Raw genomic sequence first — 230,686 nt, 5'->3', positions numbered from 1 at the left:
AGGGAAGAGCAAAGCACAATCCTTAAGACCATCGTATTGCAACACCATCCACGTTATCCGATGACCGCGCTCTCACTGGGCGACCAGCATTTGTGGGTGCAGAAAATTGATGCGCCGCTGAACAGCGCCCAACGCATCCGCATTAACGCGGCGGATGTCTCGCTGGCGATGGAACGGCCCACGGCAACCAGTATTCGCAACGTGCTGTCGGCACGGGTGGCGGAGTGTCTGGAGGTTGGCGATCAGGTCGAGGTCAAACTGCTGGTCGGTGGTCAGGTCCTTTGGGCGAAAATTACCCCTTGGGCCAGAGATGAGTTGGGGTTACGCCCGGATCAACGGCTGTTTGCTCAGATAAAAAGCGTTTCAATCACGCCGTGATCCGTGTTCTGCGACAGGCTGCCGGTATGGCAGCCTGCGCGCCGCGGGATCAGAGAATACGTTTCCTAATCAGTTCCGCAATGCCCGGCTCTTCGTTGTGACCGATCACGACATCCGCGCTGGCTTTAACCGCATCGGCGCTGTTGCCCATCGCGACGCCCAGACCGACCGTAGAGAGCATGCTGATGTCATTGAAGTTGTCGCCGAAAGCGACGATATCCTGCATCTGCAACCCTTGATCCTCCACCCAGCGACGCAGTAGCTTGCCTTTGCTGTTGCCGGACTGAGCCACGTCGACCTGATCTTTCCACGACCATTCACAGGTGACGCCAAGCTCTTCCTCCACCTGTTGCGCGAAACCATTCAGATGGGCGTTGTCCGGGTGGTGAGTGGCGAATTTCCAGATCTGCTGCGCGCGTGCGGTTTCCTCCTCCAGATTATCCACGTGACGGAAGTTCGGACGCAGGTCTGCCGGTAGCGTGTCCGACCAGGCCAGCGCACGGACGACGTGACCGGTCGGTTTTTCATAAAGCATCTGGTCGTCGGCGTACATCAAACCGTGGATGTCGAACTGTTGCAGTTTTTTCAGCACGCCTTTGGCCTGTTCCGGCGTCAGCGGATGTCCTTCCGAGGCACTCTTTGTCTGATAATGATACAGATAAGAGCCATTACAGCAGATAGCAGGTGTATCTAGCTCCAGCGCCTGATAAAAAGGGCGGATGGCCGAGTGATGTCGACCGGAAACGATCAGTACCTTGATCCCGGCCTGCCGGGCCAGGGCCAGCGCTTCCATCGAAGCGGGCAGAATGGTTTTCTTTGCAGTGAGTAAGGTGCCATCCAGATCGAGGGCGATTGCGCGATAGGACATCGTGATTTCTCTCGGTTGTAGGTAAACTTTTTTCAGATGGTACACCGTAAGCCGGGGGCGCTGTAGGACCAATTTCTTTCCATTCGGTCTGTCAGCCACTTCGTACAGAGCGTGAGCGATGTCACAACCGCGCCCGATTCAAGGTGAGGAGCGATAGGCCGTTCCGGTCTACTATTGATGTCTGAGTGTTGAGAAGCGCAATCCGCGTTTAAAGGAGAGTCTAATGCAGCAAGTGGTTTATACCGCCAGTCCCGAAAGCCAGCACATTCACGTGTGGCGGCTGAATAGCGAAGGCGCGTTGACGTTGTTACAAGTCGTTGAAGCGCCTGGACAGGTACAGCCGATGGTGGTGGCGCCCGATAAACGGCACCTTTACGTCGGCGTGCGTCCGTCGTTCCGTGTAATTAGCTACCGTATTGCACCGGATGGAACGTTAACGGAGGCGGGGGCGGCTGCGCTGCCCGGCAGCCCGACACACCTGTCTACCGACCACAAAGGCCGCTTTCTGTTCTGTGCCTCATACAGCAATGCTTGCGTCAGCGTCAGCCCGATCGGCGACGACGGCGTGGCGGGGGAGTTTATCCAGCAGTTGGATGGCCTGGAAGGCTGCCACTCCACCAATATCGACCCGGATAACCAGGTGCTGTGGGCGCCGTGTCTGAAAGAAGATCGCATTCGGCTGTACGACCTGTCGTCAGAAGGAAAACTCACCGAGCATCAGCCCGCGGATCTGCCCGCTGCGGCGGGTGCTGGCCCGCGCCACATGGTGTTCCACCCCAACCAGCGTTTCACCTACTGCGTCAACGAACTGGACAGCTCGGTCGATGTTTTCGCACTCAAGGATGCTCATGGCAACATCGCCCGCGTGCAGACGCTGGATGTGATGCCGGAGGATTTCACCGGAACGCGTTGGGCGGCGGATATCCATATCACCCCGAACGGCCGCTTCCTGTACACCACCGATCGCACCGCCAGCGTAGTCAGCATCCTCGGGGTATCGGACGATGGCGGTCATCTGAGGCTCCTCGGTCATCAGCAGACGGAGATCCAACCGCGTGGATTCAATATCGATAACAGCGGTCAGTTCCTGATTGTGGCGGGGCAGAAGTCGCACTATATCGAGGTCTATCAGATCAATCCTGACGGCGGACATCTGCAACCGCTATCGCGCTACGCGGTAGGACAAGGACCGATGTGGGTGACGATTCTGGCGCTGGATTAAGTCTGAATTTTTCAAACCTGAAGACATGAAAGAAAACCCGGTTCGGGTGCCTTCCGCACCGGGTTGATGCACTATCCGCGATATTCGATGATAGACAGCCCAGCGTTATAGTCAGTGCTGTACACCATCCCCTCAGCATCCACAAATACGTCGCAAGACTGGATGACGCGCGGGCGTCCGGGACGCCGGTCCATCATTCGTTCTGGCGCGGCGGGCACCAGCGCGCCAGTCTCTTTGGGGCGATAGGGGTTGCTGATGTCGTAAACGCGCACGCCCGCGTTCTGATAGGTCGCGAAGATCAGCGTTGAGCTGATGAAGCTGCCCGGCCGGTTCTCGTGCAAATTATGTGGCCCAAAATGCGCGCCTTTCTTCACATAATCCACTTCGTTCGGCTGGGGGAAGGTCGCGATGCTGACCGGGTTGGTCGGTTCGCGAATATCAAACACCCAGATCAGTTTTTCCCCGTCTTCCTGATTGTCCAGCACCGCCTCGTCCAGCACGACCAACAAATCGCGATCTGGTAACGGCAACGCAGTGTGCGTGCCGCCGCCGAATGGCGGGCTCCAGTTCCGGTGGCTGATCAGCTGCGGCTGCGTGCGGTCGCTGACATCCAGCAACGTCAGTCCGCCGTCGCGCCAGCTGGCGTAGGCCGTATCGCCGCTGACGATAGCGTGGTGCAGCGCGTAGCGTTTCCCTTCCGGCCAGTCAGGCGTTTCGCCGCCGGCGGTGTGCATCCCCGGCAGCCAGTAACGTCCTGCGACTTCCGGCTTACGCGGATTGGCCAGATCGATGGTCAGAAAAATGTAGTCGCTGTAGCCTTCCAGCAGAGCGGACACGTAGGCCCAACGTCCGCCAACGTACCAGATGCGGTGGATGCCGATGCCGTTCAGCGGTAGGAAGCCGATCTCTTGCGGTTTGTCCGGACAGGAGATATCAAAGATCCGCAGACCGGCGCTCCAGGTATTGCCTTGTTGCCGTGTATCCACGGTTTCGGCGACGGAGCGGGTGTAATACACCTTTTCCTCGGCGAAGTTCGCATCGGCGAACAGATCGCGGGCGTTGACGACCAATAACAGGTCGTCGTGTGTTTGCAGATGGATATTCCAGGTGCCGGGAGGGGCGGGGAGAAAGCGCACCGTTTTGGGGTTGATGGGGTCGCGAACATCAACGATGGAAACGCCCTGCGACACCATATGGCCGATATACGCGTAGCCCCGATGAACCATCACCTGTACGCCATCAGAGCGTCCGCCCTGATCGCTGTGGCCGATGAGCCGCATATTGCGGCTGTAATCAGGGGTGGGCAAAGGTGCTGATGCCATAACTTGCCTCCATTATTTCGATTTTGCGGCCAGTGTAGCAAACCACGGAGCGATGAAATCATCCGTCTGGCCCCAGCCCGGAATGATCTTACCGAGGCTGGCGACATTGACCGGACCTGGCTGGCTTGCCAGCAACGCCTGTGGAATAGTGGCGGCGCTAAATTCGTAGGTGGCAGGCGTCGGCTCGCCGGCGATTTTGTTAGCGACCAGTCGCAGGTTCACTTTACCGATCAGTTTCGGGTCCACCGCGACGCTGACTTTCCACGGGCTTGAGGCTTCGCGCATCAACTGCAGATCCTGATTGGAGATGTCGATGCTGTAGAGTTTGATCTCCGTGCGGCCGTTCTCTTTCAGTGCTTTATAAGCGCCCTGACTGAAAGCATCCCAGGTGCCCCAAATAGCATCAATCTTCCCGCGCGGGTATTTCGCCAATACCGCGCCGACTTTGTTGGCGGTATCGCCCTGCACGTCGGAGGAGACGGCGCCGATGGATTCCAGCTCTTTAATGCCTGGATTGGCTTTCAGCAGTTGCTGGTAGGCCGCCTGACGGCGTTCCATCGGCGGGAACCCGGCGACCCACAGCTTGATGATATTGGCTTTGCCGTTGAAATCTTTCACCAACTGGCCGAAAGAGGCTTTGGTCAGCGAGGCGTCGTCCTGTTGGGTGACGGTCACACCGGGAATATCCCGGTTCACCGCGGTGTCGAATACCGAGACTTTGATGCCGCTATCAACGATGCGCTGCAGCAGCTCGGTAGAGTATGGGTCGCGTCCCTGAGACAGAATAATGCCGTCGTATTTCTGGCTGATGGCCTGGTTGACGAAGTCCTGGAAGCGAGCGTCGTCGCCGTTGCTTAGAAATGTGCTGACTTTGAAGCCGAGTTTTTTCCCTTCTTCCAGCACGCCGGATACGAACTGGGTGGTGTTGTCATCGGAGCCCAGATTACGGATGACGGCGATACGCACCGGACCGCTATGGTTAGCCAGCGAGGCAGGCAGCGGAGCGAGAGTGGGGGTATTTTCTGCCAACGCAGGCAGCGCGATCGTCATGCTTAATGCCACGAGTGCGGCGTGAAACGTCTTCATCTGAGGCTCCTTGGTGGGGAAATCGTGTTGCCAGTTTATGGATATCTTTATGTCTGGATGTCTATTTGCGTGATGGGGCATCATAGCGACAACGACGAAAGGAGCAAAGCGCCCGGTTATGTTTTTTGGTTTTATCTTATAACGTGTTGTTCGCCACCTTGTAGAGCCGGGATTGGCGGGAACGGATAATACGGGAAAGGGGGAACGTGCGGCTCCCGCTCGGCGCAGCGGGAGCGCGACGGACGTTTATTCAGCGAAGAAAGAAACGCCCTGACCGACGTTGCAACGGTAGCTCAGCGTAGTGCCGCGCTGTTGCAGACTGGGCAGATCGTACATATAGGTCGTGAAGTTGACGATGTTGTCCGGCAGCACCTGATAGCGCATAAATTGCTGAATGGGTTTGCCGTCGTTCGCCACCGTAAAGTGTTCATCGCTGAACGACAGAGCCCCGTCGCCGGTCAAGCGATAGGCCTGAATGCGCAGGCCGCCTCGGGTCTGGCTGGCGACGGCGCCATTCTGCGGCGTACACTGCGAAAGGTCGATATTGACGGCCACTTCGCTTCCCTGATTCAGCGCGTTGATGATAGTGGATTGGCTGGTCAGCGGTCTGGCTGCGCAGGCGCTAGCGGCGACGGTGAGTAAGGATACGGTTAAAAACAGCGGGGTCATGCGAGACATAAACGTCCTCCGTGATGTGAGTAAAATCCCTGCCAATCTGGTTGGCTCAAAAAGCATAGCCGCATCTGGCGGCACCGTCCTAGATCTTTAACGCGTTCGTGTTGAAGATGCTAACAAAAATCATTTAAATACAGCGTCTTATGACTCATCAAAAAACTAGATCAGGAATTCTCCGAACCTCGTTTATCCGCCGGACATGTCTCGAAGATGCCATCAGCGTTGGTAGACCGGCTAAAACCGCGGTGAGGGTTAAGGGAGCAATGTGCAGCGGTAAGCAGGGAAACGCAGGCCGCGGGGATGTTCAAGCGAAGGGGAAAATCGAGCGAGAGGAGGATAAAAGCAGGCTGAGCCGAAGCCCAGCCTGACAGGCGTTATTTCACCAACATACCCGGCTGCGCGCCGCTGTCCGGGCTCAGCAGGAAGATGTCTTTTCCGCCGGGACCCGCCGCCATCACCATGCCTTCGGACATACCGAAACGCATTTTACGCGGCGCGAGGTTGGCGACCATGATGGTCAGGCGGCCTTCCAGCTGGCTTGGGTCCGGATAGGCTGCGCGGATCCCCGAGAAGACCTGACGCGTTTCGCCGCCCAGATCCAAAGACAGACGCAGCAGCTTGTCCGAACCTTCCACCAGTTCCGCTTTCTGAATCAGCGCGATACGCATATCGACCTTATCGAAATCGTTGAACGTGATGGTGTCCTGAATCGGATTGTCCGCCAGCGGTCCGCTGACCGGCGCCGCGGCGGCGATGTCCTGCTTAGAGGCTTCAATCATGGCTTCGATATTCTTCGGATCGATACGGTTGAACAGCGCCTTGAACGGATTGATTTGGTGGCCCAGCAGCGGCTGAGTCATCGCATCCCACTGTAGATCCGTATTCAGGAACGCTTCGGCACGCTCAGACAGCGACGGCAGCACCGGTTTAAGGTAGGTCATTAACACGCGGAACAGGTTGATGCCCATAGAGCAAATTGCGTGCAGATCGGCGTCGCGACCTTCTTCCTTCGCCACGATCCACGGGGCCTGTTCGTCCACATAGCGGTTGGCGAGATCGGCCAGCGCCATAATTTCACGAATAGCTTTGCCGGATTCACGGCTGCTGAACGCGTCGGCAATGCTGTCAGCCGCGTCGGTGAAGGTCTTGTACAGCGCCGGGTCGGCCAGCGTATCGGCCAACTTGCCATCGAAACGCTTGTTGATGAAGCCCGCATTGCGTGAGGCCAGGTTGACGACTTTATTGACGATGTCGGCGTTCACGCGCTGCACGAAGTCTTCCAGGTTAAGGTCGATATCGTCGATGCGGGAAGAGAGCTTGGCCGCGTAGTAGTAACGCAGGCAGTCGGCGTCCAAGTGCTTCAGATAGGTATCTGCTTTGATAAAGGTGCCGCGAGATTTAGACATCTTCGCGCCGTTAACCGTCACATAGCCGTGGACGAACAGGTTGGTCGGTTTGCGGAAGTTGCTGCCTTCCAGCATCGCGGGCCAGAACAGGCTGTGGAAATAGACGATATCCTTGCCGATGAAATGGTACAGGTCGGCGTCGGAGTCTTTGCGCCAGTAGTCGTCGAAATTCAGATCGTCGCGCTTGTCGCACAGGTTCTTGAATGAACCCATGTAGCCGATCGGCGCATCCAGCCAGACGTAAAAATATTTACCCGGCGCATCCGGCACTTCGAAGCCGAAATATGGCGCGTCGCGGCTGATGTCCCACTGCTGGAGACCAGACTCGAACCACTCCTGCATTTTGTTCGCGACCTGATCCTGCAGAGCGCCGGAACGGGTCCAGGCTTGCAGCATGTCGCTGAAAGCGGGCAGATCAAAGAAGAAGTGTTCGCTGTCGCGCATCACCGGCGTCGCGCCGGAAATCGCCGATTTCGGATCGATCAGTTCGGTCGGGGTATAGGTGGCGCCGCAGACTTCACAGTTGTCGCCGTACTGATCCGGCGATTGACATTTCGGGCAGGTTCCCTTCACAAAGCGGTCCGGCAGGAACATGCTTTTTTCCGGGTCGAACAGCTGGGAGATCGTGCGGCTCTTGATGTAGCCGTTTTCTTTCAGACGGCCATAAATCAGCGTGGACAGCTCGCGGTTTTCTTCGCTGTGCGTGGAGTGATAGTTGTCGTAGCTGATGTTGAAGCCCGCGAAATCCTGCTGATGCTCCTGACTGACGGCCGCAATCATCTCCTCCGGCGCAATCCCTAGCTGCTGAGCCTTCAGCATGATAGGCGTGCCGTGGGCGTCATCCGCACAGATGAAATTAACCTGGTTGCCGCGCATTCGCTGATAACGAACCCAGATATCCGCCTGAACGTGTTCAAGCATGTGGCCAAGGTGGATAGGACCGTTAGCATAAGGCAGCGCGCATGTGACCAGAATTTTCTTTGCGACTTGAGTCATAGTGGGGAACTTGCTTGTTATTGAATGAATGAGAAGGAGCCACGATGTTAACCGATAGCGGCGCGGCGCGTAAACCTGTTCTGGAGGCGGCCTCGCGGTCGCGGGAGAATGAAAAAAGGCGTCCGGATGCTGTCTGAAAAGACTTTGTTGCGTGGCGGTACGCCGGTTCGCGGCGTTCTGTTATGCTTAAAGCCGTGTTCTGATTAATGACAAAAATTTCAAGGAGCCGGGATGAACGATAGCCTCCCCGGGCACAGCCCTGACGCGCTGCACGAGACCGTGAGCCGCGTTCTTGCCGCCTTTAAACACCCGACGTTGAACAAAGATCTGATAGCGCTCAACGCGCTGCATCACTGCGCGCTGCTGGATGACGTGCTGCACATCGAACTCATTATGCCGTTTGTCTGGCTGAGCGGCCTTGAGGTCCTGAAGGAGTCGGTCAGCGATGAGCTACTGCGTCTTACCGGCGCGAAAAGCGTTGAATGGCGGTTGACGCACACGGTCGCCACGATGAGCCGAGCGAACAATCAGCCCGGAATCAAAGGGGTGAAAAACATCGTTGCGGTCAGCTCCGGCAAAGGCGGCGTCGGCAAGTCCAGCACCGCCGTGAATCTGGCGCTGGCGCTGGCGGCGGAGGGGGCGAACGTCGGGATCCTCGATGCGGATATCTATGGTCCTTCGATTCCCACCATGTTGGGGACGACTCATGAACGACCGACTTCGCCGGACGGCGAGCATATGGCGCCGATCGCGGCGCACGGCATCGCCTCCAATTCCATCGGTTATCTGGTGACGGACGACAATGCGATGGTGTGGCGGGGGCCGATGGCCAGCAAGGCGCTGCTGCAACTGCTGCAAGATACGCTATGGCCTGACCTCGACTATCTGGTGCTGGATATGCCGCCGGGCACGGGCGATATTCAGCTGACGCTGGCGCAGAACGTGCCGGTAACCGGCGCGGTGGTCGTCACCACGCCGCAGGACATCGCGCTGGTAGACGCGATGAAAGGCATCGCCATGTTCGAGAAGGTGAAAGTGCCGGTTCTGGGCATCGTGGAAAACATGAGCGTGCACATCTGTAGCCACTGCGGCCATCTGGAGCCTATTTTCGGTACGGGCGGCGCGCAGAAGCTGGCGGAAAAATATCACTGTGCGCTGCTGGGGCAACTCCCTCTGCACATGTCTTTGCGGGAAGATCTGGACCGTGGCGAACCGACCGTGGTCAGCCAGCCCGACAGCGAGTTTACCTCGCTCTATCGCGAGCTGGCCGGGCGAGTCGCCGCGCAGCTGTATTGGCAAGGCCAAGTGATCCCCACGGAAATCGCGTTTCGCGCGCTATAACGCTCCATTCCTGTTCGCGTCCTGCTCGGACGCGAACTCCCCTCCCGCTTAGTGCTGGCGTGAGAGCGGCTAACTCCCTATAATTGCGGCGTTCAGACACCCTTAGCGGTGTGTCCCTTCTTTTTTTTTCGTAAACCAGGTCTTTATTGCCATGACTGACAAGTCTCACCAGTGTGTCATTATCGGGATTGCCGGAGCCTCAGCATCCGGTAAAAGTCTCATAGCCAGTACCCTTTACCGTGAGTTGCGTGAACAGGTGGGCGATGAACATATTGGTGTCATTCCGGAAGACTGCTATTACAAGGATCAAACCCATCTGACGATGGAAGAGCGGGTGAAAACCAACTATGACCATCCCAGCGCCATGGACCACAATTTGCTGTTACAGCATCTGAGAATGTTGAAGTGCGGTGAGGAAATCGCGCTGCCGCAGTACAGCTACGTGGAGCACACCCGCCTGGAAGAAACGAAGCGTCTCGAACCGAAGAAAGTCATTATTCTGGAGGGCATTCTGTTGCTGACCGATGCCCGCCTGAGGGGCGAGCTTAACTTTTCCATCTTTGTCGATACGCCGCTGGATATTTGTTTGCTGCGCCGTATGCGTCGCGACGTCAACGATCGCGGTCGTTCGATGGATTCCGTGATGGCGCAGTATCAGAAAACCGTCCGTCCGATGTTTTTACAATTCATTGAACCGTCTAAACAATATGCGGACATCATCGTGCCGCGCGGTGGTAAAAACCGCATCGCCATCGATATTCTGAAGGCGAAAATCAGTCAGTTCTTTGAATAAACAGTTACGTGCAGGCGCTGCCGCCCCTGGTGACACAGAGTCGACGGCAGCGGATTTGCCTGTCTAAATCCTGAGCGGAGAAAATGATGAGACTGTGCGACCGCGACATTGAAAATTGGCTGGATGACGGCCGTCTGGTGATTACGCCACGCCCCCCCGTCGAACGTATCAGCGGCGCGACGGTCGATGTGCGTTTGGGAAATCAATTCCGCGTATTCCGCGGTCATACCGCCGCTTATATCGACCTGAGCGGGCCGAAAGACGAAGTCAGCGCGGCGCTCGATCGCGTGATGAGCGACGAAATCAATCTGCCGGAAGGCGAAGCCTTTTTCCTGCATCCGGGAGAACTGGCGCTGGCGGTGACGCTGGAGTCGGTGACGCTGCCGGACAATCTGGTAGGCTGGCTGGATGGCCGTTCTTCGCTGGCGCGGCTGGGACTGATGGTGCATGTGACCGCACACCGCATCGACCCAGGCTGGCAAGGACGGATTGTGCTGGAGTTTTATAATTCAGGGAAGCTGCCGTTGGCGCTGCGACCAGGCATGATGATCGGCGCGCTCAGCTTCGAACCGCTGTCAGGCCCGGCGGCTCGGCCTTATAACCGACGTCAGGACGCTAAATACAAAGATCAGCAGGGCGCGGTGGCTAGCCGAATCGACGAAGACTAAGCCACAGACGCCGCCGCCCGATGCAGCCCGAATATCAATGAGGATGGCATGAAAAGACTCTTTACCGCGCTGGTTATTCTGCTAGTGGTTCTGGCCGCTGGTATGAGTGCGTTGGTCGTGCTCATCAACCCGAATGATTTCCGCGGCTACATGACTCGTCAGGTGGCGGCCAGAAGCGGCTATCAACTGACGTTGGACGGCGATCTGCGCTGGCACGTCTGGCCGCAACTGAGCATCTTGTCCGGCGGCATGTCGCTAAGCGCGCCGGGCGCGCAGGCGCCTATCGTCAGTGCCGAAAACATGCGTCTGGACGTCAGGCTTTGGCCTTTGCTGTCCCATCGTCTGGAAGTGAAGCAGGTGATGCTGAAAGGGGCGGTGCTTCGGCTCACCCCGGAAAGTCAGCCGAAAAAAACCAACCAGCCGATTGCACCGCCGGGGGGGGCTGAACCGGACATCGGCAGCGGCTGGCGTTTTGATATCGGGCGTATTGAGGTGGCAGACAGCCTGTTGATCCTACAGCAGCAGGACGGTGAACAGCTCAATTTGCGTGACATCAACCTGAGTATGACGCGCAGCGGGCCGAATGAGGCGCAGGTAACGCTTTCGACCCGCATCAACCGCGACCAGCGCGATCTCTCCCTTTCTGGCTCGTCCGTGCTGGACATGCGCGAGTTTCCTCAACGCGTCCGCGCCCGCATCGATCGTTTAGATTATCAGCTACAAGGCGCTGGACTGCCCGCAAGCGGTATCACCGGCAGCGGTTCTATGCAGGTGGCTTATCAACGTCAGCCGGAAAAGATCACCGTCAGTCAGTTTGCTCTGAGCGCCAACCAAAGCCAATTGAGCGGAACGGCCGCCTTCACCTCGGGTAGCGTGCCTGATTACACGCTCGACCTGCGTTCGGGACTGCTGGATCTGGACACGTTGCTGGGACTGGCGAAGGGCGAGGACGAGGCCGTCAGCGTGAAAAAAGCGCCTGCCGTGAAGCCGGTCATCTCCAACGATATCCCGCTACAGCAGTCGAATAACGGGCTGCGCAATTTCACCTCGCATATCGCCTTGCAAGCCGATGCCCTCATCTTCCGCGGCGTCAAGATGAACCAATTCAGCCTGCGCGGCGTCAACCAGCGGGGCAAAGTGACGATTGACGAACTGAGCGGCCGAGTAGGCGAAGGCCGCTTCTCACTGCCGGGAACGTTGGACATCGATGCCTCGCCGGCCATCAACACGCAACCTGACCTGGAGAATATCGAGTTAACCGATTTGATGCGGGTGCTGACGCTGCCGGAAACGCTGACCGGCTCCTTTACCATGCAGGGTAAATTTAGCGGAGACAACCTGACCGTGTCGGCAATGCTGTCACAATGGCAGGGCAACGCGGCGTTGCAGGCAAGCAGACTGCGACTGTATGGACTCAACATTCCACGCATGATCCAGCAGGCGGTGGAACGCAACAGCAACGGGGTTCGGGGACAAAGCGGCGACGAGCACTTCACCGAGATGCAACAGGTCACCGGGCAGGCCCGCCTCAATGCCGGGAAACTGCGGATGTACAATCTGAACGGGCGTTCGCAAATTCTGGCGGTTGGCGGCGAAGGGGTGCTGGATCTGCCTGCGCAGAGCTGCGACATTAACCTCAGTGTGCAGGTCATCGATGGTTGGCAGGGCAATGATCGCGTGGTCCAGCTGCTGAAAAATGCTCGGATTCCTTTCCGACTGTATGGTCCCTTCAACAACCTGAACTACCAGTTACCGATCGATCAGATGTTGCGTAAGCGGCTGCAGGATGAACTTAAGCAGCAGATCAACGACTGGACGAAAAAGAATCAGGCTAACTGATGCGCGTGAGGCCAGCCGGTGACGGCGTGGCCTCCACGTTTTCCCCTTTCCTTAGTCGCCCCAATCATGTGCCATACGGATGGCGCGCCGCTCAATGAGCGACGCGGGCTGAGACTTCGATTAGACCTCGTATTCCATTTCGTCTTCGTTCTGAGGGATCACCAGCACCTTGATAATGCGATGGCTCTCGACGGACAACACCCGGAACAACACGTTGTCGATACGTACCTCGTCGCCTTCTGCCGGTATTTTTTGCGTATGTTCCATCAGCAGGCCCGCCAGCGTGTGGAACTCGCGCTTTTCTTCCAGTTTCAGCGGGACATACATCAGTAAATCTTCGACCGGCAGATAGCCGTTGGCGATGAGCGTCCCGTCCTCGTTCATCTGAATATCGTGGCGAGCGTCCAGCTCTTCCCCTTCGAGCGGCAGGTTGCCTGCAATGGTCTCCATCACGTCGCTCAGGGTCACGATACCCTCGACCGAGCCGAATTCATCCACGATAAACGCGAAATGCGTATGCGCTTCGCGGAATTGTTCCAGCGCAGACAGTAGCGAGAGCTGCTCCGGGAAGACCAGCGGCTGGCGAATGAGCGCCCGCAGATCCAGCGGCTGACTATTGAGCTGCTGGCGCAGCAGCTCGATCACATGAACGACGCCGAGCGGTTCATCCGACACATTACTGTCGGTCACGACCAGACGGGTATGCGAATTTTTTTCCATCAGGGCAGGGAGGTTTTCGGGCGCGGTGTTGATATCGATGTTTTCGATATCATGACGGGAAGTCATGATGCTACCGACAGAGCGTTGTGACATCCCGAGTACGCGCTCGATCATCCGCTGTTCTTGCTGGTTGAAGACCTGCTGACCGTCGGCATCGGCGCTATCGGTATTTGTCGAGGTTTCTCTATCGCCGTCTTCCTGCTCGCCGCGCAGGAGTTTGAGTACGGCTTCGGCCGTACGCTGGCGAAGCGGCATGGCGGAGGAGAGGAAACGGCGTCGATTAAACATCGCCACCTGATTTAGCATCTCTATCGTGACGGAGAAGCCGATAGCCGCGTAGAGGTAACCTTTGGGGATGTAGTAGCCGAACGCTTCCGCCACCAGGCTGAAACCAATCATCAAAAGGAAGCTCAGGCAGAGGATAACGATGGTGGGGTGGGCGCTGACGAACCGTGTTAGCGGCTTACTGGCCAGCAGCATTAGGCCGATGGCGATGGTCACTGCGGCCATCATGACCAATAAATGGTCAGTCATACCGACGGCGGTGATCACCGAGTCCAACGAGAAGATCGCGTCCAGAACAACAATTTGCGCGACCACAGGCCAGAAGCGCGCCCCTTTGCGCTGATTCTGCTGATTCTCGTCCTTGCCCTCAAGTCGTTCGTTCAGCTCCATTGTTCCTTTAAAGAGTAGGAATAGGCCGCCGATCAGCACGATGAGATCCCGCGCGCTGAACTCCTGTCCCAGCATGGAGAACAACGGCGAGGTCAAGGTGACCAGCCAGGAGAGGGAAGAAAGCAAGACGAACCGCATCAGTAGCGCTAATGACAAGCCGACGACCCGTGCGCGATCCCTTAATTTTTCAGGCAGTTTTTCAGCAAGAATTGCGATGAACACCAGATTATCAATGCCCAACACCAGCTCCAGCACCACTAATGTGGCCAGACCGGCCCAGATTGTTGGATCGACCATCCATTCCATATTCGGAGATTACCTCTTTTAACATCATGCATTTAATAACCGGATAGGTTATCAGGACACACCCCATGCCACCAGACATTGTGCCTTTGCAGGCTAATTCATCACGCATGCAAGGCGTGGTTATAGGAATATACCTAGGGGAAAGAAAAACCGAAGGTGCTATCTTCCGGTAATAAATATTATTTAAGGATTTATTTAGTTATGGCTAATAAACCCGCCTCTATCAAGCTTGAATACGGACTTAATATTGTGTTTTTGAATCGAATCCGGAGGGGCTGTCAAAAATAGCGAGGGACGTTATAGCCATTATCCGAAAGTGGCTTTGTCGTCAATATTCACCTTGTCATTAGGAATTATTTTTCCCTATGCTTTCGGAGCGTGAATAAGCGTTATTTATTCGTAATTCGAAGTCTACTTTTGGGTGTTTTTCCTATTGATTTTCCAGATAGCACACAGAATTCATGTTTGCCTTAAAAAATGAACGGTTTTTAGCGGATTGGTTGCTGCAAGCCAAGGGCGGTAGCGTACTTAAACGTGACAAGTTAATTAACCTTCGCCGGTAACTTTAATGACTTTTTAAAGACTGTCATTGAGGTGTTCTCATGTTTTGTTCGGGTTGTGAGTAGGTATCTCTTCACAGAGAGCCATCAAGCACAACCTTATTAGGGTTAATAACAGAGTGGGAACACATTTGATGATAAAAAGAAGGAAAGTCATGTTTTGGGCAGGAATATGCCGTAATCTGATATTTTCCAACCTTAACGCTAATAAAACTTTCTTATTTCACAAACATGAAAGTTTTTCCTTATAACTGGTGCGCCCTTTACTTCCATTATTGAAAAGCGATGGCATAACAGGATGATAAACCTAAAAATGAGATTGGTTCCGCTACTTGTTTCGACGATATTACTGGGAGGGTGTACGGTTATTCCGGGTTCGCACCTCTCGATCTCCGATAAAGAAGTGGTGGAACAGCCGGATGACGATTTTAATATCAGCAAACTGGTGAACGTATACCCCATTACCCCTTCATTAATTGACCGTCTTCGGACCAAGCCTGTGATTGCACAGTCGAACCCGCGTCTGGAACAAGAGCTGCAAAGTTACGAATATCGCATCGGCGTGGGCGATGTCCTGATGGTGACGGTCTGGGATCATCCTGAACTGACGACCCCGGCGGGGACGTATCGCAGCGCCAGCGATACCGGCAACTGGGTTCACTCTGACGGCACCATCTTCTACCCGTATATCGGCAAGGTTAAAGTCGCGGGTAAGACGGTGAGCGAGGTTCGCGGCGAGATCATGCGCCGACTGGCGCAGTACATTGAATCGCCGCAGGTTGAAGTCAGCATTGCGGCGTTCCGTTCGCAGAAAGCCTACGTGACGGGTGAGGTGGCCAAGTCCGGTCAGCAGGCGATCACCAATGTGCCGCTGACCATACTCGACGCTATCAACAGCGCGGGCGGGCTAACCACCAACGCCGACTGGCGGAACCTGATTCTGACCCATAACGGGAAAGACGAACGGATTTCGTTGCAGGCGTTGATGCAGAACGGCGACCTGTCTCAGAACCGCTTGTTGTATCCAGGCGACATACTGTTTATCCCGCGCGACGACGATTTGAAAATCTTCGTGATGGGAGAAGTCAACAAACAGACCACGCTGAAAATGGACCGCAGCGGCATGACGCTGACCGAAGCGTTGGGCAATGCGGAAGGGATGAATCAATCCTTTGCCGACGCGACCGGGGTGTTCGTCATCCGTCCGTTACATGGTACCCAGGGGCCGAAGCTGGCGAACATTTATCAGTTGAATACCTCGGATGCGACTTCGCTGGTGATGGGATCAGAATTCAAATTGCAACCTTACGATGTGGTATATGTGACGACCGCGCCGGTGGCTCGCTGGAATCGTCTGATCACACAGCTGGTGCCGACGATTGGCGGGTTCAACGACCTCAGCGAAGGTTCATTGCGTATCCGTAACTGGCCGTAGGAGTGGGGGAGCGATGTTTAATTCCATTCTCGTGGTTTGTGTCGGCAACATATGTCGCTCTCCGACCGGAGAGCGACTGTTGAAGCATGCGCTGCCGGGGAAGACTGTGGCCTCGGCGGGGTTGGGGGCGCTGGTCGGCAACCCCGCCGACAAAATGGCAAATGAAGTCGCGGCCCAGCATGGTTTGTCGCTGGAGGGGCATCGCGCTCGCCAGCTCACGGGCGCACTATGCCGTCAGTTTGACCTGATTCTGGTGATGGAGAAGGGTCATATCGATGCTGTCGGCCGCCTTGCGCCGGAAGTGAGAGGGAAAACCATGCTGTTCGGCCATTGGTTGAACCAGCAGGAAATAGACGACCCCTACCGTAGAAGTCGTGAAACGTTTGAAATGGTATACACCCAATTAGAACAGTCTGCCCATCAATGGGCGCAGGCACTGAGCCGTTAACCTGCAGGGATTAAGATGTCAGAGAAAATTGCCGTGAAAACATCTGAAATTGATAAATCAGACGATGTCGATTTGGGCCGTTTACTGGGAACAATGCTGGATAACCGCTGGCTTATTATCAGCGTCACCACCATTTTTACTGTTCTCGGCATTCTCTATGTATTAATGGCGACGCCTATTTATCGCGCCGATGCGTTGATTCAGGTGGAACAGGATGCGGGGGACAGCCTCTTAAAAGATGTCTCCAGCATGTTGCCTGACGCCAAGCCGCAATCTGCCGCCGAGATTGAATTAATCAAATCCCGTATGGTGATTGGAAAAACCGTTCAAGATTTATCTTTGGACACGGAGGTGGAGCAAAAGTATTTCCCGGGCATCGGTAAAGGCGTTGCGCGGATCATTAATCAAAAACCCGGCAATATCGCCATTTCCCGCTTGCAAGTTCCCGGCATATTAATGAACAAAATGCTGACGTTGGAAGTTTTAGCCGGCGGACGTTATCGCCTGACCGACAGCGACGGCCGTGTGGATATGACGGGAAAAGTCGGACAGCTGGAAAGTCGCGATAGGATTTCTATTCTGGTGAGCGATATTGAAGCGCCGGAAGGAACGGAATTCAACGTGCGCAAACTGGACGAGCTGACGGCAATTAATAAAACGCTGAACGCGATGTCGGTGGCGGATAAAGGCAAAGATACCGGCGTATTATCGTTGACGCTGGAAGGCGTTAATCCGGAGAAGACTCAAAAGATTCTGGACAGCATCGCCAATAATTATCTACAGCAGAATGTTGAACGTAAATCGGCGGAAGCGGCGAAAAGTCTGGAATTTCTGAAAGGGCAGTTACCCATCGTGCGGACCTCGTTGGATGAGGCGGAGAACAAGCTGAATCTGTTCCGCCAACAGAATGACTCGGTGGATCTCTCGCTGGAAGCGAAGTCCGTGCTGGATACGATTGTGGGCGTGGAATCTCAGTTGAACGAGCTTACCTTCAAAGAGGCGGAAATTTCCAAGCTCTACACCAAGGAGCATCCGGCGTACCGCGCCCTGATGGAAAAACGCAAAACGCTGGAAGACGAGCGGGACAAGCTGAACAAACGCGTCAACAGCATGCCGAAGACGCAACAGGAAATTCTGCGGTTGACGCGTGACGTCAACGTCGGACAGGAAGTTTATGTCCAACTGATGAACAAGCAGCAGGAGCTGAGCATCAACAAGGCCAGCACCGTCGGCAACGTGCGAATCATCGACTCTGCGATGGTGGAAATGAGTCCGGTGAAACCGAAGAAAGCGCTGATGGTATTGCTGTCTGTCATCCTCGGCAGCATGGTGTCCGTCGCTTTCGTCGTGCTTAAAACCGTACTGCATAAAGGGATCGAAAACCCTGAACAGTTGGAGGCGCTGGGCGTCAACGTATACGCCAGCGTGCCACTGTCTGAATGGCAGCAGAAGAAAGATCGCGAAATGGCCGTCAGACATAAACGGGGCAGCCCAACGGTGCCTGCTCTGTTGGCGATGGGCAATCCGACCGATCTGGCTATCGAGGCGATCCGGAGCCTGCGCACCAGCTTGCACTTCGCCATGATGGAAGCGAAGAATAATGTACTGATGATTTCCGGCGCCAGCCCCGGGATCGGCAAGTCCTTCATCAGCGCCAACCTCGGCGCCGTCATCGCCCAGTCCGGTCAGCGCGTTCTGGTGGTGGACTGCGATATGCGTAAAGGTTATGCCCACCAATTGATGGGGACGAGCGGCGATAAAGGGTTGTCGGACATTCTGTCTGGACAGCTTGCCGCTGAAACCACGGTGCGTCAGACGGCGCAGGAAAATCTGAGCTTTATTCCGCGCGGGCAGATCCCGCCAAACCCGTCGGAACTGCTAATGCACAACAACTTCTCTCGTTTTCTGGGGTGGGCGAGCGAAAACTTCGACATTGTGCTGCTGGATACGCCGCCGATCCTGGCCGTGACCGACGCGGCGATCATCAGCCGTCAGGTGGGCACGTCGCTGCTGGTGGCACGCTTCCTGGTGAACACGCCGAAAGAGATCGAAGTCAGCATCCGTCGCTTCGAACAGAATGGCGCAGAGATCAAAGGCGTGATCTTGAATGCCGTCGTAAAACGCGCGGCCAGCTACTACGGAGATGGCAGTTACCACTACTACGCGTATGAATATAAGTCGGATAAGTAACGACCGCTGATTCATCGCTGGGCGTATCTTCGACGTCGAATGGCCTGGAAGTCTCGTATCCAAGGACTTCCAGGCCTCACTCCCGCGATATCGTCGTCCGACGTCTGCCATCCACCTATCTGTAGTTCATTTTATTTAGAGCGTACTCGCTAATGTCTATTGCAATCGAAAGTAACGCCCCGGTAGTGAAATCTAGGGAAGGTGCTCTGACATCGACATTGCGTTGGCTGATCGCTGCCTTGTTTGTCGCTACGCCGCTGAATCCTTATATCAGTGACATGACCGTGTATTTGTGGCTGCCACTGGTGTTTTTAGATTTTCACTTTCTCGCGTTACTTAAAAAGGTCAATTTAAAACCCACGCTGTTCATTCTGCTCTTTCTGAGCTTCTGTCTGCTGATTGGACGAATTGATATCGCGGTTAAAGGCGCCGCCATTAGCCTTGGCGTGATTTACCTGATCAAAGTGGGTAGGCCGATCGTCGATAAGATTTTTGTCTGCCTGATTTTTTCGGCGCTGTGGTGCGTGCTGCAATTTATCGCTTTTCAGTTTGGGCAAGAGTATTCCGCCATGCTTGGCCCCAGCGCAATATCGACCCTCCTGTGGGGAGCCTACGCGACGGAGACATACACTAACCAATATGTCGTGTTCTTTCTGCCGCGTATGTCGGGGTTATCCCGAGAGGCTGGCTTTTTCGTGTCGCTTTTGCTGATTACCTTCATTATCAGGGCAAGAGATAAAAAGCTGACGAAAAAAGAGATACTGATTTTCATTCTGGCCTTTATGTTCAGCCTGTCCAAAGTCTCTCTGGTGTTGTTTATCTTCTTGTTCCTGTATTTGCTGCGGCACTACATTCGTAAAATACCCGTCAACATCACGATTATTGCGTTCATATTTCTATCCGTGTGCCTGGCTAACTACCTGAATGTGGGGTCGCCGGATTACTTTTACGATCATGAATCCTTCGCTCATCGTTTTTCGCCGTCTTATTTATTAACGGATATGAAGCTACCGAACCTGCTGTTTGGTTGTGACAGAGAGTATCAGTGTTTCAACACCAGCCAGCCGATCATTGGTTTCTTTGAGCCTAAAGGATTGAAACCCAATATTGGGCTGTCGGGCATTTTGGTGGAAATGGGCCTATTTGGACTGGCGACTTTATTTCTGGCTTCGGTCTTATTGAAGTTGGATAGCTATGACATGGGGATCCTGATCTGTTTTACACAGACCGTCACGCTCTTCACCGTCGATAGCTTCATTATCCTCACGTACTACTACATCATCACGAACAAACAATATCGTTAGGGATGATATCGATAACTTCAACCAGACAATCAAGGTGATTATGTGATTTTCGTCAATGCCAGGTTTCTGACTCAAGATATTACCGGGGTGCAGCGCTTTGCAGAAGAACTGAGCCTGTCTCTGAATACGATGAGAGATGACGTGGTGTTCCTGTCACCGCGCAATATAGCGAGACAGGATGTCGCTAAACAGCTCAACGTCAAAATCATCGGTAAAAACAGCGGCCATATCTGGGAGCAATACGATCTCCCCAACTATCTCAAGCGGAACGGTTCGCCTTTATTAATTAATTTGTGTAGTACAGCACCCGTTTTTTATAAAAACAAAATTGTGACACACCATGATGTCACGTATAAACGCTATCCGCAGAGCTACTCCAAAAAATTCAGGCTGCTGTATAACACCTTAGTTCCGCTGATGATTAAAAATTCTCATAAGTTGATCACCGTGAGCGAATTCTCGAAGCTGGAACTGGGAAAACACTATCACATCGATCCTCATAAAATCGCCGTGGTTTACAATGCGGTCAGCGGTAAATTCAACGGAAACGGCAAAGTCAGCGCCGAAGATAGTCGCGACGCCTATTTGCTGGCCGTATCGTCGCCGAATTATCACAAGAACTTCCATAGTCTGATCGAAGCATTCAGCCAGCTGGACAATAAAGACATTACGTTGAAAGTGGTTGGCGGCGGCTCAGGGAGTTTTAAAAAACAGAGTTATCTGCAAGATCTCGACGAACGCCGTATTCAATTCGTCGGCCGCGTCAGCGATGACGATTTGCTGGCGCTCTATCGCAACGCCACGGCCTTTATTTTCCCATCGCTGTATGAAGGCTTCGGCATTCCCCCGCTGGAAGCTCAGGCGTGCGGCTGTCCGGTGATTTCCTCTAACGCAGCGTCGATGCCGGAAGTGTTAGGCGACAGCGCGACGTTTTTTTCACCGCTAAATATTGAGGATATGGGTGAAAAGATCACTTCGGTGATTTCTGATCCTGATTTGAGGAGTTCTCTTATTCAAAAGGGATATGAAAATATAGAAAGATTCTCCTGGAATAAATCCGCAGAACAACTCAGTCATATTATTGATGGCGTTTTAGTTAAACGCTGATTATTTTTTATTTTTAGGGAGATGAATATGTCAGATAACTACAAAGTAGGGATCGTGACGGACTGGCTGGTGACCTATGCAGGCGCAGAGAAAGTGCTCAAAGAAATGCTGGCAGTTTATCCCAAAGCAGAACTTTACTCAGTCATCGATTTTTTTGATGAAAAAAGCCGTGAGTTAATTGCCAATAAACAGGCGACGACCACCTTTATTCAAAAGTTTCCCAAGGCCAAAAAAAGCTATCAGAAATATCTGCCTTTTATGCCGTTGGCGATTGAGCAATTAGACGTTTCGGGTTATGACGTCGTTTTATCCAGCAGCCATGCGGTGGCGAAAGGAGTTATTACCGGGCCGGATCAATTACATATTAGTTATGTGCATTCACCTATGCGCTACGCTTGGGATTTACAGCATCAATATCTTAAAGAGACCGGACTGAATAAAGGGATGAAAGGTTTTATCGCCAAAGTCCTATTGCACAAGCTGCGGCTTTGGGATTACCGTACTGCCAACGGCGTAGACCACTTTGTGGCGAACTCTCAATTTATCGCCCGAAGAATAAATAAAATCTATCGCCGTGAAGCTGATGTGATTTATCCGCCGGTCGATATTTCAAGCTTTGAGTTCTCCGAAAAGAAAGAAGAATTCTATTTAACGGCGTCTCGACTGGTTCCTTATAAAAAAGTGGACCTGATCGTGGAAGCGTTTGCAAATATGCCAGACAAAAAATTACTGGTAATTGGCGACGGTTCCGATATGGAGAAAATCAAATCCCTGGCGAAACCGAATATTGAACTGCTCGGTTATCAGAGCGATGCCGCCCTCATTGACTACATGCAGCGCGCGAAGGCGTTTGTTTTCGCGGCGGAAGAAGATTTTGGTATTTCACCCGTCGAAGCTCAGGCTTGTGGCACGCCGGTGATTGCTTTCGGAAAAGGCGGTGCGTTAGAAACCGTGCGTCCGTTAGGGGTAGATAAACCGACAGGCCTGTTCTTCGAACAGCAAACGGTGGCCTCGCTGTGCCAGGCTGTGAACGATTTTGAACAATTGGATGGGGAATTACTTGCGGAGGATTGCCGGGAAAATGCCTTGCGGTTTTCCGTGAATCGGTTTCAGCTTGAATTTGATAACTATGTAAAAAATAAATGGGAGCTTTTTGACGAGAGCAAAAAGATTATTTATTGAGACTGACTCATCAAACTAAATCTATATGAGAAAAATGATGTTAAAAGAACCAGGTAACATCGTCTATACAAACGCCTCCATGATATCCATGTTGCAGCGTTTTACCGATATAGTAACCATATTGCTGAGTACATTTCTTGTCTCTTTTTTTGTCAACGGTGAGATTGATCTTCAGCATTGGTTGCTTGCCTTTATTAGTCTTTCTATTTTTCAATTATTTGGGGGGATTACTGATTTCTATCGTTCATGGCGGGGCGTCAGTTTCCGACGCGAAATCAAACTACTGATGCGCAACTGGGTGCTGAGCGTTATTTTCAGCGCCGGAATACTGTCTATTTTCCCCACCAAGTTCATAGGCTTTTACTATCATGCGCTGTGGCTCAGTATTTCGCTGATTTCCTTTATCTCGTCGCGTTTGTTAATTCGAGTCGCGGTCAGATACCTGCGTCAGCTTGGTTACAATACGCGCCGGGTGGTGATTATCGGCGACTCGATGGCGGGTCTGCACATGATTGAAAGCATTCTCCGGGCGCCGTGGCTGGGATTGAACATGATCGGCTACTACCTGCCGGAAAAAGACGCGGTGGCGGAGTCCTATGAAGCCGCCAACGTCCGAAAGCTCGGCGGCGTTGATGAACTGATCAAGAGCGCCAAGCGGGGCGAGATCGATAAGGTCTATATCGCTTTGCCGATGAAAGACTCCGAGCTTATCGACACCATTTTGCAGGAGCTTTCGGATACCACCTGCACCGTCTTGCTGATCCCGGACATTCTCATGTTCAGCATGTTGCAGTCACGCAGTGAAATGATAAATGGAATCCCCGTTATCTCTCTTTACGATACGCCGATGAGTGGTCTTAACGTCCTTATCAAGCGAATCGAAGATATTGTCATCGCCTCGATAATCCTATTGCTGATTTCACCGCTGATGATCCTGATTTCAATTGCCGTGAAGGTCACGTCGCCAGGACCGGTGATCTTCCGCCAGAAACGCTACGGCATTGACGGCAAGCCGATTGAGATCTGGAAATTCCGCAGCATGAGCGTGATGGAAAATGGCGACAAGGTGATTCAAGCCACGAAAGGGGATGCGCGTATCACGCCGGTCGGTGCGTTCTTACGCCGTACCTCGTTGGATGAACTGCCGCAGTTCTTCAACGTCATCCTGGGCGATATGTCCATCGTTGGTCCTCGTCCCCATGCCGTTGCGCACAACGAGCAATACCGGAAATTGATCAAGGGCTACATGCTGCGCCATAAGATGAAACCCGGCATTACCGGCTGGGCCCAGATTAACGGTTGGCGCGGAGAAACTGAAACTCTCGACAAGATGGAGAAACGGGTGGAGTTCGACCTCAGCTACATCCAGAACTGGACGCTGTGGCTGGACATCAAAATCATCTTCCTGACCATCTTTAAAGGCTTCGTCAATAAATCAGCCTATTAATCAGACCGAACGGATGCGGCATTGACCGCACCGTCGCCTGTCTCTGTTAACGAATAATAGAAGCAAGCGCCGGACAGCGAGACACGGCTGTTGTTGTCCGGTTCTGCCTGACGGAGACGGAATCGCTTTGTCCAACAGCGTCGTGGTTGCAAGACGTTTGGCGTTATTCAAGCACGCAACATGACTCAACCTTGTCCGGTTGAAGGGAGATAGAGTCAGAAGTCAGGCTCTGTGCTGTTATTCATAATCAATAAAGAAAAAACGCTATGGGACTAATTTCTAACACAAAGTGGGTTGGGTTTTCGCAAGGGTTCAAGATCGTCGTCCAGCTATTGAATATCGTGGTATTAGCCCGGATGATCCCACCGCAGGAGTACGGCCTGATGGCGATGGCGTTAGTCGTCGTCAACCTGGCGACGCTGGTCCGTGATTTGGGGACATCTGCCGCCATCATTCAACGTAAAGAGTTGCAGGACAAGACCATCAATGCCGTGTTCTGGCTGAACATCTTTATGGGACTGGGCGTCTGCCTGGTGGTGGTGCTGATGTCTCCGGTGGTGTCGATCTTCTTCAATCAGGACAAGCTGGTGCTGATCCTGTGCCTACTGTCGCTGAGTTTCCCGCTGGGAAGCAGCTCCGCCGCGCATTTGGCCCTGTTGGAGCGCCAGTCGCAGTTCAAGAAAGTGGCCTTCATTGAGATCACTTCGTCGCTGTTTTCATTCGCCGTCGCCGTCACGCTGGCGGTGATGGGGTATGGCGTCATGAGTCTGGTCGCTCAGGTCATCGTGCTGAATGTAATGTCGACGATTCAGCTCTGGCTGGCGTCTTCCTGGCGTCCCTCATTCGCTCATCTCTGGGATCAGGCCGAGTTGAAAAGTATCTTCGGGTTCAGCGCCAACCTCACGGCGTTCAACTTCATCAACTACTTTTCCCGCAACGCGGACAGCATGATCATCGGTCACTACTTTTCCTCGCTGATATTGGGCGCTTATTCGTTGGCCTATCGCATCATGCTGTTTCCCCTGCAAAGCCTGACGTTCGTCGCGTCGCGCGCGCTGTTCCCCGTGCTGAGCCGCTATCAGGACGAGCCGGAGAAAATACGCGAAGTCTACTACAACGTTCTCTACTACATCCTGCTGCTCGTGGTTCCTCTGATGATGGGGATTGCGATATTGAGTAAGGAGTTCGTGCTCATCGTCTTCGGCGACAAATGGGCGTTGACCGCCACGATTTTGGTCTGGCTGGCGCCGACGGCGATTATTCAGTCCATTCTCAGCACGTCCGGCACCTTGTTTATGTCGAAAGGGCGGACAGACACCCTGATGATACTGGGGGTGCTTGGCGCCATTCTGCAAGTGTCCGCGTTCATGATCGGGTCTCGGTATGACATCGTCACCTTCTCCCAGCTTTACTTCATCGCCAACATTCTCAACTTCATCCCGGTCATCGTTTGCGTGAGACCGCTGATTGGCTTCTCCGTCGTGGCCTTTTTCAAACGCATCCTGCCGGTTCTGGCATCAGGCGCTTTGATGGTGGGGCTGGTGTATTGGGTCAAAACCGCGCTGGGTCAATCTTTGACCACGGAATGGGTGCTGGCGATTTCTATCCTCTGCGGGATAGCGAGTTACTCCGTCGCCATGCTGCTGGTGGATAAATCGTTGCGCACAACGATAGCCGGGATCGTGCAGAGAAAGAAAAAGGCGCTGATATAACGCTGTTTTACAGGGAAATCATAACGCTGATGTCTTGGCATGAAAGAACGCATCCGGTTCTTTATATTTAATGAATTCATCGAGGTGGATCGAATATGAGTCCTTTGGTTTCTGTTTACATACCAACCTATAATCGCTCTTCTTTAGTTAAGCGCGCGGTTGAGTCCGTCAAAAATCAAACCTATAAAAATATCGAAGTGATCGTCGTCGATGACGGTTCCAGCGATGATACCGAAGAGGTCGTCAAGTCCCTGGTCGGCGGCGATACCGTTGTCAGGTTCTACAAAAATGAAAATACCAAAGGCGCCTGCGGTTGCCGAAATACGGCCATCAAATATGCGCAGGGCGAGTACATTACCGGGCTGGATGACGACGACGAATTTACGCCGGACAGAGTCGAAACCTTCGTGACGTTCTTCGAAAAAAACCGCTATCCCTACATCTCGTCCGGCATTGTATTCCGGGGGGACAAAGGCGACTTCATCGAGTTCGACAAAGCGGGCGTGATTACGCTAGATGACCTCTGCCAGTCTAATGTAATCGGCAACCAGGTGTTTACCACCACCGAGAATATGCGTGAGATCGGCGGGTTCGACAACGCCTCGCCGGCGTGGCAGGACTACGACACCTGGCTGCGTCTGGCGGCGAAGTTCGGCAACGGGTATCGCATCGGCGGGGCCACCTATATTCAGTATCTTGACCACGGCTTCAATCGCATCACCAAATCTAAAAAGCTCAAAAACGGCTATGAATTCTTCATCAACAAGCATGCGGCGCTGTTGAATGAGAAGGCGATCAAGACGCTGTACTTCCAATACAAACTGGCGGCTGAAGAGAAGTTGAGCTTCTCCGAACTGCTGACGCTGACAGATACGCGCGTCTTTTTAGGCGCCACCAAGTATTACCTGAAAGGTCTGCTGCACAAATAACCGTTCGCGGTGAGTAGGCAACAGCCTGGGATGAAAGTCTCTCAGGCTTATTCGTCAGGTTATTTACGGTGAATTTTATGAGAGTTTTTTATTGCGATACTGACATCTTCAGCGGCCACGAGAAAATGTTTCTCGCCGCCGCCTGCGGCGTGTCAGACAAATTCCCCTGCGTGCTGATTTTGAATGAGCATAACCCCAAGGCCCTGGCGTACTGCCGGGAGCACGGCCATTTTGACCAGATCATCACTGTGCCGATCAAGACGGTCAAATTCGCCTCGTTGGTGACCTGGTTTATGTGGGGCGACATATTAAAAATAAAGAAAATTTTGCAGAAATATCATGCCACCTCGGTCGTCGTTTCTCAGGGACGCATCGAAATCGGCAATCTGGGCAGCATGGCGGCTCGTCTGATCTCGGTCCCTGTCACCTCCTATATCCCGATGGCGCACGGCTACGTCGAGCTGTACGGTAAAAGCGCGACCCACCTGTTTAAGGATGCGCTCTGCGCCATTCTTTATCGGCTGCCTGCGCGCTACATCACCATCAGCGACTCCGTCAAAGCTTCTTTGCAGCAAAAAAGCGGCCGCGACACGCCCGTCGATGTGGTGGCGAATTACATCGATCGTAAGCCGCAGGCGGATGTCGCCGATGCCGCCACGCCGCTGTCCGATGTGCCGCCGGGCACGTTTACCCTGGTGATCCCAGGGCGACTGCTGGACAAGCAGAAAGGGCAAATCGACTATCTCACCGCGTTGAAGACTGTGATCGCCCAGCAGCCTAACGTGAAATGTTTTCTGGTGGGAGAAGGGGAAGACAAAGCGCGCATTCGCGCGTTTATTACGGCGAATCAGCTGCATAACCACGTCGAGCTGCTGGGGAATCGCGACGATATGCTGGCGATTATGTCGCAGGCGGATTTGATTGTGATCCCTTCCAAGTTTGAAGGCGTACCGCTGGTGCTGATCGAAGCGGCGCTGCTGAATAAAAAAATAATTGCGTCCCGAATTGATGGAATTAAGGATTATCTCAACGCCACCTACCTTTTCGATAGTCATAATATTGACGAAATGAGCCGGGTAACGTTGCAGCATATGACATCGAACGGGGAAGATAATTACCGGACGTCGCTCAAGGCATTAATCCAGCGTCATCAGGATGACTTCATTAATGATTTTTATGCGGCCCTGATTCAGCCGTCGGTTGAAAACGCATCGTGATAAAGGAACCTATAATGCATTGCAATTATGTCGTTGTCGTAGTGCTTTATAATAAACAGGTCGCCGCGTCCACGACATTATCTACGCTGGCGGATTATGACTTTAAAACCGCAAAGCTGATTATTCATAATAATGGTCCGCAGTCGATTAAACTTGATGCGACTTCCGAGAAAGCTTTCCAACAGCGTTTCGGAAAAATCGAATTGAATAATTGTCTGGATAATCCTTCGTTGAGCGTGATTTACAATCGTTATATTCACTCTCATCCGGAAGCGGAAAAATTTGTTTTGTTGGATGACGACACGACGATTAACGAAACATTTCAGCAGGCGCTATTGAAAGGGGAGGCGGATGTCGAATGCCCGAAAATTATTTCGGTGTTCGATAAAGAGACCTATTACCCCATGTCGCACAATGCCGTGGTCGCCGATGCCGAGGTGTTGGATCCTCTCTCTGCGGTGTCCATCGGATCGGGACTGATCATCCGTCGTTCGCTGGTCGACAAGTTTCGCCAGCATGGGTTCTCGTTGTTCGACGAGCACTATGCGCTTTATGGCGTCGACACCAGCTTCTTTCGCCGCATACATCTGCTGGCGCGTAAAGGCGTGGCGATCACGCTGAGCACCACCTGCTATTTGACGCACTCCTTGTCCCGAACGGAAGGGGCGATGAATGACTTCAGAAGAAAAGAAAGAATCTGGGATCTGGCGATTTCGACGCGTCAATATCCCAGCGTGAGAGGGTATTACGTCTTTTTAAAAAGAGTGTTATCCGATCTGTGCGCATTCAAATTCAGAGATACTTTTCTGCTGATCTCGGCTTTTATTGCGGGTAGACACCCAAAATGTCGGACGCTGAAAAATCAGTAGCCTTCTTTTCCACTCAGATATTTTCCAGGATACGCTATGTTAACTATTATTCCCGTCGTAATGGCAGGCGGAACAGGCAGTCGTCTATGGCCTTTATCCCGCGAATTATTCCCTAAACAGTTTTTGACGATTGGCGAATCTGTAGGAAGTCTGCTGCAAAATACGGTGACAAGAATTGAAGGGATCGAAAATATTTCGGTCAAGCCGCCCCTGGTCATTTGTAATGAAAATCATCGTTTTCTGGTCGCCGAGCAATTAAGAGAAATCGACAAGATTGACAATAATATTATTCTTGAACCGGTGGGGAAAAATACCGCGCCTGCGGTTGCGTTAGCTGCCCATCTGGCGAATCAGAGCGATCCGGAAAGTTTGCTGTTGGTATTGGCAGCGGACCATCTGATAAAGAAAGAAGATCATTTCCATGCCGCTATCATCGATGCGGTGCACTACGCGGCGAACAATCAGCTGGTGACGTTCGGCATTATTCCGGAGTACCCGGAAACCGGATATGGCTATATCAAAAAGGGCGAAGGCTTGTCGGACTCCTGTTTCCGCGTCGACGCCTTTGTCGAAAAGCCGGATCTGGCAAAGGCCGAAGCGTATGTCGCTGATGGCGGCTACAGCTGGAACAGCGGCATGTTTCTGTTCAAAGCGGGAAAATATCTGGAAGAGCTGGAGAAACACAGCCCGGACATTTATCGGATCACCCGTGAAAGCATCGAGCGTAGCCAGAAAGATTTGGACTTCATTCGAGTGGACGCTGAGAGCTTCGCGCAGTGCCCGAGTGACTCCATCGACTACGCCGTGATGGAAAAAACCAGCGACGCGGTGGTGATCCCCATCGATGCGGGCTGGAGCGACGTCGGCTCCTGGTCTTCGTTGTGGGATGTCTCCGCGAAAGATGAAAACGGCAACGTCAACGTGGGCGAGGTGATCGCCTTCGACTCACGTAACAATTACATCTCTTCGGAATCGGCGCTTGTCGCCACCATCGGTCTGGACGATGTCGTGGTGATCAATACCAACGATGCGCTGCTGATCTCCCGCAAAGATCGCGTTCAGGATGTCAAGAAGGTGGTCGAGGAGCTGAAAACGCGTGGCCAGCACCATTTCCGCGAACACCAATACTCTTTCCGACCGTGGGGCAACATCTCCAACATCGACGCCGGCGACCATTACCAGGTGAAACGCATCGTGGTGCATCCGGGACAAGGGCTGTCGCTTCAGCGGCACTACCACCGCGCGGAGCACTGGGTGGTGGTCAGCGGCACGGCGAAAGTGAACGTGGATAACAAAGAATTTTATCTGTCGGAGAACCAGTCCACGGTGATCCCGACGAATAGCGTACATACGCTGGAAAATCCCGGGCAGATCGACCTGATCATGATCGAAGTGCGTTCGGGGCATCACATAACGGAAGACGACATCGTCAGATTGAAAGATCGCTATGGTCGTGTTTAAGAGAGGGTATCGGTAATGGATCAGTTGACCTGCTTCAAAGCATATGACATCCGCGGACAGCTGGGCGAAGAGCTGAATGAGGATATCGCCTACCGGATCGGCCGCGCTTATGGGGAGTATTTGAAGCCCAAAACCATCGTGCTGGGCAGCGACGTCCGTTTGACCAGCGAAAGCCTGAAATTGGCGCTGGCCAAAGGGCTACAGGATGCGGGCACCGAGGTGATTGATATCGGCCTTTCGGGCACGGAAGAGATTTATTTCGCCACCTCGCATCTGAACACGGACGGCGGTATCGAAGTGACCGCCAGCCATAACCCGATCAATTACAACGGGATGAAACTGGTGCGCGAAAATTCGCGTCCGATCAGCGGCGATACCGGTTTACGCGAAGTCCAGCGTATTGCGGAAAGCAATACATTTTCCAATGACGGACGTGCGCGCGGCGGCTACCGTAAAGAGAATACGCTTCCTGCCTACGTCGAGCATATTCTGTCTTACATCAACCTCGACAACCTGACGCCGCTGAAATTAGTGGTGAACTCCGGCAACGGCGCGGCAGGGCATGTCATTGACGCCATAGAGGCGATTTTCAAGCAGAAGAACGTCCCGGTCGAATTCATCAAGGTGCATCACCAGCCCGACGGCCACTTCCCGAATGGTATCCCCAACCCGCTGCTGCCGGAGTGCCGTGCTGATACGACGAATGCCGTGCGTGAAACGGGCGCCGACATGGGGATCGCGTTTGACGGCGACTTCGACCGTTGCTTCCTGTTCGATAATCAGGGCAACTTCATTGAGGGCTATTACATCGTTGGGCTGCTGGCCGAAGCGTTCTTGCAGAAAAATCCCGGTAGTAAAATTATCCACGATCCTCGCCTTAGCTGGAATACCGAGGATATCGTCACCACGTCCGGCGGCCAGCCGGTCATGTCGAAAACCGGTCACGCCTTTATCAAAGAGCGGATGCGGTCTGAAGATGCGATCTACGGCGGCGAAATGAGCGCGCATCATTACTTCCGCGATTTCTTCTACTGCGACAGCGGGATGATCCCGTGGCTGCTGGTAGCCGAATTGATCTGTGTCAAACAGCAAACGCTGGCGGAGATGGTGCGGTCCCGCATCGAGGCCTATCCCTCGTCCGGTGAGATCAACGTCACCTTGCAGCGGCCGGCCGCCTCGATCGACAAAGTCAAAACGCACTATGCCGCGACGGCGGAGTCGATTGACGAGACGGACGGCATCAGCCTGTCTTTCGGCGCCTGGCGCTTCAACCTGCGCTCTTCCAACACGGAGCCGGTCGTACGCCTGAACGTGGAGTCGAAAAATGACATCGCGCTGATGAAACAGAAAACGGATGAAATTTTGGCGATGCTTTCCGAGTAAACCATCCCGCGTGAGGCGTTGTTTTCCACAGGACTGTCGAGTCGGGCGGGGGCGGGCGGTTGGCGGAATCTCACGGGAAGACGTGGATTGGCAGCGCAGGCTGGCGCGTCACCAAGCGCCAGCCTGAGGATGCAATCGTGGAGGTGTGGTCATGCGGCGTGGCTCCGTTGTTGCGCGTCATTGCCGAAGTCGTTTCATTGATCCGCATTTGCCCTACGCGGACCACTATTGGGTAGGTGAGAGGCCAGTATGCAGAACTTAAAAAAAACGTCCGTGAGTTTATATTTATTGTCCTCCTTGGCTTCCACGTCTTTCGCCGCGCAGTCAGCAGGGAAAAACGAACAGGACTACTTCAGCGATAACAATCAATATATCTACAGCGATCTCACGCCCAAGCATTTCACGTTGCAGGGGTTGCCGGACGATGGAGCGGTCGTCGAGGCTTATCAATATGACGACCTCGGTAATCTGCTGGCGATTCCTTTTTTCAAAAAAGTTCTGAAAAACAGTGATAACGGCGGCGAAATTTCGCCTACCGTCGACATCACGTTTCCGGCGCTGGGCCTGTATAAAATCAACGTCATCGACGGCAACGACAAAAAGCTCGACGAACGTAACGTCGCACTCATTCCTCCCGTTGGACCGCTCAACGATGCCGTGGGCGTGAACACCCATTTCGGTCAGGGGCGTTGGGAGGCCAACAAAGCGATGCCGCTCATTAAGGCGGCGGGTATCGGCTGGATCCGCGATGAGATCCCGTGGAGCACGGTGGAAAAAAGCCAAGCCCGTTTCGCTTATCCCGGCTACATGGACAACTATATTCGGCTGGCGAGTCAACTGGAGTTAAAACCGCTGGTGGTGCTGGATTACGCCAATGAGCGCGTCTATCCCGGTCCTATCGCCGGTAACGCCGAGCACTTCGCCAACTATGCTAAAAATACCGTGTCACGCTATCGCGAGACGGTGAAACACTGGGAAGTATGGAACGAACCACGTCCACAGACTTTCGGCACCAAGGACTGGGAAGGATATACGGCGTTTTTGAAACAGGTCTACACCGCCGTGAAAGGCGTCGATAAAGACTCGACGGTGATCGCCTGCGGCGGCGGCGGGTTCGGCGGCGGGGCAGGCGGCGACTGTGCGGGCGGCATCTTTAAATATGGCGGCAAAGCGTACATGGATGCTTTTAGCATTCACCCTTACATGTCGCCGTTCAATCCGGACGTGGGCTATCCCGCGAAAAACTCGCCGTTCACCCCAATGGGGGGACGCGTCAACGTCGGCAGCGTCTCTCGGTTGATGGAAAACCACATCAAGCTGGAAAAACGCCCGGCAAGTCGCTTCCCACCGGTCTATGTCACCGAGATTGGATGGCCTTCTACGACGATCCCTTACGCCAATGGCGAAGCCATACAGGCGGCTTTTTTGCTCAGGACTTTAATCCAGGCCCAGCGCCTCAACATCATTCGAAGTACGTTTTGGTATGACTTTGTCAACGATGGCGCGGACGGGACCAACAAAGAGCATAATTTTGGTCTGCTCTATCAGGACTACACGCCTAAACCCGCGTACAGCGCGATGGCGGTGATGAATCACATGCTGACCGGCATGCGCTTCAAAAATGCCGTGGTGGATGCACCGGACGTCAAAGTCTATCGCTTCTCCAACGGCAGCAAAGACCTGCTTGTGGGGTGGACGGTAGGCGTAGACAAGAAAGCCGTGCCGCTGAACGGTGGGAAAAAAGTGCAGACGGACTGGCAGGGCAATCAGACGGATATTGACGGAAACACCTGGATGCTGGGACCAATCCCGCGCTATTTGAGTGAATAACATGTCGGGTAACAACGACGCAGGGTGTGCGGTGGCGGCGGAGGAACCTCAGAACCGGACGCGAAAGACGCCTTCACCAAGGCGTCGCTAAAGACCGCATTTTTATTAACCAGGTGAAGGGGTTATCGACGCAAGACCTTCCAATGTTCCGATTCGGCATCAAACCGTTCGGTGGTATCATTCGAAGATTCATCTCACCTACAACAATGAGTCATCTGATGAAATTCCTTGTCACCGGAGCCGCCGGATTTATCGGTTTTTATGTTTGCCAGTCGCTGTGTGCCGCTGGGCACGAGGTTGTCGGGATAGATAATCTCAACGACTACTACGCCGTCTCCCTCAAAGAGGCGCGCCTGGCCGAACTGCGGCCGCTGGACAACTTCCGTTTCGAGAAGCTGGATATTGCGGATGATAAGGCTGTGCATGCGTTGTTTGCGGCGGAAAAATTTGATCGGGTGATTCATCTGGCGGCGCAGGCGGGCGTACGTTACTCGCTGGAAAATCCGCTGGCGTATGCCCAGAGCAACCTGACCGGTCACGTCAACGTGCTGGAAGGGTGCCGCCACCATGGCGTGGGTCATCTGGTCTATGCGTCATCCAGCTCCGTGTACGGGCTGAACAATAAAACGCCGTTCTCGACGGCGGACAGCGTGGATCACCCGGTGTCGCTGTACGCGGCCACCAAAAAATCCAATGAGCTGATGTCGCATGCCTATTCGCATCTGTACGGCCTGCCGACCACCGGCCTGCGCTTTTTCACCGTGTACGGTCCGTGGGGGCGGCCGGATATGGCCTTGTTCAAGTTCACCAAGAACATGCTGAACGGCGAGCCGATCGATATTTACAACCACGGCGACATGCGCCGGGATTTCACCTACGTCACCGATATTGTGGAAGGTGTGCTGCGCATAGCGGATGTTATTCCACAGCCTGACCCGTCGTGGCGAGTGGAAAGCGGCTCTTCTGCCGATAGCTCCGCCCCTTATCGCGTTTACAACATCGGCCACGGCAGTCCGGTGAAGCTGATGGACTTTGTGACGGCGCTGGAAAACGCGCTGGGAATCGAAGCGAAGAAAAACTTCATGCCGATGCAAGCAGGCGACGTGTATCAGACCTATGCCGATACCGACGACCTGTTTGCGACGACAGGTTATCGCCCACAGGTGGAAGTCGCCGAAGGCGTGCAGGCGTTTGTTGACTGGTATCGCGGTTTCTACCGCCTCTGAGCGAGGTGATGAAGCGCGGACGGCCGGTGTTCTGCCGCACGGCCATTTCTTCTGTGATTTTAGTTATATGCCACGTTGGATTAGTGTGATTTAAAATGAAAATTGCGATTGCAGGTACCGGCTATGTCGGCTTGTCGAATGCGATGCTGCTGGCGCAGCACAATGAAGTGGTTGCGCTGGATATCGTTGCCGAAAAGGTCGACATGCTTAACAAAGGTGTTTCACCTATCGTCGACAAGGAAATCGAGGATTTCCTGCGTAATCCGGCGCTCAATTTCCGGGCCACGCAGGATCCCGTCGCGGCTTATGAAGACGCCGATTTCGTCATCATCGCCACCCCGACGGACTACGATCCTAAGACCAACTACTTCAACACCAGTTCGGTCGAAGCGGTTATTCGTGATGTGCTGGCGCACAATCCTGATACGGTGATGATTATCAAATCGACCGTTCCCGTCGGCTACACCCGTCAGCTGAGAGAAGAGTTCGAGACCGACAACATCATCTTCTCGCCGGAATTCCTGCGGGAAGGCAAGGCGCTGTACGATAACTTATATCCTTCGCGCATCGTTATCGGCGAACGTTCCGAGCGTGCTGAAACCTTTGCGCATCTGCTGGTGGAAGGCGCGATTAAAACCGATATCCCGGTGCTGTTTACCGACTCCACCGAAGCGGAGGCCATCAAGCTGTTCGCCAATACCTATCTGGCAATGCGCGTGGCTTATTTCAACGAGCTGGACACCTACGCCCAGACGCTGGGGCTGGACAGCAAGCAGATCATCGAAGGCGTTGGGCTGGATCCGCGCATAGGACAGCATTACAACAACCCTTCTTTTGGCTACGGCGGCTACTGCCTGCCGAAGGATACCAAGCAGCTGTTGGCTAACTACGAAGCGGTGCCCAACAACCTGATCCGGGCGATTGTGGATGCGAATACCACACGTAAAGATTTCATCGCCGACGCGGTAATCAAGCGTAATCCTACCGTCGTGGGCGTCTACCGCCTGGTGATGAAAAGCGGCTCCGACAACTTCCGCGCCTCGGCTATTCAGGGCGTAATGAAGCGCATCAAGGCGAAAGGAATCGAGGTCGTGGTCTTCGAGCCGGCGCTGAAAGAAGACAACTTCTTCCACTCCCAGGTCATTAAGGATCTCGAAGAGTTCAAACAGATTTCCGATGTGATTCTGTCTAACCGCATGGCCCCGGAATTGTCTGATGTTGCGGAAAAAGTCTTTACCCGCGATCTCTTTGGCTCAGATTAGGTATAAGGTTAAGAGAGTGTGTGGCACGGCTAGGGAAGTGCCACGGAAATGACTGACTGTTTAAGAGAGCGATAGATGACGACATTAAAAGCAGTGATTCCCGTTGCCGGGCTGGGTATGAACCTGTTGCCGGTAACCAAAGCAATTCCTAAAGAGATGCTGCCGCTGGTGGATCGCCCGGTAATTGAGAAAATCGTAAAAGAGTGCGCCAACGCGGGCATTAAAGAAATTGTGCTGGTGACCCACGCGTCGAAAAACGCCATCGAAAACCATTTCGATACGTCGTTCGAGCTGGAGTCCTTGCTGGAAGAGCGCGCCAAGCGTCAGCTGCTGGAGGAAGTGCAGGCCATCTGCCCGCCGGGCGTGACCATCATGAACGTGCGTCAGGGGCAGACCCTGGGATTGGGGCATGCGGTATCTTGCGCATACCCGATCGTAGGCGACGCGCCGTTCGTCGTCGTCCTGCCGGATGTCGTGCTGGACGAAAGCTCCGCGGATCAGTCCACGGAAAACCTGGCCCGTCTGGTTGCGCGTTTCGAAGAAACCGGCCACAGCCAGGTTCTGGTGAAACATCGTCCGTATGAGGCGCTGCCGGAATACTCGGTGGTTGAATGTGAACAGCCCTTGACCCAGCCGGGCGCGACGTCGGCTATCACATCGATGATTGAAAAGCCCAAACTGGCACGGGTGGAAGGTTCCGACCTGTCTGCGGTTGGCCGCTATGTATTAACGGCGGACGCCTGGCCTATCATCAACAACATCCTGCCGGGCGCTTGGGGACGGATTCAGTTGACGGACGCGATTGCCGAACTGATCAAAACTCAGCAGGTAGACGCGGTAGAGATGGCCGGCCGCAGCTTCAACTGTGGTCGTAAACTGGGCTATGCTCAGGCTTTCGTCTCCTACGGATTGCGTAATCCGAGTCTGGGCAAGGCATTCAAGAAAAATATCGAAAAGCTGCTGGCAAAACACTCAGCCTGACGACAGCTTCCCGCCCGAGCCCGTTTTGTGCCGGGCGGGACCTATCCTATCGAACCAATTACTACCCACTCGATAAGAGCTGAGTTACCATATCAGCCTGCTTTTGATTGCCTGTGGCGCGCCAGCCGCGACTCGGGTAGGTTACCCTTCAAACAGGAGTTGCTTTAATGTCCAAACAGCAAATAGGCGTTGTCGGTATGGCGGTGATGGGGCGCAATCTGGCGCTGAACATCGAAAGCCGTGGCTATACCGTCTCAGTCTTTAACCGTTCTGCTGAGAAAACCGATGAGGTGATTGCAGAGAATCCCGGTAAAAAACTGGTGCCTTGCTACACCGTGCAGGAATTCGTGGAATCCCTGGAGAAGCCGCGTCGTATCCTGTTAATGGTGAAAGCGGGTGAAGCCACGGATAAAACCATCGCTTCTCTCAAACCCTATCTGGAAAAAGGCGACATTCTGATAGACGGTGGCAACACCTTCTACAAAGACACCATCCGTCGTAACCGTGAATTGTCTGCTGAAGGCTTCAACTTTATCGGCACCGGCGTTTCCGGTGGTGAAGAAGGGGCATTAAAAGGCCCGTCCATCATGCCTGGCGGTCAGAAAGAAGCCTATGAACTGGTTGCGCCTATCTTGGAAAAAATCGCCGCGCGCGCGGAAGGCGAAGCGTGTGTGACTTATATCGGCGCCGACGGCGCGGGTCACTACGTCAAAATGGTGCACAACGGCATCGAATACGGCGATATGCAGCTGATTGCGGAAGCCTATTCCCTGTTGAAGCAGGCGCTCAACCTGAGCAACGAGGAGCTGGCAAAAACCTTCTCTGAGTGGAACAAAGGCGAGCTGAGCAGCTACCTGATCGAGATCACCGCCGACATCTTCACCAAAAAAGATGAAGACGGAAAATATTTGGTCGACGTCATTCTGGATGAAGCCGCCAACAAAGGCACCGGCAAATGGACCAGCCAAAGCTCGCTGGACCTGGGCGAGCCGCTGTCGCTCATCACCGAGTCCGTCTTCGCTCGCTACCTGTCCTCTCTGAAATCGCAGCGTGTTGCTGCATCTAAAGTGCTGTCCGGCCCTGCCGCTCAGACTTTTGCGGGAGACAAGGCGGAGTTCGTCGAGAAAGTACGTCGCGCGCTGTATCTGGGCAAAATCGTCTCTTATGCACAGGGCTTCTCTCAGCTTAAAGCGGCATCGGAAGAGAACAGCTGGGATCTCAATTACGGCGAAATCGCCAAGATTTTCCGCGCAGGTTGTATCATCCGCGCCCAGTTTTTGCAGAAAATCACCGACGCTTACACGCAGAATGCGGCCATCGCTAACCTGTTGCTGGCGCCGTACTTCAAGCAGATCGCGGACGAATACCAGCAGGCGCTGCGCGACGTGGTCGCCTACGCCGTCCAGCACGGTATCCCGGTGCCGACCTTCTCAGCGGCCATTGCGTATTACGACAGCTACCGTTCTGAAGTATTGCCAGCGAACCTGATTCAAGCTCAGCGCGACTATTTCGGCGCGCACACCTACAAACGCACTGATAAAGAAGGCGTATTCCACACCGAATGGTTGGACTAAACGCTGCGTTAATACTCTCCAGCCGGGCGTCTATCGCCCGGTTGTTTCGCCCTTGGTCGTCACCCTCGTTTCTTATCGGACAGCTCCGAAAAAATAATACGCAGTAAAACTAATCAGAGAAATGTCATTTCCTTCCTGTATGTTGTTAACACGCATCTCTATTTTTGTATTTATTTAATGCAAGGCTACGCAGTTGTTACATGCATCATGATGTAACGTCGTTTTCATTATGATGATATCCCCGAGTTTGAGGACAGTGAATGCCCGATTTGGCTGAGAAATCAGCTGAAAAGTAGGGCAGGAAAGGCCGTCAGTTTGGTCTTTTCCTGTCCTGTAGTACTTCCTAGGAAAGAAGGAAATTGTGATGAAAAAAACGTTAATGACTGCGGTACTGGCCTTGGCCATGTCCTCCAGTGCATATGCTGCTGTGGGCGAATTGCTCGGCGGCGCGGGTGGCGCTGGCGCCGCTTCAGCTGCCGTCGGTTCGTCTACGGCGGTCGGTGTCGGCGTAGCGGCGGCTGCCGTTGCTGCCGCTACCGTGGCGACTGCGAATGATAGCAGCACGTCCAACAGCACGGGTACAAGTACCTCTACAGTCACATCAACCCAGGGTTAATGGGATTGAGATAATAATAAGGCCACTTAGGTGGCCTTTCTTTTGCTTCAGGGGATTCAGGCGAGAACCAGAGCGATGATAAAAATTCTATCAGGTAGCAGAACCCGCGAGCTGATTGCTATTCCAGTACTTTCTTTAATGCTGATGGGGTGTTCGCAACAATTCGCTTTGTTAGGTGAAACGATGAAGCTGGCCATCTGGGGGCAGGAGGATACCGATCTGACGCCGCAGCAGGTGGCGAAGGTGCCATATGCTTCCGCCTATATCAAGGTCGGCGAAGCTCCTCGTGCCTTTATGGTGCTGGGGTTCGTGGAAAACGGTGTGCTGAAGTGGGTGGCCGCGGATAAAAACATGGTCGCGACCCGTGATGGGCGTGTGGTGAAAACACAGGGATTCGGCGAAGACATTCAGCATGTCGCCAATCAGGAGCAGGATCCGCTGCATTTAGGGTTGCTGAAGGCGGGAACGCCTATGCGCTGGCACACCGAGGTCAGTTGGTCGCAGGTCATGCGGGGCAGCTATGAACTCCAGTCCTCGTTCGAAAACCGCGGCCGCGAACCGTTGGTCATCCTCGGCAGAACCTATCAAACCGTGCGCTTCGACGAGCTCGTGACCGTTCCCGCGTTGAACAAACGCTATACCAACCAGTATTGGCTGAATGCGAACACCGGTCAGGTGATGCAGAGTCGTCAATACATGGGGCCGGATATGGCGCTGGTTCAGTTTACCGCTTTGAAATCCTACGCTCAGTCACTGTAAGGACGCTTCTATGTTGCTACACAATCGGCTGGCTGCCATGTTGATGTTGATGACCGGAACGGTGGGCGCGGCGCAGCTAACGGTAAAATATGGCGATCGCACGTTGGACCTCGTGGTGCTGGAAGACGGCGTTCGCTTGGATAAGTTTTATGAGAAAACGCCGTTCCCCGCCGACGTCAATTGGCAGAATGCGCTGATCACCAATCCGGCGATGACATCGCGCGTGGCCGCGCAAGGCCAGACGCTGCAGGATCACCTCTATCGTCTACAGCTGTGGTGGCGCGATCGCGGTGATGGCGACTACGCCATCGCGGCGTGGTACGTCGCGCAGGCGCTCAAGCAGGTACCTATCGCGGGCCGAATTCCGACGGCGCTTGACCCGGACCGAGTGCGCCTGGACCTACAGAGCAACCGCCCGCTGGTCGGAGAATATCAGCTCTATCTTGCCCCCTATTCAAAACAGCTGTTCCTGTTCGGACTGATTCGAACAGATATCGATATCGGTACGACCCACGTGTTCAAAGATCTTCCGCTGCGTTCCGGCTGGTCGGTTGAAAACTATATACAGGGCCGACGTTTCCTTCCCGGCGGCGATAAAAATACGGGATATTTGATTTCTGGAGCGGGGACGTGGCGCAAGGTGCCGCTGGCGATATGGAATCGTCAACATATCGAACCCGCTGCGGGCGAAACGCTGTTTATTGGCTTTGACCCCGCGATTTTGCCCGAAGAGATGTCCTCTCTTAACGAGCAGATTGCCGATTATCTTGCGAACCGGATCCCACACTAATGGCTAAAAACAATACTCTCAGACTGAATTGCCTCTCTCTGGCGATCGGCAGCGTTTTCAGCACGTCGGCGTTGGCGGATGGGGCGGGCGGCACGGCTCATGAGATGGCCGATGCCACTAACAAGAATCACTATTACCAGCCAGCGGGCGTCTCTCAAACCGACTTTGGCGGCGTAGGGTTGCTGCAAATGCCGACCGCCCGGATGGCCGACACCGGCGAGTTCAGCGCCAGCTATCGCGATAACGATCAATATCGACGTTACTCCGTCTCATTGCAGTTGCTCGACTGGCTGGAAACCACGGTGCGTTATACCGACATTCGTACCCGGCTTTACAGCGCCGACCCCAACTTCAGCGGCACGCAAACGTATAAAGACAAAGGGTTCGACGTTAAGGCGCGGTTGTGGAAGGAAGACCGCTGGTTGCCCCAGGTCTCTGTTGGACTGCGCGATATCGCGGGAACCGGCTTGTTCGACAGCGAATATCTGGCGGCCAGCAAACGCTGGGGACCGTTTGACCTGACGCTGGGCATCGGCTGGGGCAACATGGCCCAGAGCGGCAATATCACCAACCCCGCCTGTAAGCTGACGGAGAGCTTCTGTCAGCGCACCAGTTCTACGGAAACCGGGCAGTTCGAGGTGAACAATTTCTTTCACGGGCCGGCGGCGATATTCGGCGGGATTGAATACCAGACGCCGTGGGATCCGTTACGTCTTAAACTGGAATACGACGGCAACAACTACAGCGATGAGGCCGCAGATCGCGGGCGCAGAGAGCGTATCAAGCAGGATTCGCCGATCAACGTGGGCATGGTCTATCGGGTCGGCGATATTCTGGATACGTCGCTGTCCTGGGAACGCGGCAATACGCTGATGTGGGGCTTTACGCTCCGGACCAACTTCAATCAACTGAGGCCGCATTTCGTGGACGACGCGCCGCCGGTCTATGCGCCGGTCAGCAACCCGCAGGGCGGCACGGACTGGAAGCGCGTGGCGAAGGAGCTGGACGAGAAAGCGGGTCTGGGTCAACCGGATATCTACGCGGACGCGAAACAGGTCACCGTCGTCAGCCCGCAATACAAATATCCGGATAGCGCGGAGTACAGCAGCCGGGCGGCGACGGTCCTCGCCAATCACGTGCCGGAGAGCGTCAGCGAATACCACATCGTTAGGGAAAGCCGTCACCTGCCGACTGACAGTACCCGTGTTGACGCGAACGCTTTCCGTCAGTTGCAAACCGCATCGACCCCGTTAGGGCAGCCGGAGCCGGATGCTTATCATACTGAGCCGCTCGCGCCGCCACGCGGGAAAGCGGTGCTGCATACCCAGCCCCGGAGATTGACTTACTCCCTTGCGCCAGCGCTGTCGCAGTCTATCGGTGGGGCCGAATCGTTCTATATGTATCAGGTTTCGGCAAACGCCAACGCCGATCTGTACCTTTCCGATCACTGGAGCGTAGGCGGTACGGTCAATGTCAACCTGTTCAACAACTACGACAAGTTCAACTATAAGACACCGCCTCAGGACTCTAAGCTACCGCGCGTCCGCACCTGGATACGTGAGTACGTCACCTCATCAGATGTGTTGCTGACCAATCTGCAGTTGTCGCGCACCGACCATCCGGCACGGGACTGGTACACGCAGGTCTACGGCGGGTATCTGGAGATGATGTACGCCGGTGTCGGGGGGGAAATGCTGTATCGTCCTTATGGCAAAAGCTGGGCGGTTGGGCTGGATGTGAACTACGTCAAGCAACGTGACTGGAACGATACGATGCGTCTCGCGGACTACAGCGTGGCCACCGGCCATCTGACCACCTATTGGGAACTGCCGTTTATCAAAGGCGGACTGGCGAAGGTCAGCGTGGGTCGCTATCTGGCGGGAGATAAAGGCGTTACCGTCGATCTGTCTCGCCGGTTTGACAGTGGCATCGTCGCGGGCGCCTTCGCGACGAAAACCAACGTCAGCGCCAAAGAGTATGGGGAAGGGAGCTTTACCAAAGGGTTCTATGTCTCCATCCCGTTCAATCTCCTCTTCGCCTCGCCGACGACGAACCGCGGTTCGGTAGGTTGGGTGCCGCTGACGCGTGACGGCGGCCAGATGCTGGAGCGTCGCAACGTGCTCTACAACGTCGTCCAACAGCCATAAACTCGCCCGCCAATATGAGCGGCGGACAAAAGGCGGCAGGGAGGAATTCTCCTGCCGCCTTTGCCGTTTTATGGCGTGTTGGCTGCCAAAATCGCCCGCAGGTCGCCTGGTTTAAAGGCTGTAATGTAAGGAAATCGTTTGTTTTGTGGTGATGCGGAGTAAATAGTCTAATTCGTTATTAATAGACGGCTTTTTAAGAATAAGACGCTTGTTGGCCGGGGGATGGCTTCACTATGATGCAGCGAAACAGTAGTCAGATGAGGTTAAAATGAAACGAGTATTAAAACTGGTAAGTGTCCTGGCGCTGCTGACAACCCTGAGCGGATGCATCTTTCCGCCCCCGTGGGGCGGCGGTCACGGTGGTGGTGGTGGCGGCGGCGGTCATGGCGGCGGTCATCATTTCCAGGATCCGCGAGGTTAACAATGTGATAACGCCAGCATCAGCTGGCGTTAACGTCGAACTGTTTCGACACCCATTTATTCAGGCCAGTGCGTTTGCGCTGGCTTTTTTTATGGGCGTGATTCCACATGATTTGTTATGTAACGCGTTTCGCGCTTAGGTTGTCCGCCAGCTGTGCATGTAGGTCATCGATCAATTGATAGCGCCGCTTGTATTGCGCTCGCTTGTTGCTGGGTATTTCCTCTAGCGGTTTACGGGCGATGTGCAGAGGCAACTGGTATAGGTTGTCGTGCGTTAGGGTCGCGTCCAGCGAGGTCCAGAAGTCGTCATAGCTGCAAAACAGCACGCTTTTTTTGCTGCGATGATAGCGTCGGCTCTGATAAACATGGCTGCTATCGCCGACGGCCAGCACGCTGCGAATCCCCGCCAGGTCGGCCAACGCCAGCAGGCTTTCAATCAGCATACGTTTAGGGAACAAACCGTGGCAGGCTTTTGTCGCCTGCTTAATCAGCTCCCGGGTCGTTTGTTTACCTTGACCTTGTAGGCCGCCGATGACAATGGCGGGCTTCCCCAAGACATTAATGATACTGAACGATAATGAGATCAACGACGTCTCATCCATCACGATTTGCAGGGTCGTTTCGCCCTCCTTGTCGTAACGCCACACGCTGCAGACGATTAAGAATTTCTCGCCCTCCTTGCCGTAAAATTCAGCCAGACGGAAGGGCGTTTCGCTCAGAAAGGCATCATGCAGTCTTGGCGAAGACAGACTTTCCATAAAGGTATAGTGGTGGCAAATCGCTTTAGCGCGCTCGGCCGCATTGAGGCCGACATGCAGATAAGGGCGATGGATTTTCGTAGGCAGGCAGGGGTGTGTTTTCATCAATTTCTGCATGGAAGGCAACGAGCATAGCCTGCCTAAGAAGTAATAGGTAGAGAACGGCAGCATCAGCGATCGCAACAAAAATTTCGCTTTTATCTTATTCTCAAACCCTATTTTTTCAGAACGAAAGTGGCCGCTCAACAGCTGAAAGAACAACGAAGCTCGGGATATTTTTTTCATATGCTCCACACGATGTTTAACAATTTTTTGTCTTACTTTTTCGAAAAATAGGGGAGGGTCTTATTTGAATACCGTAAATATAAAAATGTACGGCGGCAGAAAATAAAAAATATAAGCCTATTTTCGGTAGGTAAATAGCACAGGGTAGCGTGAAGTATAGAAGTAATGAGTCATGAATAAATTTATTCCTAATTATAGTTAATTTTAGTTGAGACTTTATTTATATAATGAAAAATACCGACCTATTTTTATTTTGTTTGGTTTTTATTTAGATTCAATTTATTAAAATGGGGTCTAATATAGGCATTTTTTTATTGCATAATGCAATGAAGAGGCGCGGCCGGGCTTCTCCGCGCCGATTGCGTGTTGGTTTGCGCGGCGACATGAGCGAAGCATCTCGCTTTAGCACGTTAATTCGCCTATGGCACGTTACCCGTCTGACCACATAGCCCCATTCTCTATTTCAACATCGATTAGATCGCCTAATTAGTCACGAATTTTCGATGGCTAACCCCTTGATGAATTGTGGAATTAAGGTTTCTTCATTCGCTCAATATTGGCTTGTTAAATTTTTATGGCAATGTTAATAATTATCATTACACTCGGTGTCGTCACCTAAACAATCCTGCGAAAGACAGCGCGAATGTCGGAGTTTTTTATTCATGCAATACGATTATCAAGATTATCTGCAACTTAAAGAGCAGCATCCCAAAAAATACGCGCGTGAACTGGCCCAATTGATGAATATCAGTGAAGCGGAGCTATCTTACCTGCGTGTAGGTCATGAGGCGCGCCGACTGACCGGCGATCCGCGTCAGATTCTGGCGGCGTTAGAAAGCGTAGGGGAGACAAAATCCATCACGCGGAACGAATATGCCGTGCATGAGCAGATCGGGTTCTACCGCAATCAACGCATTGGCGGACATGCGGGAGTCGTGCTGAATCCACGAGGCCTGGACTTGCGCGTTTTCCCCGAGCAGTGGGCGAGCGTATTTTTCTTTATCGAGCAGACCGCGCGCGGCGAACGCCAAAGTATTCAATTCTATGATCGTCAGGGCGACGCGGTGCTGAAGGTTTACGGTACTGAGCACACCGACTGGACGGCATGGCAGGAAACCGTAGAGCGTTTCGCCGCCGCCGAAAATGCGCCGTTGACGCTCACGCCTTATGCCGCGCCAGAATCCGACGTTGTTGTCGATGCCGTGCGGCTGGAACAAGAGTGGCGGGACATGCAAGACGTGCATGAATTTTTCCCACTGTTGAAACGGCACAATCTGACGCGTCAGCAGGCGTTCCGCCATGTAAGTGACGATCTGGCCTGTCTGGTGGACAACCAGGCGCTGGCGACGCTGCTGAATGCGGCGCATCAGGACGGCAACGAAATCATGATCTTTGTCGGCAACCGGGGCTGCGTTCAAATATTTACCGGCGTGATTGAGAAAGTGGTGCCAATGGATCATTGGCTGAACGTGTTTAACCAGACGTTCACGCTGCATCTGCAGGGCAATACCATTGCGGAAAGTTGGGTCACGCGCAAGCCCACGCGCGATGGTATCGTCACCAGCCTGGAGCTGTTCGCCGCCGACGGCACGCAGATTGCGCAGCTGTTCGGTCAGCGTACGGAAGGGCAGCCGGAGCAGGAACAGTGGCGTCAGCAGGTGTCATCGTTGGTGAAACCGGGAGCCGCAGCATGAAGAAAATTCTTCTGACGCTGGCGCTATGCTTGCCGTTCTCGCTGCTGGCAGCGACGCGTCTGGTGACCATTGGCGGCGACGTCACGCAAATTGTCTTCGCTCTGCACGCGGGCAGTGATGTCATCGCCCGCGATAGCACCAGCCTGCATCCGAAAGAAGCGCTGGCGCTGCCGGATGTCGGGTACATGCGGCAGTTGAATGCGGAAGGGGTATTGGCGATGGCGCCGACGCTGGTGCTAGCCAGCGCGCTGTCCCAACCTTCCACCGCAATGGAGCAGATCGCGAAAAGCGGTGTGAAGGTGGTGACCGTGCCCGCCGGACAGAACGTGGAAAGCATCGCCGCCAAGATCTCGGTCATCGCTCAAGCGTTAGGGAAGGAGAAAGAGGGGCAGGCATTGGTGCGGCAGGTGCATCAGCAGCTTGCCGAGCTGCCGACGAAACCGCTGCCCGTCAAAGTCCTGTTCATTATGAGCCATAGCGGCATGTCGGCGATGGGTGCCGGACAGAACACGGCGGCGGACGCCGCGATCCGCGCGGCAGGCTTGCAAAACGCCATGCAGGGATTCAACCGTTATCAGCCCTTATCTCAGGAAGGCGTGGTGGCTAGCCAGCCGGACTGGGTGGTCATCAGTAGTCAGGGCGTGAAAACCCTCGGCGGCGAAGCCACTATATGGCAGTTGCCTGGTCTGGCGCTGACGCCGGCGGGTCAACACAAACGCCTGCTGGTTGTTGACGACATGGCGATGCTGGGCTTCGATCTGGATACGCCAGCGGCGCTGTTGCGCCTGCGTAAAGCGGTGGAAGCGCAACAGTGAGGATCAATCCATCGATGACGCTGCTGCTTATGGCGGCGTCTGCGGGGTTGCTAACGTTTATTGCGGCGACCATCGGCGCTATGCCGATCACGCTGTCCGAACTGATGACGTCATCGTCGGAGAGCCTGCCGTGGCAGGTCTGGTTGAACATCCGCCTGCCGCGTGTGCTGTTGGCCGTGCTGGTCGGCGTCGCGCTGGCGCTGTCCGGCGCGGCGATGCAGGGGCTGTTTCGCAATCCTCTGGCGGATCCGGGACTGCTTGGCGTCAGCAGCGGCGCGGCGCTGGGCGTCGGTTTGTCCGTGGTCGTCCCGGTCGCGCTACCGGCGGTGATTGCGCTGTACTGGCCAATGTTGGCGGCGTTCGCAGGCGGCGTCGCGATCATGCTGCTCCTGTTCTCGCTCAGTATCTCCGCCACCAGTCCGTTATCCCGCCTGCTGCTGGCGGGGATCGCCATCAACGCGCTGTGCGGCGCGGCGACCGGCGTGCTGTCCTGGATCAGCAACGATCAGCAACTGCGCCAGCTGTCGTTGTGGGGTATGGGGAGTCTGGGACAGGCCCAGTGGTCGTCGGTAGCGGGCGTCGCCTCGTTGGTATTGCCCTGCGTGTGGTGGCTGCAACGTCTGGCGCGGCAGCTCAATCTCCTCCAATTGGGCGACGAGGAAGCGCATTATCTTGGCGTGGACGTTCGCCGGACGCGGCGGCAGGTGGTCATCCTAAGCGCCGTGTTGGTCGCGGCAGCCGTGGCGGTCAGCGGCATCATAGGGTTTGTCGGTCTGGTGATGCCCCATCTCATTCGGATCACGCTCGGGGCCGATCACCGCTGGCTGTTGCCCGGTTCGGCGCTGGGCGGCGCTCTTCTACTGCTGCTGGCCGATACGCTGGCGCGGACGATGGTGGCCCCAGCGGAAATGCCGGTGGGGCTATTAACCAGTTTGGTCGGCGGCCCGTGGTTTTTATGGCTGATTTTGAGGCACAAACATGGCTGAGTTGGGTGAACTGTGCTTGACCGCTCACCGCATTAGCTACCGCTCGGGAGGGCGACAGCTGCTGTCCGATGTCTCGCTTACGCTAGCGCCCGGCGAATTGACGACGGTTATCGGCCCCAACGGCGCGGGTAAGTCGACGTTGTTACGCTTGTTGACGGGGTTCTTTGCTCCTTCCGAGGGGGAGTGCCGGCTCAATGGTCGCCCGATGGTTGAATGGACGCCGAATGTGCTGGCCCGTCAGCGCGCGGTGATGCGTCAGGACAGCGTATTGCAGGCCCCGTTTCGGGTGGAAGAGGTCGTGGCTATGGGGCGCTCGCCCTGGCCGTCAGGCGCGAACGAGCGTGTATTAGATGAAATTTTGGCGTTGACCGACTGTGAGATGTTGCGTGGTCGGCTTTATCCGCAGCTGTCCGGCGGCGAGCAGCAGAGGGTGCGGCTGGCTCGGTCGCTGGCGCAACTATGGCGGCCTGACGGTATTGCCGGATGGTTGTTCCTGGATGAGCCGACGTCGGCGCTGGATTTGTATCACCAACAGCAGCTGCTTCGGCTGCTGAAAATGCTGACCTCGACGGGAAAGCTGGCGGTATGCTGCGTATTGCACGATCTGAATCTGGCCTCGTTATGGTCGGACAAGATCGTGCTGCTGCACGACGGCAGGATCGTCGCGGAAGGCGTGCCGGAGGGCGTTATCACCCAACCGGCGATTGAACGTTGGTATCAAGCCGACGTCGTTGTCAGCCCCCACCATGAAACCGCAACGCCACAGGTGTCGCTGCGGCGTTGAAGCGCGGAAGAAATAGCGTTCGATGGATGAGTGGATGCGATGTGGGTCTGGGCGGAAACGCCGGCCTGAATCGCGCCCTAATAACTACAAAAATAATCAACAAAAATACTGCAAAGCAATGACTGAGCGAGAATATAACGATTTCAACATTTGAGGTTTCAGTATGTTCTTGCATACAAAAGAAAAACATCTCTCAGGTCTCATCAGGATCATTCTGACGGGCGTATTGACCAGCACAGCATTCAGTGCGGTGGCCGCGCTATCCGATAGCGACAATAAAACGCAGGCAGCCAATAAAGAGCAGACCACCTCTGCCACCCAGGCTGCGACGGCGGCTAAGCTGGAGGATAACAATCCGGGCGAGCAGATGACGGTGATTTCTGCGCCCATCGATACCAAGGCAGGAAGTCGCGTCACGCTGGATGCCAGTGAGCTACAGAAAAATGGCGGCAACGATTTCGGTACTATCATGCGCTATCAGCCGCTGGTCAGCGCCACCAGCGCCAGCTCGGGTTCCGGTAACGGTAAGAGCGGGTTCGACCGCTCCGGCTACACCGGCTATAACATCCGCGGCCTGGAAAGCAACCGCGTCGCCATCGACGTGGACGGCATTCCGTTGCCCAACGCGACCGCGCGAAGCTATGCAGGACGCGCCGGTTTGAATACGTTCGGGATCGGCCGTGACTATATCGACCCGTACATGTACGGTTTGGTGACCATCGATCAGGGGGCGACAAGCGTCGAGCGCGCCAATACCGCCATCGGCGGCGCGGTTTCTTTCCGTCCTAAATCGCCGGACCAATATCTGTCGCCGTCGAAACACACTTATTTCGGCTATCAGAGCGATTATGACTCGTCCAACCGCAGTTGGCACAATGGCATCACGGCGGCGGGCGGCGATGAGACGTTGCGGGGCATCGTCGTGATCAGCCGTCGCGACGGTCAGGAAACTCAGAACAACAGCGGCGTGATTTCCGCTTATCCGATGAATTGGCACTCTACGTCTGTGATGACCTCAGGGATCTGGCAGGCGAACGAACAGAACCGTTTCACCGGCACGCTGGAGTACTACACCAAGACGTCCCACTCCAACTACGACTCATGGGATGCCACGGGAAATTCAATTTTAGGCAACGCGCAGCAGGACAGCGATACCCGTCGCTGGAGCGGCAGCCTGCGTCATAACTGGACGGCGGCCTCGGTGGATTCATGGATAGACGCTATCGACTCGCGCATCTATTACCAGAATACTCAAACCCAAGATGAAACCTACATGCCGTTGACCGCCCGCAGCATGTACACGGTGAATTCGGACTACAAGGTTGATACCTACGGCGCCGAGACCACCATGATGAAAACCTGGGGTATGCATCAGTTCAGCTGGGGGTTCAATGCCCAGCAATCCAATACCAAACGGCCATTCACTCAGGATCCGGCTCAGACCACGTACTACGCCATCATGCAGCCGGAAGCGGACAGCCGTACGGATACGCTGGGCGGCTTCGTTCAGGACCGTATGGAGATGGATATCGCTGACAGAACGCTGGCGATCACGCCTGGAGTGCGTGTCGCCTATCAGCGGACGAAACCTCAGAACCTGAGCAGTCTGGCCGCTAATAGTTCGGCAATTACGACGGAAGATGTCGAGAAGCTTTACGGCACCTTCAGTGATACTCAGGTCTTGCCGTCTTTGAGTCTTGAGTATGCGCTGACGCCCCGTCTGACCAGCTACATTCAGTACAAGCGCGGCGCACAGTTCCCGGATGCCAGCCAGCTGTACGGATCGTGGGGGCTGGGTTCTTCCTATGCAGGCGCGTCGCAGTATGCGTTGATCGGCAACAACGAGCTGAAAACGGAGACCAGCAACAACTATGAGCTGGGATTAAAAGGGGAAATGACCGAAGGGGTGACTTTCCGCTCAGCGCTGTTCTACAACACGTATAAGAACTTTATCGCCTACACGCGTTATACCCGGGCTAATAACCCTGATAAGTTCTCGAACGTGCCGTCGAATATCAATATTGCCTATCAGTCGGAAAACCGCGACAAAGCCTTCATTTACGGCGCGGAGTTCAGTAGTAAAGTACAGTGGGGAACGTGGTTCGACGCGCTGCAGGGGCTGAGCACCACGCTGGGGGTCGGTTATAGCGAAGGGCAGTCCAAGTCCAGCTACTCCGGTGACAAATATGTCGACCTTGATAGCGTGGCGCCTTTGAAAGCCGTCGTGGGATTGGGCTGGGATGCGCCGGATAACCTCTATGGCGCGGCGCTGACAGCGACGTTCCAGAAAGGCAAGCAGGCCACGGCGACCAACCGTGAGACATACACCAACACGGGAACCACCATCACCGACTCCACCACCGAGTACATGCGCGTTCCAGGCTATGGTTTGGTGGATCTGACCGCCTACTGGCGCGTCACGCCGACTGTCAAACTCAGTGGCGGCGTGTATAACCTGACCGATCGCAAATATTGGGATTATTTGAGCAGCCGTCAGCTGACCAGCACCAACAATCAGGACGCGTATGACCAGCAGCTTGCGGTCATGCCCGGCAGAACCTTCCAACTGGGCATCAACGTGGATTTCTAAACGCATTGAGCCGTTGGTGTCCCGGTCAGCGGACACAGACTGAAGTTCGGTCCCGACCCCGGCGAAAGCCGGGGTTTTTCTTTGACGGAATAACAGGCCGCCATCCGTGACGAAAGTGAAGTCCGCCGACGGGAGGTGGGAGAGAAAAAGATGGTCTGTGGGGGAGGTAAACGAGGGGCCGCTGGCGGCTCCTCGCTGATGATTAAAGAGGTGAATTAGCGGAATGGCGGTTCGTCGAATGTACGCAGCTTGCGGGAATGCAGTTGGTCGACTTCCGAACGCAGCAGATCGACCGCGCAGATGCCGATTTGCAGGTGCTCGGAAATCGCGCCTTCATAAAAGCGGTTGGCTTGTCCGGGCAACTTGATCTCGCCGTGCAGCGGCTTGTCGGATACGCAAAGCAGGGTGCCGTAAGGCACGCGAAAGCGGTAACCCTGTGCGGCGATGGTCGCGCTTTCCATATCCACCGCGACGGCGCGACTCAGGTTGAAGCGGCGGGCCGAGACGGAGTAGCGCAGTTCCCAGTTACGGTCGTCCGTCGTGACGACGGTTCCGGTACGCAGGCGTTGTTTCACCTTTTCACCCGGCATGCCGCTCACCGTCTTGGTGGCGTCATACAGCGCTCGCTGCACTTCGGCGATGCTGGGGATCGGAATGTCCGGCGGCAGCACGGAGTCGAGCACGTGGTCGTCCCGCAAGTAGGCGTGAGCCAGCACGTAATCACCGATGGACTGGCTTTCGCGCAGACCGCCGCAGTGGCCGATCATCAGCCACGCATGCGGACGTAAGACGGCCAGATGATCGCAGATGGTTTTCGCGTTGGACGGCCCGACGCCGATATTCACCAGCGTAATCCCGCGTCCTTGGCGAGACAGCAGATGATAAGCGGGCATCTGGTGATTTTTCCAGGCCAGATCGGAACCCGCCTGCTCGGGATTACGGGTCTCCGCCGTGGTGTAGCTGCCGCCCGCGCAGGACAGTGCATAGTAAGGGCTGTTTTCATCCGCGATTTGTTCGCAGGACCAGCGCACAAACTCATCCACATAGCGGGTGTAGTTAGTGAATAAGACGAAAGGCTGGAAGTGCTCGACCGGCGTGCCGGTGTAGTGCCGAAGGCGGGCCAGCGAAAAGTCGGTTCTCAGCGCATCGAAGTGGGAGAGCGGGAAGTATTCTTTGGACTGATGAAACAGACCGTCAGCCGTTTCATCGCCAATCTGCGCCAGTTCGGTGGTGGGGAAATACTGCGCCAGCCCGGCGCTCATTGAGCGGTTTAGCCCCAGATTTGCGCCGTCGATAACGTACGGATAGGGAATTTCCTGCTGTGAAGGCACGACTTCTATCACCGCGTCATAGTCGTTTTCCAGAATCTCCAACTGCTCGGACAGATAGCCGCGTAGCAGCGCTGGGCGGGTAATAGTCGTGCTGTAACAGCCGCCGTGGGTCAGTCGGCCATAGGCACGGGTTTTGTTCTCAGAGGGCGCGCGTCCGTTCCAGCTGACGCGCAGCTCGGGATATACAAACAGACCTTTGGCGCGCGCCGAGGCGTCCGGCAACGTGCCTTCATCGATAAAAGCGCTAATGGCGGCGCGCAGCGAGGCGACCGCTTCGTCATACAGGGTTTCCAGCTTATCGAGCGCTTTAGTGGCCGTGAGGCCGGCAGCGGATGCTTTACTCATCTTTTCTCCTTGGGGTGCCGGACGCAGCGGTGTCCGGTGAAATACGGTGCCGTCATCGTAACGGCAGGTCACGCAGCGCTATGTCTTAAACTATGCTAATCCTGATGTAGTGAGTTTACACGAGGATGGGCGTCTCTTGTATGCGCACCCGACTTGAGGCCTGAATCCACGGCTTTCGCCGCGGAATAGCGTGCCATCGTCGTGAGTTGGTACACAATAACGGCGCGATTTAGTAGGATGTGCCCGCATGAACGCCCTCAGGCGATTCATGTTTTCAGGAAAACGTATGCCTTATAAATCTTTTGTTTCGTTCACACCTCGCGGATTGCGTCGTCTCTTAGGGAAAAACAATCCTTCAGCTCCAGGAAAAACCATGATTGGTTTTCTGGTCGTGAGTTTCATCGTATTAGCCACAACTAACGGCTGGAACTTCTGGCAGTCCTATCATCGGCAGGTATTGGAAGTGGAGCAGGATGTCATCAATCTATCGGTGATATTGTCGCGTCAGGCTGAGGATACTTTTCTGCCGATAGAACTGGCCATTATCGACACTATGCGTGAGATCCACGGTGATATTAATTCGCTGAGTTCTGAAAAGATCACCGCCGTGCTCGAATCTCACCGTGTACTGCTCCCGCAAATCATCGGCCTTTATCTCTTCGACGAGAAAGGCAACCTGATTGCCTCAACCGGGCAAGGCTCCCGCTTTGTATATAACGTGTCCAAGCGTAGCTACTTCATCTGGAACAAGAACAGCACCAGCGAAGATCTATTCATCGGCCAGCCGCGCATCAGCGTGATCTCAGGGAGATACGTGATTCCGGTATCGAAGCGAATTAACGGCAAAAACGGCGAGTTTAAAGGCATCTTTCTGGCCTCGGTCGACCCTGGCTATTTCGGGCGTTTCTACAGCTATTTCAGCCTGAATTATGACTCGATTCTGTCTTTACTGAACGTCGACGGTTCCCCCCTGTACGTTTATCCGGACGAGCAGAAAACGCTGATCGAAAAATACTCGACGGGCGTATTGGCGGAGAAGGCGTTGAAAAGCAGAACCGTTGGCGTGGGCACCTGGCATACACCGTTTGACGGTCAGATGCGCGTTGTGGGTTACGTCAAACTCAAAAGATATCCGCTTATCGCGGCGGCCAGCGTCAATAAAAATGAGCTGCAGCGGCGCTGGGTAGCGGACAATATAGCCGCGATAGCCGTCAACTTTTTGGTTTTGGTTTCACTGGTGTTACTGGGCACTTTTGTCCTTAAACAGATCCGCATTACGGTACGTAATAAAGAGATGCTTTCCATGATGCATCGGGAAGTGGAAGACCAGAATCAGGTGCTACAGGAGTTGGCGTTGGTCGATCCGCTGACCCAGTTGGCGAACCGCCGACGGTTCGATCTCTATCTGGAACAATGTCTGACTACAGCGCAAGTTGAGAGCGGCGACGTGGCGCTCGCCATGATCGATGTCGACTTTTTCAAACGCTATAATGATACCTATGGTCACATAGAAGGCGACCGCTGTCTGGCTGAAATCGGCCTCATCCTTCGTTCGCTCTCGCTGCCTCCCGGCGCTCAGCCCGCCCGGTACGGCGGGGAGGAATTTTCAATCATTTTGCCGGGACTTACCAGCAGGCAGGCGGAGGTGGTAGGCAACGAGATGGTTGAGGCGATGAGATTGCGCGCCATCGAGCATCGAGGCTCTCAGCTGCCGCAAAAGATTGTTACGGTCAGTGTCGGCGTTTATTCCTACATGTCCAAACACCCTTGTGATGCCCAGCGACTGAAGGAAGGCGCGGATCAGGCTCTGTATCTGGCGAAGAAAAAAGGGCGCAATCAATGCATTCGGCTTTAGTATTATTCGATGTGTGGGATCTGTTTTGTGTGAAATATCGACCATTTAACATCCCTGACTGAAAAGACATTATTTTAGTTGGGTGGTAATCCATGAAAGTTATCGAGTGCGGCACATATTTTGTCGCACTTTTTTATTATTTCTTTAATCTATCCTGATTCGATGACATCTCCACGCATCATGGAATTTACTGGTTGGTTATCCTGCTCATGGTGCCAATATTAGATGCATATGCCATTAGTTAGTGTATTGGCGTGATAAACAGTTTTGTTTTAAAGGGTTGTTAAAGATTTAAACAACCTAGTCGATAGGGCCTAAGAATACTGATAATAACCAAGGATTATTAAATGTACGAACGAATTAAGATTCGAAACGGCCTCTACGGCGTTATCGCTATATTCTTTATATTACTATCCACCCTGTGTGTATTTAGTCTCTATTCTTCTATCCAGAGCAATAGTTCAATTCAAAAAATGGATACCATTCAGGGCGACCAGGTTATCCCACTGGCTTCGACCTACGCGGATCTCCTGAGTGCACGACTCCTGGCAATGAATATTGCTCTATTCCTCGATAAAAAAGAGAATGTGGATATCGTTGCTCCCTATACAAAAAGACTTAATGCGTACGTCGACAAAGCCAAACTGACGATGACGGACTTGCGTAAAACGCGGGCGCTGACACCAGAAGGGCGCAAACTCCGTGCGGACCTGGACGCGGCATTCGATGACTACATCTCTACCGCTATCGATCCGTTAGTGGTCACGCTGAATCAGGGCAACGTCGCTCAGTTTTATGGTCAGATTGAACCGCTGGCAGCGGAGAAAGGTGAGGTATTTCGTCAGAAGCTGATGAACTTTATCGACTTCGCCCAGAACGTGGGCAATGGGGAAATCACGCACGCAGAAAGCTTCTATAAAACCACCTTAACGATTCTTATCGCTGCGTTCGTCGTCGTCCTGTTGTTGAGCATATGTTCGATTCAGTTTATTCGTACGGTGGTGCTGTCGCCGGTGGAACGCGTCCGCCGCTATTTCGGTATGATGGAAAGCGGTTCTCTGGCGCTGGATATCCCGCCGCAGCACGACACTGAAATGGGTAAACTGCTCCAGTCGCTGAAAGACATGCAGGAAGCCTTCCGTCGAATTGTTGCCGATGTGCGTGACTCTTCGGCGGCCGTGGCCTCCGGGGCGCAGCAGATTTCTGCGGCAAACCGCGATTTCTCTTCCCGTACGGAAGAGCAGGCGGCATCGGTTGAAGAGACCGCCGCAAGCATGGAACAGCTGACATCGTCCGTTCATGAAAACTCGGCGAATACTCAACGCGCTATGGCGTTGACCGCAACTGTGGCTGAACTGGCGGAAAAAAATGCCAGCAACTTCGGCAAGCTCATCGCTCGTATCGACGGTATCGCCACCAGCTCAAATAAGATTAACGACATCATCTCCATCATGGACGGCATCTCGTTCCAGACCAACATTCTGGCCCTGAACGCCGCTGTGGAGGCCGCGCGTGCTGGCGAAGCGGGTAAAGGTTTTGCCGTGGTGGCCGCCGAAGTGCGTAGTCTGGCGCAGCGCAGCGCCGGTTCAGCGCGAGAAATCAAAACGCTGATTGAAGAGACGTCGAACGAAGTCTCGCTGGGCTCGAAAGTCGCATCCGATTCGTCCACCGACATGAATCTGCTGGTTGGCGAGATCAGGAAGGTTAACGAGTTTATGCAGGAAATTTCCTTGGCGTCTTCCGAGCAGGCGAAAGGTATCGAACAGGTTAATGTGGCCATCACCCAGTTGGAGCAAGTCGCGCAGCAGAATGCGGCGTTGGTTGAAGAGTCTGCCTCCGCCAGCGCATCCCTGAATGACCAGGCGGTCAACCTGGATGAAACCATGGCGTTCTTCAAGCTGGAACGTCCTGCGGCCACGCTGGGTCATCACACTTTGGATCGTTAGGTTAAGCTTATCCCCCCGATTTGAATGACGTTGAGGGACGCTTTCGTTAGCGTGATCACCAAGCCCGCCGACATTGTCGGCGGGCTTTCTTGTTTTACATGTCAATGCGTTCAGTGCTCAATAGACCTGGCGGCGGGGAATTTGAGGTGAGGTATGGAGCGCACGGTGGTCAACGCTACGCCCAGCAAGACGAGCGTGGTCGCAGTCAGATGATACAGGTATAGCTGTTCCTGAAGGAATATCGAGGACAGGATAAATGCGTACACCGGCACCATATACATGGAGGTGCTGGCGCGCGCTGCGCCAAGCAAGTTAACAATGCGCGAGTAGACGCTGTAGGCGGCGACGCCGGCGACCAGCGCCAGAAACAGAACGGCATACAGCAGATGCGCCGAGAGTTTCGGCGTTGCACTTGTCATTCGCCATTCCAGCGGCAGAAATGGCAGCAGAATGACCGAACTACCGATAGCGATAATCCACAGCAGCACAAAGGCCGACACGGCAATCGGTCGCTGACGCAGTAGCGCCGTATAGCCGGCCCAGGCCGTCGACGCGATAAAAGCAGTCATGTCGCCCTGATTGAACTCGAACCGGAGGAGGTGAGTGATATCCCCTTCGAAAACCACCACGCAAATTCCGAGAAAAGCGATGCTTGCGCCGATGAAGAAATTGGCGTGCAGCGGGATGCGCCATACGACGCGCTCAATAACCGAAACCATGATCGGAGAGAGTGAAAACAAAAGAGCGATATGGCCCGCGCTGGTGTGATGCGCCGCGGCATATTGCGGTGTGACGCTGAGCACCCCGCCCAGCAAGACGAGCAGCGCCACGTCTTTCCCGCGACGACGTAGCGTCGGCGCGGCCCGGCGCAAGGGTGAGAGAATAAATGGGAAGATCACGATGGCAGCGAAGAGCCATCTCGCGAAAGCCAGCGTCAGCGGAGGGAGTTCGGGGCTGATCCAGCGCGCGACCACCATATTGCCGGAGAACAGTAGCGGAGCCAGCAGGAAGAGTCCTGGAACAAATAACAGCGATGTTTTATTCATCATCTATCCCTCCTATCGCCTGCGAGCATCGTTCTGAAAAAGTGGAGCGCGATATTCCGTTGTAACGATAAATTCGCGCCTGAAGGCAAGCCCAGGGTTTGCCGCGCGGGCCTGAAGAGAGTCAGCCAGTGGACGAGCTAACCGGTTATGTCAGTATAGAGGGGCTTTTCGCTAAACTTTTCCTGATTTTTTCTTTCTTTGTGCACTAATTCGGTAAATATTGATGGGGATAATTAAAATTTCAGCATGCCTATGCTGAGGCGAGGAATCGATGGCGAACAAAGACAAAACGCTGGATATGACCGATAAGCGAATCTTATCGGCATTGCGACGTAACGGCCGCCTGACGGTGGCGGAATTGGCCGAAGAAGTCGGGCTTTCTTCGTCGCCCTGCTGGACGCGTCTTAAACGCCTGGAGTCGACAAAAGCGATCGAAGGATATGTGGCAGTCATCAATGCCAGGGCGGTGGGGGCCTCGGAGGTCTTTTTTATCGAGATCACGCTGGAGCATCATGATGATCGCATGCTGGAACAATTCGGCCAGGCGTTGATGGACATGCCCGAAGTGCTGGAAGCGCATTTGGTGACGGGGGATTACGACTATCTGGTAAAAATTGTGGTGGCCGATGCCGAGCACTACGAGCGGTTTCTGCGCCAGAAGCTTTACCGCGTCAAAGGGATCCGACACACTCGCTCGACGTTTGCGTTGCGCACGCTGAAAAGAGAGATATCCGTGGACCCCTTATTATTGCCCTCGGCAACGTCGTCGTAATCGTGACAACGCGAAAGGGCAGCGGTATGGCCGCCCTTTCCGATGAGCACAAATTAGTTGAACAGGAGTCCGCCGTCGATCAGCGGTGCCTGCCCGGTCATGTAGTCGGAGTCAGGGCTTGCGAGGAAGGAAACAAACGCCGCCACATCCTCGGGCGTTTCCGCCCGGCCCAACGCGATGCCGTCGACATATTTCTTGTAGGTTGCGCCAATCGGCGCTCCGGTTTCTTCAGCCATACGCTTGTCGATTTCGATCCACATATCCGTGCCCACGACGCCGGGGCAATATGCATTGACGGTGATGCCGAAGCTGGCTAACTCCTTGGCGGCGGCCTGGGTCAGCGCACGTACGCTGAATTTGGTCGCTGAATAGACGCCGAGCAGGGCGAATCCTTCGTGACCGGCGATGGAAGAGGCATTGATAATTTTACCTTTCTGCTTACGCGCCTTAAATTTCGTTGCGGCCGCCTGAATTCCCCACAGCGTGCCTTGCACGTTGATCTGGAAAATTCTCTCCACGTCCTCTTTGGTGACGCTGAGCAAATTTTTCGTCTGACTGATGCCGGCGTTATTGACGATGATATCGAAGCCGTTCAGCTCTTTCTCTGCGAAATCTACGGCGGCGAACACCTCCTCGCGCACGCTGATATCGGCCTTGAAGGTCGTGGCCTGACGCCCCAATGCGCGGATCTCTTCCGCGACGGATTTGATTTTGTCATCCTTGACATCGACCAATGCGATATCCGCGCCGTCTTTCGCCAGACGCAGTGCAATCCCACGACCAATACCTTGTCCGGCGCCGGTGACCAGCGCGACTTTTCCTGATAAAGACATAATCAACTCCTTCGGATGAAATAATTCGGCTACTGTAAGTTTAGACGCATATCATCACCTCTCGTTGTTTTTGTATTTTATTGTTTTTCAACGATTTTACCTGGAGTCCTCTTTTTGCTGAGATTTCGTGCTGTCATGTGGGGGGGGGGCGAAATAATGCACTGGTATGATTCTATTCCAGGGTGAAATGGAGGATGTTTGAGGGCATTGTTCGCTCTAGGAAGCGCAACCAGAAAAGTGCGACAGGCCTCACTGAATTTGTTTAAGCGCTGTTTCATCGTTTGGCGCGCGGAGCCAGCGCTTACCGTTAATATAAGGGGGCGCGCCACAGTGCAAGCACATTACGATGGCTGATCATCATAAGAAGCATCATGGCATTGCCACCGCTCCCTGGTTCGGGCCGGGCAGCATATCCAAAAATCACCACAAGGTGATGTTAGTGACGCCGATCATACCCACTTCAGCCACGGCCCCGCGACGGATTCGCGCCTGAATGTTCATGCAGACCCACAATCCAGGAAAAGGCGCCACACCGGCTTGATGACGGGAGGCGGCCAGCCTTTACAAGGTTGGACCTCAGCGGTACAGTAATGACAATTAGCAAAAACAAACTGTACGGTTCAGTTTTGCGCCGATTTTTTCGCTGTCAAGAACATGGCGATATGCCAATGTCGTTATTGCAGGTAAGACAATGAAAGTACGGACTCAGGCCCGTCGTGAATCTATCGTCAGCGCCGCGGCCCAACTCTTTCAAGAGATGGGGTACGAGCGCGCATCGATGAATGAACTGGCAAAGCGCCTAGGCGGCTCGAAAGCCACGCTCTACAGCTACTTTCCTTCGAAAGAGGCGTTGTTCATCGCGGTAGTGCGTGCTCACGCGACGATGCATTTGTCAGACGCTGTTGCCGAGCTGGCGGAGAGAATCGAAACGGGCGTCACCTTTCATGACACGTTGATGCGATTCGGTGAACGCATGCTGGCGGTACTCACTAACGACCGCAGCGCGCTGGCCGTCTATCGTATGGTGGTGGCGGAAGCAGGGCGATCGAACATCGGTATGTTGTTTTACGAATCTGGTCCCAGCGAGTGTTTGGATGTGCTGTCCACTGTGATGGCGACCGCAATGGAACAAGGCGAGTTGCATCAGGATGATCCCCATCTCCGCGCGCTACAGTTCCTGGCGTTAGTCACGGCTGAAACGGAGATTCGCATTTTCCAATGTGACCCTGAACCATTCAGCACCGAGGAAATTCGTGAGCTGACGCGACGGGCGGTCGATATGTTTCTGATGGGGGCAGGTCTCCGCTAGCCGCATCATTTGCTGATGGGCCACTTTACTGCCGAGATTCATTATCACCCTGTTGAATCCCGGCCATTTTTATTGTCGCCTTTACCTACCGTATTAATCACGAATGAAATATCTTGACGCTATTCAGTCTTCGATAAAACCGACCTTGCTATAAAGATATAGGCCGTTCCGCCGTTATTCTATTTCTGTGACCGAAATCGGCATTTACGTTAATCCATGAACCTGAACTCAATAACGTTCTCTTTGGCAATGGTATGTTAAGAAATGGTAGAAAGACTATGGTAATATCAGTCGCCGGATTTTCACTAGTGACGGTTATCATTCTGACACCGGGGCAATACCCGATTGCTTTCACGCTCACGTCATCAATGGCATTGTCTTTGTTTATATTGATTCTCGTTAAGACATAATGTGGAGAAGGAACGTGCGTCTACTCCATATTATTTCTGTTCATCGAATGTGAGCAGCGCTATGAAATAAAAATAACAGGTCGATTTAGGAAATGAGACGTGACATGCGTTGAGCCACTCCGGAGTGGAACTCAATGTATGAAATATTTTTACCATTATTTCCTCATCTATAAAAATAAAAAGCGTTGATGCTTTCAATGCGATGCAGGCGTCTTTACCCGAAAGTAAAAAAGAGGAAATCCCGAAGGGTTCCTAGTAATGATTGGATTTAAGTCGAACTGTGGAGTAAGGCTATTGTTATCCTGAAGAAAAGTTAAGCATTAGCGTAAAGATAGGAAGATACTGGGAATGATTTATCCATCACTCACTTATTCCGTTGATTGGGATGCGTTCCACAAAAGGAGGTTGCGTGTCTGAACTGTCATAAAATAACTACCACAATGTTATTATAAATAGATGCAATATAAGACAAAAGATAAGACATCTTAAATAAAAAGAGAATCCGACTTTTAAATCCATAGTAATTAGGGGGTCGTTTACAAGTATTTAACAGGAATAGGGGAATGATAAGCTCCTATCAGAATTTGTTCTTATTTTGAAATCTATATCGCCTGAACATCATGAGCAGGGCTGACATGATGCGCTGATGGGCATCATGCTTTACGGGGCGGCAGACGGACATGTTGGTGGGGGCATGAGTAGCGCTGAATTCAGTGATGGCGGTACTCGAGGGGTAATTTTAGAGAGAGGTTCGGCGTTTGAAATAGGTCTTAAAGCAGGAGAGGTGAAATTCTGTATTGTTAAGAAAATTCTTGGTAAGGGGTAATTTCTGAAAAAATTCTGAAATAATGTGACCGATGTTCATTCTTTTTATTCGGTGTTATACTTCTTAAAAATCCTAAACGAGAGATATAAATTTATGGCATCGCCAGTTTTATGCTAATGGCGATTTACGGCTAGTTGTGACTAAAGTTGGAGGTAATAAAGAAACAATGGATTATGTGTTTTTTCTCGAAGATGAAATAATAACTTATTCGCTTCAAAAAATAATTCGTAGTAAGATTATGACCACAGCCGACATGAGCTATGTCGCTACGGATGTGAGTGATTTGATGCGATATCCCAATAAAGAGGTCAGTAAGGTTTTTTTTATCGGAACGTCAAATGAATGTCCGATAACTGCATCTCTTGTCGACGTGATAAAGTTTATCAACAAGGAAAATAGAATTATTCTCTTTAAAAACAACGCATCGTGCTATAACTTAAATTATCAGAAATGCGACTCGGTTATCGGACTGAAAAGTCCCATTGCTGAGATAGTCTCTTCGATAAAGAATGCCACTCAATCACCACTCTATTTTAACACTGAGCCTAAACCAAGGAGACTGTCATCCAGGGAAATGTTTGTACTTGAGCAACTTGCTACAGGTAAGTCGAATAAAGAAGTTTCTACTATGCTGTGCCTGAGTGAGAAAACTATCAGCAGTCATAAGAAAAATATTCTTAGAAAACTTAACGCAAAAAATATTATTGAAGCCGTAAATCGCATATAAACAAATCATCTTCATATTGTATACACACTCAGAACATTATTTCAAAATAGCTGTTTTATTTTTTAATTTAAAAAACTTTTCATTATATTAAATGGTTTTCCCCGTTAACACTGGGTGAAATTCTTTTCTATACCCTGAAGGAAAACAAAATTCTATTCACTGAGATAATATTTTGACATCAACGCTATGAATTCATGCTGTTTTCGAATGCGATGAATATGTTAAAAATAATTAGTCAAAGGGAATACGGCACGGACTCCCCATGCTTATTGTTACTAATTGTATCTTTACGTAAGTGATTGGCGGAGTGATGTAATAACCCGTGATTAAGGTAAAAAATACCGAGCATAGAGGGGGCTATGCTCTATCCCGGTCGTCTCCAACTTCCTCATTTGGCAGACGGACGTTGACGCCTTTTCTATCCTCCCCCGACAGGATGATCCTCTCGCCTTGTTCTGATACTTTCCTTTTTTCCACTTCTACTGTTATTGCCGGCGCGACCATAGCAATATCTACCTCGGCGACCTGATGAAGCTGTACCTGAATCGATCCATCTTCATTGAAGGTTGAATGCGGCAAAACGCCGTGAGCCAGTGAACGATTGAAACCCCCTATTCATAAAACGGTTATGGCTATCCGCTACCACAGTGAATTTCCCTTTACGTAAGAGTGTATGCCATCTTCATGGCTCAACATCGTCGACTATTCCATTATTCGCGGTATGCTGGACACGGCGGCGGCGTGCTGACAGAAAGCTTTTCGTCAACGCCACGTGTAACACGCGGGCTGTAAAATCATCAGCGCTATTCCCCACATAAAAGATAAACACGGAGACTGTAACAGTGAAGAAAATGACCTCCCTACTTCTGGCAGGATGCCTGTTCACTCTGGGGTCCGCCTGGGCGGAACAGACCACGTTGCGTTTTGGGTTGGAAGCCTTGTATCCGCCGTTTGAATATAAAACGCCGGAGGGCGAACTGGCGGGTTTTGACGTGGATCTGGGCAATGCGGTTTGCGATGCCGCCAAAGTTCAATGCACCTGGACCGAAGCCTCCTTCGACGGCCTGATACCGGCACTGCAGGCGCGTAAATTCGACGTGATTAACTCGGCCATGAATGTGACCGAAAAACGACGTCAGGCGATTGATTTTACCGATGTGATTTACCACATTCCCAGCTTGCTGATCGCCCGTGCGGACAGCGGACTGTTGCCGACGGTCCAGTCGCTGCGCGGAAAACAGGTCGGGGTATTGCAGTCCTCTGTGCAGGAAAGCTACGCCAATGCGCACTGGGCGCCAAAAGGCGTGAACGTGGTCTCTTATCAGGACCAGGATCAGGTTTATCAAGATCTGGAGTCCGGTCGTCTGGATGCCACACTGGTGATGGCAGCGGCAGGGCAGAGCGGTTTCTTGTCGCAGCCAATGGGCAAAGGCTTTGCCTTTGTGGGCGGCGCAGTGGAAGACGAAAGCATTCTGGGTCGCGGCATCGCCTTCGGCCTGCGCAAAGGCGATGACGCTCTTCGTCAGCGTTTAAATACGGCGATTGCTGAAGTGAAAGCCAAAGGCACCATTAACGACTTGTCTAAAAAATACTTTGGCGGACTGGACGTCACCGCCAAGTAGCAAGCCCCTGAGGATCCGGGCGTGAGCGCCCGGATTCGTCGCGTTCCAGACAGCGTCTCCGGCTGACTACCGCACCTGACATAAACGCCGCGCGCCTTCGCGCAGCGTTTCATCCTCTTTCGAGAAGCTTAACCGGATCAGTCCGGTGTCGACGCGTTCGCTGTAGAACGCTGACAGCGGGATAGTGGCGACCTTATAGTCCCGAATCAGCCTGAGGACGAAATCGTCATCGCTCAGATCGCTGAATCCCCGGAAACGCGCCAGCAGGAAAAAGCTGCCGCCGCTCGGCAGCAGTTCGAACGGGGACGAGTGCAGCGCCTCCACCAGCAGGTCTCGCTTGTGCTGATAAAACTCCGCCAACCCCAAATAGCTCTGCGGATCCGCCATCATGGCGGCGAACGCATACTGCATCGGCGTATCCGCCGAAAACACCATAAACTGATGCACTTTTCGAATTTCATCCATCAGCGATTCTGGCGCCAGACAATAGCCCACGCGCCAGCCGGTGACGTGATAGGTTTTCCCGAACGAGGACACGATCACGCTGCGTTCCGCCAGTGCCGGATGACGCGCCATACCGTGATGGATCCCTTTATCGAAGACCATATGCTCATACACTTCATCGGACAGAATGGCGATATCGGTGTCGCGGGTCAGCGCTGTCAATCGTGCAATGTCGTGTTCGTCGAAGACCATCCCGGTGGGGTTATGCGGACTGTTGACGATAATCATGCGGGTTTTGGGATTGATGGCCGCCGCCACTTCATCCCAGTCAATACTCAGGTTGCTCAGAGACAGTCTGATGGGGATCGCCGTGGCGCCCTGCAACCGGACAATCGGCGCATAGCTGTCAAACGCCGGTTCGAAATAGATCACCTCATCGCCCGGATGCACCAACGCGCTAATGGCGGAGTAAAGCCCCTCGCTGGCGCTGGCCATGATCGTAATCTCCGTATCTGCGTCGTAACGGGCGCCGTACAGTCGCTCGGTTTTCTCCGCCAGCGCGTGGCGCAACGCGTCCAGACCGGTCATGGACGCGTATTGATTATGTCCTTCACGCATGGCTTGGGAAACGGCGTCGACCAACTGAGGCGCGCAGGCGAAGTTGGGGGCGCCCTGAGACAAATTCAGCGCATTATGCTCGGCGCTCAGTTGGCCGATCACGGTGAAAATGGTGGTGCCGACATCCGGCAACTTGGAACGGGTGGCGCATGCGCTCTGCATAGATTGCTCCTGATTGTCATCGAGAATAGGGTCATTAAGTAATAGAAAACCCTGGGCAACAAGGGAAACTTCGTCATACTAGCCATGCACTAACAACATGGCTCAACCGGCTACGACGAGGAGTCTTATGGCCCAGAAACGCCCTTCGCTGGACGTACTGCGCACCTTCGCGGTGGTGTCCCGGCATCTCAATTTCACCCATGCGGCGCAGACCCTGTGTCTGACGCAGGGCGCGGTCAGCCGTCAGATCCTGGGGCTGGAGCGTCAGTTGGGCTACCCATTGTTTAAACGTCAAGCAAGGGGATTGATTCTGACGCCTCAGGGAGAACGCCTGCTGACGCCGATACGGCAGGCGCTGGCGACCATCGATGAGGCGTTGGCGCGGGCGCCCGCCCGTCCTGGAACGCTGCGTATAAAATGCCCGACCTGCGCCATGCGTTGGGTATTGCCGCGAGTCATCAGACTGCAAAATGATATGCCGGACGTCCATATCGAGCTGACGTCATCGATTTCGCACGGTCTGGATTTCGATCACGAACATTTCGATGCGGCGGTGGTGTTCGGCCGCCCCACGGCGCGCGGGCTGACGTTGCATCCGCTGTTTGATGAGGTGCTGACGCCGGTGTGCGCACCCTCGCTGCTTCCTCCCGGTCGGGCAATGACGCTGGATGACCTGTCGCAGTACACGCTGCTGCATCCCACGCGCGACCGTCGCGACTGGCTGGCGTGGTTGCGGGCAGCGGGGCGCGGGGCGTTGCCCTCTAGCAAGGCGCAGCATTTCGATACGCTCGATCTGGCGATGAGCGCCGCGCAGCAGGGATTCGGTATTGCTATTGGCGATCTCTGCCTGCTGGAAGACGACGTGAGAATGCAAAGGATCGTTACGCCTTTCCCGCTCTGTGTGCCGAGCGGCTCCGCTTATTATCTGGCGTACCCGGCGTCTTCAGAGATGACGCCGGCACTTAGCGCGTTGACGGCGCGGCTGATAGAAGAGGCGATGCTCAGCCGGGCGCATCTGTTGACCTTGATGCCGGCGGAGAGCCGCGCCCGCTAGCGCGCGTTGGCCATCGCCGTCTGTGGTGGTCGGGCGTTTCTCCGCTGCCAGACTGCCTCTCGTACGGTAATCGGACGGGACAGCAGCCCCAGGGCATAGAAGCGGTCAGCGATAATCTGCTGCTCGCGGATCACGGCAATATCCATAGGACGCGTTCGATGACTGCGCCTTTGCAATGCGCGCTCCAGCGAGGCGGGGGCGATGCCCAGCTCAACGGAGAGGCTCCGGGCCGCCTCGCTGCGCTGGCTGTCGATGTACTGGCCGGTCTGTGCCAGCAATTCCAACAGCGGCTCCAGCACATCATCATGACGAACGACGAAGTCGCGACGCGCCAGATAAAACTGATGGTTGAGCACGCGTCCGCGCCCATCGGCGATGACCCGCAGAGCGCCGTCGCGCTCGGCATCGCTCAGCAGCGGGTCCCACATCATCCACGCATCCACGGCGTGGTAATCGCTGGGCGTCAGCGGGTATCTGGGCGGGGAATACACCACGCGGACGTCGTTCAACGTCAGTCCCTGTTCATCCAGCATCTGCACCAGCAAATAGTGGACATTCGAGCCTTTATTGACGGCGACCCGTTTGCCGCGCAAATCCGCCAGCGTGTGGATATCGCTATCCCAGGCGACCAGCATCGCCACGCTCTCGGGCGCGGGCGGCTCGTAGGCGACGTACACCAACGGCGTGCCCGCGGCCTGAGCGAAAATCGGCGGCACTTCCCCGGTGGTGCCGAAGTCGATTTCATCGTTATGCAGCGCGTGCAGGAGCTGCGGCCCCGCAGGGAATTCGCTCCACAACACGCTGACCCCCTGACGCGCAAACTGCTTTTCCAGGCTTTGGCGCGCTTTCAGGACGCCAAGAATGCCGAACTTCTGGTAGCCGATGCGCAGTTCCCGCTCCGCATGCCCGGCCGACGACACGCTGGCAGAAACGGATGCGACCGGCGCGGTTTTACGTCGGCCTTTGATCAGCCCCTGATTGGCCAGCAGCGTGCGCAGGGTATTCCGGCTGACGCCCAGCAGGGCGGCGGCCTGCGTCTGATTGCCGTTGCTCAGTTCGAAGGCGTTGCGAATGAGGGCATGCTGAACCCGGTCGTACAGCCGCTCCGCCTCGCTTTCCAACTGCTGGCGAACAAAGCGGTCAATCGCGTCGTCGCACGTCGGGACATTCAGGTCCGACAGCGTCAGGTTGAGCCGCAGCTGCGCCGGGCTGATATCGCCGTCCTTACTCAGCAGTACGGCATTATGCAGGGTGTTTTCCAGTTCGCGCACGTTGCCGGGCCAGCTGTAGGCCATCAGCGTGTCCAGCGCTTCCGGCGACAGCTGTCGGGTGGGACGGCCCAGACGGCGGGCGTACAGCGACAGGAAATGCTGCGCCAGCACCGGGATATCGCCGGTGCGGTGGCGCAGCGGCGGCAGGTCGACGACGGCGACGTTAAGGCGATAGTAGAGATCTTCCCGAAAGCGCCGCTCGCGGATCGCCTGAGCCAAATCAACATGGGTGGCGGCAATAACGCGCACATTCATCTTCACCGGTTTGCGCGATCCCACGCGAGTGATCTCCCGCTCCTGCAACACCCGCAGCAATTTTACCTGCAACGGTAAGCTCAGTTCGCCGATTTCATCCAACAGCAGCGTGCCGCCCTCCGCCGCTTCAAACCAGCCCGGGTGGGTTTGGGTGGCGCCGGTGAATGCGCCTTTCTCGTACCCGAACAGCTCCGCTTCGGCCAGGCTTTCCGTCAGCGCGCCGCAGTTGACCGCCAGAAACGGCTGCTGCCACCGGGTGCTGTGATGGTGCAGATAGCGCGCCACCACTTCTTTTCCTGTTCCGGTTTCTCCCACGATCAGCACGGTCGCGTCGGTCGGCGCCAGCTTATCCAGCATGCTTTGGAAGGCGAGAGAAGCAGGGTCGATCAATACGGGTGTATCGGCGGTAAAGGGCTGAGGGTTTTTCATCGATGGCGTTCGCGGCAGGAAACGGGATGGCCTGAGCTTATCTCAGCGCCCTAAGCGATACGAGAGGGCCATTTGAGCCCTTTGCTGCAAACGCAGCAGCGGGTGATGCCGATGTGCTGCAAATGCACCATTTTCACCGTCGATCGACGGTGGTTAATTCCCTGATTTTTATGAATAAAAAATCCCGTACTTCATGGCACGGTTCCTGCTTTGATTTTTATAACCAAACTGAAACATTCTTTGTATAAATAATGAATATAGTTATATAGGAATCGAATAATGGCTGAATCTGACAACGGCACTATCAAGGTATTCTGGTTCCTGCCCACGCATGGCGATGGGCGTTATCTGGGGACGTCTCACGGCGGTCGCCCCGTGGATCTGGCGTATTTGCAGCAGGTGGCGCTGGCGGCGGATAACCTCGGCTACTACGGCGTCCTCATTCCTACCGGCAAGAGTTGTGAAGACTCCTGGCTGGTGGCCTCGGCGCTTGCGCCCATCACCCGCAAGCTGCGCTATCTGGTGGCTGTGCGGCCGGGCCTGCAACCCCCGACGCTGGCGGCGCGCATGGCGGCCACGCTCGACCGGCTGTCGGAGGGACGGCTGCTGATCAACGTAGTGACCGGCGGCGATCCGGTGGAAAACAAAGGCGACGGCATTTTTCTGAGTCATGCCGAACGGTATGAGGTCACCGAAGAGTTCCTGCAGGTATACACGCGGCTGTTGAAGGGCGAGAAAGTGGATTTCTCCGGTAAACATATTCGGGTGGAAGGTGCGGAGGTGCTGTTTCCGCCGGTGCAGGAAAACGGCCCGCCGCTCTATTTCGGCGGCTCTTCGCCGGAGGCCATCGACGTCGCGGCGGAGCAGATCGATACCTATCTCACCTGGGGCGAGCCGCTGGCGCAGGTCGAGGAAAAATTGCGAGTCGTGCGGGAACGCGCCGAGGCGAACGGACGCACGTTGAACTTCGGCATTCGCCTGCACGTCATCGTCCGCGAAACAGAGGAAGAGGCCTGGGCGGCGGCCGACCGTCTGATCGCCCATCTGGATGATGACACCATCGCGCAGGCGCAGAAAATTTTCGCCCGAATGGATTCGACCGGACAGGCGAGAATGAGCGCGCTGCATCGCGGCTCGCGGGATGATCTGCGTATCGGCCCCAATTTGTGGGCGGGCGTGGGGCTGGTGCGCGGCGGCGCGGGGACGGCGCTGGTGGGCAGTCCGCGACAGGTGGCGGATCGCCTGCGGGAATATCAGGCGCTGGGCATCGAAAACTTCATTCTGTCCGGTTACCCCCATCTGGAGGAGGCGCATCGCTTCGCCGAGCTGGTCATGCCGCTGCTGCCGTTGGCGCAGTCGTCCCGCCCGCCGTCGCGCGCCGTCAATACCGGCCCCTTCGGTGAAACCATCGGCGGCGACCGCCGACCGGTCAAACAGGTCAGCGCCAGCTAATTACGGGAGATCGCTATGTCACAGCAGGAAACGCGCCGCCCCATCCAGTTCGCCTACTGGGTGCCTAATGTCTCCGGCGGACTGGTCGTCAGCAAAATACCGCAGCGCACGCAGTGGGATCACCACTACAACCGCAAGTTGGCGCAGATCGCCGAGCGCGCCGGGTTCGATTATGCCCTGACGCAGATTCGCTTCACCGCGGGCTATGGCGCCGACAATCAGCACGAATCCGTCACCTTCTCGCAGGACCTGCTGGCCGTCACGGAGCGCCTGACGGTGATTGCCGCGCTGTTGCCCGGCCCGTGGAACCCCGCGTTGGCGGCGAAACAGGTCGCCACCCTCAGCCACATTTACGGGCCGCGTATCGCCGTCAACATCGTGAGCGGGTGGTTTCGCGGCGAGTTTAAGGCCATCGGCGAACCGTGGCTGGATCATGAGGAGCGTTACCGGCGTTCTGAAGAGTTTATCCGCTGTCTGCGGGGGATCTGGACCGAGCCGAGTTTTACCTTCGCCGGCGACTTTTACCGCTTTCGCGACTACGTCATGAAACCTAAACCGCGCGACCCGCTTCCTGACATTTTCCAGGGCGGCAGTTCACGGGCGGCGCGCGATATGGCGTCGCAGGTATCGGACTGGTACTTCACCAATGGCAACAGCGTAGAAGGCATTCGACGTCAGGTGGAGGACATCCAGCTTAAGGCGCAGTCGCATCAACGCCGCGTAAAAATCGGCGTCAACGGCTTCGTGATTGCACGCGATACCGAGACGGCGGCGCGCCAGCAGCTACAGGATATTCTGGATCAGGCCGATCCGGCGGCGGTGAAAGGTTTTCATCAGGAAGTGCAGAACGCGGGCAACGCCTCGCCGGAAAAAGAGGGCAACTGGGCGCAGTCCACGTTGGACGATTTAGTGCAGTATAACGATGGGTTCAAAACCAACCTGATCGGCACGCCGCAGCAAATCGCGGAACGCATTATCGACTACAAGAACGCGGGCGTGGACCTGATGCTGCTCGGCTTTCTGCATTTTCAGGAAGAGGTGGACTATTTCGGGCGGGAAATCATACCGAGAGTGAGAAAAATGGAGCAACAAACGGCAAAGGAGCTGAGCTATGACTGAACCTCATATTGTCATTATTGGCGGCGGCGTGAGCGGCGCGGCGCTGGCGATCCATCTGGCGCGGACGGCGGAAAGCGCGCTGCGCGTAACCGTCGTGGAACCTAGGGAGCACCTGGGACTTGGCGTTGCCTATTCCACCCCGGAGCCTGCGCACCGCATCAACGTCCCCGCCGCGCGAATGTCTCTATTCAGCGAGGACAAAGCCCACTTCGAACGCTGGCTGAAACGCCAGCCCGAGTTCCGCAAAGACAGTGCGGCGCTATGGCGTGATGGCAATGCCTACCCGCAGCGCGGACTTTTCGGCCGCTACATGGAGGGCCTGTTCGCCGAGGTCGCCAAATCTGGCCCGGTTCAGCTACGCCACATCTGGGACCGGGCGATCGGCCTGCAGGATCATATCGTGACGACGGCGAGCGGTCTGGCGTTACGCGCCGATGTCGTGGTGCTGGCCGTCAGCCATCCGCCGCCGGCACTCCCCGAGATGCTGCGTCCCTGGCAGACACACCCAGCGTTGGTCGCTAACCCGTGGTTGCCGGGCGTATTGGATACGGTGGCGCCGTCTCAGCGCGTTGGGATCATGGGGACAGCGCTGACGATGGCGGACGTCGTCGCCTCGCTGCAAACGCGCGGCCACCACGGGCCGATCGTCGCCTTCTCTCGGCACGGGCTGTTGTCCCGCAGCAATTTGAGCGTTGACGCGCCGCCGCCGCCCTGGTCGCTGTCTTCTTCCTGGCCGACGACGGCGCGCGGCGCGCTGGCGCAGGCACGACGGGAGGTCGTCGCCGCCGCCGAACAGGGCATTCCCTGGCAGGCGGTTATGGACGAGATCCGCGCCAATGGGCAGGCCTTGTGGCAGACGCTGGCGCTGAAAGAGCAGCAGCGTTTCCTACGCCATCTACGCAGTTGGTGGGACGTACATCGTTATCGCACCGCGCCGCAGGTGGCTCAGGTCATCGCGGCGCGGCGCGAGTCCGGCGAACTGCGCGTGCTGGCGGCGCGCCTGTGTGGCGTCGAGGCCGACGAAACGACGCTGACGCTGCGACTCCAGCCGCGTCAGGGAAAGATTGAAACCACGACGGTCGACAAGCTGATTGTCACCACCGGCCCGGCGCATGCGTCGCTTACCCAGAGTCAGCCGCTGCTGCATTCCCTGTCGCAGCGCGGCGAACTGCAACCCGATCCGCTGGGACTGGGGATTCTGGTTAACGAGCGGTCGGAAACGCTGGATATTCTCGGTCAGGCCAACCCGCGCCTGCTTGTCGTCGGACCTGCCGCACGCGGCCGTTTCGGCGAACTGATGGGACTGCCGCAGGTGTCGCAACACGCGGAAAGCGTAGCGAGACACCTGATAAACTCCGTGATCCCTGCCGCCGCCTCGGCGCGATGTCCCGTCTCTACCTGAACCTTCACGACTCACTGACTCACTGAATAATAAATTGAGACTCCGGCCGAACGCCGTTCGGCTGCGAGAGCTTTATGGAGAGCGCTATGCCATCGCAACGTGAAATTCGTCTTAATGCGTTTGATATGAATTGTGTCGGCCATCAGTCACCGGGCCTGTGGGCGCATCCGCGCGATCGCTCCTGGCAGTATAAGGATTTGGACTACTGGGTTGATTTGGCGCGGCTGCTGGAACGCGGCAAATTCGACGGTCTGTTTATTGCCGATGTGCTGGGCGTCTACGACGTACTGCACGGCAGCAGCGACGCCGCCATTCGCCAGGCGACGCAGGTGCCGGTCAACGATCCGCTGGCGCTGGTCACGCCGATGGCGCTGGTCACGGAGCACCTGGGGTTTGGACTGACGGCGTCGCTATCGTTCGAACATCCTTACCCCTTCGCGCGCAGACTGTCGACGTTGGATCACCTGACCAAAGGGCGCGTCGGCTGGAATATCGTCACCTCGTATCTGGAGAGCGGGGCACGCAATATCGGGCAGAAGGCGCTGACCGACCATGACGCGCGCTACGACTATGCCGACGAATATCTGGAGGTCGTGTACAAGCTGCTGGAGGGGAGCTGGGAAGAGGGCGCGGTGCTGCGGGACCGCGAACGGCGTATTTTCAGCGATCCGACCAAAATCCATCCCATCAATCACCACGGCGAGTTCTTCAACGTACCGGGTATTCACCTGTGTGAGCCGTCACCGCAGCGGACGCCGGTACTTTATCAGGCGGGCGCGTCGAGCCGCGGCAAACAGTTCGCCGCCGAACATGCCGAGTGCGTGTTCGTGGCGTCGCCCTCCAAGGTGCTGCTAAAGAAAACGGTGGCGGATATCCGACGCCGGGCGGCGGAGGCCGGGCGCGATCCGCGCAGCATTTTGATTTTCAACCTGCAAACGGTGATTGTCGGCGAGACCGATCGCGAGGCGCAGGCGAAGTGGCGGGAGTATGCCTCCTGGGTCAGCTACGAAGGGGCGCTGGCGCTGATCTCCGGCTGGACGGGCATCGACTTCGGTCAGTACCCGCCGGATCAGGTGCTGAAACACCTGCACACCAACGCCATTCAGTCGGCGGTGGAAACCTTCTCGACCGCCGATCCGGACCGGCAGTGGACGGTGCAGGGGCTGGCGGACTGGGTCGGCATCGGTGGCTTTGGACCGCTGCTGGTAGGCAGCCCGGAAACCGTCGCCGACGAGTTGCAAAGCTGGGTGGAAGAGACGGATGTGGACGGCTTTAATCTGGCCTATGCCCTGACCCACGAAACGTTCACCGATGTGGTCGAATGGCTGATCCCCGAACTGCAAAAACGCGGTGTCTTCAAACGCGACTATTCGGCGGGCACGCTGCGGGAAAAACTGTTTCACGCTGGCCCGCGGCTGGCAGTGCCGCACCCGGCGGCGGGCTATCGGGATCTCGCTTCATCCGCAGCGCGCGTACGGGAGCGGGTGTCATGATTGAAATCCAACATCTGTACAAAACCTATCACGACAAGCAGGGCCGTCGGACGGATGTCCTGAAAGACATCTCGCTGCAGGTACCAGCGAGCACCATCACGGCGGTCGTCGGACCGAGCGGCGCGGGGAAATCCACGCTGGCGCGCTGCATCAGCCTGCTGGAAAAACCCGATCGCGGCACGCTGCGGGTCAACGGCAACGATCTCTCACTGCTGACCGGAGAGGCGCTGCGCCGGGAGCGCCGGGCGATTGGCACAGTATTTCAGTCGTCAGCGCTGCTCCAGCGTAAAACCGCCTGGGAGAACATCGCGCTGCCGCTGGAGTTTCTGGGCGTGGTGAAGCGGGACATCCAGAAGCGCGTCGGCTCGTTGCTGGACAGCGTGGGGCTGAGCCACAAGGCGGACAGCTACCCGGCGCAGCTCTCCGGCGGCCAGCGCCAGCGTATCGGCATCGCCCGGGCGCTGGCCCTGAATCCGACGGTACTGCTGGCGGATGAGGCCACGTCCGGCCTCGACCCTGAGGCGACCGCCGCCGTGCTGCAACTGCTTAAACAGCTGCGGGATGACTTCGGTCTGGCCATCGTGTTGATCACCCATGAAATGGACGTGGTGCGCACGGCCGCCGACGCGGTGGCGGAGATCCGCGACGGGGGCATCGTTCAGCAGGGAAGCGTCCGCGATCTGCTGGCACAGCCGGACTCCTCGCTTGGCGAGCGACTGTTCCCGGTCACGGCGCAGCCGGGGCGCGGCGACCTCTTGCTACGGGTCAGCTACAGCGCGAACCGGGCGGTGGCGACGGACTGGATTAGTCGGCTCTCCAGACAGTTCGCGTTGCAGATCGACGTCCTGGGCGGCCACGTCGAGTGGGTCAACCAGCAACTGGCGGGACGGCTGGAGATCGCGGTGCGTTTTCACGGTGAGCGACTCTCTGCGGCTCAGATCGTCGGGCTGCTCGACGCGCAGGGCGTCGTCGCGGAGGTCATGGCGTCGGCTCCGGCGCTAAGGGAGGCGATATGACGACTGCAACGTCAACGGCCGTGATGAGTCAGGACACGCCCTGGCGCGAGATCCACACGCTGCTGCTGCCCGCTTACGGTGAAACCTGGCTCATGGTCGCCATCGTCATGCTGTTCGTGGTCAGCCTTGGCGGCGTGGTCGGCGTCGTGCTGTTCAATACCTCGCGCCGGGGGCTGTTTCCTCGCCCGGCCCTAAACCGAATGTTGAACTGGCTGGTGAACATGGGGCGTTCCCTGCCGTTTCTGGTGCTGATGGCGGCGATTATCCCGGTGACTTTCTGGCTGACCGGCACCACCATCGGCATTCCGGCGGCGGTCGTCCCGATGGTCATCGCGGGCATCCCGTTCTTCGCCCGGCTGGTGGAAAACGCGCTGCGGGAACTGCCGGAAGACGTGACGTCGGTCGGTCTGGTCTCCGGCGGCTCCGTCGGTCAGATCATCGTCTCGGCGCAGTTGAGCGAAGCGCTGCCCGCCATTGTCTCCGCCGTCACGCTCAATCTGATCTCCATGATCGAATACTCCGCCATCGCCGGGACCATCGGCGCGGGCGGCATCGGCTACCTCGCCGTGGTCTACGGCTACCAGCGTTTCGATCACCACATCATGATCGCCACCATCGTGGTGCTGATCGCCACGATACAACTGATTCAATTCGCCGGTGACCGTCTGGTCGCGGCATTGCGTCATTCACAGGGAGCGCAGTCAGCATGAATACACCGCAGTTCGAAATTCGTAAGAAGCGGCGCTGGCCGTGGTGGGTCGGCGGCGTGGTGATTATCGCCGCGGCGGTCAGCGCGTGGTACTGGCTGACGCAGCGTCAGCAGACGGTGACGTTCGGCTCCACGCTGGATATCCATTTTGAACCGGCGATGGCGGGGGAAGAGCGGGTGATTCAGTACGTCGGCGAACACATCGCCCCCGACTACGGCCTGAAGCTGAGGGCCGTAGGCTTGCAGGATCCGGTGCAGGCGGACCGGGCGGTGGCGGATGGCGTCTATGCCGCCACGGTGTATCAGCATCAGTGGTGGTTAAAGCAGGTGGTGGATGCCAACGGCTTCAAGCTGACGCCGACGGTGCCGGTATTCCAGTGGGCGTTCGGCATCTACTCGGACCGCTACCCCTCGGTCGACGCGCTGCCGGAGCAGGCGACGATCGTCGTGCCGAATGACGGCGCCAATCAGGGACAGGCGTTGTGGCTGCTGCAACGTATCGGGCTGATCCGCCTGAATCCGGCAGTGGAACCCCGCACGGCGAAGCTGAAAGATATTCAGGACAATCCCAAACGTTTGGTCTTTAAGGAGCTGGATCTGCTGACCATGCCGCGCGCGCTAAATTCGGTCGATGCCGCCATCGGCTACGTCTCCCAGTTCGACGCCGGCAAGATCCCGCGTGAGAAGGGAATTCTCTTCCCGCCGGCCCCGGCTACCTTCGCCTCACGGCTGGTGATCGGCACGCCGTATCTTAACGACGCGCCTATCGTCAAACTGCAACAGGCGTTTTCCGACCCGCGCCTGCAACGGTGGCTGAAGGAGACTGACGACCCGTTGGTCAAGGGCGTTCTGGTGCCGGTATCGGCCGAATAGTCGCCGTTCTCATGCGTTTCAACGTGGTCGCCGGGCTGCTGGATAGTGGCTCGTCCTGTGTGTTTTTTATGTGGTTATCTTATTGTTATTTAATGAATTTTAAAGACATAAATGTTGTTTGTGAACGCCAGAACTTCGACTTATAACCGTAGCTTCACCTGCACATAAAATAATAGCGAGGATGCCAACAGTATGAGTACGTTACCGGTTGACAACGACATCAGGGGTTCTGCTCCAGGATCCATTCCCATTAGCTCGGTGAGCGACGTAGCAAGATTGATCAACACCCGCAGCGAGAAAAACAGCTACGCCAGAATGATCATCTTTCTGGCGCTGGGCGGGGTATTTCTCGACGCCTACGATCTGACCACGCTGTCGTACGGTATCGATGATGTCGTCAGAGAGTTTCAATTGACGCCGGTGCTCACCGGGCTGGTCACGTCCTCCATCATGATCGGCACCATTATCGGCAACCTGATCGGCGGCTGGCTGACGGATAAATACGGCCGTTACTCCGTCTTTATGGCGGATATGCTGTTTTTCGTCGTCTCCGCGATTGCCGCCGGGCTGGCGCCGAACGTGTGGGTGTTGATTGGCGCGCGCTTCCTGATGGGGATCGGCGTCGGGATCGACCTGCCGGTGGCGATGTCCTATTTGGCCGAATTCTCCAGGTTTGCCGGCAAGGGCAACAAGGCCGCCCGCTTGGCGGCGTGGTGTCCGATGTGGTACGCGGCGTCGTCCGCCTGCTTCCTGATCATCTTCGGTCTCTATTTCCTGCTGCCCGAACAGCATCTCGACTGGCTGTGGCGCGCCTCGCTGCTGTTCGGCGCGGTGCCGGCCTTGCTGATTATCGCGGTCCGGCGCAAGTTTATGAATGAGTCTCCCTTGTGGGCGGCGAATCAGGGCGATCTCAAAGGCGCGGCGCGGATTTTGCGTGATTCCTACGGCATTGCCGCCCACGAAGCTGTCGATAAGATACAGCGCAAGACGTCTCATCAGCCGAAGGTCAGCTTCCGGGTGCTGTTCCAGAAACCGTACCGGGAACGCACCATCGTGGCGGGCGTGATGAACGTGTGCATCTCCTTTGAATACACCGCCATCGCCTTCTTCCTGCCGTCCATTCTGGCGCAATTTCTGGGGGCCGGCGTGTTTGAAACCATCTCGGCTTCGCTGGGGCTAAATGCGTTGTTTGCCTTCACCGGCGGTCTGCTGGGGATGCGGCTGGCCTGGAAATATCCTTCACGTCATGTGGCGATCGCGGGCTTTGCCCTACAGTTCATCGCGCTCATTGCGCTCGCGCTGATCGGTCAACCTCAGGCGACGACAGGCGTGGTCATCGCCATCCTGATGCTGGGCCTGTGGCTGTTCGCGGAAGGCTTCGGGCCGGGAGCGCAGTTGATGATCTATCCGGCACTGTCTTACCCGACCTCTATCCGCGCGACCGGCGTCGGTTTCAGCCGCTCGCTGTCGGGGATCGGCAGCGCACTGGCGCTGTTTATTCTGCCGCTATTACAGGCGGCCTACGGCACCAACATGTTCTGGATTGTCTCGCTGAGCGCCATTATCCCCATCTTCTTCCTGCTCGCGGTTCGTCACGAACCGACCCGTCAGGATATTGACGATCATCACGATCAAGGAGCACATCATGACCTTACTTTCGACCGGCACTGATTACGATACGTTGGCGTCGCAGTTCCGCCCCATCTTCGCCCGTATCGCCGCTGGCGCCGCCGACCGTGAGCGGCGTCGGGAGCTGCCCCATGAGCCTATCCGCTGGTTGAAGGAGGCTGGATTCGGCGCCGTGCGTATTCCTGAAGAGAAGGGGGGACAGAACGCGTCGCTGCCTCAGCTGTTTCGTCTGCTGACGGAGCTGGCGGAGGCGGACTCTAATCTGCCGCAGGCGCTGCGGGCGCATTTCGCCTTCGTGGAAGACCGCCTCAATGCGCCGGACACGCCGGAGCGCGATCGCTGGTTCCTGCGTTTCCTGGACGGTGAGCTGGTCGGCAGCGGCTGGACCGAGATCGGCAACATTACACTGGGCGATGTCATCACCCGCGTCGAGCCTGCGCCGCACGGTTGGACGCTGAACGGCGAGAAGTTTTACAGCACCGGCACACTGTTCGCCGACTGGATTGATGTTTACGCCCGTCGCAGCGATAACGGTCGGGATGTGATTGCGATTGTCAGTACGCATCAGGACGGCGTGTTGCGTGAGGATGACTGGGACGGTTTCGGTCAGCGGCTGACCGGCAGCGGCACGACCCGTTTTACGCAGGCGCTGGTCGACGCCGGCCATGTCTACGATTTTGCGGACCGCTTCCTGTATCAGACGGCGTTTTACCAGCACATGCTGCTCGCGACGCTCGCTGGTATCGGGCGGGCGGTAGCGCGCGATGCAGCCGAGGGCGTACGCCAGCGTAAGCGTATCTACAGCCACAGCAATGCCGCGCTGCCGAAAGAGGATGTGCAGGTGTTGCAGGTAGTCGGTCAGGTTTCCAGCTGGGCCTACGCCACGGAAGCGGCGGTGATCGCGGCCACGCAATCGCTGCAACAGGCGTATGAGGTTCATGCTTCGGACGACGACGCCCTCAAGCTGCGCATCAACAGCATCGCGGAAGTGGAGGCGGCGCAGGCGCAGGTGATCGCCAGCGAGCTGGTGCCGCGCGCGGCGACCGAGCTGTTCAACGCGCTCGGCGCATCGGATACGCGCGTGAGCAAGGCGTTGGATCGCCACTGGCGCAACGCGCGCACGCTGGCATCCCACAATCCGGTAATTTATAAGGCCCGCAATATCGGTGACTGGTTGGTTAACGGCAATGCGCCGACCTTTATCTGGCAGGTCGGTAATGGCGGGCAGGAACAGAAAACCGCTTAACCGTGTGGACGTACAAAAAGGCGGGCCTGAGCGCCCGCCTTTTTATGGTCAGTGGGACTCATCACTGTTTATCCAATGACCAAGTGGCGCTGGTTACGTTAACCTTCGTCGGCAACAGTCCGATCTGCGTGAATTTGTCCGCCAGCGCCTGTTGCTGGCTGAAAACGTCCGGCGTCATCCGCTCGGCGCCGTAAGGCATTCTTGCCAGCGCTTTGCTCCAGATGGCGCGATCCAGGCCGGTCGACTGAGACAGGATGGCGGCGGCATCGGTCGGGTTAGCGTTAGCCCATTGGCTGAGCGACGCCAGTTCGTTGATGACCTGTTCCGCCGTCTGCGGCCAGGTTTCGGCGAACTTCCGGCTGGCGAGGTAGAACGTGTAGTGCGGCACCAACCCCTCCGCATTGCGAATTTGTCTGGCGCCCGCATTGCTCTCCACCTCGGCCAGGAACGGGTCCCAGATCACCCAGGCGTCCACCGCGCCGCGCTGAAACGCCGCGCGCGCATCGCTCGGCGTCAGGTAGACCGGCGTAATATCGCGATAGCTCAGACCGGCTTCTTCCAGCGCTTTCACCAGCAGGTAATTGACGTCCGAGCCTTTGTTCAACGCCACGCGCTTCCCTTTGAGATCCGCCACCGTTTTGATGGGGGAGTCGCCCGGCACGACGATGGCTTCCGTTTTTGGATTGGCGGGCGAGTGCGCCAGATAAATCAGATCGGCCTGCGCCGCTTGCGCAAAGGCGGGCGGCGCATCGCCAGTCGCCGCCAGATCGATACTGCCGACGTTCAATCCCTCCAGCATCTGCGGCCCGGCGGGAAACTCGATCCAGCGCACCTGAATGCCCTGCTGTTTAAATTTTTCATCCAGCGTTCCTCGGTATTTCAGCAGGGCGAAAATGTTGGCTTTCTGATAACCAATGTTGATGGCTTCAGGCTGGGACGCGGCGACCGCAGAGGCGGACAGCCCCGCCAACAGCAGCGCGAGAGCGGTATGACGTAGGGAGGGTTTCATGGTGGCGTCGTCTCTTAAGGCAAATTAAGCAAAAACCTTATCAGAGAGAATTTATTACCTTAAAATAATGAAATATTTTTTAATATTCCTATTAGTTTTAACGGCTCGTCGGGTGTGCGACATCAACGAACTACGATGTTATCTTTCGAGACTCTATCTTTAAGTGACGGATTGCCGCAGTCGCGGTTTGAGAGGGAAAGGATGATCGACGATAACCGAAAGATCCAGTCTGTTGAGCGAGCAATGGCGTTACTCGAAGCGATTGCCGAGGCTGGAGGGGAATCCCGTCTCGTCGACCTGACGACACAGCTGGGATTGAACAAAAGTACGCTGCACGGCTTGCTGAATACGCTGGCGGCGATGGGCTATGTTACCCGTAACGGCACGCGTTATGCGCTGGGCTTGCGTCTGCGTGAACTGGCGCAGCCGCTGACCGATGAAGATACCGCATTGCGCGCCACGTTCGGGCCGGTACTGCGGCGCTTCGCCGAGATTAGCGGCGAAACCTGTTACCTGGCCGTCCCGTGCGGGACAAGCGAGTATCTCTGTATCGATTCCGTCGAATGTGATGGCAGCGTACTGCGGGCGAGTTGTCCCTGCGGCAATCGCGAGGGATTGACCACCTCCGCCATCGGTAAAATCCTTCTGGCCAACGATGTCGGATTGGTGCGTAGTCTGCGGCGAGCGGGGAAAGTGTCCGCGTCGTTGGGCGCGGAGCTGAAGACGATCGCCGCGCAGGGCTTTGCGCTCGATCTGGAACAGGTAGAGCCGGGCCTGTGCTGCGTGGCCATACCGCTGTATAAACAAGGACGCGTTGCCGCGGCACTGGGGATGAGCGGTCCGGCCTGTCGGTGGTCGGCTTCCGCGCTGCAAGATCTTGTCCATCGCATGCTGCAGGAAAAGTTCGTCAATACGAAAAAACTCGACTAATTTCGTCGAGATGAGTCGCTTCCGCTTCTGGCATTGTCACTTGCTCACAGAGAGACAATGACCAGAATTTTTCTTCATATCTAACTCCATTCCCCCTCCAATAAGGTAACCCGCTCAGACACGAGTATGAGATCCGGGACGTGCCGCCAGTTTGATGATGGTCGATAATGTCGGGCATCTCGCCGATTGTCCGGCTAGATGAAAGGGTTTCTGCGGCTTCGACATGGTGAGTAAAAAACAGCAAAGGACAGGCGGGTGGCCAGTTCAGCGCCGCCCGCGCTTGCCTGTCTTAGCGATCATCACGCCCGCGATGATGATCGCGAACGTCATAGGAACGAGGGGCGTCATAGTGCGGACGCGAATGATGATCCCGCGGGTGACCGCCGACAACGATACACCCGTTCAGCAGGAGCATCGCTGCGAGGCACATAATTAAGCGTGGTATTTTCATCGTTGGGCGCCTGTCAGTGACGTTATCAGGGGTTGAGCGTCATGCATGATGAACCGCTCGGTTTCGCCTGTTGCAATTGCGTGTCATGGTTTTCTCCACCGGACGAAACGCCGCCATCCGCGTCTTACTCCGCCGGCGCGGGGGACTTCAGCATGTCGACCAGTTCATCGGCCCCTTTATTGATGCCGACTTCCGCCGCGCTGAGTGAGCCGATGGTGGCGCCCACGTTCATCGCGTTCGGGTACTGCTTGGCGACGTAGGCGTTAAGCAGGCGATTGCTGGCGGCGTCGTAAATTTCTACCGCATAACTGACGGACCCGCTGAGCATGCCTTCCTTACCGCGAAGGGCTTGCACAATATTGTAGGGGCCGCCTGCGAGATCGAATTTAGTCACCGTCCCCACTACCTGCGTGGTGGTTTCCGCCCCTGTCAGCGTCAGTTTGATTCTGATGGCCGCAGGTGTTGGCGTTTTGGTTTCGGTGAAACGCGATCTCAGGCTTTCACTAAAGCGATCCTGCATGTATTTCGCCAGTGCCAGGCGATCGTTCGGATCCATATCGCCAAACTGATTGTCGTTGCCCGGATAAACGGTGACGGGGTCGAGAATAACGTGGGTGTACTTCGTCCAGTCCACCGGCGCGGCGTAGCGGAAAGGAATACGGTCGGACTCAGCACCGGTATTGGGCTGCCATTGAGAGGAGGACTCAATCCCGGCGTAGCGGGCGGGTTGGGTGCCGGCGCAACCGGCTAAGGCGATGGCGACGATCATTGCAGAGGAACGGACTACCTGGGTCAATATGCTCATTCGTAAAACCTTCTAAAAAGATCACCAATGTCGGTCGGAAAGCGTCGTGCGGGAGACGCCGTGTTAACGCATTTTGAGTTCAGTCGCCTTGAGTGACCGGGCCGTCGTCAATAAAGACCGGTGGTGTGCCGCGCCAAAAGCGTACCGTACGGTTCAGTTTTGATCGGTGCGAATAGGTTGTCAATAAAATGTACATATCGGTTCAGTTTTGTTAGCAAAAATATGCAGACATGATCACGATGATTGAATATTAGTGAGGGCAGGCGAGGTCTAGCGACGTTGAGATGAAGGTATATTAGACGAGAGGGGCGGTGAGGCCCTACGGAGGCGGCCAGTCGGGAAGCCTCCGTAGGGGTAGGGACTAAAGCAGATTACTGCATCGGTGGGTAAGGCGTATAAAATGTTTTCCCGAGCCAGCGAAATGACGTCGGCAGCGGGCTGATGGGTTTGCTCACATAGCTGGAAGCGACGTTTTCATCCCCCTGACCGCTGTAGACCGCGTAATACGGGTAAGGAAATACCGGACGTGACGCCGCAGTGGACGAGATCGTTTCCAGCTTCAGCGCGCTCTGCGTGTTATCGCCCTGTGTCGGCTGACCGAAGCCGCTGGTTTCTTCTTGTGCCGCCTGCCAGGTCACAACGCTACCCGGCGCGACGCCCTGTTCGACCCAGTTCAACATCGGCGTCAGAAAATCCACTAAACTCGGGCCGTCACCGCCTGAGCAGTGGTAGAGACCCGGCAGCAGATAGAGGCGTTCGAACGCGTTGCGTTGAACGGCGCCCAGGGTTTTCCCCAGGGCTTCATGGTAAGCGATGCTGTTGAGCGGGCTGATGTGGGGATCGGACCAGCCATGCCAGATAATCAGTTTGCCGCCTGCGGCTTTGAAGTCAGACAGGTCTGGGTTGGTGGCGTCATTCAACGGATGCAATGCGTGCAGCTCTGCGAACGTCTCCGTGGTGAAGCTCAGATCTTTGAGCGTGTAATCTGACCCCGGATTTTTTTCAAAGATGATGTTTTTCAGCGCTTCCAACGCGATGGTCGCGCTGCTGGGGGTGTCGTTGGCATTCTGCGGAACGAAGACGCCGGCCCAGGAGAGTTCGGAACCCGGCTGCGGACCACCCACGGTCATTTTTTCTCCGGTCACCCGCGCGCGTGGCCCGGCGTAGAGTTTACGCAGCGTGTTCACCTGCGTGACGCTGAGGCAGGTGCCCGAACTATTGCTTTCCCCCTTTTTGCACTGCAATACGGATGGATTGAAATGGCAGTTCATTGGGTCTGAAATCAGCCCGTCTGTTTGTCCGTCCAACGCATCGCACTGCGCAATGACGGCTTTGTGGATGAGCGGCAAATCGGCGGCAACGATGATCGCTTTGTTGTCCGCATCCCTATTGCTCAGCGCCTGCCAGGCGTGATACATGCTGTTCTGCACCTGGAAGTTCATGGCTGCGGCCCCGGCGATAATGCCGTTGAAGTCCTCAGGGTAGCGCTGCGCTTCCATCAGCGCCTCACGACCGCCGTCGGAACAGCCGCTGAAGTAGGAGTAGGATGGCGAACGTCCATAAAACACACTCATCAGCTTTTTCGCCGTGACCGCGGTCAGATGCACACCTCGGTAGGCGAAGTCACGCCGCTTCTGATCATCATCGCCGAAATTCGTCTCCGTCGACTCATGACCCATATTGGTGGTTGCGACCGTAAAGCCGCTCGCATTCAGCGGCGCACAGCCTGCCGCCGCGCCGACATCCAGGCTGATACGACCGCACAAACCTCCGCAGCCGAGCTGCAGGAAACGTTGAGTCCAGGTGGTGGTGGGCAGCAAAACCTTGAACTGGATGGCGGGGGCGAGCACGCCGTCGACGACGCAGTGGGTCTCTCCATTGGAGGTAGACTCGCTTGTCGCGGTGATACGGCTTCCTTGACCACCGATGTCGGTGAGATCCACTTTCGCTAGCGAGGCGCAGGACACGGCTTGTTTGACGAGAGAGGTTTGATTGACTCGTGGGTGCTGTTCCGCCTGGGCCGTCGTGGCGATCCCTGACAGGGACACCGAGGCCAGAAGCCAGAGTAGAGGGGATGCTATTCGCATAAATTATCCTTGTTTGTCATGATTTATCCTTAAACCGGCGCGAAAATTCGCCAAACCGGGTTTAACGTACATGAGGGCGCCAGCGGCTCCGCGAACGAAGCCGGGTGTGGCGCCATCATACTTGGGCGGCCTGACAGCTTTGCCGCCATCGTCAAGCGGTGGCTGACGCTGTTTCTAGAACCAAATTCTGTCATTCATATCGGCGTGTTGCCGTTAGTGGCGGCATCATCGCCGATCGTTCCGCACTCGCGCCCCGACTGCGGCGGAAAGGGGAGCGCGACTACTCGGCCCCGCGTTTCCAATAGGCCACTGCGCGAACGTAGTCTTCGTCCAGTCCCAGAGAGCCGGTCAGATAGGTTTTCAGCGTGAATATCTTGTGGTTCTCGCCGGTCGCCCAGACGAAGTAGTCGTCGGTGGGGAATGTCAGGCGATCCACGGCCGCAATCAATTTCTGGGCATCGTCGTTGCCGTCCCGAGCGATCCATTCCAGCGTCATACCGCTTTTAACCGGAATGGCCGGACGTTCGTCCTCGCTTCCGCTTTCGATGACTATCGCGCCGCGCGTGGTGTCCGGCAGTTCCTGAAGTCGACGCAGGAGCGCAGGGATCCCGGTTTCATCGCAGATCAACACCTGCCAGGCGTAATCCGCCGGGATCTGAATAGAGCCGCGCGGTCCGCCCATGCCGATAACGTCACCTGCTTTGGCCGCGTTGGCCCAGTCGGAGGCGACGCCGCTGGCGTGCAGATAGAAGTCGATGGTGAGTTCACGCGCGAGCGCATCGAAATGGTACGGCGTGTAATCACGGTTAGCCGGACGCACGTCGCCCCAGATCGGGCCATCCGGACCATTCTTGGGTAGATGAAGTTCGCCGGTTTCACGGTCGGGGAAAAACAGCTTCACATGGTCATCGAATCCCGGACTGCGAAAACCGTCGAGATCGTCGCCGGTGAAGACGATGCGCTGGAATGGGCCGGGGAGGCGAGAGGTGGTTTTCACCGTTAAGGTACGAAATACCAGCGGCAGACGTATACGGGTGGGCTGCCTGGATTGAGAAGATTCAGTCGTCATGATGTACCCCGTGTTCAAGTCATTATGCACAGGCCGGACAAAATGTCCGGCCATGAACGGATCCGGCGACAACCGCCGCCGTCGTGGGTGTTACTTTTCCGTCGTTGAGCTGACGCCGCCCCCCAGCGATTGCCAGAGGGTGATGCGATTATCAAAGTCGGTCTGACGCAGCGCGATCAGCTCAAGCTGTGATGACCAGAGCGTGCGCTGAGCCGTCAGAACATTGAGGTAATCGCCGACGCCGGATTGATAGCTGCGTTGAGCCAGCGTGAAGCTGCGCTGGGCCGCCGCCACGTACTGCTGCTGAGCGTCGAGCTGCTCTGCCAGCGTCTCGCGACGCGCCAATGCGTCCGCCACGTCTTTAAAGGCGCTTTGAATCGCTTTCTCGTAGTCCGCAATCAACCCTTTTTTCTCCGCCTCAGCATATCTCAATTGCGCCAGATTGCTGCCTCCGGTGAACAGCGGCAGGGTCACGCTCGGGGCGAACGACCAAATATTGGCCCCGTGGCTGAACAGGTTGGACAGCGAGTTGCTGCCGACGCCCGCGCTGGCGGTCAGCGAGACGGTCGGGAAGAAGTTGGCGCGGGCGGCGCCGATATCCGCGTTGGCGCTCTTCAGACTGTATTCCGCTTCCAGCACGTCCGGGCGGCGCAGCAGGACCTCGGAGGAGACGCCGGCCGGCACCAGCGCGATCGCGCTGTCGCTGAGCTGGTCAAGCGGCGCGGGCTGCAGGTTCTCCGGCACCGTTTCCCCCACCAGCAGGTTCAGCGCATTGATATCCTGCGCGACCAGCGTCTGGTAGCTGGCGACGCTGGCGCGCGCGGACTGATAGACGGTCATTGCATCGCTGACGTCGGTTGCCGCCGCGACGCCCGCCGCCATGCGGCGTTCCGTGATACGCAGGGAGTTGGCCGCGCTCTCCATGGTCTCTTTGGCGAGCTGCAAATTGCTTTTGTCCGCCGCCAGCGTGATCCACGCCGTAGTGGTTTCGCCGATCAGCGTCAGGCGGGTATTCTGCGCCGTGGCCTCGCTGGCCAGCCAGGTTTCCCTGGCCGCCCGGGAGAGGCTGCGGTTACGACCGAACAGGTCGATTTCAAAACTGCTGACCGCGCCCTGCGCTTCGCTGCTTCCGCTGACGCCGGAGTCGACCGTCCGACTCCGGGTATGACTCAGCTCTGCGTTCAGCGTCGGGAACAGGCTGGCGCGCTCTTCGCCGTAAAGCGCTTTGGCGGCTTCAATATCGGCGATGGCTTTCTGCAGGTCGCGGTTGCTGGCCAGCGCGCGTTCCACCACCGTTTTGAGACGAGTGTCGTTCATGACGTGCTGCCAGTCGGTCAATACCGCGCCGGTCTGATCGCTCTGCGCCGCGGCGCCCGGCCAGGTGGTGGGCACCGGCGCCGCGGGGCGCTGATAGTCCGGGTCCAGAGAAATACAGCCGGTCAGCAGTAGCGACAGCGAGAGAAGCGTGATTCGAGAAAACATGTCTTACTCCTGAACGTCATGGCGGCGGGTGAAATAATGTCTCACCAGCACGAAGAACAACGGCACGAAGAAGATCGCCAGCAGCGTGGCCGTCAGCGTTCCGCCAATAATCCCGGTACCAATAGCGATGCGGCTGTTCGCGCCGGCCCCGGTGGCTATCGCCAGCGGAATAACCCCGGCGATGAACGCCATGGAGGTCATGATAATCGGCCGCAGACGCGTTTTGGCCGCCGAGAGTACCGCAGCGCTGAGCGTGCTGCCTTGCCGCACCGCCAACTCCGCAAACTCCACAATCAAGATGGCGTTCTTTGACGACAGCCCGATGGTGGTCAACAGCGCCACCTGGAAGTAAACGTCATTGCTCAAGCCACGCAGCAGGGCGGCCAGCGCCGCGCCGCAGATCCCGAGCGGAATGATCAGGATGACGGAGAACGGCACCGACCAGCTTTCATACAGCGCCGCCAGGCACAGGAACACCACCATGATGGAGATAGCGTACAGACCCAATGCCTGACCGCTCGCCAGTTTTTCTTGCAGTGAAAGTCCGCTCCATGCCCAGGTCGAGCCGGAGGGCAGCTGTGAGGCGATGGCTTCGATTTTATTCATCGCATCGCCGGAGCTGACGCCGTCAGCGTTTTCCCCGGTGATTTCGAACGAGGCGGAACCGTTATATCGGGTCAGGGTCTCCGGGCCGTAGGTCCAGCTCGTCGAGGCGAAGGCGGAGAACGGCGCCATGCTGTCGTCGCTGCCGCGGACATACCACTGATTCAAATCCGACGGTTTGGAGCGGAATGGGCTGTCGGCCTGGATATAAACTTTCTTGACCCGACCCCGGTCGATGAAGTCGTTGACGTAGGTTCCGCCCCACGCGCTGCTCAGCGTGTCCGTCACGTCGCTCAGCGACAGTCCCAGCGCCACGGCTTTGTTGTTGTCGATATCGACCTGTAGCTGCGGCATCTGCGGCAGATCGTTGGCGCGGACCGACTGCAGTTCCGGGCTGGCGCCCGCCTGTTTCAGCAGTTGGCTGCGCAGTTCCATCAGTTTTGCGCGTTCGGTGCTGCCGTCGGCCAACAGTTCAAAGGTAAAGCCGTTGGTCTGGCCCATCCCCTGCACCGATGGAGGCGTGGAGGCGAAGATGCGGGCGTCACGTTCGGTGGACAGCGCTTTCATCGCCCGGTTGGCGATCGCCTGTGCGGTATTGTTCGAACCGGGGCGTTGGTCCCAGTTTTTCAGCGCGACAAATGCCATACCCGCGTTCTGCCCGCTACCGCTGAAGTTAAAGCCGGTGATGGTATAGATGACGCCGATGTTGTCCTTTTCCTCTGTGAGGAACCAGTCCGTGATGCGCTTGTTGACGGCGTTGGTCCGGTTAACCGTCGCCCCCGCCGGCAGGGTGTACTGCACCATAATCTGCCCCTGATCCTCGTTCGGCAGGAAGCTGCTGGGCAGCCGCCACAGGAACAGGATCATCAGTGCGACGATGGCGGCGAATGCGATCAACATCACCAGCGGGCGGCGCAGCGCGGAGACCACACGATGGCTGTAGCCTTTTTGCGTGCGGGCGTAAAACCGGTTGAAGCCGCCGAAAAAGCCCTTCTTATGGGGTTTGCTGTGTTTCAGCAACAGCCCGCACAGGGCGGGCGTCAGCGTCAGCGCGACCACCACGGACAGCATCATGGCGGAGATGATGGTGACGGAGAACTGACGGTAAATAACGCCGGTCGAACCACCGAAGAAGGTCATCGGCAGGAAGACGGCGGAGAGCACCAGCGCGATGGCGACCAGCGCGCCGGAGATTTCGCCCATCGATTTTTCGGTGGCCGCGCGGGCGGGTAGCCCCTCGTCGCGCATGATACGCTCGACGTTTTCCACCACCACGATGGCGTCATCCACCAGCAGCCCGATAGCCAGCACCATGGCGAACAGCGTGAGGGTGTTGATCGAGTAGCCGAACAGCGCCAGAACGCCGAAGGTTCCCAGCAGGACGACCGGCACGGCGAGGGCGGGGATTAGCGTCGCCCGCAGATTCTGCAAGAACAGATACATGACGATGATGACCAGCACGATGGCTTCGACCAGCGTTTTGACCACATCCTCGACGGAGATCTTGATGAAGTCGGTGCTGTCTTTCGGGTAAGCGACCGCGTAGCCCTCAGGCATGCTGTGGCTGTATTCGTTGATCTTGGCCTTGACCAGCTCTGCGGTGTCGAGCGCGTTGGCGCCCGGCGCCAGCATGACCGCGATCCCGGCGGAGGGATGGCCGTTAAGTCGGGAGGAGGATGTGTAATCTTCGCTGCCCATTTCGACGCGGGCGACGTCGCCGATATGCACCACGGCGCCGTTGGATCCGCTTTTCACGATGATATTGCGGAACTGTTCCGGCGTTTGCAGGCGCGACTGCGCGCGTACCGTCGCCGTCAACTGCTGGTCGGCTGAGGAGGGTTCCGCACCGATTTTCCCGGCCGACAGCTGGATATTCTGCGCCTCGATCGCCGACTCGACGTCGGAAGGCATCAGGCTATAGGACGCCAGCTTGTTGGGGTCCATCCAGATGCGAATGGCGTATTCGGAACCGAACACTCGCAGGCTGCCGACGCCGCTGACACGCGCCAGCGGATCTTGCATGTTGCTCACCAGCCAGTCGGCGATATCCGAGCTGGTGGCTTTGTCGGTCTTGTCATACAGCGCCATGATCAGCAGGAAGTTGGACTGGGACTTGGTCACGGTGATCCCGGACGACTGGACCTCGGAGGGCAGTCTCGACTCCGCCTGCTGCACTTTGTTCTGAACCTGAACCTGAGCGGTATCGGCATTGGTGCCCTGTGCAAAGGTCACCTGAATGTCGACTTCGCCGTCTGAGCTGCTGGTGGAGGTGAAATAAAGCAGGTTATCCAGCCCGGTCAGCTGCTGTTCGATGATCTGGGTGACGCTGTTTTCCAGCGTTTGCGCGGAAGCCCCGGTGTAGGTGGCCTTGATGCGCACGGAAGGCGGCGCGACGTCGGGATACTGTGCGACCGGCAACGTGCGGATCGACATTAGCCCCGCCATCATGATGAGTATTGCGATCACCCAGGCGAAAACCGGGCGTCGCACAAAGAAACGGGAGAACATCAGTCTGCGCCTCCCGTCAGCTGAACTTCGACCGGTTTAACGGTATTGCCTGCGGCCACTTTGTCGCTGCCTTCGACCAGAAGCCGATCGCCGCTCTGTAAGCCGTTTGTTATTAACCAGTTGCTGCCGGTGGCTTCCGCCGTGACGACGCTGCGGCGTTCCACCTTGTTGCCGCTCGTGACCACCAGCGCGGTGGCGTTGCCTTTCACGTCGCGCGTAATGCCCTGTTGCGGGGCCAGTATCGCGTTCTGTATCACGCCCTCGTCGACTTTGGCTCGGACAAACATACCGGGGAGCAATACATGGTCGGGGTTGGGGAACACGGAACGCAGCGTGACGGAGCCGGTGGATTCGTCGACGGCGACTTCCGTCAATTCCAGACGGCCTTTGTGCGGATAAACCGTGCCGTCTTCCAGCGTCAGGGTGACATTTAGCGTATCGCTATTGGTGGCCAGCGCCTGCTTGCGTAAGCGCAACAGGTCGGCGCTGGAGCGGGACAGATCGAGATACATGGTGTCCAGCGCGCGGATCGTCGTCAGTGCGGTGGACTGTTGGGCGGTGACCAGCGCCCCCGGCGTGACGCTGGAAATCCCGATGCGGCCGGCGATAGGCGCGGTGACGGTCGTCCATTGCAGATTGATACGGGCGCTTTCCAGCGCGGCGTTTTTCTCCAGCACGCTGGCCTTGTCCTGCTCACAGGTGGAAAGCGCATCGTCCGCATCCTGCTGCGACACGCCCTGTTCTTTCACCAGTCCCGCGTAGCGCTTCGCTTTCAGGCAGTCAGACAGCACCAGCGCCTTGGCGCTTTGCAGCGCGGCGGCGGCTTGGTCGTAGGTGGCTTTGTAGCTGGACGGGTCTATCTGATACAGCGGCTGACCGGCTTTCACTTCATCGCCTTCGGTAAACAGGCGCTTTTGAATTATACCGCCGACCTGGGGAATGACGTCAGATGTCAGCGTAGCGGCGGTGCGGCCGGTCAATTCACTTTCCAACGTAAAGGTCGTGGGTTTTAGCGTCACGACGCCGACCTCGGTCGGCCCGACGTCGTCCGTTTTCGCGCTACGGTCGTCGCAACCGCTAAGACCAATCAAGGTTAAAAGACATAGCATGCGTAACTGCATAACATTTCCCCGTATTCGGCGAGATAAAGTCGGTGACTGGTTAAGTCGTAACAAGAGAAGCATTTTTTCATGGTTGGCGCCGTGTCGGCGCCGCGGTCGTCAACGTACCTTCAGCGCCAGCTCCGTAGTGCCCTTGATCGGCAAGCTGACGGAGATAAAACCGTTTTCCGGCGCGTGGATATAGTCGAGAAAGTCCGGCTCGGCGTTGTCGTTAAGCACCATGCCGCCAATGCGCAGCTGCGGCGCGACGAGGGCGATGACATCGCGCGCCAACGACGTCCCGTTTCTGGAGGGCCATCCATCGATCAGCGCGAAGTCGACTTCGCCGCCCAGGTTTTGCAACGTTTCTCTGGCGTCCCCGACGCGGATATCCGCGTAGTCAGCCAGTCCGGCTTCGGCCAGATTACGTCGGGCGATGGCCGCTTTTTCCGGCACTAGCTCGGAACCGATGACCTTGCCGCCACCGTTATCTTTAAGCGCGGCCGCGAAGTAGAGTGCGGACATCCCGACGGAGGTGGCGAAGTCGACCACCCGCGTCGCACGCAGAGAACGGCAGAGGAGATAGATCAGCTCGCCTTGCGTGGGATGGATGGAAAACCCGCAGTCGATGAAGTCGTCGGGGTGGTCGGCCAGGGTTTCGGGCGAGGTTCCTCTGGCGGGGAATCGGCGCTCGCGGTTCAGTTTGTCAATGACGGCAAGAATTTGGGCATCGTTGATCGTATTGATGGGGTGGGTAGGTTCCGGTGTCATACGTATAAGCCTGTATCAGTCATTTAGTGAAAAGCGGCATGGCGACGTCAAAGTGCGTCAATCGCCCGTGCCGCGGCATCAATGGCATCCCTTAGGTGTTTAACTTGTTCTGAATTCAGGTTCCCACGATGGAGTTTTTTTCTTATACAAGCCTTCAAGTTTTCAATCGCATCATCGATATCCGGAACCCGCCGGGGATTATGAGTTAGAACCAGCGCTTTTAACTTGGCGAGCGCTGTCAGCAAATCATCATTTTGCTTATCAAGATATTTCCTGCCCCGCAGCGTGATGGCGAACTGCTTCTTACCGTTCTTCTCATGCCCTGCCGCCAGCCCTTCGGACTCCAGTGACGATAACAGGGGATAGATGACACCCGGACTGGGGATATAAGCCCCCTGAGAGTAGTCCTCCACCGAACGGATGATTTCGTAGCCGTGTGTCGGGTTGATGCGGATCAAATATAAAATTAGCAGAAACAGCTCATGCCGATTGAAGACCTTCGCCCGTCGCGAAGATCGCTGTGGAGGTCGAGTACCGGTCCCTCCGGGCGTGGCATCGGCGTAAGACAATGACTTTTTCATGGCCGTTGGGTGTGAGAATCATTCCGTTTCTGATGTCCGTCTAAGATATATCTTGGCGAAAATGGCCGTCAATGCATCCCGTGGCAGAAGAGCGTAATGAAGTGATAGCAGCGCGTTTTTATATATTTCAGATTATTTCCATACACCGCCCGGAGTGCGGCAATACGGGATCTGACGCACGGTGAGCACGTTGGCGGCGGTCACTTGAGACCCCGTCTGACCGCCGCCGGGCGAGTTTTTAGCGTGCGGTCAGCATAGCGGCGAATGACCTGAGCCGACGTTGTAGCGCGGGAATGGCGAGCTGTTGCACCATCCACGGACTGAATGCCCACGGGGTTTTGGCGGCGGCATCGATGAGATCAGGAAGATCGACCCAGCGATAGTCGAGCACCTCATCGTCACGCGGCGACAAGTCGCTGGTGATCACTGCCGTAAACACCGGACAATATTCGTTTTCCATAATGCCGGAGGCGCTGGTGACGCAGTAGCTGAACTCGTCGTCCGCCAGCGTGATCCGATCGACGTCTGCGCCCAGCTCGTAGCGGCAGCGACGACGGACTGCCGCCTCCATTTTTTCATCCAATTGGGGGTGACCGCAGACCGAATTCGTCCAGACGCCCGGCCAGGCCTTCTTGCACAACGCGCGGCGAGTGGTCAGAAACTGGCCTGCGGGTGAGAATAAATAGCTGGAAAAAGCCAAATGCAGGGGCGTTTTATCGCTATGTACCACGCTTTTATCCATCGTACCGATGGGGTTTCTGTCGGCATCTAACAGTACGACGTGTTCCAGTGGTGGGCTTGTCATGGGCTTCCTCGAGACTTCTTCAAATATTCATGCTGTCGGCGGTCAGGCGGCGCGGTCATTCCCGCGTCCAATGCTCCTTGGCGCCGAACAGGGTAGCATTGTCGGTGAACTTTATCGTATGCAGCTTCAGCCGCCACACTTCCGTGAGGGGTTTCAGGCGCGCGATGGGATGGCGGGCAACGTAGAGGCTGAGCGCGTCGCGACGTTCGGCCCCGTCCAGCTTACTGACGGTCGCCAGATATTGAATGCCGCGGATGTCGCGGATTTTCTCGGGCTGACCGCTGATGGTGCCGCTGATCCGGCTCCCGGTCGCCATGGCGCCGCCGTGGCGCGTGCTGCTGCTGGAAAGAACGATCAAACTGGCATTGTCGGCATCGAAGGCATAGAAACAGCTGGCGCTCCACAGCCCGTCTTCGTCCAGCGTGGTCAGCGATAACACGTGGTGGCTTGCGATAAAGTCGGCGGCGGGGGCCGGTAATGGTTGCATCTTTCGCCTCTTAGTGTGTGGACCCGGTTATCGGCACCGGGCCTGCGGGCCTGACGTCAGGCGACGTAGGTCGACCACAAATGGGAGAGCGGCATCACCAGGAACAGTCCCGGCAGCATGTTGGCGACGGGAAATGGCTTGATACCGCAAATTCTCAACCCGGTGGCCAGCATGATCAGCCCGCCCGCGGCGGAGAAGTCCGCCATCATATCGGGGGTCGTCAGCGGCAGGATCATGGCCGCCAGCATCGCCAATCCCAGCTGGATGAGCAGCTGCGGAACGGCGATGGTAATGACAGCATACCCCAACAGCGTCGCGAAGATCGCCGAGGTAAACAGATCCAGCGCCGTTTTGATATACAGAATCGACGGGTCGCCGGTCATGCCTTCGTGCATCGCGCCGAAAATCCCGGTGCCGCTGGCGCAGAACAGGACCAGGATCGCCACGAATTTATCCGTAAACTCGGTATGCGTGACGCCTTCAACCGCCGGGAAGACGCGGTCAATAAGCCCGCGAGTGGTGCCGGCCGCCTTACCGATGCCCTTTTCGATGTACAACAGTTCGCCCACAATGGCGCCGAGGATCATCGCCAGCACGACGGCGGGCATGAACTTCACCTTGATGATCAGCATGATCCCGAGGCCCATGGAGCAGAGGCCGAACGTCAGGGGCAACGCGGTTCTTATTCTCTCAGGGAGCCGCGTGCTGATCAGCGCGCCGAGCAGGCCGCCTATCACGATAGCCGCTCCGTTCACATAAGGTCCGATTAGCATTTTCGTTATCCTTGTTATGGTTTTCAGCGTGTTCCGTAGTTTGCCTACGGCCTGGTGTTAGCTGAGCTTTCCCCCCAGCGGGGCAATGTTTTGACTTCAATACCCAACAAATCGAGCGCGCGTCCCACGCTGTGGGTGATGATGTCATCCGGCGTCTTGGGTCGCTGATACAGCGCGGGCACGGGCGGGAAGATAATACCGCCCATTTCCGTCACCTGCTGCATGTTGCGAAGATGCCCCAGGTTCAGGGGCGTTTCCCGCGCCATCAGCACCAGCCGGCGGCGCTCTTTCAGCACGACATCCGCGGCGCGCGTCAGCAGGTTATCCGTCAGACCGTGGGCAATGGCGGCCAGCGAGCGCATGGAGCAGGGCGCGACCAGCATGCCCTGCGTCTTGAAAGATCCGCTGGCAATCGAGGCGCCCAGATTTTTACACTCATGCACCACATCCGCCAGCGCCACGACCTCCTCCATCCTGAAGCCGGTTTCCAGGGCGCAGGTTTTCTCTGCGCCGGCGGAGACCACCAGATGGACTTCCAGATCCTGTTCTTGCAGCAGTTCGAGGGCTTTGACGCCATACTGAAAGCCCGAGGCGCCGCTAATGCCTACGATAATACGTCGGGTGGACATGTTTTCCCCTTATTCGAAGTCTGGCAGGAAGCGTTTAACGTCGACCTCTTTGAACTTCGAGCGCTCGAAGTGCGGTTTGAGGGTGAACGGCACGGTACAGTCGAAAATGGTTTTACAGGACATGCCTTCCTGCAAGATCGACGGGCTGTATGCGGGAACCTGCGACGGGTCCAGCGGATGGCAGCGTACGCCGGGAATGAAAACGGTGTCGACGTCGCCCTGATAGCGGGTCTGCATCGCCCACATGACATCGTCGCTGTCGAAGATATCGACGTCTTCGTCGACCAGAATGACATGTTTCAGCTCCGGGAAGGCCGAGAAAGCCAGCAGCGCGGCCTGACGCTGACGCCCTTCGTCCACCGGCGCGGATTTTTTGAACTGCATCACGGCCAGCAGCTTGCCGCCGCCCGCAGAGTGGGCGAACACATTGAGCAGTTTGCCCGGCATCGCCCGGTTGACCATATCCAGAATGCTGGCTTCGGTCGGGATGCCCGCCATGTTGACATGCTCCTCGCCGGGACCGATGGTGGTCCGCCAGATCGGGTGATGACGATGGGTGACGGCTTTCACTTTAATGACCGGCAGCGCGGGTTTGGCTCCCCCGGTATAGCCTGGGAATTCCGGCATGGCTTTACCGGTATCGGTATTTTGATCTTCACGGACGCGGACATCTGGCAGCAGTTCGCCTTCAATGACGATTTCAGCGTGCCCGATGGCATATTCGTCGATGGTCTTGCATTTCACCAGCTCGACGGCGTGGCCGCGCAGCGCGCCGGCGACGCTCAGTTCGTCGAAGCCGAGCGGGGTGGTCGGCGGTTCGAAACAGGCCGCGATCTCAATGGCCGGGTCCACGCCGATGCTGATGGAGATGGGCAACGGTTTGCCCGCCGCCTCCGCTTTCTGGCGGAAGGCGTCGATATGACGGCCCGGCGTCAGCCACATGGACAGCTCGTCGCGGCTCTGTACGCAGAGGCGGTGGATCGTAATGTCGGACTCGCCGGTATCGGGGTCGGAGGCGTAGCACAGGCCCATCGTGATGTAAGGACCGGCATCTTCGGCAGTGTTGGTCGGCGCGGGCAGCAGGGTGCGCAGGTCAAAGTCGGCGTCGCTCGCCAGATGCACCACCTCCTGACAAACGGCCTTGTCGGCAGAGGCTTTGACCGGCGGAATAGGATGCTGGACGGAATCCTTCAGCAGGTGTCCCAGGCGTCCCGGCTCGCAGCCCAAGAAATGGCCGACGCGTTGGCGAGAGCCATTGAGGCCGATGGCGACGCTGATATCGTCGAATCCCTTAATTCTGTTGAAGATCATGACCGGACCGTTTTTACGCGTCGGGCGCATACAGGTTCCGCCCGCGCCGACGTAACGGTAGACGCCGGAGAGTTCCGCCTGGGGATCGACTTCGACATCGGTCGAGACCAATTCGCCCGGCAGCGTGTCTAGCAACGCCAGCGCGGAGCGCAGATCGTGCACCTGAATATCCGGTTTATTCTTAGTGTGGGACATAATGAGACTCCTTATGAAAAGGTCATATATTCGTTGTGGGGAAATATATGGCCGCGTGGACTCTCCGACAAATACCGTTTAAGTAGTAGCCCTCATATCAAAGCGATCTATGTCGCCGTTGTCTTTTCTCATTCCGTTAAAATAAGTGATCTGATTCAAATACCTATGAAACTTCCGAAATGAATAAATAAAACGACTCAATATTTTGCAACATGAATGCAACAATTGTTCACGCTTGACCTCAGGCGGTTGAAATAAGCGTGATAATTGCGATGTGGCGACGCATTCGAACGTTTACCTGCATGGTAGACTGAAGTCGCTGACGGCATTTTTTCATGCTGTCCGTATAAAGAGGTTGGTATGGATCTGAAAAGACTAAAGTATTTTTGCAAGGTGGTAGAGGAGGGCTCCATCAGCCAGGCCGCCCGGCAGCTGAATATGGCGCAGCCCCCGTTGAGCAAACGCATTCACGAACTGGAAGCGGAATTAAATGTTTCCCTTTTTGTACGGACGGCAAAAAGAATCGAACCCACGGAAGCGGGCTATTATCTTTATAAAAAAGCCTGCGAGATATTTCGTCTGATTAATGACACCTCGCATGAGACGATTTCAATCGCCAATAAAGAAAATAAAGTATTAAAGATTGGGCTTTCGCATTTATTTCAATGTTATTTCAAACCGCTGTTTCTGGAATTACACCGACGTCATCCCGACGTGATATTAAATATTTCCGTTTCGGATTCCAGTCATCTTGAACAGTCGCTTAACGATGGGCTGATCGATATTGCGCTGATTCAAAAGCCTTATCATCGCAAAGGCTTCGACTGTCTGGCATTCAACCCGGTGAGGCTAGTGGCGGTCGTCAACCAGGCGTTGCTGCCGGAAAAACCGGCAGGGCCTTTTCCTTATCTGGATGTGGGACGCTGGCCGCTGTTGCTATTACATCGGGCGCGCGATCCCGGCACCTATGAGAGCCTGCTCGATCATTTTCGCAAAGGCGGCGTCGATCCGGACGTCATCATGCATGTGACTCAGCCCGGCGTCATTATGGACTGGTTGGAGTCCGGTCTGGAGGCCGCGACGCTGCTGCCCTCGTCGGAAGCCGATGGCGACCGGCTACAGCACTGTCACGTCATCGACGTCTTCCCTTCGCCGCAGGTCTTTTTCCCCGCGATGGTCAAGATGTCCGCGACGCCCTATATGCAGGAACTGCTGGAGATTATTCAGGGTGGCTATCCGTTCACGCACAGCGAGCCGCCGGGCGAGGAAACCGGTTAGGAGGGGAGCGCCGACGCCGTATCACCGACGTCGGCGGGAAATCAGACCAGATAACGGCGGAACCAGGTAAGGGTTCTCTCCCAGGCCAGATCAGCCGCCGCCTTGTCGTAACGCGGCGTGGAGTCGTTATGGAAACCATGATTGACGCCGGGATAGATGTAGCCCGCATAGGTTTTGTTATTTGCCTTGAGCGCCTCTTCATAGGCTGGCCAGCCCTCGTTGATGCGCGTATCCAGCTCGGCGTAGTGGATCAGCAGCGGCGCCTTGATACGAGGGACGTCCTCCACTTTCGGCTGACGACCGTAGAAAGGGACGGCCGCGGCCAGCTCCGGATAAGCTACGGCGGCGGCATTGGCCACGCCTCCCCCGTAGCAAAAGCCGGTGATCCCGACCTTGCCGGTCGTGCGCTCGTCCTGTAGCAGGAATTCGACGGCGGCGAAGAAGTCGTTCATCAGCTTGGTCGGGTCGACCTGTTGCTGTAGCTCGCGTCCTTTATCGTCGTTGCCGGGATAGCCGCCGACGGAGCTAAGTCCATCCGGCGCCAGCGCGATAAAGCCCGCCTTGGCGACGCGGCGCGCGACATCTTCGATGTACGGGTTCAGTCCCCGGTTTTCATGAGCGACCACCACCGCCGGCAGCTTGCCTTTCGCTCCCGCCGGCACCACCAGATAGGCGCGTACGCTGCCGTGGCCGTTGGGCGATGGGTAGGTGATGTAGGAGGGGACGATCGTCGGGTCGGTGAACTCCACCTGCTGGGCCAGCGCATAGTTGGGACTCATTAAACCGAGCAACGCCACCGCCGTCAGGCCGCCGACGGCATATTTCGCGGCTTTTTCGAGGAACTGACGCTTGGTGATTTTGCCATGCGCATAATAATCATAGAGTTCAAGCAACTCCGGGGGAAAATCTTTTGCGGTAAGACGGGTCATTCGCGCGCTCCTTTTGTCCTTATTTTGACCTTTAATTTAACAGAAGGTTAACGGATGTCGAGCATACCCACAGCGGGCAATCGGTGGGTGAGATCGGCCTGAGATTCCGTGACCTGCGGGGCTGTCAGCCGCGGCGGCGCGTGGCGGACCTCGGTTAACAAGGTGTAAAGATTTGCAAAGCTTTTTCACCACACGGCAGCGCCTGTCTTGCGCGCGCCAGGCCGCTCTGCGCGATACCTGGCCGATTGCTTGTAGAGGGCTTTTGTATAGACTAAATCCGCAGTTATACCTTTTTATCCGGGGATGTGATGTATGATCAAAATGATTGCAGTTGATATGGACGGTACGTTTCTCAACAACGATAAGCAGTTCAATAAAAACCGATTTTTCAAACAGTACGCACAGCTGAAACAGGAAGGCATTCAGTTCGTGGTCGCCAGTGGTAATCAGTACTATCAGCTCCTCTCTTTCTTTCCAGACATCAGTCATGAGATCGCTTTTGTGGCGGAAAACGGCGCCTATGTCGTCACTGCCGGGGAGCCGATCTTTTGCGGCGAGCTTGCCCCTGCGGATGTGCGCAAGGTGATTGAGGTGCTGTCCGCCATCCCCTACATCCAGTTTGTGGTGTGCGGTAAAGACAGCGCCTATGTTTACGCGTCGTCCACCGACGACTTCCTCCAGCTGATTGCCAAACACTATTACCGCATCGAGCAGCGCGAGGATTTTGACGGGCTGACGGACACGATCTTCAAATTCTCGCTGAGCGTACCCGACGACCAGATACCGGCCCTGATGGCGCATATCGGCCATGCGCTCGACGGCATTGTCAAACCGGTGTCCAGCGGATTCGGCTTTGTCGATCTGATCATCCCCGGCGTGCACAAGGCTCACGGGATCGCGCTGCTACAGAAACGGTGGCGGATCGGCAATGACGAGGTGGTGGCGATAGGCGACAGCGGCAACGATGAAGAAATGCTCAGGCAGGCGGGCTTCGGCGTGGCGATGGCGAATGCTCAGCCAAAAATCCGTGAAATGGCGAAATATCATACCGAAAGCAACGAGCAGGAAGGAGCGCTTAACGTCATCGATCGGGTCTTAACCCGCAGCGCGCCGTTCGATCTGCGGTAATCAGCCCCGGCGAGTCAGGCGTCTGTTTTTGTCATGCCGCAACCGCCTTTACGCATCGTGTTTTTGGCTGTGCGGCGTGGTGATCCGCGACGCGATAAACGCCAGTTTGAACGGGGACTTATCGACCCACGACTTGAGTTCCGGGTCCTGCGTACAGGCTGCGATCGCTTATTTATCCGCGAAGTGTCCTTTTGGCCCTTCTTGCGCCTAAACGATTTTGGCGACGGGCAGTTCATTCCAGCGCGTCGTATAGGCGGGCGACAGCATCTCTCTTTTCATCTGCCATGTCGGGGAGATGCCCTGACCGGCGAACCAGACTTTGCCCGTTCCGGCGTGATTAATTTTATCGATCACGTTCATCAGCGCCGTGCTGTTGGGCCGGGGCGGATTGTCATCGAAGAGATGCAGCTGGGTGCGGTGCGGTGGTGAAAAATCGTTGAGCATGACGCCGGCTTTCATGTAGCGCGGCCCTTCCTTCCAGATTCTCTCCAGACCGCGCACGGCGGCGGCCATGATATCCCGCGTATCTTGCGTGCCCGACAGCAGCTGTTCGCTGGCGCTGTTGGCGTAATAAATTTCATTGTGCGCGTGGGGCGACGAACGGATGAAGATAGCGACCTGCCGGCAGAGCTGCTTCTCTGCGCGCAGCTTTTCCGCAGCGCGTTCCGCGTAGCGGCAGACGGCCTGATGCATATCCTCCAACCGGGTGATTCGAACGCCGAAAGAGCGGCTGCAGACGATCTGCTCCTTCGTCGGCGTTTCCTCCTCGAATTCGATACAGGGCTCACCGCGCAATTCGCGGACGGTGCGTTCCAGCACCACGCTGAAGTGTTTGCGGATAAACGACGTCGGCGCGCGCGCCAGATCGAGAGCGGTGGTAATACCCAGCGAGTGCAGTCTGCGCGTCGTTCGTCTGCCGACGCCCCAGACATCTTCGACGGGGGTGAGCGACATGAGTTTTTGCAGCCGTATCGGGTGCGTGAGCGCGACGATGCCGCCGGTCGCCGGATAGCGCTTGGCCGCGTGGTTGCACAGCTTGGCCAGCGTTTTGGTTTTCGCCATTCCCACGCCGACGGTCAGGCCCGTAGCGGCATAAACCGCCTCTCTGACCTGCCGGCCGAACTGTTCAAACGACAGGGTGACATCAATGCCCGTGATGTCCATCCACGCTTCATCGATGCTGTAGACCTCGACGCGCGGCGCCAGCGCTTCCAGCGTGGTCATGACTCTGGCGCTGAGATCGGCGTAGAGCGCATAGTTTGAAGTGAAGACGGACACCTGCTGATCTTGCAGCCACTGCCGCATCTTAAAATAGGGCATCGCCATCGGAATCCCCAGCCGCTTGGCTTCCGCGTTACGCGCGATCACGCAGCCGTCGTTATTGGACAGCACCACCACCGGCTTGCCCTTCAGGTCAGGACGAAACACGGTTTCACAGGAGGCGTAAAACGAATTGACGTCGGCCAGCGCAAACATCATTACCTCTGCAAACTATGGATGATGTGCGCCACCACGCCGAAGATTTCCAGCGCGTTGGGGTCGGGATAGATCGGAGCATAGGCTGGGTTCATGGGTAGCAGCGCCAGCCGGGGTTTCAGCGCCAGCGTCTTTACCGTGAACTCACCGTCGATCGCCGCGATGATCACATCGCCATGAGAGGCCTTGAGCGATCGGTCGACGACCAGCAGATCGCCGTCGTGGATGCCGACATCAACCATAGATTCGCCGCTGGCGCGCACAAAATAGGTTGCGCTGGGGTGTTTGATCAGGAGTTCGTTCAAATCCAGCGACTTTTCGACGTAGTCCTGTGCCGGAGAAGGAAAGCCTGCTGCGCAATGGTCGCTGAATAAAGGAAGAACGATTTTAGGGGAATCCAACCGCGGAAGGAGCAAACGGTATGAATGCATGAAAGCCTCTTTAACTGGTTTTTTATACAGTATAATCATACCTCACGCGGCTTGTGTAGATATTCCTTTTTCTTTAATCGACGTCGAGCTGATGCTGTGCTGATTTAAAAAGATTTTTTATTTCGATGGCGGACGAAGAGTCAGGGATATAGTCACCGTCGGTGTATTCACCAATAGGTTATATGATCCTGCTAAGTGGATAGCGGAGCGGCGGCGTTATTTTATTGTCACCCTATGAGTGCGATAAATAAGTCTGTTCATGGCTTTTTAATCAAACGGCGGCGATCGCTGGCGATGAAAAAGACCAGTGTGCTTATTTTATTTGTAATAGAGTCATGATGATATCGCCTTTTTAGGGTGTTGCAGACGGGGTGTTTTACGGTGACATATCGTGGCTTTTGCCGCTAATTGACGGCATTTTTCGTCATTATTTTATTTTTTTCTTTGGGTTTTACCGGCATCCTCAATAAAGGAATCAAGGCCAGATCGTTAATTGATTTGCCGCTTTAACATGAGCCTCCTATGTATTATGGAATAAGACTATGTAGCATTATTAACTATTGCATCAGGTTGATTGTTTCATCTGTGAATTTATGGGTGATTAAAAAGGTCTTTTTATTCCTATTTCCCTTCTTAAATAAAAAACGGCATCCTCCCTTTCAAGCTTGATACCGATCAGTTCGCTTGATTTAAGACGCAAGAAATTAAGGGGCAACGGATGTCATGAGTATTTTATGAGGGAGTGAAATATCGCAGACGTATTATTCGTTTCCTCGCGTTACGTCATTGAACCTCCTACTGATAAATGGAACAATCCCGCGCACCAAGGCAGGCGTACGCCGCTAAATAGAGGAAAAGGTATGCGAAAAAGACATTGGATGGCGTTGATTCTGGGATTGTTTATGACGACGGCGGTGTGTACCGCCACGGAGGCTCCGCGTCCGCCGGTCGGCGACAATGTGGTGGCCTATAGCGGTGAGCAGGGCGTAAAGGTCTGGACGTTACGTTATGGCGAACGTACCGCCAATCAGGCGCTAGTGCAGATCGATGGCATCGATCACGACTGGAAATTGCGTATCCAGAAAATGGACGTTGAGAAAACCAGCAAAGATACGCGTTACTCGACGCAGGTCGACGGAAAAAAATTCGTCGTGCTGATTGTTCGCCGCGGTTATGGGGAGCTGTATCTGCCGGACGAGACGCAGGAAATCAGGGTCGGTTATGACGATGCGCTGTCACAGTCCGGCAACGCGCAGTACTTCCTGACGGATTATCTGCAGCAGGGCGCGGCACAGTAATCTCTGAACGGCGCTACCGGCGGACCTGAGGTAGCGCCATCGTTGTTTTTCCTTCCCTTTGCCTTCTTGACGGCGTTCCCGTCTGACGAGAAGCCATAGCGGCAGAGCGCTACTGCCCGGCCTGCATAATTTTCGGCAAGTTCAGCTCAATCCAATCCGCTAATTGAATCACGCGCTCGTAGACCTCGCGGCCGAGCGGCGTGAGCGAGTACTCCGTATGCGGCGGAACGACGGGCAGCATGTTACGGCGCACGAATCCATCCCGCTCAAACATCTGTAGCGTCTGGGCCAGCATCTTTTCGCTAATCCCGCTAATTTTCCTGCGCAGCTCGCTGAAACGCAGCGTGTCCTCATCCAGGGCGATCAGCACCAGAATGCCCCAGCGGCTGGCAATATGTTGCAGTACATCCCGCGAAGGGCAGTTGGCGTCCAGCAATTTTCCGTAGCGAATGTCTTCATGATCGGGGCCGAATTCAGGGTTTCTTTGGGGGCGCATCACGTTTCCTGCTAAAAATTTCAAGCTTACCAAAAGGTAAGTACTTACTAAAAGAGAGTGCGTCTATTATAGTCCTCCTTGTCTACGAAGTGCATGTCTATTCTATGGTGTGTAGGCATGGCGGGAGTCCCGCGTGCCGACACCTTAAACGGAGGTCATTATGATTGCAGTAACCGGTGCAACAGGTCAGTTAGGTCGTCTTGTCATTGAAGCATTGCTGAAAAAAGTCCCGGCGGATCAGATTGTCGCCGCGGTTCGCAACCCATCGAAAGCGCAGGACCTGGCCGATCGCGGCGTGCTTGTGCGTCAGGCGGATTACAATCAGCCCGCCACGCTCGCCACGGCATTTCAGGGCGTAGACAAACTGCTGCTGATCTCCTCCAGTGAAGTGGGCCAGCGCACTGCTCAGCATCGTGCGGTGATTGACGCCGCCAAAGTCGCGGAAGTTGGACTGATCGCCTATACCAGCCTGCTGCGTGCGGATACTTCGCCGCTGATGCTGGGTGAAGAACACCGCCAGACGGAAGCGGCACTGAAGGCCTCCGGCGTGCCTTTCGTCCTGCTGCGCAACGGCTGGTATACCGAAAACTACGCCGCCAGCATTGTCCCGGCTTTGGCGCATGACGCCTACATCGGCTCGGCAGGAGAAGGACGCATCGCATCGGCGACGCGTGCGGATTACGCTCAGGCGGCGGCGGTCGTGTTGCTGAACGACGATCAGGCGGGAAAAGTCTATGAACTGGCAGGCGACGACAGCTATACGCTGACGGAGTTTGCGGCGGAAATTTCAAGGCAGTCTGGAAAAACGATAGGTTATGTCAATCTGCCGGTCGCCGAGTTTGCGAATGCGCTCAAGGGCGCAGGCTTACCGGACGGTCTGGCCGATGTGCTGGCCGACTCCGACGCGGGCGCCGCCACAGGCGCGCTGTTTGATGACAGTAAAACGCTGAGCCGCCTGCTGGGACGCCCGACGGTATCCTATCAAAAAGTGATCGCCGACACGCTGGCGTCGCTGTAATACCAACGACCCCGCCTTCTGGTGGAGAAGCGCGGGGTCGCATCTATTATCACGGCACTCGCCGCGGCGCATGACCTCCATCAACCCCCTTTCGTCACCGCTTCTTCATCAAATTAATGACTGGATGTGAGTACGCACATAAAAATACCGTACGGTTCGCATAAAACCGAGGGGGGGCTTGGCGTTTTTCGCTAACGCCCAAGGGCGTGGGGATCGAACAGGAATGGCGGGAAACGATAATAGCTGACTGAATTGATTAGATAAAAATGACACTCTCAGGACGAGATGGGCATGTCAGCAGGCGCTGTCCGGTAAAAGAGTGATCTGAGTCATGAAAATAGGGTAGACGCAGCCGTAATATAAAAACCTATATAACGATATAAATCAAAAGGATAAAAAATGCTTTCAAGCGCCGAATCCTGCCCGCAATGAGTATTGTGCTTCCTTCAGTTCACATCCTTAATCCAACCGCTATCGACAACCAACCGGCCAGCTCACGCGGCCGCTAGTGACGAGCGCGCTCTCCAGCGGCCAGACCCCTATCGTGAACAGCCTTGTGCTGCTGGTGCGTGGATGCGCGGGGAGCGCCCCGGCTTCAGTCTTCGTTTGCGGTGCCGCGCAGGGTAGGCGAGAAGGCTGACGCAACATCTGTGGAATTGCGCTGTCTCATAGCCAGCTCACGTTATCCTGAGTCCATCAGTGTTGGATATGCATTGAAGCATCACGGATGGGCTGGACCTAGAGGCGAGTCAATGCTCTCCCCCCGTTGAACAACGGATATTGCGCAGTAATCTGCACCGTGTTGATGCGCCTGAGTGTGGTCTTCGTCGCGAGAAAACGTCGAGGGCGACGCAGTCAGCGGAGCTGAAAATAAATAAATCGGATATCTCATCGTTATTGAGTTGGAGAGGGCATCTATCCCTCGGCTACGACAAGACCTTTATCATGGAAAAGAAAGATGACGGATAAACAGCGCGAAGTGCTTCCTGAAACCTACCGGGCATGGACCTGGCATGACGGCACCGATCCCCGCGATCTGAGACTCGAACACATTCCCTTGCCGCCGCTGGCGGCCGATCAGGTGCTGGTGCGCAACATCGTGATTGGCTTGAATCCCGTGGACTGGAAGGTGCTGGGCGTGGAGAGACTCGGTTGGCAGCCGGGGAAAGTGCCGGGCGTCGACGGCGCGGGCGTTGTGGTGGCGGTCGGCGAGGACGTCTCCGACCGCTGGCTGGGGCAACGTGTCGCCTATCATCAGAATTTGCAGTCTCCCGGCAGCTTTGCCGAGTACGCGCCCGTCGATATGCGCGCGCTGCTGCGCCTGCCTCAATCATTGGATTTCGCCATTGCCGCCAGCGTTCCTTGTCCGGCGCTCACCGCGTGGCTGGCGTTGGATAAACTGCCGCCGCAGGCGGGGCAGCGGGTATTGATTAGCGGTGCGGGCGGTGCCGTCGGGCTCTATCTGGTGCAGCTGGCCGCCGCCTATGGATTCAACGTGACCGCCATGAGCCATTCCCGCCACTGGGAACGGCTGCGGACGCTGGGCGCGAAGGATTGCGTCGCGAGCGAGCTGGCCGACGATCCCGACTGGATGAGCGAGAACGCCGGCTTCTTTGCCGTCATCGACAGCGTCAGCGCCGACCACGCCGAGCGATTGTCCCCGTTGCTGCGAGCGAACGGTCATCTGGTCTGTATTCAGGACCGCGTGGCGAACTGGCCTTGCGCCCCGTTTGGGCGGGCGATCTCCCTGCATGAAGTGGCGCTGGGCGCGCTGCATCAGTTCGGAGATGAAGCCGCGTGGGCACGGTTGACGGCGGCGGGCGAGCTGCTGTTGATCGATCTGGCGGAAGAGCGGCTGCAAGCAGAGTCTCGGGTGGTCCGCGATTTCTCCGAACTGCCGCTGCTGCTGGACGAACTGCGCCACCGCTCATTTTCCGGCAAGCCGCTGGTGCGGGTGTGATCCAGTACTGAGGAAAAGACAGACCCAGTCAGCCATTGTGTTGAGTTCAGTGAATAGCGACGGCATGACTGATTGCCCTAAGCGTCAGCAACAATCGCTGACGCCGAATCCCCTAAATCACGCGCTTTTACGTCACAAGTGGGGTAAAGCGTCGTTCAGCGCCGAGTCAGGCGTCGAGTGCTTCTATACCGATAAAGCCGTATTCAGAGGTCAACGGCTGCCAGCTTATTCACTATCAGCGACGAATGGTTGTCGCTAGGGAAAATCTCAGCTCACTACGGTTGAGGAACGAAGAGAGCAGTGGCGCTCAAGATTGATACATTAATGATGTCTGCTTTGTGCCAGGAGCGGATGTTGTCATCTCATGTAATATCGATAGTGGACTGACTCCACCCTGGCAGACAATCCTGCCCTATTAGTTGGACTCTAAGGGGTCTGTTAAACCCGTGGCGATTAAAATACAGGCAGAACAGAGTACTTAACTTTACCGTGATGGACAGGCTTACCGAGCGTTCATTGTGGATCTCATTGCCCTGGCCATTCTGAATCTGGTCAGGGCCTTGCTACAGTAACCATCAATACTAACAACTAGCGTTATTTTCCATCCGGCCTAGCAACTGTTTCCCCTTAGCAGATACGCGATACCGGGGTCTCTGTGGATTATCGTTATGGACAACATCAACCATCCCTTGATTCACAAGGCTGGTTACGATGTTCGCAACATTGCCAAATCCGGGGATATTCTTCATAGCAAGAGAGCGATCCAGTATCATCCAAGACCAATCAATGTCTTTTTCTGACATGACTTTTAAAACGTTAAATTCAGTATTAGTTATCGTCATTTCGTCGCATCCGGGTGAAATAAATCACTATCTTTGAGCTTAAAATCTTCTAACGTTGCCGTATGGGCATTGTTCCATAAATCATAGCCTGCAACACCATCGGGTTCACCAGTCTCCCAGCCCAAATTACAGTAACGCTGATATTCTCTACACTCGTGAGTATAATAATTCAAGTCTACCTGTTCAGGAAGAATTTCACCCTTGGCGATGCTTTTCAGTCTACCTATCATGACGTCATTGGCTGGGTCATGATCGAAACGAGAGACATGTTTCTCCACGGTCGCGATCCCTTCGTTAGTTATATTGACGCCATCAGTTGTCAGGTTTTCTATTGGTCCTCCAGCTAGCTCAGGATCAAACGGTCTTCCTGATGCAACACCTCTGGCGCCAAAATGCTCAAGCTCTTCTAATTCTGGGAATCGCATTTTCCCCATTGTTAAGCCTGCAACAATAGACGTGCCGGCAATGAGTACTCCTTTGTTATCCATGACCTGATCGTACCCAGCAGGCGCATCGCCCCCAAGTTGTTCTGCGGTTTTCTTGAAGCCCTCCATGTTGCCATTCAAGATCCCCCCTGCAGCCAGTAGCCTACCGGCCGCTTTACTGTTGATCGTTTTCCCTGCCTGACCATGTTGAACAGGTTCTGCCGGCCTGTTGTAGTAAACTGGGCGTTTTACCTGATGTGATATTAGGTAACTGAGCCGGGAGTGTAAGAATAAGGGCAGGTCATCGCGTAATTTTCCGGAAGACGTCAACACACTGGGGAGTGGCTGACCAAACATGCGTTTCCGTAATAGAACGACTTTTCCTAATTTGATATCAGCCAGTACGTCGCGGTACGCCATTGCCGGCTGCTGATAATGGAACAGGTAATATTGACTGACAAACAGGCTATAGCCTGATGGCAGATCCCATTCCATGATGATTCTATTTGGCTGAACGGTATCGGCGAGTTTGCTCTCTGCGGACTTAGGATGAAGTATTTCGGGTATGTCCTCAAGATAAAGACCATTCAACGATTTTGCCTGATAGTGCTGAAGCATAACGTCCCTATTAAGATGTTGATATCAGCACCATTATCATCCATCGCAGAGTATGACCAATACCGCGCATAGTTAAGTATGCGCAATATCACAGATGATGTTGACCGTACATTCATTGTTTAGGTTTAATGAGCATCGGTCAGCGAGGATTTCATATTATTTTTTTGAACCAAGGTAGAGTATGTAACCCCAAATAAAAAATGCTAACACTGACCCGATCCCCGTTGATTAGTACACCCCGATGTTAGCCATGTCTTCATAAGCCACATGAGGACATCCCTGACCTGCTCCCTGTTGATTCACACAGAATGCTGTTAGCAATGTCCGCTCTTCGCTCACAGCGGACTCATCCCCCCAACAGCCCATCGCCAAATCAAAAGAACCCAATCCCCAAACACGCCTTTAATTAATACTTTCAGTCGTTGACGAATATTCGCCAACATTGATTTCTGCCGTCGCCAACGTTGCTGATGAGAAGATCAAGGCTGACCTGGCGTCATCCCATCCGCCCGCAACAGCGAGGCTCATCAGGGAGACTCGCCGGTTTTCTCGTTCCAGCGAACCGACTGGCGCGCAGCGCTCCACGAGTTAAAATAAATGTAAAAGTTTCGATCGATTGAGAAAAACATCGGTTATGGTGTGGGTAAATCACCGTTTAAAGGATGTCGTCATGCAGAACCAAGGGCGTTTTTCGAATGTGCAAATTGCATTGCACTGGGCCGTCTTTCTCCTTCTTATCGTTACCTATGCCACCGTCGAGCTGCGGGGACTGGCGCCGAGAGGGACGTTAACGCGTCAACTGGTGATGGCGACGCACTTCAGCTGTGGCGTCACCGTGCTGGCGCTGATGGTGGCGCGCATTTACTATCGCATCAAATACGCCTCTCCGCCGATTGTCCCGCCAGCGCCCAAGTGGCAGCACTTTCTGGCGAACCTGACGCACATTCTGATTTACGCGCTGTTTGTCGCGCTGCCGGTGCTGGCCGTCAGCTCACGCTATTTGCGTGGACAGGACTGGGCGCTGTTCGGCATCGGTATGCCGGTCGCGGCCACGCCGAATCCCGATCTGGCGGTGTCGTTGATTCAGCTGCACGAAACGCTGGCGCCTCTCGGCTACTGGCTGATCGGGCTGCATGCGGCCGCCGCGCTGTTCCACTACTACTTCATGCGTGATAACACGATGCTGCGCATGATGCCCTCGAAGAAAGATCGCACCTCCGCCTAATCTCCTCCCAGGCGGCTGATATAACGAATGCAATGAAAACCGTTTATTCAGCCGCCGATAGGACTATCCTCTATTTATGCATGGCAAAATGAGGATGTGGGCCGATGGAATTCAAAGATTATTATGCCTTGCTGGGGGTTGATCCCTCAGACGATATCAAGGCCATCAAGGCAGCGTATCGAAAGCTGGCGCGGAAATATCATCCCGACGTCAGCACCGAGCCGGATGCGGCGGAAAAGTTCAAGAGCGTGGCGGAAGCCTACGAAGTCCTTAAAGACAGTGAACGCCGCGCGGAATACGATCAAATCAGACTGCACCGTCACGATCCTCACTTCAACGATTCGCCCTTTTCTCAATCTCAATCTCGCTCCGCAGGCGGCCAGGAATGGCACAACAGCGGCGACTTCTCCGACTTCTTCGAATCTGTTTTCGGTCATCAGGCACAGTCGCGCTCCGCCGGTCGGGCGTCTCATGGGCAGCGGGGGCAGGATGTCGAAATGGAGCTGCCGCTGTTCCTGGAAGAAACGCTGAAAGAGCAGAGCCGCACCATCTCCTATCAGTTGCCGGTTCACGACGCGTTCGGTCGCGTGGTGGATGAGGTCACGAAAAAACTGAACGTGAAAATTCCGGCGGGGGTGGGCGACGGCGAGCGTATTCGCCTCAAACATCAGGGTGTGGCAGGGGTTAACGGCGGGGCGAACGGCGATCTCTACCTGATTATTCGGCTGGCGCCGCATCCGCTGTTCGATATCGACGGTCAGAATCTGCAAATCGTCGTCCCGCTGGCGCCCTGGGAAGCGGCGTTGGGCGCGAACATCGAAATGCCGACGCTATCGGGGCGCATCACCCTGACCGTCCCGGCAGGCAGTCAGACCGGCCAGCGCCTGCGCATCAAAGGAAAAGGACTGGTTAGTAAAAAAGGCGCGGGCGACCTCTATGCCGTGCTGAAAGTTGTGATGCCGCCAAAACCGGATGAATCCACGGCAGCGATCTGGAGATCGCTGGCTGAAAAGGCGGCCTTTAATCCTCGGACAGTATGGGAGTAATGCTATGGATGATATCGACGTCACCTTCACCGTGATTGAGGTATGCCAGATCGTTGGCCTCTCCAGAGATGAACTCAGCGAAGTAGTTGCGCTGGGGGTTATCGCACCTCAGGAAGAGAGCAGCATGCAGTGGCGCTTTGATGCCTATGCGCTGAGCCAACTGCGGCGAGCGCGACGTTTGCGCTACGAGCTGGATATTGACTGGCCGGGCATTGCCATGACGCTGACGCTGCTGGATAAAATGGAGCGCCTCAATCAGGAGAATCAGCGGCTGCGCCGACAGCTGGAGCGCTTTGTTCCCAGCCATTAAGGCTTCTCAACACAGGCTGCGCGTAGCGCGACAGAACGCGCGGCCCTGTCTGACCAAACGGTTCGTTCTCCCGATGTTTATCCCACTCATTTCCGGCCTGACGCTGGCGCGATCCGGCGATGCCGATGCTTTGCGGGGGCATTCTCACGCCCTATATCCCTCTCGACTATTGCGTTCATCGACAAGTGTTGTCAGTCCCATCTCACAATAAGGTGGCTCGCCTCAATTTGGTGCAACTCATGTTCTGACATGGTGCATGGCGGATGGCAAGATCGCTTTTCATGCTCGCTATCAGTGCAACCGAGAGAAGGGAATTAGGCGTCAAATCAAAAAAATTTCTTTTCTCTTTTTTTGAATAAATTTTCCGCCAATCGGGGATTTTACGAAGAATTCTTTTTGACTTTACGTTTGAATTCAAGATGAATGCATAATTATGCATTTGTAATGCGTTGTTTTTAAGAAAAAAATTACGCTTATGCATCATTTATTCATTTCTGGCACGATGCCTGCTCTACCTTCTGTCATTAATATCTTTTTCGCGCCGATCTCAGGCGATAATCATCGCGCTGCGGGATAGATAACTATTCATTTAATTGAAATATAATGATTTTTTCAATTGTTTTTTGCCAAATTCTGGTAATGAGAAAGCGTGTCTCTTTGTCATTATTTTGTCTTTAACGTTCTTTGAGATCGAAACGGTTGATGAGAGCAAATGTCGGCGAGCGGCCGACCGAGATGGGGCCACTATGAAACATTCAGCAAAAATAACGCGTCAGCATTTTGATGAACGTATGGTGCCGGTGTATTCCCCCGCCGGGTTCATTCTGGATAGAGGGGAAGGCTCGCGCCTGTGGGACAACCAGGGCAAAGAGTATGTCGATTTTGCCGGCGGCATTGCCGTCAATGCGTTGGGGCACTGTCACCCGGTCGCGGTAGCAGCGCTGACGCAGCAGGCGTCGAAACTGTGGCACATCGGCAATGGCTATACCCATGAGCCGGTGTTGCAACTGGCCGGTCAGCTCATCGACGCGACGTTCGCCGACAAAGTGTTCTTTTGCAACTCCGGCGCGGAAGCCAACGAGGCGGCATTAAAGCTGGCGCGCAAATATGCGCACGACCAAGGTACGCCGGATAAAAACCGCATCATCGCCTTCAACAACGCCTTCCACGGCCGCACGCTGTTTACCGTCAGCGCGGGCGGACAGCCTAAATATTCGAAAGATTTCGCGCCGTTGCCGGGCGCGATAGAACATCTGCCTTTCAACGATCTGGCGGCGGCGGAAGCGGGTATCGATGCACAGACTTGCGCGGTCATCGTCGAGCCGATCCAAGGCGAAGGCGGCATTATCCCGGCGGATCCGGCCTTTCTACGCGGTCTGCGCGAACTGTGCGATCGCCACGGCGCGCTGCTGATTTTCGACGAAGTGCAGACCGGCGTCGGCCGTACCGGTTCGCTGTACGCCTACATGCTGTATGAAGTCGTGCCGGACGTGCTGACCACCGCCAAAGCGCTGGGCGGCGGTTTCCCGATTGCCGCGATGCTGACTACCGATGCGCTGGCCGCCACGCTGTCCGTGGGTACGCACGGAACGACCTACGGCGGTAACCCGCTGGCGACGGCGGTAGCGAGTGCGGTGTTCAGCACCATCAATACGCCGGATGTGTTGGAAGGCGTCCAGCGTCGCCATGCCATTTTCGTTGAACGTCTGCGCCAGATTGACGCCCGGCACGGCATTTTCGCCGACATTCGCGGACGCGGCCTGCTGCTGGGGTGCCAGCTCAACGCCGACTACGCGGGCAAAGCCAAAGCGCTGACCCAACTGGCGGCGGAAGAGGGGCTGATTGCGTTGATCGCCGGTCCGGACGTGGTGCGTTTCGCCCCGTCACTGGTCATTCCGGAACCTGATATTGAGGAAGGGTTACAGCGCTTTGAGCGCGCGATTGCACGTTTTCAGGAATGAATACGGCGCAAGGAGAGAGAACGAGAGGCTGATATGACCATGATGATGATTCGCCCCGTCGCGCATCGCGACCTGCCTGACCTGATGGCGCTGGCGCAGAAGTCCGGCGTCGGGCTGACCACGCTGCCGCATAACGAAGCGATCTTATCCGCCCGCATTTCGCGGGCGCAGAAAACCTGGCAGGGCGAGCTGCCGAAAAGCGAGCAGGGATATCTGTTTGTGCTGGAAGACGTTTCCTGCGGCCGGGTGGTCGGCGTCAGCGCGCTGGAAGTCGCGGTCGGGCTGACCGAGCCCTGGTACAACTTTCGCCTCGGCACGCTGGTCCACGCGTCCAAAGCGTTGAACGTCTACAAGGCGATGCCAACGCTGTCACTGAGCCACGACCATACCGGCTGCAGCGAGCTGTGCACGCTCTTTCTTGACCCGGACTACCGTCACAGCCAGAACGGCAAACTGCTGTCCAAAATGCGCTTCCTGTTTATGGCCGCCTTCCGCGAACACTTTTCCGAGCGGGTGATCGCCGAAATGCGCGGTTACTCCGATGAGAACGGCCGCTCGCCGTTCTGGGAGGGCGTCGGCAGCCACTTTTTCTCGATTGATTTTGCGCAGGCCGACTATCTCAGCGGCATCGGTCAAAAAGAGTTCATCGCCGAGCTGATGCCGAAACATCCGCTGTACGTAGACTTTCTGGATAAAGCCGCCCGCGACGCCATCGGCCGCGTGCATCCGCATACCGCGCCGGCGCGCCGACTCTTGGAGGCCGAAGGGCTGAGCTATCGCGGCTATGTCGACATTTTTGACGGCGGGTCGACGCTCGAAGCGAATATCGACGATCTGCGGGCGGTGAAAGACAGCCAGTTAAAAGCCGTGGAGGTCGACGATCGCGCGGCGGACAGCAACGCGACGGTGTGTCTGGTGGCTAACGATAACTACCGTCACTACCGCGCCATGCGGGTGCTGGCCGATCTGTCTCAGGACACGCTGACGCTGGATGCCGCAACGGCCGATGCCCTCTGTCTTAAACATGGCGAAGTGGCCCGCGTCATACCGCTTAACGTTGAGGAGAAACACTGATGTCGCATCCTGCTCTGTATATCAACGGCGCCTGGCGTGAAGGGCGCGGGGCGTTATTCGAGAAAACCGATCCGCTGGATCGTCAGCCGCTATGGCAGGGCGCGGCCGCCGATGCGGCGGATGTCGACGACGCCTGCGCGGCGGCACGGGCGGCCTTTCCGGCGTGGGCCTGTTTGTCGCTGGCGCAGCGGACCGAGGTCGTCCAGCGTTTCGCTCAGTTGCTGGAGGCGCATAAACCGCAGCTGGCGGCGGTTATTAGCCGCGAGACCAGCAAGCCGCGCTGGGAAACGCTGACTGAAGTTCAGTCGATGGTCGGTAAAGTCGCTATCTCGCTGCGCGCCTATGAACAGCGTACGGGCGAAAGCGTGACCCCGATGGCGGACGGCGCTGCGTCGTTACGCCATCGTCCGCACGGCGTGCTGGCGGTATTCGGTCCTTATAACTTCCCCGGCCACTTGCCGAACGGACATATCGTCCCGGCGCTGTTGGCGGGCAACTGCGTGGTGTTCAAGCCCAGCGAGCTGACCCCGCAGACGGCGGAAGAGACGGTGAAACTGTGGCACGAGGCCGGTCTGCCGGCGGGCGTTCTGAATCTGGTGCAGGGCGGCCGCGCCACCGGCGAAGCGCTGGCCGGGCACGCACAAACGGACGGACTGCTGTTCACGGGCAGCGCCCACACCGGCTATCTCCTGCATCGTCAGTTGGCGGGGCAGCCCGAGAAAATCATTGCGTTGGAAATGGGCGGCAACAACGCGCTGATTGTGGAGGATTTTGCAGATCGTGATGCGGCGGTCAATCTCGCCATCCAGTCCGCCTTTGTCTCCGCTGGACAGCGCTGTACCTGCGCGCGTCGTCTGCTGGTCAAACGCGGAGCCGAGGGCGACGCGTTCCTGCGACGGCTGATCAGCGTCGCACGGTCGTTGCGTGTCGGACGCTGGGATGCGGAGCCGCAGCCGTTTATGGGCGGCGTCATTTCTGCGGCGGCGGCCGATGCCCTGATGACAGCGCAACAAACTTTGCTAGCCGCAGGAGGGAAAGCGCTGCTGCCGATGACGCGCCCGGAAACGAACAACGCGCTGCTGACGCCGGGCGTTCTGGATATCACCGAGGCGACCGACCTGCCGGATGAAGAGCTGTTCGGACCGCTGGTCTGCGTTATTCGCTACGATGATTTCGACGAGGCCCTGCGTATCGCCAATGCGACGCGTTACGGGCTGGCGACGGGCCTGGTGTCGACGCAACGCGCGTTGTTCGACCGTCTTCTGCTGGAAGCGCGCGCGGGCATCGTCAACTGGAACAAACCGCTGACCGGCGCCTCCAGCGCGGCCCCGTTCGGCGGCGTCGGCGCATCCGGCAACCACCGCGCCAGTGCGTTTTACGCCGCAGACTACTGCGCGTGGCCGATGGCCTCGCTGGAAAGCGAAACGCTGTCTTTGCCCACGGCACTATCGCCGGGCATCTCGTTTGACGAGTCGGATGCCTAGTCGGCCGCTCCGCTCCCCGCGCGTCACGAGCGGGGACGGGACCGCACCCTCACTGTCTGTTTTCCGGAGTCAACATGCGTGGATATGAAATCAATTTCGATGGGTTGGTGGGGCTGACGCACCACTATGCGGGGCTGTCATTCGGCAACGAGGCCTCGACGCAGCATCAAAATAGCCTCTCCAATCCGAAGCTGGCGGCGAAGCAGGGGCTGCTGAAGATGAAAACGCTGGCGGATCTCGGCTATCCCCAGGCGGTATTGCCGCCGCAGGAGCGCCCGCACGTTCCGACGTTGCGCCGCCTCGGCTTTAGCGGCAGCGACGAAAACGTGCTGGCGCAGGCCATGCGTGAAGCGCCGCGTCTGCTCTCCTCGCTCAGCTCCGCGTCCTCCATGTGGACGGCGAACGCCGCCACGGTATCGCCCTCGGCGGACAGCGCGGACGGCCGTGTCCACTTCACCGCCGCCAACCTGAACAACAAGTTCCACCGGGCGATTGAAGCGCCGACAACGTCCGCCCTCCTGCGGGCCATTTTTCGCGACGAGTCATACTTCGTGCACCACGAGGCGCTGCCTCAGGTGGCGCTGCTGGGCGACGAGGGCGCGGCCAACCACAACCGCTTGGGCGGCGACTATGCCCGCCGCGGCGTGCAGGTGTTCGTCTATGGACAGCATCACTCTGGTACGGAGGCGGGACCGCAGCGCTATCCGGCGCGTCAGACGCGCGAAGCCAGCGAGGCGATTGCACGTCTGCATCAGCTTGACCCGGCGTACACGGTGTTCGTACAGCAGAACCCGGCGGTCATCGACCAAGGGGTGTTCCACAATGACGTGATCGCCGTCAGTAACCAGCAGGTGCTGTTCCATCATCAGCACGCGTTTCTGCATCAGGCGCAGGCGCTGGACGAGATCCGCCGCAAGATGGCGCGCATCGAACAGGAGCTAGTGTCGATCGAAGTGCCGGAAAACCGGGTGTCAGTGGAAGATGCGGTGACGACCTACCTGTTCAACAGCCAGATCCTGACCCGTGAAAACGGCCGCATGACGATAGTGGTGCCGGAAGAGACGCGCGGCCACCGCGGCGTGTGGAACTATCTGAGCGAAATGGCGGCCTCTGGCGGCCCGATCGACGATATCCAGGTGTTCGACCTGCGCGAAAGCATGCGTAACGGCGGCGGTCCGGCGTGCCTGCGGTTGCGCGTGGCGCTGAACGACGAGGAGCGTCAGGCGGTCAATCCGCAGGTGATGATGACCGATGCGCTGTTTGACACGCTGAATCAGTGGGTTGACCGGTACTATCGCGACCGGTTGAGCGCGGGCGATCTGGCCGACCCGCAGCTGCTGCGGGAAGGGCGCGAAGCGCTGGACGCGTTGACGTCGATCCTCGGCCTGGGCGCCGTCTACGAATTCCAACGGTAAGGAGCGCGGCGTATGAACGAATTTTTAGCGTGGACGCTGCGCGGCGAGTCGCCGCCGACAACCGCAGGCGAGACGCCCGGACTGCGCTGGCGTTGGCGGGACGAAGGCGTGCTTGAGCTGACGCCGCGCGCGGGCTATCGCCGGGCGGTGGTGCTCTCGGCGGGCGTGCATGGCAACGAGACGGCGCCGATGGAACTGCTCGATGCACTGGTGGGCGATCTGCTGGCGGGGCGCGTGGATCTGGGCGTGCGGCTGCTGGCGGTCCTGGGCAATCCGGCGGCGATACGGGCGGGGAAACGCTATCTACACAGCGACATGAATCGCATGTTCGGCGGGCGTCATAGGCAGTTCGCGCCGGGGGAAGACACGGCCCGCGCGCGCCGTCTGGAGCCGCTGCTGGCTGCCTTCTTCGAGGCGGATGCGCCGGAACGCGGCATAGAACGACATCATTACGATCTGCATACGGCTATCCGGGAGTCGCTGCTGCCGCGTTTCGGAGTGTTGCCTTACCAGCCGCGGCCATACAGCGCGGCGCTGCTGGCGGCGCTGGCGGGGGCGGAGCTGGACGCGCTGGTGGTGCACAGCGAGCCGGGCGGCACCTTCAGCCACTTCAGCAGCGAACATTTTCAGGCGGAGAGCTGCACGCTGGAGCTGGGGAAAGCGCGGCCGTTCGGCCAGAACGATCTTGGGCGGTTTTCGGCGATCGATTGCGTGCTGCGCGCACTGGTGAGCGCAGCGGACGTTCCGTCACGCGAAGGTGCGCCGCTGCGCGTGTTCGGCGTGGATCGTTCGCTGATTAAGCGCAGCGATGACTTTCAGCTGTTTCTGGCGGACGACACGCCGAATTTCACCCGTTGTGATCACGGCACGCTGCTATGTGAGCAGGCGGGTGACAGCGATCGGGTCAAACATCATCACGAATGGATTTTGTTTCCTAATCCGAACGTGGCGCTGGGCCTGCGGGCGGGACTGGTCCTGACCGAACGCGAGTGGGACAGCCTGACGGCTCCGTCCTGACCACAGTCCGTCCTTACGCTGTGCTGCGCGCCGCTTGAATCGACGGCGGGGAGATCGTTGAGGGTCGATAGATCCCTGTCGTTCAAGCGCCTTGTGTGCGGCAACAGCCAGACATCCAATAACAGAGAGAGGACGACGAATGTTGCAGGGATACAATAAATTGATCTTCGAAGGCACGCTGGTGACGATAGAGCTGGCGCTGAGTTCGGTGCTGTTGGCCGTGATCATCGGCCTCCTTGGCGCGAGCGGCAAGCTCTCGCGCATCCGTCCGCTCGCTGCGGCGCTCAACGCCTACACTACGCTGATTCGCGGCGTGCCGGATTTGGTGCTGATGCTGCTGATTTTCTACGGGCTGCAAATCACGCTCAACCAGGTGACGGAGTCTCTGGGGATGAGTCAGATCGACATCGACCCGCTTTCGGCGGGCGTGATCACGCTGGCCTTTATCTACGGCGCGTATTTCACCGAGACGTTTCGCGGCGCTTTTATGGCCGTTCCGCGCGGGCAGATTGAGGCGGCGCAGGCCTATGGCTTCAGCGGAATGCAGGTGTTCCGTCGGGTGCTGTTCCCCGCCATGATGCGTTTCGCCCTGCCCAGCATTGGCAACAACTGGATGATCATTCTGAAAGCGACGGCGCTGGTGTCCATTCTGGGGCTGCACGATGTGGTCAAAGCGACCCAGCTGGCCGGTAAAGGCACCTGGCAGCCATTCTTCTATACCCTGATGGCGGGGGCGATCTATCTGCTGCTGACCACCGTCTCCAACGGCGTCTTGCTATGGCTGGAGCGACGCTACTCTCTGGGCGTGAAGAGGGCCGAACTATGATCGAGATCCTGCAACAGTATTGGCAACCGCTGCTGTGGTCTGACGGCTATCGCATCACCGGTCTGGCGATCACGCTGTGGCTGCTGATTGTCTCCGTGCTATTGGGCGGATTACTGGCGCTGCCGCTGGCGATGGCCCGGGTTTCCTCGTCGCGCTGGCTGAGTTTTCCCGCCTGGCTCTACAGCTATATCTTTCGCGGCACGCCGCTCTATGTGCAGCTGTTGGTGATCTACACCGGCATGTACAGTCTGGAAGCGGTACGCGGCACCGAGGTGCTCAACGCTTTTTTCCGCAGTGGGATGAACTGCACGATTTTGGCGCTGGTGCTGAATACCTGTGCGTACAGTTCGGAAATTTTCGCCGGCGGGATCCGCGCGGTGCCGCACGGCGAGGTGGAGGCGGCAAAGGCCTATGGCTTTTCGCGCGCCAAAATGTATCGCTGCATCATCCTGCCGTCGGCGCTGCGTATCGCGCTGCCGGCCTACGGCAACGAAGTGATTCTGATGCTGCACTCCACCGCGCTGGCGTTTACCGCCACGGTGCCGGATCTGCTGAAAGTGGCGCGTGATATCAACGCCGCCACCTATCAGCCTTTCTATGCTTTCGGCCTTGCCGCCGTGCTCTACCTGGTCGTTTCCTACGGCCTGATTCGCCTGTTCCGCACAGCGGAAAAACGCTGGCTGATCCATCTGAAACCCTAATCATCCGCGCTGGATAGCAGGAGAATGTGTATGTCTCAGAAGAAAAAACTCGTCGTGACCGAACTTCACAAGTATTACGGCGAACATGAGGTGCTGAAAGGCGTCTCGTTGTCCGCCAGCGCCGGCGACGTGATTTCCATCATCGGCTCCTCCGGTTCGGGTAAAAGTACGCTGCTGCGCTGCATCAATTTTCTCGAAAAGCCCACGGAAGGCACGCTGTGGGTTAACGAGAAGGCGATCCGGCTGGTGCGGGACAAAGACGGCCAGCTGAAAGTGTTCGACAAAAAACAGCTACAGCTGCTGCGTACGCGGCTGACGATGGTGTTTCAGCACTTCAACCTGTGGAGCCACATGACGGTGCTCGAAAACGTAATGGAGGCGCCGATTCAGGTGCTGGGCATCAGCCGCGTTGACGCACGCGAACGGGCGATTCGCTATCTAAACAAAGTCGGCATCGATGAACGGGCGCGCGGGAAATACCCCTCCAGCCTGTCTGGCGGGCAGCAGCAGCGCGTTTCGATTGCGCGCGCGCTGGCGATGGAGCCGGAGGTGCTGTTGTTCGACGAACCGACCTCGGCGCTGGACCCGGAGCTGGTCGGGGAAGTGCTGAAAATCATGCAGCAGCTGGCGGAAGAGGGTAAAACCATGATTGTGGTGACGCATGAAATGGAGTTCGCCCGTCATGTCTCTTCGCAGGTGGTGTTCCTGCATCAGGGCGTGATTGAAGAGCAAGGGCCGCCGGAGGCGGTGTTCAACCATCCCCAAAGTCCCCGCTTGCGGCAGTTCTTGTCCGGCGCATTGAAATAAGCGCAATAAAAAACCGCCCGACAGTCGGGCGGTTTGAGCATGAGCCAACGTGCGCGGCGTTAAACGGCGTGTGACTCCGCGCCGCTGCGGGCGTTGATCAACGCGGGATACGGCGATCCCACTGGCGGTTAAACACCTCTTGACCGTTATGCTGGATGCGCATATCCGCCGTCACGATGAAGTGGGTGAGATCGCCGCGCAGCTCCAGCGTGATCTCCGCCTCGGTCCACCAGCCTTCGCGCCCCATCTTCATCGACTGCGTCAGTAGATAGCGGGCCGACAGCGGGTCCTGACTATTGATGGTCAGCTCACGACGCAGGCTGTGGTCGACGGTGGTATCGATATCGTCGAAGCGGTAAACCCCTTCGCCGAACACGCCGCCGACGCCTTCGGTGACGTAGGTCCAGGTATCGGTGACGATGTCGTAAGACGCATGGCGATCGACCCGTCCCGGCGACAGCACGGTCAGCGGGACGTCCGGCGCGGTCCTGGGATGCGGGTTGGGGCCGGAGATAGGCTGCACGGATTCACAGACCGGCAGGCGCAGCTGCGCGCTCGCCAGATCGACGCTCAGCGTCGCTGCTTCGGCCATCGGCCACACCATCGGCCAGTAGGTGGTCGCCAGCGAGACGCGCAGACGATGCCCGGCGGGGAAGCGCCAGGCGATACCGTCCAACTGAACATTGACCTGCACGGTTTCTCCCGGCGTCAGCGGGGTATTTCGATCCTGCCCCTGCAAATGGCTGAGATTCACCCAGCCGTGAGAGACGCGAGTCACCGCGCCGTCTTCCGCGACGTCCGACAGGCGCACATACAGCATGGCGGCGGGCTTATCGCTTTTCAGCGCGACGCTGAACTGCGGCAGGCCATAGATCGTCAGCATCTCCGGCAGCGGTTCGCTTTCATAAAACGTCGCCAGACCATCGTCGATGCGCTGGTCGCTCGGGCTTTCGCCCAACACGCCTGCGCCCATCCATTCACCGCCCATCACGCCGTGACTCTGCGGCGAACAGATATTCTGCCAGCCGGCGCGCTCATCTGGCTGGTCGTTCAGCTGGCCTCGCTGTAGCCAAAAGGTGCGCGGCGTGGTGGCCGAGGCGGTATCGCCGTCAATGCCGATCCATTCGCCCGGTGCTGTGGGCCGCTGCGAGCTGGGGCGCTGGCTGTCGTTCATCCAGGCCTGTACACGCGGGCCGTCCAGCACGTCATTGTCCTCGCCTTTCAGCCAATGGTCCCACCAGCGCACGGCCTCTTGCAGGAAGCCGATGGCCGGTTCCGGCGTGCCGTCCTGCGGATAAATGTGCGCCCACGGGCCGATGATGGCTTTGCGCGGGACCGCCAGGTTGTCCATCAGGCGGAATACGGCATTGGTGTAGGAATCAGCCCAGCCGCCGATCGCCATGACCGGGCACTGAATGTCCGACCAGTTTTCGCCCACGGAGCCGTGGCGCCAGTAGGCGTCGCGCAGCGGATGGTCCATCCACTGGGCGGGGAAGAACGGCATGTTGTCGAGCCGGTGCATCCAGTCCTGATACCAGCTCTCGCCGACCAGCGCCGGATCCTGAGGACGGCTCTGGTAGGCCATCATGATGCCGCCCCACCACAGGTTGTCGTTTAGCAGGCAGCCGCCCTTGTAGTGGATGTCGTCATTGTAGCGATCGTCGGTCGAGCAGACGGTGATGATGGCTTTCAGCGCCGGCGGACGGCGCGCCGCCAGTTGCAGGCAGTTAAAGCCGCCCCAGGATTTGCCCATCATGCCGACCGCGCCGCTGCACCACGGTTGACGGCTGATCCAATCGATGACTTCCAGCGCATCTTCCTGCTCCTGCGGCAGATACTCATCGGCCATCAGCCCGTCGGATTCGCCGCTGCCGCGCATGTCCACGCGCAGGACGGCGTAGCCGTGGCCCGCAAACCAGCCGTGCATCGGTTCATCGCGCGTACGGGTGCCGTCGCGTTTGCGGTAAGGGATGTATTCCAGAATGGCCGGAACCGGCGTTTGATGCGCCTGCTCGGGCAGCCACATCCGCGCCGCCAGACGGGTACCGTCGGCCAGCGTGATCCAGAAATGTTCGGTCACAACGACGTTGTGGGGAAAGTGGGTTACGGTTTCTTTCATCATATTCCTGTCGAAATTTCATTGCTGCGAGTCTCCAGAACTTCGTCGAGCCAGGAGCTGCGCATTTCAGGGACGGAGGTCAGCAGTTTTTCGGTGTAAGGGTGCATCGGGGCGCTAAAGACTTTCCCCGTCGGGCCTTGCGCGACGATATTGCCCTGATACATGACCGCGACCTGCTGAGCGACGCGTTTGACCGTGCCGAGATCGTGCGTGATGAACAGGTAGGAAAGTCCCAACTGTTCTTGCAGCCGCTTGAGCAGATTCAGCACGCCTTCGGCGACCAGCGGGTCAAGCGCGGACGTCGCTTCGTCGCAGATGATCAGGTCCGGATTGGCGGCCAGCGCCCGCGCGATGCAGACGCGCTGCTTCTGCCCGCCGGAAAGCTCGCCGGGGTAGCGGTCGGCCAGCGAGGTCGGCAACTCGGTCAGTTGGAGCAGTTCCTCGACGCGGGCGCGCACCTGCTGGCGGTTGTAACCGAAATAAAAGGCGACAGGGCGGCCGATCGCTTCCCGAATCGTCTGCCGCGGATTCAGCGCGACGTCCGGCAACTGGTAGATCATCTGAATGCGGCGCAGCGTCTCTTTGTCGCGTTGCTGATAGCGGTGCGACAGTTTGACGCCGTCAAAGATCGCGTCGCCTTCGGTATCGTTCAACAAACCGCACAGCGCCCGCGCCAGCGTGCTCTTACCGCTGCCGGATTCGCCGATGACGGCCAGCGTTTGCCCTTTGGGCAGCGTCAGCGACACCTCGTGCACCACCCGTTTGCCACTGTAGCCGGTGCTCAGGCGATCCAGCGTCAATAGCGCCGAGGCGTCGGACGGCGTGTCTTCGCCCGGCGTCAGCGCGTGCGTCCGCTCGGAAACCAGCTGCTGCGTATAGGTTTCCTGCGGTGTCTGCAAAATGATGTCGGTGGCGCCGCATTCGACGGCGCGTCCCTGACGCAGCACCAGAATGCGGTCGGCAATCTGAGACACGACGGCCAGATCGTGCGTGATGTACAGCGCGGCGGTGTTGAACTCCCGCACCAGCTTACGCAGCATCACCAGCACTTCGATCTGCGTGGTGACGTCCAGTGCGGTAGTGGGTTCGTCCATGATCAGCAGGTCAGGTTTGCAGGACATCGCCATCGCCGCCATCGCGCGTTGCAGCTGTCCGCCGGAAAGCTGATGCGGATAGCGTTTGCCGATGTTTTCCGGGTCGGGCAGATCCAGCGCGGTAAACAGCGTTGTAGCCCACGCGTTCGCCTCGCTGCGGCTCATCAGACCGTGGCGCAACGGGCCTTCGCAGACCTGTTTGCCGATGGTCAGCGCCGGGTTGAACGCGGCGGCGGCGCTCTGCGCCACGTAGGCGACGCGTCGGCCGCGGATCGCCTGCTTCTGCGCGTTGGAGAGCGGTACGATGTCTTGGTCGTCGATGCGGACTTCGCCTGCGCCGATGCGGCAGCCCGGACGGGTATAGCCCATTGCGGCCAGCCCGATGGTGGACTTGCCCGCGCCGGACTCGCCGATCAGGCCAAGCACTTCGCCCCGTTGCAGGGTGAGCGAAATGTCCTGCACCAGCGCGCGTCCCTCTTCCTCGGTTTCAATACGCAGGTTGCGAATGTCGAGTACAGGTTGATTCATGCTTCATCCCCCAGTGACAGGTTATTGCGCAGCAGCAGCCAGTCCACGACCAAATTGACGCCGATGGTCAGCAGCGCGATGGCCGCCGCCGGGTAGAGCGGCGCCAGCAGGCCGAAGTTAATGGCCTGCGCGTTGTCGCGCACCATGCTTCCCCAGTCGGCGTACGGCGGTTGGATGCCAAGGCCGAGGAAGCTGAGACCGGCGATGAACAGGAAGGTAAAGCAGAAGCGCATGCCGAATTCGGCCAGCAGCGGCGGAATGGCGTTGGGCAAAATTTCCCGCGTCAAAATCCAGCGCAGGCCTTCGCCGCGCAGTCGGGCCAGTTCCACATACTCCTGACACACGATGTCCTGCGCGACCAGACGCGCGAGCCGGAAGACGCGGGTGGCGTCCAGCAGCGCGATAGTGCCGACCAGCACCGGAATCGACGTTCCCAGCACGGAGAGGACGATCAGCGCCAGAATCAGGACCGGAATCGACATCAGCGTATCGACGATGCGCGTCAGCACGACGTCGACCCAGCGGCCATAAATCGCCGCGCTAAAACCGGTGATGATCCCGATGACGAAGGAGCTGAAGGTGATCACCAGCGCGATGGCGATGGTGGTGCGGGCGCCGAACAGAATACGGGACAGCATATCGCGCCCCAGACTGTCGGTGCCGAGCAGGGCGTCAGCCGACGGCGACATCCAGATATCGCCGACCTGCGCCGTTTCGCTGTGCGGAGCCAGCCAGGGCGCGAACAGCGCGCCGATCAGATTGGCGGCGATAATTAACAGCCCGATCCACGCGGAGAGCGGCACTCCGCGCATTTTAGTGATGTTCATGCCTTGCTTACCTCGTATGTCGCAGACGGGGGTTACACCAGATAGCCAGCAGGTCGGCGACGGTATTCAGCAGAATATACGTGCCGCCGAACAGCAGTCCGCACGCCTGCACCACCGGCAGGTCGCGTTTACTGACCGCATCGACCATCAGCTGTCCGATTCCCGGATAGACGAAGACGACTTCGACCAGGATCACGCCGACGACCAGATACGCGAGGTTAAAGGCCACCACGTTGATGATGGGCGCCAGCGCGTTGGGCAGGGCATGGCCCATCACGATGCGCCAGCGCGGCACGCCCTTCAGCAGGGCGGTTTCGATATAGCTGGCGGACATGACCGCACCCACGGAGGCGCGCGTCATGCGCAGCATATGCGCGAGCACCACCAGCACCAACGTGAGCATCGGCAGCGTCGCGTTATACAGACGCTGCGTCAGCGTGTCGTCCGGGCTGACCATCGCCAGACTGGGGAACCAGGCGAAGTGAATGGCGAAGAAGATCACCAGCAGGTAGCCGACGAAAAACTCCGGCACGGAGATGCTCAACAGCGTCAACGAGTTGGCGAGGCGATCGAACAGCGAACCGCGCCAGATAGCGCAGGCGATACCGAGCGCCACCGCCAGCGGAATGGCGATCAGCGCGGCATAGGCGGCCAGGAACAGGGTGTTCTCCAGTCTTGGCAGCAATTCTTCGCTGATAGGACGTCCGTTAGCCAGCGAGGTGCCGAGATCGCCATGCAGTATGCCGCTCAGCCAGTGCAGATAACGGCCGATGGCGGGCTGGTCCAGCCCCAGTTGGGTGCGCAGCGCGGCGATGGTTTCCGGGGTGCCGTTCTGACCAAGCAGCGCGCTGGCGATATCGCCGGGCAGCAGCTCGGTGCCGAGAAAGATCAGCATGGAAACCAGCCAGAGCGTCAATAGCCCCAGCAGCAGTCGATGAAGGATATGCTTTTTCATTACGACTCCAGCCAGACGCGCTCAGCCAGACGTCCTCCCATAAAGTTGAACAACGGATGGGGGGTGACGCCGCCCAGTTTTTTGCTGGTCGCATCGAGATAGTCGCCGAACAGCGGAATCATCGCGCCGCCGTCATCGCGTGCGATGCTTTGCAGTTCGCCGTAGATGTCGGCGCGCGCTTTCTCGTCCAGCATGGAACGGGCCTGCAACAGCAGCGCATCGAATTTGTCATTTTTCCAGTGCGAGTCATTCCACTTGGCGGTGGACTGCCAGGCGGTGGAGAACATCTGATCGGCGGTCGGACGCCCACCCCAGTAGCCCATGCTGAACGGGGCTTTCATCCACACGTTTTCCCAGTAGCTGTCGGCCGGCTGGCGTTTGATGGTGACCTGAATACCCGACTGACTGGCCTGCCCCTGGAACAGCGCCGCCGCGTCCAGCGCCCCGGCGAAAGCGGCGTCGGAAGAGGAGAGTTCCAGCGGCAGCGCGGTGAGGCCGGCCCTCTTCAGATGGAATTTGGCCTTATCTGGGTCCCATGCGCGCTGCGGCAGCTCGTGGTTGAAGAAGCGGTCGGTTTTCGGAATCGGGTGGTCGTTGCCGAGGCTGCCGTAGCCGCGCAGCACGGTAGCCAGAATTTTTTCACGGTCAATGCCGTACTTGATCGCGAGGCGCACGTCGTTGTTGTTAAACGGCGTGGCGCGGCAGTCCATCAGGAACGTGAAGTGCTGGCCGCCGGAAGATCGCACAATATTCAGCATCGGGCTGCGCTTGAGAAAGTCGACGGTTTTGAAATCAACGCGGTTGATGGCGTGTACCTGACCGGAGATCAGCGCATTGGTGCGGGCCGTCGGATCGTTGATGACCAGCACTTCCACGGCGTCGACGAACGCACGGTCCGGCTTCCAGTAATTGGGGTTGCGCTTGAAGCGGGAGCGCACGCCCGGCTGGTAGTAGTCGAACGTGAATCCGCCGGTGCCGATGGGGTGCGACCAGTCGGTGAAGCCGTTCGGCACGACCAGCAGGTGATAGTCCGCCAGCAGGTAAGGCAGATCCGCGTTGCCGCTATCGAGCGTGATGGCGATTTCGTCAGGAGCGGTGCGGGAGAGTTGGGTGATGCTGGCCAACTGGGAGCGAATGGCGCTGCGCGAGTTTTCACCGCGATGCAGGTTGATGGAGTAGATGATGTCATCCGCATCCAGCGTTTTGCCGTTATGGAAAGTCACGCCCTGACGCACTTTGAAGCGCCACGCTTTGGCGCCCGGCTCGACCTGCCAGCTCTCCAGCAGCTCCGGCGTCGCCTGATTGTTCTCGTCGATTTCGACCAGGCCGTTCATCAGCATGTAGGCCTGATTGAGCGGCACCCAGTCGCTGAACAGCGTGGGATCGAGCGTATCGCTGGTATTACCGCCGGACATACCCAGTTTGAGCGTGCCGCCCCGCTTGGGCACGGCTTGTGCGGCAGAACTACTCAAAGGAAATGAAGAAAGTACACTACTCGCTCCAAGGAGTGCGGCAGTATTGAGAAACGACCGGCGGCTGAACTGAGCCTGCCCGAGCCATTTCTGTAAGTCCGAATGCTCTTTTTTCATTTATTTCTCTCCATGGTGTTGGTTTCATATGCGTATAGACCACTCGTCGAGGAGTGAAATAAGTCCGTGTCCCGTCATCTTACTGATGTTTTATATTTTCTGTTTTCTCTATCCAATAATGGCAAAACGCGGCTCAGGATACTGCAAAAAGGCCCATTTTTCTAATCGACGACGTCAGAAGAGAAATCTTACCGAGGAAAATCAGCAGGCAATATCGTGAAATTGGCTCGGTCAAAAGGGCTATTTCCTGCGGGGGATTGCACAGGGGTAAGGCGTTGTTGTCGTCATCTGTTTTTTTGCCTTAGATGCGATTTTGGCAGGTCATCGAACGGGTGAAAAATAGCGGGTTGGGTCAGTGATGCGCCGGCTGTGGTTATTCCCGCAGCATCCATTGATATCAAAAAAATAATGAATCAGAAACCGCCGCTTGACGTCGATAAATAGCGCTGTCTTGAGATACAAAAACGGCGGAGGAGAAATTTACGTCGCCAGGCTGATTTAAAATAAAGTCCAATGTGGTTTATTTATCTGTAAATGAATGGTTTTTTGTCATTATGAGTGTGAAGGTGCGACGGCGATGAAATGAGCAGGAATTAAACTTTCGCTGTTATTATTTTACGGTTGTCAGCCACGAATAGGATGGCGGAAAATTGCATGTCGTTTTTCCTTTTTTGTCGTCAAAATAGGTCTGTCGTGATCATGTGATGAGGGAATATTGTTTTATTTTTATCCCGGTTATATGTCCGCTCATCGCCTTATTCTTGCGCCAGTGAATATGCCGATTAACGGTCATTTTAAATCCCTTGTCGTCAGCCGCGCATTGACGGTGATTTTAAGGTGGATGCACGGTGCCATCGCTGTGAATTAACTACGATATATTCCCGTTGAAAGCTGATCATCACGAAAACTTATATTTGAAGCTGATTGTAGCGTGGCCGTTTTTCAGTGTGGAATTTATCGCTGAGGTAAGGGAATAAATAGGTGTTTTTGATCGGGGAAATACCTTGCCGGTAATGTCTTTCACTGGGTCCAGTCTGCGAGAAGGTGCGGACCGTCGAATAAAATACCCCTATGGGGTATGATTAACCGGCTTCAGGGCGTATGTTGATAAGCAGGTTTCAACCATTGAGCGTCAACAGCGACCCTGCGGTTTCGCGGTAGTTTCCGCGGCTTGCCGGCCGTCGGCGCGATGACACCCTTGTCTGCAAACAGATCAGGACAGACCCAACATGAGCCAATCCCAGCCTCTGCATCTTACCGTCACCGGTATGTCCTGCGCCGCGTGCGCCAGCCGCATTGAACGCGTCCTTAATCGCCTGGATGGCGTCTCCGCCAACGTGAACTTCGCCAGCGAGAAAGCGGTGGTCAGCCTTGATGACGCGCGCAGTTCGTCCACCGATGTGATTGCCGCTATCCGCAAGGCCGGGTTCGACGTGGCGGACCAGCGGGTTTCGCTGGCCGTGGACGGCATGAGCTGCGTCGCCTGTGCAGCGCGCATTGAAAAGGTACTGAACAAGGTGGATGGGGTGACGGCGACAGTCAATTTCGCCGCCGGACGGGCGCAGGTCAGCGTCACCCCCGGCAGCGCCACGCCGGAATTCCTCATTGCGCGCATTGAACGCGCCGGATTTACGGCCCGTCAGGTGACGGTCGGCGATCGGGAGGCCGAACGTCAGCGGCGCGCGCAGGCATGGAAAAAAGATCGCAATGCGTGCGTGGCGGCGGCCGTGCTGTCGTTTCCGCTGCTGTTGGAAATGGCCGCCATGTTTTTCGGACAGACGCACTGGCTGCCGGGTTGGTGTCAGTGGCTGTTGGCGACGCCGGTGCAGTTCTGGTGCGGTCGTCACTTTTATCGACGGGCCTGGAGCGCGCTGCGCAGCGGAACGGCCAACATGGATGTGCTGGTGACGCTGGGCACCAGCGTTGCTTACCTATCGAGTCTGGTGACATTGTTGATGTCGGAGCACGGCGACCTCTACTTCGAGGCCAGCGCCGCCATTATTACGCTGGTCCTGCTGGGAAAACTGCTGGAAGGCAGGGCCAAGGCCAAAACCGGCGACGCCATTGAGAGCCTTTTGCGTTTGCAGCCGCAGCTAGCGCACGTCGACGTGGACGGCGAATGGCAGGACCGAGACGTCGCCTCGCTGCGTTGTGGCGAGGTGTTTCTGGTCAGGCCGGGGGAGAGTGTGCCCGTTGACGGCGTGGTGATCGACGGACTGTCCGAAGTCAATGAGGCGATGCTGACGGGGGAGAGTCAGCCCGTGGTGAAGCAGGCGGAGGCGCAGGTTTATGCGGCCACGCAGAATCATAGCGGCGCGCTACGTGTGCGGGCGACCGGCGTCGGCAGCGATACCGCGCTGTCGCGTATCGTCCGTCTGGTGGAAGAGGCGCAAGGCTCCAAAGCTAGCGTGCAGCGGCTCACCGACCGGGTTTCCGCCATCTTCGTTCCCGTCGTCATCGTCATCGCCGTGCTGACATTTGCCGCCAATTGGCTGGTGACAGGGCTGTGGGACGCCGGTCTGGTCAACGCCGTCGCCGTGCTGGTGATAGCCTGTCCCTGCGCGCTGGGGCTGGCGACGCCGACCGCGATTATGGTCGGGACCGGTCAGGGCGCGCGCGCCGGGATCCTGTTTCGCAATGCAAGCGCGTTGGAAAACGCCCGGCGGTTACAGGTGCTGGTGATGGATAAGACCGGGACGCTGACCGAAGGGCGACCTTCCGTGGTCAAGGTGCTTCCCGCTGACGGCGTCTCGGAGGACGAATTGCTCAGTCTGGCGATGGGGCTGGAGCAGCATTCCGAACATCCGCTGGGTCAGGCGCTGGTGAAATATGCGCAGCAGGTTGGGGCGAGCGCGGCAGAGGTTCACGGCTTTAGCGCTATCGTGGGGCGCGGCATCCGCGCGCAGATGGGCGACAGCACATTGATTCTCGGCTCACCCAGGTTCCTGACGTCGCGCGGCGTGGTGTTTGATACCGCGATCCCCGCGGTGCAAGAGCAAGAGGGGCTGACGGTGGTAGGGCTGGCTCGCGACGGTCTACTGCTCGGCTATGTCTGTTTCGACGATCGGCTGCGTGCGGATGCCGTGGAGACCGTGAAGACGCTGCATCGGCAAGGGATCCGCGTCGTCATGCTGACGGGCGATAACGCGCGGGCGGCGGCGCGGGTGGCCGAGCGGGCCGGGATCCACGCGTTTTTCGCCGAAGTGCTGCCGGAGCAGAAAGCGGAGCAGATCGCCCGCCTGCGGGCGGAGGGGCACTGCGTGGGGATGGTCGGCGACGGCATCAACGATGCGCCCGCGCTGGCGATCGCCGACGTGGGATTCGCCGTCGGCGCCGGGTCGAATATCGCGTTGGACACGGCAGATGTGGTGCTGATGCAAAGCCGTCTCGGCGGGCTGCCCGACGCCATCAGCCTGTCGCGCGCGACGCTCAATAAGGTCAGGCAAAACCTGTTTTTCGCCTTTTTCTATAATGTGCTGGGGATCCCGCTAGCCGCCTTCGGTCTGCTGAGTCCGGTGATCGCTGGTAGCGCGATGGCGCTAAGTTCAGTCTCCGTCTTGAGTAATTCACTGTGGTTGCGTCGCTGGAAGCCGCGGGGCAAGCGTAATAACGGGTTAACCAACGTTCAGAACAGAGGAGTGTGACGATGTCTCATGCATCATTAACGGTTGTGGGGATGGTTTGCGGCGGATGCGCCAGCAAGGTGACGGACGCGTTGCAGGCTTTGGACGGCGTGACTCAGGTCAACGTGACGCTGGAGAAGGGGTTGGTCGACGTGGAGTACGCTGAAACAGTGACGGCCAACCCCAGCGCGTTCCGCAACGTCATTGAAGAGCTCGGTTTCGATGTTGCCGGCTAAGTGTGACGCGTGCCTTGACGCCAGCGCGGGCGAGGCTGACGCGAAGCAGGTGGTGCAGCCACGCAAAAAAGCCTTGTTAAACCGCTTAAAGCGGATCAATGGGCAGGTTAACGGCATCACGCAGATGGTGGAGCAAGACCGGTATTGCGTGGATATTCTCAATCAGATCACCGCCGTACGCTCCGCGTTGAGCGCCGTCGCCAACCAGATGCTGGCCGACCATGCCAACGGCTGCGTCCGTAAGGCGGTGCTGACCGACGGCGGCGAGGATGCCATTGCCGAATTGTTGCAGGTGATTCAGCGTATGCGGTGACGACGTGTCGCGATGCTGATGACGCTTCACCGCGGGTCGCAGCTCTGACGTACAGAACCTTCGCCCCTAAACAGGGCGTGCGGTATCGCGCTCGCTGAAAGCCCGAGGAAAGGGGGGATCTGGATGGGATGAAGGAGGTGCTATCGGCAGGACAGGCAACGCGAAGAGTAATTACAAATCCAACAGTTCGTCAGCCCAGAGGGTCGCTTCGGTGATGAGTTTCAGCATCTGGTCTTCATTGACCTCCATCATTTCCATGTAGGTGTTCAGCTGTTCCCAATTTTGCTTTTCATAATACGAGATGACGCTGAGATAACTCGCCAACTCCCCGGTGTTTTCCATCAGCGCGCATTTGATATGCGACGAGACCGGGATTTGCTCCAGTAAAAGGCTCATCGGAGAGTCCAGAATGGCGTCCAGCATGGAAAAGAGACCGCATAAAAAGGCCTCGAAGGGATCTTCGCGGCCATGCAGGCTGATCGATAGCAATTCACAAAATTTCCCGCGGATTAGACTCATACGATACAGCTCGCAGGATTTGTCCTTACTCCCCATCGTGATGCTGATCAGTGAAATGAATCGCCGCAATTCCCGTTGTCCCAGAAATATGGCGATGCTGCGAAACGACATGGATGTCGTGATGACGGACAGGTTGGCCTTGTAGCGGAAGTTGTTGAAATACCGCATCAGCTTGTAGGCGAGAGATAAGTCGCTATTGATCAGCCGTTCAATTCGGTCGTAGTTCAGCTCCTGTTCATTCGCTTCCTTGAGCAGTTGAATGGCGTTTTTATGATCGTTGGAGAGCCGTTTAGCTTTGAACATCTGCGGATGGCTGAAGAAATAGCCCTGAAACAGCGTAAATCCCATGGCTTTGACGCGCAAGAATTGCTCGTTGGTCTCGACCTTTTCAGCCAGGTAGCGGAGGTGTTTGTGTCTTAGCGTGCTGATGTAACGTCCAATCTCTTCAAAGGTCGACTGTTGCAGGTCAAACTTGATGATATCCACATAAGGCAAAAAACGATCCCAAATGGGGTCCATGCTGAAGTCATCCAGCGCGAGCGTGAAGCCCTTTCTCTTTAACCTCTTAACGGCAGAAAACAGTTCTTCGTCCGGCGTGGAACTTTCAAGAATTTCGATCACGACTTTATCCGCCGGTAAAATTTCCGCATGTCCTTCGACAAGGAGCTGATAGGGGAAATTAATATAGCTGAGGTGGTCGCCGGTGAGTTTATTCAACGGGGTGGTGAGAAATTGTTCTGATATTAGCTGAGCGGTGGCATATTCCGGACTAACGTCAGGAAACTTATTCGTAATACCCTGGCGAAATAGAAGCTCATAAGCTACTGGCTGTAAGTGTTGGTCTAAAATGGGTTGCCGTGCAACGAATGAATACATAAGAAACCTCCAGACTGAAAAAGGTAAAAAGAGGTAACTGGATCCTTATTAACAAATTATTCCGTGTAATATTATTTTGTCCCTGCATAGCCGGAGGGGCAGTACCATCTTCCTTCAACAATTCTAACAGTCTTTTGATTTTTTTCTGGCGGATGCCCCTGATTTCAATCGGCTAGCCATAATGGTTCATTAATTGAACCGGCCGTCCACGTGACCGCAGGAGAGATACTGTGAGGGTGTGTTGCGATACCTAATTGATTTTTATAAGTAATGAAAGAGGGGCGGTGATTTTCAAAGCAACAACCGGTCACGTGTCTTCGGGCTATCTCGATGGGGATAATCGATTGCGGTGTCATTTAACGTTGACGGGATCTCGTTGTCGCGCATTTTTTCCTCAATAATAGTTATTGTCAGATGGATAAGAAAAGACGGCTATTGTTAGCATATAGTTTTCATTTCTACAGCCGATAACAGGCAAGAGTAACTTGAATAAAATGACTAAATGCACGCGGCTCTGGCCGGACATTAATTAAGTATTCGTATTATTGAGGACTGCATGGATAATTTTCAGAAAGATATCGATGAGAGGACTAACCTCACATCCGCCAACAAGCTGGAACTCTTGTTGTTCAGATTGGGAGGCTCCGAGCAACAGGGGGGGCAATCCGAGTTGTTCGGCATTAACGTCTTCAAGCTGCGTGAAATTGTCCCCATGCCGTCTTTGACCAAGGCCGTGGGTATGAAGCCGCCCATGATGGGTATGGTGAATATTCGCGGACAGGTCATCCCCGTGATCGATCTTCCTGCGGTGGCAGGATGCAAGCCGCAAACAGGGTTGAATATTTTGCTGGTGACGGAATATGCGCGTAGTACGCAGGCGTTTGCCGTTGAATCCGTCGACGATATTGTTCGTCTTGACTGGAGCCAGGTGCTGACCGCTGAGGCGGGCGTCAGCAGCAGTTATATCACCAGCATCGCACGGCTGGACACTGACAAAGAAAGTAACAACCTGGCCCTGGTGCTGGACGTGGAGCAGATCCTGCACGACATGATCCCGGTCGATCGCGATATCCATATCAACGATATGGAAAACAAAGCGTTTCCTATCAAGCCTGGCTCGGTCGCGATTGTTGCCGAAGACTCCAAGGTCGCGCGTTCGTTGCTTGAACAAGGCCTGGAACTGATGCAGGTCCCCGGCCAGATGCATGTTACCGGTCAGGAGGCGTGGAACAAGATCCAACAGTTGGCGAAACAGGCGCAGGCGGAAAATGTGCCTATCTCCGATAAGATCGCGTTTGTGCTGACCGACCTGGAAATGCCAGAAATGGATGGCTTTACGCTGACACGCCATATCAAGGGCGATCCCTACCTGAAACACATTCCGGTGATTATTCACTCATCGCTGTCTGGCAGCGCCAACGAAGATCACGTGCGTAAAGTCGGCGCCGATGCTTATGTAGCGAAGTTCGAAATCAACGAACTGGCGGCTGCGGTCCAAAGCGTGCTGGTGAAGTAAACGCCGGGCTAGACTCGCGCAACTCCGCCCGCATCACGCCCGCGATGCGGGCGGAGAAATCCCTTTCCCGACTTTTTTCCTGACAACCTGGCCATTCACGTGACTTCGCGGCGATCTCTCGACATTCGTCGGTCGTTCGCCGGGGGCCTACGCGGTTTCTTTAATCCGCCAGCGGAGCGGTCTGAAACAACCGACGCCGCCGCAGATTCAGTAGTAGTGCAATCAGGCTGAAGCCGATCGATGCCGACAGGGCAAGATCATCGCCTTCGCTGGCGGACAGAGAGAAACACAACCCGGCCAACGCGGCACCCCAAGCTTGTCCATTTACGCGGGCGGCCGCCTGCATCCCGCCCGCGGCTCCGCTGCGGCTGCGCGGTGGCGCAGACAGCATGTCGCGGCTGTTAGGCGACTGGAAAAAACCGAACCCGACGCCGGCTAAAAACAGCCCGCAGAGCAGCCAGAGATCCCTAGTGCCGTGCGGCAACGCCACAATCAGTATCAGCCCGATAATCTGTAGACCGGCACCAGTGGCGCACAGGCTACCTGCCTGAACCCTATCGACGAACGAGGACAGGCCGAGATTCGCCAAAGACGATCCGACGGGCCATGCTGTCATCAGCAGACCGGTTTGCACGATAGTCCGGCCGAGCGAATGCTGCATGTAAAAAGGCAGGGCGACAAATGCGCACATTTGTGCCGCAAACATGCAAAATGACGCGGCGATCGCCCAGCGAAAGCGCGGGATCTTGAACAGATCGAGCGGCAGCAAGGGCGACTCGTCGCCGAGGCAGCGCTTCACCAACCGCCACAGGCATAGCGCCGCAGACAGAATCAGCGTCAAGGCCAGCGCGGGGGATTCGTTGAGCTGGTTGAGACCGATCACGCCGAGGCTCATGCCCAACGCATTGAGCACGATGGCCTGGAGGTCGAATTTGCGCGGCTGACGCGGCGTCATGGGCAGCGCACGGGCGCAGACTAGCGCCAAAATCCCGATGGGAAAGTTGATCACGAATAACCACTCCCAGGGGGCGACGGAGAGCACTGCGGCGCAGATGGAAGGCCCGGCGGCAGAGGAGGCGGTCACGACAAACGCATTGCGCGCGAGTCCCCGGCCGAACGTTTTCGCCGGATAGGTATGGCGCAACAGCGCCGACGTACAGCACATGACGGCTGCCGCGCCCACGCCCTGGATGACGCGCGCGGCGATCAGGCCCGACATGGAGTCGGCCATTGCGCATCCCAATGATGACAGCGTAAAAACCACCACGCCCGCGCTGAAAACTTTACGGTAGCTGATGAATTCGCCCAGTGCGGCCATCGGCAGCAGCGTGGCGATGATAGCCAGCTGATAGCCGTTGACCACCCATACCGAGGTTTGCGCGCTGGCATTCAAAGAATGCGCGATGGTGGGGAGTGCGACATTCGCCAGCGTGCCGTCCAGTACGCTTAGCACGACAGCCAGTGAGACGGACAGGACAGCCCACACCCGCCGCGAACCGGGTAGACCCTCTTCCTGAGAGGGGATGGAAGTCTGTGCAGTTGACGAAGGTTTCATCGCTACGAACATCTCCATACCGTCGTCGTGATAACGAGAGCGGCACTTTTTTATCATCAGAAAGAATGCGTTGAAAAGGGGGTAAAAAACCACAGGGAAGCGCTGGGCCTCCCTGTGGTCTCATTATGGTCTCTCTTTTCAACAGAGATCAACCAAACGGTTTGTTCGCTCATCAACCTACGGGCTGTGAGCGTATGCGCGGAGGGAGCGGAATAGGAGATAGAGCGCCAGGGATCACACACAAGCCCTTTTGGATGATGTCGCGTTTTTTTAGCGTTATAACGCCGGTAGGGCATTAAGAGAAAAACGATGCTGATGCTTTATTCGGCAAATTAAGTCATACGCCCCTTTCGAGTCGATGCGTAGCCGTTCTTGAATCATAAAATTTGCCCTGCAACCCAAACCCGAAGTGCCTGGCAGCACCGACTTCACATCAAATCCACAGGACGATGTTTACCCGCTATCACGGTTTGCGACATTCAGCCCATATTTCTTCGCCCTGCCGACAAATCTCGTCATGAAGATGACTATGGAAAGGCTCTCCTTGTTTAATAAACATTTCTGCGAGTGATGTCATCATATTGACCCTGATGGCCAAGGCAAGTTAGTCCGTTTCTGTTGATAACGGCCCCAAATGTTTTGAGGCGACTTTGTGTCCGCTTCGAACGTTAACGTCTTGGTGTTTTTGTCGTGGCACGAAACAGATGACGTTGATATTTATCTTTCACTGTTGCGGTGATGACAGAGGTATCCAAGCGCATCCCCTGCGCTTTTGAGTATATTGGTATATGGTTATTAGGTCTTATGTGATTTTCATTGTGAAACAGTAATGGAGGTAGGGATCGATGGGTTTATTAAGTTTTGTGAAAGAAGCGGGCGAGAAAATCTGGGATGCCGTATCCGGCGGTAGCAAGGAAGACCAGGCAGAGAAACTAAAAAAACATATTGATAGCCTTAATCTGCCTGGTGCTGAAAAGGTCAATATTGACATCGCGGACGATGGTACCGCAACGGTGACGGGCGACGTTGGCTCACAGGAAGATAAAGAAAAAATTCTGGTGGCGGTAGGGAACGTTACCGGGGTTAGCCAAGTCAACGATAGTGTCACCGTATCGCAAAGCGGGGCGGAGAGCCGTTATTACACGGTAAAATCCGGCGACACCCTGAGCGCGATCTCTAAAGCGATGTATGGTACCGCCAATGACTATCAGCGTATTTTCGAAGCCAATAAACCGATGTTGACGCATCCTGACAAAATCTATCCGGGTCAGGTTCTGATTATTCCGACGAAGTAGGCCGTAAATCAGAGATTTGTAGCAATGATTGTAGGGAGTTTGTCATGGGATTATTAGATCAAATTGGCGGCATGCTCGGCGGGCAGGCCGGTAAGACTGAACAACTACAGGCGATCATGACCTGGGTTGAACAGCAGGGCGGTATCCAAGGCATTATGGAAAAATTTCGTAACGGCGGCTTAGGTGAAATTTTCCAGTCGTGGCTCAGTCAGCAGAGCAATATGTCGGTGAATAGTGAACAGATCACTTCGGTGTTTGGTTCGCCTGCGTTGCAAGATCTTGGCGCGAAACTGGGCGTTGATTTGCATACTGCCTCGGCGCTGATTGCCGAATACTTGCCAAAAATCGTCGATGGTCTGTCACCGCAGGGCGAAACGCCGGCCCATGGCGATCTGGTCTCTGCGGGTCTAAATCTGCTGAAAGGTAAGCTATTCAGTTAGGTTTTCGTCATATGAGTATCCACTCTCAGTCAATGACGGGCTTCTAATCAGGCCTGTCATTGATCATCAGCTAACCTGGTTACCTAATGTCAACGGCTTGCTCATCGCCGTGATCAGCATACCCCAAGGACTGTCGGCTTTGTGCGAGAAGCAGAAGTTGGCATAGGTATGAGGCTACCCGTCGTAAACCGGTCAGGCCCTATTCCTAAAAGGGGAAGGATCAGTCCACTCAAAACCACCACAATGACCGCCGGGAAATGCAAATTACAAGAGCCGGTAAGCTCAGAGATGTGTGTTAGTGAGAGGTATCCCGTTTGGACAGCCTTGCAGAAAGCTCAGCAATAGAGTGATCAACCAGAAGTTCGACAATATCGCTTCGCGTCGTTCCCACCAGCATGGCGAGTTGATCTATTTTACGTAACACGGACATGCGCAAAGATAGCGATACCGCCTTTTTCTTTTCTTTATCCAGTGACACTTTGCTGACAGTTTTGCCCGCTTTGATATCAGCACGAGAGTTCAGTGCTTCATTCATGAGACGAATCGTTTTTTTATCCAGCAATCCAGGCTCAACAAGTTGATACGAGTGAGTCGCTTTACTGTATCTAATCTCGGCAGAGTATGTTTCCCGTAACGCTCTTAGCGCACGCGTTAAAGTGGGCTCGGAACAGGTAAGCTGAGTCATGATCTTTTGGGTCGGTACTGGCGTGCCTGAGCTTAACAAAATGACTAACCGATAAATGCGTGCCTGTCGTGTACTAAGTTGCATAAATGGTGATTGCCTACTGTTGTTGTGATGGCTCAATATCCTAGAAAATACAGGTTATCGTCATGTTTCTCGCTAGGTGAAATCGTTCGGGTGCTGCTATCGGACCAATCTGAACCGTGTTGCTGAAGTTGAACTCGGACTGCTGCCGCGGGTCGATACCCAGGACAACATCTACTTCTACTTCATTTCTAAATCATCGGTCTTCACGCTGAGGCGCAGGGTGAAGCCAGGCACGATGACATGTTTAAAAAGTCGTGTGCTCAGAACGATCCGCGCCAGTTCATCAGACAACCATGAACAGACCGTAAAAGTCTCACACAGCGTTTGGGTTGAACGCCATCTCAGTGAGTTCTCATCCCTTTGCCTTAACGACCTAGAGCCTATCAGGAATAACCTCTATTTTAGGTAAATCGACGGGCAGAAAAATAATCAATTGGGCGGTTTTGCTCTGTGAAGCGCCCCCTGTTGCCGGTGGAGATCAGGCTTGCTCAGCACGCTGTTAAATAGAAGCGGTATCCGCCAGCACTAAATCCTGCTGAGTATATCGGAACGATTATCGTCAAGTTATTGAAGTTCGGCCGCCACAAATCGCCCAAGGGCATGGTGTTCTGCCCACGTCATACGCTGTTGCTGATAATAACGTAGGATCAATTTTTGCTCGTTCATTCATGGTCAGTCCCCACCCAAAGTGGGGAAAGGGGTGAATATAGGCTCGTTAAGGGATAACGCGTCGCGTACCCGAAGTCGTGCCATTGTGTTCTCATCCGTGCTCTGTGATGACGAATGGGCGGCTTTATCCAGGTCGGAACGATAACTCAGGCCCGCCTTGGTACAGCGTTTGCTGACGGAGACGTCCTGTGACCCCATGCTCAGCTATGGGGTGACATGACTAAAATTTACGCGCAAGCCCAGAACGATACCGATCGATTTGCGCAATCTTAACCCCAAGGGCACTCCCCTCAATGTTGATGGGTCAGTGTCACCAGTCGCACACCTTCCGGCGTATTTTCCGATGTAATGCCATAAATCTGAGCCTGTTCGAGCACCCTTGATGCCCAACGACGGTGGGTGGCCGGTTCGCACATAGCACCTTGCGATTTGAAGACAGCCTGACTCGAGTTAAGGATCCGCAGGGCATCTGCATGGTCGTCTGGCGTCACCATCAGCGCTCGCTCAATTTTGGCAATCTGGTTCGGATGGATGGCGGTTTTGCCGACCAGTCCGTGGGCCATATCAAGAGCCAGTTCTTGCTCCATCACGTTATGATCGTCAATGTGTTCGCAGACCGGCGAAGTTAGTGAAAAATCGCGTGAGCCGAAAACGGCCACCAGCATCTTGATAACGTACCCCATCGGGCCGTCATACAGCGTGAGATTGCGCGGACGGCGCAGCGAAATGACGTTCATCAGGTCATTTCCGCCAATACGCAGCGCAATGATCCGGTCATGACACGGATGCGCCACCAGCGTCGTGGCGAGTTCGTGCATCCGCATAACGTCGAAGACGTCTTCAGTTTCTAGCGTCGGCATCATGCAGAGGTGTGTGTCTTTCATGATGTCCCACCAGTGAGGCAGGGAGGCAAGGGTGAACTTGGGCAACACAAGTCCGTCGACCGGCGACAAATCTAAAGAGCGCGTCAGGTAACGGCCCATCTCGACGTGGCGGGGACGAATAAACACCAAGGGCCATTCAGCGCCTTGTCCCTCAGCCTTAGCGGAGCGTAATGCCGCCAATACCTGCTTGAGATTATCCATGGCAGCAGGCACCTCAGCCTCACTCACCGCGTCTTCCAGACAAATAACAATCGAACGCAGTCCTTCAATGTCATTATTGAGCACGCTGTTGGCAATATCAGAACGCGTTGCAGGCATGTAGAGCGTGGCGCCCAGCCGGTAAGGCGATAGTCTCTTTGTCATCAGTGAACCTTTTTAATGATGGTGACGGCACGGTACTGCCCAATGCGATCACCGACCTCAGTGATGGTAATATTTTTTTCACGGGCCAAATACACCAGTAGGGCAACGTCAGGATCGTTAACCGAACGGACGAGAACGTGCTCCGGCACCCGGCGTAATACCGCCCGTGTGGCCTCAGCGATGCCGGGTTTGATCCGGTTGATGCTGTCAATATTGTATTCGGTAGCCAGCGACCCGATGACCTGTTCACTTTGCGACTTCAGCGGTACAAACTCGGCTGGGTTCCACTGGCTCGCGGGGATCGTGTTTAAATCGAGAGATCGGCGGCAATCGGCTACCGTGTCGACCAGTTCACGGCTGCACTCAAACCGACGGAGGTGTTCGCATTGAACGCAGCCGTGTAACCCCTCTGATGACCAGATAGACCGGGAGATAAGCCCTGAAACGGGGGCGCCCATAATACCGAAGGGGATTAACCAGTCATCATCGCTGGCGGCGAGCCAGGAGACACCGCAGGGGTCAGCCAATACAACAAGGCGAGGGTCTTGCGGATACCCGGTTCGTGATGCGAGCGAGCGCCGAAGTTCGCCCGTAATCGCCCCTTTTCCTGTCCAGCCATCGACAAATACCACACCTTCTGTACCGTGCCGGCGTTCAATCCAGTCCATGGCCGTTTCGTCAATACCGCGATCCCGAATGATGCTGACGCCATAGTGGTAAGACTGCTTGCCCATGTCTCGCAGTGTTTGATGCAACATCACGCCAAGAGGCACGCCAGCCCGCACCAGACTGACCAACACAATGGGCGTATCGCCAAAGCGATCGGCCAGGGCTTTCGCCAGCATCACGACTTCTCTCGCCAGACGATCAGCACCCTGATCCAACGCACGGGTAAATAAATCCAGATGCCAGCCAGTCGGCTCAGGCTCCTGACTTAGCATCTCGGAGTAATGCTTGGCTCCGGACTGAATAAGCTGCTCTTTCTGGTCGACGGGCGTCATTTCTATTTCAACTGGCTTGAGAAGAAAGTGAACGTCGTCAGACAAATAAGAACCGGAAAAAGGGGCAAAGGGTTGCATTTATTTCTCTCCGAAAACATGACGGCTGATTTGTTCGGCAAACTGGCTCTGACGAGGCAGACCAAACCAGTGGCATAGCTTCATGAAACGATGATCGCTCAGGCTGTCTCCCAGACCTATGACAGGAAAAACGCCGCGTTGGGCACGCAGTTTGTTTAGCAAATACTGGGTGGCGAGTCCTTTTTCTACCGGTGTGGGTAGCCAGGCAATGTTGTTGCTGTTTTTATGAATATAAAAACCTTCTGTCGGGAAGGCGGCTTCGATTTCATCGCCGAGGGTATAAAGTTCATCCAGTTTGGTGCTATCGGTGTGCTTCATCACCAAATATACCGGGGTGTTGTCATACTCATAATTGATACGCGCCCAACCCTGAATGCCGCGCGCTTCCATCAGCGCGGTGATGTCGCGCTGCATGGTAAGCAGTTGTTCCCGATAGGCCGCCAGGCTGTCCAGCATCTGTGCTTTCCAGGCTTCGTCAGGTTTTCCTTCCGGCGTCAGGATGACGGCTCCGTGAGTCACGATGGACCATGAGCGAAATGGGATCGTGACGCGGCTAATCTCTTCCGTACCCCGGGCAGTGACCGGGATGAAATCTGCATGTTCAAGTAGCCAGTCCACCAGTATGGATTGTTCTTCGGTCATAAAGCTGCGGGCTGTCATGGTTCGGTCTAAAGCACCCGTCCGATAGGGCTCAAGCGCCAGTTCATCCACCATTTTCCTGCGGGTCTGGAATAGCGTGTCATCGAGATCGGAGAAAACCACCGGTTTATTCATAAACGATTACCTCAACGGATGGCGCTACAGCGCTTAAGGCAGCAAGCAGGGCGGGATCTACGCTCTCCTGCGGAGTTTCGATGCACAAAAGAATGCGGTCAAATTGCTGATGAGCAACGTTATAGACAAAATTCGGGATGCCCAGCCCGTAATTATCCGTAAAGGCAATGGCAGACTCAATGGCAAAACCGGTGGATATGGGTGAGCGCGTTGTGCTGCTGAATCTGACTTCTGCGCCTTGGCATTCCAGACGCTCTGCCAGCAATAAAGGTTCCCAGACGAATTCTCCAGAACCTAGCACTAAGACTTTTTCTCCGGCTGACGCCGTGAGTGTTATCCCCAAATCTCTTGCGGGTGTAGCCATGCCCAGACGTCCCCAGCTTTGCTTGCCGGTGATGGCCACGCGGCCTGATGCTGTGACGTTCACATTTGGCATCACGGGGACGGGGGCATCCGGTTTCCCTTCCCAGCGCCAGTCTCCCTGTGCGAGAGAAACCCGTGTGACGGGCAGCGGGCACTGTTCTGTGATGGCGTTTCCGCTCCAGTCCGTTAACGTCACGGTGACGACGCGTTCTACGGCGGACAGACCCGCTTCCGTTCGCAGCGCTTCCAGCAGGTTGATAAATGTCCTTCCCGTCGTGGCTTCATCATCGATAAGCACCAGCGTTCGGGCATTGCTGACATGATCACGAAGCGCGGGGTCCGCCGGGTAATAGAGCAGGTGATCGGTGGCGTGTGAGTGATTTTCTTTAAATTCGCACATCAGCTCGCCGTCGACGGGATGGCGTGTTGAGGTCAGATAAACTGCATCGTCGAAAAGCTTCGCCGCTTCATCAAATACGCCTGCGCCCAGCCCTACGGCCGTTTCCGCCATGCCGATAAAGAGCACTGGCTGCGGCAAATCGGCAGGGAGTTGCTGCGCGAGTTGCCGGTAGGCTGAGCGCATGATGGAAGGCGAAGTAGGAATATGTCGACCTAGCACCTTACTGACAAAGAGAAAAGCCCGCTTGGGATTACGCCGCTCGGCGATATCGAAGAGTGAATCTAATGGCAGTGTTGTGCCGTTAGTTGGGGTGACCGTGAGCGTTCCACCGGACAGTTCTTTGCGATAGACAGGTTGTTCATTAATCGTCATGGCTATACGCCCCCTGGCTGGCTGACAAGTTATCGAGAATTGGGTTGTATCTAATGACGTCAGTCATAGAACGGACAACGGCGGGGGAAAAGCTTTCAATAGCAAGCAATTTGGCCTGCGGTTCCTCGATTAGCCCAAGCTGACGCAGGGCAAAAAGCGCGGGCAGGTTTACACCGCTGTGACGGGTATAACCGATGCCTCCCGATGGCCGCATGTTGATTTCAAGGAGGACGGGTTCACCCCGATCGTTGTTGCGTGTTTGTACGTTTACCAGGCCATCGGCCTGCATAATCCGCGCGCACTTTTTAGCCAGTTCATAGGCAGGGCCTGATTGCTCAATATATTGCAACGCCCCTTCTTTACGGCGGGCGACGGCCGCGATGACGTGACCTTTTTCAACCAACATATCGACGGAGTACTCAGGACCGGGCAGATAAGGCATAAGAACCAGCGGTTCAAAATTTCCCTGCTGTTCCAACGCATGCAAATACATCTCAGGATGCACTTTACGGCTGTTAGGATGGATAAACGCAGACATCGGGGTGGCATTGTCATCGAAGCACCAGAATCCCATGCCATAAATGCCGGTGACCGGTTTTACGCAAAGTAACGGTTTATCCTCTGTGGTGTGGGTGTTGCACTCGATCTGATGGCGAAGGGCTTCCGCGCTCTCAATTCGCGTCGAAGGGACAACGGGCAGGCCTTGGGCTTCCATGGTCAAGGCAAACTGGACTTTGTCGTCTGCCAGCGCCAACATCGCGGTGCTGGTGGCACCTGTGGTGAGGGAAACACCAAGGGATTCAATTTCCCGACGATGGGCTTCGAACCACGGGCTATTGTGGCCGGCATGAATGACCTGAACACCATAATTATCTATGGTGGTTTCGATGAAGCTTAAACGCTGTTCATCATCAGCGGGTTCAATGAGTGCAATATCAGCCAGAGACAGGATCTCATTTCGATTGTTGCGATGAGAGGCAACAACGTTAATTTCTTTATTCGTTCCTTTAAAAAAGTCTTTTACGCCTAAAATTAGATCGCGCTGTGACGATAGACCTTCCATGAACCAGATTGTGTGACCCATCGGCTTTATATTTCCCAGGATGAGTTGAGGGGAGATTTCCAGGAACGAGTCTAGGGGACGCTTTATACACATGTCAATCATAATATGATTAATTTTGTCGAAATGATAATTTGCGATTTTTTGTTTAAAAAACGGATTCTACTTCGTAAAAAAACGTAAAAAATTTAAGAAATATTACTTAAAATCATCTGGTTAATTTATATTTTTCAAAGTGTGTCAAAAATGTATCCCTCGTGCAACTTCGTCATGATATGATTTTTCAGTACGAGGATTCTAGATTTTAAAAAATAATGAATTAACCTATTTCTGAAGGAATGAATAATGGTTTCATTAAGCAAAAATCAAACTGTTTCACTCAGCAAAGAAACATCATCATTAAACCAGCTGCAATTTGGTTTAGGCTGGGATCCTTTGAAAAAGAAAAAAGGATTTTTCGGTAACCTGCTGGGGGGAGGCACCGACTCTATTGATTTAGACGCAGGCTGCGTTCTGTTAGATAACGCTGGCAATGCTATCGATACCATTTGGTTCCGCAAGCTTAAATCAAGCTGTGGCTCCGTTGTTCATCAGGGCGACAACCTGACCGGCGAAGGAGACGGCGATGATGAAGTCATCACCGTAGACCTGACCCGCTTACCTTCACAGGTGGAGTATCTTGCCTTCACGGTTAATAGCTTCCGTGGTCAAACCTTTAATGAAGTCGACAACGCTTTTTGCCGCGTTGTCGATCAGTCCCGCAAAGAGCTGGCTCGGTATCAGCTCACTGAACAAGGCTCGCATACCGGTATTATCATTGCCTCCTTGGCACGCAAGGGCGGCAGTTGGGACTTCACCGCACACGGTAAAGCCTCTACCGGCCGCACCATAGACGATATGCAGGCTGACATTGTTGCTACGGTGGTGCGGTGATGACGATGACGCCGGGGGGCAATGCCCCCATTCCATCACAGGTGCTGACAGTGCGCGTTCTTTCTGGCGTTCCGGTCGACGCCTCTTCGTTCCGTCTATATGCATCAGGTAAAGTGCAGGGCGACCCGGATATGGTGTTTTATGGGCAACCCGTCAACGACGACGCGTCCGTAAAACTCTCCGGTGCCGGTACAGATACGGCCTTTACGGTCGATATCGGCCGTCTTCGCCCCGAAGTGCAAAAGCTGGCCTTCACCGCAACGTGTGACGGCAATATCACGCTTTCCAGCCTGAAACATCTCTCTATCCAGGTCGAGTCGAACGGCAACGTTTTGCTGACCGGTCATGTGGATGTGTCTGGTCGCCAGGAGGCCGCGCTGATCCTCGGCGAAATTTATCGCCGTAACGCCGAATGGAAATTCCGCTTTATCGCGCAAGGTTTTAACGGCGGTCTGAAACCGCTGGCTGAACATTTCGGGGTAGACATTTCTGAAGCGCCGGCGCCGGCGCCGGCACCTGAGCCTGCACCGGTTCCACAACCGAAGTCGGAGCCTGCAAAAATCAGTTTGAGTAAAGTCTCCCTGACCAAAGAAAAGCCCTCCATCAGCCTGGCTAAGCGGGATAATTTCGGCGAAATTAAAATTAACCTTAACTGGAGTCGGGACCGACAGGCACCTAGCGGCATGTTTGGCGGGATGTTCAGTAAAACCAAGGGAATCGATCTGGATTTAGGCGCATTTATTGAACTTCAGGATGGCTCGAAAGGGGTTGTTCAGGCGCTTGGAAACAACTTTGGCCGATTGAATTCAGAGCCTTTCGTTGAATTACAGGGGGATGACCGCACTGGGCAGGTGAATGACGGCGAGTGGTTATATGTCAACGGCGGTGAATGGAAGAAAGTCCGACAGGTGCTGATCTATGCTTTCATTTATGAAGGAGTGGCAAGTTGGGATAAAACGGACGGCGTCGTGACGTTGCATATTCCTGAACAACCCCCGATTGAAACACGCTTAACCGAAGGGTCTAACCGCCACAATATGTGTGCGATCGCCCGTCTGGTGAATGAAAATGGGACCATCAAGGTTGAACGAATCAACCAATTCTTCAGTGGACACAGAGACATGGATAAAGCGCTGGGTTGGGGGTTTCGCTGGTCTGCCGGTTCAAAATAATTTAAATCCTAAGGGTGGAATAATGAGTTTCTTTAACAAAATGAAAGGCGCGTTCAGTGCCGGTCGCGATGAACTGACCAAACAGGTCGGACGCTTTAAAAACAAAAAATTCATGCAGGGTACCGTGGCTGTTTGTGCTCGAATCGCGGTCACCAGTGATGGTGTGAGCTCCGAAGAAAAACAAAAAATGATTGGTTTTCTCCAGGCTTCACCTGAACTGAAAGTTTTCGAGACTAAAGAAGTGATCGCGTTCTTCAATGAATTGGTGGCCAGCTTCAGTTTCGATTACGAAATTGGTAAAGGCGAAACCATGAAATACATTCTTGCGCTCAAAGATCAGCCGGAAGCGGCACAGCTGGCCATTCGCGTCGGTATCGCCGTAGCAAAAAGTGATGGTGACTTCGATCAGTCTGAACAAACGGCTGTAAGAGAAATAGCACTGGCGTTGGGCTTTACTCCGGCTGAATTCGGCCTTTAATTTTATACTCTGGGTTAAGGACTCATTATGGTATCCACGCATATTGGTTTCCCGGCAGAAACGGTCATCGTTTTTGTCTTACTGTCTGTCGGGGCCATCTTTATCGACCTGTTCATGCATCGTCATGACAAACCGATTTCTTTGAAGAGCGCTTCGCTTTGGACCGTGTTCTGGATCGTGGTGGCGATGGCCTTCGCCGGTTTCCTCTATGTTCATCACGGCGCTGAAGTCGCCAGCCTGTTTGTCACCGGTTATGCACTGGAGAAAGTCCTCTCCGTTGATAATCTCTTTGTGATGATGGCGATCTTCTCCTGGTTCGCAGTGCCGGATAATCTCCGCCACCGTGTTCTTTACTGGGGGGTTATTGGCGCCATCGTCTTCCGTGGGATCTTCGTGGCTATCGGGGCCAGCCTGCTGACCTTGGGGCCATGGGTTGAAATCGTCTTTGCCTTAGTCGTTCTGTGGACGGCGGTCATGATGCTGAAAAGCGGTGACGACGATGACGCAATTGAAGATTACTCCCAGCATATTGCCTACCGTATGGTGAAGCGTTTCTTCCCGATTTGGCCGAAATTGAAAGGGCACGCGTTCCTGTTAAGCCAGAAAGAAGTTGATGTTGAACTGGCAAAACCAGAAAACAAAGACATTAAAGTCGGCCGCGCGGGCAAAGCGGCTCTGTACGCAACCCCGCTGATGCTTTGTCTTGCGGTTGTGGAACTGTCCGATGTGATGTTTGCTTTCGACTCCGTACCCGCTGTTATCGCTGTAAGCCGCGAGCCGCTGATTGTGTACAGCGCCATGATGTTCGCTATTCTCGGTCTGCGTACTATGTACTTTGTACTGGAAGCGCTCAAGCAGTACCTGGCCCACCTCGAAAAAGCCGTCATTGTGCTGCTGTTTTTCATTGGTGTGAAACTGGGGCTGAATGCGACCGATCATCTGTGGCACCACGGCTACAATATCTCTGCCAATGCGAGTCTTTTCGTTGTTCTAGGGGTACTGGCTGTGGGTATTATTGTCAGCGTGTTGTTCCCTGGAAAAGCTGATGCTGAGGAAGGTAAAGAGGGTTAAGACCCCAAGACCTTCACTTTGACTAATCGCGTTAACCATTGAGGATAGAATTATGGGTGTTTCTCTTTCTAAAGGCGGTAATGTTTCTTTGAGCAAAGAAGCGCCAACAATGAAAAATATGTTGGTCGGTCTGGGGTGGGATGCTCGCTCTACTGACGGTCAGGACTTCGATCTTGATGCTTCGGCATTCCTACTTAACAGCAACGGTAAAGTACGCGGCGATACGGACTTCATCTTCTATAACAACCTGAAATCCACCGACGGTTCCGTGTTGCATACTGGCGACAACCGTACCGGCGAAGGCGACGGTGATGATGAAGCCCTGAAAATCAAACTCGACCAGATCCCTGCTGACGTGGACAAAATTGTGTTCGTGGTGACTATCCATGACGCAACGGCCCGTCGTCAAAGTTTCGGTCAGGTTTCCGGTGCATTCATTCGTTTGGTGAATGATGACAATCAACAGGAAGTGGCTCGTTATGACCTGACTGAGGATGCCTCAACCGAAACCGCCATGCTGTTTGGTGAACTGTATCGTCACAGCGCCGAATGGAAATTCCGTGCTGTAGGCCAGGGTTACGCTGGGGGTCTGGCGTCTGTTTGCGCGCAGTACGGTATCAACGCGTCTTAATTGACTTAACGTCACGTTGCAACGGCATTTTTGTCGTAACCCAACAGGCGGTTTTCGCCGCCTGCTTTTATAAATATTAAATTATTACAGGAGTTCAAAAATGGCAGTATCACTGGTTAAAGGCGGTAACGTATCCTTAACGAAAGAAGCGCCGACTATGAATGTCGCGATGGCCGGTTTGGGGTGGGATGCTCGCGTGACCGATGGTGCAGCATTTGACCTTGATGCGTCTGTCTTCATGGTTGGGGATGACGGCAAAGTCATCTCTGATGCCTCTTTCATTTTCTTTAACAACAAAACCAGCACCTGCGGTTCCGTAAACCATATGGGTGATAACCGTGACGGTGCTGGCGACGGCGATGATGAGCAGGTCAAAGTTGATCTGGCTAAAATCCCTGCTGAAGTGAAAAAGCTGGTGTTTGCTGTGACTATTTATGATGCGGAAGCGCGTAAACAAAACTTCGGCATGGTTAGCAACAGCTATATGCGTGTTTACAACAACGACAACGGCACTGAAATTGCCCGTTTCGATCTGTCGGAAGATGCATCTACTGAAACTGCAATGGTGTTTGGCGAACTGTATCGTCACAACGCTGAGTGGAAATTTAAAGCGGTAGGTCAGGGTTTTGCGGGTGGTTTAGCCGCCTTGGCTTCACAGCACGGCGTGAACATTTAACGTTCACGTAAACCTGATAGCCCCGTTGGTAAAACATCGGGGCTTTTTTTTTATAAAAAAAGGATAAAGCTTGCTACATACCGGGCAAAAAAATGATGAAGGGACGGGAATAATTTCCCTCATTATCGGTGCGCAGGGGGTATTCCTTTCGCGATCATTGCCGTGGAACGGCAGCACTACCGCCAGATAACCCGTTTACAGGCGGGAAAGGAAAACGCTTTCAGATCTTTGGTGATTTCACTCCTCTGTTATTCACTCTTGCGAACCAACAGACAAAAGACGAATGCCTGTTCGTGTTACAGCTGCGTAATAATCTTTCACTGAAAACAGGACTGTCAGACATGGAATTACAATCCGGGCAAAACATCGCGTTAAACCAAAGCGCGTTACGCATCTCTGTGTTGCATCCAAAAACAGCAACATTTCGCAGTGATATCGATCTTTCCGCTTTCATGCTTACGGCTCAGAATAAGGTACGTGGAGATAATGATTTCATTTTCTTCAATCAGCCCTCGACATCGAACGGAAGCGTCAACCTGTCCTCATCAGGGGAATGTGGCATCTTTACGCTAGACCTTAACTGTATCGACAGCGATATCTCGAAAATTGCCATTGCGTTGGCGATCGACGGCGCGGATTCTGTCTCAGGCTTACAGCGTATTCAGCTGAATGTTGAGGGTAGTGCGACGTTCAGTGTGTCGCCTCTGGCCGGAAGAACTGAAAAGGCTCTAATTCTGGGTGAGGTATATCGGTACAATGGTGGCTGGAAATTCAGGGCACAGGGGCAGGGCTTCAATGGAGGGCTTGAGCCGCTGGCCCTCAATTACGGGGTTGACGTGTTATCGCCCACTGCCGCCCCGATACCTGCAAATCCGACCGTAAGTTTGGAAAAACGTGTACAGGAAAAATCGCCACGGCTCGTCAGTTTGGCTAAAAATGCCAGCGTCAGTCTGCAAAAATTTAACCTCCAATCGGTTAAAGCAAAGGTGGCGTTTGTGCTGGATGCTTCAGGTTCCATGAATAGTGAGTTTAAGAAAGGTCATGTGCAGGCTGTACTAGATCGTATTGCAGTGCTGGCAGTGCAATTTGATGACGACGGGGCCATGGATGTCTGGGGATTTGCAGCGAAACATCAAAAATATGAAGACGTGACGCTGGATAATCTGGATGGCTATATCGAGCGGATCCAAAAAACCGGCAAACGTGGCTCAAGAGAGTTGTTACCGGGGCTAGGCGGCATTAATAACGAACCGCCCTGCATGACAGAAATCGTCGATTTCTTCGAAGACAGTCAATTACCGGTTTATGTGGTGTTCATCACTGACGGGGGAATCAGTAAAACCCGAGCCATCAAAGATGCAATCCGCCGTTCGGCAAATCATGCCATTTTCTGGAAGTTTGTCGGTCTGGGTGGCAGCCACTATGGCATTCTTGAGCAGTTGGATGATTTTACCGATCGCCGGATTGATAACACTCACTTCTTCCCGATTGATGATTTTGCAAAAATGAGTGATGAGAAACTCTACGATTTGCTGCTCGAAGAATTTAACGACTGGAACCAGACTGCGAGAAAAGAAGCCCTTTTTGCTTAATCATAAGCCTTTGTTGGCGATGGTTTCATTTTAATGTCTGAACATGAGCCCCTACGGGGCTAGTGACGTAGGCCTTTAATTTTGGCGATGGGAGGTTTACGTCTCCCCCAGGCACTGTGGAAATGCCGCCAGTAGGGTTCTTGCGCCGCGGCCAGCATCTCATAATCACCACGGGTATCGCCCCACGCCCGCAGATGATAGGAAGAAAGCGGCCCGTACTCAGCCTCCAGTCTTGCCACTTTTTGCGCACACCGGCAGTTGCGGTCACGGATACGGCCCGTCAGCACGCCGTCTTTGACGTCTAAATTTGTCCCTATCAAACGGATTCCTAACTTATCGGCAAAGGGCTGTAGCACGATCGAGGGTGAAGCCGAGCAAATCGTCACAATGACGCCGGAGTCGACCTGCGCAGCCACGGCAGTCAGGCCTGAAGGGCGCATCAGACGGTCCCAGTATTTATCACAAAACTCAACGGCTTTCTGCTCAACCCACTGGGCTTCGATGCCAGTCAGGAAGGTGCGGATCAAAACTTCTTTTAGTTCATCACGGGTGATCCTGCGGCCTATGCATTTCAGCGTGGGGATCACAAGACGGACAAGGCGCTTTGCAAAAATACGTTTTCCAAAGGCAAAGCGTAAAAAGGGAATAAAGCTGTCACGCTTGGTGAGCGTTCCGTCGAAATCAAAGACTGAGAGAGAATTACTGCTGTTTACGACCTCATTTACCATCTGTCCATCTACTCCATGAGTCACGCTGCTACCTTTAAACTCGGGAAGCAGCACTTTTACAATGTGAATACGCCATTCTAACCGTCTTTCTCTCAATGGCCCATTGACTCGACTCAGGCGCGATAAAATTTGGTTTTATGACCATGTCTTGTTGCTTTTATGCCAGCCCAGCGCCACGGCATTGAAATGCTTAACCGGTGGACGCGCCGCCTGCTCAGCGGTACGTTGTTGCGCCGAATTGAGGTTCTGCGCCAGCAAGTTACGAATACCGTCGCGCTGTTGACGAGCATCAGCCAGAGAGACATCAGGATAGGAACCCAAGCCGAGGCGGGATTCTTTTCTATTGATACGATATTTGAGATACCAGAGACGTGAGCCGCGGGGATTGACCAAAAGGGACAGGCCGCGAGAATCGGAAACTTTGAAGGGTTTAGCGGATGGTTTTAAGCTGCGGATTTTTTGTGTCGTTAAGAGACATTTGGGGGGCTTTCCGTCATCGAGCTGAAATGACCCCAAATCAGACCACCTATCTTGCCCGATGCAGAGGGGGAAATGAAAATACATCGGGAAGAGCTTTCACGCTAACCTCTTGAATCAAATGTGCAAATAGGGATTCGCAGGGATGCATGAAAACAGGAAAATGGCTCCTCTGACTGGACTCGAACCAGTGACATACGGATTAACAGTCCGCCGTTCTACCGACTGAACTACAGAGGAATCGGTAAGTGCGGAGGATAATAGCGGCAGCGGCGGGCCTTGTCAAAGCAAGATACGTATCTCCATGTTTGTTTGATGAACTTATAACCAACCCGTTGAATTTTCGGATTTAGTGGACATATTTGATCAGGAATACTACGGCGGCAGTAGAGGAAATGCACTTCACCGTGGCAGTGAATGCACTATCACGGTGCAGTTCGGTTGGCTGGGTTCGAATATGCCAGTCAGGAGAGGGAAACGCCACACGCCTGGACCATTGCTTTTACTTATTTTTAAGTCAGTTAAGTCCCATAACACTTTTTTTTACCAAAAATTTTTGATTTGGCGTAGTTCTTGCTACCTCTTGTGAGGTAACCATTCTGGAGGTACGCATGAATCTGAGACGGCTCAAATACTTTGTGAAAATTGTAGATATCGGTAGCCTCACGCAAGCAGCAGAGTTGCTGCACATTGCGCAACCCGCGCTGAGTCAACAAGTCGCCACGTTGGAGAGCGAGCTTGAACAGCAATTGCTGGTGCGCAGTCGCCGTGGCGTTACCCCAACTGATGCTGGTAAAGTTTTATATTCCCATGCGCAAGCCATTTTACACCAGTGCGAACAAGCTAAGACGGCCGTTAATGGAGTGCGCCAAACTGTTAACGTCTGAAAAATGAAAACGGCCAGCAATCATCCATTGCCGGCCGTTTTTCGTCTTGCCCACCTGATATGACAATCCTTTTAGATATCTAATCGACCATGAAGCGTTCGGGTTACATGGCCGTTGTTGGTCAGGCGTGCTGTTTTTTCTTACGCATCAGGATGTAAGCGACGGTCAGGACCAGGAACCATACGGGGGTAACGATAAGCGCCTGACGCGTATCCGGTTGAAGAGTCAGCAATACCAAAACAAATGCGAAGAAAGCAAGGCAGACCCAGCACATCAATTTGCCCAGCGGCATTTTATATTGGGACGCTTCATGTAGCTGTGGTCGCTGTTTACGGTAGGCAAGATATGAGCAGAGGATGATGCTCCAAATAAACATAAACAGAATCGCCGAAACGGTGGTGACTAACGTGAACACCGTCATCACGTTCGGGATAAGGTAAATCAATACGACGCCGGACAGCATGCACGTGCAGGAGAAAAGGAGTCCGGCAGAGGGGACGGCGCGCTTTGATAACACACTGAAACGTCGCGGAGCATCACCTTGTTTGGCTAGCCCGAACAGCATGCGGCTGGTGGAAAATACGCCGCTGTTGGCGGAGGATGCGGCGGAAGTCAGTACGACAAAGTTGATGACGCTGGCCGCTGCAGGCAGACCGACCAAAATAAACATCTCAACGAACGGACTGCGGTCGGACGCAATGTGATCCCAGGAGGTAACCGACATGATCATCACCAGCGAGAAAACATAAAACATGATGATGCGGATGGGAATAGCGTTGATAGCTCGCGGCAGAACGACCGTAGGGTTTTTGGTCTCGGCGGCGGTGGTCCCCACCAGCTCGATGCCGACAAAGGCAAACACCGCAATCTGGAAACCCGCAAAAAAGCCGGTAATACCCTGCGGAAACATGCCGCCGTGGCTCCATAAGTTGGTGAAGGAGGCGGTATTTCCTGAGGGGGACGGATAGTGAATAAAGACTAGTCCGGCGCCGATGATAATCAGGGCGGCGATGGCGATGATTTTAATCATGGCGAACCAGAACTCCATTTCGCCGAAGAGTTTTACCGTCGCCAAGTTCAGCGTTAACAGGAGCAAAACACACAGCAAGGAGGATATCCACTGTGATAGGCCGGGGAACCAAAACTGGGCGTAGGAGCTGATGGCTACAACGTCGGCGATCCCTGTGACGACCCAGCAGAACCAATACGTCCAACCGGTGAAGAAGCCGGCCCAGGGGCCCAATAAATCCGCGGCAAAGTCGCTGAAGGATTTATAGTTCAGGTTTGAGAGTAACAGTTCACCCATCGCCCTCATAACGAAGAACAACATGAAGCCGATGATCATGTAGACGAAGATGATAGAAGGGCCGGCCAGGCTGATTGTTTTTCCCGATCCCATGAAAAGACCGGTACCGATCGCCCCCCCGATAGCAATGAGCTGAATGTGTCGGTTGTTGAGGTTTCTCCGCAGGTCGCCATGCGGATTCGCTTCGGCGGTCTGGGTACCCGTTTTGGATTGTTCAGACATTCAAGTATGTTTCCTGTTCTTGTCCGTGATGTGGTGTTTTATTGAGCTCTTAAGTGGCTCTTGGCTTTTTATGTTGAAAGCAGGCAATAATATCACACTGTGACGGCGATGATTATATGGAGAGAAAATGATGTGATTGAACCATGATGAAATAATGCTCAGGAAGGCGAAAATATTAGCAATCAAGATTTAGGCGCGGTCAAACAATATAAAGATAAAGCATCTGGCGTTGAAGAGACCAGCCATTCTGTGATTTATCACCAATTCAATTTCCTTCTCGTCTTTGGGGTAAAAAAATAATAAGAACTGTTTGACAGAAAGCGATGGGGAGGTAATAATCCGTCCCCGTTGGGTCGTTAGCTCAGTTGGTAGAGCAGTTGACTCTTAATCAATTGGTCCGGGGTTCGAGCCCCCGACGACCCACCAACACTCCACCAACACTCCACCAACACTCCATCAACACCTCGTAATTCATTATATTTCCCCCTTACTTTCTCTAAAGAATAAAATTACTCACTATTTATCAATTTTTATTGATATACAAAATGTGTTTTATTTCTAATATGTGTTTGGAATGTTAAGCGTGTAATAAGGAAACCGATCGTCTCTGTACTGTTTTTGGGGATGAGCGCTTTCATCAGCATGCTTGGGGTAAGAGTGCACCGTCGTGATTCTTTATGTACGAATCGAGCCAAAGCGAAGGATGTCTTGCCGATCGGCAGATACTGACCGGCAGGAGAAGGTTATCTGCGGTAAACCGTTTTAATTTGTTTCATCGTATGACTTAGAACCGCAGACTGATTTTGATCTTCCAACTGTTCAATATATTTTTCCATTCTCACCATCACTTTACCGGCATCGGCCTGACCGATGGATTTCAGCAACAGCGTTAGTACGGCTTTAAGACAGGTCACCTCATGAGCGAGAGCTTCGACAGAGGTTTCTGTCGAAAAATCGGCCTTATTCATATTTACTCCTTATAAAGATAAGTCCAGTAAGATTGATCTGTTATGTCGTCAATACCTTGAAATGACGGACATACCAAAAAATTGGGCCGCATTATAACATAGGTAATCTCAGTACGGTTTCAGTTAATGAATGGCCTGTTTTTATATATGGAATTAGAGGGACTATTTCGCCGGTGGTTATATTTTCATAAATGTATCTCTAAGCTTTAATACCAAAAAAATGTATCTCTATGGCACTATTTTGGTATTTTTAGGGTGCATTTTATGCTGTAGAAAATAGTCGCCCTGAGGCACAAGTGAGGCTATAATCGACCTATAAGCCGAGTCGTAACATATATATGTAGAAAGATTATTCTTAATATGTTGATTTGGCATTGTTTTTTTATTTTAAAGTGGCTATAGCCCCTTTCCCTTAAAAATCCGGTTTTTGTCATAATCATGATGTATCGTAGTCAAACAGGTTGCTGTTGACGTCGCGAGAACATATAACCAATATGAAATCTATTACACAGAGTCAATAAAAATACATTTTTGATGGAAAAGTGTATTCATCGTAATTAAGCCATAGAGTATCACCACGGGAATTAGCAATTTTAAGTGTTACTCTCTTTTTGGAGAATTGTTCTTTGATTAGCGTTTTTCTTGTTGATGACCATGAATTGGTGCGGGCAGGGATACGGCGCATTCTTGACGACATCAAAGGCCTCAAGGTGGTAGGCGAGGCCGCGTGTGGTGAGGATGCGGCCAAGTGGTGTCGCAACAATAGCGTGGACGTTGTCCTGATGGACATGAACATGCCGGGTATCGGCGGTCTGGAAGCAACACGCAAAATCGTGCGATTTTCTCCTGAAATAAAAGTCATTATGCTGACCATTTATACAGAGAGTCCTCTTCCCACTAAGGTGATGCAAGCTGGCGCGGCAGGCTATCTGAGCAAGGGCGCGACGCCCCAGGAAGTCATCTGCGCCATCCGCTCTGTTCATGCCGGTAAACGTTACATCGCCTCTGACATCGCTCAGCAGATGGCGCTGAGTCAGCTGGCTCCGCAAACAAAAACGCCCCTGGAATGCCTTTCCGATCGCGAATTACAGATTATGCTGATGATCACTAAGGGGCAGAAAGTGGTCGAGATTTCAGATAAACTGAACCTCAGTCCTAAGACGGTGAACAGTTATCGCTATCGAATGTTCAGCAAGCTGAATATCAGCGGGGACGTGGAGTTGACCCACCTTGCCATCCGGCACGGTCTTTTTAATGCGGAGACGTTGACCAGTAGTGAGTGAAAGCTTTGATGCCCCGGCGTTTTTGAAAACGGTAACCAGCCAACCTGGGGTTTACCGTATGTATGATGCTGACAATACGGTTATCTACGTGGGTAAGGCAAAGGACCTGAAAAAGCGTCTTTCCAGTTACTTCCGTCGCAACGTAGGTAGCCGCAAGACGGAGGCGCTCGTCAAATGCATTCACCAGATCGATGTGACGATCACGCATACCGAAACGGAAGCCTTACTGCTTGAACATACCTACATCAAGCGCTATCAACCCCGCTACAACGTGTTGCTGCGCGATGATAAATCTTATCCGCTTATCTTTCTGAGTTCAGACAAGCATCCCCGGATATCCATCCATCGCGGCGCGAAGCATGCGAAAGGCGAGTATTTTGGGCCTTTTCCCAACGGGAATGCAGTACGCGAAACCTTGATGCTTCTGCAAAAACTGTTTCCTATTCGTCAGTGTGAAGATAGCGTTTATCGCAATCGCTCCCGTCCGTGTCTGCAATATCAGATTGGTCGTTGTCTCGGGCCTTGCGTTTCAGGGCTGATCAGCGATGAAGAATATCGTCAGCAGGTAGAATACGTTCGACTTTTTTTGCTGGGTAAAGACCAGCAGGTGTTGACGCGTCTGATAGGCCAGATGGAAGCCGCAAGCCAGACGCTAAATTTTGAAGAGGCGGCGCGGATACGCGACCAGATTCAGTCTGTGCGCCGGGTAACGGAAAAACAGTTCGTTTCCGGTGCGGGCGATGGTGAAGACCTGGACGTTATCGGCGTTGCCTTCGATGCGGGGCTAGCCTGCGTGCATGTTTTGTTCGTTCGCCAGGGCAAGGTGCTTGGCAGCCGCAGTTACTTCCCCAAAATTCCGGGAGGCACTGAGCTGGCTGAGGTCGTCCAAACCTTTGTGGGGCAATTTTACCTCCAGGGCAGTATTTCCCGGACGCTGCCTACAGAAATCCTGTTGGATTTCTCGCTGCCTGAACAAAAGCTCTTGACGGATTCATTGACCGACATTGCCGGGCGTAAAGTGCAAATACAAAGCCGTCCGCGTGGCGACCGCGCTCGTTATCTCAAGTTGGCGCGAACTAATGCCAACACCGCACTGGTCAGCAAGCTCTCTCAGCAATCGACCATCCATCAACGGTTGACTGCTTTAGCCAGCGTACTGCAACTGCCTGCGATCAAAAGAATGGAATGTTTCGATATCAGTCACACGATGGGAGAGCAAACGGTCGCTTCCTGCGTGGTCTTCGACGCCAATGGACCGCTCCGTTCTGAGTATCGACGCTATAATATTACCGGGATCACGCCAGGTGATGATTACGCAGCGATGACGCAGGTATTGAAACGGCGTTATGGCAAGGCGCTGGATGACAGTAAAATTCCGGACGTCATCGTCATCGACGGTGGGAAAGGGCAGTTAGGTCAGGCGAAAGCCGTTTTCGATCAATTACAGGTTCCCTGGGATAAGACGAAGCCGCTGCTTCTCGGTGTTGCGAAAGGAAGCGATCGAAAAGCCGGGTTGGAAACGCTGTTTCTGGAGGCTAGGGGAGAGGGCATTGCTTTACCGCCGGACTCGCCTGCACTGCATGTTATCCAACATATCCGTGATGATTCCCACAACCACGCTATCTCCGGCCATCGTAAGAAGAGAGCTAAGGTCAAAAATACCAGTAGTCTGGAATTGATCGAGGGCGTAGGGCCGAAGCGTCGTCAAACGTTGCTTAAGTACATGGGCGGGCTGCAACCGCTTCAGAATGCCAGCATCGAAGAAATTGCTAATGTGCCGGGCATTTCTTCCGCTTTGGCAGAAAAAATTTACTATGCATTGAAACACTAGGGACAATGTAGCAACATACTCACAATACCCACTCCGGCCAGACAGTTATCAAAAGAACTATGCAATTTAATATACCTACATGGCTTACCCTGTTTCGCGTTGCATTAATTCCTTTCTTTGTGCTGGCGTTTTATCTTCCTTTCGCCTGGGCACCTCTGGCATGCGCGGTTATTTTTGTTGGGGCGGCCGTCACTGACTGGTTTGATGGATTCCTGGCCCGGCGTTGGAAACAGACGACACGCTTCGGGGCTTTTCTTGATCCGGTGGCGGATAAAGTGATGGTGGCCGTGGCCTTGGTTTTAGTCGCCGAACATTACCACTCCTGGTGGATTACACTACCTGCCGCGACGATGATTGCGCGTGAAATCATCATTTCCGCCCTGCGCGAGTGGATGGCGGAAATTGGAAAGCGAAGCAGTGTGGCCGTTTCCTGGATCGGTAAAGTAAAAACCACGGCCCAAATGTTGGCGCTGTTCGCGCTGCTGTGGCGTCCCGAACCCCTGGCCGAAGGCATTGGCATTGCGGCGTTGTACGTGGCTGCGGTGTTAACGTTTTGGTCGATGTTCCAATATTTGAACGCGTCACGGCACGATTTGTTCGAACATTAATCGAGCTGGCGTAAAAAACAGCGGGCGAGTCATCCTGGCCGATAATTTCATTGACTCATCGCGTTAGGTCAGTAGAATGCAACGCATCGACGGCAAGCATGGCTTGTTAGTCACGTCAGCCGACGATGTCAGTCGGTTATGCGGGAATAGCTCAGTTGGTAGAGCACGACCTTGCCAAGGTCGGGGTCGCGAGTTCGAGTCTCGTTTCCCGCTCCAATTTCTTTTCTATAGACAGCCACCAACGTCTGTAGCTCTCTGATTAAACAGGGCAATCGTCCTGTTAAGCCTCCAGATAAACCCACTGAACACCACCGTCAACCACGCCGAAGTAGTACACAAATCAGTACACGAAAATCGGGTGCGTTATCGATGCGGATTGTTTGCTGAGCTGCTTCCCTGTGCGCGGTACATTTCTCTTCACCCAGCAGGTGGCTGACCCCTAATGTTAACCGATGTCGTAGCCGACACGAACCTCCAGCAAAGCTCTAACATTTAGCGATACCGATGGTTGTCACTGTTCGTGACCGGTGAAGTGCCAAGAAATGGCACTTCCGTTTCTCGTCGTCGGGTAAATGGCAGCGCACATCGCTCGATACTTTCTCCGCACTGACCTGGAACAGGCGCGCCAGCAGCGCGACGAACTATGTGCGCAGTTGGCTGCGGGTAACGATCTTCGTTGCTACCGCCGACAGTCCAGCGCTGCGGCGCAAAATACCATTATTAGAGTGTTTCGCCTATAGCGTGACTTCAAAGCGAGGAGTCTAAACGCGGACGCAAAGTGCGCGGTTGCAAATTAACCACCTCATTGTCTAAAAGGTTCTATTGCCGTTAAATAGTCTGCCGATTTTGACGTTGAGCCGTCGCATATTCTTGACGTCTTGCGCTAAATTCGGCGGTGGATGCCGGCATTTGCTAATAGGCGGGAGTGGATAGAGGGAACGATAATGACGCTGATTTTAGCATCGTATTCAGTTACAGGCAGGGTTAATCTATCCAGCCTAACGCTATTTATCCACTTGAAAGATCCAGTAATGCGCGCGCTCTTCGCCGATATATCGCGCATTCGGTATGCATATCGCAGAGGAGAAATACCGCTGCTGGAGTAAGCCTTCAGTGGTTCTTTCAAAGTCATGTTGTTCAAGATAACTCTTACGGGTGCTAACGATTATAAAGCCATCTTTTGCTACGAAACGATGAAGCGTCGATAGCGCGGTAGGTTCCAGATGTCCGAGTGTAAAAACGCCGCAGCATACAATAATGTCATAGGATATGTGATCCAGTGGCGAAGGCGGTATGTGAGACATTTCTTTGCTGAGATCGATATCGGTCCAAATATTTTTGTAACTTTTCGTTTGAGCAGCGATTTTTCCCATCTCTTCAGACAGGTCAAGACCATCTATATTTTTGAATCCACTGTTGACAAGCGCGGTGCCGACCAGCCCTGTCCCACAACCGGCATCCAGTATTCGTGTTTGTTCTGGACTTTTTTCGAGAAAAGATAAACAGGTCATATAGGTAATACTTGCCATCACTCCCGGCCCACTGTAGTGCTCGTTTTTTACGTCCTTTTCGTATCGTATGGCCCACCTTTTATAATAATCCTTGAGTTTACCGGAATTCCCGTTGAGTAAATGGGATGAATGAATGGATGCGTGGGGATTATTCATTTTTAGCTCCTCATTGTTAGTGAGTCCAATTCGGAAATAGGCTGTTAATCAACGCAGTCTAATATTTCCTTTAGAACCAACTTCTGAAAGAAATAAATGTTTTTTTCATGCTCTGGTATGAAACGTGCCCCAGAAAAAGCTTCAGAACGGTTTCCCGCGTGGATCAGAGAAACAACTTCAAAGTCTTCATCATTGACTTCTTTCCATCTTTTCAACGTGGCTTCTCGATCTTTTGCGAACCGGCTATGCGTCGCATCATCACCGATGAAATAAAATTTCAGACGTTCAAGGGTTCTCTGTGCGGAAAGCGGTGTCACCGTCCAGATGAAAACATGGTCTGGCATGCGGCCGACGAGCGTGTTAGGGAATATCGCAACATATTCAGCCTGAAACTCGAGTTTACCGGAGACTCCCGGCCAACGGGGTAACTCGAATTCAGTCACCTCAGGTTTATAAACCCGACTTCCCTGACCTAAAAATCCTCATCGAAATAAATAGGATATCTGTTTCTAAACTTAGAGTAAGTAGCTAGTCTGGGATGAACCGAGGGAACGTGATAGCACTCTAGAAAGTTTTCAGTAATGAGTTTCCAGTTTGCTGGGAAATCATAAGTCATTTCACCACCGGGATGAAGTTGACTGAAATCAAAATCTTTCCAACGGTGGTTCAGTGGTTCGATGAACTTATCCAGATCGGGGGCATCTGCGGCAAAATTAATAAATATCACATCATTCCAAATGGCTGACCTTACCTCATTCAAATGAAAGGCTGTTTTAATACAGTCTTTATTATTGGGCGCATTGATTAAATTCCCTTTTAAGTCGAACGACCATGAATGATATGGGCAAACAAATTTTTTGATATCTTTTCCTTGCCCTTTAACTAATAAGGTTCCGCGGTGTGGACAAAAATTATGGAACACACGAACTTTATTTCCGTCACGTATTACAAATAAATATTTTCCGAGGATTTCGACAGGCCATACATCGCCAGGATTCGGGACATCACTAGCGAATCCAATCGAAATCCATCGTTTATTAAAGATGGCCTGCTTTTCCAGATTGAAATAATCTTCATCTCTATAGCTTGCGGACGGTAGTCCTATCGCTTTATCACACGTCTTTTCGAGCGATGACCGAGTTTTTCTTAACGAATCCATATGTGGAGTAGACATCTAGGGTTCCTCCTTCTGGTTGACTACAAGTTCCATCGCTGCGTCGCGGGCCTGCTGAATGTTGGCTTCCGAACCGAAGAAATTTCCAAGCGCAACGGCCCCTTCGATCAACAATGCGACGGTCAATGCGGCGTGATCGGGGCGTTGAACTCCCAAAATGGTTAACGAATCCGTGAGTTGCTGGATAAATGCCTGCTTGTGCGCCTTGGCGATGGCTTTTACGCGTTCTGACAAATGTTGGTATTCCGTTAAAGCGCTTTGGAATAAGCAACCGTGACAGCCATTTATGTGCTGCCAGGACAGGAGGGCTCCGAACAGCGCGTCGATATAACCCGTCACGGTGTTCTGTTCCGCTGTCACTCTGTCGATAAAATCCCGGAACTCCTGGTCCCTGAATTCAAGCGCCGCGCATACTACGTCTTCTTTATCCGAAAAATATTTATAAAAAGTGCCTCTCGAAGCGCCGCTACCCTCAAGAATGTCTCCCACGGACACATCAGAAAACCCTCTCTTGTGAAGCAGGTCACTCGCTTTTTGCGCAATTATTGTTTTGTATTGAATCATTCCCGGCTACTCCATCTGGACAAGGTCTTATCGATATGTCCCTTGAATCATTTGTTCAAATATATACATTGTTGTATATTATCGGTCAATTTTAAACCCTCTCGAGGTAGAATGAAACAAGAAAAGTTGATACTTACTGCACTCTCAGGCCTCGCGTTGGTCGGAGTGACGTTTGGCATGGCCCGCTATGGATATGGCCTTTATCTCCCTCAGTTTATTCATCGGTACTCCCTGGATAAAACGACACAGGGGTTAATAGGTAGTGGGTCTTACGCGGGCTATCTGATTGCGACGCTTATCGCGTCATGGGGCTCCGGTCGTTTTGGTCCTCGATCGATGCTTATCGCCAGCGCTTTTTGTGCGGCGCTGGGGACAGCCATCGTCGCGCAAGCCTCTTCGACTTTGATGTTGGCAATCGGCGTCATTGTCTCGGGCGCGAGTCCGGGGATTATTTTTCCTGCTTTGTCCGACTGGGTGACGGCTGTTGCCAACAGCACGGAAAAAAATCGCCTGTTCACAATAATGAATTCCGGCACGGGGGCAGGGATAATTGTTTCGGCCGGGCTTGTTGCTTTTACTTCGGTTTCAATGCAATACGCCTGGTGGTTATTCTCCGCCTGCGCGATTGTATTTGGTGGATTGGCCGCCTGGCTTGCGCCAGCAAAAAGGGTATTCCATCAGACTAAAGCGTCGTCTCTTACCGCTGACGCTTTCCGTCTTCGCGATTTGGTTTTTCCGTCGGCTTTGCCGCTTTATTCCGTTGCTATCGTCGCGGGGTTTGTCACTGCCATTTACTGGACCTTTTCTGTTGAAACGTTGAGTCGTTCTTTGCCGGGAGCCTGGGGAATCAAAGATCCTGCTTTGCTATTTTGGATGGTCACCGGATTCTCTGGATTTCTGGGAGCGCTGACGGGGGATGCGGTTAACAATAAGGGGCTGGGACACGTACTTGTTTTGACCATGGTGGCGATTTCGATTGCGCTCGCTATCCTGGGCTTGTTTCCCAATATAATCCTGCTGGTGCTGGCCTCAGGGATAATTTTTGGCGCAGCGTTTATATTCATTACCGGTCTTCTAGGGGTATGGAGTATGGCCATTTTCCCACATCGTCCCTCAATGGGATTTGGGGTGACGTTTTTACTCTTTACCGCGGGCGCGGCGGCGGGACCTACGGTGAGCGGTATTATTGCGAGCGTTTATGGGCAAGCTTTCGTGTTTAATCTGGCGGCTTTAGTGGCATTGTCCCCTTGTCTGGCCTGCAAAAATGCCACTCGCGCCTTAGGTAACCATGCGATATGACTTACAATTCAGCCAGAGTTTGCTGGCTAAAACCTTTGTTTATTATGATTTCGAGAAAGTTGCATAACCAATCAATATAAGTACCTGTAACCCGACCATCCGAGACACAAAACCAAACGGCCCATAGACATTTTCATATCCTATGGGCTTAAAAATAGATGGGAGACGATAGTCCTCCTGTAGGGGCTACCCATCCATTCATTGGTTTTTTGTTAGTCCGAGGAGGATTGACTGGCAGGCGCCTGCAGCACCTCTTCCGCCACCTCGCGGAGCAGCTGTAGTTATTGGGTCTGGTCTGCCATGGTCAGCGGATTGCCTTCCCAGGTTGAAGCGAATCCGCATGGAGGTGAAAGGCCAATGCGTTCGAGCGGGATAAAACGGGTCGCTTCGCTTATACGCGGCTTGAGCAGCTCTTTAGCCTCCAGAGCCGGGTGTTGGGTCGACACTAATCCAAGAGTGATCCTTTGCCATCGGGAACCTGGGCCAGGGGTCAACGCTGCCCGAAAGAGGGTCATCGTATTCCAGAGAATAAAGGTCAAAGCTCCGCGTGTCCTTGAACAAGGCCTCGGCGATGCTCTCATAGCCGCCCTCGGCATAGCATTGCCCGGCATTATTTCCACGGCGGATGTGCAGGCCGGGAAAATTGGATGGTGCCGTAAGATCAAAACCGCACAGCGCATCAAAAATTCGTTTAGAGTGCCGTGGTCGACTAAATTTTCTCCCATAAATAGCGGCGCTGATTACCAGATCTCACACAACTGATAGTCCAATAAAAACAACATCCAGAGCACAGCGCTACAGCGAAGAAGCGCGAAGGAAATATTAATACGATACGGTGACGGCAGCCGCTATAGCGGAAAAAAAACGACACCAGATTGGCAACATTCACAGTGAATAGGGTGACGAAAATCTGTCAAAATTACGTTGATAAATGATATTTCAGGGAAATAAGCGCTAAAGCCACGGTTGTATTTATTTCGTGCTTGTTTGAAAATAAGATATAAAGCTTCACAAAAACCTCACAATGGATAATCACCTCGCAACTCTTCAGAGTAAATTAAAATAAAGAATAAAAATGGCTAAGTAGTGATCAGGTCAAATAGGTCACAAGGCAGCGAATTATGGACCGTATCACGACACGGATAATTCATGCGCTGGTTCCGACGACGATCTTTACGTCATTAAAGGCGATCACTTCCCGCCGAGCAATATAATCATCATTATCAGGAAAAATAATGCCCTACGGAATAAAGCCGCCATTATAGCGGCCTTGTTGAACAGCGATCAAAATCAGAGTGTTGGACAGGATGTACGCGGGCGACGCGGTAAGTGACGGGGCGTGTGGAGCAGCAGCATGTTGTGCCGTCGGTGTGTACCAAGCCTGACAGCGTGAAGTTGAAACGCCATTTACAGACATTGCAGGCTATTACAGTTAACGCGAGGGTCGAATAATGCTGTGATGTTGAAAGCTGAATAGTTATCGCCCGAATGATATTTGCAACTGACTAATTGCCTCCTATTTATCCAACACAATTCGATAACGACATTATCTCCATTTACCAAACATCTTATTATCTTTTTTGTTTTTATTTATTTTAAAGTCAGGCCCTGTTTCTAGGGTTATTTTGACATGCTTCAATGTTGGGATGGGTATTAATAGATAGTCATTGTTTAGAAATGACATGAATTATTATAATGAAATCTGAGGACGATATTTTTTAAAAGGCATTTCTGATGCTATTAGAATAATATCTTTTATATTCATTAGCAGGAAAAATATAAAATATGTTCAAAAAATTATTTCAACCCGAAAAGATTAATCAGTGCGTGATTCCTAACCGGCTGGTTGTCCCCGCGATGGTCACCAACTTGTGTCATAGCGATGGTACAGCGTCAGACCGTTATATCGCCTATCACGAAGAAAAAGCAAAGGGCGGCTGGGGGCTGATCATCACCGAGAACTACGCCATCAACGAAAATGCGATGGGCTGTAAATACATTGGTGGATTATGGCGCGATGAGCAAATCGCCAGCCATCGTAAACTCACCGACACCATCCATCAATACGATAGCAAAATCTTCTGCCAGATTTACCACGCAGGCCGCCAGACGTCAGAGCATGTGAACGGCGGTGTGCAGCCGGTGGCGCCTTCCGCAATCCCGTGTCCTGCGTTAAAGGAAATGCCCCGGGAACTGGGTATCGATGAAATTCAGCAGTTGGTATCGGAATTCGCCGACTGCGCGCGCCGGGTAAAAGAGGCGGGGTTCGACGGTGTTGAAATCCATGCCGGCCACGGTTATTTGATCGCCGAATTTTTATCGCCTTACGCCAATAAACGTACCGACAAATACGGCGGTAATCTCGATGGTCGTATTCTGTTCTTGAAACAGATTTATCAGGCGGTGCGTAAAGAAGTCGGGATGGACTATCCGGTCACCATCCGACTTTCCGCTGACGAAGGTTTCCTCGGCGGACGCGATATTTCTGAAACGCGCGTGCTGGCGCAGATCTTCGAAGAGTGGGGCGTGGATGCTCTGCATATGACCATGGGCGTGTATGGCGATCACAACAAGGCTTGTACCGTGCCGCCGATGTATGTGGGCCATGCCTGGGCCGTCTCTTTCTCCGAAGAACTAAAGAAAACGGTGAATATGCCCATCATCACCGTGAATCGCATTAACGATCCGCGTATGGCGGACAACGTTCTGGCGTTGGGCAAAGCTGACTTCATCGCGATGGGACGTGGTTCGCTGGCCGATCCGCATCTGCCCAACAAAGCGAAAGCGGGCGATGTGGCGTCTATTCGTTATTGCATCGGCTGCATGCAGGGCTGTCTCGCCAGTCTGCCGCTGGGCGTGCCGTTCACCTGTCTGGTCAACCCATCTCTGGCGCGTGAAAACAGTTTGGATTACAGCAAAGTCGACAGCCCTAAACGCGTCTTCATCGCGGGCGCTGGTCCGGCGGGGCTGGAAGCGGCACGCGTGGCGGCGACGCGCGGCCACAAAGTCACGCTATTTGAAAAAACCGGCTATCTTGGCGGTCAGTTCCGCTCTGCGGCTTTCCCGCCGGGTAAAGGCGAACTGGCGACCTACACCGCCTGGCTGGGCCGGGAACTGGAAAAACTGGGCGTGGAGATCAAACTGAATACGCCGCTGACCAAAGCGTTCGTCGCGGAAGCGCGTCCAGATTCCGTCATCGTCGCGACCGGCGGTAAACCAGCTGTTCCGCCGATCAAAGGCATCAACCAGCCGCACGTGGTGCTGGCTGAGGATGTCCTGCTGGGTAACGTGGTCACCGGCCAGCGTGTCGTTATCGCGGGCGGTGGTGAAGTAGGGGGCGAAACCGCCGCACATCTGGCCATGCAACAGAAAGAGGTGACTGTTGTTGAAATGCGCGACCGTCTGTTGCAGGAGCTGGATGGCGTCAGCAAGTTGCATCTGATGTCCGTGCTGGAAGAGTATGACGTGAAGCAGTATCCCAACACCAAATTATGTGAAATCGGCGAACATCAGGTGATCCTTGAAAATGCGCAAGGACGGCTGGAGTTAGAAGCGGATACGGTCGTTATCGCTCTGGGATACGCGCCGGTGAAAGAGCTGGCTGAAGAGCTGCAAGGGGTCGTGAAAGATCCGATTGTCATCGGCGGCGCCGTCAAAACCAGCAATGCGCTGGTGGCCGCGCGTGAAGGTTTCGACGCGGGAATGTGCCTGGTCTAACCGAACCACAGCGCCGATTAACTTCGGCGTGTAACACTCGTGACACGGGCTTTTCATGCTAAATGGAAGGCCCGTATTTTATCTGTCGCCGTGAGTTCCTCTTCGTTCCATTTCTTTCTTGGCTCTCTTTTTTGATCGTTCGTGAGAACGGCATGATGTCGTGATACCTGGAATGGCCTTGCCGAACAAAGCAGATGCTTGAGAAGAGGTTGAGGCGAAGGGCGTGGAGGGGAGAGAAATAACGGACAGGCGAGAGGCCTATCCGTTATAAGATCTGATGCGTTAGAACGCGATATTCAACACCAACGCATTAGTTGCGGATAACGCGCGGGTTCTGACTTTAATCCAGAGACTACCGCGCGGGTCGACATAGGCCGCTTCTCCATTATGTTTGAAGAGGGCATCCGTCGAATCAACGCGCGCGCTGAGGGGGGAGGAACCCACGGTTAAGCGCTGTGGCGCAGGCTTGTCTGTGCGAACACGAAGATAGACGAAAGCATGCAGTGGATAGTCATACTTACGCGGCGTCAGGCTCACTTCCAGCGAACCTTTTACGCGACGTTGGCGAACATCGATCACCGAGAACTGCCCTTGCCGTTCTGCCGAACGGGTTACCCCGCCATCGTCCCAGTAGAGCTGATGGTGACCTTCGCCGGACTCCCCAAGCGGATATAGCGCCAATACCAGCGGCTGCTCGAACTTATCCATTACCTGAATATTCTTGAACGGCGCCTGCAGATCGGACTGCGTATGTCGCTCAGGGATAATTGCCCCTTCGCGAATAAACAGCGGCAGGCTGGTGATATCGGCACTGACGGAAAGGCGCTGTCCCCCCTTGATGGGATTCGCGATATCTACCGTGTCTTCGATGACATGGTAACGGTACCAGTTCAGCGTCTGTCCTTTGATCGCGTTAGGGAAGTAGACTTCTTTTTCAGCCATGTAGGCCGCTTCGCTGCCGGCAGTACTGCGCGTCATGATTGGCGCATAGAGCACAGAACCGTCGATAAAGCACTGCGTCGCCAGTACGTCTTTATTGCGCTTATCGAAAATCTGGTCGTCGCCCTGCCATAAACACATCGCCTGTAAAATCGGAATACCCGTTTGAGTATTTTGAAACATCGCGTCATACAGCAGATGATGCCAGCGCACGCGGAAGCAGACAAAGGCCGACATGATATCGGCGAATGTGCGATTGCCGCTGACCGGCGCTTTTTCGTTAAAGCGATAAATCTCCTGATAGGGTTTCATCGCATCGTAGTGGTTGCGCATCCACGGCAGCAGGCACGCGGCCTGAGTCCAGCGGGTCATCAGCTCGTGTTCGCAGATGTCGCCGATGTCGATGTCGTCTGGCCCCAGCACTAAACGGTCATAGACCATAGGGTTATGATTGCGACAGTGTTGATCGCCGTAGAATACGCTGGTGGGATCCTCCGGCGCCTCGCCCGGCGCAAAGCCCCCAACGTCCGAACCGCAAATCGGCAGGCCGGACATCCCCAGATTGAGAACCATGGGCAGCGTCGCCTGCAGGTGATGCCAGGTCGAGGCGTTATCGCCCACCCAGTGACCCGCGTAATGTTGCAAACCGGGATAGCCGCTGCGGCAGATGATATAGCTGCGTTTGTAACCTTTAAGCAAATCTTCATGCGCGCTGAGTCCATGCTCGTAGCTGGATTTCGCCAGCATATAAGCATGGAAATTGCGGAGTTCGACATAAGGCGTTTTACGACCGTCCCCGAAGCGGGGATCGGTCAAATGGAGTTGACCGTGGTAGCTGCGCCAGTTGAAGGTGTTGGTTCTCCTTCTGTCGTCGCTGGGCGGCTCGCCGGTAAGAGACCAACCGAATTGGTTACGCGGCGCCTCCGTATCCGCGAAATTTTTACCGTCTTCGACGTGAGGCATGGAGTCCGGTGCGGGCATGTCCTGCCAGATGAATCCCAGCCCGTTTTTCAGCAGATAAGTGTACTGCTCGCCCCAAAAGCGCGCCGCATCCGGATTGCCGTAGTCGGTGACCACCGCGCCAATCATGTCGCGCTCGGCGGTTTGCGCGTTGATGCCGTAATCCAGCACCAGCAGGTTTTGATCAGGGTAGTTAGTCTCCCCAATGCGAGTGAACGTCAGGCCCGGATAGTCGCTCTCATGCTTCGGACCACGGAATTTGGGGATGTTGGACTCGCCTTCATTGGCGACGCAATAGCCTTTTTCGATCAGCCCCTGAGCGGTGGCATACTGCTTCTTCGATTTATCCGCAGGGTCATAGGCGACCTTGTCCGCGCGGATAAACGGCGTGATGTTGGTTTGGCACTGCAGATTGAACTTGGCCGCCCAATCGAATACCGAGATCCCTTCGTCCACCTTACCTTTCGTCCAGAAGCTGTCTTTGATGGTAAAGACTTTTTTGTCTTCCTGTATGTCGATGTCGATCCCTAGACCTTCGATCGGAATACCCGCTTTTTGGTGTCCCTTAACGATATCCTCAACGTAGACCTTGATCGGATCGTTGACATCATCGGGGCGCAGCAGGCCGGGGCTGCCGTATTTGGCCTGGAAATAACCAAAGATGTATTTGGGCGGCATCACCGCGCGATCGTTTAACGTGATCTCTTGCTTGCTCGGCGCATCTAGATTGCCTTTGCCCATCAGGAATGTGAAGGCGTCCATGACGCCTGAACCTTGCTCAGCGAACATATAGTGGCAGTCGAATTCGCCGTGTTGGACCCCGGCCTCAACGGCATTTGCATCGCGAGAGGGGTGTTTCAGGGAGAAATAACTCTGGCCGGTGTTATCGAGGAACACACCGAGAAACTGCTGCTGCCCCTCCACGACGGCGCGTTCGATATAAAAAGGGGCGTTCAGGTATAGCGGAATGTTGGCATTGGCCTTGAACGCATCCTTGTAGTCTGCTTTGATGGGGAAAACTTCCGGTTGGTTGTACCACAGGTTGTCATAGTTGTAGCAGGTCACCTGTGAGCCGGTGTGATCCAACAGGGAATAGCCGCTGTAGCTGTAGCACTGTTCGATAGCATGCCCAACGGTCGCATTACTTTTTCCGGTCAGGTTGTAGTTCACGATTTCGCCAAGACCGAAGTAGTGCGTCGCCGACTCGGCTTTACGCTTCATATTCGCCACGGTGCCGACGCCGGGTTTGGCGTGGCATAGCGGGCCGGACGAGATATCCGTGACCGCGCCGTCTGACAGCCGCTTGATTTGGATCGACAGTAAATCGTCTTTGTCTCGTAAAAACTGAATCTGAATAGACCGCAACTGGATGCTGACGCCATCCCGATTCCAGCGCAGGAGGGGACGAAAGCCAGCCGCCTGTTCATATCGACGTATTTGCTCAAGACGTTCTACTACGATTGGCCCATAGACCTTGTCCGGGTAGTCGTCAATGCTGGCGGCGGCAGGTGCAAACCGAACCCGGAAGGCATTTTTTTCACAGGACGTAACCTGCAGTACGAGATAAACGTCACGCTCGGCGGTAGTCGAGTCGGACTTCGGTTTGGCTTTGGCATTAATATATATCGTCCAGTCCGTGTCAAACCCGTTGGGGGAATGCGGCTTGCCATCCCAGTAAACTGAATAAAGCTCAATGTCGTCGCCGACGGACCAATCGTCCACAGGGACATAGTCATAAGTGTTATAAGCACGCCACGACGCGGGAAGTTGTCTATTTTTCATCATTACGCTGTCCTTGATAGTCGATTAGTGCTTGTCTGCTGAACGGTGAAATTCAAAGGCAATCCAAACGCTATCGGTATCGGCGTAATATTGATGAGGCGGGTAGAAGAAGCAGGGATCGTCCATACTGGCATTCTTGGCAATGTCCGACACGCCTTTCCAGGCGTCATATTCTGTCACAATCGGCATCGGCAAGTGCGTGTTGCCGGGCGCCAGTCTGAATTCCTCATACAGTTCAGGGAAAGCTTTACCGGTATCAAACGGTGATGCCACACCGCCCTCGGGCAATACTGGCCGTTTGCCGGCAATCGCGGCGCGGGCTTTGTCTATATCGGTGAACTTCTGCATGCGGCCACAGCCAATCAACTGCGTGTGGATCTCGAACAGGTTGCTGCCGTGCGCGGCGTGGATCCCCGCATCGGAACCGGCCGGCAACCACCACAGATTGACGTACAGCTCGTAAGGCAGGACTTTGCTGCCGGCAGGCGCTGGCAAACCGGTCAGTTGCCACGGATTCACCTGTATTTTGTGGTTCAAATGAAGCTGATTGGAGATCCACAGAGGAAGCGCAGGAGTCCCAGCAGGGAAAGCATATTTCGCCCACTCGGTATCGCGTGAAAAGACGTCCGATTCGACATTGCGAGTATTGCGGACCTGAATTAGCGAGACGACCCCGTTCGCCGAGGCATCAGCGGTGGTAATCACCGCGCCCGCGCGGATGATGATGCTCTGCAGCGGGGGAACGGCGTGACGCAGCGGCGTGTCATTGTGTAGATCGCTGTTGACGTGTGACGTCGCGGCGACAAAGACCGGCTGAGTGCCCAGATTGGTGAGAATGACGTTGGTGTTGTCCTGATGAGCGAAAAGGCCAGTCGTATCGAACTCGTGCAGATTACTGACCATAACGCCGAACAGCATTCCGCCGTTGAAAGGGTACTCGGTCACGACATTCTCTGCAGCACGGGGAGTGATGGTGACAGTTTTCGGCGCAGCGGGGTTCGCACCGGGGGCCAGTGTCGGGTCAGCGGCGACACACGAGGAAGCAATCACGCCGGGAGGACATTTTACCGGTGCGGCGTTAGTCGATACGGCCTCTTTTGCCATCGTCTTATGAGCGGTGCCGGCCAGCGCGACCGTTCCGGCGACGCAGCTCCCATAGAGCAGGAATTTACGCCGGGAAAGCGTGCGCTGATTCTCTTCTTGTTGAGATAAAGGGCAAGCCTCTGCCGATTTATTCTTCAATTGAGTTTTCATTATGACCTCTAAGTATTTATGAATTAACAATTCTGTTATCTGTCATTAAAATGACGGCCACCCAATGACGCCTATTTCTGAATGTCTGGTTTGACATCGAAAAAAACAGAGTAAATCGGTGGTGATATTTGATTTATGTTGTCATCAATTTATCGGTTGGGATCTCGAAAGCCGGAGAGAACGCAATCGATAAATCGATGTAAATAACTTTTCGCCATTATTTTAAAGACGGTATTCCCTGCTGATGATAGTCGCGTCCACGTTATTTCCTTTCGATTTTGATGGATAAAAATTCGCCCAATATAGTTGTTGCGAGTGTTGTCACGATAAAACAACCTACCGTTGGCATAAATAACGCCTGCCCGAAGCCAGGCCGCATGCTTCCGCTTAACAGGTGAAATACCTGTCGGTGCCTCGACCAATGGCTGTTTCAACTAACAGTGACCCTCTTTTTAATTTATAAACAGAGCGGTAGAACTCTCGGTGAATATATTATTAGCCAGCTCAGTATTTGATGTCCCCCTTTAATGATTAATACGTGTACGCGAGATAAGGGCAGAAGCTCAGTTTTATAACCCAATACATAACAGGCAATTAATTAGGATTGAATGTTTATTTATGCTGTTCACGGCGTATAAACTTTCTTTCTTAAATCTCAATTCTTCACGTGTGTATATTTTAACAACCCTTTATATAAACATCCTGTTCTTGGTCAAAAATAGAGAACGTTTTGAATGAAATCATATTTTATTTCACTTGCTAATCATGGCTCAATATGTGACGACAGTGTCAGCCTCTGATAGACAATGAATATCACGTCATTTATATTTTCTATCCCGCCGTTAAAAGGGAGTCACTATACCGTCATAACCACCGTTTCTATTTAACGGAGTTTGAGCGCGCTGAGTGAAAAACAGTCAGATGGAATAATGTGCTCCTAAATTGAACTTCAATACGGATAAGTTTATTTATTATCTTGTATTTGTGTCGTCCTCCATCGAGGGGCTTTAAGTTTTTTGCTTTGCAAGATTAGGGCATCATGTTTGGTGACTTGCGATGCTTCATATAACGAGATAGAGCGGGAAATGTGCAACAGCGGGCTATACGCTGAGCGGTCGTGAGTCAACCTCAACAGGTACGTACTATAGTTGTAGACTCACGTTGCGGTGACGGCGCAGCAAGCCCGATATATTCGGGCTTGCCTATTTACGATGCGACATATCGTCTATTCTTAAAGCCCCCTTCAGGAACGAGCGGGTCTCCTCGCGCCTATCGCTGTATGACGCCAACATATCGGGGGTGAGGGCGTTGAGAAGGTGTCTAGTGCTCGTCAGGCGTACAGGCGTTTCACGTGGATGCAAAGGGTGCTCCCTTGCTGCGGTGACAGGCTATATAATGCAAGCAGATCAACTTTTAGGCACTTGATATTTTGTGGAGTACAAAGGGCTTGCCATCCATTCCTAACCAGTCCATAATAGCGTCCATTCCTGGTTAGGGAATAAGAAAATCGATTCTAATCAATTGGTTAGAGTGGAATAACAATCTGGTCCCCATTCAAAACTACATTATGATTATCAATGTAGGTAAGTGATTAAGGCGCGTTGGCAGAGTGGCCATGCAGCGGATTGCAAATCCGCCTACCTCGGTTCGACTCCGGGACGCGCCTCCAGTTTTTGGCCCAGGTGGTGGAATCGGTAGACACAAGGGATTTAAAATCCCTCGGCGTTCGCGCTGTGCGGGTTCAAGTCCCGCCCTGGGCACCATTGAATAAAACCCATAATAACAATCTCCTAGCAAAAGTCATCGGCCGCCCTATGGCGGTTTTTTTGTGTCTTTAAATCCCCCTCGAAATCAAAAGTGGCGCCGGAATGGCGACAAAGATTCTTAAGATTGTGATATTTCGCCGCTAAATAAGAAAAATGCACGGATCCGCTTCCCGCATCTGTTCCTGTCATCATCAGAGAAAATTGAGTCAGGTTGGCTGCGCAAAATGTCGTCATCCGCAATTTTTGGCAGATGCGTCAGGTGTCATCCACCTTAGTGAGGATGAGTCTGCCTAATGTGTATGTGCGGGGCCTTAGTAAAAGATATCCTCCTGTCTTCACTAAGACATTTCACCAGGCCTGCTATTTGAGAATTCGATGACGGCGTTGTCTATCAGTAAAATCTCATCGTTGACTGTTAATCCGCCCCCCAGAAAAATCCTTATACCAAACGCGTTTTGGGTATGAACTTGAAGGCGAATAGCGGATCGTTGCTGCAAATGTACGCCGCGAGAAGCGACAATGGTTGGAGTGACATTTGCGCGCTGAATGCATGGGCGATCTGGTCTACTGCCCAGTGGATAGCGATGCGGTATTTAACGATGACGGCTGGCTGGCAGTACATCGGCAGGCGGAGCAGGCTATTCCCTGCATACCGATCCGCTGCCGAATATCAAAGCGGCGCTGAACGAGGTGCTCAGCGTCGCGCTGTTTGTTGCTTAGTGGGGTTAATCGCAGGTGGGGGTGTGAGTACCATCGGGTTTGATGATCACGTTGCCTGACTGATTATTCTCGCACGTCACTCCGTAACCGCCGATAAACCAGATTTTCAGCGATCCATCTCCAAGATTAGCGACGGTAGCAATTTCGTACTCTGAAATATCAGCATCAATCAATGCTCTGCCACGCATAGGTTGATCCCACCAATGAGCTTTAGCAATTTTGCCGTTACTCATCGTGTCGATACTCTTTATGTACAACACCCCACTATAATCCTTGTTTCCTAACGGATGCTTACTGAAATAATCTGCGATGAGAGCAGTAAAAGCGCGCTGACTTTTAGGCGGAGACGTGACGATATAGTCGTAACCTCGCTCGCCAGATACATCTATATAAAACTCGTACCCTTGTCGTTTTTCAATTAAAGGTGTCCCGAAAAAGAAATGCGTTGAAAACGGGCCGATGTGGTTGATCCATAGCAGCATGGCTACATGAAGGAGAACGGTACATATAGCATAACGCCACTTCTTGCTGAATAAGAAAACAAGGGTACATATGGGAGTAATGAACCATGACAGTGGGACTATTATTGAATAGTGATCCCAAAACAGCGTCTCGTTATTGAAGGAATATAAACGTTCCAACATAACCAATAGATAATTTATAATGAGAAATATAAATGTCTTTTTCATATATTCCCTTTAATGGGGTAATCCATTTCGACTACGGTGATGAACGGCTTATAACTGAATTTATTTAAATGTTGAAGTATGAACCAAGATCGAAAGCCTCCAAGCACGCTGTAAACCTTTATCTCCGCAGTATCTGGATCTGGGCCAATATCAGGGATATCCAGTCCAAAATGATCATAAAAGGTCACCCGAACCTTACCTTTATAAAACCGACCACAACGGTCAAAGTCAACAATTTCTGCCTTAGCCGCCCAAACGTCATTGATGGCAAACGTCAGTCCACCATTTAACCAGCCTAAGTATTTATCTTCGAATGTATTGAAAGCCGGGGGGCGAAGTGATTTTTTAATTATATTCTGATAGCTCATCATCCAATCATTTAAAGCAACAGGATTAATTTCGCCATGGTTCTGTTTGATTGTGTCATCAACGCCCTGCAGTAATGTTTTTACGAACGCTTGTGTGTTTGGGTGCGCACGAACGGCGCGCGTTAGAGCAGGATGTCTAAATTCTCCACCCTCCTTTTTTTCAAATTTGGCAATCATCGCTAGGATAACCATCTTTAATTCACCAGCTGAGAAAAAAAGCGTAGCCATTAACCTAAATTTAAAGAAATTAAGGGAGGCAGAATAGAAGCCAAAAAAATAACCATCCTTCGAAAAAATGTGTAAATGGCCAAAATTTGGTATGGCTTTGATCTCTTCTTCGGTCATATCGCCATAGGTCATATCCGCAGCCGGGCTACCATCGGCATTAAAACCGGGTTTGCGTCTTGATTGATATACCAGAACGGGGACATGGATCCGCGTCGCACTGGTGGTGTCGGTCACTTCGGTGACCTTGAGCGTCGGCTCGGGTTCGGTTCGCGGCGTGGCAGGTCGGGGCGCAAATCCCCAGCCCGCTTTCTGTGCCGGCGCATTCACCCTGGCGCGGTCATAGGCATTTCGGACGGTGTTGGCGAAATCGCGGTTGGCGTTGATGTCTAGGGTGCCTGCCGTTAATGAACAACAGGCGTGCTCTTGCGAGCCTAATACGACGGTTTGGGCGTCCAGCGCACTGCCTTTTTCGGGCGATAAGATACGCGTAAATTCATCTGGGGTGAGTTCATCCAGACGCTTGGTGATCAGCATGTTTCATTCCCTGTAAACAGATCTATCCCTGTGAAGCGCGGATAGTCTATGCGCAACTTATAATTATGTAAATGAACGATAGGCCACGAAAAAACCGCCAAAATCGGCGGTTTAATTTTCCCGGGTGTCAGCATGTGTTTTTAGTATGCAGACGTATAATGACATCAGGGCTGTTTATTTTATAAACGTTTCTACAGATCAATTTCTCGATTTCGCTCGGTATGCGCGATCAATCGTTCAAGCCGGTTTTCGCTACCGGCTGCGGCATTACTCAGGCTCATCCGGCCAGGTGATATCCGGCGCGGTTGTGATATCTACAGGTGGAACCGATTTTCTATATGACAGCTATTTGAATAGCTTTGCCTTACCTCTCGATTGAATCATTCAATGCCAGTCTTACGCATTATTTGCCACCCACTCTAGCTGACGTATCGCTGTACTTTGCCTGAATCGAGCGACTCAATAGTCAGAAAGCTAGCATACCTATACCTAACGCGATGTTGTGTCCTGGAGGAGACGCTCCAGGCTGATACGTCCGGTCTGGCTATCGAGTGTGACTTGACCATAAATTGGAAACTGCAGTGTTGAGACTTTGTGTCGTTATGTCTCAACCACGCTGCTACATTTAACTTTTATTGCACATATTGGTATTTGCGATTGAGCTACCAGCTGCCTATGACCTAATACACGGATAGACCCGCCCGATTGTTATTTCGAAAACCGCAGAAATGTCGTCCGGCGTTGTGATCCAGGCATTGCCACTCGATGTCTATCCGACGGTTAATCACAGATTAACCAGAGCCTCTTTTCATATGACTTTCTGCATCCTCGATCGTTAATTATCAAACAGAGGCCTTGTGATTATTGGCACCTGCATTTTCAGTTAGGGCGTTAGAGGCGCGTGACGACAAAGCGTTATAGGTTAAACGAGAAGCAGAAGCATATTTAATAGCCTATGCATTTTGCATCACTGGTTAGTGATGGAATGAGAGGGTGCCCACATACCATCCAGGAAGACGATGCGTGTCTATTCCATTGATAGGTAAAAAGGGAGGGCATAAGACATAACGGTTTTGGTACGTCTGCTATTCTGAATAACAAGTCTAGAGAAGATACCAATGTGTTAAGTGACTATCGACGTTATGCCTTAACTTTGTCCTTGAGAAAAAAACAACCGAAAACGTAGCGATAAATGCCAAATAGCCTATCAACATAAAGTATTCGAAGATTTTTATTCTGGGGGAGGGTAAGGGCGCTTAGGTACCATTGCGAGCCGGACATCCGTTAACTGCTTAACGGCACCCGTGTTTATTGTCGGACAAATTTGTCGCTTCAATGACCCTAATATAATAAATATGCTAATAATCATCTTCAAATTTATTTACTCTAAACGGTTTGAACAAACGTTTGAGTGCGAATAGATCATTGCCCGCGTAATAAGGAAAAGGATTAAAGCTGGTCGAAAATAGTAAATCATGTCCGACCTTTTTATAAGCCCGCTAATAAATTGTGAAGGCATGAGATGAAAAATGCTAACTTTACAGCAGTACTAGTAGCTATTCTGTAGCGAATAATGTTCATCTTTTCAAATCATCTAAGATCATTTCATGGTTTTTATAGGTAGTGGCGCTATAAAAAGATTCATACTTCAGGGAAAGCCGCTACTGCTTTAGGTATTAAGACACACCGCTTTGTCGAGTCGTCGCTGGGCTTAAGAGCAGCGCACATAGTGGTAATGAACTTAATATCTCTTTTAGTTTCAGCATGTTTCCTAGTGAGTATTAACCACAGGTTACACAAGGGTTTTTGGAAATTTTGTTTCTAATTTTTGTGGGGGTAGACACGAGATACATGGATTTATCTTATATCTTGTCCTAATAAATAGTTATCGGAACAATAATTACCAGGGTTATTAGTTTGTTTTTTTTAATGGAATTTTGATGTTTTTTTGTTCTTGAGATGATCTGCATTATAAGAACAATTTGTTTTTCTTTTAAAAACAGCTGGTTGTGGTTATCGTGACAACCTGTAAAATATTTACAAAATGTGGATTATTTGGGTTTTTGGCTGTTTTTCGTATAAAAAACTTTCAGTGTGTGGAAAAAAAAACCGCATAAATGAAAGCAAAAACTTTCATTTTTGTGACGTAGATCACATAATTGTCAAAATTCACATGCGGCTGCGTTGTATGTGTTGGGGCATAGGCGGTAGAGTGACAACCGTTTAGGATTAATCCTATGCCTCGTTTAAGGACGATAATTGACGGTAGGGAGCTGGTGAGGTGATGGATAATAGGAGCCTAAAAGATGTTGAAGTCGGCATGGTAAAACACGTCGAATCAAAATTGCATAAAGCAGTAGACACATCTGGCACCGATAGTTTTCATGCCACCTATGGAGAGTGATTATTGAACTGGGCGATAGTAAATATCACCTGTTTTATGTTTGAAACATAGCCTGTTGGGATGAATTATGGGTACCTCTGAACTACTCAAGCACATTTATGACATAAACCTGTCTTATTTGTTACTGGCACAACGTCTGATTAATGACGAAAAAGCATCTGCGATGTTTCGTCTGGGTATTGATGATGAAATGGCCAATGCGTTGATGCAGTTAACATTGCCTCAAATGGTTAAACTGGCTGAAACAAATCAGTTGATTTGTCATTTCCGATTCAGCGATCACACGACTATTAAGCAACTGACTCAAGAATCCCGCGTGGATGATTTGCAGCAGATCCATACCGGTATTCTTCTGTCGAGTCATTTACTTCAACAGTTGTCTTCAAAAGAAGAGAACGTGCCTAAGAAAAGGGCATAATAATGGTTGAGAAAAGTATTGTTCAGGAAGCTAAAGATATTCAGTTAGCGATGGAACTAATCACGCTTGGTGCACGTTTGCAAATGCTGGAAAGTGAAACGCAGCTGAGCCGCGGACGTCTCATCAAGTTATATAAAGAATTGCGAGGCAGCCCTCCGCCCAAAGGCATGCTGCCGTTTTCCACCGATTGGTTCATGACGTGGGAACAAAATATACACTCATCCATGTTCTACAACGCTTACCTGTATTTACTCAAAATCAGTAAATGTAGCGGGGTGGAAGCCGTCATCAAGGCGTATCGCCTATATATCGAACAATGTTCACCGCACAACGAAACTCCCTTGCTGGCGCTAACGCGGGCTTGGACGCTAGTGCGTTTTGTCGACAGCGGCATGTTGCAGTTATCGGCCTGCAACTGCTGTAACGGTATGTTTATTACTCATGCGCACCAGCCCAAAAACGTTTTCGTCTGCAGTTTATGCCAACCGCCTTCCCGGGCAGTAAAAAGACGTAAACTTTCTCCAAACGTTGCCGATATCCTACCTCAACTGCTGGACGAGCAGGTTAAGCACGCAGTCTGAGCTTGGTAGCGCTAGTGAACCTGCCATTGAGCATTGTAGGCATAATGGCAGGGCTCTTTCCTTCTGAAGTCGTACGCGATAAGACTGCGTTTTAACCTCACTCCACTACCCCTTGTTACTATAAGGAATGCTTGTGCTGGTTATATTGGGTTATATCGTCATTATAGGCTCCATCCTGGGCGGTTATCTTATCGTCGGTGGAGAGCTAGGTGCACTTTATCAGCCTTCCGAGTTGCTGATTATCGGTGGCGCTGCCATCGGTGCGTTTATCGTAGGAAACAACGGTAAGGCAATTAAAGGCACAATCAAGGCGTTACCGCTGCTCTTCAAAGGTTCGAAATACACCAAAGCGGTGTATATGGATCTCATGGCCGTATTGTTTCGACTCATGGCCAAATCCCGTCAACAAGGCATGCTTTCGCTGGAGTTCGATATCGACAACCCCAAAGAAAGTGAAATTTTCTCGAGTTATCCCCGCATATTATCAGACGACTATGTTGTTGAGTTTGTGACGGATTATCTGCGTCTTATGGTCAGCGGCAACATGAATGCGTTCGAAATTGAAACGTTGATGGACGAGGAAATCGAGACTGTCGAACATGAATGCGAAGTGCCTGCGTCCAGCCTGACTCAGATCGGAGATGGTCTTCCCGCATTTGGGATCGTCGCTGCGGTTATGGGCGTAGTGCATTCTTTGGCTTATGTTGACCGGCCCGCCGCAGAACTCGGGATGATGATCGCGCATGCGATGGTGGGGACCTTCTTGGGCATTCTCATGGCCTACGGGTTCGTATCGCCTCTCGCATCGCTGCTTCGCCAGAAAAACGCAGAGAAGATCAAAGTATTGCAATGCATAAAAGTAACGTTGCTGTCTAGCCTCAACGGATACGCGCCGCAGATTGCCGTCGAATTCGGGCGCAAGACACTCTACTCCACGATCCGTCCTTCATTCACTGAAATGGAGGAGCACATTCGCAATGTGAAGGCACCGGCAGCGCAGTCAGCGGAAAGTGACGCATGAAACATCAGCACCCCATTATTCGTAAAAAGCGCAAATCAGGTCATGGAGGCCACCACGGCGGGGCCTGGAAGATTGCTTATGCCGACTTCATGACAGCCATGATGGCGCTGTTTTTGGTGATGTGGCTCATCGCCATTTCATCGCCTTCCCAGCTGGTACAGATAGCGGAATATTTCCGCACTCCGCTTAAGGTTGCAATGACGAATGGTACGCGCATTAGCGATGCTTCCAGCCCGATTCCCGGCGGCGGACAAGACTTTACTCAGCAGGATGGTGAAGTTAGGAAACAGATCGATGTTTCTAAAGACCAACGTCAGCGCGAAGAAGCCAAATTAAATAAACTCCGCGACAAGCTTGACCAATTAATCGAGGCTGACCCGCGACTTCGTGCATTGCGTCCGCATCTGCTGATTGAAATGGTCGAAGAAGGCTTGAGAATTCAGATCATTGATAGCCAGAAGCGGCCTATGTTCAAACGGGGCAGCGCTCAGGTGGAGCCGTACATGAGCGATATCCTTCGCGCTATCGCTCCAATCCTGAATGATATTCCCAACAAAATCAGCTTATCGGGTCACACGGATGACGCGCCTTATGTGACCGGGGAACGGCGTTACAGTAATTGGGAACTGTCTGCGGACCGCGCTAATGCATCCCGGCGTGAACTCATCGCCGGCGGGTTGTCCGAGGGCAAGGTGCTGCGTGTTGTTGGCATGGCCGCCACGATGGGGCTGAAGCAGGCCCAGGGCGGAGACGACGCGATAAATCGGCGCATCAGCCTGGTCGTACTGAACAAGCAGACTCAGGAAAGCATTGAGCGTGAAAACGCGGAAAGCAATGCCGTTGATATTGATAAAACAGAGAATTTACAAAATATCAATCCTGATAAGGCTAAACCTACCCCGACCCCTGCCGACAATAATAGTAGTAGCGGTGCTTCGCCTGGGGCCGAAAATGGAACACCGGCACAAGGCGCGGCTGGAACGCCGGGATCCGCTTCCGTCATCGAGACGAACAGCGCATCTGCTGCCAGTCGCCCACAGCCGACTACCGCTTTGCCCGCTTCTCCTGATAGCCAGGCGACGCCTTCTTCAACAAGCCACGATTCACAGCAGAGGTGACCCACGTGAGCATGGACATGAGTGCTTTCTATCAAACGTTCTTTGATGAAGCAGATGAATTGTTGGCGGATATGGAACAGCATTTATTGCTGCTCGACCCGTCAAGCCCTGATACCGAACAGATGAATGCGATCTTCCGGGCGGCTCACTCGATAAAAGGGGGCGCCGGGACGTTCGGTTTCAAGGTATTACAGGAAACCACACATTTGCTGGAGAACCTGTTAGATGGTGCCAGACGCGGCGAAATGCGGCTGAGCACTGACATTATCAACCTGTTTCTGGAAACAAAAGACATTATGCAGGATCAGTTGGACGCTTATAAAACCGCGCAGGAACCGAACGCCGAAAGCTTCGAGTACATCTGCAAGGCCCTTCGTCAGCTTGCGCTTGAGTCTAAAGAAGCTGAGGGCGGGGCTGCTCCTGCCGCTGCGACCAACGAAAGTGCTTCCACTACGTCGGCAGCGCCCTCGACGCCAGCGGGACACAATGAACTGCATATTGCGCTGACCAATCTGAAAGAACAGGAAATTCCACAGCTGCTAGAAGAATTGGGCAATCTGGGTACGCTAAAAGATTCGCACCAGACGGCTAACAGTGTAGAAGCTACGTTGGTAACGACTGAAAGCCAGGATGACATCACTGCGGTGCTATGTTTTGTACTGGAACCAGAACAGATCAACTTTAAAACCGTCGACGCGGAAGCGGCTCCAACTGCTGCGCCGCCGCAAGAGGCAACCAAACCTGAAGCCGTGGAGCCTGCTCCAGCTCCGACTGAGGCAGCGCCGGCTAAACCTGCCGCACCGGCCGCGTCAGTGGGCAAACCTGCCGAAGCGGCCAAGGCTCGACCCAAAACCGGCGATACCAGCATTCGAGTGGCTGTCGAAAAAGTCGATCAGCTCATCAACTTGGTTGGTGAGCTGGTGATCACTCAGTCCATGCTGGCTCAGCGTTCCAGCGCGCTGGATCCTGTAGTGCATGGCGACCTTCTGAACAGCATGGGACAGCTAGAGCGTAACGCGCGGGATCTTCAGGAATCCGTCATGTCCATCCGAATGATGCCGATGGAGTATGTCTTCAGCCGCTTCCCGCGTTTGGTTCGCGATTTGGCCGCGAAGCTGGGCAAGGAAGTCGAGCTGACGTTGCAAGGTAGCTCTACCGAACTCGATAAAAGCCTGATCGAACGCATCATTGACCCGCTGACTCACCTGGTGCGTAACAGCCTCGACCACGGTATTGAGCATCCAGAGGATCGTGTGGCCGCCGGAAAAACAGCCGTGGGCAATCTGACCCTCTCGGCTGAACATCAGGGCGGCAACATTTGCATCGAAGTCATCGATGATGGCGCCGGCCTAAACCGTGAACGTATTCTTGCCAAAGCCCTATCCCAGGGGCTTTCCGTCAGCGACAGCATGACGGATGAAGAAGTCGGGATGCTGATCTTTGCTCCTGGATTCTCCACGGCGGAACAGGTCACAGATGTTTCTGGCCGCGGCGTAGGTATGGATGTAGTTAAACGAAACATCCAGGAAATGGGTGGTCACGTGGAAATCTACTTCCAGAAAGGGAAGGGGACGACTATCCGTATCTTGCTGCCATTGACCCTGGCGATTCTGGATGGCATGTCCGTCAAGGTCAACGGCGAAGTCTTCATTCTGCCGCTGAATGCGGTCATGGAATCTCTTCAGCCTCAATCTGAAGATCTCTATCCGCTGGCTGGCGGCGAGCGTGTATTGCAGGTTCGCGGTGAATATCTGCCGTTGATCGAGCTTTATCAGGTATTCGATGTAGAAAATGCGAAGACGGATGCGACTCAGGGTATTGTCGTCATTCTGCAAAGTGCGGGACGTCGTTACGCGTTGCTGGTTGATCAACTGATTGGTCAGCATCAGGTTGTTGTGAAAAACCTGGAAAGCAACTACCGCAAGGTGCCGGGCGTTTCAGGCGCAACAATCTTGGGCGATGGTAGTGTTGCGCTGATTGTTGATGTGTCGGCATTGCAGGCGCTTTATCGTGAAAAGCGTGTGGTAGAGACCGCTTAACAAAAAATAACGGCTATTGATAATAAGGTGAGTAACATGACTGGACTTGCAAACGTCACAAAACTGGCAGGTGAAACCGTAGGGCAGGAGTTCCTGATCTTTACGCTTGGCGACGAAGAATACGGCGTCGATATTCTCAAGGTGCAGGAAATCCGGGGTTACGATCAGGTGACTCGTATTGCCAATACGCCTTCCTTTATTAAAGGTGTAACTAACCTGCGCGGCGTTATTGTTCCGATCGTTGACTTACGCATTAAATTCGCACAGCAGGAAGTTGACTACGATGACAACACCGTCGTTATCGTCCTGAATCTTGGACAACGCGTTGTGGGGATCGTCGTTGACGGCGTATCTGATGTGCTGTCTTTGACGGCGGATCAAATTCGTCCGGCTCCGGAGTTTGCGGTGACGCTGTCGACGGAATATCTCACCGGCTTAGGCTCTCTGGGCGAGCGGATGCTGATTCTCGTGGATATCGAAAAGTTGTTAAGCAGCGAAGAGATGGCGCTGGTTGATAGCGTGTTGAAAGGTTGAGGTACAAACACGCATAACGACGGGCCATAAAATTATGGCCCGAGTCATATGTCATAAATTTTTCTTCAAACGGAAAACTATCCAGGTAAGGTCCAAATACCGGTGATAGGGTCAAGGAACTATGGAAAAGGCTCACATGCTTAATCGTATAAAAGTGGTAACGAGTTTAGTCCTCATTTTGGCATTGTTTAGCGTTATTCAATTCATTTCCAGTGGTCTGTTTTTTAATTCGCTTAAAACGGATCGCGATATTTTTCGCGACACACGCATTCTCAATGAGCAGCGTTCGGAACTGGACTCAACCTGGACTTATCTGCTGCAGGCGCGCAATACACTCAATCGTGCGGGATCTCGTCTGGCGTTGAATCAAAACGGTCAGTCTGCGGATAGTGCTATTGCGAAAGAGCTTATCGATCTTGCTAAAAAACAGCTGCAGACGGCAAACGAACACTTCCGTGAGTATGAAAACATTCCCTATTCACCAAAGCAGGGCGTAATGATTCAGGCTGCGGTTAAAGCCGACTATGACACGTTGAATGGAGCGTTAAACGAACTGGTATTGTTTATCACCACCGACAGGCTCCAGGCTTTCCTGGACCAACCTACGCAGAGTTATCAGGATAAATTCGAAAAAACCTACCTCACCTATCGCGATTCTTATAATGCGATCTACAAAGATGCGATTGATGAGAACGAGTCGGCCTATGCGTCCGCACTGTGGATTCTGAGTTCAATTGTGGTCTTCGTGCTCGTCATGTCCGGGCTAGTTTGGTTGGGTGTTAACCGGGCACTAATTCAACCGCTGAACAAGATTGTCGAAAATATCCGTTATATGGCGAAAGGCGATCTGACTCATCGTCTTGAGTTCCAGGGCACCAATGAAATGGGCATCCTGGCTGACAGCCTTCGACATATGCAGAGTGAATTCATCAGCACGGTGAGTGCCGTACGTCAGGGGGCAGAAGCCATCTACACTGGCTCATCGGAAATCAGCGCTGGCAACAACGATCTGTCTTCCCGTACAGAGCAGCAAGCCGCTTCCCTCGAAGAAACGGCGGCGAGTATGGAACAGCTGACTGCAACAGTGAAACAGAACGCCGAAAATGCGCGGCAGGCTAGCCAACTGGCGCTGAGCGCTTCCGAAACGGCGCAGAAGGGCGGTCAGGTTGTCGATAACGTGGTGAAAACAATGCACGATATCGCAGGCAGCTCGCAGAAAATCTCTGATATCACCAGTGTGATCGACGGTATCGCCTTCCAGACCAACATCCTCGCGCTGAATGCCGCGGTTGAAGCGGCGCGTGCCGGCGAACAAGGCCGTGGTTTTGCTGTAGTAGCCGGTGAAGTCCGTAACCTAGCGCAGCGTAGCGCCCAAGCGGCAAAAGAGATCAAAACTCTGATTGACGACTCCGTCGGACGTGTAGATGAGGGTTCGAAACTGGTCGAAACGGCGGGTGAAACCATGGGTGAGATTGTCGGAGCGGTAACCCGAGTGACCGATATTATGGGCGAAATTGCCTCCGCTTCGGATGAGCAGAGCAAAGGGATTGATCAGGTTGGTCAGGCGGTGACTGAAATGGATCGTGTGACTCAGCAGAACGCCGCGTTGGTGGAAGAGTCAGCCTCTGCTGCGGTCGCGTTGGAAGAACAGGTTCGTGGATTGAACCATTCGGTGTCGTTGTTCCGTTTGCCAGACGAAGGAAACGCCTTCCGTCCCGCTATCGCTCCTGCGGCCGCTAAAACGGCGCTGCTGAGCCAGACGGCGGAGAAACCCTCCGGCAAAAAAAATGGCGTGGCGGTCAGTGAGTCCAGTGATAATTGGGAGAAATTCTAACCTCTCCTTGAGCTTTGCGGGATGTTCTACACGAATTGACGCTAGGCTGAATTATGTACTGAAAAGCGTTTGTCCGGCCTCCGTTTGAGGCCGGCAAATTCGTTTTCATCAGCAGAAAGGTTATATTTTCAGCTATTACCCGCTGAAAATGCGGATTGAGTTAAAGAAAGGGCGGCATTAGCCGATGGAGTTAGTGTAGGGGACTTGTCGCGCCGAAACATTGGCTGACAGCTTCGCGAGAGTTAGGCAAAGACGTAGTTCACACAGCAAACTTATAGCCTGAAAGGCAGCGCTGCCGGGAAACCGGCAGCGCATTATAAAAGCAATTCTTAATTGATGGCCGTAGTTGACAATATGTAGACATGGCGACTGTAGCCTCTGGCAGCAAGGACAGAGGTATCGAAGTGGGTAAAGCAGTGACTAAGATGGACAGTCACCTAAGCTAATTCGGCGTTGGTAAACAACATTAGCCGCGTCTCTGAGGTTGAGAGGCGCGCGGTTATATGTTTACCAGTAAGACGCAGTGGCTGTGCCATACATCTGCAGAAGATGGATATTTGAAAAATGGTATGCCTGTAATTGCTGTTAGGGATGAGCCCATATTGAAAAACAAGAAGATAACCTATCCATTTTCGGGCAGTTAGACAATGAAAAATACGACATCGCCACATCATTCCGGATCTGCGTCAATCCTGTCGCAGATGGTTGAACGGTTACCGCTCTCTGATACGCACTTTAAACGTATCAGCCAGCTTATTTATCAACGCGCTGGCATCGTGCTGGCCGACCACAAGCGGGAAATGGTTTATAACCGTTTGGTTCGGCGTCTACGACTGCTGGGCATCAACGATTTCGGTCAATATCTGGCCCTATTGGAGTCTGATCCCAACAGCGCTGAATGGCAGGCGTTCACCAACGCATTGACCACCAATCTGACGGCTTTTTTTCGTGAGGCGCATCATTTCCCGATTTTGGCTGAACACGCCCGCAAGCGTCAGGGTAATTATTCCGTCTGGAGTACCGCTGCTTCTACGGGTGAAGAACCCTACTCGTTAGCAATGACGTTGGCTGAGGTTTTTGGAGACAAATCCCAGAATCACTGCCAAGTGGTTGCCAGCGATATCGACACTCAAGTGTTGGAAAAGGCCGCTGCCGGCATATATCGGCAGGATGAATTACGCTCGCTCTCGCCACAACAGATGCAGCGTTTCTTCTTACGCGGCACAGGCCCGCATAGCGGCTTGGTTCGCGTGCGCTCTGAACTGGCTTCAATGGTTCATTTTCAGCAGTTGAATCTCTTGGCGCCGGAGTGGTCTGTTCCCGCGCCGTTTGATGCTATTTTTTGCCGTAATATCATGATTTATTTCGATAAAGAAACTCAGGAACGCATCCTGCGTCGCTTTGTCCCGCTGCTTAAACCCGGCGGATTACTATTTGCAGGTCATTCAGAGAATTTCAGTCAGATCAGTCGGGAATTCTATCTGCGCGGGCAGACAGTGTATGGGCTGGCTAAGGAAAGATAATGAGCAAAATAAAAGTATTGTGCGTTGACGACTCCGCGCTCATGCGTCAAATCATGACTGAGATCATCAACAGCCATCCTGATATGGAAGTGGTCGCGACTGCGCCAGATCCGTTGGTGGCACGTGATCTGATCAAAAAATTCAATCCACAGGTTCTTACGTTGGATGTCGAAATGCCGCGCATGGATGGGTTGGATTTTCTCGAAAAGCTGATGCGATTGCGACCGATGCCGGTCGTCATGGTGTCATCGCTGACTGGCAAGGGATCGGAAATCACGCTGCGGGCGCTTGAACTAGGCGCGGTTGATTTTGTGACCAAACCTCAGTTGGGGATCCGTGAAGGGATGCTGTCGTACAGCGAGCTCATCGCGGACAAAATCCGGACAGCCGCCAAGGCGCGTCTTCCCCAGCATAGCCAGAGCGCTTCGGCGCCGGTCAAAGTGCTTAGCTCGCCGCTGCTGAGTAGTGAAAAGCTGATCGCGATCGGGGCGTCAACCGGGGGGACAGAGGCGATTCGCCATGTGCTTCAGCCGTTGCCGCCGACCAGCCCTGCGGTGATCATCACGCAGCACATGCCGCCGGGCTTTACCAAATCCTTCGCCGAGCGCCTGAACAAGCTATGCCAAATCACGGTTAAAGAAGCGGAAGATGGAGAACGTGTTCTGCCGGGGCATGCTTATATCGCGCCGGGGGCCAGGCACATGGAGCTTTCGCGCAGCGGAGCTAACTATCAGGTCAAGCTCCATGACGAAGCGCCGGTCAATCGGCACCGTCCTTCCGTTGATGTGTTATTTCGCTCTGTGTCGAAATATGCGGGTCGCAACGCAGTCGGCGTCATTCTGACGGGAATGGGCAACGATGGCGCGATGGGAATGTTGGAAATGCATCAGGCTGGTGCGTACACAATGGCGCAAAATGAAGCCAGCTGTGTCGTTTTCGGTATGCCTCGAGAGGCTATTGCGCTCGGTGGTGTCGACGAAGTGGTGGATTTGCACCAGGTAAGTCAGCGAATGCTGGCTCAAATTTCTGCCGGACAGGCATTACGTATATAGCAGCTCCGAGTGAGCAATAAAAACTGTAGGAGTAGGTATGGCTGATAAAGAACTCAGATTTTTAGTGGTGGATGATTTCTCGACAATGCGTCGCATCGTAAGAAATCTGCTAAAAGAGCTGGGCTTTAACAATGTGGAAGAAGCAGAAGATGGTGCGGATGCTTTGAACAAGCTGCGTACCGGTGGTTTTGACTTCGTCATTTCCGATTGGAATATGCCGAATATGGATGGTTTGGAACTGTTGCAGACCATCCGGGCCGACGGCACGCTTTCTAAACTTCCAGTACTGATGGTGACTGCGGAAGCGAAGAAAGAGAACATCATTGCTGCGGCGCAGGCTGGCGCCAGCGGCTACGTGGTTAAACCGTTTACTGCGGCTACGCTTGAAGAAAAGCTAGGTAAAATTTTCGAAAAGCTGGGTATGTAAGGAGATGTCATGAATCCACATCCGGTGCCCCCTGTTAACGATAACGCGTCAGCGACCGAGATCATTTCCCGCATTGGTCAGTTGACTCGCATGCTGCGTGATAGCCTGAAAGAACTGGGCTTGGATCATGCTATTGCCGAAGCGGCGGAAGCGATACCTGACGCTCGGGATCGTCTTGATTATGTTGTCCAGATGACTGCACAGGCGGCGGAGCGCGCTCTGAGCTGTGTTGAGGCTTCTCAGCCGCGTCAGAACAAGCTGGAAGAAGACGCTAAATCCCTCACCACGCGTTGGGATGAGTGGTTTGAAAACCCGATTGAGTTAGCCGATGCGCGTGAGCTGGTAACGGATACCCGCAGTTATCTACAGGAAGTTCCCGAACATACCTCTTTCACCAATGCTCAGTTACTGGAAATCATGATGGCGCAGGACTTCCAGGACCTGACGGGACAGGTCATCAAACGTATGATGGATGTTGTCCAGGAGATAGAGAAACAACTGTTGATGGTCTTGCTGGAAAATATGCCAGAGAAAAAGGCCGAACCGAAGCGTGCTGACGATGGATTGCTCAACGGCCCTCAAGTTGACAAAACTGCCGCTGGCATTGTATCAAATCAGGATCAGGTCGACGATTTGCTCGACAGTCTTGGATTCTGATTAGCCCGATCCCCGACAGAATATAAATATAGCGTTGGGAATATCAGGCAAAGGTATGTGGATTTTTACGGTCGGGCCTCTTCCGACCGTAAATCCCCTCTCTTTTAACTGATGCATCAAATAGCCGCCTCTTTTCTTCTTTTTTCCACCCATCAAGTTTTTTCTTATTTGTCATGCTAATCGCGTGTATTTTTCGTTTTGGTCAGTAACAAACAGGAATAGCTAACGTGGCAGACGATAGCGATCTGGAAAAAACAGAGGCCCCCACAGCCCACCGAACGGAAAAAGCCCGCGAGGAAGGTCAAGTTCCTCGATCCCGTGAATTGACATCTATTCTCATGCTCATTATTGGGCTGGGGATATTGTGGATGACCGGTGAAATGATGTACCAGAGGCTTGGCACGATGCTGAGCCAGGGATTGTATTTCAATCATGACATCATCAATGACAACAAGCAGATGGGGCGCCATGTTTTCGCCTTGCTGAAACTCGCTGCGATGGCTCTGGTTCCAATCATGCTGGGAATGGTCCTGGTCGCCATTGGCGCGCCGGTTATGTTGGGCGGTCTGGTGTTTAGTACCAAATCCATCGAGTTCAGTCTTGAAAAGCTCGACCCGATTGCGGGGCTTAAACGACTGTTCTCGTCACAGATGCTGGCCGAGTTGTTCAAAGCGATCATCAAAGCGGTCGTCGTCGGTTTTGTGACAGGGCTGTTTCTCTGGCACAAATGGCCGGAGATTCTGCGTTTGATTTCAGAGCCGCTGGTCACGGCGCTTGGCGATGCACTGGAGCTGGCGATTTACTGTGGTTTTCTGGTACTGCTTAGTATGATACCGATGGTGGCCTTTGACGTCTTTTGGCAGATCTGGAGTCACTTAAAAAAACTGCGTATGAGTAAGCAGGATATTCGGGACGAGTTCAAACAGAACGAAGGCGACCCACATATCAAGGGACGTATTCGTCAGATGCAGCGAGCGATTGCTCAACGGCGCATGATGGCTGATGTACCTAAAGCCGATGTGATTGTGACTAACCCGACGCATTACGCGGTCGCGCTGCAATACAACGACAAAAAGATGAGCGCGCCTAAAGTGCTAGCCAAAGGCGCCGGAGATATCGCTCTGAAGATTCGTGAAATCGGCGCTGAACATCGCGTACCGACGCTGGAGGCGCCGCCGTTGGCAAGGGCGCTCTACAAGCACGCTGACATAGGAAAAAGCATCCCAGCAACACTGTATGCGGCTGTTGCCGAAGTGCTGGTCTGGGTTTACCAAATTAAACGTTGGAAACGTGAAGGCGGGCTGACACCGCAAAAACCAACTCATTTATCTGTGCCAGATTCACTGGACTTCGCAAAAGAGAACACGACTGATGGCTAATCTGGCTTCATTGCTACGCTTGCCAGGCAACTTGAAAGACACGCAGTGGCAGGTTTTGGCAGGACCGATCCTGATTTTAATGATCCTGTCGATGATGGTGCTACCGCTGCCACCATTTATTCTGGATCTGCTGTTTACCTTCAACATCGCGCTTTCTGTCATGGTGCTCCTCGTCGCCATGTTCACCCAGCGTACGCTGGAGTTTGCCGCATTTCCGACGATTCTGCTCTTTTCCACGCTGTTACGTTTGTCGCTTAACGTCGCTTCTACGCGAATCATTCTGATGGAAGGTCACACGGGAGCCGGAGCTGCAGGGAAGGTCGTTGAAGCTTTCGGCCACTTCCTGGTGGGCGGTAACTTCGCCATCGGTATCGTCGTGTTTATCATCCTGGTCTTGATCAACTTCATGGTCATCACCAAAGGTGCCGGGCGTATCGCCGAAGTCGGCGCTCGTTTCGTGCTGGACGGGATGCCGGGTAAGCAGATGGCGATAGACGCCGATCTTAATGCCGGCCTCATTGGCGAAGCCGAAGCGAAAAAGCGGCGTTCGGATGTGACCCAGGAAGCTGATTTTTACGGCTCGATGGATGGTGCTAGCAAGTTTGTACGCGGCGACGCCATCGCAGGGCTGATGATCATGGCCATCAATATAATCGGTGGTCTGTTAGTTGGGGTTATTCAGCACAACATGGATCTGGGGCACGCCGCTCAGAGCTATACGCTGTTGACCATCGGTGATGGTTTGGTCGCACAGATCCCGGCGTTGGTGATTTCTACCGCGGCTGGTGTGATCGTGACTCGTGTTAGCACCGAGCAAGATGTCGGCGAGCAGATGGTCACCCAGCTGTTCAGTAATCCGAAGGTTATGGTGCTGAGTGCCGGCGTACTGGGGCTGATTGGCCTGGTTCCGGGCATGCCTAACTTCGTCTTTCTGCTGTTTACCGCAATATTGCTAGGCGTTGCTTGGTGGACGCGAGGGAAAGCTGAACAAAAAGCGACCGCAGCGGCGGCAGAGCCTGCCCTGGCGGAAAGTCAACAGCAGCAAATCGTTGAAGCGAGTTGGGATGACGTACAGCTGGAAGACCAGCTCGGTCTTGAAGTGGGTTATCGTCTTATCCCGATGGTGGACTTTCAACAAAACGGAGAACTGCTGGGACGTATTAGAAGTATTCGTAAAAAATTCGCGCAGGAAATCGGCTTCTTACCTCCGGTTGTCCACATTCGAGATAACCTTGAACTGCAGCCCGCAGGTTACCGCATCCTGATGAAAGGGGTTGAGATCGGTAGTGGGGAAGCTCATCCGGGCCGTTGGATGGCGATTAACCCCGGTAGCGCCATAGGTAAATTGACCGGCGAAATCACGAAAGACCCCGCATTTGGTCTGCCTGCCGTATGGATTGAAAGCGCGTTGAAAGATCAGGCGCAGGCGCAGGGCTTTACGGTCGTTGAGTCCAGTACCGTCGTGGCGACTCACCTGAACCATTTGATCAATGTCTACGCCAGCGAGCTGTTTGGTCGTCAGGAAGCGCAGCAGCTGATGGATCGCGTCACGAAAGATATGCCGAAGCTGGCCGATGACTTTATCCCGAATGTCGTCACGCTGACGGTACTGCACAAGGTGTTGCAAAACCTGCTGGCTGAGCGTGTGTCCATCCGTGACATGTGTACGATTCTGGAAACCTTGTCAGAGCATGCAGCGATCCAGAAAGACCCGAATGAGCTTACCGTGGTTGTTCGTGTAGCACTAGGCCGCGCCATCACCCAGCAATGGTTCCCGGGGAATGATGATATTCAGGTGATTGGTCTGGAGTCGTCGCTGGAGCGCGTATTGCTGCAGGCGATGCAGAACGGCGGCGGTTTGGAGCCGGGGCTGGCCGACAGGCTGCTTTCCCAGGCTCAGGATGCGGTTCAACATCAGGAAGCGCTGGGCGCGCCGCCAGTTCTGCTGGTCACGCACGCACTTCGCCCTCTGCTGTCGCGATTCCTGCGCCGCAGCCTGCCGCAGCTGATTGTCCTTTCCAATCAGGAAATTACCGATACCCGTCAAATTCGCATGACGTCAGTCATTGGCGGGTCAGGGCAGTGAAACGTTTTGCCTTAATGCTGTTATTGGCGACTGGCTTCGTGAATGCGGTCGCCGCAAATAAGCAACCTGTATGGGAAGGCGCTAATCTGCTGATCAGTCAGAAAGGTATCGCCAAACGTTCAGCTTTGCTTCATGCAAACGGCTCCTTTCCAAAAGGGGCCGTTTTGACCTCGGTCCTCTGGCGTTATGAACTGTTGTCACGCAATTCGACAGGTCTTCACGCCTCACTTTGTATTCCAGGGCAGTGTGTTCGTCTGAATGGGCAAAATGGAAGTACGGAAATGTTTGCGGGATTGTCGGCGGAGACGCCTTTCTATCTGGTATTTCATGTTCCTGGGAAAGGCGCTTTACGGCAGCCTATGCGAGTCACGAAATACCAGCTGATTGTCAACTACGCCAAAAAATAACGTCGCTGCTTTGAATGATGTCTTAGACGCTGAACTTGCGTCCCAGGTGCGTACCCGTGTTCTTGGCCTGACCATTCGGGCCGTAAATTCCCTGACTCTGTTTTTGTTCCAGAAAACCCAGCAGCTGCTGGTTATTTTCCAACTGAGCATTAAGCAACAGGCCGTTGCGGTGGTTGTTCTGACTCAGCTCGCGAGTAAGTTCATGTATCCGAGACCACTGAGCATTCAATTGGGGAGAGTCGGGGTAGGGAGGGCGAATCGACAACTGCGCATCCAGCGTCAGGCGCTGGTTATCAAAATGCTTGAGAATGGATAGTTGCTCATTCTTATTCTCAGTCACCCGATGCAAAAACGACGGATTGACCTGGCGCGCACTGAGTTCATCCTGCTCTTGAGAGAGAATGTCCTTAAGCGACACAAGGCTATTCAGCATCTGTTCCAAAACTTCATTCATTTGCATGGGCCAACGTTGCCTTTTAATAATCTAATCAGTAAGTTGTCTGTACTTCGCTCAGCAGGGCATCGGCGATTTTACCCACGTCGACTTCCAGCTTGCCGTCCTTGATAGCCTGCTTCAGGGTATCGACTTTTTCCATATCGATGTCCTGGCTGCTCGGCTGCAACAGGCTGGACTGAGTCTCGCTCAGGCTGACCTGCGTCTGACCGCTGGTGCTCGCTGCACTGCTGGAAGAAGTAGATTTACTTTTTGTGGCGTGAAGTAAATCCGCTTCCGTATTTTGTATTGATTTTACTCCAGATACCGGACGAGTACTATCAATGCTCATGAGGCCTCCCTACTTACAAATATGATATCGGTATAGTGACTGAATACTTATATCGGACGATCCACCCGAAGCTTTAACGCTTATTGTACAATTTTTACCAGCCCTTTTTCAGCCGCTATTCCAGTAATAATTTGTCCAGATTCCATGCGAATCCTGACGACGTCGTTGAGCGCGGCGTTATCCATGGATTTCCCCTCGCTGACGATGCTAAATCCGTCTCCCGAAACCGTGACTTTCACGGTTTCGCCCATTTTGATGGCCCAGGGATTTCGCAACATGTTGGCAGAGATAGGCTGTCCGGCGCCAATCATGCGAATGCTGATAGCACCCACGGCGAGCGTGGGGTCCGCCAGCGGCGATACGCTCAATGCGTCAAGACGGCCGCGTTGCAGCGCGACGTCTTCAGCCTGAATTTTCTGTTTGGGCGGTATCGGACGGGTGGCGACAAGGTATGGCGCAGTCACCTCAACACTCGCCTGCAGAAAATGGCGAGTGGTCCCGCACATGGCTCGAATGCTGAGGGTGCCCCATATTTTCTTTCTTGAAGGCAGCGACAGCTGAGGCTCAGAGCATAATTCAATTCTTTCGATCGGTGTTTTAACAATGACATTGACTTCAGCAGAGGGAACGTAGAGCTGTCCCTGAATAAACGTCTTGATTTGAGCCGTAATCTGGTCGCGGTCAGCGGCCGCTGCCGGGGGCAGTGAGATAAGGAAAAAAATCTTACATAAGATTAATTTGCGCCAAAATCCCATCAAAAATTCCCCTGTCCGTTTTCTCAAATGAAGTCGAGTCGACTGCTGAAGTACACAACATCGCCTGTGCAGTTTACAGAGATGCGGTCTGTGCCAAACGAGAAAATAGCCACTCATTTCCCGTCTATTCCGTCGATAAAGTTGCCGCGCGAAGTTTATCCTGTCTATCGTCACTCTTCTTTAATTACTTTTCCTGAGGGAAAGCATGCTCGACAAATTAGATGCTTCATTCCGCTTCCAGCAGGAAGCGTTGAATTTACGGGCTCAACGCCAGGAGATCCTCTCTGCGAATATCGCTAATGCGGACACTCCAGGTTATCAAGCCCGGGATATAGACTTTTCCAGCGAGCTGAATAAAGCCCTGAAGCAAGGTCGCGCGTCCGGCACAACAACGTCGTTGGCCACCACGTCGGCCCGCCATATCCCCGCATCTACTACGTCAATGCCTGATTTAGATCTGCTCTATCGCGTACCCGACCAGCCGGCCCTGGACGGGAACACCGTAGATATGGACAGAGAACGGACAAATTTCGCAGACAACAGTCTGCGGTATCAAACGGATCTTACGCTGTTAAACGGCCAAATCAAAAGCATGATGTCAGTGTTACAGGATAAATAACGCGTATGTCGCTAATTAATATCTTCGAAATTTCAGGTTCTGCGCTGACCGCGCAGTCCCAACGCATGAATGTAAGCGCCAGTAACCTGGCGAATGCGGATAGCGTGACCGGACCCGATGGCGAGCCATACCGTGCCAAGCAGGTCGTTTTTAAAGTGGCTGCTCCGGATGGACAGGCCATCGGCGGCGTGCAAGTGGACGACGTCGTTGAGGACACCTCTCCAGATAAACTGGTTTATCAACCGGGGAATCCCCTGGCTGATGAACGTGGCTACGTACGTATGCCTAATGTGGATGTTACTGCTGAAATGGTGAACTCCATTTCTGCATCACGCAGCTATCAGGCAAACGTGGAAGTGCTGAACACGGCTAAGTCATTGATGCAGAAAACGCTGACAATAGGCCAATAATAACGTGGGGGAATAGCCATGAGCGTCTCAGTTTCACTTACAGAATCAACAGATAGCAGTAGCGTTAGCACAACAAGCAGTTCGTCCAGTGCGAGCAGCAGTGCCGACCTGCAGAACGAATTTATGACCTTACTGGTTGCGCAGTTGCAAAACCAGGACCCCACCAATCCAATGGACAACAGCCAGCTCACTACACAGCTTGCCCAGATCAGTACGCTGAGCGGCATAGAAAGCATGAACACTACGCTCGGCTCGATTTCCAGCCAGTTGGACACTTCTGAAACCCTACAGGCTAGCTCTCTGATCGGCAACGGCGTTCTGATCCAGGGCAACAGCATTGTAGTCGGCTCTGACAGCTCGACCACTGCATTTGGTGTCGAACTGGCCAATGCAGCGACGGACGTCAATGTAACGATTAAAGACTCGAGCGGTAATACGGTGAAAACCGTAGATCTCGGTGCTCAAAGTGCCGGCGTACAGACCTACAGCTGGGATGGCACGAACGACAGCGGTGGCACCGTCGACGCCGGTACTTACACCTACACGGTGAGTGCGACAGGCTCCGACGGCGCCAGCGTGACAGCGACCCCGCTGAAATATGCGTTGGTCTACGGCGTTAACACGGACTCTTCGGAAGCCGTGTTGAACCTCGGCCTGTCAGGCACAGCGTCGCTCAGCGACGTGAAACAGATTATTTGATTGTGAATCGTGCGGCTGACAAGACAAGCAGACCAGCCGCCTAAAACAACACACAGCAAAACAACTATTTTTAGGAGCATCACCAAATGGGTTTTTCACAAGCGGTCAGCGGATTAAACGCCGCCTCCAGTAATCTGGATGTCATTGGTAACAACATCGCCAACTCAGAAACGACAGGCTTTAAGGGCGCAACGGTTTCTTTCGCGGACATCTTCGCCGATTCGGCCGTCGGCCTGGGTGTTAAGGTCGCCGCCGTGACGCAGAACTTTAACGACGGGACGATCGAGAATACCGACGTCGGCACCGACGTTGCTATTTCAGGTAATGGCTTCTACCGCGTAGCGGATGACGCTGGTTCGGTTTATTACACCCGCAACGGCGAATTTCAGCTGGATGCGGATCGCAACCTGACGACTAAAACCGGCTACTACGTGACGGGTTATTCCGCTACCGGTACGCCGCCGACCATTGCTGCGGGCGCTGAACCGACTACGATTAACATCTCTGCGGGTTCCATCGCCGCTCAGCAGACGTCAACTTCTACCTACGTCGCCAACCTGAACTCCACCACCGATGCGTTGGCTGCCGGTACTACCTTTGACGCGACCGATTCCAGCACTTACTCCTGGACCAAGTCGATGACCACTTATGACAGCCTGGGTAACACCCACGTCATGAACCTCTATTTCTCCAAAACGGCTGACAATACCTGGGAAGTGCACGCGCTGGATAGCAGCGATAGCACGGCGACCGCTCAGGATCTGGGAACGCTGAACTTCAGCACCAGCGGTCAGTTGACCGGAACGACGTCCTTCAACGTCACGACCAACTCGCTGAACGGTTCCGCAGCCAACACCTTCACCATCGACTTTGCCGGCTCAACGCAGCAGAACGCGTCCAGCTCCGAGCTGAGCAAAACGCAGAACGGCTACACCACCGGTAACCTGGTCGAATACGCCATCAATGATGACGGCACCATCAACGGCACCTATTCCAATGGACAGACTCAGCTGTTGGGACAGATTGTTTTGGCGACATTCTCTAACAACCAGGGCCTGAAATCAGAAGGGGATAACGTCTGGAGCGCAACGTCCTCTTCCGGCGAAGCCTCTTTGGGCACAGCAGGCACGGGTCTGTTGGGGTCGTTGACCAGCGGCGCGCTTGAATCATCCAACGTCGATGTCGGCTCTGAATTGGTCAATATGATCGTTGCTCAGCGTAACTATCAGTCCAACGCCCAGACCATCAAGACACAGGATTCCATCCTGAACACCCTGGTTAACCTGCGTTAATTAAGCCACACAAGGTAACGATATGGATCACGCCATATATACAGCGATGGGCGCCGCTAGTCAGACGATGGAACAGCAGTCGGTCATCGCCAACAACCTGGCCAATGTGTCCACGCCCGGTTTCCGGGCGCAGTTGAACGCCATGCGCGCGGTGCCGGTCGAGGGGCCTACGCTCCCAACCCGTACGCTGGTCGTGGCGTCGACTCCGGGTGCAGATATGTCACAGGGGCCGCTGAACTATACGTCTCGTCCACTGGACGTGGCTGTGCAGGACGACGGTTGGTTGGCCGTACAGCTGCCTAACGGCGAAGAAGCCTACACCCGCAATGGTGCTATTCAGCTTGATGAAACCGGTCAGCTCACCATTCAGGGCTATCCGGTCGTCGGCGACGATGGTCCGCTGACGGTGCCGGTGCAGTCCACTGTCACCATCGCCGCAGACGGAACGATTTCCGCGCTAGGCGACGGCGATGCGCCAAACACGGTTGGAGCGGCGGGCGCGTTGAAGCTGGTCAAGTCAGAACCGAACCAGTTGGTTCGTGGTGATGACGGCCTGTTTCACATCTCCCCTCAGGCTCAGCAGCAAGTCGGCAACGCCTTGCCGGCGGATGACACAGTGAAAGTGATGCCAGGCGTCCTGGAAGGCAGCAATGTGAACTCGACCGAAACGCTGGTTGACATGATCAACAGCGCCCGGCGCTTTGAAATGCAGATGAAAGTGATCACGAACGTCGATCAAAACGCCGAGAGCGCAAACAAGCTGCTGTCTGTTAGTTAATCAATTTTAAGGGTAACACTATGATTCGTTCACTGTGGATTGCAAAAACCGGGCTTGATGCTCAGCAAACCAACATGGATGTCATCTCGAACAACCTCGCTAACGTCAGTACCAACGGCTTTAAGCGTCAGCGCGCGGTTTTCGAAGATCTGCTGTATCAAACGGTTCGTCAGCCGGGTGCTCAGTCTTCGGAGCAAACCAATCTGCCATCTGGTTTGCAGCTGGGTACAGGGGTTCGTCCGGTTTCGACAGAACGTTTGCACAGCCAGGGTAACCTGGAACAGACGGAAAACACCAAAGACATCGCCATCAATGGTCAGGGCTTCTTCCAGGTATTGCTGCCGGACGGCACCACCGCGTATACCCGCGATGGCTCTTTCCAGCTGGATGCGAATGGTCAGATGGTGACGTCCAGCGGCTACCAGGTTCAGCCTGCGATTACCGTGCCAGACACCGCGGTATCCATGACGGTAGCGCGTGACGGTGTGGTAAGCGTGACTGAACAGGGTCAGGCGGCAGCGACACAGATCGGCCAGCTGACGCTCAGCACATTCATCAACCCGACCGGTTTGCAGAGCCTGGGTGAGAACCTGTATCAGGAAACGCAGAGTTCCGGCGCGCCGACAGAGTCGACTCCGGGTCAGAACGGCGCCGGTGTGCTTTATCAGGGTTATGTCGAAACCTCTAACGTCAACGTGGCGGAAGAGCTGGTCGATATGATCCAAGTACAGCGTGCCTACGAAATAAACAGTAAGGCGGTGACGACTTCCGATGCCATGCTACAGCGGCTTACGCAAATTTAAGAAAGCACATTTATGGTGTTAATGAAAAAAGAAGTGAACGCACCGCGCATGCGCGGTGTTCGCCTATGCCGTGCCGGGTGGAAAAATGTCGTCGCACCGGCGCTTATGCTGTCGGTATGCGCTTCATTAGCCGGATGCGCCTATTTCCCGCACAAAGAGCTGGTCGAAGGCGAAACGACGGCGCAGCCTGCGCCGCCTAACCTGGTTGCCACCAACGGATCGATCTTTCAGATGGTTCAGCCGATGAACTACGGCTACCAACCTTTGTTCGAGGACCGTCGTCCCCGTAACGTCGGCGATATCCTGACGATCACCCTGCAGGAAAATGTCAGCGCCAGCAAAAGTTCGAGTGCGAACTCATCCCGTGACGGCTCTGGTTCGCTCGGTGTCACGACAGCACCTCGTCTGTTGCAAGGGCTGTTCGGCAACCAGCGCGCCGACTTCGACGTAGAAGGGAAAAATGACTTTGACGGCTCCGGTGGTGCGACCGCGAAAAACACCTTTACCGGTACGATAACCGTGACGGTGAAAGACGTGCTGAGTAACGGCAACCTGCACGTGGTAGGCGAAAAGCAGATTGCCATCAACCAAGGCGCGGAATATATCCGCTTCTCCGGCATTGTGAATCCAAGAACGATCACCGGATCCAACTCCGTGGTATCCACACAGGTTGCTGATGCCCGGATCGAATATGTCGGCAAAGGCTATATCAATGAAGCCCAGGAAATGGGGTGGCTACAGCGCTTCTTCCTGAACGTTTCACCATTTTAAGAGGTTAATCATGCGGGTTCGTCACCTTATTTTTTCATTTATCACATTATCACTGACGCTCTTGTCATCAGCACACGCCGAGCGTTTACGTGATTTGGTTGATATTCAAGGCGTACGTGATAACCCGCTGATTGGATACGGCCTGGTTGTCGGTCTCGACGGTACGGGCGACCAAACCACTCAGACGCCGTTTACGACGCAGAGTTTGACCAACATGTTGTCTCAGCTAGGGATTACCGTGCCTAGCGGTACCAATATGCAGTTGAAAAACGTTGCGGCGGTCATGGTTACTGCTAACTATCCGGCATTTGCTCGCGCCGGGCAGAAAATTGACGTCGTGGTGTCGTCGTTGGGGTCAGCGAAAAGTCTGCGCGGCGGCACGTTATTGATGACGCCGCTGAAAGGGGTCGATAATCAGGTCTACGCGCTGGCGCAGGGCAACATGCTTGTCGGCGGTGCGGGGGCTTCCTCCGGCGGGAGCCAGGTCAAGGTGAACCAATTGTCCGGCGGCAGAATCAACGGCGGCGCGACCATTGAGCGCGAGCTGCCAACCACGTTTGGCGCTACTAACAATCTGACACTTCAGCTGAAGCAGGAAAACTTCAGCCTGGCGCAGCGCATCAGCGACTCTATCAACCAGTTCAATAGCTCTGGCGTCGCCAGACCGCTTGATGGTCGTACGGTGGAAGTCACTTTACCGTCCGGTAGCACGTCTCAGGTGCGTTTTCTGGCCCAGATTCAGGACATTAATATCAATACCGGCGAAATGGACGCGAAAATCATCATCAACTCTCGTACCGGATCGGTAGTGATGAACCGCAACGTGACGCTCGACTCTTGCGCCATCGCGCAGGGCAATCTGTCCGTTACGGTCAACAACCAGCAAAATGTAAATCAGCCGAACACGCCGCTGGCCGGTGGGCAAACCGTTGTCACCCAGCAGACGCAGATCGATATGCGTCAGGAAGGCGGGGCGCTTCAACGCGTGAATGCGGGCACCAATTTGAACAGCGTGGTTCGTGCGCTTAACTCGCTGGGCGCGACGCCGATGGATCTGATGTCCATCATCCAGGCGATGCACAGCGCGGGCTGCGTCAAGGCGGAAGTGGAAATCATCTAATGATGAAGCTCGATAACACCAGTTCGATCGATCAGGCTTCCGCGGCCTATGACGTCAGATCGCTGAACAAGCTACGCAATGATGCGGTCAAAAACGATCCGTCAGCGCTGAAAAAAGTGGCGAAGCAGGTCGAAGGTTTGTTCGTCAACATGATGTTGAAGAGCATGCGTTCGGCGCTGCCGAAAGACGGCTTGCTCAGCAGCGATCAGACGCGGCTTTATACCAGCATGTATGACCAACAGGTTGCACAAGACCTCTCCGCCAAAGGACTGGGGCTGGCCGACATGATGGTGAAGCAGCTTAGCCGCAATGTGAATGAACTGCCTGACAATGCGGTGGGAACGACGCCAATGCCGGTTAGTAAGGACGACTTTTTAACGTCGTCCGCTTTTACCCCGGCGCTGATGGGCGAGTTTTTGAAGCGTCATAATCCAGACCAGCAGGGTGAGAGCGCAACCAAGGCGCAGCCGGAATTAGCGCCGTCGTCTGAAGACTTTACTCACCGTTTGTCGATGCCTTCCATGATCGCTAGCCTGAAAACCGGTATCCCACATCATCTAATTATGGCGCAGGCCGCGCTGGAGTCGGGCTGGGGAAAACGTGAGATCACGACTAGCGACGGCAAACCCAGCCATAACCTGTTTGGTGTGAAAGCCGGCAGCAACTGGGACGGAAAAGTCACCGAAATCGTCACGACCGAGTTCGAAAACGGTCGTGCCTATAAGGTCAAAGAGAAGTTCCGCGTCTACGATAGCTATTTGGATTCGATCAACGACTACATCTCCCTGCTGACTGACAACGCGCGTTATAAGGGTGTCGTGAATGCGAATAGCGCAGAGGCGGCGGCCTATGAACTGCAGAGAGCAGGCTACGCGACCGATCCGCGTTACGGAGACAAGCTGGTGCAAATTATCGGGCAGATAAAGAACACCACGGAGAAAGCGGTGAAGGCGTATACACACGACATAAGTAACTTATTTTAAACCGCTTTTATTTTTTTATTTTCTTGCTCAAGTTTATGTGGCCCCAGCCGATAACTTTATCAGACACCATTGCCGGTTAGAATTTGTAATATAAAGGAAATTTCATGGCCAGTTCATTGATAAACATTGCGTCGTCAGGCCTGAAAGCTGCGAATGTGGCTATTAGCACCACGTCTAACAATATCAGTAATGTCTATACTGATGGCTACAGCAAACAGAGCGTTTCCCTGGCCCAGAATGCCGGTACGCAAAAGCCTTATGGCACGGTTGGCAATGGCGTGAATGTTGTTTCCGTCGACAGGGCCTATGACTCCCTGGTCACCAGTCAGCTGCGCGCTGCGTCCAGCAACTACGCTGGCACTACCGCTTATTCTGAGCAGGTTTCTCAGATCGACAACCTGTTGTCCGATAGTGACAACAGCCTGTCCACACTGATGTCTTCATTCTTCTCTTCATTGCAGTCGCTCAGCACGAACGCGAGCGACTCTTCTGCGCGTCAGACGGTGATCAGCAGCGCGCAAAGTATGCTAAATCAGTTCAGCAGCACGGATAAATATCTTCAGGATATGGATTCGTCGATTAACTCTGAATTGAAAACCAGCGTGGCGCAGATCAACACCTATTCCAAGCAGATCGCGGATCTGAACGAAAAGATCGTTCAGCTAGGCAGCGGCTCCAGTTCCGCCAACTCCCTGCTGGACCAGCGCGACCAGTTAATCACTGAAATGAGCAAGGTTGTTGGCGTTACGACGACAACTCAGGACAGCATGGTGAGCGTCAGTCTGTCCAACGGCATGACGCTGGTACAGGGCGATAAGTCTTACGACTTGGTGACCGTCACGTCTCCTGACGATCCGTCAAGAGTCGAGGTCGCGTACGACAATGGTATCAGTGATCCGATTCAGCTGAGCGCTGACTCACTGGAAAGCGGCAGCATCAACGGACTGCTGACGTTCCGTACAGAAACGCTGGATAGCGCACGCAACCAGCTGGGGCTCATGGCTTTGACGCTGGCTAACAGTTTCAACACCCAGCATAAGGAAGGCGTTGACCTAAACGGGGACGTTGGAACGGACTTTTTCAGCTTCGCGCAGCCCGGTGTCGTCAGCAATACCAATAACTCCGGCAGCGCCTCTTTAACGGCGACCTTTGCGGATTCGACGGCAGTGAAAGCCAGCGATTATACGTTAAAGTACGCCAATGGCGCCTGGGCGGTTACGCGCAACTCAGACGGCGCGAGCGTTGACTATACCAGCGGCACCGATGACAGCGGCAATCCCATGCTCAGTTTCGATGGCGTCCAGGTCGCGGTGAGCGGTACAGCAAACGCGGGTGACAAATTTACGCTAAACACCGTCAGCGAAGTGATTTCAAACATGTCGGTGGCGATTACCGACCCGGCGAAAATTGCCGCCGCGCTTAATGACGATAGCAGCGGCGAGAGTGATAACCGAAACGCCGCCGCCTTGCTGGCGTTGCAAAGCAGTAACCAGGTCAATGGCAACGCTACCTTCAGCGAAGCCTATGCATCACTGGTCAGTGAAATCGGTGTTAAAACGCAAAGCGCTGAAACCACCGCCACGACGCAATCCAGCATCGTGGAGCAGTTGACTGAAAAGCAGCAGTCGATCTCCGGGGTCAACATGGATGAAGAATATATCGACCTACAGCGCTATCAGGAATACTACACGGCGAACGCCAAAATTTTGTCAACCGCCGGGTCGATTTTTGATTCCTTGCTGGCTGCAATTTCAGGCTAACGAGTGCTTCACCAATTTATTGAAAATAATGTATAAATTCAATTTAAGGACTGTGTTATGCGTCTTAGCTCATCGATGATTTATCAGCAGAACATGCAGAGCATCACGAACGCCTACTCGAAATATCAGAGCGCGGCGTTAGATTTGTCCAATGGACAGCTGGTCAACAAACCATCGGACGATCCCATCGCTTCGTCACAAGCCGTGGTGCTGGCGCAATCACAGTCAACCAACGAGCAGTTCGCGACGGCGCGCGACACAGCGACCACCAACCTGTCTTTGGAATCTACCGTACTGGATCAGGTCACTGACGTAATCCAGAACGTCCAAACCTTGCTGGTCAAAGCGGCGAGCACCACCTACAGCGATTCCGATCGTCAGTCTATGAAGACTGAGCTGCAAGGATACAAAGACCAGTTGCTGACGCTAGCCAATACCACCGACAGCAACGGTAACTACATTTTCGCTGGTTACAAAACCGATACCGCCCCTTTTGTTGAAGACAGCGAAGGTAACGTGAGCTACGTCGGCAGCGATACCCCCGTGAGTCAGAAAGTGGACTCCAGCCGAACGATGACCACGGGCGACACGGGGACAACCATTTTTATGAGCTTGTCTGCGGGTTATAAAACCGAGCCGGATGGTTCTGCCAGTGAAACCAACATGTTCAACAGCATCGACTATGCGTTAACAGCGCTCGATATTCCGCTGGATGAGACCGGTGACGACACTACGAGCAGCGAGTCCTACCAGGCGATGTTTGATAAAGCTAACCGGGGAATGTCCAACTCGCTGGATAACGTGTCAACGGTGCAAGCCACCGTGGGCAGCAAGCTAAACGAATTGACCACATTAGACAGTATTGGCGACAGCCGCGATCTGATCTATTCAGACCGAATGACCAGTTTGAAAGGGTCTGACGTCGACGATATGTATGAAATGATTTCTAACGTCACCATGCAAAAGGTGGCGTTGCAGGCTGCTCAAAGCACATTCTCTTCAATGAAAGGCATGTCGCTGTTTGAGATGAATAGTTAATTAGCATCAAATTTTGGAATACGCTTAAACCGGGCGTATTTGTTTAGGCGGTATCGTCCTGTTTATAGCAGGCGATACGGCCGTTTTTTTATTTTACGCATCGGGCCGTTTTGTGCCCGTTAGCACGACGAAATCCAGGCGGAACTTGCTGTTTCGCGAGGGTACACCCACCGTTAGCGCGTGCATTAGGGGGTATTCTTGCATGGTTATCTTCTAAATGTTGACAGCAGCTTAAACTTTTCAAACATGCTGCCGATAATCTATGCAGATGGATGAACACATTTATTGAGGGGTAAGAGAATATGGCTACGACATCAAGCACGACCAGTAGTACGTCATCAAGCACAACGAGTTCCAGTTCGGGATTGGTTACATCATTGGGCGTCGGATCTGGCTTGGACTTGTCTGGCATTCTGGACTCTCTGGAAGAAGTCGAGAACCAAAAACTTACCGCGATTACGACTAAACAGACCAGCTATGAGTCCAAGCTGACGGCTTATGGCACGCTGCAAAGCGCCTTGGAAACGTTTTCTACGGCAACAGAAAAACTGAGTGACAGCTCCCTGTATGCCACTAAGCAAACTTCGACCAATACTTCGTTCTCCAGCACAGCTACTTCCAGCGCAACGTCTGGGACTTATACGGTAAAAGTGAGCCAACTGGCCACCGCGCAAACGCTGGCGACCAGCTCTCAGTCCAGTAAGACAACTCAGTTGGGCGATAGCAGCCTAACGACGCGCAATTTGACTCTCCAGGTTGGTAGCAACAGTGCGGTAAATATCTCCCTGACGAACGACCAGACTTCGCTCTCAGGTATTGCCAGCGCGATCAACTCCGCGAAAGCGGGCGTGACGGCAAGTATTGTACAGTCGGGCGACAGCAGCTATCAGTTAACCCTGACCTCAGACTCTACGGGTGAAACGTCAACGATGAGCGTGAGCTCAGACGACAGCACGTTGAACAGCATTCTGGGTTATGACAGCAGCGCCTCATCCAATGGGATGACGGAGCAGGTAGCGGCGCAGAACGCCAAGCTGACGGTCAACGGCATTGCAATCGAACGTAGCAGCAACACGGTGACCGACGTTCCGACCGAAGGTGTCACGCTGACATTGAACGCCGCTTCCAGCGCTTCGGAAAACCTGGTCGTGACGAAAAGCGTCACGGATGCCGCCAGCGCGATTACTGACTGGGTGAGTGCTTATAATACACTGTTGACGTCATTCTCTTCGTTGAGCGCTTACACCAGCGTGAGCGCCGGCGAATCACAGTCTACAAGCAACGGCGCTTTAGTGGGCGACTCAACCCTGAGCAGCGTGAAAAACCAGATAAAGTCGATGATCAGTTCAGCCCAAAGTAGCGATACTTTCAAAGTGTTGTCGCAAATGGGTATTTCGCTCGGAACGAGTACGGACTCCACTACGGGGAACGTTGTCCGGGGAACGCTAACCATCGATAACACCACGCTGGTCAATGCGCTCACCGACAATGGTTCTGCAGTAGGCGAATTCTTCATGGGTGACGGTAAAACCACGGGACTGGCAACACAGTTGGTTTCTACCGTGTCATCCTATACAGAGAGCAACGGATTGATCGATAATGCCGAATCAGGCATCACTTCGATTATCGATAAGCTCAAGACACAGTATTCTCAGGTGCAAAGCAGCATCGAGAATACGATGAGCCGCTACAGAACTCAATTCACGAAGTTGGATGTGCTGGTCTCAGAGCTGAATAGTACGGGCGATTACCTGACTTCGGCTTTCGAACAGCTGAGCAGTAGCTCCAGCAGTTAACGCTTAGTGTAAGGAAAGTGTTTTTATGGCGATGATGTATGGTTCACAGGCTTATGCGCAGGTGGGGCTGGAAAGCGGCGTGATGAGCGCCAGCCCGCATAAACTGATTACCATGTTGTTTGATGGTGCCATCAGTGCCCTTGTCCGTGCAGATATTTTCATGGAACAAGAAGACACGGTGGAGAAGGGTAACGCGATTACCAAGGCCATCAGGATCATTGACAGTGGATTACTGGCTTCTCTGGATATGGAGAAGGGCGGTGAGATTAGCGCGAATCTGGCGCAGCTGTATGACTATATGATTAGACAGCTGCTTCATGCCAACTTGCACAACGATCGCGCTCTATTAGAAAACATCACGGAACTCTTGCGAGGCATTGCTGATTCCTGGAAAGAAATAGGTCCTGAAAAAAATACCGCTGTTGATTGATTCGTGATTGGCTTTAGCTGTGCCGGAATTATCATCGGAATACCTTTGTGTACGGCACAGTTTTAGTCTTTTGCCGTTCTGCGTTAATCATAATCCACCGTGTAGGTCAGGAAATTACAATGGAAGCCAGCAAATCAGTTCTTGTCTGTTATCAGCGAATCCTTGAACTAAGCGATCGTATGCTGGCACTCGCAAAAAAAGCAGAATGGGCGGAATTGATCGAAGTTGAACAGCGTTACCTTGAGGAAGTTGGCATTCTTCCAGGCCTGATTAAACATGACAATATCGTTTCCAACGCGGAACAAGGTCAGATCAAGCGGTGCCTCGACACGATATTGAGCAACGAAACGGCAATTACTCAACTACTGGAGTCGCGTCTCAAAGAGTTGAAGGGGCTTATCGGTCAATCGGCCAGGCAGCAGTCAGTGAATGCGGCTTACCATAAGTTCGCCGATCATGATTCCATGTTACCCGGCGGCGGCAAAGAATAAGTCAACTTAGCTTGATGCCGCTTGTCGTCCAACGTACCGACGTGCTTCCTTAGTAAGTTCATGGAGACACGTTGCCCCTGAGCAAACCTGCTCGCCCGTGCGGATGTCATACCCAAACAAACCTCCTAAATTTATCGCCTGCCAGTTGCCGAGTTCCCTCTCCCTAAAATTAAATTGCCTAGAAGCGCGTCTTAAATTTTTTTTAAGAGAGAGCGTCAGCTGTAAATAAAATTGAGCGTGCTCAATAGCGATAGACGCCATAAAAACAGAGTAGGAAGTCATTCGGGGAAGGGAGGGACCAGGCTATGCGAAAGCGAATAGCCCGAAGGATGCTGATCGTTGGATAGCTAATGGGCGAGGTGTATTCAAATCGTCATCTTTATTTACACTGACATATTCATGATTTCCTGGTAAGCGGAAACCAGTTTATTTCTCACCTGAATACCCATCTGCATCGAAATAGACGCTTTTTGTAGGTCGACCATCACGTCATTCAGCGCTACGCCTTCTTCACCCAGCTCGAATTTCTGCGCTTGCGCACGTGCTGTGGTCTGTTGTTCGCTGATTTTTCCCAGCGCGGACTTCATCTCGTCCGCAAAGCCGCTTTGCTGTTCAGCAATCGCGTTAGAAGCACTACCGGTTGATTGAAGTGCTACGCTTTGCAACTGCTGAACGACGGATTCAATTCCCTGTATAGACATTTAAACCCTCGGGTTTTCTCTGTGACCAAATATTTATAGGCGACAACTGTAGCAGAATACCAGCAACCCTAAGCTTCTAAATAGGCATAAAAACCTAGGCTAATTCACCTATAGAATTGGCCTTATGGGATAAATAATATATCGCCCAAATCTTAAAGGCGGGTGTTGAATTTCAGAGCAACCGTTGATTATTCAGGGAGTAAATTTTGTTTTTATCAATAGCTACTAAAATGTTAATTGGCAGGAATAGTGCATGAGCTCCGCTAAAAGCAGTTCGCCCGCAATGAGTATCAACGGATTTACTGCTGTGCTTACCCGGCTGCGTGCTAATCCGAAAGTACCTTTATTAGTCGCCGCAGCCTTTGCTGTGGCTGTGGTTACAGCGTTGGTTTTGTGGGCGAAAAGTCCTGATTATAGAGTGCTTTACAGTAATCTTAACGATCGTGACGGCGGGGAGATCGTCACCCAGCTCACGCAGATGAACATCCCCTACCGATTCAGCGATAATGGTGGGGCTTTGCTGATACCGGCGGAAAATGTTTATGAGACCCGGTTAAAACTCGCACAATCAGGGCTGCCCAAGGGCGGTTCGGTGGGGTTTGAGCTGCTCGACCAAGAGAAGTTTGGCATTAGTCAGTTTAGCGAGCAGGTTAACTATCAGCGCGCTTTGGAAGGCGAGCTGTCCCGAACGATGGAGACGCTGGGTCCTGTGCAAAAAGCGCGGGTTCATTTGGCGATCCCGAAACCGTCCTTATTTGTGCGTGAACAAAAATCCCCTTCAGCATCGGTGACCTTGAACTTGCAGCCGGGCAGAGCACTGGACGAAGGGCAGATCAACGCCCTTGTCTACATGGTGTCCAGCAGCGTCGCTGGCTTACCGCCCGACAATGTCACTGTTGTTGACCAGAATGGCCGTCTGCTCACGCAAACGGACGGCACAGGACGCGACTTGAACGCGGCGCAGCTGAAATATGCCAACGAAGTTGAAAACCGCTTCCAGCGTCGTATCGAAGCTATCCTGGCACCGATTGTCGGCACGGGTAACGTTCACGCGCAGGTCACAGCCCAGATCGACTTCTCCAATCGTGAGCAGACGGATGAGCAGTACCAGCCGAATCAGGCTCCGAATCAAGCCGCTGTTCGTTCTCAGCAGTCTAGCCAGAGTGAACAGTTGGGCGGAAGAAACGTGGGCGGCGTACCTGGCGCTCTGTCGAATCAGCCTCCTGCGACGCCGACGGCGCCGATTGTCGCGCCAAATGCCGGCACGAATGCTAACGGAGCGCAGAATAATGCGAATGGTCAGCAGCAGGCGAACGCTGCCAATGGTGCGAATCAGGGCGGAGCGAACGGGGGGGTACAGTCTTCCAACAACCGCCGCGATCAGACCATCAACTACGAGGTGGACCGCACCATTCGTCACACCAAGCAAAGCGCTGGCGCCGTACAGCGTTTGTCCGTGGCAGTCGTCGTCAATTACGCGCCTAACGCTGAGGGCAAATCTGCTGCGTTGAACGAAGAGCAGATCAAACAGATTGAGTCACTCACGCGCGAAGCCATGGGCTTTTCAACTGATCGTGGTGATAGCATCAATGTGGTCAACGCGCCGTTTACGGAATCGAATGATGCGGCGAGCGAATTGCCCTTCTGGCAGAAACAGGCCTTCTTTGATCTGTTAATTAGCGCAGGCAAATGGCTGCTTGTCCTGATTGTCGCCTGGATCATGTGGCGCAAAATGGTTCGTCCGCAGTTGCAGCTCAAGAAGAAAGAGCAGCAGGCAATGGCGGAAAGTTTATCTGGCGGTCAGGAAGGCGATGAAGACGTTATCGTCAAGCTCAGCAAAGAAGAGCAAGACTTGCAGCGTAAATCGCAACAGCGCGTCAATACCGAGCTTCAAAGCCAGCGTATTCGCGACATGGCCGAGAACGACCCTCGCGTCTGCGCCCTGGTTATTCGCCAATGGATGAGTACTGAACTATGAGTATGACTGGAACTGAAAAGAGCGCTATTTTGCTGATGACTATCGGCGAAGACCGCGCTGCTGAAGTCTTCACGCACCTTTCCACGCGTGAAGTTCAGCACCTGAGTGCCGCCATGGCGAACATGAAACAGGTGTCCAATCAGCAACTGATGGAAGTGCTGAAAGAATTCGAGGTTTCCGCAGAACAGTATGCGGCGCTAAGCGTCAATGCAGGCGATTACCTGCGTTCCGTTCTGGTCAAAGCGCTAGGTGAAGAGCGTGCATCGACCTTGCTGGAAGATATTTTGGAAAGCAAAGAAACCTCTTCAGGGATGGAAACGCTCAACTTCATGGAGCCGCAGACTGCTGCCGACCTGATTAAAGATGAGCATCCGCAGATCATCGCGACCATCCTTATCCATCTTAAACGCGCACAGTCCGCTGACATCCTGGCGCTGTTCGACGAACGCTTGCGTAATGATGTCATGCTGCGTATCGCGACCTTCGGCGGTGTACAGCCGGCGGCGTTGGCTGAGTTGACGGAAGTTCTGAACGGTCTGTTGGACGGACAGAATCTGAAACGCAGCAAAATGGGGGGTATTCGTACTGCGGCTGAAATTATCAACCTGATGAAAACGCAACAGGAAGAAGCCGTTATCGATGCCGTTCGCGAGTTCGATGGTGAGCTGGCGCAGAAAATCATCGACGAGATGTTCCTGTTCGAAAATCTGGTCGAGGTGGACGACCGCAGTATTCAGCGTCTGTTGCAGGAAGTGGAGTCCGAATCCTTGCTGATCGCCCTGAAGGGTGCGGAAGAGCCGCTGCGCGAGAAGTTCCTGCGCAACATGTCCCAGCGTGCGGCAGAAATTCTGCGCGACGACCTGGCGACGCGCGGACCGGTTCGTATGTCTCAGGTCGAAAACGAACAGAAAGCCATCCTGCTTATCGTGCGCCGTCTGGCGGACAGTGGCGAGATGATTATCGGTGGCGGCGAGGATGCGTATGTCTGATACCAATGAGTTACCGTGGCGTCCCTGGACGTTGACCGATTTGGCGGCGCCGCCGCCGTCGGCTCAGCAGGAAGAGGTAAAGCCATCCCACTCAGAGGAAGAAGAGACTTCTCCCGTTGAGGCGTTGGAGTCACTGGAACTGCTGCGCGAAGAGGTCCAGCTGAAAGCCAAAGATGCTGGCTACAAAGATGGTCAGCAGAAAGGCTACGATGAGGGCTACCAAGTCGGCCTGACTGAAGGTCGTCAGCAGGGCGCCCAGGAAGAGAAACAGCAGCAAGAAAAGCTGACTGAGCAGATGCAGCACATGGTAACCGAATTCCAGCAGACGCTCGATTCGCTGGACAGCGTGATTACAGCACGCCTGATGCAGATGGCGTTGACCGCCGCGAAGCAGGTGTTGGGTCAGGCGCCGGTCTGCGACGGCACCGCCTTGCTCAATCAGATACAGCAGATGATTCAGCAGGAACCTTTATTTAGCGGTAAGCCTAATTTACGCGTTCATCCGTCCGATATGGAAAGGGTGGAGAAACAGTTGGGTCCGACGCTGGCGCAGCACGGCTGGCGTTTACTGGCGGATAACCAGCTCCATCCGGGGGGGTGTAAAGTCAGCGCCGAAGACGGCGATCTGGATGCCAGCATCGCGACGCGTTGGCACGAGCTGTGCCATATGGCTGCGCCGGGAGAGGTGTGATGACGAACCGACTCTCTCGCTGGCTGACGACGCTGGATGCGTTCGAGAAGAAGATCGCCACGACGCCGACCGTTCGTCGCTACGGGCGTTTGACTCGCGCGACGGGGCTGGTGCTTGAAGCCTCGGGTCTGCATTTGCCGCTGGGCGCGACCTGCTATGTAGAGCGTGTTAATGGCGACAAAGTCGAAGAAGTGGAAAGCGAAGTCGTTGGTTTTAATGGGCAAAGATTGTTTCTGATGCCGCTCGAGGAAGTTGAGGGCATTATCCCCGGCGCGCGCGTATACGCCCGTGGCGGAGAAAAGCACGAAGGTAAAAAGCTTCCGCTAGGCCCCGAACTGCTCGGCAGAATCCTGGACGGCGCGGGCAAACCGCTGGATGGATTGCCCCCGCCGGAAACCGGATTCAAGGCGCCGTTAATTACGCCGCCGGTGAACCCCTTGCAGCGGACGGCCATCGACCATGTGCTTGATGTTGGCGTCCGGGCAATTAACGCTTTGTTAACCGTTGGGCGAGGGCAGCGTATGGGCCTGTTCGCCGGTTCCGGCGTGGGTAAAAGTGTGCTGCTGGGCATGATGGCCCGCTATACTGAAGCTGATGTCATCGTGGTGGGCCTGATCGGCGAACGTGGCCGTGAGGTCAAAGACTTCATTGAAAATATTTTGGGCGCCGAAGGCCGTGCCCGCGCGGTAGTGATTGCCGCACCGGCTGACGTTTCCCCGCTGCTGCGTATGCAGGGCGCCGCCTACGCGACCCGCATTGCGGAAGATTTTCGCGACAAGGGACATCATGTTCTCTTGATCATGGATTCCCTCACACGTTACGCAATGGCGCAGCGAGAAATCGCATTGGCCATTGGCGAACCACCGGCGACCAAGGGCTATCCGCCTTCTGTGTTCGCCAAGCTGCCCGCGTTAGTGGAACGTGCAGGTAATGGTATGCATGGCGGCGGATCTATCACGGCGTTTTACACCGTGTTGACGGAAGGCGACGATCAGCAAGACCCCATCGCCGACTCCGCAAGGGCCATACTGGATGGGCATATCGTACTGTCTCGACAGCTCGCTGAGTCCGGCCATTACCCGGCAATTGATATCGAAGCGTCGATTAGCCGTGCGATGACCGCTTTGATCGACGAATCACATTACGCCAAAGTAAGGCAATTTAAGCAGTTGCTATCCGTCTATCAGCGGAACAAAGATTTGATCAGCGTAGGGGCCTATGCATCGGGAACCGACCCCTTGCTGGATCAGGCCATTCAGCTCTATCCGCAGATGGAAGCCTTTTTACAGCAGGGAATGTTCGAACGGTGCGATGAACAGCAGGCATTGCAGCAACTCAATGCGTTGTTCGGCATGTGATGTCATGTGGTGTATTTGATTACCAGGGCGAAAAGCATTACCCGACAGGGGCAAAGCTAGCAGGCCGCCGGTAACTGTATGTGATTGAGGTACTATGAAAACTGAAACCCCTCTCGACAAACTTCGCGAATTGGCTCAGCAGGAAGCGGACGATGCCGCTACTCTGCTGGGGCAGATCCGTCAGTCGCACGTACAGGCACAGCAGCAGCTCGATATGCTGCTCGGGTATGAAGATGACTACCGTGTACAGTTGCAACAAAGTATGGGTAGCGGTATTAATGCGGCGAATTGGTATAACTATCAACAGTTTATCAAAACTCTCGAGTTGGCCATCGAACAACATCGCAAACAGCTGGCCGTATGGGCACAGCGCCTTGAGCAGGCCATGAAAACCTGGCAGGCCAAGCGCCAGCGGCTGAATGCGTTCGAAACATTAAAAGAACGGGCGGCTCAGGAACTCTTGGTTCGTGAGAATCGTCGAGACCAGAAACTGATGGATGAATTTGCACAGCGCTCGTCATTGAGGAAACTGAATCCATGAATCTAACCACTGTTACTGCTCTTTCAGCGTCTGAGACCGCTCGAACCGATTCGAGCTCGTCCAGCAGCAGCCAAGACAGTAATGCGTCACAGCCTAACAGCTTTACGGCGCTGTTTTCGTCACACCTGAATGAAGAGCAAAATCGTATACAGCAAAACGCGTCGAACGCGGCTTCTCAACATACTCAGAATAAAGAAATAGAGCCTCAGCCGGTAAAACACCCCACGACTCAGTCGTCGTCCAACACCACGACGAAAACCGAAAATACGTCGGCAAAACAGGCTGATGGAAGTGAAGATGCGCAGTTGGCGGACGCGAATGTGGGCGAAGAGTCGACGACAACGGCGTCTTCCGGGCAGTCTTCGCTGAGCGCGCTGCTGAAGCAGTCGCACACGACACACGGTAAGTCTACGGCAGCAAAAGCCGAGACCGCGACGACCGATGCAGCCGATAGTCGCGATGACGCTGCGTTAACGTTGGGCGAGCAGGCGATTGCGGATACCGACAGCTCGGTTGTGATTTCCGATCAGGATGCCTCGTCAACGATTATGGCCATGCTGGGGGCAGGATTGGCTCCGCAGTTACAAAAAGTCACCGCTCAGCCGATAACCAGCCAGAGTGAAGGCGTCGCCGCTCTGAGTGTCGATGGACAAAATGCCTTGCAGACGCTGACTGATGGTCAGCAGAGCACGTCCTTGACCTCCATGCTGAATGCCGTCGCTGATGACGCGACGACAGGGCAGGACGACGAGGCGGCATTAAGCGATATTTTGGGTCGCGCTTCCGGTAAAACGGCGTCTAAAGGAAACGGAAAAGACGATACGACCGACCTGAAAAACACGGTGGTTGATACCAGTGCGACGTCAAACAAGGTTCAGTCATCGGATATCACAGCTGCCGTGAGCAACGCGTTCAAGGTGAGCCAAGAGCCGTCATCTGCCAACAACAGCAGTTCCAGCGCCGCGACGGTGAATAGCGCCTTGGGTGCGCTAAACAGCACTCAGGCCAACACCTCCGCCGCCGCGACGCCGCAAACTGCGGTGCTGACATCTCGTCTGGGCAGCGATGAGTGGCAACAGGCGCTCAGCCAGCAGGTTGTGATGTTTACGCGTAATAATCAGCAAAACGTTGAGCTGCGTCTGCATCCGCAGGAGCTTGGCGCAATTCAGGTCAGCATGACGATGGATGATAACCAGGCTCAAATACACCTTGCGTCTGCGCATGGCCAGGTTCGGGCAGCCTTAGAAGCGGCGATGCCGCAGCTGAGAACGGCGTTATCTGAAAGCGGTATTACGCTAAACCAGAGTAGTGTGGGCAGCGAGACCTTCGCCGGCTCCGAATGGCAACAGGGGCAACAGCAGAGCGCAGGCGGCGGTTCGTCTTCGTCTCAGTATTCGAGCAGCCTGGACAGCCACATGGACATCGTGGATGTGCCTGCCTCACTGCAGAGATTGGCGTCCTCCTCGAGTGGCGTCGATACCTTTGCGTGAAGCAAATCAGTAAGCTAGTGTGATTTTCCTCGTCTATTCATCCTATTGAACGGCGGAATAGACGGGATAATTACGGGGTATATGCAGCACAGAGCTGCATCAATGGCAATGAGTATAGGAATTATCTTAGTCTATGGCTGAAGAAAAATCACAGTCGGGACGCAAGCGTTCTGTCTTGTTAATACTACTAATCGTTATCGCATTGGTAGCGACATGTGCTGCTGGCACGGGTTGGTGGTTCTTTTATCATAAAAACGCTGAGCCAACGGTGGCAAAAGAAGTGCCCCCCCCGGAACCTGTATTCATGCCATTGGATACATTTACTGTTAACTTGGTTAATCCGGATAACAATCCCGATCGTGTGTTGTACGTTGGGTTCACCCTGCGTTTGCCAGATGAAGAAACCAAGAGCCGCTTCACCCGCTATTTGCCGGAAGTACGCAGCCGCTTGCTGCTGCTGCTTTCCCGACAGGATTCGGCCGCGTTGGCAAACGAACAAGGTAAGCAGAAGCTGATTGATGAAATTAAACAGGTTCTTAGCCCGCCGCTGGTTCAAGGGCAACCCAACCAGGTGGTCACGGATGTTCTGTTCACCGCTTTCATACTGCGATAAATATTATGAGTGACAGTATTCTTTCCCAGGCAGAAATTGACGCATTGCTCAACGGTGACAGTGACGACGGCGATAGCAAAGCCAAGTCGGCCGCTGGCCCCGAAAGCGATATTCGGCCTTACGACCCCAATACGCAACGCCGTGTGGTTCGTGAGCGTCTTCAGTCGTTAGAAATCATCAATGAGCGTTTTGCTCGTCAGTTCCGCATGGGGCTGTTCAACCTGTTGCGTCGCAGCCCGGATATCACTGCCGGACCGATAAAAATTCAGCCGTATCATGATTTTGCGCGTAACCTGCCGGTGCCGACCAACCTTAATCTGGTACACCTGAAGCCGCTGCGCGGCACCGCGCTGTTTGTGTTTTCCCCGAGCCTGGTTTTTATCGCGGTAGACAACCTGTTTGGCGGCGATGGCCGTTTTCCTACCAAGGTGGAAGGGCGAGAGTTCACTCACACCGAACAGCGCGTGGTGAAAAGAATGCTGCGCCTGGCTTTGGAAGCCTACGGCGATGCGTGGAACGCGATCTACAAATTGGACGTGGAATATGTGCGCTCCGAGATGCAGGTCAAGTTCACCAACATCACGACGTCACCTAACGATATTGTGGTCACCACGCCTTTCCATGTGGAAATTGGCAATTTGACCGGCGAATTCAATATTTGTATTCCTTTTGCCATGATCGAACCGCTGCGCGAGCTGCTGGTGAATCCTCCGATGGAGAATTCTCGACAGGAAGATCAGAGCTGGAGGGATACGTTGGCCAAGCAGGTTCAGCATTCCGAGCTGGAGCTGGTCGCCAACTTTACCGATGTGTCGCTGCGGTTGTCCAAAGTGCTCAAGCTACAGCCGGGCGACGTATTGCCTATAGAAAAACCTGACAGCATCATTGCCCATGTCGACGGTGTTCCGGTCTTGACCGGTCAATACGGTACCTACAAAGGACAATATGCTCTTCGAGTCGAACAGTTAGTGAATCCAATTTTGACTTCTCTGAACAACGAGGGACAGCCCCATGAGTGACACCAAGAACCCGTCCGAAGAAAAAGAATCCGTGGACGATCTGTGGGCTGATGCATTTAATGAGCAGCAAGCCGCAGAAAAAGAAGAAAGCGGTAGCGAAGGCGTATTCAAGTCTCTGGAAGCCGATGCCGCGACCGGACTGTCTCAGGACATCGACCTGATTTTGGATATCCCGGTCAAACTGACGGTTGAACTGGGCCGTACCAAAATGACCATCAAAGAATTGCTGCGCCTCTCTCAGGGGTCGGTGGTTGCGCTGGATGGTCTGGCCGGCGAGCCGTTGGATATCCTGATCAACGGGTATCTGATCGCGCAGGGCGAAGTGGTGGTGGTAGCCGATAAATACGGCGTGCGTATCACTGATATCATTACTCCGTCTGAGCGTATGCGTCGCCTGAGCCGCTAACTTATGGCGCAAACTCAGGAGCAGACCTCCGCATCCGTCATGGTGCCGACGCATAGCCAGGCACCGTCACAAACTCCCGGCTCGGCGCTAACCCAGGTCAGTGCTGTGTTGGGAGGCATTCTCCTGTTTATCCTTCTGTTAGCCTGGCTCGCCAAAAAACTCGGCGTAGCGCCTCAGGCTCGCAATAATCAGATGATGAAAGTCGTGTCGAGTTGTCCGGTCGGGCAGCGCGAAAAGGTCGTGATTGTCGAAGTTGACGACACCTGGTTGGTTCTCGGCGTCACCGCGCAGCAGGTGACCCCGCTTCACACCCTGCCGGCAAAAGTAATTGATGACGCTAACGCTTCCGCTCAAGCCAATCCTGCAGACTTTCGCAAACTCCTCAGTAAGGTCATGAATCGCTCGGAAAAGTCAGAATGAACAGGTTTTCATCTCGATGGGCGTCGCTGTTGCGGCGCGGTTTCTTTGCTGGCGTGATTGTGTTTATTGCGCCGAATGCTTGGGCGCAACTGCCGGGCATCATCAGTCAGCCGATGGCCAATGGCGCGCAGAGCTGGTCCCTGCCGGTCCAAACTCTGGTTCTGCTGACGTCATTGACGTTTATTCCCGCCGTACTGCTGATGATGACCAGTTTTACCCGTATCATCATCGTGCTGAGTTTGTTGAGAAACGCGATGGGGACCGCCACGGCGCCGCCCAACCAGATTATCGTTGGACTGAGCCTGTTTTTGACCTTCTTCATTATGTCCCCGGTCATCACCAAGGTGTATCAGGACGCGTATCTGCCGTTCAGTCAGGATAAGATCTCCATGGAAGTGGCGATCGATCGTGGTTCTGCGCCGGTGCGTCAGTTTATGCTGCGCCAGACGCGTGAGACAGATTTGGCGCTATTTACCCGACTGGCGGATATTCCCCCGCTGGAAGGACCGGAAGCTATCCCCATGCGGGTGTTGGTTCCTGCGTTTGTGACCAGCGAGCTTAAAACGGCCTTTCAAATCGGTTTTACCGTCTTTATCCCTTTCCTGATTATTGACCTGGTGGTCGCCAGCGTGTTGATGGCGTTGGGGATGATGATGGTGCCGCCGGCGACGGTTTCTCTTCCTTTTAAGCTGATGCTGTTTGTCCTGGTTGATGGCTGGCAGCTGTTGCTAAGCTCATTAGTGCAGAGTTTTTACAGTTAACATTCAGCATTAGGATATTTTATGACTCCTGAGTCGGTCATGGCGTTGGGTAACGAAGCAATGAAGATCGCGCTGGCTTTGGCGGCGCCTCTATTATTGGCGGCTCTCGTTACCGGGTTGATTGTGAGCATTTTGCAGGCGGCAACGCAGATTAACGAAATGACGCTCTCTTTTATTCCCAAAATTCTGGCCGTTTTCCTGACCATCATCATCGCCGGTCCCTGGATGCTCGGGTTGTTTCTTGACTACATGCGTACCTTGTTTAGCAATTTGCCTAACATGATTGGTTAATCATGATTAACCTGACCAGCGCCGATATCTATTACTGGCTTAATCAGTTCTTCTGGCCTTTTATACGCCTGATGGCGCTGATTTCCACGGCGCCCGTTCTCAACGAAAAAGAAATCACCACCAAGGCTAAAATTGGTCTTGGCCTGCTGGCGACGTTCTTGATTGGTCCGCATCTGACCATTACACCGGTTCCCATATTTTCTGCCGAAGGGCTTTGGTTGTTGGTCAAACAAATATTGATCGGCACGTGCATCGGTTTCACGATGCAACTGGCATTCGCGACCTTTCGTATGGCCGGGGAAGTGATTGGGTTACAGATGGGGCTGTCTTTCGCCACGTTTTTCGACCCATCCGGCGGTCCGAATATGCCGGTGCTGGCGCGCTTTCTTAATCTGTTGGCGATGCTGCTGTTCCTGGCGTTTGATGGACACTTGTGGCTTATCTCCATGCTGGCCGATAGTTTTCATGTCATTCCGATCGATACAGCACCTATCGACACTAACGTCTTCTATTCTATTGCACGAGCAGGCAGCCTTATCTTTATTAATGGTCTGATGCTGGCGCTGCCGTTGGTGACGCTGTTGCTGGTCCTTAACCTCGCGCTCGGTCTGCTAAACCGAATGACGCCGCAGCTGTCCGTATTTGTCATTGGTTTCCCCGTTACGCTGACGGTGGGGATAATGACCATTGGTACGCTGATGACGCTGATACCCCAATTTGCTGAACATTTATTTGGCGAGTTCTTCGATATGATTGCGACGCTGGTGACAAACTTTAATCTTTAATTGCAGACCATTGTGTTTTTTAGCCGTTTGCAAACGAAAACCTGTCGGTTTTATTACGCAACACTGAGCAATAAATCACCTTTCCACCGCGATTCAGTCGTTTCAGCTTGTTAAAACTGACGTTGTCTGCTCGGTTTTTTTATTTTAACTTGCTGAAAAGCATATGTTTTAAAAATATTGGGTTTAATTACTAAAGATCATTAGGGCAACGCCGATATTTCTGTAGACGGTGGTTGACGCCGTGGGCGGAAAAGCCTGAACCCTAACGATTTAAGTCCTGACGGATATCTAAAAGGAAATCTCTTATGGCACAAGTAATTAATACCAACAGCATCTCGCTGGTTGCACAGAACAACCTGAACAAATCTCAGTCTTCTCTGAGCACCGCGATCGAACGTCTGTCCTCTGGTCTGAAAATCAACAGCGCTGCAGATAACGCCGCTGGTCAGGCTATCTCCAACCGTTTCACTTCCAGCATCAACGGTTTGACTCAGGCTTCCAGCAACGCAAGCGATGGTATCTCCCTGGCGCAGACGACTGAAGGCGCACTGGACGAAATTAACGACAACTTGCAGGCTATCCGTACTCTGACCGTACAGTCTCAGAACGGTACTAACTCCGCTTCCGACCTGCAGTCAATCCAGGACGAAATTACTCAGCGTCTGTCTGAAGTTGACCGTATCTCTCAGCAGACCGACTTCAACGGCGTGAAAGTACTGGATGGCAGCAAAACTTCCATCTCTATCCAGGTTGGTTCTCAGGATGGCCAGACCATCAGCATCAACCTGCAGAAAGTTAACACTGCTTCTCTGAACCTGTCTGGCTTTAACGTTGACGGTCCTGCAAGCAGCGCAACGACTGCTGTTACAAGCGGTTCTACCTACAACAGCACCACGCTGAGCGCAGACGCCTCTGTCTCTTTCTCTGGTACTTCCGCTCTGAGCACAACCGGTCTGGTTTCCGACTCTAACGGCAACTACTTCGTTAGCGGTACACTGAGTGGAGACGTTGAAGGCGTCGGCAAATCTGGCGACGCTGCTTACTACAAACTGACGTCTAACGACATCTCCATCACCGATGATGGCGCGATGACCGTGACCGTTGACGCTTCTACCGACAACCTGACGGGTGTTCAGACGGAAAACCCGTTGACGACTCTGGATAAAGCGCTGTCTACCGTAGATGACATGCGTAGTAACCTGGGTGCGATTCAGAACCGTTTCGACTCCACCATCAACAACCTGACCAGCACGTCTACCAACCTGAGCGAAGCACAGTCTCGTATCCAGGATGCTGACTACGCTACAGAAGTTTCCAACATGAGCAAGGCTCAGATCCTGCAACAGGCTGGTACTTCAGTGTTGGCGCAGGCGAACCAGGTTCCGCAGACCGTTCTGTCTCTGCTGCAGTAATCTGTTTCATCTTCTGTCTAAAAAGCCCCGCCTCTGGCGGGGCTTTTTTTATGGCGAATATCGCCTGCAGCGCAAGCAATACCGAGATTAGCCGGTATAAAGAAGATGAATTCACGTCTTTGAGCTGGCATTCAGCGCCGTATTATTAAACTGGCGATGTCCCGTCCACTATGGGGTACATCGCGCCAATTTAGAGTCAGCTCCGGTTACATCGAATGCATATAGAGGGTTAGTCATGAACAAGTCCCCACTCGTCAGTATCATTATTCCAGCGAAGGAACCACGATACTTTGAACTCGCACTGTTGAGTGCGACCCTTCAGGATTACGACAATGTAGAAATCATCGTGCACGATGCCAGCGCAGATACACTTATCGAAAGCGCCGTCTATAAGGCGACCGATGCGTCTCGCCATACCATTCGTTATTTCCGCAGCGAGTCCCTCGACGTCTCTGAATACGATCTCTGCGCAAAAAGCCTCATGCATGCGGAAGGAAAATACATTAACTTCCTGAGTGATAGCGATGTACTGAGGGAAGATCATATCCGACTATTGACAGCGGTATTGGAAGAAGATGATCGCGTGGTGTTCAGTTCGTCACGCCGGCGACGCATAGATGGAGAGGGGCAGATACTCAATGACATTGCTGAAACTGCATACCCATTTTCCGGCAACGTGCAGATTCGTGGTAAGAATGTCATTGATTATCTGACTCGATATGCGACCAATTTTATTGGTGAACTGAGCTGTGTTTTACTGCGGCAGGAAATGCTGTCTCCCAAGACCATGTTTACCCTCAACGGCGTCAAGCTGCACTATACGGCACCGCTGGCTTTCTACCTCTCGCTGCTACGTGACGGCGACTTCGCTATGCTGTCCGAACCGCTGACCGACAGGCGGGTTCCTGCGGAAAGGGTGGATGGCTCGATCAGCGGTCCGGAGTTCCAGGAGCAGGCGGTGTATTTTCGCGAGGTCCAGAACTCGATTTTTTTCTCGCCTGACGTCAAAAATCCCGATCTTCTTGAGGTCGCAGACCTGGATCAAAAAGAGCATTTCTACCCCTTTGATCTCAAAGAAGGTATGAAAACCGCCTTAAAGGGTAAACCGGAAGAGAATACTACGCCGAACTGGATCGCCAGCCGTTATCCCACAGCCAGTGAGTCGGTACTGATTAAGGAGTATCTCGGTCAGCATCTGGAAGGCCGCGAATTCGGCATTCTCATTATGGATACCGAGGGCGACGAAGAAAAATTGAAGGCGACCGTCGAGAGTCTTGAGACCATCGAGTCGGACGGCGTCCTGCTCAAGCGCATCATCCTGACTTCATCCTCGGAGATCGCGGCGCGTTTCCCCTCTTGTACCGTGCGGGAAATCCGTCAGGAAATTCTCGTCAGGACTATCAATGACGTCGTGCGCGAACAGACCTTCGACTGGCTGATGCTGGTTCAGGCGGGTGAGATCTTTACCGCAGGCGGCCTGCTGATGACCAGTTTAGGACTGGTTACCGCTCAAGGCTGCAGCGCTATTTACGGCGACGAGCTGCTATACGGCAAAGACGGGCAATTAGGACTCTCTTGCCGTCCGGATTTCAACCTTGATTATCTGCTGAGCCTTCCCGCCGTCATGACGCGACACTGGTTGTTCAACCGAGAGCTGTTCTTATCGCTGGGCGGCTTTGATTCCAAGCATGCCAGCTGCATGGAGCTGGAGTACATCCTCAGGTTGATTGAACAGCAGGGGATGGGGTCTATCGGGCATTTGGCTGAATTTCTGACGATTTCAGACGAGTTGTCGATTTCCACCCATGAGGGGGAGATTGCTGTCCTCGAACGCCATCTTCAGCGTCGTGGATATGAGGCTGGTAAAGCAGTGGCCACGTTGCCGGGACACTACCGGATGATTTACGGTCATCAGGAGACTCCGCTGGTTTCGATCATCATCCCGACCAAAGATCAGCTCCCGGTGCTGGTGGCCTGCGTCACCAGCCTGCTAGAGAAAACGCGCTACCCGAATTACGAACTGCTGATTGTGGATAACAATAGCGAAACGCATGAAGCGAAAGCCTGGCTGGACGGGGTGGCGAAGGTCGATCCCAATCGTATCCGTGTTATCCGCTATCCTCATCCCTTCAACTACTCGGCGATTAACAACATGGCCGCCGAGCAGGCGCGCGGCGATTATCTGCTACTGCTCAACAATGATACGGCCGTCGTGCAGCCGGATTGGCTGGACAACATGCTAAACCACGCGCTGCGTCCAGAAGTAGGGATCGTTGGCGCCAAGCTGGTTTATCCGGATGGGCGTATTCAGCACGGCGGCGTCATTCTTGGACTGCGCGGACCGGCTGAACATCCGTTTAACGGCGATCCAATGGACGAACCCGGCTATATGCAGCGCCTGAAAGTAGACCAAAATTACAGCGTCGTCACCGCAGCGTGCCTGATGATTAGAAAGTCCGTCTACCAGCAGGTCAATGGGTTAGATGAAGAGGCTTTCAAGGTTTCCTACAACGATGTGGATCTGTGTCTGAAAGTGCGTGAAGCGGGGTATCTCACCGTGTGGACGCCATTTGCCACGGTGATGCATGAAGGCAGCGTGAGTCAGAAAAAGGTGGATACCGCTGCACAGGAGGCGAAAAGAAAACGCTTCCAGGGCGAACAGATGGCCATGTACGAGAAGTGGTTGCCGGTCATTGCCCGAGATCCCGCCTACAATATCAATCTGTCTTTAAATGGACGCGGGTTTGAAGTCGAGCCGGATGCCGGCCTGATTTGGCGCCCGTTGACCTGGCGACCATTGCCGGTGGTGATGGCGCATATGTCTGACCAAACCGGCTGCGGGCACTACCGTATTATCAAGCCGTTTAATGCGCTGAAAGACGCCAATATGATTGATGGCAAACTCTCCAACGTCTATCTGAATACCCCGACGTTGGCGCGCTATGAACCCGAGGTCCTGGTACTGCAAAAACAGGTGTCGGCGTATTTTCATGACTGGATCGAAAGAATCAGCAAGCTTAGCAACACCTTCAAGGTCTATGAGCTGGATGACTATCTTCCCAATATTCCGCTGAAAAGCGTGCACCGCGCCGGTCTCCCCAAAGATGCGCTGAAAGCAATGCGTAAGAGCCTGGGGTTCATGGACCGCTTTGTGGTGTCGACGCAGCCGATGGCGGAGGCGTTCGCTGGCCTTCATGACCGTATTCATGTGGTCGAAAACCGTCTGCCGGTGGAATGGTGGTCTAATCTCAGCTCTCTGCGGCGGCAGGGTAAGAAACCCCGTGTTGGTTGGGGCGGTGGTAGCAGCCATACCGGAGATTTGGAGCTCATTGCCGATATCGTACGGGATTTGGCGGACGACGTGGAGTGGGTGTTCTTTGGGATGTGTCCTGAAAAATTGCGCCCTTATATCCATGAATTCCACAAAGGGGTGGATATAGATTTTTACCCGCAGAAACTGGCCTCTCTGAACCTGGATTTGGCGCTGGCGCCGCTCGAAGAAAATATCTTCAACCGCTGTAAGAGTAATTTGCGTTTGCTGGAATACGGCGCTTGCGGCTATCCGGTGATTTGTACGGATATCGAACCTTATCAGTGCGATCTGCCGGTCACGCGCGTCCGGAACCGCTATAAAGACTGGATGGATGCAATCCGTATGCATCTGGCTGACCTCGATGCGACTGCGCGAATGGGCGACGAATTACGCCAGGCGGTTTATCGCGACTGGATGTTAAGCGGAGACAATTTACTTCTGTGGCAGAAAGCCTGGTTGCCGGATTGATGTGACATTCTCCGGGGAAGGCATGGGTTGCTGACCCCGGCTGTATCCTTTGGGCTTATTGAGCAGATGAAATATGATTAACGGAAAAACAATTGGGGTGGGAATAATAACTCATAATCGTCCGGATGAGTTGATTAAGCTCTATCGTTCCTTGCCTATGGATATTCTGGATGAACTCGTGATTGTTAACGATGGTCGTCTTTTCTGCGAGTTTCATGAGATCACGCATACGGTGATCAATAACCCCGAAAATCTGGGGGTAGGGAAAAGTAAAAACATAGCCTTGCGCTATTTACATGAACGCAACGTCGACCATTTTTTCTTAATTGAAGATGATGTCTTTATCAAAAATAAATTGGTATTCGAGCGATATATCCAGGCGTCAAAGATCAGTGGCATTCAACATTTCATGTTCAGTCAGGCAACCCCCGCCTGTCTCGATGACGTCGTCAAACCAAGAATGAACGCGGACTATGCTGGCGGACGTATCCAGCTTTACCAGACGTGTGACGGCGCATTCGTTTACTACTCGAAGGCGTGCATCGACCGTGTAGGATATATGGATGAAACTTATTATAACGCCCTGGAGCATGTGGATCATACGTTAGCGATAATTAACGCGGGCATGCATCCACCATTTTGGTATTTCGCTGATATCGATAACTCAAAAGATTTTATCGGCTTCGACCATAAGGACTTTGAGCATTCGACGATTTTCACTCAGGAAAATTACACGAAGAATCAAAAAACGGCGCTCAACTATTTTCGTGATAAACACGGTGTGCGCGTGAAGGATGTCCCGGACTTAGGTCCGACGGAAACGTTAAAAATATTGAGAGATATAAAGCGGCGGCACGCCAAGCCCGTGCTGTTTCAAACTAAATCGCGTCAGACCAGACGGTAGCTATTGAGCGTCTCCCTCCTCCCTGGTTCATCGAGATCAACCAAGTTCGTTTTGTCGGCTGAAATAAAATGGGGGAGGGATTCTGGGCGTAATGGTTTCCGAGCTAAACGATTTTATCGAGAAAATAATTTTCAAAGCGTGAAGACATGTTTAATTACAGGGGTTAGAATACGCCGCCAAAATTTTCGATTTCAGACACCCTATTGTCCCATTCATTACGTCTTGTGATTCTTTATCTTTCTTATTTTTCAATAAGCTGGCCGTTGTCAGATTATGGTGTAAAACTTCCTTACCTTTCATGTATATCTTAAATAGCATGTCTTTTTAACGCCTATTCATTCGATTGTCTGCACTATACGAACGCATAATAGTACCGATAACTTTATTATCTAGGTGTTTGTCACTGTGAGTGAGCTGTATACCGCTGAAGGAACAATGGACAAAAATTCCTTATGGAAGCGCTATATACCGTTAGTGCGCCATGAGGCTCTCCGTTTGCAGGTTCGTTTGCCCGCGAGCGTGGAACTTGACGACCTTCTTCAGGCCGGCGGCATCGGGCTGCTCAGCGCAGTAGAGCGCTACGACTCCTTGCAAGGGACGGCGTTCACCACTTATGCCGTTCAGCGCATCCGAGGCTCGATGCTGGATGAGTTGAGAAGCCGCGACTGGGCTCCCCGTAGCGTGCGTCGTAATGCCCGCGAAGTTGCTCATGCCATGCAAAAGGCCGAGCAACAGTTGGGACGCGCTCCGACGGAACAAGAAGTCGCGCAAATTCTTGACATCTCCCTCGAGGACTATCGTCAGATCCTGCTCGACACCAACAACAGCCAGCTCTTTTCTTACGACGAATGGCGTGAGGAACATGGCGACAGCGCCGAAGCATTGCTGGAAGGCAACGAAGATGCTAATCCATTGCAACAACTTATGGATGTCAATCTTCGTCAGCGCGTGATGGATGCCATCGATAACCTTCCAGAACGCGAAAAACTCGTCTTGACCCTCTACTATCAGGAAGAGCTCAATTTAAAAGAGATCGGTGCGGTTCTGGAGGTTGGGGAGTCACGGGTGAGTCAATTACATAGCCAAGCGATTAAGCGCCTGCGCGTTAAATTAATGAATGAAAGTTAATTTGGAAGCGTAGGCAGGTCGCTATCCCTTTTTACTGTCATGGAATGGATTCATGTCTCAGTCAGCCAGGAAGAAACTGCTTCTTAGTCGTTATTTAAAAGATTTCAAACACAAACAAACTCATTGTTCCAACTGCGGTAAATCGCTCGACCGCGTCTCATTGGTTTATCAATCCAAGCCCCTCAACAAAAAAGCGCTTGAATATCTGGACAGGAAGATAGATGACGATACCTGGGAATCTATGCAGGAGGAATTAATACCTCTATGCCGATTCTGCAGCGAGGTCTTCTGCAAGCCGCCAGCGCATTACTTCAATATAAAATCATTCACTCGCTATCTTATTGACCAAACGGAAGTGCAATACAGCACGATGCGAGAATATGTTATTCGTCTGCGTAGATTGGATGAATTGCTTATTGCCCGTCGTTATCCTTCCGAGCGTCTGGCTGAAAATGAAAGTGTTCAGCAGCAAATTTGCAGCGACATTCCCAATTTGGAACAAAATACCTACCGTAGCGCGTTGCGTAAATACGATCAATTTTTGGACTGGGAGAAAAATCTTTCCCGCGAAACCGCGTTGATGTTGTAAACCGGGAATCTTCAACTATACGTTTATAATATGACGGTGTAAAAAGTCTTGCCAGGAGGAAAAGAATATTGCACTGTCATATTGCTGTCATCCTCTCGCCGTATTTTTAGCCAGGATATTAGTCTGTCAATTATTATTCTTGTGAATAGTTATTGTCATAGTAAGGAGTGAGAATGGTGAAGTCCTTAAAGGGACGATATAGTTCGAAGCTTCATCGTCAAATACCGCGTAACGACTGCGGCGGTTATTCTACCTTTATCATTCTCTCTCAACATCCCAGTTCTAAATCATCAACCTCCTGTCTCCGATCAAGCGTTATCCATTTTAATCGAAAACCGACTGCATCGACGTTCTGTGGTCTAACCGTTTATGCAGGCGGCTTTTCCCCCCTTGTGTTGTCGAGTGGCTTAATAAGGAAGCCAAACCTCATTTGTACATGCAGCGCCGTAGAAGCTTATTCATGCGGTATGTGAAACAAACTGTAAGGTGGCACTATGGGAAGACAAAAAGCAGTGATCAAAGCACGCCGTGAAGCGAAACGCGTCATCAGACGTGAAGCCCGCAATCATCGTCAGCGTGAAGAAGATTCGGTCACTTCTCTGGTTCAGTTGGGGGGCATTGAGTCCATCGGGATGGCGCGAGAAAATCGTGACACCTCCCTGATTGAAGCCCGCACTGAAGCCCAGGAACAATACTTGTCTGCAATAGACGACAAACAGTTAATCTTTGCCACCGGAGAAGCCGGCTGTGGTAAAACGTTTTTGAGTGCCGCTAAAGCGGCGGAAGCGCTGATTCATAAAGAGATTGAGCGGATTATCGTAACTCGCCCGGTTTTGCAGGCAGATGAAGATCTTGGTTTTTTACCTGGTGATATCTCTGAAAAGTTTGCGCCTTATTTCCGCCCGGTCTATGACATTTTGCAGCGACGTCTGGGCGCTTCCTTCCTGCAGTACTGCCTGCGTCCCGAAATTGCAAAGGTTGAGATTGCACCCTTCGCCTATATGCGTGGGCGAACCTTTGAAAATGCCGTCGTCATTCTGGATGAAGCACAAAATGTCACGGTAAATCAAATGAAGATGTTCCTGACGCGGTTGGGGGAAAATGTTACCGTTATTGTCAATGGCGACGTCACCCAATGCGACTTGCCATCAGGCGTAAAGTCGGGTCTGCGCGACGCGCTGGAACGGTTCACGGAAGATGAAATGGTGGGTGTGATCTCTTTTAACAAACATGATTGTGTCCGTTCAGAGCTGTGTCAGCGCACCTTACTGGCTTACGCCTGATTTAAACGCGTCATCGCACTTTTGCTGTTGAAAGCCCCGGACCTGTGTTAGGGGCTTTTTCTTGCCGCTCTTAAAGCCTCTCCTATGGAGATGGCGATCGTTGCTTACCGCGCTGAGGGAGGGATTCACTGCGGCGCTGCGCGCCTTGCCCTGCGGGTGGCCTGACGGCCATGCAAAACGGCG

197 protein-coding genes, 5 tRNA genes and 2 pseudogenes (1 of these 204 cut by a window edge) are annotated in these 230,686 nt (G+C 54.0%); 139 read left to right on the top strand and 65 right to left on the bottom strand.

Annotated elements, in window-relative coordinates:
- A protein-coding gene (gene modC / locus BLU64_RS01015; RefSeq protein ID WP_026743165.1) for a molybdenum ABC transporter ATP-binding protein ModC crosses the window boundary here: on the top strand, positions 1 to 378 show its end. It extends 681 nt beyond the left edge of the window; only the last 378 of its 1,059 coding nucleotides appear in the window; its start codon lies beyond the left edge, outside the window; the stop codon is at positions 376 to 378.
- Positions 379 to 427: 49 nt separating this feature from the next.
- On the opposite strand, the gene BLU64_RS01010 is transcribed toward modC, so the two are convergent.
- Entirely contained in the window at positions 428 to 1,246 is an 819-nt protein-coding gene (locus BLU64_RS01010; protein ID WP_026743164.1) for a pyridoxal phosphatase, read from the bottom strand.
- A 223-nt stretch (positions 1,247 to 1,469) separates the two neighbouring features.
- Between BLU64_RS01010 and pgl the strand changes: the two genes are divergently transcribed.
- Positions 1,470 to 2,468: a 6-phosphogluconolactonase gene (gene pgl, locus BLU64_RS01005; RefSeq protein ID WP_026743163.1), complete on the top strand. Its 999-nt coding sequence runs from the start codon at positions 1,470 to 1,472 to the stop codon at positions 2,466 to 2,468.
- 71 nt (positions 2,469 to 2,539) lie between these two features.
- On the opposite strand, the gene BLU64_RS01000 is transcribed toward pgl, so the two are convergent.
- The 4 genes from BLU64_RS01000 to metG all read right to left on the bottom strand — a co-directional run bounded on the left by BLU64_RS01000 (position 2,540) and on the right by metG (position 7,953).
- Entirely contained in the window at positions 2,540 to 3,790 is a 1,251-nt protein-coding gene (locus tag BLU64_RS01000; protein ID WP_026743162.1) for an LVIVD repeat-containing protein, read from the bottom strand.
- A gap of 12 nt (positions 3,791 to 3,802) precedes the next feature.
- Entirely contained in the window at positions 3,803 to 4,876 is a 1,074-nt protein-coding gene (locus BLU64_RS00995; protein ID WP_026743161.1) for a sugar ABC transporter substrate-binding protein, read from the bottom strand.
- A 246-nt stretch (positions 4,877 to 5,122) separates the two neighbouring features.
- Positions 5,123 to 5,554, bottom strand: a complete 432-nt coding sequence (locus tag BLU64_RS00990; protein ID WP_026743160.1) for a VirK family protein — start codon at positions 5,552 to 5,554, stop codon at positions 5,123 to 5,125.
- A 371-nt stretch (positions 5,555 to 5,925) separates the two neighbouring features.
- Complete coding sequence (gene metG / locus BLU64_RS00985) at positions 5,926 to 7,953, bottom strand: methionine--tRNA ligase (RefSeq protein WP_026743159.1); 2,028 nt, start codon at positions 7,951 to 7,953, stop codon at positions 5,926 to 5,928.
- Positions 7,954 to 8,184: 231 nt separating this feature from the next.
- Here metG and apbC point away from each other — a divergent pair, with 231 nt between their 5' ends.
- The 4 genes from apbC (at position 8,185) to asmA (ending at position 12,594) form a co-directional block, all read left to right on the top strand.
- A complete protein-coding gene (apbC, locus tag BLU64_RS00980; protein ID WP_026743158.1) occupies positions 8,185 to 9,294 on the top strand; it encodes an iron-sulfur cluster carrier protein ApbC in 1,110 nt (369 codons plus the stop codon).
- 151 nt (positions 9,295 to 9,445) lie between these two features.
- Positions 9,446 to 10,087, top strand: a complete 642-nt coding sequence (udk, locus tag BLU64_RS00975; RefSeq protein WP_026740947.1) for a uridine kinase — start codon at positions 9,446 to 9,448, stop codon at positions 10,085 to 10,087.
- 86 nt (positions 10,088 to 10,173) lie between these two features.
- On the top strand, positions 10,174 to 10,755 hold the full coding sequence (dcd, locus tag BLU64_RS00970) for a dCTP deaminase (protein WP_026740948.1): 582 nt from the start codon (positions 10,174 to 10,176) through the stop codon (positions 10,753 to 10,755).
- A 48-nt stretch (positions 10,756 to 10,803) separates the two neighbouring features.
- On the top strand, positions 10,804 to 12,594 hold the full coding sequence (asmA, locus tag BLU64_RS00965; protein WP_074727713.1) for an outer membrane assembly protein AsmA: 1,791 nt from the start codon (positions 10,804 to 10,806) through the stop codon (positions 12,592 to 12,594).
- Positions 12,595 to 12,714: 120 nt separating this feature from the next.
- On the opposite strand, the gene BLU64_RS00960 is transcribed toward asmA, so the two are convergent.
- A complete protein-coding gene (locus BLU64_RS00960) occupies positions 12,715 to 14,295 on the bottom strand; it encodes a TerC family protein (protein ID WP_026743156.1) in 1,581 nt (526 codons plus the stop codon).
- Positions 14,296 to 15,153: 858 nt separating this feature from the next.
- Here BLU64_RS00960 and BLU64_RS00955 point away from each other — a divergent pair.
- The 23 genes from BLU64_RS00955 to BLU64_RS17350 all read left to right on the top strand — a co-directional run bounded on the left by BLU64_RS00955 (position 15,154) and on the right by BLU64_RS17350 (position 43,145).
- On the top strand, positions 15,154 to 16,290 hold the full coding sequence (locus BLU64_RS00955; protein ID WP_026743155.1) for a polysaccharide export protein: 1,137 nt from the start codon (positions 15,154 to 15,156) through the stop codon (positions 16,288 to 16,290).
- Between the two features lie 13 nt (positions 16,291 to 16,303).
- Entirely contained in the window at positions 16,304 to 16,738 is a 435-nt protein-coding gene (locus BLU64_RS00950; protein WP_026743154.1) for an arsenate reductase/protein-tyrosine-phosphatase family protein, read from the top strand.
- Between the two features lie 15 nt (positions 16,739 to 16,753).
- Positions 16,754 to 18,928, top strand: a complete 2,175-nt coding sequence (wzc, locus tag BLU64_RS00945) for a tyrosine-protein kinase Wzc (protein ID WP_074727710.1) — start codon at positions 16,754 to 16,756, stop codon at positions 18,926 to 18,928.
- Positions 18,929 to 19,080: 152 nt separating this feature from the next.
- On the top strand, positions 19,081 to 20,232 hold the full coding sequence (locus BLU64_RS00940; protein ID WP_074727708.1) for a hypothetical protein: 1,152 nt from the start codon (positions 19,081 to 19,083) through the stop codon (positions 20,230 to 20,232).
- 42 nt (positions 20,233 to 20,274) lie between these two features.
- Positions 20,275 to 21,339 carry a glycosyltransferase family 4 protein gene (locus BLU64_RS00935; protein ID WP_026743151.1) on the top strand — a complete coding sequence of 355 codons (1,065 nt, stop codon included), beginning with the start codon at positions 20,275 to 20,277 and terminating at the stop codon, positions 21,337 to 21,339.
- Positions 21,340 to 21,366: 27 nt separating this feature from the next.
- Complete coding sequence (locus BLU64_RS00930; RefSeq protein WP_026743150.1) at positions 21,367 to 22,521, top strand: glycosyltransferase family 4 protein; 1,155 nt, start codon at positions 21,367 to 21,369, stop codon at positions 22,519 to 22,521.
- A 37-nt stretch (positions 22,522 to 22,558) separates the two neighbouring features.
- Positions 22,559 to 23,968 (top strand): undecaprenyl-phosphate glucose phosphotransferase, encoded by a 1,410-nt coding sequence (gene wcaJ / locus BLU64_RS00925; protein WP_139171454.1) that lies wholly within the window; start codon positions 22,559 to 22,561, stop codon positions 23,966 to 23,968.
- A 266-nt stretch (positions 23,969 to 24,234) separates the two neighbouring features.
- Positions 24,235 to 25,680 (top strand): MOP flippase family protein, encoded by a 1,446-nt coding sequence (locus BLU64_RS00920; protein WP_074727704.1) that lies wholly within the window; start codon positions 24,235 to 24,237, stop codon positions 25,678 to 25,680.
- Between the two features lie 95 nt (positions 25,681 to 25,775).
- On the top strand, positions 25,776 to 26,609 hold the full coding sequence (locus BLU64_RS00915) for a glycosyltransferase (protein WP_051625542.1): 834 nt from the start codon (positions 25,776 to 25,778) through the stop codon (positions 26,607 to 26,609).
- 77 nt (positions 26,610 to 26,686) lie between these two features.
- Positions 26,687 to 27,826, top strand: coding sequence for a glycosyltransferase (locus BLU64_RS00910; protein WP_074727702.1), 1,140 nt, complete (start codon positions 26,687 to 26,689; stop codon positions 27,824 to 27,826).
- 14 nt (positions 27,827 to 27,840) lie between these two features.
- The gene (locus BLU64_RS00905) at positions 27,841 to 28,695 is read left to right on the top strand and encodes a glycosyltransferase family 2 protein (protein ID WP_074727700.1); all 855 of its coding nucleotides are present in this window, start codon (positions 27,841 to 27,843) and stop codon (positions 28,693 to 28,695) included.
- A 36-nt stretch (positions 28,696 to 28,731) separates the two neighbouring features.
- Complete coding sequence (locus tag BLU64_RS00900; RefSeq protein WP_074727698.1) at positions 28,732 to 30,156, top strand: mannose-1-phosphate guanylyltransferase/mannose-6-phosphate isomerase; 1,425 nt, start codon at positions 28,732 to 28,734, stop codon at positions 30,154 to 30,156.
- A 15-nt stretch (positions 30,157 to 30,171) separates the two neighbouring features.
- A complete protein-coding gene (gene cpsG, locus BLU64_RS00895; RefSeq protein ID WP_026743145.1) occupies positions 30,172 to 31,539 on the top strand; it encodes a phosphomannomutase CpsG in 1,368 nt (455 codons plus the stop codon).
- Between the two features lie 273 nt (positions 31,540 to 31,812).
- Positions 31,813 to 33,369 (top strand): GH39 family glycosyl hydrolase, encoded by a 1,557-nt coding sequence (locus BLU64_RS00890; RefSeq protein ID WP_175527793.1) that lies wholly within the window; start codon positions 31,813 to 31,815, stop codon positions 33,367 to 33,369.
- A gap of 218 nt (positions 33,370 to 33,587) precedes the next feature.
- The gene (locus BLU64_RS00885) at positions 33,588 to 34,595 is read left to right on the top strand and encodes an NAD-dependent epimerase (RefSeq protein WP_026743144.1); all 1,008 of its coding nucleotides are present in this window, start codon (positions 33,588 to 33,590) and stop codon (positions 34,593 to 34,595) included.
- Between the two features lie 95 nt (positions 34,596 to 34,690).
- Positions 34,691 to 35,857 (top strand): nucleotide sugar dehydrogenase, encoded by a 1,167-nt coding sequence (locus tag BLU64_RS00880; RefSeq protein ID WP_026743143.1) that lies wholly within the window; start codon positions 34,691 to 34,693, stop codon positions 35,855 to 35,857.
- A 75-nt stretch (positions 35,858 to 35,932) separates the two neighbouring features.
- Positions 35,933 to 36,838, top strand: a complete 906-nt coding sequence (locus tag BLU64_RS00875) for a sugar phosphate nucleotidyltransferase (protein WP_026743142.1) — start codon at positions 35,933 to 35,935, stop codon at positions 36,836 to 36,838.
- A gap of 167 nt (positions 36,839 to 37,005) precedes the next feature.
- Positions 37,006 to 38,412, top strand: coding sequence for an NADP-dependent phosphogluconate dehydrogenase (gndA, locus tag BLU64_RS00870; protein WP_074727694.1), 1,407 nt, complete (start codon positions 37,006 to 37,008; stop codon positions 38,410 to 38,412).
- 364 nt (positions 38,413 to 38,776) lie between these two features.
- Positions 38,777 to 39,028 (top strand): hypothetical protein, encoded by a 252-nt coding sequence (locus tag BLU64_RS00865; protein ID WP_026743140.1) that lies wholly within the window; start codon positions 38,777 to 38,779, stop codon positions 39,026 to 39,028.
- A 75-nt stretch (positions 39,029 to 39,103) separates the two neighbouring features.
- Positions 39,104 to 39,787 (top strand): YjbF family lipoprotein, encoded by a 684-nt coding sequence (locus BLU64_RS00860; RefSeq protein WP_026743139.1) that lies wholly within the window; start codon positions 39,104 to 39,106, stop codon positions 39,785 to 39,787.
- A gap of 10 nt (positions 39,788 to 39,797) precedes the next feature.
- Positions 39,798 to 40,577: a capsule biosynthesis GfcC family protein gene (locus BLU64_RS00855; RefSeq protein WP_026743138.1), complete on the top strand. Its 780-nt coding sequence runs from the start codon at positions 39,798 to 39,800 to the stop codon at positions 40,575 to 40,577.
- The gene (locus BLU64_RS00850; RefSeq protein WP_074727692.1) at positions 40,577 to 42,724 is read left to right on the top strand and encodes a YjbH domain-containing protein; all 2,148 of its coding nucleotides are present in this window, start codon (positions 40,577 to 40,579) and stop codon (positions 42,722 to 42,724) included. The genes BLU64_RS00855 and BLU64_RS00850 overlap by 1 nt, the downstream gene beginning before the upstream one ends.
- Positions 42,725 to 42,992: 268 nt before the next feature.
- Positions 42,993 to 43,145, top strand: a complete 153-nt coding sequence (locus BLU64_RS17350) for a hypothetical protein (protein WP_164477204.1) — start codon at positions 42,993 to 42,995, stop codon at positions 43,143 to 43,145.
- Positions 43,146 to 43,260: 115 nt separating this feature from the next.
- Here BLU64_RS17350 and BLU64_RS00845 read toward each other — a convergent pair whose 3' ends face one another.
- A complete protein-coding gene (locus tag BLU64_RS00845) occupies positions 43,261 to 44,187 on the bottom strand; it encodes a VirK/YbjX family protein (RefSeq protein WP_074727690.1) in 927 nt (308 codons plus the stop codon).
- A 662-nt stretch (positions 44,188 to 44,849) separates the two neighbouring features.
- Here BLU64_RS00845 and BLU64_RS00840 point away from each other — a divergent pair.
- The 5 genes from BLU64_RS00840 to BLU64_RS00820 all read left to right on the top strand — a co-directional run bounded on the left by BLU64_RS00840 (position 44,850) and on the right by BLU64_RS00820 (position 51,056).
- The gene (locus tag BLU64_RS00840; protein WP_074727689.1) at positions 44,850 to 45,881 is read left to right on the top strand and encodes a hemin-degrading factor; all 1,032 of its coding nucleotides are present in this window, start codon (positions 44,850 to 44,852) and stop codon (positions 45,879 to 45,881) included.
- Positions 45,878 to 46,696 (top strand): heme/hemin ABC transporter substrate-binding protein, encoded by an 819-nt coding sequence (locus BLU64_RS00835; protein ID WP_026743133.1) that lies wholly within the window; start codon positions 45,878 to 45,880, stop codon positions 46,694 to 46,696. The genes BLU64_RS00840 and BLU64_RS00835 overlap by 4 nt, the downstream gene beginning before the upstream one ends.
- A 14-nt stretch (positions 46,697 to 46,710) precedes the next feature.
- Complete coding sequence (locus BLU64_RS00830) at positions 46,711 to 47,682, top strand: FecCD family ABC transporter permease (protein ID WP_074727687.1); 972 nt, start codon at positions 46,711 to 46,713, stop codon at positions 47,680 to 47,682.
- Complete coding sequence (locus BLU64_RS00825) at positions 47,675 to 48,466, top strand: heme ABC transporter ATP-binding protein (protein WP_026743131.1); 792 nt, start codon at positions 47,675 to 47,677, stop codon at positions 48,464 to 48,466. Before BLU64_RS00830 ends, BLU64_RS00825 begins: the two co-directional genes overlap by 8 nt.
- Positions 48,467 to 48,629: 163 nt before the next feature.
- Positions 48,630 to 51,056 carry a TonB-dependent receptor domain-containing protein gene (locus BLU64_RS00820; RefSeq protein WP_074727685.1) on the top strand — a complete coding sequence of 809 codons (2,427 nt, stop codon included), beginning with the start codon at positions 48,630 to 48,632 and terminating at the stop codon, positions 51,054 to 51,056.
- 215 nt (positions 51,057 to 51,271) lie between these two features.
- Here the strand turns inward: BLU64_RS00820 and BLU64_RS00815 are convergent, their stop codons facing one another.
- Entirely contained in the window at positions 51,272 to 52,732 is a 1,461-nt protein-coding gene (locus BLU64_RS00815; protein WP_074727683.1) for an AMP nucleosidase, read from the bottom strand.
- A 373-nt stretch (positions 52,733 to 53,105) separates the two neighbouring features.
- Here BLU64_RS00815 and BLU64_RS00810 point away from each other — a divergent pair, with 373 nt between their 5' ends.
- Together BLU64_RS00810 and BLU64_RS00805 are read left to right on the top strand one after the other, a co-directional pair.
- On the top strand, positions 53,106 to 54,587 hold the full coding sequence (locus BLU64_RS00810; RefSeq protein WP_162174223.1) for a sensor domain-containing diguanylate cyclase: 1,482 nt from the start codon (positions 53,106 to 53,108) through the stop codon (positions 54,585 to 54,587).
- Positions 54,588 to 54,934: 347 nt separating this feature from the next.
- The gene (locus tag BLU64_RS00805) at positions 54,935 to 56,533 is read left to right on the top strand and encodes a methyl-accepting chemotaxis protein (protein ID WP_026743127.1); all 1,599 of its coding nucleotides are present in this window, start codon (positions 54,935 to 54,937) and stop codon (positions 56,531 to 56,533) included.
- A gap of 110 nt (positions 56,534 to 56,643) precedes the next feature.
- Here the strand turns inward: BLU64_RS00805 and BLU64_RS00800 are convergent, their stop codons facing one another.
- Complete coding sequence (locus BLU64_RS00800) at positions 56,644 to 57,582, bottom strand: DMT family transporter (protein ID WP_051625540.1); 939 nt, start codon at positions 57,580 to 57,582, stop codon at positions 56,644 to 56,646.
- Positions 57,583 to 57,850: 268 nt separating this feature from the next.
- On the opposite strand from BLU64_RS00800, the gene BLU64_RS00795 reads away from it, so the two are divergent.
- Complete coding sequence (locus BLU64_RS00795) at positions 57,851 to 58,351, top strand: Lrp/AsnC family transcriptional regulator (RefSeq protein ID WP_026743125.1); 501 nt, start codon at positions 57,851 to 57,853, stop codon at positions 58,349 to 58,351.
- Positions 58,352 to 58,404: 53 nt separating this feature from the next.
- On the opposite strand, the gene BLU64_RS00790 is transcribed toward BLU64_RS00795, so the two are convergent.
- A complete protein-coding gene (locus tag BLU64_RS00790; protein WP_026743124.1) occupies positions 58,405 to 59,184 on the bottom strand; it encodes an acetoin reductase in 780 nt (259 codons plus the stop codon).
- A 691-nt stretch (positions 59,185 to 59,875) separates the two neighbouring features.
- Here BLU64_RS00790 and BLU64_RS00785 point away from each other — a divergent pair.
- The 4 genes from BLU64_RS00785 (at position 59,876) to BLU64_RS00770 (ending at position 64,078) form a co-directional block, all read left to right on the top strand.
- Positions 59,876 to 60,493 (top strand): TetR/AcrR family transcriptional regulator, encoded by a 618-nt coding sequence (locus tag BLU64_RS00785; protein WP_026743123.1) that lies wholly within the window; start codon positions 59,876 to 59,878, stop codon positions 60,491 to 60,493.
- 1,056 nt (positions 60,494 to 61,549) lie between these two features.
- Positions 61,550 to 61,729, top strand: coding sequence for a hypothetical protein (locus BLU64_RS00780; RefSeq protein WP_026743122.1), 180 nt, complete (start codon positions 61,550 to 61,552; stop codon positions 61,727 to 61,729).
- A gap of 136 nt (positions 61,730 to 61,865) precedes the next feature.
- Positions 61,866 to 62,456, top strand: a complete 591-nt coding sequence (locus BLU64_RS00775; protein ID WP_139171452.1) for a helix-turn-helix domain-containing protein — start codon at positions 61,866 to 61,868, stop codon at positions 62,454 to 62,456.
- An 842-nt stretch (positions 62,457 to 63,298) separates the two neighbouring features.
- On the top strand, positions 63,299 to 64,078 hold the full coding sequence (locus tag BLU64_RS00770) for an ABC transporter substrate-binding protein (protein WP_026743120.1): 780 nt from the start codon (positions 63,299 to 63,301) through the stop codon (positions 64,076 to 64,078).
- A 66-nt stretch (positions 64,079 to 64,144) separates the two neighbouring features.
- Here the strand turns inward: BLU64_RS00770 and BLU64_RS00765 are convergent, their stop codons facing one another.
- Positions 64,145 to 65,302 (bottom strand): methionine aminotransferase, encoded by a 1,158-nt coding sequence (locus BLU64_RS00765; RefSeq protein ID WP_074727679.1) that lies wholly within the window; start codon positions 65,300 to 65,302, stop codon positions 64,145 to 64,147.
- 127 nt (positions 65,303 to 65,429) lie between these two features.
- Here BLU64_RS00765 and BLU64_RS00760 point away from each other — a divergent pair, with 127 nt between their 5' ends.
- Entirely contained in the window at positions 65,430 to 66,356 is a 927-nt protein-coding gene (locus tag BLU64_RS00760) for a LysR substrate-binding domain-containing protein (protein ID WP_026743118.1), read from the top strand.
- Here the strand turns inward: BLU64_RS00760 and BLU64_RS00755 are convergent.
- On the bottom strand, positions 66,353 to 68,311 hold the full coding sequence (locus BLU64_RS00755) for a sigma-54-dependent Fis family transcriptional regulator (protein WP_074727677.1): 1,959 nt from the start codon (positions 68,309 to 68,311) through the stop codon (positions 66,353 to 66,355). The genes BLU64_RS00760 and BLU64_RS00755 overlap by 4 nt on opposite strands.
- Before the next feature lie 279 nt (positions 68,312 to 68,590).
- Here BLU64_RS00755 and ssuD point away from each other — a divergent pair, with 279 nt between their 5' ends.
- The 9 genes from ssuD (at position 68,591) to BLU64_RS00710 (ending at position 79,250) form a co-directional block, all read left to right on the top strand.
- A complete protein-coding gene (ssuD, locus tag BLU64_RS00750; protein ID WP_026743117.1) occupies positions 68,591 to 69,763 on the top strand; it encodes an FMNH2-dependent alkanesulfonate monooxygenase in 1,173 nt (390 codons plus the stop codon).
- A gap of 15 nt (positions 69,764 to 69,778) precedes the next feature.
- Positions 69,779 to 70,882 (top strand): dimethylsulfone monooxygenase SfnG, encoded by a 1,104-nt coding sequence (gene sfnG / locus BLU64_RS00745; protein ID WP_074727675.1) that lies wholly within the window; start codon positions 69,779 to 69,781, stop codon positions 70,880 to 70,882.
- Complete coding sequence (locus BLU64_RS00740; RefSeq protein WP_026743115.1) at positions 70,875 to 72,284, top strand: FAD/NAD(P)-binding protein; 1,410 nt, start codon at positions 70,875 to 70,877, stop codon at positions 72,282 to 72,284. Before sfnG ends, BLU64_RS00740 begins: the two co-directional genes overlap by 8 nt.
- A gap of 86 nt (positions 72,285 to 72,370) precedes the next feature.
- Positions 72,371 to 73,777, top strand: a complete 1,407-nt coding sequence (locus BLU64_RS00735) for an LLM class flavin-dependent oxidoreductase (RefSeq protein WP_026743114.1) — start codon at positions 72,371 to 72,373, stop codon at positions 73,775 to 73,777.
- Positions 73,774 to 74,793 (top strand): methionine ABC transporter ATP-binding protein, encoded by a 1,020-nt coding sequence (locus tag BLU64_RS00730; RefSeq protein ID WP_026743113.1) that lies wholly within the window; start codon positions 73,774 to 73,776, stop codon positions 74,791 to 74,793. Before BLU64_RS00735 ends, BLU64_RS00730 begins: the two co-directional genes overlap by 4 nt.
- Positions 74,790 to 75,503, top strand: a complete 714-nt coding sequence (locus tag BLU64_RS00725; protein ID WP_074727673.1) for a methionine ABC transporter permease — start codon at positions 74,790 to 74,792, stop codon at positions 75,501 to 75,503. The genes BLU64_RS00730 and BLU64_RS00725 overlap by 4 nt, the downstream gene beginning before the upstream one ends.
- Complete coding sequence (locus tag BLU64_RS00720; protein ID WP_074727671.1) at positions 75,500 to 76,375, top strand: MetQ/NlpA family ABC transporter substrate-binding protein; 876 nt, start codon at positions 75,500 to 75,502, stop codon at positions 76,373 to 76,375. The genes BLU64_RS00725 and BLU64_RS00720 overlap by 4 nt, the downstream gene beginning before the upstream one ends.
- 192 nt (positions 76,376 to 76,567) lie before the next feature.
- Complete coding sequence (locus tag BLU64_RS00715) at positions 76,568 to 78,046, top strand: MFS transporter (RefSeq protein ID WP_026743110.1); 1,479 nt, start codon at positions 76,568 to 76,570, stop codon at positions 78,044 to 78,046.
- Complete coding sequence (locus BLU64_RS00710; RefSeq protein ID WP_074727669.1) at positions 78,021 to 79,250, top strand: acyl-CoA dehydrogenase family protein; 1,230 nt, start codon at positions 78,021 to 78,023, stop codon at positions 79,248 to 79,250. The genes BLU64_RS00715 and BLU64_RS00710 overlap by 26 nt, the downstream gene beginning before the upstream one ends.
- A 61-nt stretch (positions 79,251 to 79,311) precedes the next feature.
- On the opposite strand, the gene BLU64_RS00705 is transcribed toward BLU64_RS00710, so the two are convergent.
- A complete protein-coding gene (locus BLU64_RS00705; RefSeq protein ID WP_074727667.1) occupies positions 79,312 to 80,259 on the bottom strand; it encodes an aliphatic sulfonate ABC transporter substrate-binding protein in 948 nt (315 codons plus the stop codon).
- Positions 80,260 to 80,460: 201 nt separating this feature from the next.
- On the opposite strand from BLU64_RS00705, the gene BLU64_RS00700 reads away from it, so the two are divergent.
- Positions 80,461 to 81,189 (top strand): IclR family transcriptional regulator, encoded by a 729-nt coding sequence (locus BLU64_RS00700; protein WP_026743107.1) that lies wholly within the window; start codon positions 80,461 to 80,463, stop codon positions 81,187 to 81,189.
- A gap of 575 nt (positions 81,190 to 81,764) precedes the next feature.
- On the opposite strand, the gene BLU64_RS00695 is transcribed toward BLU64_RS00700, so the two are convergent.
- From BLU64_RS00695 to BLU64_RS00635, 13 genes are all read right to left on the bottom strand, one after another.
- Positions 81,765 to 82,445: a DUF3313 domain-containing protein gene (locus BLU64_RS00695; protein WP_026743106.1), complete on the bottom strand. Its 681-nt coding sequence runs from the start codon at positions 82,443 to 82,445 to the stop codon at positions 81,765 to 81,767.
- Positions 82,446 to 82,816: 371 nt separating this feature from the next.
- Entirely contained in the window at positions 82,817 to 84,532 is a 1,716-nt protein-coding gene (locus BLU64_RS00690) for a tannase/feruloyl esterase family alpha/beta hydrolase (protein WP_074727665.1), read from the bottom strand.
- 280 nt (positions 84,533 to 84,812) lie between these two features.
- A complete protein-coding gene (locus BLU64_RS00685; protein ID WP_175527792.1) occupies positions 84,813 to 85,601 on the bottom strand; it encodes a siderophore-interacting protein in 789 nt (262 codons plus the stop codon).
- Between the two features lie 90 nt (positions 85,602 to 85,691).
- On the bottom strand, positions 85,692 to 87,083 hold the full coding sequence (locus BLU64_RS00680; protein ID WP_074727663.1) for an efflux transporter outer membrane subunit: 1,392 nt from the start codon (positions 87,081 to 87,083) through the stop codon (positions 85,692 to 85,694).
- A gap of 3 nt (positions 87,084 to 87,086) precedes the next feature.
- A complete protein-coding gene (locus BLU64_RS00675; RefSeq protein WP_083351051.1) occupies positions 87,087 to 90,194 on the bottom strand; it encodes an efflux RND transporter permease subunit in 3,108 nt (1,035 codons plus the stop codon).
- Positions 90,194 to 91,315, bottom strand: a complete 1,122-nt coding sequence (locus tag BLU64_RS00670) for an efflux RND transporter periplasmic adaptor subunit (RefSeq protein ID WP_026743101.1) — start codon at positions 91,313 to 91,315, stop codon at positions 90,194 to 90,196. Before BLU64_RS00670 ends, BLU64_RS00675 begins: the two co-directional genes overlap by 1 nt.
- 99 nt (positions 91,316 to 91,414) lie before the next feature.
- Positions 91,415 to 92,065, bottom strand: a complete 651-nt coding sequence (locus BLU64_RS00665) for an O-methyltransferase (protein ID WP_026743100.1) — start codon at positions 92,063 to 92,065, stop codon at positions 91,415 to 91,417.
- A 47-nt stretch (positions 92,066 to 92,112) separates the two neighbouring features.
- The gene (locus BLU64_RS00660; RefSeq protein WP_157755378.1) at positions 92,113 to 92,634 is read right to left on the bottom strand and encodes a PadR family transcriptional regulator; all 522 of its coding nucleotides are present in this window, start codon (positions 92,632 to 92,634) and stop codon (positions 92,113 to 92,115) included.
- 250 nt (positions 92,635 to 92,884) lie between these two features.
- Entirely contained in the window at positions 92,885 to 93,451 is a 567-nt protein-coding gene (idi, locus tag BLU64_RS00655) for an isopentenyl-diphosphate Delta-isomerase (RefSeq protein WP_074727659.1), read from the bottom strand.
- 55 nt (positions 93,452 to 93,506) lie between these two features.
- A complete protein-coding gene (locus BLU64_RS00650) occupies positions 93,507 to 93,938 on the bottom strand; it encodes a pyridoxamine 5'-phosphate oxidase family protein (RefSeq protein WP_026743098.1) in 432 nt (143 codons plus the stop codon).
- Positions 93,939 to 93,994: 56 nt separating this feature from the next.
- A complete protein-coding gene (locus tag BLU64_RS00645; RefSeq protein WP_074727658.1) occupies positions 93,995 to 94,711 on the bottom strand; it encodes a DUF554 domain-containing protein in 717 nt (238 codons plus the stop codon).
- Positions 94,712 to 94,755: 44 nt separating this feature from the next.
- Positions 94,756 to 95,340 (bottom strand): UbiX family flavin prenyltransferase, encoded by a 585-nt coding sequence (locus BLU64_RS00640; RefSeq protein WP_026743096.1) that lies wholly within the window; start codon positions 95,338 to 95,340, stop codon positions 94,756 to 94,758.
- 9 nt (positions 95,341 to 95,349) lie between these two features.
- Positions 95,350 to 96,846, bottom strand: coding sequence for a UbiD family decarboxylase (locus BLU64_RS00635; protein ID WP_074727656.1), 1,497 nt, complete (start codon positions 96,844 to 96,846; stop codon positions 95,350 to 95,352).
- Positions 96,847 to 97,206: 360 nt separating this feature from the next.
- Here BLU64_RS00635 and BLU64_RS00630 point away from each other — a divergent pair, with 360 nt between their 5' ends.
- Positions 97,207 to 98,124, top strand: coding sequence for a LysR family transcriptional regulator (locus tag BLU64_RS00630; protein WP_026743094.1), 918 nt, complete (start codon positions 97,207 to 97,209; stop codon positions 98,122 to 98,124).
- 41 nt (positions 98,125 to 98,165) lie between these two features.
- Here BLU64_RS00630 and yghX read toward each other — a convergent pair whose 3' ends face one another.
- Positions 98,166 to 99,053: a YghX family hydrolase gene (yghX, locus tag BLU64_RS00625; RefSeq protein WP_026743093.1), complete on the bottom strand. Its 888-nt coding sequence runs from the start codon at positions 99,051 to 99,053 to the stop codon at positions 98,166 to 98,168.
- Positions 99,054 to 99,365: 312 nt separating this feature from the next.
- Between yghX and BLU64_RS00620 the strand changes: the two genes are divergently transcribed.
- Entirely contained in the window at positions 99,366 to 100,181 is an 816-nt protein-coding gene (locus BLU64_RS00620; RefSeq protein ID WP_026743092.1) for a Cof-type HAD-IIB family hydrolase, read from the top strand.
- A 207-nt stretch (positions 100,182 to 100,388) separates the two neighbouring features.
- Here BLU64_RS00620 and umuC read toward each other — a convergent pair whose 3' ends face one another.
- Both umuC and umuD read right to left on the bottom strand, forming a co-directional pair.
- Positions 100,389 to 101,657, bottom strand: a complete 1,269-nt coding sequence (gene umuC / locus BLU64_RS00615) for a translesion error-prone DNA polymerase V subunit UmuC (protein WP_026743091.1) — start codon at positions 101,655 to 101,657, stop codon at positions 100,389 to 100,391.
- Between the two features lie 2 nt (positions 101,658 to 101,659).
- Positions 101,660 to 102,088 (bottom strand): translesion error-prone DNA polymerase V autoproteolytic subunit, encoded by a 429-nt coding sequence (gene umuD, locus BLU64_RS00610; RefSeq protein WP_051625545.1) that lies wholly within the window; start codon positions 102,086 to 102,088, stop codon positions 101,660 to 101,662.
- An 860-nt stretch (positions 102,089 to 102,948) separates the two neighbouring features.
- Here umuD and BLU64_RS00605 point away from each other — a divergent pair.
- Positions 102,949 to 103,386, top strand: coding sequence for a hypothetical protein (locus BLU64_RS00605; RefSeq protein ID WP_036153077.1), 438 nt, complete (start codon positions 102,949 to 102,951; stop codon positions 103,384 to 103,386).
- Between the two features lie 109 nt (positions 103,387 to 103,495).
- On the opposite strand, the gene BLU64_RS00600 is transcribed toward BLU64_RS00605, so the two are convergent.
- On the bottom strand, positions 103,496 to 103,882 hold the full coding sequence (locus tag BLU64_RS00600; RefSeq protein ID WP_051625536.1) for a winged helix-turn-helix transcriptional regulator: 387 nt from the start codon (positions 103,880 to 103,882) through the stop codon (positions 103,496 to 103,498).
- A gap of 160 nt (positions 103,883 to 104,042) precedes the next feature.
- Here BLU64_RS00600 and BLU64_RS00595 point away from each other — a divergent pair, with 160 nt between their 5' ends.
- Complete coding sequence (locus BLU64_RS00595) at positions 104,043 to 104,900, top strand: SDR family oxidoreductase (RefSeq protein WP_026743087.1); 858 nt, start codon at positions 104,043 to 104,045, stop codon at positions 104,898 to 104,900.
- Between the two features lie 958 nt (positions 104,901 to 105,858).
- Positions 105,859 to 106,860 carry a zinc-binding dehydrogenase gene (locus tag BLU64_RS00590; protein WP_036153074.1) on the top strand — a complete coding sequence of 334 codons (1,002 nt, stop codon included), beginning with the start codon at positions 105,859 to 105,861 and terminating at the stop codon, positions 106,858 to 106,860.
- 581 nt (positions 106,861 to 107,441) lie between these two features.
- Here BLU64_RS00590 and BLU64_RS17535 read toward each other — a convergent pair.
- Both BLU64_RS17535 and BLU64_RS00580 read right to left on the bottom strand, forming a co-directional pair.
- Positions 107,442 to 107,702 carry a hypothetical protein gene (locus BLU64_RS17535; RefSeq protein ID WP_026743085.1) on the bottom strand — a complete coding sequence of 87 codons (261 nt, stop codon included), beginning with the start codon at positions 107,700 to 107,702 and terminating at the stop codon, positions 107,442 to 107,444.
- Positions 107,699 to 108,745, bottom strand: a complete 1,047-nt coding sequence (locus BLU64_RS00580) for a hypothetical protein (protein ID WP_026743084.1) — start codon at positions 108,743 to 108,745, stop codon at positions 107,699 to 107,701. The genes BLU64_RS17535 and BLU64_RS00580 overlap by 4 nt, the downstream gene beginning before the upstream one ends.
- 670 nt (positions 108,746 to 109,415) lie before the next feature.
- Here BLU64_RS00580 and cybB point away from each other — a divergent pair.
- The 11 genes from cybB to hisP all read left to right on the top strand — a co-directional run bounded on the left by cybB (position 109,416) and on the right by hisP (position 120,611).
- Positions 109,416 to 109,970, top strand: a complete 555-nt coding sequence (gene cybB / locus BLU64_RS00575) for a cytochrome b561 (RefSeq protein WP_074727654.1) — start codon at positions 109,416 to 109,418, stop codon at positions 109,968 to 109,970.
- A 104-nt stretch (positions 109,971 to 110,074) separates the two neighbouring features.
- The gene (gene cbpA / locus BLU64_RS00570; protein ID WP_074727652.1) at positions 110,075 to 111,016 is read left to right on the top strand and encodes a curved DNA-binding protein; all 942 of its coding nucleotides are present in this window, start codon (positions 110,075 to 110,077) and stop codon (positions 111,014 to 111,016) included.
- Between the two features lie 4 nt (positions 111,017 to 111,020).
- Positions 111,021 to 111,326: a chaperone modulator CbpM gene (locus tag BLU64_RS00565; RefSeq protein WP_026743081.1), complete on the top strand. Its 306-nt coding sequence runs from the start codon at positions 111,021 to 111,023 to the stop codon at positions 111,324 to 111,326.
- Between the two features lie 746 nt (positions 111,327 to 112,072).
- On the top strand, positions 112,073 to 113,287 hold the full coding sequence (locus BLU64_RS00555) for a bifunctional succinylornithine transaminase/acetylornithine transaminase (RefSeq protein WP_026743079.1): 1,215 nt from the start codon (positions 112,073 to 112,075) through the stop codon (positions 113,285 to 113,287).
- Positions 113,288 to 113,326: 39 nt separating this feature from the next.
- Positions 113,327 to 114,361, top strand: coding sequence for an arginine N-succinyltransferase (gene astA, locus BLU64_RS00550; RefSeq protein ID WP_026743078.1), 1,035 nt, complete (start codon positions 113,327 to 113,329; stop codon positions 114,359 to 114,361).
- The gene (astD, locus tag BLU64_RS00545; RefSeq protein ID WP_074727650.1) at positions 114,361 to 115,845 is read left to right on the top strand and encodes a succinylglutamate-semialdehyde dehydrogenase; all 1,485 of its coding nucleotides are present in this window, start codon (positions 114,361 to 114,363) and stop codon (positions 115,843 to 115,845) included. Before astA ends, astD begins: the two co-directional genes overlap by 1 nt.
- A 74-nt stretch (positions 115,846 to 115,919) precedes the next feature.
- Positions 115,920 to 117,260: an N-succinylarginine dihydrolase gene (astB, locus tag BLU64_RS00540; RefSeq protein ID WP_074727648.1), complete on the top strand. Its 1,341-nt coding sequence runs from the start codon at positions 115,920 to 115,922 to the stop codon at positions 117,258 to 117,260.
- 12 nt (positions 117,261 to 117,272) lie between these two features.
- Positions 117,273 to 118,277 carry a succinylglutamate desuccinylase gene (gene astE / locus BLU64_RS00535; RefSeq protein ID WP_026743075.1) on the top strand — a complete coding sequence of 335 codons (1,005 nt, stop codon included), beginning with the start codon at positions 117,273 to 117,275 and terminating at the stop codon, positions 118,275 to 118,277.
- A 139-nt stretch (positions 118,278 to 118,416) separates the two neighbouring features.
- Positions 118,417 to 119,103 carry a histidine ABC transporter permease HisQ gene (gene hisQ / locus BLU64_RS00530; protein ID WP_074727646.1) on the top strand — a complete coding sequence of 229 codons (687 nt, stop codon included), beginning with the start codon at positions 118,417 to 118,419 and terminating at the stop codon, positions 119,101 to 119,103.
- Positions 119,100 to 119,804: an ABC transporter permease gene (locus tag BLU64_RS00525; protein ID WP_026743073.1), complete on the top strand. Its 705-nt coding sequence runs from the start codon at positions 119,100 to 119,102 to the stop codon at positions 119,802 to 119,804. Before hisQ ends, BLU64_RS00525 begins: the two co-directional genes overlap by 4 nt.
- Before the next feature lie 30 nt (positions 119,805 to 119,834).
- Positions 119,835 to 120,611 (top strand): histidine ABC transporter ATP-binding protein HisP, encoded by a 777-nt coding sequence (gene hisP / locus BLU64_RS00520; protein WP_036153069.1) that lies wholly within the window; start codon positions 119,835 to 119,837, stop codon positions 120,609 to 120,611.
- Between the two features lie 97 nt (positions 120,612 to 120,708).
- Here hisP and BLU64_RS00515 read toward each other — a convergent pair whose 3' ends face one another.
- Genes BLU64_RS00515 through BLU64_RS00495 form a run of 5 tightly spaced genes read right to left on the bottom strand, consistent with a single transcriptional unit; the run spans position 120,709 to position 127,723 of the window.
- The gene (locus tag BLU64_RS00515; protein WP_074727644.1) at positions 120,709 to 122,730 is read right to left on the bottom strand and encodes a CocE/NonD family hydrolase; all 2,022 of its coding nucleotides are present in this window, start codon (positions 122,728 to 122,730) and stop codon (positions 120,709 to 120,711) included.
- On the bottom strand, positions 122,730 to 124,352 hold the full coding sequence (locus tag BLU64_RS00510; RefSeq protein ID WP_026743070.1) for an ABC transporter ATP-binding protein: 1,623 nt from the start codon (positions 124,350 to 124,352) through the stop codon (positions 122,730 to 122,732). Before BLU64_RS00510 ends, BLU64_RS00515 begins: the two co-directional genes overlap by 1 nt.
- On the bottom strand, positions 124,349 to 125,179 hold the full coding sequence (locus tag BLU64_RS00505; RefSeq protein WP_026743069.1) for an ABC transporter permease: 831 nt from the start codon (positions 125,177 to 125,179) through the stop codon (positions 124,349 to 124,351). The genes BLU64_RS00510 and BLU64_RS00505 overlap by 4 nt, the downstream gene beginning before the upstream one ends.
- Before the next feature lie 7 nt (positions 125,180 to 125,186).
- The gene (locus BLU64_RS00500) at positions 125,187 to 126,134 is read right to left on the bottom strand and encodes an ABC transporter permease (RefSeq protein WP_026743068.1); all 948 of its coding nucleotides are present in this window, start codon (positions 126,132 to 126,134) and stop codon (positions 125,187 to 125,189) included.
- Complete coding sequence (locus BLU64_RS00495; RefSeq protein ID WP_026743067.1) at positions 126,134 to 127,723, bottom strand: ABC transporter substrate-binding protein; 1,590 nt, start codon at positions 127,721 to 127,723, stop codon at positions 126,134 to 126,136. The genes BLU64_RS00500 and BLU64_RS00495 overlap by 1 nt, the downstream gene beginning before the upstream one ends.
- A gap of 1,229 nt (positions 127,724 to 128,952) precedes the next feature.
- Between BLU64_RS00495 and BLU64_RS00490 the strand changes: the two genes are divergently transcribed.
- The 3 genes from BLU64_RS00490 to BLU64_RS00480 are packed head-to-tail and all read left to right on the top strand — an operon-like array spanning position 128,953 to position 131,895.
- Positions 128,953 to 131,367 carry a heavy metal translocating P-type ATPase gene (locus BLU64_RS00490; RefSeq protein ID WP_074727642.1) on the top strand — a complete coding sequence of 805 codons (2,415 nt, stop codon included), beginning with the start codon at positions 128,953 to 128,955 and terminating at the stop codon, positions 131,365 to 131,367.
- A gap of 2 nt (positions 131,368 to 131,369) precedes the next feature.
- Complete coding sequence (locus tag BLU64_RS00485; RefSeq protein ID WP_026743066.1) at positions 131,370 to 131,582, top strand: heavy-metal-associated domain-containing protein; 213 nt, start codon at positions 131,370 to 131,372, stop codon at positions 131,580 to 131,582.
- Positions 131,569 to 131,895, top strand: coding sequence for a metal-sensitive transcriptional regulator (locus BLU64_RS00480; protein WP_036153065.1), 327 nt, complete (start codon positions 131,569 to 131,571; stop codon positions 131,893 to 131,895). Before BLU64_RS00485 ends, BLU64_RS00480 begins: the two co-directional genes overlap by 14 nt.
- Before the next feature lie 171 nt (positions 131,896 to 132,066).
- On the opposite strand, the gene BLU64_RS00475 is transcribed toward BLU64_RS00480, so the two are convergent.
- On the bottom strand, positions 132,067 to 133,290 hold the full coding sequence (locus tag BLU64_RS00475) for an EAL and HDOD domain-containing protein (protein WP_074727640.1): 1,224 nt from the start codon (positions 133,288 to 133,290) through the stop codon (positions 132,067 to 132,069).
- Between the two features lie 556 nt (positions 133,291 to 133,846).
- Between BLU64_RS00475 and BLU64_RS00470 the strand changes: the two genes are divergently transcribed.
- Positions 133,847 to 134,806 carry a chemotaxis protein gene (locus BLU64_RS00470; protein WP_074727638.1) on the top strand — a complete coding sequence of 320 codons (960 nt, stop codon included), beginning with the start codon at positions 133,847 to 133,849 and terminating at the stop codon, positions 134,804 to 134,806.
- A 160-nt stretch (positions 134,807 to 134,966) separates the two neighbouring features.
- On the opposite strand, the gene BLU64_RS00465 is transcribed toward BLU64_RS00470, so the two are convergent.
- Positions 134,967 to 136,379 carry an MFS transporter gene (locus tag BLU64_RS00465; protein ID WP_175527791.1) on the bottom strand — a complete coding sequence of 471 codons (1,413 nt, stop codon included), beginning with the start codon at positions 136,377 to 136,379 and terminating at the stop codon, positions 134,967 to 134,969.
- 827 nt (positions 136,380 to 137,206) lie between these two features.
- Here BLU64_RS00465 and lysM point away from each other — a divergent pair.
- Together lysM and BLU64_RS00455 are read left to right on the top strand one after the other, a co-directional pair.
- Complete coding sequence (gene lysM / locus BLU64_RS00460; protein ID WP_026743061.1) at positions 137,207 to 137,656, top strand: peptidoglycan-binding protein LysM; 450 nt, start codon at positions 137,207 to 137,209, stop codon at positions 137,654 to 137,656.
- Positions 137,657 to 137,700: 44 nt separating this feature from the next.
- Entirely contained in the window at positions 137,701 to 138,096 is a 396-nt protein-coding gene (locus BLU64_RS00455; protein WP_026743060.1) for a YidB family protein, read from the top strand.
- A gap of 295 nt (positions 138,097 to 138,391) precedes the next feature.
- On the opposite strand, the gene BLU64_RS00450 is transcribed toward BLU64_RS00455, so the two are convergent.
- The 6 genes from BLU64_RS00450 to BLU64_RS00425 form a co-directional block, all read right to left on the bottom strand.
- On the bottom strand, positions 138,392 to 138,865 hold the full coding sequence (locus BLU64_RS00450) for a hypothetical protein (protein ID WP_026743059.1): 474 nt from the start codon (positions 138,863 to 138,865) through the stop codon (positions 138,392 to 138,394).
- 959 nt (positions 138,866 to 139,824) lie between these two features.
- Positions 139,825 to 140,781 carry an HpcH/HpaI aldolase/citrate lyase family protein gene (locus tag BLU64_RS00445; protein ID WP_026743058.1) on the bottom strand — a complete coding sequence of 319 codons (957 nt, stop codon included), beginning with the start codon at positions 140,779 to 140,781 and terminating at the stop codon, positions 139,825 to 139,827.
- On the bottom strand, positions 140,781 to 141,860 hold the full coding sequence (locus tag BLU64_RS00440) for a cysteine protease StiP family protein (RefSeq protein ID WP_074727636.1): 1,080 nt from the start codon (positions 141,858 to 141,860) through the stop codon (positions 140,781 to 140,783). The genes BLU64_RS00445 and BLU64_RS00440 overlap by 1 nt, the downstream gene beginning before the upstream one ends.
- Positions 141,861 to 142,634, bottom strand: coding sequence for an HAD family hydrolase (locus tag BLU64_RS00435; protein ID WP_026743056.1), 774 nt, complete (start codon positions 142,632 to 142,634; stop codon positions 141,861 to 141,863).
- On the bottom strand, positions 142,627 to 143,769 hold the full coding sequence (locus BLU64_RS00430) for a phosphoribosyltransferase domain-containing protein (protein ID WP_036153062.1): 1,143 nt from the start codon (positions 143,767 to 143,769) through the stop codon (positions 142,627 to 142,629). Before BLU64_RS00430 ends, BLU64_RS00435 begins: the two co-directional genes overlap by 8 nt.
- Entirely contained in the window at positions 143,759 to 144,853 is a 1,095-nt protein-coding gene (locus BLU64_RS00425) for an ATP-grasp domain-containing protein (protein ID WP_026743054.1), read from the bottom strand. Before BLU64_RS00425 ends, BLU64_RS00430 begins: the two co-directional genes overlap by 11 nt.
- 321 nt (positions 144,854 to 145,174) lie before the next feature.
- Here BLU64_RS00425 and BLU64_RS00420 point away from each other — a divergent pair, with 321 nt between their 5' ends.
- The 7 genes from BLU64_RS00420 to BLU64_RS00390 all read left to right on the top strand — a co-directional run bounded on the left by BLU64_RS00420 (position 145,175) and on the right by BLU64_RS00390 (position 151,382).
- Complete coding sequence (locus BLU64_RS00420) at positions 145,175 to 145,762, top strand: TerD family protein (protein WP_026743053.1); 588 nt, start codon at positions 145,175 to 145,177, stop codon at positions 145,760 to 145,762.
- Positions 145,762 to 146,934, top strand: a complete 1,173-nt coding sequence (locus BLU64_RS00415) for a TerD family protein (RefSeq protein ID WP_074727634.1) — start codon at positions 145,762 to 145,764, stop codon at positions 146,932 to 146,934. The genes BLU64_RS00420 and BLU64_RS00415 overlap by 1 nt, the downstream gene beginning before the upstream one ends.
- 22 nt (positions 146,935 to 146,956) lie before the next feature.
- Positions 146,957 to 147,412: a tellurite resistance TerB family protein gene (locus BLU64_RS00410; RefSeq protein ID WP_026743051.1), complete on the top strand. Its 456-nt coding sequence runs from the start codon at positions 146,957 to 146,959 to the stop codon at positions 147,410 to 147,412.
- A gap of 27 nt (positions 147,413 to 147,439) precedes the next feature.
- Positions 147,440 to 148,483 (top strand): TerC/Alx family metal homeostasis membrane protein, encoded by a 1,044-nt coding sequence (locus tag BLU64_RS00405; RefSeq protein ID WP_026743050.1) that lies wholly within the window; start codon positions 147,440 to 147,442, stop codon positions 148,481 to 148,483.
- A gap of 52 nt (positions 148,484 to 148,535) precedes the next feature.
- Positions 148,536 to 149,114, top strand: a complete 579-nt coding sequence (locus BLU64_RS00400; protein WP_074727632.1) for a TerD family protein — start codon at positions 148,536 to 148,538, stop codon at positions 149,112 to 149,114.
- A 100-nt stretch (positions 149,115 to 149,214) separates the two neighbouring features.
- A complete protein-coding gene (locus tag BLU64_RS00395; RefSeq protein WP_026743048.1) occupies positions 149,215 to 149,790 on the top strand; it encodes a TerD family protein in 576 nt (191 codons plus the stop codon).
- A 341-nt stretch (positions 149,791 to 150,131) separates the two neighbouring features.
- Positions 150,132 to 151,382 (top strand): vWA domain-containing protein, encoded by a 1,251-nt coding sequence (locus BLU64_RS00390; protein ID WP_026743047.1) that lies wholly within the window; start codon positions 150,132 to 150,134, stop codon positions 151,380 to 151,382.
- Positions 151,383 to 151,441: 59 nt separating this feature from the next.
- Here BLU64_RS00390 and BLU64_RS00385 read toward each other — a convergent pair whose 3' ends face one another.
- From BLU64_RS00385 to BLU64_RS00375, 3 genes and pseudogenes are all read right to left on the bottom strand, one after another.
- On the bottom strand, positions 151,442 to 152,110 hold the full coding sequence (locus BLU64_RS00385; protein WP_074727630.1) for an HAD family hydrolase: 669 nt from the start codon (positions 152,108 to 152,110) through the stop codon (positions 151,442 to 151,444).
- Positions 152,111 to 152,248: 138 nt separating this feature from the next.
- Positions 152,249 to 152,588: pseudogene (locus BLU64_RS00380) on the bottom strand (Arm DNA-binding domain-containing protein); the annotation flags it as partial.
- Between the two features lie 163 nt (positions 152,589 to 152,751).
- Positions 152,752 to 152,827, bottom strand: a tRNA-Asn gene (locus BLU64_RS00375).
- A gap of 371 nt (positions 152,828 to 153,198) precedes the next feature.
- Here BLU64_RS00375 and BLU64_RS00370 point away from each other — a divergent pair.
- Positions 153,199 to 153,465, top strand: a pseudogene (locus BLU64_RS00370) (LysR family transcriptional regulator); the annotation flags it as partial.
- Positions 153,466 to 153,595: 130 nt separating this feature from the next.
- Here the strand turns inward: BLU64_RS00370 and cycA are convergent.
- Positions 153,596 to 155,002: a D-serine/D-alanine/glycine transporter gene (gene cycA / locus BLU64_RS00365; RefSeq protein WP_026743044.1), complete on the bottom strand. Its 1,407-nt coding sequence runs from the start codon at positions 155,000 to 155,002 to the stop codon at positions 153,596 to 153,598.
- Between the two features lie 350 nt (positions 155,003 to 155,352).
- Between cycA and BLU64_RS00360 the strand changes: the two genes are divergently transcribed.
- Positions 155,353 to 155,428 (top strand) — tRNA-Lys (locus BLU64_RS00360).
- A 317-nt stretch (positions 155,429 to 155,745) separates the two neighbouring features.
- On the opposite strand, the gene BLU64_RS00355 is transcribed toward BLU64_RS00360, so the two are convergent.
- On the bottom strand, positions 155,746 to 155,970 hold the full coding sequence (locus tag BLU64_RS00355) for a DUF2594 family protein (protein WP_026743043.1): 225 nt from the start codon (positions 155,968 to 155,970) through the stop codon (positions 155,746 to 155,748).
- A 626-nt stretch (positions 155,971 to 156,596) separates the two neighbouring features.
- Here BLU64_RS00355 and uvrY point away from each other — a divergent pair.
- From uvrY to BLU64_RS00335, 4 genes are all read left to right on the top strand, one after another.
- Positions 156,597 to 157,253: a UvrY/SirA/GacA family response regulator transcription factor gene (gene uvrY, locus BLU64_RS00350; protein ID WP_026741054.1), complete on the top strand. Its 657-nt coding sequence runs from the start codon at positions 156,597 to 156,599 to the stop codon at positions 157,251 to 157,253.
- A complete protein-coding gene (gene uvrC, locus BLU64_RS00345; protein ID WP_026743042.1) occupies positions 157,246 to 159,084 on the top strand; it encodes an excinuclease ABC subunit UvrC in 1,839 nt (612 codons plus the stop codon). The genes uvrY and uvrC overlap by 8 nt, the downstream gene beginning before the upstream one ends.
- Before the next feature lie 59 nt (positions 159,085 to 159,143).
- Positions 159,144 to 159,692, top strand: a complete 549-nt coding sequence (gene pgsA, locus BLU64_RS00340; RefSeq protein WP_026741056.1) for a CDP-diacylglycerol--glycerol-3-phosphate 3-phosphatidyltransferase — start codon at positions 159,144 to 159,146, stop codon at positions 159,690 to 159,692.
- Between the two features lie 140 nt (positions 159,693 to 159,832).
- Positions 159,833 to 159,908: transfer RNA gene (locus BLU64_RS00335), tRNA-Gly, on the top strand.
- 788 nt (positions 159,909 to 160,696) lie between these two features.
- On the opposite strand, the gene BLU64_RS00330 is transcribed toward BLU64_RS00335, so the two are convergent.
- Genes BLU64_RS00330 through BLU64_RS00315 form a run of 4 tightly spaced genes read right to left on the bottom strand, consistent with a single transcriptional unit; the run spans position 160,697 to position 163,097 of the window.
- A complete protein-coding gene (locus tag BLU64_RS00330) occupies positions 160,697 to 161,359 on the bottom strand; it encodes a class I SAM-dependent DNA methyltransferase (protein ID WP_026743041.1) in 663 nt (220 codons plus the stop codon).
- A gap of 44 nt (positions 161,360 to 161,403) precedes the next feature.
- Complete coding sequence (locus BLU64_RS17750; protein WP_051625533.1) at positions 161,404 to 161,802, bottom strand: RHO alpha subunit C-terminal catalytic domain-containing protein; 399 nt, start codon at positions 161,800 to 161,802, stop codon at positions 161,404 to 161,406.
- Between the two features lie 29 nt (positions 161,803 to 161,831).
- A complete protein-coding gene (locus tag BLU64_RS17745; protein ID WP_051625532.1) occupies positions 161,832 to 162,533 on the bottom strand; it encodes an aromatic ring-hydroxylating oxygenase subunit alpha in 702 nt (233 codons plus the stop codon).
- A complete protein-coding gene (locus BLU64_RS00315; RefSeq protein ID WP_026743040.1) occupies positions 162,534 to 163,097 on the bottom strand; it encodes a TetR/AcrR family transcriptional regulator in 564 nt (187 codons plus the stop codon).
- A gap of 111 nt (positions 163,098 to 163,208) precedes the next feature.
- On the opposite strand from BLU64_RS00315, the gene BLU64_RS00310 reads away from it, so the two are divergent.
- Positions 163,209 to 164,396 (top strand): YbfB/YjiJ family MFS transporter, encoded by a 1,188-nt coding sequence (locus tag BLU64_RS00310; RefSeq protein WP_026743039.1) that lies wholly within the window; start codon positions 163,209 to 163,211, stop codon positions 164,394 to 164,396.
- 281 nt (positions 164,397 to 164,677) lie between these two features.
- On the opposite strand, the gene BLU64_RS17345 is transcribed toward BLU64_RS00310, so the two are convergent.
- A complete protein-coding gene (locus tag BLU64_RS17345) occupies positions 164,678 to 164,842 on the bottom strand; it encodes a hypothetical protein (RefSeq protein ID WP_157755376.1) in 165 nt (54 codons plus the stop codon).
- Between the two features lie 1,339 nt (positions 164,843 to 166,181).
- Here BLU64_RS17345 and BLU64_RS00300 point away from each other — a divergent pair.
- The gene (locus tag BLU64_RS00300; protein WP_074727628.1) at positions 166,182 to 168,113 is read left to right on the top strand and encodes an oxidoreductase; all 1,932 of its coding nucleotides are present in this window, start codon (positions 166,182 to 166,184) and stop codon (positions 168,111 to 168,113) included.
- Between the two features lie 282 nt (positions 168,114 to 168,395).
- On the opposite strand, the gene BLU64_RS00295 is transcribed toward BLU64_RS00300, so the two are convergent.
- Positions 168,396 to 171,797, bottom strand: coding sequence for a TIM-barrel domain-containing protein (locus tag BLU64_RS00295; RefSeq protein ID WP_026743036.1), 3,402 nt, complete (start codon positions 171,795 to 171,797; stop codon positions 168,396 to 168,398).
- Between the two features lie 21 nt (positions 171,798 to 171,818).
- Positions 171,819 to 173,048, bottom strand: coding sequence for a hypothetical protein (locus BLU64_RS00290; RefSeq protein WP_139171448.1), 1,230 nt, complete (start codon positions 173,046 to 173,048; stop codon positions 171,819 to 171,821).
- A gap of 1,595 nt (positions 173,049 to 174,643) precedes the next feature.
- Between BLU64_RS00290 and BLU64_RS00285 the strand changes: the two genes are divergently transcribed.
- The 3 genes from BLU64_RS00285 to BLU64_RS17340 all read left to right on the top strand — a co-directional run bounded on the left by BLU64_RS00285 (position 174,644) and on the right by BLU64_RS17340 (position 175,499).
- Positions 174,644 to 174,717, top strand: a tRNA-Cys gene (locus tag BLU64_RS00285).
- Positions 174,718 to 174,724: 7 nt separating this feature from the next.
- Positions 174,725 to 174,811 (top strand) — tRNA-Leu (locus BLU64_RS00280).
- A gap of 538 nt (positions 174,812 to 175,349) precedes the next feature.
- Positions 175,350 to 175,499, top strand: coding sequence for a hypothetical protein (locus BLU64_RS17340; RefSeq protein WP_157755375.1), 150 nt, complete (start codon positions 175,350 to 175,352; stop codon positions 175,497 to 175,499).
- A 40-nt stretch (positions 175,500 to 175,539) separates the two neighbouring features.
- Here BLU64_RS17340 and BLU64_RS00270 read toward each other — a convergent pair whose 3' ends face one another.
- From BLU64_RS00270 to BLU64_RS17845, 3 genes are all read right to left on the bottom strand, one after another.
- The gene (locus BLU64_RS00270) at positions 175,540 to 176,223 is read right to left on the bottom strand and encodes a hypothetical protein (RefSeq protein ID WP_026743033.1); all 684 of its coding nucleotides are present in this window, start codon (positions 176,221 to 176,223) and stop codon (positions 175,540 to 175,542) included.
- Positions 176,220 to 177,353: a DUF3289 family protein gene (locus tag BLU64_RS00265; RefSeq protein ID WP_074727626.1), complete on the bottom strand. Its 1,134-nt coding sequence runs from the start codon at positions 177,351 to 177,353 to the stop codon at positions 176,220 to 176,222. The genes BLU64_RS00270 and BLU64_RS00265 overlap by 4 nt, the downstream gene beginning before the upstream one ends.
- A gap of 267 nt (positions 177,354 to 177,620) precedes the next feature.
- Positions 177,621 to 177,698, bottom strand: coding sequence for a tail fiber assembly protein (locus tag BLU64_RS17845; RefSeq protein ID WP_139171464.1), 78 nt, complete (start codon positions 177,696 to 177,698; stop codon positions 177,621 to 177,623).
- A gap of 2,126 nt (positions 177,699 to 179,824) precedes the next feature.
- Between BLU64_RS17845 and flhD the strand changes: the two genes are divergently transcribed.
- The 14 genes from flhD (at position 179,825) to BLU64_RS00195 (ending at position 194,833) form a co-directional block, all read left to right on the top strand.
- On the top strand, positions 179,825 to 180,175 hold the full coding sequence (flhD, locus tag BLU64_RS00260) for a flagellar transcriptional regulator FlhD (protein ID WP_026743031.1): 351 nt from the start codon (positions 179,825 to 179,827) through the stop codon (positions 180,173 to 180,175).
- A gap of 2 nt (positions 180,176 to 180,177) precedes the next feature.
- Positions 180,178 to 180,756, top strand: coding sequence for a flagellar transcriptional regulator FlhC (gene flhC, locus BLU64_RS00255; RefSeq protein WP_026741066.1), 579 nt, complete (start codon positions 180,178 to 180,180; stop codon positions 180,754 to 180,756).
- A 133-nt stretch (positions 180,757 to 180,889) separates the two neighbouring features.
- Positions 180,890 to 181,777: a flagellar motor stator protein MotA gene (gene motA, locus BLU64_RS00250; RefSeq protein ID WP_026743030.1), complete on the top strand. Its 888-nt coding sequence runs from the start codon at positions 180,890 to 180,892 to the stop codon at positions 181,775 to 181,777.
- Positions 181,774 to 182,895 carry a flagellar motor protein MotB gene (gene motB, locus BLU64_RS00245; protein ID WP_026743029.1) on the top strand — a complete coding sequence of 374 codons (1,122 nt, stop codon included), beginning with the start codon at positions 181,774 to 181,776 and terminating at the stop codon, positions 182,893 to 182,895. The genes motA and motB overlap by 4 nt, the downstream gene beginning before the upstream one ends.
- 17 nt (positions 182,896 to 182,912) lie before the next feature.
- Complete coding sequence (gene cheA / locus BLU64_RS00240) at positions 182,913 to 184,934, top strand: chemotaxis protein CheA (protein WP_026743028.1); 2,022 nt, start codon at positions 182,913 to 182,915, stop codon at positions 184,932 to 184,934.
- A 36-nt stretch (positions 184,935 to 184,970) separates the two neighbouring features.
- Positions 184,971 to 185,468, top strand: a complete 498-nt coding sequence (gene cheW / locus BLU64_RS00235) for a chemotaxis protein CheW (protein WP_026741070.1) — start codon at positions 184,971 to 184,973, stop codon at positions 185,466 to 185,468.
- Between the two features lie 136 nt (positions 185,469 to 185,604).
- A complete protein-coding gene (locus BLU64_RS00230) occupies positions 185,605 to 187,302 on the top strand; it encodes a methyl-accepting chemotaxis protein (RefSeq protein WP_074727857.1) in 1,698 nt (565 codons plus the stop codon).
- 647 nt (positions 187,303 to 187,949) lie between these two features.
- Complete coding sequence (gene cheR, locus BLU64_RS00225; protein WP_026743026.1) at positions 187,950 to 188,825, top strand: protein-glutamate O-methyltransferase CheR; 876 nt, start codon at positions 187,950 to 187,952, stop codon at positions 188,823 to 188,825.
- Positions 188,825 to 189,877, top strand: a complete 1,053-nt coding sequence (locus BLU64_RS00220) for a protein-glutamate methylesterase/protein-glutamine glutaminase (RefSeq protein ID WP_026743025.1) — start codon at positions 188,825 to 188,827, stop codon at positions 189,875 to 189,877. Before cheR ends, BLU64_RS00220 begins: the two co-directional genes overlap by 1 nt.
- 37 nt (positions 189,878 to 189,914) lie before the next feature.
- Positions 189,915 to 190,304, top strand: coding sequence for a chemotaxis response regulator CheY (gene cheY / locus BLU64_RS00215; protein WP_026741074.1), 390 nt, complete (start codon positions 189,915 to 189,917; stop codon positions 190,302 to 190,304).
- A gap of 9 nt (positions 190,305 to 190,313) precedes the next feature.
- A complete protein-coding gene (gene cheZ / locus BLU64_RS00210; RefSeq protein WP_026741075.1) occupies positions 190,314 to 190,961 on the top strand; it encodes a protein phosphatase CheZ in 648 nt (215 codons plus the stop codon).
- A gap of 227 nt (positions 190,962 to 191,188) precedes the next feature.
- The gene (gene flhB, locus BLU64_RS00205; protein ID WP_026743024.1) at positions 191,189 to 192,340 is read left to right on the top strand and encodes a flagellar biosynthesis protein FlhB; all 1,152 of its coding nucleotides are present in this window, start codon (positions 191,189 to 191,191) and stop codon (positions 192,338 to 192,340) included.
- A complete protein-coding gene (gene flhA / locus BLU64_RS00200; RefSeq protein WP_074727624.1) occupies positions 192,333 to 194,426 on the top strand; it encodes a flagellar biosynthesis protein FlhA in 2,094 nt (697 codons plus the stop codon). Before flhB ends, flhA begins: the two co-directional genes overlap by 8 nt.
- Positions 194,423 to 194,833 (top strand): flagellar protein FlhE, encoded by a 411-nt coding sequence (locus tag BLU64_RS00195; protein WP_139171446.1) that lies wholly within the window; start codon positions 194,423 to 194,425, stop codon positions 194,831 to 194,833. The genes flhA and BLU64_RS00195 overlap by 4 nt, the downstream gene beginning before the upstream one ends.
- Before the next feature lie 22 nt (positions 194,834 to 194,855).
- Here the strand turns inward: BLU64_RS00195 and BLU64_RS00190 are convergent, their stop codons facing one another.
- The 3 genes from BLU64_RS00190 to flgA all read right to left on the bottom strand — a co-directional run bounded on the left by BLU64_RS00190 (position 194,856) and on the right by flgA (position 196,490).
- Positions 194,856 to 195,293: a flagella synthesis protein FlgN gene (locus BLU64_RS00190; RefSeq protein ID WP_026743021.1), complete on the bottom strand. Its 438-nt coding sequence runs from the start codon at positions 195,291 to 195,293 to the stop codon at positions 194,856 to 194,858.
- A gap of 28 nt (positions 195,294 to 195,321) precedes the next feature.
- Positions 195,322 to 195,618 (bottom strand): flagellar biosynthesis anti-sigma factor FlgM, encoded by a 297-nt coding sequence (gene flgM, locus BLU64_RS00185; protein ID WP_026743020.1) that lies wholly within the window; start codon positions 195,616 to 195,618, stop codon positions 195,322 to 195,324.
- Between the two features lie 80 nt (positions 195,619 to 195,698).
- Positions 195,699 to 196,490: a flagellar basal body P-ring formation chaperone FlgA gene (gene flgA, locus BLU64_RS00180; protein ID WP_083351049.1), complete on the bottom strand. Its 792-nt coding sequence runs from the start codon at positions 196,488 to 196,490 to the stop codon at positions 195,699 to 195,701.
- An 88-nt stretch (positions 196,491 to 196,578) separates the two neighbouring features.
- Here flgA and flgB point away from each other — a divergent pair, with 88 nt between their 5' ends.
- The 14 genes from flgB (at position 196,579) to fliT (ending at position 209,363) form a co-directional block, all read left to right on the top strand.
- Positions 196,579 to 196,992, top strand: a complete 414-nt coding sequence (gene flgB, locus BLU64_RS00175; protein ID WP_026743018.1) for a flagellar basal body rod protein FlgB — start codon at positions 196,579 to 196,581, stop codon at positions 196,990 to 196,992.
- Positions 196,993 to 196,997: 5 nt separating this feature from the next.
- Positions 196,998 to 197,402 (top strand): flagellar basal body rod protein FlgC, encoded by a 405-nt coding sequence (gene flgC / locus BLU64_RS00170; protein ID WP_026741083.1) that lies wholly within the window; start codon positions 196,998 to 197,000, stop codon positions 197,400 to 197,402.
- A gap of 18 nt (positions 197,403 to 197,420) precedes the next feature.
- Positions 197,421 to 198,101 carry a flagellar hook assembly protein FlgD gene (gene flgD / locus BLU64_RS00165; protein ID WP_026743017.1) on the top strand — a complete coding sequence of 227 codons (681 nt, stop codon included), beginning with the start codon at positions 197,421 to 197,423 and terminating at the stop codon, positions 198,099 to 198,101.
- An 86-nt stretch (positions 198,102 to 198,187) separates the two neighbouring features.
- On the top strand, positions 198,188 to 199,393 hold the full coding sequence (gene flgE, locus BLU64_RS00160; protein WP_026743016.1) for a flagellar hook protein FlgE: 1,206 nt from the start codon (positions 198,188 to 198,190) through the stop codon (positions 199,391 to 199,393).
- Positions 199,394 to 199,415: 22 nt separating this feature from the next.
- Entirely contained in the window at positions 199,416 to 200,171 is a 756-nt protein-coding gene (locus BLU64_RS00155; RefSeq protein WP_074727622.1) for a flagellar basal body rod protein FlgF, read from the top strand.
- A gap of 20 nt (positions 200,172 to 200,191) precedes the next feature.
- A complete protein-coding gene (gene flgG, locus BLU64_RS00150) occupies positions 200,192 to 200,974 on the top strand; it encodes a flagellar basal-body rod protein FlgG (RefSeq protein ID WP_074727620.1) in 783 nt (260 codons plus the stop codon).
- Between the two features lie 105 nt (positions 200,975 to 201,079).
- The gene (locus tag BLU64_RS00145) at positions 201,080 to 201,745 is read left to right on the top strand and encodes a flagellar basal body L-ring protein FlgH (RefSeq protein WP_026743013.1); all 666 of its coding nucleotides are present in this window, start codon (positions 201,080 to 201,082) and stop codon (positions 201,743 to 201,745) included.
- Positions 201,746 to 201,755: 10 nt separating this feature from the next.
- On the top strand, positions 201,756 to 202,865 hold the full coding sequence (locus tag BLU64_RS00140; protein ID WP_036153053.1) for a flagellar basal body P-ring protein FlgI: 1,110 nt from the start codon (positions 201,756 to 201,758) through the stop codon (positions 202,863 to 202,865).
- Positions 202,865 to 203,848, top strand: coding sequence for a flagellar assembly peptidoglycan hydrolase FlgJ (gene flgJ / locus BLU64_RS00135; protein WP_051625529.1), 984 nt, complete (start codon positions 202,865 to 202,867; stop codon positions 203,846 to 203,848). Before BLU64_RS00140 ends, flgJ begins: the two co-directional genes overlap by 1 nt.
- 104 nt (positions 203,849 to 203,952) lie before the next feature.
- Positions 203,953 to 205,608: a flagellar hook-associated protein FlgK gene (gene flgK, locus BLU64_RS00130; protein ID WP_026743010.1), complete on the top strand. Its 1,656-nt coding sequence runs from the start codon at positions 203,953 to 203,955 to the stop codon at positions 205,606 to 205,608.
- 57 nt (positions 205,609 to 205,665) lie between these two features.
- On the top strand, positions 205,666 to 206,646 hold the full coding sequence (gene flgL / locus BLU64_RS00125) for a flagellar hook-associated protein FlgL (RefSeq protein WP_026743009.1): 981 nt from the start codon (positions 205,666 to 205,668) through the stop codon (positions 206,644 to 206,646).
- 302 nt (positions 206,647 to 206,948) lie between these two features.
- Positions 206,949 to 208,442: a flagellar filament capping protein FliD gene (gene fliD, locus BLU64_RS00120; protein ID WP_083351048.1), complete on the top strand. Its 1,494-nt coding sequence runs from the start codon at positions 206,949 to 206,951 to the stop codon at positions 208,440 to 208,442.
- Between the two features lie 25 nt (positions 208,443 to 208,467).
- Positions 208,468 to 208,872 carry a flagellar export chaperone FliS gene (fliS, locus tag BLU64_RS00115; protein WP_026743007.1) on the top strand — a complete coding sequence of 135 codons (405 nt, stop codon included), beginning with the start codon at positions 208,468 to 208,470 and terminating at the stop codon, positions 208,870 to 208,872.
- 119 nt (positions 208,873 to 208,991) lie between these two features.
- Positions 208,992 to 209,363, top strand: coding sequence for a flagellar protein FliT (fliT, locus tag BLU64_RS00110; protein WP_026743006.1), 372 nt, complete (start codon positions 208,992 to 208,994; stop codon positions 209,361 to 209,363).
- Between the two features lie 383 nt (positions 209,364 to 209,746).
- On the opposite strand, the gene fliE is transcribed toward fliT, so the two are convergent.
- The gene (gene fliE / locus BLU64_RS00105; protein WP_026741096.1) at positions 209,747 to 210,064 is read right to left on the bottom strand and encodes a flagellar hook-basal body complex protein FliE; all 318 of its coding nucleotides are present in this window, start codon (positions 210,062 to 210,064) and stop codon (positions 209,747 to 209,749) included.
- A 253-nt stretch (positions 210,065 to 210,317) separates the two neighbouring features.
- Here fliE and fliF point away from each other — a divergent pair, with 253 nt between their 5' ends.
- The 19 genes from fliF (at position 210,318) to phoH (ending at position 230,503) form a co-directional block, all read left to right on the top strand.
- Positions 210,318 to 212,042 carry a flagellar basal-body MS-ring/collar protein FliF gene (gene fliF / locus BLU64_RS00100; protein WP_071999785.1) on the top strand — a complete coding sequence of 575 codons (1,725 nt, stop codon included), beginning with the start codon at positions 210,318 to 210,320 and terminating at the stop codon, positions 212,040 to 212,042.
- Positions 212,039 to 213,031 carry a flagellar motor switch protein FliG gene (gene fliG / locus BLU64_RS00095; RefSeq protein ID WP_026741098.1) on the top strand — a complete coding sequence of 331 codons (993 nt, stop codon included), beginning with the start codon at positions 212,039 to 212,041 and terminating at the stop codon, positions 213,029 to 213,031. Before fliF ends, fliG begins: the two co-directional genes overlap by 4 nt.
- Positions 213,024 to 213,722: a flagellar assembly protein FliH gene (gene fliH / locus BLU64_RS00090; protein WP_074727616.1), complete on the top strand. Its 699-nt coding sequence runs from the start codon at positions 213,024 to 213,026 to the stop codon at positions 213,720 to 213,722. The genes fliG and fliH overlap by 8 nt, the downstream gene beginning before the upstream one ends.
- Positions 213,722 to 215,080, top strand: a complete 1,359-nt coding sequence (fliI, locus tag BLU64_RS00085; RefSeq protein WP_026743003.1) for a flagellar protein export ATPase FliI — start codon at positions 213,722 to 213,724, stop codon at positions 215,078 to 215,080. Before fliH ends, fliI begins: the two co-directional genes overlap by 1 nt.
- Positions 215,081 to 215,174: 94 nt before the next feature.
- On the top strand, positions 215,175 to 215,621 hold the full coding sequence (gene fliJ / locus BLU64_RS00080; RefSeq protein ID WP_026743002.1) for a flagellar export protein FliJ: 447 nt from the start codon (positions 215,175 to 215,177) through the stop codon (positions 215,619 to 215,621).
- Positions 215,618 to 217,111, top strand: coding sequence for a flagellar hook-length control protein FliK (locus BLU64_RS17335; protein WP_051625527.1), 1,494 nt, complete (start codon positions 215,618 to 215,620; stop codon positions 217,109 to 217,111). Before fliJ ends, BLU64_RS17335 begins: the two co-directional genes overlap by 4 nt.
- Positions 217,112 to 217,244: 133 nt before the next feature.
- Entirely contained in the window at positions 217,245 to 217,724 is a 480-nt protein-coding gene (gene fliL / locus BLU64_RS00070; protein ID WP_026743001.1) for a flagellar basal body-associated protein FliL, read from the top strand.
- Between the two features lie 5 nt (positions 217,725 to 217,729).
- Complete coding sequence (gene fliM, locus BLU64_RS00065) at positions 217,730 to 218,743, top strand: flagellar motor switch protein FliM (protein WP_074727614.1); 1,014 nt, start codon at positions 217,730 to 217,732, stop codon at positions 218,741 to 218,743.
- Complete coding sequence (fliN, locus tag BLU64_RS00060) at positions 218,736 to 219,149, top strand: flagellar motor switch protein FliN (RefSeq protein WP_026741104.1); 414 nt, start codon at positions 218,736 to 218,738, stop codon at positions 219,147 to 219,149. Before fliM ends, fliN begins: the two co-directional genes overlap by 8 nt.
- A 3-nt stretch (positions 219,150 to 219,152) precedes the next feature.
- Positions 219,153 to 219,569 (top strand): flagellar biosynthetic protein FliO, encoded by a 417-nt coding sequence (fliO, locus tag BLU64_RS00055; RefSeq protein ID WP_083351047.1) that lies wholly within the window; start codon positions 219,153 to 219,155, stop codon positions 219,567 to 219,569.
- On the top strand, positions 219,566 to 220,330 hold the full coding sequence (fliP, locus tag BLU64_RS00050; RefSeq protein WP_026742998.1) for a flagellar type III secretion system pore protein FliP: 765 nt from the start codon (positions 219,566 to 219,568) through the stop codon (positions 220,328 to 220,330). Before fliO ends, fliP begins: the two co-directional genes overlap by 4 nt.
- A 21-nt stretch (positions 220,331 to 220,351) precedes the next feature.
- Complete coding sequence (fliQ, locus tag BLU64_RS00045) at positions 220,352 to 220,621, top strand: flagellar biosynthesis protein FliQ (RefSeq protein ID WP_026741107.1); 270 nt, start codon at positions 220,352 to 220,354, stop codon at positions 220,619 to 220,621.
- Positions 220,622 to 220,623: 2 nt separating this feature from the next.
- A complete protein-coding gene (fliR, locus tag BLU64_RS00040) occupies positions 220,624 to 221,406 on the top strand; it encodes a flagellar biosynthetic protein FliR (RefSeq protein ID WP_026742997.1) in 783 nt (260 codons plus the stop codon).
- Positions 221,407 to 221,711: 305 nt separating this feature from the next.
- Complete coding sequence (locus BLU64_RS00035; RefSeq protein WP_026742996.1) at positions 221,712 to 222,818, top strand: FliC/FljB family flagellin; 1,107 nt, start codon at positions 221,712 to 221,714, stop codon at positions 222,816 to 222,818.
- Positions 222,819 to 223,053: 235 nt separating this feature from the next.
- Entirely contained in the window at positions 223,054 to 226,599 is a 3,546-nt protein-coding gene (locus BLU64_RS00030) for a glycosyltransferase (RefSeq protein ID WP_074727612.1), read from the top strand.
- Positions 226,600 to 226,672: 73 nt separating this feature from the next.
- Complete coding sequence (locus BLU64_RS00025; RefSeq protein ID WP_139171444.1) at positions 226,673 to 227,503, top strand: glycosyltransferase family 2 protein; 831 nt, start codon at positions 226,673 to 226,675, stop codon at positions 227,501 to 227,503.
- A 405-nt stretch (positions 227,504 to 227,908) separates the two neighbouring features.
- Positions 227,909 to 228,631: an RNA polymerase sigma factor FliA gene (locus BLU64_RS00020; protein ID WP_036153050.1), complete on the top strand. Its 723-nt coding sequence runs from the start codon at positions 227,909 to 227,911 to the stop codon at positions 228,629 to 228,631.
- Between the two features lie 52 nt (positions 228,632 to 228,683).
- Positions 228,684 to 229,220, top strand: a complete 537-nt coding sequence (gene fliZ / locus BLU64_RS00015) for a flagella biosynthesis regulatory protein FliZ (RefSeq protein ID WP_074727610.1) — start codon at positions 228,684 to 228,686, stop codon at positions 229,218 to 229,220.
- Positions 229,221 to 229,714: 494 nt separating this feature from the next.
- On the top strand, positions 229,715 to 230,503 hold the full coding sequence (gene phoH / locus BLU64_RS00010) for a phosphate starvation-inducible protein PhoH (RefSeq protein ID WP_026742992.1): 789 nt from the start codon (positions 229,715 to 229,717) through the stop codon (positions 230,501 to 230,503).
- Here the strand turns inward: phoH and BLU64_RS17475 are convergent.
- Positions 230,486 to 230,686, bottom strand: a 201-nt coding sequence (locus BLU64_RS17475; protein WP_217630042.1) for a hypothetical protein, incomplete at its 5' end; no start/stop codon positions are given. The genes phoH and BLU64_RS17475 overlap by 18 nt on opposite strands.

The organism is Lonsdalea quercina (assembly GCF_900107885.1).
In the GTDB taxonomy this organism is placed as follows: Bacteria; Pseudomonadota; Gammaproteobacteria; order Enterobacterales; family Enterobacteriaceae; genus Lonsdalea; species Lonsdalea quercina.
This window is presented reverse-complemented; position numbering and strand designations above follow the sequence as displayed.

Excerpts from the sequence above, each read along its gene's own strand:
- BLU64_RS00600 (WP_051625536.1), bottom strand. The coding sequence starts at position 103,882 with ATGCGCCCCCAAAGAAACCCTGAATTCGGCCCCGATCATGAAGACATT.
- apbC (WP_026743158.1), top strand. The coding sequence starts at position 8,185 with ATGAACGATAGCCTCCCCGGGCACAGCCCTGACGCGCTGCACGAGACC.
- pgl (WP_026743163.1), top strand. The coding sequence starts at position 1,470 with ATGCAGCAAGTGGTTTATACCGCCAGTCCCGAAAGCCAGCACATTCAC.
- BLU64_RS00740 (WP_026743115.1), top strand. The coding sequence starts at position 70,875 with ATGACTGAACCTCATATTGTCATTATTGGCGGCGGCGTGAGCGGCGCG.
- fliP (WP_026742998.1), top strand. The coding sequence starts at position 219,566 with ATGAACAGGTTTTCATCTCGATGGGCGTCGCTGTTGCGGCGCGGTTTC.
- BLU64_RS00310 (WP_026743039.1), top strand. The coding sequence starts at position 163,209 with ATGAAACAAGAAAAGTTGATACTTACTGCACTCTCAGGCCTCGCGTTG.
- BLU64_RS01010 (WP_026743164.1), bottom strand. The coding sequence starts at position 1,246 with ATGTCCTATCGCGCAATCGCCCTCGATCTGGATGGCACCTTACTCACT.
- umuC (WP_026743091.1), bottom strand. The coding sequence starts at position 101,657 with ATGTTTGCGCTGGCCGACGTCAATTCGTTTTACGCCTCCTGTGAAACC.
- BLU64_RS00410 (WP_026743051.1), top strand. The coding sequence starts at position 146,957 with ATGAGTTTCTTTAACAAAATGAAAGGCGCGTTCAGTGCCGGTCGCGAT.
- cheZ (WP_026741075.1), top strand. The coding sequence starts at position 190,314 with ATGAATCCACATCCGGTGCCCCCTGTTAACGATAACGCGTCAGCGACC.
- BLU64_RS00835 (WP_026743133.1), top strand. The coding sequence starts at position 45,878 with ATGAAGAAAATTCTTCTGACGCTGGCGCTATGCTTGCCGTTCTCGCTG.
- BLU64_RS00035 (WP_026742996.1), top strand. The coding sequence starts at position 221,712 with ATGGCACAAGTAATTAATACCAACAGCATCTCGCTGGTTGCACAGAAC.
- fliF (WP_071999785.1), top strand. The coding sequence starts at position 210,318 with ATGAGCTCCGCTAAAAGCAGTTCGCCCGCAATGAGTATCAACGGATTT.
- BLU64_RS01000 (WP_026743162.1), bottom strand. The coding sequence starts at position 3,790 with ATGGCATCAGCACCTTTGCCCACCCCTGATTACAGCCGCAATATGCGG.
- BLU64_RS00900 (WP_074727698.1), top strand. The coding sequence starts at position 28,732 with ATGTTAACTATTATTCCCGTCGTAATGGCAGGCGGAACAGGCAGTCGT.
- BLU64_RS00580 (WP_026743084.1), bottom strand. The coding sequence starts at position 108,745 with ATGCTTCAGCACTATCAGGCAAAATCGTTGAATGGTCTTTATCTTGAG.
- BLU64_RS00230 (WP_074727857.1), top strand. The coding sequence starts at position 185,605 with ATGCTTAATCGTATAAAAGTGGTAACGAGTTTAGTCCTCATTTTGGCA.
- BLU64_RS00830 (WP_074727687.1), top strand. The coding sequence starts at position 46,711 with ATGACGCTGCTGCTTATGGCGGCGTCTGCGGGGTTGCTAACGTTTATT.
- flgB (WP_026743018.1), top strand. The coding sequence starts at position 196,579 with ATGCTCGACAAATTAGATGCTTCATTCCGCTTCCAGCAGGAAGCGTTG.
- BLU64_RS00270 (WP_026743033.1), bottom strand. The coding sequence starts at position 176,223 with ATGAAAAAGACATTTATATTTCTCATTATAAATTATCTATTGGTTATG.
- BLU64_RS00395 (WP_026743048.1), top strand. The coding sequence starts at position 149,215 with ATGGCAGTATCACTGGTTAAAGGCGGTAACGTATCCTTAACGAAAGAA.
- BLU64_RS00525 (WP_026743073.1), top strand. The coding sequence starts at position 119,100 with ATGATCGAGATCCTGCAACAGTATTGGCAACCGCTGCTGTGGTCTGAC.
- fliS (WP_026743007.1), top strand. The coding sequence starts at position 208,468 with ATGGCGATGATGTATGGTTCACAGGCTTATGCGCAGGTGGGGCTGGAA.
- BLU64_RS00300 (WP_074727628.1), top strand. The coding sequence starts at position 166,182 with ATGTTCAAAAAATTATTTCAACCCGAAAAGATTAATCAGTGCGTGATT.
- BLU64_RS00960 (WP_026743156.1), bottom strand. The coding sequence starts at position 14,295 with ATGGAATGGATGGTCGATCCAACAATCTGGGCCGGTCTGGCCACATTA.
- flgC (WP_026741083.1), top strand. The coding sequence starts at position 196,998 with ATGTCGCTAATTAATATCTTCGAAATTTCAGGTTCTGCGCTGACCGCG.
- BLU64_RS00915 (WP_051625542.1), top strand. The coding sequence starts at position 25,776 with ATGAGTCCTTTGGTTTCTGTTTACATACCAACCTATAATCGCTCTTCT.
- BLU64_RS00780 (WP_026743122.1), top strand. The coding sequence starts at position 61,550 with ATGGGCATCATGCTTTACGGGGCGGCAGACGGACATGTTGGTGGGGGC.
- BLU64_RS00725 (WP_074727673.1), top strand. The coding sequence starts at position 74,790 with ATGACGACTGCAACGTCAACGGCCGTGATGAGTCAGGACACGCCCTGG.
- ssuD (WP_026743117.1), top strand. The coding sequence starts at position 68,591 with ATGGCTGAATCTGACAACGGCACTATCAAGGTATTCTGGTTCCTGCCC.
- BLU64_RS00955 (WP_026743155.1), top strand. The coding sequence starts at position 15,154 with ATGATAAACCTAAAAATGAGATTGGTTCCGCTACTTGTTTCGACGATA.
- astD (WP_074727650.1), top strand. The coding sequence starts at position 114,361 with ATGTCGCATCCTGCTCTGTATATCAACGGCGCCTGGCGTGAAGGGCGC.
- BLU64_RS00605 (WP_036153077.1), top strand. The coding sequence starts at position 102,949 with ATGCGAAAAAGACATTGGATGGCGTTGATTCTGGGATTGTTTATGACG.
- cycA (WP_026743044.1), bottom strand. The coding sequence starts at position 155,002 with ATGTCTGAACAATCCAAAACGGGTACCCAGACCGCCGAAGCGAATCCG.
- wzc (WP_074727710.1), top strand. The coding sequence starts at position 16,754 with ATGTCAGAGAAAATTGCCGTGAAAACATCTGAAATTGATAAATCAGAC.
- BLU64_RS00880 (WP_026743143.1), top strand. The coding sequence starts at position 34,691 with ATGAAAATTGCGATTGCAGGTACCGGCTATGTCGGCTTGTCGAATGCG.
- asmA (WP_074727713.1), top strand. The coding sequence starts at position 10,804 with ATGAAAAGACTCTTTACCGCGCTGGTTATTCTGCTAGTGGTTCTGGCC.
- BLU64_RS00330 (WP_026743041.1), bottom strand. The coding sequence starts at position 161,359 with ATGAATAATCCCCACGCATCCATTCATTCATCCCATTTACTCAACGGG.
- BLU64_RS00695 (WP_026743106.1), bottom strand. The coding sequence starts at position 82,445 with ATGAGCATATTGACCCAGGTAGTCCGTTCCTCTGCAATGATCGTCGCC.
- BLU64_RS00390 (WP_026743047.1), top strand. The coding sequence starts at position 150,132 with ATGGAATTACAATCCGGGCAAAACATCGCGTTAAACCAAAGCGCGTTA.
- hisQ (WP_074727646.1), top strand. The coding sequence starts at position 118,417 with ATGTTGCAGGGATACAATAAATTGATCTTCGAAGGCACGCTGGTGACG.
- BLU64_RS00565 (WP_026743081.1), top strand. The coding sequence starts at position 111,021 with ATGGATGATATCGACGTCACCTTCACCGTGATTGAGGTATGCCAGATC.
- BLU64_RS00995 (WP_026743161.1), bottom strand. The coding sequence starts at position 4,876 with ATGAAGACGTTTCACGCCGCACTCGTGGCATTAAGCATGACGATCGCG.
- BLU64_RS00990 (WP_026743160.1), bottom strand. The coding sequence starts at position 5,554 with ATGTCTCGCATGACCCCGCTGTTTTTAACCGTATCCTTACTCACCGTC.
- wcaJ (WP_139171454.1), top strand. The coding sequence starts at position 22,559 with ATGTTAAAAGAACCAGGTAACATCGTCTATACAAACGCCTCCATGATA.
- flhA (WP_074727624.1), top strand. The coding sequence starts at position 192,333 with ATGGCTAATCTGGCTTCATTGCTACGCTTGCCAGGCAACTTGAAAGAC.
- phoH (WP_026742992.1), top strand. The coding sequence starts at position 229,715 with ATGGGAAGACAAAAAGCAGTGATCAAAGCACGCCGTGAAGCGAAACGC.
- BLU64_RS00820 (WP_074727685.1), top strand. The coding sequence starts at position 48,630 with ATGTTCTTGCATACAAAAGAAAAACATCTCTCAGGTCTCATCAGGATC.
- BLU64_RS00765 (WP_074727679.1), bottom strand. The coding sequence starts at position 65,302 with ATGCAGAGCGCATGCGCCACCCGTTCCAAGTTGCCGGATGTCGGCACC.
- cbpA (WP_074727652.1), top strand. The coding sequence starts at position 110,075 with ATGGAATTCAAAGATTATTATGCCTTGCTGGGGGTTGATCCCTCAGAC.
- udk (WP_026740947.1), top strand. The coding sequence starts at position 9,446 with ATGACTGACAAGTCTCACCAGTGTGTCATTATCGGGATTGCCGGAGCC.
- BLU64_RS00445 (WP_026743058.1), bottom strand. The coding sequence starts at position 140,781 with ATGACAAAGAGACTATCGCCTTACCGGCTGGGCGCCACGCTCTACATG.
- cpsG (WP_026743145.1), top strand. The coding sequence starts at position 30,172 with ATGGATCAGTTGACCTGCTTCAAAGCATATGACATCCGCGGACAGCTG.
- BLU64_RS00315 (WP_026743040.1), bottom strand. The coding sequence starts at position 163,097 with ATGATTCAATACAAAACAATAATTGCGCAAAAAGCGAGTGACCTGCTT.
- BLU64_RS00670 (WP_026743101.1), bottom strand. The coding sequence starts at position 91,315 with ATGCAGTTACGCATGCTATGTCTTTTAACCTTGATTGGTCTTAGCGGT.
- BLU64_RS00555 (WP_026743079.1), top strand. The coding sequence starts at position 112,073 with ATGAAACATTCAGCAAAAATAACGCGTCAGCATTTTGATGAACGTATG.
- astA (WP_026743078.1), top strand. The coding sequence starts at position 113,327 with ATGATGATGATTCGCCCCGTCGCGCATCGCGACCTGCCTGACCTGATG.
- BLU64_RS00815 (WP_074727683.1), bottom strand. The coding sequence starts at position 52,732 with ATGAGTAAAGCATCCGCTGCCGGCCTCACGGCCACTAAAGCGCTCGAT.
- BLU64_RS00730 (WP_026743113.1), top strand. The coding sequence starts at position 73,774 with ATGATTGAAATCCAACATCTGTACAAAACCTATCACGACAAGCAGGGC.
- motB (WP_026743029.1), top strand. The coding sequence starts at position 181,774 with ATGAAACATCAGCACCCCATTATTCGTAAAAAGCGCAAATCAGGTCAT.
- BLU64_RS00630 (WP_026743094.1), top strand. The coding sequence starts at position 97,207 with ATGGATCTGAAAAGACTAAAGTATTTTTGCAAGGTGGTAGAGGAGGGC.
- BLU64_RS00795 (WP_026743125.1), top strand. The coding sequence starts at position 57,851 with ATGGCGAACAAAGACAAAACGCTGGATATGACCGATAAGCGAATCTTA.
- BLU64_RS00290 (WP_139171448.1), bottom strand. The coding sequence starts at position 173,048 with ATGAAAACTCAATTGAAGAATAAATCGGCAGAGGCTTGCCCTTTATCT.
- flgE (WP_026743016.1), top strand. The coding sequence starts at position 198,188 with ATGGGTTTTTCACAAGCGGTCAGCGGATTAAACGCCGCCTCCAGTAAT.
- BLU64_RS00220 (WP_026743025.1), top strand. The coding sequence starts at position 188,825 with ATGAGCAAAATAAAAGTATTGTGCGTTGACGACTCCGCGCTCATGCGT.
- BLU64_RS00265 (WP_074727626.1), bottom strand. The coding sequence starts at position 177,353 with ATGCTGATCACCAAGCGTCTGGATGAACTCACCCCAGATGAATTTACG.
- BLU64_RS00485 (WP_026743066.1), top strand. The coding sequence starts at position 131,370 with ATGTCTCATGCATCATTAACGGTTGTGGGGATGGTTTGCGGCGGATGC.
- fliO (WP_083351047.1), top strand. The coding sequence starts at position 219,153 with ATGGCGCAAACTCAGGAGCAGACCTCCGCATCCGTCATGGTGCCGACG.
- BLU64_RS00470 (WP_074727638.1), top strand. The coding sequence starts at position 133,847 with ATGGATAATTTTCAGAAAGATATCGATGAGAGGACTAACCTCACATCC.
- BLU64_RS00450 (WP_026743059.1), bottom strand. The coding sequence starts at position 138,865 with ATGCAACTTAGTACACGACAGGCACGCATTTATCGGTTAGTCATTTTG.
- BLU64_RS00910 (WP_074727702.1), top strand. The coding sequence starts at position 26,687 with ATGAGAGTTTTTTATTGCGATACTGACATCTTCAGCGGCCACGAGAAA.
- BLU64_RS00465 (WP_175527791.1), bottom strand. The coding sequence starts at position 136,379 with ATGGAGATGTTCGTAGCGATGAAACCTTCGTCAACTGCACAGACTTCC.
- BLU64_RS00515 (WP_074727644.1), bottom strand. The coding sequence starts at position 122,730 with ATGAAAGAAACCGTAACCCACTTTCCCCACAACGTCGTTGTGACCGAA.
- astB (WP_074727648.1), top strand. The coding sequence starts at position 115,920 with ATGCGTGGATATGAAATCAATTTCGATGGGTTGGTGGGGCTGACGCAC.
- BLU64_RS00785 (WP_026743123.1), top strand. The coding sequence starts at position 59,876 with ATGAAAGTACGGACTCAGGCCCGTCGTGAATCTATCGTCAGCGCCGCG.
- BLU64_RS00920 (WP_074727704.1), top strand. The coding sequence starts at position 24,235 with ATGGGACTAATTTCTAACACAAAGTGGGTTGGGTTTTCGCAAGGGTTC.
- cybB (WP_074727654.1), top strand. The coding sequence starts at position 109,416 with ATGCAGAACCAAGGGCGTTTTTCGAATGTGCAAATTGCATTGCACTGG.
- idi (WP_074727659.1), bottom strand. The coding sequence starts at position 93,451 with ATGACAAGCCCACCACTGGAACACGTCGTACTGTTAGATGCCGACAGA.
- cheR (WP_026743026.1), top strand. The coding sequence starts at position 187,950 with ATGAAAAATACGACATCGCCACATCATTCCGGATCTGCGTCAATCCTG.
- BLU64_RS00505 (WP_026743069.1), bottom strand. The coding sequence starts at position 125,179 with ATGAACATCACTAAAATGCGCGGAGTGCCGCTCTCCGCGTGGATCGGG.
- BLU64_RS00405 (WP_026743050.1), top strand. The coding sequence starts at position 147,440 with ATGGTATCCACGCATATTGGTTTCCCGGCAGAAACGGTCATCGTTTTT.
- BLU64_RS00155 (WP_074727622.1), top strand. The coding sequence starts at position 199,416 with ATGGATCACGCCATATATACAGCGATGGGCGCCGCTAGTCAGACGATG.
- BLU64_RS00665 (WP_026743100.1), bottom strand. The coding sequence starts at position 92,065 with ATGACACCGGAACCTACCCACCCCATCAATACGATCAACGATGCCCAA.
- BLU64_RS00950 (WP_026743154.1), top strand. The coding sequence starts at position 16,304 with ATGTTTAATTCCATTCTCGTGGTTTGTGTCGGCAACATATGTCGCTCT.
- BLU64_RS00800 (WP_051625540.1), bottom strand. The coding sequence starts at position 57,582 with ATGATGAATAAAACATCGCTGTTATTTGTTCCAGGACTCTTCCTGCTG.
- BLU64_RS17350 (WP_164477204.1), top strand. The coding sequence starts at position 42,993 with ATGAAACGAGTATTAAAACTGGTAAGTGTCCTGGCGCTGCTGACAACC.
- BLU64_RS00295 (WP_026743036.1), bottom strand. The coding sequence starts at position 171,797 with ATGATGAAAAATAGACAACTTCCCGCGTCGTGGCGTGCTTATAACACT.
- BLU64_RS00855 (WP_026743138.1), top strand. The coding sequence starts at position 39,798 with ATGTTGCTACACAATCGGCTGGCTGCCATGTTGATGTTGATGACCGGA.
- BLU64_RS00840 (WP_074727689.1), top strand. The coding sequence starts at position 44,850 with ATGCAATACGATTATCAAGATTATCTGCAACTTAAAGAGCAGCATCCC.
- BLU64_RS00755 (WP_074727677.1), bottom strand. The coding sequence starts at position 68,311 with ATGAAAAACCCTCAGCCCTTTACCGCCGATACACCCGTATTGATCGAC.
- yghX (WP_026743093.1), bottom strand. The coding sequence starts at position 99,053 with ATGACCCGTCTTACCGCAAAAGATTTTCCCCCGGAGTTGCTTGAACTC.
- BLU64_RS00435 (WP_026743056.1), bottom strand. The coding sequence starts at position 142,634 with ATGAATAAACCGGTGGTTTTCTCCGATCTCGATGACACGCTATTCCAG.
- BLU64_RS00675 (WP_083351051.1), bottom strand. The coding sequence starts at position 90,194 with ATGTTCTCCCGTTTCTTTGTGCGACGCCCGGTTTTCGCCTGGGTGATC.
- BLU64_RS00140 (WP_036153053.1), top strand. The coding sequence starts at position 201,756 with ATGCGGGTTCGTCACCTTATTTTTTCATTTATCACATTATCACTGACG.
- BLU64_RS00680 (WP_074727663.1), bottom strand. The coding sequence starts at position 87,083 with ATGTTTTCTCGAATCACGCTTCTCTCGCTGTCGCTACTGCTGACCGGC.
- umuD (WP_051625545.1), bottom strand. The coding sequence starts at position 102,088 with ATGCATTCATACCGTTTGCTCCTTCCGCGGTTGGATTCCCCTAAAATC.
- astE (WP_026743075.1), top strand. The coding sequence starts at position 117,273 with ATGAACGAATTTTTAGCGTGGACGCTGCGCGGCGAGTCGCCGCCGACA.
- BLU64_RS17745 (WP_051625532.1), bottom strand. The coding sequence starts at position 162,533 with ATGTCTACTCCACATATGGATTCGTTAAGAAAAACTCGGTCATCGCTC.
- fliG (WP_026741098.1), top strand. The coding sequence starts at position 212,039 with ATGAGTATGACTGGAACTGAAAAGAGCGCTATTTTGCTGATGACTATC.
- BLU64_RS00645 (WP_074727658.1), bottom strand. The coding sequence starts at position 94,711 with ATGCTAATCGGACCTTATGTGAACGGAGCGGCTATCGTGATAGGCGGC.
- BLU64_RS00705 (WP_074727667.1), bottom strand. The coding sequence starts at position 80,259 with ATGAAACCCTCCCTACGTCATACCGCTCTCGCGCTGCTGTTGGCGGGG.
- lysM (WP_026743061.1), top strand. The coding sequence starts at position 137,207 with ATGGGTTTATTAAGTTTTGTGAAAGAAGCGGGCGAGAAAATCTGGGAT.
- BLU64_RS00415 (WP_074727634.1), top strand. The coding sequence starts at position 145,762 with ATGACGATGACGCCGGGGGGCAATGCCCCCATTCCATCACAGGTGCTG.
- BLU64_RS00930 (WP_026743150.1), top strand. The coding sequence starts at position 21,367 with ATGTCAGATAACTACAAAGTAGGGATCGTGACGGACTGGCTGGTGACC.
- BLU64_RS00420 (WP_026743053.1), top strand. The coding sequence starts at position 145,175 with ATGGTTTCATTAAGCAAAAATCAAACTGTTTCACTCAGCAAAGAAACA.
- flgA (WP_083351049.1), bottom strand. The coding sequence starts at position 196,490 with ATGAGTGGCTATTTTCTCGTTTGGCACAGACCGCATCTCTGTAAACTG.
- BLU64_RS00850 (WP_074727692.1), top strand. The coding sequence starts at position 40,577 with ATGGCTAAAAACAATACTCTCAGACTGAATTGCCTCTCTCTGGCGATC.
- fliJ (WP_026743002.1), top strand. The coding sequence starts at position 215,175 with ATGAAAACTGAAACCCCTCTCGACAAACTTCGCGAATTGGCTCAGCAG.
- BLU64_RS00710 (WP_074727669.1), top strand. The coding sequence starts at position 78,021 with ATGACCTTACTTTCGACCGGCACTGATTACGATACGTTGGCGTCGCAG.
- fliI (WP_026743003.1), top strand. The coding sequence starts at position 213,722 with ATGACGAACCGACTCTCTCGCTGGCTGACGACGCTGGATGCGTTCGAG.
- BLU64_RS00620 (WP_026743092.1), top strand. The coding sequence starts at position 99,366 with ATGATCAAAATGATTGCAGTTGATATGGACGGTACGTTTCTCAACAAC.
- BLU64_RS00825 (WP_026743131.1), top strand. The coding sequence starts at position 47,675 with ATGGCTGAGTTGGGTGAACTGTGCTTGACCGCTCACCGCATTAGCTAC.
- BLU64_RS00480 (WP_036153065.1), top strand. The coding sequence starts at position 131,569 with ATGTTGCCGGCTAAGTGTGACGCGTGCCTTGACGCCAGCGCGGGCGAG.
- BLU64_RS00440 (WP_074727636.1), bottom strand. The coding sequence starts at position 141,860 with ATGCAACCCTTTGCCCCTTTTTCCGGTTCTTATTTGTCTGACGACGTT.
- flgM (WP_026743020.1), bottom strand. The coding sequence starts at position 195,618 with ATGAGCATTGATAGTACTCGTCCGGTATCTGGAGTAAAATCAATACAA.
- BLU64_RS00650 (WP_026743098.1), bottom strand. The coding sequence starts at position 93,938 with ATGCAACCATTACCGGCCCCCGCCGCCGACTTTATCGCAAGCCACCAC.
- BLU64_RS00400 (WP_074727632.1), top strand. The coding sequence starts at position 148,536 with ATGGGTGTTTCTCTTTCTAAAGGCGGTAATGTTTCTTTGAGCAAAGAA.
- cheA (WP_026743028.1), top strand. The coding sequence starts at position 182,913 with ATGAGTGCTTTCTATCAAACGTTCTTTGATGAAGCAGATGAATTGTTG.
- BLU64_RS00760 (WP_026743118.1), top strand. The coding sequence starts at position 65,430 with ATGGCCCAGAAACGCCCTTCGCTGGACGTACTGCGCACCTTCGCGGTG.
- BLU64_RS00735 (WP_026743114.1), top strand. The coding sequence starts at position 72,371 with ATGCCATCGCAACGTGAAATTCGTCTTAATGCGTTTGATATGAATTGT.
- BLU64_RS17335 (WP_051625527.1), top strand. The coding sequence starts at position 215,618 with ATGAATCTAACCACTGTTACTGCTCTTTCAGCGTCTGAGACCGCTCGA.
- fliD (WP_083351048.1), top strand. The coding sequence starts at position 206,949 with ATGGCTACGACATCAAGCACGACCAGTAGTACGTCATCAAGCACAACG.
- BLU64_RS00425 (WP_026743054.1), bottom strand. The coding sequence starts at position 144,853 with ATGGGTCACACAATCTGGTTCATGGAAGGTCTATCGTCACAGCGCGAT.
- dcd (WP_026740948.1), top strand. The coding sequence starts at position 10,174 with ATGAGACTGTGCGACCGCGACATTGAAAATTGGCTGGATGACGGCCGT.
- fliT (WP_026743006.1), top strand. The coding sequence starts at position 208,992 with ATGGAAGCCAGCAAATCAGTTCTTGTCTGTTATCAGCGAATCCTTGAA.
- BLU64_RS17535 (WP_026743085.1), bottom strand. The coding sequence starts at position 107,702 with ATGACGATAACTAATACTGAATTTAACGTTTTAAAAGTCATGTCAGAA.
- BLU64_RS00475 (WP_074727640.1), bottom strand. The coding sequence starts at position 133,290 with ATGTATTCATTCGTTGCACGGCAACCCATTTTAGACCAACACTTACAG.
- BLU64_RS00690 (WP_074727665.1), bottom strand. The coding sequence starts at position 84,532 with ATGCGAATAGCATCCCCTCTACTCTGGCTTCTGGCCTCGGTGTCCCTG.
- BLU64_RS00940 (WP_074727708.1), top strand. The coding sequence starts at position 19,081 with ATGTCTATTGCAATCGAAAGTAACGCCCCGGTAGTGAAATCTAGGGAA.
- metG (WP_026743159.1), bottom strand. The coding sequence starts at position 7,953 with ATGACTCAAGTCGCAAAGAAAATTCTGGTCACATGCGCGCTGCCTTAT.
- BLU64_RS00025 (WP_139171444.1), top strand. The coding sequence starts at position 226,673 with ATGATTAACGGAAAAACAATTGGGGTGGGAATAATAACTCATAATCGT.
- BLU64_RS00455 (WP_026743060.1), top strand. The coding sequence starts at position 137,701 with ATGGGATTATTAGATCAAATTGGCGGCATGCTCGGCGGGCAGGCCGGT.
- BLU64_RS00875 (WP_026743142.1), top strand. The coding sequence starts at position 35,933 with ATGACGACATTAAAAGCAGTGATTCCCGTTGCCGGGCTGGGTATGAAC.
- flhC (WP_026741066.1), top strand. The coding sequence starts at position 180,178 with ATGGTTGAGAAAAGTATTGTTCAGGAAGCTAAAGATATTCAGTTAGCG.
- sfnG (WP_074727675.1), top strand. The coding sequence starts at position 69,779 with ATGTCACAGCAGGAAACGCGCCGCCCCATCCAGTTCGCCTACTGGGTG.
- BLU64_RS00190 (WP_026743021.1), bottom strand. The coding sequence starts at position 195,293 with ATGCAAATGAATGAAGTTTTGGAACAGATGCTGAATAGCCTTGTGTCG.
- BLU64_RS00865 (WP_026743140.1), top strand. The coding sequence starts at position 38,777 with ATGAAAAAAACGTTAATGACTGCGGTACTGGCCTTGGCCATGTCCTCC.
- flgK (WP_026743010.1), top strand. The coding sequence starts at position 203,953 with ATGGCCAGTTCATTGATAAACATTGCGTCGTCAGGCCTGAAAGCTGCG.
- flgJ (WP_051625529.1), top strand. The coding sequence starts at position 202,865 with ATGATGAAGCTCGATAACACCAGTTCGATCGATCAGGCTTCCGCGGCC.
- BLU64_RS00490 (WP_074727642.1), top strand. The coding sequence starts at position 128,953 with ATGAGCCAATCCCAGCCTCTGCATCTTACCGTCACCGGTATGTCCTGC.
- BLU64_RS00510 (WP_026743070.1), bottom strand. The coding sequence starts at position 124,352 with ATGAATCAACCTGTACTCGACATTCGCAACCTGCGTATTGAAACCGAG.
- fliZ (WP_074727610.1), top strand. The coding sequence starts at position 228,684 with ATGTCTCAGTCAGCCAGGAAGAAACTGCTTCTTAGTCGTTATTTAAAA.
- pgsA (WP_026741056.1), top strand. The coding sequence starts at position 159,144 with ATGCAATTTAATATACCTACATGGCTTACCCTGTTTCGCGTTGCATTA.
- BLU64_RS00030 (WP_074727612.1), top strand. The coding sequence starts at position 223,054 with ATGAACAAGTCCCCACTCGTCAGTATCATTATTCCAGCGAAGGAACCA.
- BLU64_RS00790 (WP_026743124.1), bottom strand. The coding sequence starts at position 59,184 with ATGTCTTTATCAGGAAAAGTCGCGCTGGTCACCGGCGCCGGACAAGGT.
- fliQ (WP_026741107.1), top strand. The coding sequence starts at position 220,352 with ATGACTCCTGAGTCGGTCATGGCGTTGGGTAACGAAGCAATGAAGATC.
- flgL (WP_026743009.1), top strand. The coding sequence starts at position 205,666 with ATGCGTCTTAGCTCATCGATGATTTATCAGCAGAACATGCAGAGCATC.
- BLU64_RS00500 (WP_026743068.1), bottom strand. The coding sequence starts at position 126,134 with ATGAAAAAGCATATCCTTCATCGACTGCTGCTGGGGCTATTGACGCTC.
- BLU64_RS00590 (WP_036153074.1), top strand. The coding sequence starts at position 105,859 with ATGACGGATAAACAGCGCGAAGTGCTTCCTGAAACCTACCGGGCATGG.
- BLU64_RS00685 (WP_175527792.1), bottom strand. The coding sequence starts at position 85,601 with ATGACGACTGAATCTTCTCAATCCAGGCAGCCCACCCGTATACGTCTG.
- BLU64_RS00495 (WP_026743067.1), bottom strand. The coding sequence starts at position 127,723 with ATGAAAAAAGAGCATTCGGACTTACAGAAATGGCTCGGGCAGGCTCAG.
- BLU64_RS00640 (WP_026743096.1), bottom strand. The coding sequence starts at position 95,340 with ATGTCCACCCGACGTATTATCGTAGGCATTAGCGGCGCCTCGGGCTTT.
- BLU64_RS00635 (WP_074727656.1), bottom strand. The coding sequence starts at position 96,846 with ATGTCCCACACTAAGAATAAACCGGATATTCAGGTGCACGATCTGCGC.
- fliM (WP_074727614.1), top strand. The coding sequence starts at position 217,730 with ATGAGTGACAGTATTCTTTCCCAGGCAGAAATTGACGCATTGCTCAAC.
- fliN (WP_026741104.1), top strand. The coding sequence starts at position 218,736 with ATGAGTGACACCAAGAACCCGTCCGAAGAAAAAGAATCCGTGGACGAT.
- cheW (WP_026741070.1), top strand. The coding sequence starts at position 184,971 with ATGACTGGACTTGCAAACGTCACAAAACTGGCAGGTGAAACCGTAGGG.
- fliH (WP_074727616.1), top strand. The coding sequence starts at position 213,024 with ATGTCTGATACCAATGAGTTACCGTGGCGTCCCTGGACGTTGACCGAT.
- BLU64_RS00715 (WP_026743110.1), top strand. The coding sequence starts at position 76,568 with ATGAGTACGTTACCGGTTGACAACGACATCAGGGGTTCTGCTCCAGGA.
- hisP (WP_036153069.1), top strand. The coding sequence starts at position 119,835 with ATGTCTCAGAAGAAAAAACTCGTCGTGACCGAACTTCACAAGTATTAC.
- BLU64_RS00805 (WP_026743127.1), top strand. The coding sequence starts at position 54,935 with ATGTACGAACGAATTAAGATTCGAAACGGCCTCTACGGCGTTATCGCT.
- BLU64_RS00430 (WP_036153062.1), bottom strand. The coding sequence starts at position 143,769 with ATGACGATTAATGAACAACCTGTCTATCGCAAAGAACTGTCCGGTGGA.
- BLU64_RS00905 (WP_074727700.1), top strand. The coding sequence starts at position 27,841 with ATGCATTGCAATTATGTCGTTGTCGTAGTGCTTTATAATAAACAGGTC.
- fliL (WP_026743001.1), top strand. The coding sequence starts at position 217,245 with ATGGCTGAAGAAAAATCACAGTCGGGACGCAAGCGTTCTGTCTTGTTA.
- BLU64_RS00145 (WP_026743013.1), top strand. The coding sequence starts at position 201,080 with ATGCTGTCGGTATGCGCTTCATTAGCCGGATGCGCCTATTTCCCGCAC.
- flhD (WP_026743031.1), top strand. The coding sequence starts at position 179,825 with ATGGGTACCTCTGAACTACTCAAGCACATTTATGACATAAACCTGTCT.
- BLU64_RS00385 (WP_074727630.1), bottom strand. The coding sequence starts at position 152,110 with ATGGTAAATGAGGTCGTAAACAGCAGTAATTCTCTCTCAGTCTTTGAT.
- fliR (WP_026742997.1), top strand. The coding sequence starts at position 220,624 with ATGATTAACCTGACCAGCGCCGATATCTATTACTGGCTTAATCAGTTC.
- flgG (WP_074727620.1), top strand. The coding sequence starts at position 200,192 with ATGATTCGTTCACTGTGGATTGCAAAAACCGGGCTTGATGCTCAGCAA.
- fliE (WP_026741096.1), bottom strand. The coding sequence starts at position 210,064 with ATGTCTATACAGGGAATTGAATCCGTCGTTCAGCAGTTGCAAAGCGTA.
- BLU64_RS00355 (WP_026743043.1), bottom strand. The coding sequence starts at position 155,970 with ATGAATAAGGCCGATTTTTCGACAGAAACCTCTGTCGAAGCTCTCGCT.
- BLU64_RS00845 (WP_074727690.1), bottom strand. The coding sequence starts at position 44,187 with ATGAAAAAAATATCCCGAGCTTCGTTGTTCTTTCAGCTGTTGAGCGGC.
- BLU64_RS00885 (WP_026743144.1), top strand. The coding sequence starts at position 33,588 with ATGAAATTCCTTGTCACCGGAGCCGCCGGATTTATCGGTTTTTATGTT.
- BLU64_RS00860 (WP_026743139.1), top strand. The coding sequence starts at position 39,104 with ATGATAAAAATTCTATCAGGTAGCAGAACCCGCGAGCTGATTGCTATT.
- gndA (WP_074727694.1), top strand. The coding sequence starts at position 37,006 with ATGTCCAAACAGCAAATAGGCGTTGTCGGTATGGCGGTGATGGGGCGC.
- BLU64_RS00595 (WP_026743087.1), top strand. The coding sequence starts at position 104,043 with ATGATTGCAGTAACCGGTGCAACAGGTCAGTTAGGTCGTCTTGTCATT.
- BLU64_RS00810 (WP_162174223.1), top strand. The coding sequence starts at position 53,106 with ATGATTGGTTTTCTGGTCGTGAGTTTCATCGTATTAGCCACAACTAAC.
- BLU64_RS00720 (WP_074727671.1), top strand. The coding sequence starts at position 75,500 with ATGAATACACCGCAGTTCGAAATTCGTAAGAAGCGGCGCTGGCCGTGG.
- flgD (WP_026743017.1), top strand. The coding sequence starts at position 197,421 with ATGAGCGTCTCAGTTTCACTTACAGAATCAACAGATAGCAGTAGCGTT.
- BLU64_RS00700 (WP_026743107.1), top strand. The coding sequence starts at position 80,461 with ATGATCGACGATAACCGAAAGATCCAGTCTGTTGAGCGAGCAATGGCG.
- cheY (WP_026741074.1), top strand. The coding sequence starts at position 189,915 with ATGGCTGATAAAGAACTCAGATTTTTAGTGGTGGATGATTTCTCGACA.